This window comes from Paenibacillus sp. LPE1-1-1.1 (genome assembly GCF_040676435.1).
In the GTDB taxonomy this organism is placed as follows: Bacteria; Bacillota; Bacilli; order Paenibacillales; family Paenibacillaceae; genus Pristimantibacillus.
The window spans coordinates 461,374-692,059 of record NZ_JBEGHY010000034.1; the positions used below are offsets into that span (position 1 = coordinate 461,374).

Consider the following 230,686-nt stretch of genomic DNA (forward strand, 5'->3'; position numbering starts at 1 on the left):
GAGCTTACAGGCCAATATCCGACGGTCAAAATGTTTATTCCCATTCAAGACGAGAAGGATATTACGGTTGATTACCAGGGCACCATTCAGCGGGCGCTCCTTTACAAAATCGTCTCCTTGGACGAAGAAGGAAACTTTGATCCTTCGCATGTCTTAACTCGCGCGGAAGCTGCGGCGATTCTTTATGATACGAAGGCGTTTATTGAAGCGCATAAAGAGAATCCCGTTCCGGAGCCGGAAACGAGCGCATAACCCTTGTTACGCATAAAAGCAGCCGATCGGACTTTTGAAGTCGGGTCAGCTGCTTTTTTTGTTATATTTATTTAATCATTTACCTATTTTGTCCGAGCATAGCTATCATTCCAAGCGGAGTAGTAAGAAATAAAGTGTAATCTTTATTTATATCATATTGCTAATTTAAAAATCAATAGAAAAACAAAAAAAGCCTTGAATTATTTTCCAGGCTGTAGTATCTTCTGTATAGGATATGACTAAGGGAGGTGAGCGGGCATGGAAAAGATGGCAATGCAAATGATGATGAACATGTGTATGGAAGAAATGATGTGCAAGATGAAGTCCATGAAGATGATGATGGACATGATGACGGAAATGAAAATGATGGACAGCATGGATATGAACATGATGATGATGAAGATGCAAGAGTGTGACGAAATGTCTACGATGATGATGAAGATGATGCGTGATATGGAGCAAGTATCGATGTAATGCATATTATCTATGAATCTAGCCATTCATAGACGGGATCGGCAGAGCAGGTTGCTGCATGCCTTGGTTAATAGCTTTACCCTACATAGCTAAGCAGAGCAGATCACTGCATGCAGGCTTTTTTTTTATTTCCGAATGTTTATGGAAGATATAACCCCGTTTAATCGCCTTATAATGCATAGTGGGCCTTTAGCTTGCTGGCAATCATCACCCGTTGAAGCTTGAACTCCCAAACTTTCTCTCTAAGCTGTTTTTGCAGCTGCTCCGAATTTTGCGCATTCCGAAGCTGTTCATAGATATCGAGCATTTTCCGGTTAATGTTATCAAAACGAAGCCATAAATCCACGCGAATGCCATGCTCGATTTCGAGGCGGATGTGGTTATCCTTTGCATGCAGAGTTTGGATGATTTGCTGCTGCCATTCGGTATCCTGAACGGTTACGGCAAAGTTATAGAGATCCAGATAATCGTCAACCCATTTTGCGGCAACTTGTTTCTCGGAATAAGTCATGCGGAGCAGCTCCAATCTCTATATTGTTCTTATACCGAGTATTATACTAGGAATTAAAGGAATTGCAAGTGGTTTATTTCATGAGGTTTAGGTGGAAATGTTGCATAAAGAATCCTGGTGCGACGAGGTTAATGGCGTTAACTCCATGCATATGAAAAACACGCCAGTAATTCCAATTTATTTAGTCGGAATTAACGACGTGTGTTTACGGGAATTCTAGAGAGCGTTAATTTTCGCAACTGCTCCTTTTTTAAAAGCGGCAAATACGGCAAAGCCGTGATGCTTATAAATGCAGTCGGCGTTGACAAATCCGGCTTCGCAAAGCCATTTTATCTGATCCTGCACACTCGCGTTGATGTCCACCTCACGGCGTTTAATGGACGCTTCAATCGCGTCGTTGGACAGTCCGCTTTTCTGAATCGCGCTTTTCCACTGCGACATGTAGTATTCGTTCCAAAAAGGAGTCGAACCCGCGGCTTGATCGGCATTAACGAAAACGCCGCCGTCGACTAACCGCTCATGAATGATGGAGAAAAGCTCCCGTTTGGCGGGGTGCGTCAAATGGTGAATGGAGAGGGAGGAGATAACGGCATCGTATTTGCCCGTATAGGGATAATTCGAATAATCAGCTGCGATATAGTTAAATGCGGGATCATTTCCAAAACGAACGCGTGCTTCTTTCAGCATTTCCTCGCTTAGATCGATTAAGGTGAAATGGGCAAGCGGATATTTACTGCGTATAAAGGCTGTGAAAAGTCCTGTGCCTGCCCCTAAGTCCAAAATACGGGGAGCGGGATTCGCGCATGCAACGGCATCGGCTGCCATGCCGTAAAAGTCATCGAAGCAAGGGATAAGCTGCCTGCGCTGCCGATCATAACTCGGGGCAACGGCATCAAAATGTTTTTTTACGATATCACTCATGAAATAGCCTCCTTGATCTATAAATGTGCTCCTGCTGCGCTTCCGGGTTAAGTTATATAGTATTTTACAGGTTCTTTGTTAATTTCGAAAATATATAAAATAAATAATCTTTATAGGTATTGACTATAAACGACTGGAGTTCATAAGTTAAAAAATGGGTATTGCGCATCCGGGTATTTGATGTTATTATTGTGAAAATTTCATGAGTATCGTTAATTCTAAATGACAAGCTAAATAGCTTTTACATTCTATGACGAGAAAGAGTACGTTACGGGCCTGATCGAACAGAGAGTTGGGGCAGCTGAAAACCAACGTTCGGGTACTAACGGAAAGCCATCTCCGAGAAGCAGGCTGAACGAGAGTAAGCTCTGCCGCATTTCCAGCGTTAACGGGAACATGCATTGATTGATGCATGAGCAGAGTGTCGCGCTTTGGCGTGAAACTAGGGTGGTAACACGGGTGGAGACTCGTCCCTTTATAGGGATGGGTCTCTTTTTTTTTGTTTATTTATCTCCGCGAAACGAGCTTTTGCCGACAAAAGACGGCTGCAGACGTTTACGCTTATCACAGAATCTACATTTAGGAGGAAAAGACATGAAAACATGGTCGATGAGCGAGCAGATCTCGCCGATAGTGCAGCAAATCCCGCCTTCGGGCATTCGTAAATTTTTTAGCTTGGCTGAGGGGAACAAGGATATCATCTCGCTGGGTGTAGGAGAGCCTGATTTCGTTACGCCGGAGCATGTGCGGGCAGCTTGCGTGAGAGCGCTGGAGCTCGGAAAAACCTCCTATACGCCTAATGCGGGATTGCTGGAGCTGAGGGAAGAGATTGGGATCTATTTGCACAATAGCTTCCAAGTGCAATATGAACCCGAGAACGAGATTATCGTTACCGTCGGCGGCAGCGAGGCGATTGATCTTGCGCTGCGGGCTTTAATCGGGCCAGGCGATGAAATTCTAGTTCCCGTTCCAAGCTATATTGCCTATTCACCGATCGCGCAGTTGAACGGCGGGAAGGTCATCGAGGTGGAGACGTTTGCGAAGGATCAGTTTAAAGTGACGGCCGAGGCTTTGAAGGCTGCGCTCACTCCGCGCTCGAAGGTGCTGATTATTAACTACCCTAACAATCCGACGGGCGGAATCATGAAACATGAAGACTGGCTTCCGATCGCCAAGTTGGTCGAGGAGAACAATCTGATCGTCATATCGGATGAGATTTATGCAGAGCTCACCTACGATGGGAAGCACGTGAGCTTCGCCTCGCTGCCGGGCATGAAAGAAAGAACGCTGCTGATCAGCGGCTTCTCGAAAGCTTTTGCGATGACAGGCTGGCGGATCGGCTATGCTTGCGGACATCGGGAGCTCATCGCCGCCATGCTGAAAATCCACCAATATACCGTTATGTGTGCACCTATAATCGGTCAAATCGCGGCGATTGAATCGCTGCGGAACGGCTTGGAGGAAAAGGACATGATGATCGATGCTTACGCGCAGCGGAGGCGGATGTTCGTCAAAGGCTTACGGGATATCGGATTGCCGTGCCATGAGCCGCGCGGGGCGTTTTATGCCTTTCCGTCGATTGCGCATACGGGACTTGATTCCGATGCTTTTGCACAGAAGCTGCTGTTCGAAGCCGGGGTCGCAACGGTTCCCGGGCATGTGTTTGGGCTTGGCGGAGAAGGCTTTCTTCGCTGCTCCTATGCATCGTCGGTAGCTAGGCTAGCCGAAGCGTTGGATCGCATGGATCGCTGCTTGCGTGCTGCGGGTATGTAAGGCGATAAGAAAAGGGAGCAAGCGCATGCTTCCTCCCTATTATTGAAAAGATTAATTAGCCACATGGAAAATAAATAACAATCGATGTGCCCTCACCAAGAGCTGAGCATACTTCAATTCTGCCGTTATGCGCCTCTACGATCATTTTGGCTATGCTCATGCCAAGGCCGGTGCCGTCGCTTGATTCTTCCGTATTTGTCCCGCGGTAGTACCTCTCAAAGAGCTTTTGAATGGTCTCCTCATTCATCCCTGTACCGTTGTCAGAGACGCGAATATAAGCTTCATCGTTCAGCATGCCGCTTACTACTGTAACATTGATACCGGGCGGATTATGCTTTACAGCATTGGATAGCAGGTTATCCATAAGCCGCTGCAGCCATTTGTCATTTCCGAATATGGCAACCAGAAGCCCATCCTCCTCATAATGGAAGGAGACATCCCTGAGAGTAGCATCATTAACATACTTTAATACGGATCTTCTAACGAGCTCGCCAAGCTCGATTTTTGTCCGGTCTATAAGCACGGCACCTTGTTTTAATTGAAAGATGAGCGAGAAATCGGAAATTAGCTCCAGCATATAGTCGCTTTTTTCGCGAATCATTTTGCCCATATCTTGAAGCTCCTCAGGGCTCCAGTCTGCAGGCGAGTTTTCCAAAATGTACCCGTACCCTTGAATCGTGGAAAGTGGCGTACGCAGATCATGCGATATGCCGGTCATCCACTCTTCTCTTGTCTTCTCTAGCTGAAGCCGATCCTTTTCCGTTTCCGAAAGTCGCTCGGCCATTTGATGGAAGGCTCCGATAACCTCTCGGTAAAGACGATAGCGAACGCGGATTTTGCCGTTACGGCGAAATACTTTTCTGCGGTCTTTAGTCGTAAATACGTCCCCTTGAAGCCCGCTGCCCATGCGTTCAAACCAACCGGCAAATAGGATGAGAGGTTGACCGTATCGATAGCCGTGCCAGACCGAGATGGCGAGAGACAGCAGGAGAATCGTGCCGCCTACCCAAATAAAGCTGCGAATGATCTCTTTGAATACAGGCTGATTGGTAAATGTTCCTGGTTTATTAGGGGTGTACATAATCCATGTCATGTGACTTGCTGGCGGCTGATATACAGCAATATTTGTATCGTAATCGCCAGGCCTCTGCTGCATAGCCAAAATCTCCAAAGGCTCATAATCTTTGACGGCAGAAGCCTGTTCGCCAAATGTCTGTACGTTCTTGCCTGCCTGATCGACAACAAGCAGGTAGCTGTCCGTTTCCCGCAGCTGGGAGAGAAGTTTAGTTCGAAAAGCCGCGTTTACGAGACCATTTTGCTGGTAGTTTTCGTACCACGCCGCAAGCTGTTCCTGTTGCGGACTTTTGTAACCGAGAAGAAACAGCAGCGGCGTGTCGTAGGTTTGATCGAGCTGGTTAGCGACAATGTAGGACCCATATTTACCGGATTGTTGAATTGCAAAAAGCTGGGTGATGGAATAGGAATTGGGCTGGTCGGCTGGTGTATTGGCAGCATAAATCACATTGCCCTTAGCGTCAGCTACCTGAAGCCAAATACCACGCTCCTCGATAAGCTTCTTCCAATGCGCTGTCAGCCTAATTTCTTCCTTCTCGTAGTACGTTTCCGTGACGATCTTTTCAAGTGCCCCGGCAGGAAAGGAACGCTTTAGATCCTCATTCGTAATTTTGTTAATGAGAGCAAGCAAAAGGACGACCATGGTGACGATGATTAGGACTGAATATACAATTAGCTGGTATATAAAATGAAAAGCTAATCTGCGCTGAACCTTCATATGCGCAGGGGTTCCTTAGCTAGTTTATAGCCTAATCCTCGAACGGTGAGCAAATGGGTCGGCATGCTGGGATCGTATTCAATTTTTTCGCGTATTCGACGGATATGTACCATAACCGTATTATCATCGCCAATTCCGTCAATGCCCCATACAGCTTCGTAGAGCTGGCCCTTGGAGAAGACGATACCGGGATTTTTGCAGAAATATAACAGCAGCTGAAAGACCTGTGCGGGACAGGACACGGGCATGCTATCGACTAATAGCTCGCCGGCTGCTTCATCCAGTTGAAAACGGCCAAAGCGAAATATTTTCCGTGAGGCAGCGGCTATTGCTAAAGGTGAAGCAGCCGCATCGCCTTTAAGGCTGCCCATTTCATCGAAGCGGCGCAATCGCGCTTTGATGCGTGCTGCAATTTCCAACGGGTTAAAGGGCTTTGTTATGTAGTCATCCGCTCCCATCGCGAACCCCGTCAGAATATCAAGGTCAGATGCTTTTGCTGTTAAAAATAATATATGCGGATTGCCCAGCTTTCTTATTTTGGGGCAAACCTCGAATCCGCTGCCGTCCGGCAGCATCACATCAAGCAGGACAATATCGGCTCCGAAACGGGAAATGGTATCGAGAGCCTCTTGGCAGGTACCCGCTGTATAGATGTGCTGAAAGCCTTCTTTCTGCAGCACCAGCTGCAGCATTTTAACGATAGAAGGTTCATCATCAACGATTAAAATTTTATTCATAGTTATCACCCGTTTTCATGCTATCACACAAACCTTAACAGCAGTTGAACGAAATCGGAAAATTTAAGCTGCTGTTATGATTCTGTTTGCTTTCCGTTCAACAAGAGTCATTATCATTATGGAAGAGGTGATGGGGATGATTAATCAATTAGAAACGAGAAGCCGAATTCGCATGATAGATGTAATTAGAGGCTTCTGCTTGCTCGGCATATTGCTTTCGAATATGCTTATTTTCCAATATGGGATATACGGGAAAGATGAAATGCAGTATTTTAGCCCTTCCAAGCTGGATGAATTCATGCATCGGTCGCTGTTAATCGTAGTCGAGGGCAGCTTCATGCCAATTTTTATGTTCTTGTTCGGATACAGCCTGTATAAGCTGCGGGAAGGTTTGATGTCGAAGGGGATAAGACCGGGGGGATCTTTGGTAAGGCGCTTTATCATGCTGATCGCGCTTGGCCTTATGCACAGCCTCTTGCTTTGGGAGGGGGATATTTTGCTCGCTTACGGGGTTACGGGCTTTTGTTTGTTGTTATTTGTGAAAAGGAAGCCAAAGACGCTTATCATATGGGGCATCGCTTTAACTTTGTTGTTAGCGGGAATCAACTATGGGATAGGTGAAGGTACGCCAAAAGAGCAAGAGCGCATGCAGGAGTATGTGATGCAGTCTACCACTATCTACGGAGAAGGGACACATGAGGAGATTATGGAGTTTCGCTTAAATGAAGATCCGCTAGATCTACCCGTGGCCGGCATGGTGGCTTTAATGATCTTTATGCCTCTGATCATGCTGCCCATGTTTCTGTTTGGAATAGCGGCTGCAAAAAAGCAGTGGTTCCATAACCCGAAACGAGAGAGGCGAAGGTACGCCTTAGCAGCTGCCATCATGCTGCCGCTTGGCCTATTGTTAAAGAGCTTGGGCGTGCTGCAGAAGGATTGGGATTGGAGCGGTGTGGCATTGCATATTGGGGCGAGCATGCTGGCTCTCGGATATATTTTCGGACTAGCGCTCGTTTTATCGTATGCAGCAAAAAGCTCGGTAGTTGTATCGGCGATTGAAGCGGTTGGGCGGATGTCCATGACCAACTATTTGATGCAAACGGTCATTTGTACGACTTTGTTTTACGGCTACGGTCTCGGCTGGTTCGGAGAAATTGGCGTGTTAAATGGCATGCTGCTTGCACTTTTCATTTATGCTGTTCAGGCCGTCGTGTCCAGCTTTCTATTGTTCAGGTTCAAAAATGGACCGCTTGAGCGACTGCTGCGGATGTGGACGTATTGGTCTGTTAAGGGCAAACCTCGGCAGAGCCGGAAAATAGCCGATCCTCCCGTAGTGGATGTTAGATTATAGGAACGTTGATAAATCTTAATAAGCAATGAACGGAAGGAGCAGATCGTATAGACTGCTTCTTTTTTTTTGCGATGAGTATGGAGCGTGTTAGCATTTGGGTTCATGCCCATTGGCTTATTGCGATTCCAAGAAGTGAATTTCCTGTATGCCGGCGGATTGTGCCGCAAATGTGAGCAGCTTAGCCCCTTCTTCTGCCAACGCTTCTTGATCCGCCGTGCTCAGCCGCTCGAAGGGTTGAATGAACAAAGCAGCCGATTTGTTCGTTTGTTCTATTTTCCAAGTGCCGCGCACAAATCCGTCTATGAGAAACGTTGACCGAATAATGCCGTTTATCGTGAATATTAGCGGTTTATGCTTTTCATCCATGATGCGGCTGCGGTCGGCGTAAGAGAGCAGCATATTGTCAAATTCGGACAGGAACCTCGGCGGAGCTATCGTGTCTGCCGGCGGCAAGGGTACACTCGCCAGGTCGAATAATTCATTGCCATTCTCGTCGGAGAAGGTACGCAGCTTAGGGCGAAGGTTTTCTACCGTGTCGCGCAGCCTGCTCAGACCCGACCATACCTGCATATCCTTGACGGTCGCCGGGCCGAAGGCTGCGAGGTAGCGCAGAAGCATTTCATCAAGAGAAGGAGCGGCTGCGAGAGGCTCGCCGAGCCAAGCTTCCGCTGAGGTATGCGCGGCTTGGCCGCTAGTACCCCATATCCCGCGCGGCGGTACTTGAACGAGAGGGACGAGCGTCCGAATGATGGCACTGAGCGCAGCAGGGTCGGCTTCGGGCCGCTGTTCTACGAGCAGCTTGCCTAGTTCGTTGAAGGTGCGCGGCTTCGCTTCGACTAAGGCGCGGCCAGCTGCGCTAATCGCGTCCAGATCTAATGCCGCCAGCTTTTTGCCGAAAGCGCTCCGCAGGCCTTTATCCAAAACGGCTGCAAGTAGGGGGCGCATTTCTAGGCAGTCCCGTGCGCTGACCAAATGGATCGTCGCGCGCATGAGTGCAATACGCACGACCTGCCGCTCCTTCATTAAATGAGAGAGCTGCTCGTGGCAGAAGCCTTCGAGCCGTGACCATAATGCGAAGTATGGTGGATTTGGAGCCTGCGCTTGAATCGCTACCAGCCGTTCAATCGCCTCGAGCACAGAAATGCTTGAGCGCTGAAGCAGCATCTGGCGATCCAGCAATGCGCGATTTAATTGCCGCTTACTAAGAACGGCTGCCGAAGCAGCGCCAGCGCGCTGAGATGTCCGCATACGCATACTCCAAAACCTCCCCTAAACTTCCTTAATCCTCATTATTAGCTTAATTATATTTCATCAACCCTGACAGCATAGTGACAGGGTTAGAGACGAAGAAATTATTTTCACTCGCTGCGGGCGGTATCGCTGTGTAGCTAGCTAGCAAATCTATAGCTGCTTGCCGGTAATGAGCAAGTGCTGAAAATGTTGAAAGAGAGGAAAATGCTGAAAGTGCTGGATGTGCTGGATGTGCTGAAAGAGAGGAAAGTGCTGAAACTACTGAAACTACTGAAATTACTGAAATTACTGAAATTACTGAAACTGCTGAATACCGAAACACCTATCCAATTAATCGCTGCGTACACTGCACTTTGTACAACAGAAACTGCATATGTGGAGCACGTGAGGTGCTACGCTGCAGAAAGTACAGCAGAAACCGCCTCATCAGGAGAAATGAGGCGTAATGGACTGATTCTGCTGCAGAAACTGCAGTGTAGCAAGTGCATGGTTACTTAAAAGACGATTAGAGTGTACAAACTGCAACGTAGCGATGGTGAGTGTTTGGAGAGGGGGTGTTGGTGGTACTGCTAGTGCTGGTAGTTGCCGGTGCAGGAACTACTGGTGATTCTGGAACTGCTGGAACTGCTGATAGTGCTGAAACTGCTGAAACTGCTGAAACTGCTGAAACTGCTGAAACTGCTGAAACTGCTGAAACTGCTGAAACTGCTGAAACTGCTGGAACTGCTGGAACTGCTGATAGCGCTGATACAACTGATACTGCTGACTGATACTACTGAAACTGCTGATACTACTGATACAACTGATACAACTGATACTACTGATACTACTGATACTACTGATACTACTGACTGATACAACAGATACTACTGATACTACTGACTGATACTACTGACTGATACTACTGAAACTGCTGAATACCGAAACACCTATCCAATTAATCGCTGCGTACACTGCACTTTGTACAACAGAAACTGCATATTCGGAGCAAGTAAGGTGCTACGCTGCAGAAAGTACAGCAGAAACCGACTCATCAGGAGAAATGAAGCGGAATGGACTGATTCTGCTGCAGAAACTGCAGTGTAGCAAGTGCATGGTTACTTAAAAGACGATTAGAGTGTACAAACTGCAACGTAGAGAAGGTGAGTGTTTGGAGAGGTGGTGTTGGTGGTACTGCTGCCGGTGCTGAATAAGCTGTAAATGCTGAGACTGCTGGAACTTCTGGAACTTCTGGAAGTGCTGATAGTGCTGATACTACTAATACTATTGAACATCAAAAACATCTAACTAATTAATCGCTGTATACACTGCACTTTGTACAACAGAAACCGCATATTTAGAGCGCACGAGGTGCTACGCTGCAGAAAGTACAGCAGAAACTGCTGTATATAGGGAAATGAGGCGGAATGGACTGATTCTGCTGCAGAAACTGCAGTGTAGCAAGAGCTTGGTTACTTAAAAGACGATTAGAGTGTACAAACTGCAACGTAGCGAGGGTGAATGTTTGGAGAGGTGGTGTTGGTGGACCTTCTAGTGCTGGTAGTTGCAGGTGCAGGAACTACTGCTGAAACTGCTGGAACTACTGGAACTGCTGATAGTGCTGATGCTACTGATACTACTGAAACTGCTGAATATCGAAAACAACTAACCAATTAATCGCTGCGTACACTGCACTTTGTACAACAGAAACTGCATATGTGGAGCACGTGAGGTGCTACGCTGCAGAAAGTACAGCAGAAACCGCCTCATCAGGAGAAATGAGGCGTAATGGACTGATTCTGCTGCAGAAACTGCAGTGTAGCAAGTGCATGGTTACTTAAAAGACGATTAGTGTACGAACTGCAACGTAGCATCAGATGAGCAAAAGACCAAACAAAGGACCAAACAAAGGACCAAACAAAGGACCAAAAACTAACTGCTTGGCCTAAGCGGCGGTCATTGCGTGCATCTACAACAAACATTCCAAGGAGCCTTCGGCGAGTTCATAGAAGCGTATGTCCTTGCCGTTGACTATGGGACGAAGCAGCTTTTTCTCGACGAGCGACTGAAGTCTAATTCGTGCTGTGCGAAAATTCATGTTCAGATGATTCTGGACATCCATCGGGCGTATTTTGCGGCCTAATGACCAGGCTAATTGAAGGACTTCCCGCTCTTTCAGGTTGATTGGCGTGCTGGAGCTGCCGCGTATAAGATGAGGAGCAAGGGACATTTGGAGCAGCATGCGACATATTTCAGGACGCTTCTGTACATCGTCAAACGTGAAATGGAACATCCTCCAGCCCATGGCGGTCAAAAAATTATCACGATTCACGGCATAGCTGTGCTTTTCTCTGTCCATATCTTTAATGTGACTCTGAAAACCATCGCATTCCAGCCCAAACTGTCCAAACTCAGGCAGAAAAGCAAAATCGAGAAACTGTGATTTTCGGTTCCAATCATAAATCTCGTATTCGGGATGCAGGTGATGGAAATTGCCGAAAAGCGGCCACCATACGTTTTGGAGCAGCAGTTTCTCGGCATACCCATGCCCTCTGACCAGCCTTCTTTTACGTTCCCCGGATCTTTTTCGCTCGTGCAGCTCTAAAAAATCACAATAAGATTGCTCAAAGTCACTCATTGCAACATGCCTCCTTCTGAAAATAAAAAAAACGCCCCGAAGCCATCGGAATGGCTTTAGGACGTTCTTCGTCTGCTGCAAGTATATCATTCATATAGTTGAGGACCAAGAACAAATCTCTATATAAAAGACCCCTGCCTCAAACAAGGGTCTCCTCGATATATGGTTACTCTTTAATATTACCAGCCTGCTTAAGCCGTTTGGCGATTGCTTTAAAGTCCTCAGGGGAAATCCCAGGGGCGAATTCCTCTTCAACGGAAGGAGCTTCAGGAATCGGGAAGCCTTTTGGTGAGCCTTGAATGACTTCAAGCGGAAGATCATCCTCGGGATGCGTTCCCTTCCAGATCTGATCGATCGTGGTAAAGTCCTTTTCGCTCCAAGTGTACAGCTTCGTGTGCTCGCCTTTTTCTTCGTATTTTCTAGCCTCGTTAAATGCTTTGTTGCTCAAGGAAGGAATCGGCACTAACTTCGTTACATTTACGCCCGTCGCAATCTCCAGCGCCTTGGCATAAGCAACGACATGGACGCCGCCCCGAACGAGGAGAAAACCTACGACTGCGCGCGCAGCAGGGTGGTCGGTCATTTCGTATACTTTCATTTTATGGGTTCTAGCCCCACATTCGAGGAAGAAGTTATGCAGCAAATCCTCTACCAGGTTTCCGCTGTTAAACACATTGGCGCCTGTCCACGGATTTCCCATGGAGTCAAACGGCATGGCGCCTTGTGCCCCGGCAAGGAAGTGATAAGACAAACGTGCGTCTTGAACGGAGCCAAGCGGCGTTTTGTCCGGCTCTTTATAGTCAGTTGAGCCTCTCAAGCATTTGTTGATGGCATGCGATACAAGCTCGACATGGCCAAGCTCTTCCGCTGTGATACTCATCACCAAATCATAGAAAGGCTTAAGTTTTTCTTTTGAACGGAAGTTAAAGGATTGATACAGGTAATTGTTTAACGTTGACATCTCTCCGAACTTACCGCCCAGAAGTTCTTGTACGGCAGCAGCAGCGTTAGGATCCGGTTTCTCAACATCAGGGATTTCGATCAAAATTTCATCCATACGTTTAAACATACGTTTCTCAACCTCCTAATTTCTACCTTGTCTTACCTCATGTAGTTAAACCTATTCTGTATTAGTTAAACAGCATCGTGCTGCGTCAGAGGATCCTCATACAACAATAATCAAAATGAAAACGCTCCACTAAACAGCTTGTTTATGTTACTTTTAAAGGAATCATTTCATTTTATTGAGCAAAGGGAGCGATTTAGATGTCAGCGCAAACAAAAGAGTGGATCCTGCATTCGGTTATTTTCAACTTAAAGCATGAGCAGGGCTCGGAGGCGGAGCGTCAGTTTTTGGAGGACGGCGAGCGGATTTTAACTTCGATTCCGACGGTAACGAACTTTCAGGTTTATAAGCAGGTAAGCGGGAAAAACGACTACCGTCATGGATTCGCCATGGAGTTTGCGAATCAGGCTGATTATGATGCGTACAACGAGCATCCGCTGCATGTGCAATTTGTGAATGAACGCTGGGTAACCGAAGTCGAAAAGTTTCTAGAGATCGATTACGCGAAATAGGACAATGATTGAAGAATTGTTTAAAACATCATATAATGAGCGTTAGAGATAGCACATTTTCGAACAAATACGCACATAATGGGAAGAGGGACAAACGGATGAAGAAGCTTAGAGTGCTGCAACAGCTGACGGATGCCGGCGTTGTGGCTGTGCTGCGCGCAGACTCGCCAGAGGAAGTTGTGGAAATGTCGCGCCGCGCGATCAAGGGCGGAATCAAAGCCATCGAGATTACGATGACGGTGCCTTTCGCGCTTCGCGCAATCGAGCAATTATCGAAGGAATATTCAAGCTCCGTATCACCTGATGCGGATAACTTTGCGATCATCGGCGTGGGTACAGTGCTTGATCCGGAAACGGCACGCGCAGCCATTTTGGCAGGTGCCGAATATGTCGTATCTCCTGCTCTTAACCCGGATACAATTAAGCTTTGTAACCGTTATGCGATTCCGATTTTGCCAGGTACCATGACGATACACGAAATTCAAACGGCACTTGAGCTTGGCGTCGATATCGTGAAGCTATTCCCAGGCAACCTTTACTCTCCGAGCGTGATTCCTTCTATAAAAGGACCGCTGCCTCAGGCAAACGTGATGCCGACAGGCGGCGTATCGCTCGACAATTTGAAGGACTGGATCAAGGCCGGCGCGGTAGCGGTCGGAATTGGTTCCGACCTGACGAAGGATGCCGTGAAAACCGGCGACTTCTCGCTCATCGAGAAGAAGGCGGCTGCTTATATCACGGCTTACCGCGAAGCGAAAGGGCTGTAGCCAAATACCCTGACAGAGAAGCTTAACCTCTGTCAGGGTATTTTTTTCAAAGGCATGCCTAAAACATCGAGCTACTAAAGGAGAAATGAGCTAATGTTAAAACGTGAAGATATCCGCATTCGGGATCCGTTTATTCTTGTCGATGAGGAAGCGGGCTGTTATTACCTATACGGTACGACAGACGAAACCGTGTGGTCCGGTCCGGGAACCGGCTTTAATACGTATCGCAGCACGGATCTGGAGCAGTGGGAGGGGCCTTTTCCAGCGTTTAGGCCGGAGCCCGGATTCTGGGCGGATCATCACTTCTGGGCGCCTGAGGTGTATTTTTATCAAGACAGCTATTATATGTTTGCATCCTTTAAGTCGGACGATAAACGCCGGGCCACGCAAGTATTGATCGCGGAAAGTCCGGTTGGCCCCTTTAAGCCCCTTAGCAAAAATCCCGTTACGCCGGCGGAGTGGGAATGTCTCGACGGAACGCTGCATATCGACGAGAATGGAACGCCGTGGATGGTGTTTTGCCATGAGTGGGTACAGGTGAGGGATGGGAAAATGTGCGCCATTCCGCTCACTTCGGATCTGAGCGAAGCAGCAGGAGAGCCGATCACGCTGTTCTCGGCATCGGAAGCGCCTTGGTCGGCGGCTGGCGGAGATGACAAGGATGTTTATGTAACGGATGGGCCGTTCCTGTTCAGAAATCAAGCGGACGAGCTGCTCATGCTGTGGTCTAGCGGATCGAAGAACGGTTATGCAATCGGTATCGCCCGCTCGGAAAGCGGTAGGGTAGAGGGGCCTTGGAAGCAGGATGAAGAGACGCTGTTTCCCGAGGACGGCGGGCACGGCATGCTGTTCCGATCCTTTGAAGGACGTCTCATGCTGGCCATGCATACGCCTAACAATCAGCCGGAGGAACGGGCTGTCTTTATCGAAGTCATCGAGGCAAATGGAACGCTGCAAAGAAAGTCCTAGAAGAAGAATACGCCGCATTGCTTGATTCTGGACGGGAATAGCGTTATAACAGAAACAGGGTCATGAAGAGACAAACCAATTGATTAAAGGAGTCGTTCAAGAAATGGATTATCGGATTGAGAAGGACACAATGGGTGAAATTCAGGTTCCTGCAGACAAGCTGTGGGGCGCTCAAACGCAAAGAAGCCTGCAAAACTTTAAAATCAGCGGCGAGCGCATGCCGATCGAAGTCGTATATGCCATGGCATATATCAAAAAAGCAGCAGCGCAAGCCAACGAGAAGCTTGGCGTGCTGGATGCGGCGAAATCAGCCATTATCGGCGAGGCCGTAGATGAGATCGTTGCAGGCAAATGGGATGACCATTTTCCGCTAGTCGTATGGCAAACAGGCAGCGGCACGCAAACGAACATGAACGTAAACGAGGTAATCGCTAACCGTGCGAACGGCTTGCTTGCTGAACGCGGCAGCGATGTGCGCATTCACCCGAACGATGATGTTAACCGTTCGCAAAGCTCGAACGATACCTTCCCTGCAGCGATGCACATCGCCGGCGTTATCGCCCTGGAAGACCGTTTGCTCCCTTCGCTTGACCTGCTTAACGGTACGCTTCGCGCAAAAGCGGAGAAATTCAACGATCTCGTAAAAATCGGCCGTACGCATCTCCAAGATGCGACGCCAATCACGCTTGGCCAAGAAATTAGCGGCTGGTACTCGATGCTGGACAGAACGCGTGCCATGCTTGTTCAAAGCGTGGAAACGATGCGTGATCTAGCGCTTGGCGGTACTGCGGTTGGTACAGGCCTTAACGCTCATCCGGACTTTGCCGTTGCGGTAGCAGAGGAAGTCTCGTCGCTTACCGGCAAAACCTTCGTGACGGCGGAGAACAAATTCCACTCGCTGACAAGCCATGACCAAATCGTGTACACGCACGGCGCGGTTAAAGCGCTGGCGGCGGATTTAATGAAAATCGCGAATGATGTGAGATGGCTGGCCAGCGGACCGCGCTGCGGCATCGGCGAAATTTCGATTCCAGAGAATGAGCCGGGCAGCTCGATTATGCCGGGTAAAGTGAATCCAACCCAAAGTGAAGCCTTGACGATGGCGGTTTGCCAAGTCATCGGTAACGATACGGCGATTTCGATGGCGGCAAGCCAAGGTAACTTCGAGCTTAACGTATTCAAGCCTGTTATCATCTATAACTTCCTGCAATCCGTAGCGCTGCTTGCTGACGGCATGGTATCGTTCAACGATAATTGCGCGGTCGGCATTGAGCCGAACGAAGCGGCAATCAAGCGCAATCTTGATCAATCGCTTATGCTCGTTACGGCGCTTAACCCGCACATCGGTTATGAGAATGCGGCTGCAATCGCGAAAAACGCGCATAAAAAAGGTCTTACGCTCAAAGAGTCGGCTATCGCAAGCGGCTTGCTTACATCCGAGCAGTTCGATGAGTTTGTACGACCTGAGAACATGATCGGCAAACGTTAATTTATAACGGAAAGGGCCTGCACCGTCTTTTTGGAGACGAAGCGCAGGCCCTTTTTTTATAGATATGAGTTTATATGACGGCGGCAGCCGTTCATGCTTGCTTAATTATTAGTGCTTCTGTTGGCCTAGTTTGGCTTAAGATAGCTATCTATAATGGCACGGATTTGCTGGGCCGTCCGCTCGAGCGACAAATTTTCGATAATATGCTCACAGGATTTGCGATAGGTGACCTCTTCGGAATAATGGCTAAGGTAGCTGTTGATAATCTCATAGCTCGTGCCTTTGCTTTCTAGTCGTTCGGATACCGTTTTCTTGTCGACGTACAGAAAAATCCGGATGGCACGCTCGCCGTAAAGCTTGCGAATCGTATCCGCGCCCTCGCGGTTAAGAATAAGATAGACGCTGTTGCCGGCTTGAAGCGCCAAATCGAGATAACGCCGGCCGATTCCGTAGCGGTGCTGATCAATTTTGACCAGTTCGGTGAAGAAGCCGTCCGCTGCCAATAGATCGAATTGCTCTTTGCTGACATAGCGGTAGTCCATATCGGGACGCTCTTTGTCGCGCGGCGGCCGGTCGGTGCAGGAGGGGATATGCAGGATACCGGAGCCTTGCAGGGCTTTATGTGCCGCGGTCTTGCGGCCGGAACCGCTTGTGCCGGTAAATAGAAATAAATAGGGTTTACCCATTAGGGATCACTCCTTCCTTTCCTCTTACTTGTTATATCGACATAAACCGGGTCAATAATGACTGCTATTTCGTGAGGGGGAGACGGGCTGCCAAAGCCTGCGCAAAGTGAAGATAAAGCCTTTTTGTGGTATGATACGAGTGGCTGCTGTTGCAGCTATACTATTTCAAAAAAAGTAGGTTTGCCTCATGCATTTATTGTCTGTAGAACATATAACAAAGAGCTATGGCGAGAAGCTATTGTTCGAAAATGTCACGTTCGGCGTAGAGGATGGCGATAAAGTAGGCATCATTGGCGTGAACGGGACGGGGAAGTCAACCTTCCTTAAGGTGATCGCGGGCCTTGAGCCGGCAGATTCCGGCATCGTGTCCATCGGCAACCGGGTAACGGTCAGAATGCTGGCACAGGATCCGGTTTTTGCACCGAATGAAACCACGCTTGAGCATGTGCTGGGTGGCGATTCTCCGCAGCTAAGAGCCGTTCAAGCCTATGCCGCGGCAATGGAAGCCATTGAGCTCAAGCCTAGCGACGCGGTGCTTCAGGAGCAGCTCATTAAAGCCAACCAGCTGATGGATGAGTTTGATGCCTGGCAGCTGGAGAGCGACGCGAAGATGGCATTGTCCAAGCTGGGTATTTATGATTTTGATGCGAAGGTCGAGACCTTGTCGGGCGGTCAGCGCAAGCGTGTCGCTATGGCGGCAGCGCTCTTGCTTCCATCGGATGTGCTTATTCTCGATGAGCCTACGAACCATATTGATAATGATTCCGTGGCTTGGCTGGAAGGTATGCTGCAAAAGCGCAGAGGCGCGCTCCTCATGATTACGCATGACCGCTATTTCCTTGATCGTGTCAGCAATAGAGTGATCGAGCTGGATAAAGGGCAAGCCCATTTCTATCAAGCGAACTACAGCCGCTTCCTGGAGCTGAAGCTGGACCGCGAAGAACGGGAAGCTGCGACGGAATCGAAGCGGCAGAACCTGCTGCGCAACGAGCTCTCATGGATTAGACGCGGCGCAAAGGCGAGAACGACAAAGCAAAAAGCGCGTATCGATCGTTTCGAAGCGTTGAAGGCGGATGCGCCGAAGCAAGCGGGCGGGAAGATGGACGTATCGGTGGCTTCGACGAGATTGGGGCGCAAAATCGTAGAAATCGAAGAAGTAACGAAGCGCTTCGGCGATCGTACGCTGATTCGTGATTTCAGTTATATTGCGGTTCCTGAGGATCGGGTCGGCATTGTCGGCCGCAACGGAAGCGGGAAATCTACGCTGCTGAAGCTAATAACCGGCCAATTAACGCCGGATGAGGGCACGGTCGAGCTTGGCGCTACGGTTAAGCTTGGCTGGTTCTCGCAGGAGCACGAGGAAATGGATCAATCGCTGCGCGTGATTGAATATATTCGCGAGGGCGCGGAACAGGTGAAAACGGCGGATGGCACGACAATATCAGCGGGTCAGATGCTGGAGCGGTTCCTATTTTCGCCGACGATGCAGTGGACGCCGATTTCCAAGCTGTCCGGAGGAGAGAAGCGCCGTTTGCAGCTTTTGCGCGTGCTGATGAATGCGCCGAACGTACTGCTGTTGGATGAGCCGACGAATGATCTCGATATTTCGACGCTTACCGTGCTTGAGGATTATTTGGACGATTTTCCGGGAGTCGTGTTCGTGGTTTCCCATGACCGGTATTTCCTCGACCGTACAGTCGATAAAATAGTCGCTTTTGAAGGCGATGGCGTTATTACGCATCATACCGGCAATTATACGGACTATCAGGAGTTTGTCGCAAAGCACGGCACAGCTGCGCCGGCTGCAGCCTCTGCTCCGAAAACGCCTGCGGCAGTTGCCCCAAGCATCCCGGATGCTCCAGCGAAAGCGGCAGGCAAAGAGCGTACGCTAAAAATGTCTTACAAGGACCAGAAGGATTTCGAGCAAATCGACGGCTGGATTGAAGACGCGGAAAACGAAATCAGTGAAATCGCAGGCCGCATGGAAGCGGCAAGCAGCGACTCCTCGCGTCTGCAGGAGCTTGCAGCAGAGCAGCAGCAGCTGGAAGAGAAGCTGGAGAAGCTAATGGACCGCTGGGCAGAGCTGAATGAATTGGCCGAGCAGATCGCAGCTCAGAAATAAGCGGCTGCAGCATAAATTATAGGACAGGGAGGCGGCGTTGTTCATGAGCAATAACGAGATTCGTAATATTTATTGTATTGGCCGCAACTATAAGCTTCACGCATTGGAGCTCGGCAATGAGGTTCCTGAGGAGCCGCTTGTGTTCACGAAGCCGTCTCACGCCGTCGTTCCGATGGCCGGAAATGTCGTTGCGCTTCCGGGGAATGTGGGCGAGGTGCATTTTGAGCTGGAAATCGTGCTGCGTATCGGCCGGGCTTACGAGTCGGGCATCGATACGGAGCAATGCATTGACGGCATGGCGCTTGGGCTGGACTTAACGCTTCGCGATGTGCAGTCTAAGCTGAAGGCAAAAGGCCAGCCGTGGCTTGCCGCAAAAGGCTTCAAAAGCTCAGCTCCGCTCGGCGAATGGCTGCCATATCCGGGTGCGGCTGCGCTTGCGGAGACGGAGTTCGTGCTTCTGCGCAATGGAGAAGAAGCGCAGCGCGGCAAAGCGGGCGATATGCTGTTTGGCGTAGCAGAGCTGATTCAATACGTAGGCGAGAACTACGGACTAGGCGTCGGTGATATTCTGTATACGGGAACGCCGGCCGGCGTAGCGGCTTTGCATGAAGGCGATCAGCTGCAAGCGCAGTGGGCAGGCAAGCCTGTCGGCAGCTGCAGCGTTACGCTGGTGTAAATTAGGACCAAGCTTTCAGGCCTAAATAATGGTTACAAGAAGACAGCTCTTCCTTACTTGGAAGAGCTGTCTTTTTTATATGAGCATTTAATGTTCGGTAGCGTGACTGGTTGACTATGGGAGCGTGAGTGAATGCTGAAAGTGGTATGGATTAAGGATGAGGAAGAGCTGCTGCAGGAATGCGCTTGAGTTCGGCGCGGATATTGGCTGATGTGGTTGGACCTGTGATTGCCCTATTCGACCCAAAAGAGGGTGCCCCAGCAGCGTAGTCGCGGCTGAGACACCCTCTTTTTACGATGAAAACAGCTTATTTGCTGTTAAATGCACTAAGCATCCAAACATGTTTCTCAAGCGTGGTATGAATCGCCAACATCATGTCAGCTGTCGTTTCATCCTCAGCCTCCTGTGCGGCCGCCATGCCTTCCTTCAGCTCGCCGATAATTGTCGTGAAATCCGCGATTAATTGATCGACCATTTGAGTTGCATCCTCTTTATTGGATGCTTCCTCGATGCTGGAGGTTTTCAAATGCTCCTTCATCGTTGCGATAGGCTTGCCCTTCAAGGCAAGCAGACGCTCTGCGAGCTCATCAACGTGGAGTGCAGCCTCCTCATATAGCTCTTGAAATTTAACATGTAGAGTGAAAAACTGAGACCCCTTCACATACCAATGATAATTATGGAGTTTGATGTAAAGCAAGCTCCAGTTTGCGATTTGTTGGTTGAGGTGCTGTTGTACGGTTGTCGATTTTGTAGTTGTTGCTGTAGCCATATTAATCATCCTTTCTGATGGTAGTTTGCGCTATTAACAGGAAGTGAATACGGAATAAATAAGGAGAAAAACGTTCTTTTGATTTAGATCAATTCCTTATTTATAATTATTACAAATAACTTGTTCCTTGTCAATACTAATACACTCATTTGAGTGATGTGAAACAGGTGGAGGAACATGATGTGGAAAAAAATTATGGAGAAGTAGAAAAGCAGCGGCAGGAGCTTGGTAATAGAAGAGTCAGAGGTGGCCATTGTGTTCGAGTGAAAGAAAAAAGCGCATCGGCTGATTCAGTCGATGCGCTTTTATTATATACAGGTATATTAACTATTAATCGGATTAACGTTCCTTCGGAACTATATACCCCAATCTACACGCGCGCCAAGCTGAGCTACATTGTAGTTTGTGCAACAGAATCAATGGTTAGTCTCGCTTTCCGTAGCTACAGTGCAGTTTGTGCAATGGTTGGGCTCATCTAAGTAGCATTTGGCGCTAAAGGACCAATTAGAATGCCTAAACTGCAGTGCAGGCAAGAATTGGTGGATAGGAGTGAGCTTCTGTTGTATTTAATACATTGTAGCCTGTGTAGATTGGTTTGGGTCGATATTGGTTCTTTTCGATATGCCCCGATCTGACAGATTAGTCTAATCCACATCATCTACCTATTCAACCCAAACAACCCAAACAACCCAAACAACCCAAACAACCCAAACAACCCAAACAACCCAAACAACCCAAACAACCCAAACAACCCAAACAACCCAAACAACCCACGCGCCAAGCTGAGCTACATTGTAGTTTGTGCAACAGAATCAGTGGTTAGTCTCACTTTCCCTAGCTACAGTGCAGTTTATGCAATGGATAGGCTCTTCTAAGCAGCTTATGGCGCTAGAAGGACCAATTAGAATGCCTAAACTGCAGTGTAGACTATGAAATGAGAGTTCGGCTTAGCTTCCTGTTGTACTTTATACACTGTACGGCTGTGCTGAGCTGGCAAGTAGGAGAGGGGAAGCTAGGCTATGCATCTGATGCTCAAATCCATGGCTCCGCTACTCAAAGCCACGTTACTCCATATTGCTCAACGTGGTCACGCTCTCGTAGCCACGTTGCTCCACATTACTCAAAGTAGCTACGCTACTAGCTCGCGTTGCTTACCCTTGCGAGCGCGCAGCTGCTTCCTCGAGGGATGCTTTCGCATTTGCTTTCGCATTTGCTTTCGCATTTGCTTTCGCATTTGCTTTCGCATTTGCTTCTGCTTCCGCTTCTGCATCGGCGAGCATAAAGATCGTGAGAATAAACATCGCATGCGACCAAGTGAGCGGTACGACCCATGCGGTTTCGCCGGTATTTTTGTCTACTTGCTCAGGCAGCAGGCCGGATTCGGTACGATGATCGACGGCCCACTTGAGCAATTGCTTCGCATCATCAAGGCTTCCCGTTTGAATGCGATAATGTGCGAGCCATAACGTCGTAAGAATCCACGGATTGCCGCCAATATAAATATCATCTTCATAACGCTTGATACCGCCAACGCCAGGCACAGTCAGTGCGGCTTCTACGGCATCGGCTGTGCTGCGCATATAAGGGTGTTCAGCAGGTACGGCTCCAAACGGCACGGAGATGCCCAGCAGGCTGATATCGAGTACGTTGTCGTGGTTGATGATGTGTTTTTGGTAGCCTTTATTGCCTTCCTTAACATAGCCGGTTCCGCCGTCCGCAAGGGCTTGCACGTATTTGCTTGAATGAACGGTGAGTTCTACGCCACGGTAAAAGCTGCCGCCTGCTTCATTCCAGCATAGCTCCTTAATGGCTGCTGAAATCCGCTCTGCCGCAGCCGTCCATTCGGCAGCAAGCTCCTGCTTTCCTGCTAGCTCGGCAAAGCTCGCAGCCGCCGTTAAGCCGCCGTATACAGCAGCGGAAGAGTAGGTGTGCGAAGCTTCGCGTTCCTCCCATAAATCAATGCTTGGTTTAGGCAAGCCGTTATCCGAATTGATGAAGCTAATGAGGAAGGAAGCGCCTTTCTCGACTGCAGGCCAAACCTGCTCCGCGAACTTCCCGTCCTTCTTCTCTAAGTAATGCTGCCACATTCCCCAAAGAATCGATGCGCCTTCATCGATTTGAAGTCCCCAAGACGGAGCAAGGCTGCCGTCGTGATAGTGGCGCTGCTGCCATGAGCCGTCAGGAGATTGCGCTGTGAGCGTCCATGCATAAAAGCTGTCGGACAAAACGCCAAGGCCTGCTCTATCAAGCGCAGTTGTAATGAATGCGGCATCTCGGCCCCAACAGAACGAATATCCCCCGCAGCGGACAAAGTTTTCATCAAATTCCGGAGCTGCGATGATGCTGCCGGTTTGCTCGTCGGCCATCAGCTTGAACATAAGCAGGGAGCGATCATACAACTCCGAGATCTCAGGATCCTCCAGAGGGCATGGCGCAGCCGCTGCCAGGAATTCATGCCAATAAGCCGTGGTTTCCGCGATCCATGCGGAGCTTTCCTTTTCTTTCGCCGCACGCATTTGCCGCAAAACGCTTTGTTCGTCATATCCGGCTGTCAGGTAGACGGGAACGGTTACGGAATCTCCTGCCGCAAGCGAATCAATCTGCCATTTTAAAGCCCCGTCCGGCTTCATATCGATATTGTTGCCATTCAATTGGCCGCTCTGTACCGACTCCCATGTAAGGCCTGATTGATAACCAGTGCATACGTTTGCACTCGAAAGCGCAAAATAATACTTATGGCGAAAATGAACCAATGCGTCGTCGTCAGCGGCAAACAACGTGGTGTTGTACAGCTGGTTTTCGCTAACAAGGAAGGAGGAATGAACGATAAACGAAAAGGAAACGGGCTTATCGCTTGTATTCGTAAAGGTATATTCACGTACTATCGTATCTTGGCCGGGAACCGCAAGATGCAAGCTGTTTACTTGAAGAGGCTGCTGATCAGAACGGGCATTCACCCGGAAAATATTCGTTTTGGACACATATTCAGCCGTATGCTTCCAGCCGTCTGCCTCTTCATCAAACCAAGAAATAGGTGTTTGCCCGAATTGAATGCCGGTGCGAATGGCATCCACATGCTGAGGCAGATCAATATTCGGCCACCACAGGCGATACATTTTGCCTGTGCGGCCAAGCGATGCAAGAAATTTGGAATTGCCGATAATAGCATCTACTAAATAAGGTTTTTTATCCGACATGAGGTCAGCTCCTTTTGGAAATGTTCTGTATGGATGACTCGCGAACAATTAGCCTGTGCGGTATAATCATTCGGTTCTGATGCACGCTCTCTTCCTGAATGAATCGGATAAGCATTTGCGAAGCCGTATAGCCGAGCTGATACGTTCCGATATCGATGGAGCTGATCGGAGGCGTTGCAAGCTCAGATAAAGCGATGTTATTGAAGCTGACAATGCTTAAATCGTCCGGAACCTTGTAGCCAAGCTCAGTCAGGCCGCGCAGTACGCCGAATCCGACAACGTCATCGATGACGATGAGGCCGCTAGGCCGCTCGGGCAAGCTCATCATGAAGGACATCGCGCGATAGCCGCTTTGTTGAAGAAATTCGCCTTCCACGATCCATTCCGATCGGACAGGTAAGCCGGCTTCGCGCATCGCCCGGCGGTAACCCTCCATCCGGTCATGTGCAACGGTAAGCGTTGGCGGACCGCTGACGAATCCGATTCTTTCATGGCCTTGCAAAATTAAATGCTGAGTCGCGTCATAGGCGGCCAGCTCATTATCATTGTCGACGGATAAAATATTGGGACGATCTTCGGTCCGGCCGATCAATACGGTAGGGAAGTTATGTTTATTCAGCAGGTCGATTAAAGGGTCATTTACCCGCGAGGACAACAAAATCACGCCGTCTACCCGGCGTCCGAATACAAGCCGCGATACCGTTTCCATTTCATCGCTTGGAGATGTGGCAGCCGTCAGCAGCATATCATAGCCCGCTCTAGTCGATTGCGTTAGTATGCCGCGAAGCAATTCGCCAAAGAAAAAATCCTGGAAAAGCTCTTCGGCAGGGCGGGGCAGCATTATGGCCAGCGTCTGGGTTGTTTTTGATACAAGGCTCTTCGCCATCACGTTTGGATGGTAGCCCATTTCTTCCATAAACCGTTTAACCTTCTGCGTAGTTGCCTTACTAATACGAGGGTGATTGGAAACGACCCTGGAAACCGTAGAAGGCGACACTCCGGCAGCTTTTGCAATATCTTTAATGGTTACCATAGTAAGCCCTTCCCCCATTGCGCAATCATGCGTGCTTTATATGCTTCATCCTAATGCAATTGTTGCCTAAAAGTAAATATATATCTAAAGAAAGCGTTTCACAAATCATAAAAAACTGAATGAGAAAGAGAAAATCAGAGAAAAGCGAAGATAACGCATTATTTGTTCTGATTATTGAACTGTGCAAACGTTTTAACAAATGGCCTGCCTTGTTGTATGATGAAGCCACGAATAGAACGCTTTCAAAGTTGTTCCATCAGATATGCAACGCGAAAAACGGTAAAAATACCGATTGCGGAGCATTTTTTATCGCAGCTTGTACAAACGTTTGCGCAACGCGTGGTTTAGCAGCTGTTTCAAGTGAAGCAAGCCGCTGCGCAGCGTCAATCAAATGGTTTGTACGAGGATATAGCTGCTGTAAAAGATCTTGAGGGGCCGATTGAACGCGACGATTCAGTAAAGGCATGGAACACATTATGGAGGGGGATCACCTAGCATGAAAAAGTGGTTTGTAATGTCATTGATTGTTGCCTTATTTATCGTATCCGCATGCGGCGGCTCTAACAACGGCGGGAAAACAGGAAATGCAGCTGACGCAACAAATGCTCCTGCAAGCACGAACGACGCAGCAGGGAACGCAAATGAAGGAGCGGCAGATTCCGAAGAGATAACACCAGAGGAAGGCGCATCCTTGCTCGTATGGGAAAGTAAAGAAGAGCGTCCTTTTGTTGAAGCGATTTCAAAAGAATTTACCGAAAAATACGGCATTGAAGTGAAATTCGAAGAGGTTGGCGCAGCTGACCAAGTAACGAAGCTGACGACTGACGGTCCTGCAGGACTAGGCGCAGACGTTGTCGTTTTCCCTCATGATAACTTAGGCAGAGCTGTAACGGCCGGCCTTGTATTGCCAAACGATTTCTATGAAGAGCAAGCGAAAACAGCAAACTCCGAAATCGCTGTAAACGCGGTTACTTATGACGGCACGCTTTACGGCTACCCGCGCTCGATCGAAACCTATGCTTTGTTCTACAACAAAGCATTGATCAAAGAAGCTCCAAAAACATTTGAAGAAGTCGTAGCTTTCGCAAAAACGTACAATGATGTTCCAAACAACAAATTTGCTTTGATGTGGGAAGTAGGCAACTTCTACTTTAACTATCCGTTTATCTCCACTGGCGGTTACGTATACGGTGAGAACGGTCAAAACAAAGACGATATCGGCTTGAACACAGAAGGCGCAATCAGCGGATTGAAATACTACGGTTCCCTGAAAGACAGCATTCTGCCGCTTAACTCCGGCGATATTACGTATGACATCAAAAAAGGCATGTTCACAGGCGGAACATTGGCTATGGATATTAACGGTCCATGGACCATCGCGGATTACAAAAACGCTGGCATTGATTTCGGCGTAGCTCCAATCCCAAGCATCAACGGTCAACCGGCTTCTTCTTTCTCCGGCGTAAAAGCTTGGTATGTCAACCAATTCTCGAAATACCCGAATGCAGCCCGTTTGTTCGCTAACTTTGCTTCCACAAAGGCTGCTCAATTGAAAGACTTTGAATTGACAGGCGCTATTCCGGCTAATACCGAAGCAACAAGTGATCCAGCCGTGCAAGGAAACGATATCGTAAAAGGTTTCGTTGAGCAATTTAACCAATCGACGCCGATGCCTTCTATTCCTGAAATGGGCAACGTATGGAGCCCGATTGCAGCAGCGTTCTCCGATGTGTGGAACTCTGGCAAAGACGCAAAAGAAGCGCTTGATAACGCGGTTCAACAAATCAAAGACGCCAATAACGGCGCAGAAGCAAAATAATAAGAGAATCGGGTGCCGCCCGCCGAATCTGATTCGGCGGGTGAACCGATTTCATTAATCCGCAGCTTTTCAGGCGCATGGCGGCTTAAAGCGTTTTTTACATGAAAGGAAGGGAGCCAGGCGGGATGAATCGTCATCGCAGCACTGCGGCTATATTGTCGTTACTCGTAATGGGTCTTGGTCAATTGTATAACCGCCAGTTTATTAAAGGCATCATCATGCTCGTTGTCGAAGCGGCAGCGCTTATGTATTTTATTCCGAACTTAGGAAGAGCCATTTGGGGGATTGTAACGCTCGGCGATAAAACGCAAGGGCTGGAGAAAATCGGTAAGATCAGTGTGCGCGTGGACGGAGATCATTCGATCTTTCTGTTAATCAGCGGTTTGATTACTTTATTTCTATTCATTCTTTTTATCATTATCTACATTATGAATATCCGCGATGCCTATCGGAACGGCAAGCAGAGAGATGAAGGCGTGCTTCCGGCAAGCTTCAGGCAAACATTGGCTTATGTGACGGATCGCAATTTCCCGCATTTGATGCTGACCTTGCCGGCGCTCGGCGTTTTGTTTTTAACGATCATGCCGATTATCTTTATGATTATGCTTGCTTTCACCAACTACGCGTCGCCTGATCATATCCCGCCGGCTAAGCTGGTGGACTGGGTAGGCTTCCAAACGTTCGCGAACCTCCTTACGCTTAAAACATGGAGCCATACCTTCTTTGGCGTATTCACATGGACGATTATTTGGGCGATTATCGCAACGGTAACGACTTATTTCGGCGGATTGCTGGTTGCTCTGCTCATCGAGCAGAAAGGCATTCGCTTCAAAAAATTATGGCGGACGCTTTTCATTATTCCCTATGCGATTCCGCAGCTTATTTCCTTGCTCGTCATGAGAAATTTGTTCAACGGGCAGTTTGGTCCGATCAATCAATATTTAGGTTACTTTGGCATGGGTAAGCTTCCATGGCTCACGGATCCGTTCTGGGCGAAGGTGACCGTAATTTTAGTCAATATGTGGGTTGGCATACCGGTATCCATGGTGCTTATTCTTGGTGTATTAACGGCTATTCCGAAGGATTTGTACGAAGCGGCCGACGTAGACGGAGCGACAGGCATCCAGAAGTTCCGGATCATTACGATTCCATTCGTGCTGTTCTCCACGGCGCCGATTCTCATTACGCAATTCGCAGGCAACATTAATAACTTTAACGTCATTTTCTTGCTTACGAACGGCGACCCGGTAAAAGGCGATTATCAATTTGCCGGCAGCACCGATTTGCTCGTAACGTGGCTGTATAAGCTCACGCTGAACAACAGCCAATACAATATGGCCTCGGCTATCGGCATTATCATATTTATCGTTGTCGCTTCATTCTCGATTTACAACTATCGCCGTTCGCGGTCATTCAAAGAGGAGGATATGATTCAATGAAAATGGGACGCAAAACCGCAAATGTTGTCCGTTTGACGTTAAGCTACCTGCTGCTCCTTGCGATAGCAATCTGTGCGATCTATCCGGCCCTTTGGGTGCTGCTTTCGTCGCTCCGCCCGGGAACCTCGTTATTTAGCACGAGCCTGATTCCCGAGTCCTTTACGCTCGTGCATTACAAGGAATTGTTCACGAACCCCAGCTTCCGTTATGGGGTTTGGTACTTGAATACGCTGAAAATCGCGACGTTAACGATGATCTTCTCCACGATTCTTGTCACGCTCAGTATGTATGCCTTATCGCGTTTCCGCTTCCGCGGTCGTAAAATGACATTGACGTTAATGCTCGTCCTTGGCATGTTCCCGGGCTTTATGAGCATGATCGCCATCTTCATTTTCTTGCTGCAGCTAAATCTGCTGGATACGCACGCAGCTTTAATTATCGTATATTCCGCAGGGGCGGTGCTTGGCGGCTTCGTCGTCAAAGGCTTCTACGATACGATTCCGCGGAGCTTGGATGAAGCGGCCCGAATCGACGGCGCTTCGCATTTGCAGGTTTTCGTGAAAATCATGCTTCCGCTTTCGCGTCCGATGCTGACCTATGTGGCGCTGACGACGTTTGCGGGTTCATGGGTTGATTTTATTTTTGCCAGATTGGTGCTGCGCAGCAAAGACAACTGGACGCTTGCCGTCGGGATGTGGGACCTGGTTAACTCTTATCAAAATAGTAACTTTACGCTATTTGCCGCCGGTGCGGTCTTGATTGCCATTCCGATTACTTTGCTGTTCGTCTTCCTGCAGCGCTTCCTGGTGCAAGGGCTGATGTCCGGCGCATCGAAAGGGTAACAGGATGAAGGACAAACGTTTGCGCCATGCGGGAGCTGTTCTATTATGCTCGCTGCTGCTAGCCATACTCGCCGCTTGCTCATCGGAGAATGCGAATGACGGCGGGCTGCCGGCCAATAAACCAAGTAATGAAACCATCGAGCCTGCGGGGAACAGCGCGGGCGAGCCGGCAGCTGCTGCTTATTCGGTAGATGAACAGCCGGGAAAGGTTTATTATGAGATCTTTGTCCGTTCCTTCTACGATACGAATGGGGACGGAATCGGCGATCTGAACGGCGTAACCGCTAAGCTCGATTATTTAAAGGAGCTCGGAATCGGCGGCATTTGGCTGATGCCGATTAATGCTTCGCCCAGCTACCACGGCTATGACACAACCGATTATTACGCCGTCAATCCGGAGTATGGCACGCTTGATGATTTGAAAAAGCTGCTTGAAGAAGCGCATAAACGCGATATCAAAATCATTATGGATCTCGTCGTGAACCATACGAGCAAGGATCATCCTTGGTTTAAGGAAGCTTTGGCAGACGAGGATAGCCCTTACCGCAGCTGGTATACTTTTGCGGAGCCTGACGAGAAGGTAAGGGCGGATGGCGCAGTGGGCGGCGACCCATGGCATAGTTTTGGCAGCCTCAACTATTTAGGCGTCTTTTGGGAAGGCATGCCGGATCTTAATTTTGACGAGCCTAAGGTTCGGGAGGAAATGATCAAGATCGGCCAATATTGGCTGGAGCAGGGGCTCGACGGCTTCCGGCTGGACGCGGCTAAGCATATTTACGGCGATTTCGCTTCTACGGCGAGCACGCCTGAAATTCAGGCGAAGAACAAGGCGTGGTGGCAGGAGTTCCGTACCGGCATGGCCCAGGTGAAGCCGGATGCCTACTTGATTGGCGAGGTCTGGGATTCGCTGACCGTTATTGCGCCTTATTTTGATCAAGCGTTAAATTCGGCTTTCCACTTCGATCTTGCCGGACGCTTGCTCAGCGCGGCGGACAAGGAACAGGATGCGGATCTAGCGTTTTCGCTTGGACGCGCTTACGGCGTTTACGAGAAGTCTTCCGGCGGGAATTTCGTAGACGCGCCTTTCCTCAGCAACCACGACCAAAATCGCGTGATGACCGTACTAAACGGCAATCTCGACCATGCCAAAATGGCAGCGGCGATGCTGCTGACGCTTCCGGGCACGCCATACCTTTATTACGGCGAGGAGCTTGGCATGAAAGGCGCCAAGCCGGATGAGTATATTCGGGAACCGATGTCGTGGTACGCTTCTCCAGGCGGGGGCGAGGGCCAGACGACTTGGGAAAAGCCGCGCTATAATCCCGACCCGGGTACCGTATCGGTCGAAGCACAGACGCAGGATGAGCTGTCGATGCTGAATCATTATCGCGAGCTGATCAAATGGCGGAACGAGGAAGCGGCTTTAAGAGACGGCGGCATTGCCGAGTTTAAGCTGACGCCTGCTAATCCTAAGCTTAGCGTGTATGTTCGGGCTGTTGCCGATGAGAGAGTACTCGTCGTACACAATTTATCAGGCGAGCAGCAAGCAACGGATCTGCAGCCGTCTGAAGTATTTGGCAGCTTCAAGGAGCTCGCTCGCGCAACGGGCAGCGGGGCGAAGCTTGAAAGCGGAAAGCTGACGCTGCCTCCTTACAGCACCGTGATTTTAAAGTAATACCGAAAGAGGGAATTGCACAAAACGTGCAGTTCCCTCTTTTTGTTGCGGGCTGCTACTGCTTGCGGTAGGTGTTCGGCGATACGCCAAGCTGCTTTTTAAACGCCTTGGAGAAGGAAAATAGATCGGGGTAACCGACGGATTGCGCGATTTCCGCCAGCTTGTAATCCGTTTGCTTCATCAGCAGGGTCGCTTCGTTCATCCGAAGCTGCTGTACGAATTTCATGGGCGACAAGCCGAAGGCTTTGTTGAAGGTTTTGGAAAAATGGGTACGGTCAATGCCTACGTATTCCGCTACGCTTTCGATTGTTATTCCGTCAGCGTAATGAATCTCGAGGTAGTCCTTGGCTTTTTGAAGCCAGCTGCCTGCCGAGGCAGGAGTGCCGTGAGGGATTTTGCTCTCGGAGAGCGTATCGAACAGCTGATGGAAAATAGCCAGCCGCGACAAGTCGGAGGGAGGCTTTTCCTTATTGGAGACAAGATTGAAAAACTGCTCCATCAAAGCGAGCGCGTCTGCGGTCAATCCGTTTGGCAGATGCGGACGGTAGGGGCCAAGTCCGATTCGGTCGAGAAGCTGCAGCGCAAGCTTGCCGTCGAAGGCGAAAAAAGCTTTTCGCAGCAAAGCATGCTCCATTGTGTAATATTCATGCGTTACCTGCGGGAACAGGCAGAACAGATCGTTTTTGCGAAGCGTATACGTTTGGCCTCCCTGGATAAAGATGCCTTCCCCTTCAAGCACCATGATTAAGTAATAGTAGGGAGTAATTCTTGGACCGATATGATAGCCCGTTTTTGCTATATTGGCGCCGAGCCTAATCGGCCAGGCCGGACCTGCTTTCTCGAAGGCTGACGGTGTGAAGTAGTGAATCTCAAGCTGCTCGTGGTGATCCTCTTTCATGTGGTTAAACAGAATGGCCACCCCTTTTTGCCATTGGTTTTGGTGAATCTTGCTTATGAAACAATTCAATTCTCTAACATGAAACCACAAAATGACAAATAACTCAAGCAACGAAATGACATTGACGCTAGAAGGATTGATTGCTATTATTCAAATAACAAATTAATCCGATAAAAATTGTCGGTTATTTACCGGTCAACTGGTGATACGAAGCGTAAAGGGGACAACAGAAATGGGCAAACAGGCAAAAGTGGAATTTGGATGGTTTATTCCGACAAACGGAGATGGCCGCTATATTGGCGTTAAGGCAGAACGGGAGCCGTCGCAGCAATATTTTGTCGAGGTTGCGCAAGCAGCGGAGGAAGCAGGGTACGAGTTCGCGCTAATTCCGGCGGGCGGGGATTGCTGGGACGGATGGATCGTCGGTTCGTGGGTCGCATCCGCAACGAAGAAGCTAAAGCCGCTTATCGCGATGAGACCGGGGCTTATTTCTCCGGTATTGGCGGCGCGAATGGCATCCACGCTGGACCGCATGTCCGGAGGCCGGGCGCTGATCAATGTCGTTACCGGCCATTATCCGGCAGACCTAAAAGCAACCGGAGATCCGCTGCACGGCAGCCACGACGAGCGTTATGAACGGACAAAAGAATTTCTGGAAGTGGTCAAAGGCGTATGGCAGCAGCCGGCAGGCGAAGGTGAGGGCTTTAACTTCGCCGGGAAGCACTACGAGGTAGAAGGCGGCGTAAGCAAGCCGGCAACGGTTCAGGAGCCGCATCCTCCGCTGTATTTTGGCGGAAGCTCGGTGGCAGGCAAGCGCGTTGCGGCAGAAACCGCCGATGTTTACTTAATGTGGACAGAGCCGCTGGATTGGATTCAAGGCCAGATTGCCGAGATGGAAACCTATCTTGCCGAGCTGAAGGAAGAGAAGGGTATTGAAAGAGAGCTTCGGTACGGCATTAGAGCTCAAGTTGTCGTGCGCGAAACCGAGGAAGAGGCATGGGCGGCTGCATGGAACATTTTGAGCAAGGCGGATCCGGAGCAGCTGAAGGCCAAGGAAAAGCTGCACAACAAGACGGATGCGACGAATCAGAAGCGTCAAATGGACTTGTTTAGCCAATCGAAAGAGCAGGACTACGTGATTGGGCCTAATCTTTGGTCAGGCTTGTCGGCCATTCGCGGCGGCGGGGCGGTAACCTTTGTCGGTACGCCGGAGCAGGTATCGGACCGGTTCATCGAGTTTATCGATGCCGGCGTAACCTCCTTTATTTTATCAGGCTACCCGCATCTAGAAGAGGCGAAAATATCAGGCGAGCTGCTGCCGCTCGTTAAGCAGAAGCTGGCCGCAAAGGGAATAACTATTTAATCATTGGGGGTATGAATATGAATCGATTACGCAAACCGCATTTAGCGCTGCTGGCGCTTACGATGATATTAAGCGTTGTGCTTTCGGCCTGCGGGTCAAGCAATTCCAATACGAACGCAACCGGAAATAAGACAGGGGAAGGAGCAGCGGAAGGCAGCTCTGGCGATAAACCTGTGACGATCAGCTTTATTCATTGGCGCGGCGAGGATGCCGCAGTGCTGGACGGCATCATTAAAAAGTTTGAGGAAGAAAACAAAAACATCAAGGTAGAAACGCAGGTGTTTCCATCTGATCAATATCAATCGACAGCCCAAGCGAAGCTGCTGGACGGATCTGTAGGCGACGTGTTCGCTTCCTTTCCTGGCGCTCAGTTTGAAGCCATCGCGAAAGCAGGCTTGTTCTCCGATTTGAGCGGCTCCTCCTTCGTGGACAATTTCACGCCGTCTTTGATTGAATCGGGCCAAAAGGATGGCAAACAGCTGGCGGTTCCGTACCAGCTCGTTTATAACATTCCGATCTATAACGTAAAGCTGTTTGAAAAATACGGTATCGACGTTCCGAAGGATTGGGACGGATTCCTTGCGGCGGCCGAGAAGCTGAAGCAGGAAGGGATTGTGCCGATCGCCTTCCCGGGCGCGGATATCGGTCCAGGGCAATTCATGAATCCGATGGTGATGAATAACGCGCCGGATGAGGAGATTTTTACGAAGCTTGAAGCTGGCGAAGCAAAGCTTACCGACGAGTGGTGGGTTAAGACGCTTTCCCAGTTCAAGGAATTGAACGATAAGGGCTACTTCCAGAAGGATGCGCTTGGGACGAAGGGCGATGCGGCCGGCGCGTTGTTCGTGCAGGAGAAAGCAGCGATTCTAGCGACGGGCTCTTACCAGCTGGTAGGCAATAAGAAAAACAATCCGGAGCTTCAGCAAGGCTTGCTTGCGCCGATAACGGTGGCAGCTGACCAAGTGGTGTTCGAAGGGATTCATACGACGACGTTCATGCTTGCCGTGAACAGCAAGTCGAAGCACCCGGAGGAAGCGAAGAAGTTTATAGAATTTCTAAGCCGTAAGGATATTGCCGGCGAGTATGCCAATGGCACAGGCCAGAACGTAACGATTAAGGATGTCGCGTATACAAGCGATGAACTGAAGGCCGTAGCGGAATGGACAGCGAAGAAAACACGTTTTCAGCCACGCTTCACAATAAAACACGCTGAGGTTCAAAAAGCGGTCACCAGCTCGATTCAAGCCGTGTTAGGCGGAACGGAGCCGGCGAAGGCAGCGGCAGACGCGCAAGCGATCGTGGACCAGCAGATAGGAAAATAAGCAGATGAAAAAGTATGCGAAGCTGTTACCGTTTTTTGTGCCCGGCATTGCGCTGTATCTCGCACTATTCATCTATCCGACGGTAACGGGTTTCTATTACTCCTTAACGGATTGGGACGGCTTATCGCCGTCCTATCAGTTTGTCGGTGCGGATAACTATGCCAATGTAGCCAAGGATATTATTTTTCGAAAATCGATCGTGAACAATATAAAGTTTATGGTTGCTGTCGTTATCGTGCAGACGGTTGTCTCGCTGCTGCTCGCGCTTCAGTTGTCGAAGCAAACGAAGGTTAATGTCGCGCTGCGCTCGCTGTATTTTGTGCCAACCATTTTGTCGTCGGTTTCGGTCGGGTTTATTTGGACCTTCGTCTATGATCCGTCGCTGGGGCTGTTAAATGGCTTGTTTGAGACGGTGGGACTGACTTCTTGGACGCAGAACTGGCTGGGCGATTCGGGGATTGCGATTTTCTCGATTGCGGCGGTTCAGGCATGGGCCCACATTGGGCAAATGATCATTTTGTTCGTCGCGGGACTGCAGGCGATACCGGAAGAACTCGTTGAATCGGCCAAGCTGGACGGGGCGACAAAGCTGCAGCTGTTTTTGCGCGTCATATGGCCGCTTCTGGCACCAGCAGCTGCGATTGTCGTGTCCTATACGACGATTCAGTCGTTTAAGGCTTTTGATCTCGTGTTTACGATGACCGGCGGCGGACCGGCGTATTCCACCGAGATTTTATCGACTTATATTTATAACTCCGCATTCATGAATTATACGTTTGGCAAAGCGTCAACGGCATCCGTGTATTTCCTTGTGCTTATTTCGTTTATAACGTTTCTTCAATTCCGCGCGCTTCGGACGGACCGCGTATCCTACTAGTATGCAGGCAGGTGAATTCATGTGGTTCTAAAATGGTTAGGCAGGTCCATGCTGCTGCTCTTCGCAGCCGTTATTCTCGTCCCGCTGCTCATCGTGTTATTTACGTCATTAAAGACAACGCCGCAGTTTTATGCGAATCCGCTAGGGCTGCCGGATGCCTTGTCATTCCACAACTTTAAGGCGCTGTTTGACGGGCAGCCGATGTGGGGATATTTTCGCAACAGCATTGTCGTTACGCTGGCAGTGGTAGGTCTCGAGCTTCTCCTTGCCGGGTTCATCGGTTACGGCATTATGCGTTCGGGGCGCCGTGTAGGTGCCGCCGTATTTGGCTTATTTGCAGTTGGCCTGATGGTGCCGTCGCAGGTCAATATGATTCCTATCTACACTTTTGTGCAAAAGCTGGGCTGGAGCAATTCGCTCACGGGCTTAATCATCGTGTCCGCCTCCGTGCTGCTGCCTCTGTCCGTATTTATGCTATCCGGTTTTATGAAAACCTTGCCTAAGGAAATTTTGGAGGCAGGCGAGATCGACGGCGCCGGCGAATGGACGCTGCTCGCGCGTATTGCGCTTCCGCTCAGCGCGCCGTACCTTGCGGCAACCGCTGCCTTTTTGTTCGTCATCGTATGGAATGACCTGCTGTTCCCGATGCTGCTTCTGAACGGAAAAGATAAGCTGACGCTGCCGCTCGCCATGCTGCAATTCCGCGGCGAATATATTACGGACTACCCCGTGCTGCTTGCCGGAGTCGTGGTGACGGCGCTGCCGATGATCGCGTTGTTTATTTTCCTCCAGCGTTATTTCATATCCGGCGCACTTGCAGGCTCATTGAAGGGTTAGATTACAATTAGTCGAAGTCGCGGATCGCTTTCAATTGATTGTAGGCGATCATCCCCATCAAGAGCATAGCGGCGCCGCTTGCCGCAATAATGACGGCCGGACCGTAAAGATCGGACAGCGTCGAGAAGACGGCTAAGCCGACTGGCGGGGCAACGCTGGTTAAAGCGCCAACTAGCCCGAACACTCTGCCCTGCATGGATGGCTCGATCGCTACCCGCAGCACGATAAAAATGATCGTCGTACTGAAGGAGAAGAGGAAGCCGACAAGCAGGATAAGCGGAAGCGCGGCGGCGGCCGCAGTCATAAACGAAATGGCAATGAATAACGGCCCCATCAGGATCATACTCCCTATGATCCATTTTCCTCTGCTTTTCAGCTTTGTATCCAGTCTCATAATCAGAATAGAGCCGATCACGTAGCCTAGCGGAATACAGGCTTCCATTAGCCCGAAAATGAAAGGTTTTGCCTGCCAGACCTGTACGGCCATGACCTGAATGAGCATGAAGGTGGATAGAAAGAAGAACATGACAAGCGGAAGCAGCATAACGGCCGCTTTGGCGAATGGCTCATTCCACACGTACCGGAAGCCGGCTGTGAGATCCTCCTTGAAGGAAGTTTTAGATATTGCCGTGTCCTTGGGCGCTTTATAAGGAAATTTGCCCGCAAAGAGCAGTAACAAGCCGGAGAGCAGGAAGGTTGCAGCGTCGATCGCTATCGCAAAAGCGCCGCCGAATGCAGCAACGGCAATGCCGCCTAACGCAAAGCCGGAAATGCGGATAATGTTGTCTGAGATGCTGATTGCGCCTACAGCTTGCGTCAGCTGTTCTTTACCGACGATTTCAATGAGGGAGGCTTGAAAAGCCGGCGTTCGAAACACACCGGTAAATGCGACAAGCCCAGTAAGCAGGACGATAAAGACAAACGGAATATGCGGCAAAAAAATGAGCAGGGCAATCGCTGCTACAAGCACGAAGCGGATAATATCCGTTATCCACATAAGGGTGCGACGGTCCATGCGATCCGCAACCGTGCCTGCGAACGAGCCGAAGAGCATGCTGATGACAAGATGAGTGATAAGGACGACCGACATGAGTTTGGCGCTGCCGGTTGTTTGAAGCACCCAAAGGTTCAATGCAATGCTGTGGAACGTATTGCCAAGCAGCGATAAGCTATAGCTGGAGAAAACCGCTAGAAACGTTCGGTTTCGCCATAAGGATACTCCTTGGCTGCCCGGCTGCCGGACCGGATTCGGCGTCTTGCTTTGGGATTCTTTAGCCAATTCAAGCATGTGTCAGCCTCCTAAATGATAGTATGGAACAACAATATAAATCCTCGCTAACCAACTCCGTTGGCAGTCTCCCTTAAACCGTCATCCATCGACCTGGAATTGTTAACTTAAACGTTTAAGTTAGTGTAGAAAAAGCAGATCGAAATCTGCTAATCGAACACCGTCACCGTCATCGTCATTAACTGAAAATTTGAAACGGCATTAATCATTAATGGCTTTTACTAAGATATAGCTGCTTTCCGGCCCTTTCTTTGAATGATCCAGCAGCTGCAGCATCAGCTGAAAAGCAGCCTCGGGCTTGCGATCGCCATAAGCTATGCGGCCAGCGGAGAAAGGGAGGATCTCGGGACAGCCTGCCGAGCAAATGACGGTTAAATTCGCAGGGTCCACATATTTGGCAGCCGAAATGGCTGCAAACTCGTTCAGTATAATCCCTTTTTTATGTGCGTGATTTCTCAGAAACAGCTCTAGTGCTTGTTCATTCTGCATAATATGAATACAATCGGGTTCCAATTTCGAAGCAAAGGCAATATGCTCCACGAGCTCTTTGTTATTGAAATTATCAATGATTACATACTCGAATGGAACGGAGGCGGAAGCCTGGGCTGCCATGAAAGCATCAAGATAATCATAGTTCACCTTATAAAATAAGGCATCGTCGATGATGCTGTCTACCACGATGAGCGGTACGCCAACCGAAAAATGGCTTGAAATCAGGTGGAAATTTTCCGTTTTGACATCGACTACGAAGACGCCGTCAAGCTTGCGTTCCGAGATGATATCGAGCTTTGGACTCGCGGCATCGAGGCCGAATAAAACGACGTGGTAGCCGTAGCCCGTGAGCAGCTGCTCCAGCCGGTTAATCCATTGCGAATAACGGAGCTGCCTCCAAAAGCCTTCGTTTTCTGCGCGGTTGATCAGAATGCCGATCAAGCCGGATTTTTGTTTCACCAGCGATCGTGCGGCCAGATTAGGCACATAATTTAATTGCTTGGCGGCATCGAGTACGCGGGATCTCGTCTCGTCGGGAATGGTTTGCTTGACGACGTTATTGAGTACGTAGCTGACCGTAGCGACAGAGACGTCTGCCATCTTTGCTATATCCTTAAGCGTAGCTTTTTTAATGAGAAAACAGCTCCTCCATTAATCTATGCGGCTTAGTAAGCTAACAGCGATTCAATTGCGGCAGGCACTGCAGCCAAAAGCACGATGACTAGCTTAAACGTTTAAGTTATTATCACACAGGACAGGCTTCTTTGTCTAGAGACAATCGGAGCGTTGAGGAATCAGGCGAGGAGTTATCCGAGCTCAGCATGAGACAGTGAAATAGTGGGACTTTTCCCCACTTTTTTAAGACGCATGCCCAAGAGCTGAGCCCTAGAGGAATGGTACTATAACCGTATAATCAAGCGAAAGGCGTGAGGGCATTGTCGTTAAAAAAACATGCGGAAAATGTATGGAACGAGATGAAGCGGGATTATGCCGGTAATTGGGGAATGGACATTCACAAGTGGGATTGGGTTCCGGGCGTAGGCGTCATCGGTTTGCTGGACTATTACGAAACGATCGGCGATCCGGCTATTATAAGTTTTTTGGTCGAATGGGCGGCGCGCAACAAAATGACAACGGAGGCAGAGCTCGTCATTAACGCGATCGCCCCGTTTGCGATTTTCCCCGCCTTGTACCAGGTGTCGGGAGATAACGGCTTCAAGGAAGAGGCTGCGCGTGTCGCTAAGTGGCTGATGGAGGAAGCGCCGCGCACAAGAGAGCAGGCATTCGAGCATACGGTGACCGAGAATGTGGAATTCTCCGAGCAGGTATGGGCGGATACGGTATTTATGGCCGTGCTTTTTTTAGCGAGGACGGCATCATTGCTCGAAAATGAAGCCTATGCGCAGGAAGCGCAGAAGCAGATGCTTCTTCACTTGACGTTGCTTGAGGACAGAGAGAGCGGCGTCCTGTTCCACGGCTGGAACTGCAGTACGGCGGACCATATGTCCGCCGCACGCTGGACGAGGGCGAATGCCTGGATTGCTGCCGGCGTGCCGATGATATTGAAGGAAATTGCACCGCTCGTGCAGGTATCGGAGGAGCTGCTGGCGCGATACCGCCGCTTGATGGATGGACTTGTGCGGTTTCAGCGCGAGGACGGCTTGTGGAGTACGGTGCTGGATCAGCCGGATTATTACCGCGAAGTGTCCGGAAGCGCAGGCATCGCATACGGGCTGTGGAAAGCGGTCGATGGCGGCTGGCTGCTGCCGGAGCAGCGCTATGAGACAGCCGCTCGACGTGCGCTGAAGGCGATTATTTCTAATATAGGCGAAGACGGCATTGTGGCAGGCGTATCGGGAGGAACTCCGGTAATGGAGAGCGTTGAGGCGTATAATGCCATTCCGACCTATCCGACGCTTTACGGGCAAGGATTAGTGCTGATGCTTCTATCGGAAGCACTGTGGAGAGGGGAATCGTCCCATGAATAGAGAACAGCTGCAGGAAAGCATCCGGAGGAAAACGGCGGTGTATGACGAGACGCTGCAGCTTATCCGAACGCCGCTGACGGCTACCTACCATACGGCGCTGAAGAGCAGCGAACACCCCGAGGTCTATGCGCTGCTTGCAGCAGCCGGCTACGCTTACGACTTGCTTGAATCGGGGGAGGCCGAACATATTGCGAGAGCCAATGGGATTTTAGAGCGGGTGGTCCCGCTGCAGGACCGGAATCCGTCCTCCGACACCTACGGCATCTGGCCTTATTTCTTCGAGGAGCCGCTTGATCAAATGGACCGGCCCGACTGGAACATGGCTGATTTTCACGGCAAACGGCTTATCCTTATATTGATGAAGCATAGGGAGCGTCTGCGGGCGGAGCTGGCGGAGCAGATCGAAGCGGCGATTTCCCATGCATGCCGGGCGATCATTATACGCAACGTCGGTCCGCATTACACGAATATTGCGATTATGGGCGCGTTCGTCACGCTGGTTGGCGGCGAGCTTTTGCAGGTAGACGAATATAAAGAGTACGGCTTAGCGCGCATGAAACGGTTTTATGATTTTACGTTCGGAATCGGCACGTTTTCGGAATATAACAGCCCTTGTTATACGCCGATTGCGATCCGCGAGCTGCACAGCATTGCCGTCTTCTCGGCGTCTGCCGAGGCAGTTGCTTACGCGAATGAGCTGATCGAGCTCGCTTGGAAAATGGCCGGTGAGCATTTTCATGCCGGAACGGGAGAGTGGAGCGGGCCGCACAGCCGGACGTACAGCACGCTGCTGCAGCCGGATGACCGCAAGTTTCTGTACGAAGCGCTTCTCGAGGAAAGCTTCGAATTCGGAGAAAACATCCGTTGTCCGAAGGCGTACCGCGGATTATTTCAAACGGCTCAAACCCGCTATCTGACGGAAGCGACGCTGATGGAGGCGGACACCGGCTATCAGGTCTATGCTACGCTATTCCAGAATAAACGCTTGTCTCTGGGCACATTCAGCAAAGGCGTCATGTGGAATCAGCGGCGGAACATGCTCGCTTATGTGAATGTCGAAGGAGAGCCGGTATACGTTCAGCTTCAATTTCTGAAGGACGGCGGTGATTTCTGCTCGGCGATGTTCGCTGGCGTACAAGCGCGCACGAACGTGCTGTTCGGTTTTAATTTACTGACGGATAACGGAGCTTGGCATTCGGATCTGGATCAAATCAACGGCAGATTCCGGTCAAGCGATCTAAGGATTCGTTTGAAAATCGGCGGCGTGACGACTGGGCTGCCATTGCCGGAGAAACAAGAGGGCAAAGCATGGCAGCTGCGGCTGGGCGAGGCTTGGCTGGCGGTTAAGCTGCTGCATGAGCGCTCTGATTACGGGGAATTGGAGCTGCGCTGCGAACGAATGGATGACGCGATTCATGCGGATTATGTATTGTACAGCGGGGAGGAGCGCGAATTCGATTTTCATGCGGTTCAGGAATCGGTATGGCTGTTCCAGCTCGCGCTGAACGAGTCGGGGCAGCTGCCGGCCGCGCAGATCAGCCAAGTAGGGAACCTCGTCAAGGCTTCGGCCGAAATGGATGGCGAAACGGTTTCGGTCGCGCTGTCCATCGCCCCGGGACAAACAGCAGAGCGATACCGGAGCAACGAGGTAGGGCTTCCGAATGCTCGCTTGCGCTCGAAGCAGGCGTAGTGTCTTGGGGAAATATAGCATTAGACTGACCCGAAAAAGCGCAATGCGGCAGCCAGGGACGAGAAAGTCCTAGACTGCCGCTGTTTTATGGAAAGATCGTCCGTATCATTTCGTTCTTCTCGAGGAAAATCGAGAGGATTACGGCTTGCCTAATCGGAGCAACTAATCAGTAAAAGTAGTGAGAATCGAATCTAATGGTTCATGCCCGGAAGCAACCGCATTAACTTTGTCAACAAACTCCTTATTAATTAAATATTTCAGAGGTTGTTCGACAGTGTTGAAATATTTGAACGCCTCCCTAGCCATCTCGTCCCATTCCTGATAATAATTTAAATAATCATCTGCTTTGACTCTTGTGCGAGACGTACCTTCTTCAGGCACGCATTCAAAATCTTCATCATCACCCAGTATTCCATAATCACATGTTAATTGTTCGCCAAGTTTAATGTCTCTTGCAGCTAATTGAAATTCATAAGCTGTATCAATACAATTTGGTTGGAAACTGTGATTCACGTACCTTGAGTGATCCCAATGAAGAATATAGTTGCCGTTATTTTCTTGATAAGTGTATTTAAACACCATCTCCCTTCGAAGTTCATCGAGGGAATCTACATAATCCTCATCAAGGATCATATCTAAATCATCCGAAATCCAAACGATCGTTCCCTTAGGGATGAATTTCGTTGCAAATACACCGATACCTACCTCTTCACTTACAAATCGAAGTTCTGTATCTGGATGAATCATGTTTTTAGTTCACCCTTCCTCTTATCAGTATCATAATACGATATGTGGCGGTTTTCAGATTGTCACTTTGCTTAGGGAACAATATGATACTGAAAGGGCTGCCGTTTGGCAGCCCTTTACTTCACTAACGGATGTTGAACAGAAGCACCGCATGGCGTGGTTTACAATTAGTTTATTAGCGCTTTCATGCGTGTCTTTGCATGAATTGACATAACATAACCTGCCAAGTAAGATGGAACAATAACGTATTAGCAAGGATGAAACCTGGCCTTTTTACTATTTCTTGAAAAATTGTAGTTTTATCATTTCATAGGTATTGGGGTGATTCCGTATGGCCAGCATTAAAGAAATTGCCAAGTTGGCGAACGTATCCCAGGGAACAGCCTCTATCGTGCTGAATGGAAAAGGGAAGCAGTATCGGATATCGGAGGCCACTCAGCAAAAGATATACGAAGCAGCCAGAAATCTTAATTATCAGCCTAATATTTCAGCAAGACGCCTTAGAAGCGGAGGTGAAATCGTACTGCCCATTATCGCGCTTTTTTGGGCATTAGATACAAGAACGATGCTGATCAGCCGCTTCCTTAAAGGAATGCAGGAAAAGCTGCAAACGATCGAAGGCGATTATGAATTGCTTATTCAGCCTTATGTGGGCACGAAGTTGAGTGAAGTTCGCAGCCTGGTTACCGGAACGAGATTTAACGGCGCCATTATTGCGAATGCGACGGAGGAGGACGAGGCTTTCCTGGAAGAGGCGCAATTGAATGTTCCCATTGTCCTCTACCAGCGAGGCTCGGATAAATATTGCTCGGTCAATGTCGACAGCTATTATACAGGGGAGACCGTGGCACGGCTGTTTGAAGGCAATGGGCATCGGACGGTGGGTACGATTGTTCCGAATGTTTCCTCTAAGGCGATTAGTCTGCGCAAAGAAGGTTTTTTGTCAGAAGCCTTGAAGCAGGGCTTAACGGCTAAAGAAGAGCACATCATTTACTCGGATTTTTCGGAGCAGGGCGGATATGAAGCGATTAAACGGCTATATCAACAAGATCAAGAGTTACCCTCGGCATTATTTGTCATAAGCGATCAGATGGCGGTCGGGGCGTTGGCTGCGCTGAATGAGCTTGGCAAAAATGTTCCCGGCGATATCGAGGTTGTCGGGTATGACGATGATGAAGTTACTCAGTTTACGATCCCTTCTCTAACAACGGTGCATTTGCCCGTTGAGGAAATGGCAGCCGAATGTGTCAGGCTGCTTATGGACTTGATGCACCATAAACGGATAGAGCCGACTTCCAGCATGCTTGATACGCGCATCGTCATTCGTCAATCCTGCGGCAATGGGCGAACAAGCTAAGTGAATCCATTTTAAATTTGAGGTGAGCGTTCAACGGATAATCCCGTTGGCCGTTCACCTTTTATATTTTCAAAACGGAGGGACTTTAGCCTCGAAAAAACGGTTGACATGTAAGCGTTTTTAAAATATATTAATTGCAATAACGTATTAGCATAACGTATTAGCAAAACGTATTAGCAGTTATGGGGTGTAAGGTATGGCCAGCATAAAAGAGATAGCGAAGCTTGCGGATGTGTCTCAAGGAACCGCTTCGATGGTGCTGGGTGGAAAGGGCGACCACTATCGAATTTCTGCTGTTACGCAGCAGAAAATCGTAGAGGCGGCAAAGCAGCTTAATTACCAGCCGAATATTTCAGCGAGGCGTCTGCGCAGCGGGGGCGAAACGGTTCTTCCGATCATCGCGCTATTCTGGTCACTGGATGTTCGAACAGCACTCATCAATCGGTTTTTGCATGGACTGCAGCGTGCATTTCATTCTCTGGATCAAGAGTATGAGCTTCTTATCCAGCCTTACGTGGGCAATAAGCTATGTGAGGTGAACAGCTTGCTTACGGGAACGAGGTACAACGGGGCGATTATTGCGAACCCGACCGAGCTGGATGAACAATTTTTGGAGGATGCTAATCTTCTCGTTCCAATTGTGCTGTACCAGCGCAGCTCGGACAAATACTCGAGCGTGAAGGTAGACAGCTTTAAAACAGGGCAGGAGGTAGCGCAGCTCTTTGCAAGCAGAAAGCATCTTAAAGTGGGCGTCTTGGTGCCGGATGTTTCCTCGAATGCGATTCAGCTTAGATTGCAAGGTTTTACGGACAAGGTGAAAGAGCTGGGGCTTGAACTATCCGAGCAGCATGCGTTGTATGCAGACTTCTCGGAGAAGGGCGGTTACGATGCGATCCATCGGCTGCTGGTGAGGGGAGAAAAGCTTCCGACGGCCATGTTCGCGATTAGCGATCAAATGGCAGTAGGAGCTTTGAAAGCGCTTCACGAGTCTGGGAGAAAAGTACCGGATGAGATGGAGATTGTTGGTTACGATGATGACGCGATTACGAAATTTACCATTCCTGCCTTATCTACCGTTCATCTTCCCGTTGAGGAAATGGCCGAAGCCTGCGTTAACCTTCTTAGTGATTTAATGCTGTATCGCTCGCATGAACCTATCAGTAAATTATTCGAGTCTTGTTTGATTTTACGCAGCTCTTGCGGCGGATCTGAATAGTAAGCGTTTCCATAGTGTCAGATCGATTGGAATTGACTTGTGAACGCTTCAACAAACATAACTCGCCTACATCTGATGAAGCGTTTTAAGTATATATCATAAATATTTGGGAGGTTCTTGTATGAAATTCAAAAGGGTGTCAGCCATACTCGCATCAGCAGCTTTAATCACGACGTTGTTTACAGCATGTTCAAGCAATGGAAATGAGCAGCAAGGAAGCGCAAGCAGTACAGCGGGCAATTCGAACACTCCAATCAAAATCGACTATTGGGGCGGGTGGACGGGACCCGATCTGGAAACGATGAAGGGGCTCGTTGATAAGTTCAATGCCGAACAAAGCGGCATCCAGGTTGAATTCACTTCGATGCAGTGGACGCCGTTATTTGCCAAGTTCCTAACCGAGATGAAAGGCGGAGAACCGCCGGATGTTCTTGCGATGCACCCTTTTGAGATCGGACAATTTTCCGAGATGGGCGTACTCGATAACAAGCAGATTGAAGCGGCCAAGCTGAATAAGCCGGATTACTCCGAATTCGCATGGGGCGGTACATTCTACAAGGATACGCAGTATGCGGTGCCGCTTGATGTACACATGCACGGCCTTTATTATAACAAAGCATCATTCGAAAAAGCAGGCTTAACCGCCGCTCCTCAAACGGGAGAAGAGCTGATCGAGATGGCGCAAAAGCTGACGATTGACAGCAATGGCAAACATCCGAACGAAAGCGGATTTGATGAGAACAACATTGTGCAGTACGGTCTAGGCTTTAATATGAACCATCATATTTTCTATCAAGCCTATGCGTTGATTAATCAGCAAGGCGGCAATCCATTCCATGAGAGCATGGATAAGCTGGAACTTGACGAAGAGAAGACGGCTAAGGCGTTTGGCTTCCTGCAGGATCTCGTCTTCAAATACAAAGTCGTTCCTAAAGGGGAAAAATCGCCAGTGGATGATTTCACTACATCCAAAGTGGCTATGATTTTTGACGGTCCATGGCAAATGCCGAAGCTTGAAGCATCCGGCTTGCAATGGGGAAGCGCGCCGTATCCTCAGGTGTTTGATAAGAAAGCAGCATGGGGTGCTGCGGAAGTTCTGACATTCCCGGTTAACAAAAAAGGAAGCGCAGAGGAAAAAGAGGCTTCCATTTCATTCGTCAAATGGCTCGATGCCAATTCGGCGGACTGGGCGAAATCCGGACAGCTGCCATCGAACAATGCAGGCATGGAATCGGCTAAGGGTCTTGTTGGACGCGAGGCGTTTATCGCCAGCTTGGACAATGCCGTACTGCTGCCTGCGCACCCGCAATCGGCGCAGCTGTTCTCGAGCACAGCACCGAGCCCGATCCTGACAGCCGCGCAGGATGCGATTCTGAATAATAAAGACCCGCATGAAATTTCCAAGCAGCTGATGAAGGACATGAATGCGATATTAGCAGACCAATAAAAATGGTTACAGGCGGATACGGCTGGACATCTTCCGGTCCCTGTCGTATCCCTGTTATCTCCGCCAGAAGGGTTGTAGCGCTATGAACAAACAAGGGAAGATTGCAGCATTATTTTTACTGCCCTATTTGCTTATTTTCACCGTTTTTCGCTTCGGGCCGAGTATGGCGGGCTTGTTCGTCGGCTTCACGAAATGGAATATCGTTGGCGATGCCACTTTCGCCGGCTTAGACAACTTCGAGAAGCTGTTTCGCGATCCGATGTTTTATACGTCCTTGAAGAACACGATGCTGTTCTTGCTTATGGTTTTGCCTCCACTTGTCGTATTCAGCTTGCTGCTTGCCGTATTGCTTAATCAGAAGCTTCGCTACCGCAATGCCGTTAGAACGGTTTCCATCATTCCATACGTCCTGATTCCCGCCGTAGTGGGAATTATTTGGAACTGGCTGTACGATAACAATTTCGGGATATTGAATTATTATTTGAAGATGATCGGAATCGCGCCGATTGAATGGCTGACTAGCGACAAATACGCGTTATTTTCCGTAGCGATCGTAACGGTATGGTCTTACATGGGCTATAACATGATTCTGTACCTCGCGGGGCTGCAGGACATTTCGAAGGATTTGTACGAAGCATCGACGATTGACGGTGCGAATAAGTTTCAGACCTTTATGAAAATTACTCTGCCTTTGCTGAAGCCGATTACGTCCATGATCATTACCCTCACGCTCATTAACGCCATCCAAATATTTGACCAAATATTTGTGATGACGAACGGCGGACCGGGGACAGCGACATTGACGCTTGTGCAGTATTTGTACGGAACCGCCTTCCAAAATTATAATCTCGGTTACGGTTCGACGCTCGGCATAGCGATTGTTGTCATATTGATCGTGTTAGTCCAAATTCAATCCAGATTCTTCAAGCTTGATAACTAGGAGTGAGCGATACATGAATGTGAAAAAAATATCCGTATATGTTTTGATGGCCTTTATAGGGATCATTTTCTTGTTTCCGCTTTTTTGGTCGCTTATTTCTTCAGTAAAGCCGGAGAATCAAATTATAAGCTATCCGCCGCGCTGGATTCCTGAGCATTTTACGTTCAGCAACTATTCGCTCGTGCTTAAGAATCATCCCTTTCTCACCTGGATGTGGAACAGCGTCTTTATTACGGTTGCCTCTACGATTCTAGTGCTTATTCTAACCACGTTGGCTGCATACGCCTTTGGCCGTTTGGAGTTCAGAGGGAAGAAGCTGATCTTTACTTTAGTTGTTTCTATGCTGCTTATTCCGATTCAAGCGTATATCGTTCCTTTGTTTCTGCTTGTCTCGGAGCTTGGCCTCCTCAATACATTCGCTTCGATTATTCTAGTAGCAGGCGCGAACGTAACGAGCGTGTTTATTCTGACGAGCTTTTTCAAGAGTATTCCGAAGGAGCTGGAGGAAGCGGCGCGTATAGACGGCTGCAAGGATTTTGGCATATTCTCGCGAATCATGCTGCCGCTCTCGAAGCCGGCTGTCTCCACGGTAACCATTCTGATGTTTATTACGAACTGGAACAATTTCCTCTGGCCGCTTATTGCGATTAGAGACAACTCGTTGAAGCCATTGACGGTTGGTATTGCCCAGTTCATGGGCGGAGCTAATTCGACAGCGCAGTTCCAATACGGCACTTCGCTTGCGGGTGCATGTATGGCAATCATTCCGTCTATCATCGTATTTCTGTCGCTGCAGCGTTATTTTGTTGAAGGGATCGCGAATACAGGTATTAAGGGTTAACCGAAGGCAGCTATTGCATAGTGCTATAGGAGGCGCATCATGTATACAACCTTAACGAAAGAGCTTATATTCAGCAGCGAACCTCCATTCTCCAGCTGCCATGCTTCCCATTTCGTTGTCTTGCCAGACGGGGATATTTTGGTTGCTTGGTTTGCCGGCAGTAAGGAGGGCGAGGGAGACATTGCGATTTGGTGCTCAAGAAGGCGCCAAGGGAACTGGACGAAGCCGGTTGTGCTCGCGGACGAAGAGGACCTGCCGCATTGGAACCCTGTTTTTCATCAGAAGAACAACGGTGAGCTTATCCTCTATTACAAAGTAGGAGCCTTGCTCAAAGAATGGTATACAAGGTATAAAGTTTCGATGGATAAAGGCGAAACATGGTCAGATCCGCTCGAGCTTGTGGAGGGAGACCGCGGAGGAAGAGGGCCGGTAAGGAATAAGCTCATTGTGCTGTCAGACGGCACTTGGTTAGCTCCGGCATCTACGGAGGATGGCATTTGGCAAGCGTTCACCGACCGCTCGGAGGATGGCGGTATCACCTGGACGAAGAGCGGCTCAGTCGTGATCCAAGGCTTGGATTACAGCGGCATAGAGGAAGTAATGGATAGCGGCATTCCGGTATCGAAGCAGTCCTTCTCCGGACGGGGCGTCATTCAGCCTACCTTATGGGAGTCGAGGCCGGGACATGTCCACATGCTGCTGCGAAGCACGGAAGGGCGCATTTACCGCAGCGATTCGGAGGACGGGGGCAGAACTTGGTCGCAGGCCTATCCGACAGAGCTTCCGAATAATAACAGCGGTATTGATTTGGTTAAGCTGGGTAATGGAACTTTGGTGCTTGCTTATAACCCGGTGGGCAAGAATTGGGGCGAGAGGTCGCCTCTGGTACTGAGCGCTTCCCTGGATAACGGTTTAACCTGGGAACCCCCTTATATTTTGGAGGATGAGGAAGGCGAGTTTTCTTACCCTGCGATTCTAGCAGACGGCAATCAGTTATTCATAACTTATACATGGAAAAGAGAGAACATTGCATTTTGCATGATTAACCTTTCATAGGATGAATAAGATAAGACGGAGTAAGAGGGAGAACCGGATGAACATGAAGATATCGACAGGCGTATGGCCGACAATGGTCACCCCGTTTACAGAAGATAATAAAATTGATTATAAGGTGCTTGAGAAGGCGATAGAATGGTATATCCGCAAAGGAGTTGATGGGCTATTCGCGGTATGCCAATCGAGCGAGATGTTCTATTTAAGCTTGGAGGAGAGAGTAGAGCTTGCGGCTTTTGTAAAGGAAAAGGCTGCCGGGCGCGTACCGGTTATTGCTTCCGGCCATATTTCTGATTCCTTTGAGGATCAAGTAGAAGAGCTGCAGGCCATCGCGGCCACGGGCATCGATGCGTTAGTGCTCATTACGAATCGGCTGGCACGCGAGGATGAATCCGATGAGGTATGGCTGGAGAATCTGGAGAAGCTTATGGCAGAGCTTCCTGAATCGGTGCCGCTTGGTTTTTACGAATGCCCCTATCCTTATAAGAGGTTGATATCGCCGTCGTTATTGAAGTGGTGCGCTGAAACGGACAGGTTTCTATTCCTTAAGGATACGAGCTGCGACATTGCTAATATGACGGAGAAAATGCAAGCGGTGCAAGGGACCGGCTTAAACCTGTATAACGCGAATACCGCTACGCTGCTGGAGACGCTGAAGCTGGGAGTAACCGGTTATAGCGGCGTGATGGCCAATTTCCATCCAGAGCTGTATGTAAAGCTTATGCATGACGGCTTAGATCAGCCGAGGGAAGCGGAGCAGCTCATTAATTTCCTAAGCCTCGCTTCTTTGATCGAGAAGCAGCTGTATCCGGTCAACGCCAAATATTACTTAATGCTCGAAGGGGTATACGACAATTACAACTGCCGCTCCAAAAACGCTGACGAGTTCACGCCAACAAATCGATTAGAAGTGGAACAGCTGCATCGGTTAACTGAAACGTATGCCAAGTCGTACGCGAAAAAAAATTGATGGATAAACGGTAAATTACAGGGGGCAGGATAGATGGAGAAGAAGCGGGGCGGAAGCGCTGTGATGAAACAGCTGAAGCATATTCGATTGCAGCAGGAAGAAAGAAGCGCTGCCATATGATCGTTGGCGATATTCAGCATCTCGCGCAGGAGATCCAGTTCTATCCCCAGGCTGTCCGCAGAGCTTTGGAGCATTTGCTATCAGGCGGGCTTGCCGATAAGGAGCCGGGGAGATATGAGCTGGCAGAAGAAGGGCTTATGTACGCTTTTGTGCAGCAAATCGTTACGCAGCCGAGCAGTGAGCAGAGATTGGAGTCACATAGTACTTATGTAGACATTCAGTACGTCGTAAGCGGGGAAGAAAGAATCGATTTTATTAGGCTCTCTGATCATCTTGTAGTCGAAGAGCAGGATTTGGCTGTCCGGGATATTGTTTATTACGCAAGGATGGAGAATCAAGAATCCAGTCTGGTGCTGACACAAGGCCAGTTTGCCGTCTTCTATCCCTCCGATATACACCGTCCGTGTTGCGCGGTGGATGAGCCCGGTGAACTGAAAAAAATCGTTATAAAGATTCATAAGCAGTTATGGAATAACCAGTATGATTAGTCGAAGAAGGGGCAGCCCCAAAAGGTTATAGACCTTTTGGGGCTGCCCCTTCTTCATAAATTGCATAAATAAGTGTTCATATAAATAAAGTTTTAGTCTGGGGTTGTTGATCACACGCGGTTTTTGAATCGAAAAATCGGCAGACTTCGAAAAATTAGTTTTATTTCATAAATTACATAAAAAACAGATCTATCCCACGAGATATAGAATTCACTGACGTCCATATAAAGAATCGCTAACGTTCTCCGTTAGCGTGATGCAGGTGAGAATATTTTAATGTATCCACGTGGCCTACACCTTCGGATAAACAACAATTGAAGAATCAACCATTTAATTATTTTTTTAAGCACATTGTAAACTTTTTAGTTTACTGTTTTATATCAAATTTAACATTAATATTAATTAAAAAAATATTTTTTGGGGTATAGAGGGTTTTATCACATAATGATTAGGAAAGTATTAAAACGTTTAGAATCTTTTCTCAAACCTTTAAATATATTATATAAACTGAATAAATGCAATAATGCTGACTGTCTCTGTATTTTTATCCAGTTTTTTGGAAATGACAAATAAGCTGACATCCTTTATATTATGAATTGTGAACGAGACGCTGGTGAACATCGCGTTCATTTCATAACCTTTGTTACTCCTCCGGTGTTTGAGAGTCACCAGAGGAACCTTGGCCCCAGCTTTACAAACTGGGGTTCTCTTTTTTAGTTATTAACAAAAATGAAGGTTTAGCCTACCGTTATTTTTAATCATGAACCAATTCTTGAAGAACATCCATTCATTTCATAACCTTTTTTACTCAGCGGTTGAGAGGAACATTGAGTCCACGAACTATATCGGTTTTATTCTCGTAAAATGAAGGTTTAGCCGAAATTTTTAAATAAGTTTACCTGCCATCTAGGCATTTCACATATTTTATTAAACGTAACTTAAGGTGAAATTGTTTCACGCATTCGAAAAAAATTATAAAAGTAAAAATTCATCCTATGATCAAGATCTTATGCCTTCGTTTCTGCCTATTAGCTTAATAAAATGAGCAGGCCGTCGCAGCGCCTGTTATAATACTTTCCGCCCAGTTACACTCGTGCTAAGTGAATTATTCTATAACTATCCATGTTATCCTTTGTAAGGAAGCGGCGATAATCGTTTACCCTTGCGTTCTGCCGAGCGCGGCCTGGCGCCGATAAGACATCGGTGTCATTCCGGTGGACGTACGGAATTGGTGGAAAAAATGCGAAAGATCGCCAAAGCCGGTTTGTCCGGCAATATCTATCATGGGCAAGGAGGTCTCAATTAATAGACCTTTCGCTTTGCTCAGCCGGTATTCATTCAAGAAACGCTTGACCGAATAACCGGTCGTTTCCTTGAAAAGCCGAAACAGGCGGGATCGCGACACCGGAAATTTACGCAGCAGGTCGTCTATATGCAGCTCCTCGCGGTAGGAGGCTGCGAGATAAGCGACAACGTCTCCGATGAGCCTCTCGTCTTCGGATAATGTTTCCCTCTGAGCATGCGGCTCCTCATGCTTTCTAATCATAAGCAGCACAAGCTCTGACATACATCGCAGCACTGAGAGTTCACGAAATGGCAGGTTCGAGGCGAGCGAAGCGCTGAGCTCCTCCAGCAGCAGGCGTGCCTGCTCGAATTGCGGAGCCGGAAGGAAATAATGCCGGCCGGAGGCTCCGCCCGTCAGAAGGCTGCCGATTCCTTCTTCCATATCCGGACATGCCTGGTCGAGGCGATTCAGGTAAGAGTCGCTTACGGACAGCACGTAACGATCAAAGTCCTGTTCCGGCTTGGAGAACGGATGATGCAGCACATGCGGAGCAATGACGGTGAGCGTTCCCGCATGAAGAGGGTAGAGATTATTCTCCACGATATAGGAGCCGGTACCGCGCAAGCAGAGATAAATTTCGTAACCATCGTGATGGTGAAGCGCCTTGCGGCCAAGCGGTCCCGTACGAAGCTCGCAATGAACCGGGTATTTGGCCAAAAACAGGTTCGTGAATTCATCAAGGACAGAGCTGGCCGGCTGTTCGAATCGTTCGCGTGTCATGCGGCTTCCTCCCATACGAAATGATGGATGTACCTATATGATAGCATGCGGCTCACCCATTCGGGATGAGCCGGATCAGCCAAATCAAAAAGGGGAATGTTTCGCGGCCGATAACGCCTGCTTAAACATTCCCCTTTTTATATTACTTTGAAACGACTGCTTTGGCGATTGCGGACGCGCCAGTCATTTAGGCTTGCAAAGCTGCTACAATGCCGTTTGCTCCAGGATGACATAGCCGTAGGCCGGCAGCGCAAGCTGAAGCTTGCCTTCAACCGTGCTTATTGCCTTGGTAAGCCCATCAGCGCTTCCGCCCTCGCTTGACAGGAGCGTTAACCATGCCGATTCAACGGGCGCGGTTACCTCATCTGTAACTGCAACTGTTAAATCTGCGCTGCTGTCAGCTGCCGCCGAGCCGTCAGCAAAAACCGGTACATCCGAATCCGCTTTGCCGGAGAACCCGGCAAACGCGATCTCATGAGGCAGCGCGCCTTGATTAGTTGGCGCAGCCTCAATCGCGAAGCTCAGATCAGCAGCCTCGCCGCGCGCATTCAGCGCGATAAGCAGGCGCTGATCGCCGTCGCGGCGCTCATATACCAAGGTGCCGTCTGCTGCGCCGACATGCACGAAGGAAATATCCGCGCTGCGGAGCGCGCGGTATTTGTGGCGAAGCCCTATTGCCGACGTGTAGAAGGCGAGCAGCTCGCGATTTTGCTCAGCCGGGTCCCACACCATGCATTTGCGGCAGCCGGGGTCGCCCGCGCCGTTAATCCCTACCTCATCCCCGTAATAAATACATGGGGTTCCAGGGTAAGTCAGCTGGAACAACGACGAAAGCTTCATGGATTCCGTGTTGTCCCCGCAAATGGTAAGCAGGCGGGGTGTATCGTGACTATCGAGCAAGTTGAAAGCGGCTTCGGTTACCTGCTGCGGATAAGCGGCAAGCTGCGAGCCGATGGCATTCGCGAAGTCGGCGGCATCGATGGTCTGGTAAGCAAAGAAATCAAGCACGGCGTTCGTGAACGGATAGTTCATGACCGCATCGAATTGATCGCCCTGCAGCCACATCATCGAGTCATGCCAAATTTCACCCAGGATATAGGCCTCCGGATTGACCTTTTTCACGGTCTGGCGGAATTCGCGCCAAAATTGGTGGTCGACCTCATTGGCCACGTCAAGCCGCCAGCCGTCGATGCCGATTTCCTCGATCCAGAATCGTGCAACCTCGAACAAGTATTGCTTTACCTCGGGATGCTCGGTGTTCAGCTTCGGCATGAGCGGCTCGAAAGCAAACGTCTCGTAAGAAGGGACACCGTCTACCACCTGCAGCGGCCATTCCCGCACATAGAACCAGTCTGCGTATTTCGACTGCTGTCCGTTTATCTGCGCATCCACAAACGGAGGGAAGGTTTTGCCCGAGTGGTTGAACACCGCATCCAGCAGGACGCGAATGCCGCGGGCATGGCAGGCATCCACCAGCTCCTTCAGCTTCTCGTTGGTTCCGAACTGGGGATCGACCTTCATATAATCCTGTGTATCATATTTATGATTCGTCGTCGCTTCGAACAGCGGCGTAAAATAAACGGCATTAATGCCCAGCGCCGAAATGTGGTCCAAATGATCGATTACGCCCTGCAAATCGCCGCCAAAGAAATTATAAGGAGTCGGCTCGCCGCCCCAAGGCAGTACATTCGCGGGATCGAGCGATGGATCGCCGTTCGCGAAGCGCTCCGGAAATATTTGATAGAAGACCGCATCCTTCACCCAAGCCGGCGGCTCGAATACGTCGATGGGATTAATATAAGGGAAATCGAAAAACGTATTCGGATTATCCGGCAGCATTAGCTCGAAGCCTTTATCGGTAAGCAGAATGCTTTCAGAACCGCTGGTTAAACGAAAGGCATAACGCAGACGGCGGAAAGGAGGGAGGACAGCCGTTTCCCAATAATCGAATCGTGCATCCGAGGATAAAATGCGCATGGGGACCGTTGTGATGGTTTGCTCCCAAGCATACTTATCGCCGACAATCGCTTCAACCGAGGCCACATCGTCTTTTTTGGTGCGCAAACGAAGGTGCAGCGTCTTTCCGTCGTAGGCGTAAGCCCAGTTTTGCTTCGGCCTGTGATATACCGCTTCTAATAACATGATAATCGCTCCTTATGGATGAAATAAATAAAGGGTGAAAACGCGAAAAAAGGTACAACCTCTGCTCATAAAAGCCGAGGTTGTACCTTTTCCCATCAAACGTTCAGGCGCCGCTCACGCGAAGCATATTGCGAACAAATGGTTGCGGTAGCATTGCCTTTCTATTGTAACTCTCAACACGTTTATTATACATAATTTGCACGTTTTGTACTAGTACGTTTACGAAAAAAAATTACGCGTGAACCGCTTCATGCGCTTGCGATTCCAAGAAGCGTTCACAATCCAGCGCTGCCATGCATCCGCTGCCGGCAGCCGTAATCGCTTGACGGTAATTGCGGTCCTGAACGTCGCCGCATGCGTATACGCCTGGAATGTTCGTCTCCGAGGTGCCTGGCTTCACGATAATGTAGCCCTGCTCATCGGTGTCGATTTGTCCGCCTAGGAAGCCGGTATTCGGCGTGTGTCCAATGGTAACAAACAGGCCGTCCGACTCGAGCAGCTCTTCTTCGCCTGTTTCATTATTGCGCACCTTCAACCCTTGCAAGCCCATGCCTGTCGCAGCCACTTCAAGCGGCGTGCGGTTTAAGCTCCAAACGATTTTATCATTGGCGCGGGCGCGGTCCTGCATGATTTTTGAAGCGCGAAGCTCATCGCGGCGGTGCACGAGTCTAACCTCCGACGCGAAGCGGGTAAGGAACACGGCTTCTTCCATCGCCGAGTCGCCTCCGCCGACGACAATAATCTTTTTGCCGCGGAAGAAGAAACCGTCACAGGTCGCGCAGGTGCTTACGCCGCGTCCGATATTTTCTTGCTCGCCCGGTATGCCGAGGTATCTGGCCGAAGCGCCCGTTGAGATAATGATCGAATCGGCTTGCAGCTCGCCGATGCCTTCCACGTCGAGCGTGTAAGGGCGCTTGCTGAAGTCCACGCTTTTGACGGAGCCTGTTTTGAATTTCGCGCCGAAGCGCTGTGCTTGCTTACGCATATTGGACATGAGCTCGCTGCCCAGAATACCTTCGGGGAATCCAGGGAAGTTTTCTACCTCGGTCGTCGTCGTAAGCTGGCCGCCAGGCTGCCAGCCTTCAATAACGAGCGGCTCCATGTTCGCGCGGGCCAAATAAATGGCAGCCGTCAATCCGGCAGGACCCGTACCAATAATAATCGTTTTGTAAGTCATCTATAATCTCCTCCATTTCGGATGTTTATCGGATAATAAGTACTACTTTAAAATTATTACAATCTAGCTCCAAAGTCAATATCGTTCATGTAACGTTCATGTTCGTATTGTATGCTAATTTGAGCGACTGCATAAGCCAGACTGGAGGACGATTGAAATGCCCAAAATTGTTGTTGTAGATGATGATCCGAACATTCGCGAGCTGGTCGGTCTTTTTTTGAAAAGAGAAGGCTGCCAGGTTATGGAAGCTATAGATGGCGTAGACGCATTGGAGAAGCTGGAGGCGGTCCGTCCCGATTTGGCGATTATCGATGTTATGATGCCCCGTATGGACGGCTGGGCGCTTTGCGCCGCAATGCGCGCCAGCTATGATATTCCGCTGCTCATGCTGACGGCAAAAGGAGAAACGACGCAGAAGGTAAAAGGCTTTGAGCTGGGGGCGGACGACTATATGGTCAAGCCGTTTGATCCGCCGGAGCTGGTCGTGCGGGTCAAGGCCTTGCTCAAAAGATACCGGATCACCGCGTCGCAGACGGTCGAATTCGGCGGCGTTATAATGAACCAAACCGACTTTCATATGTCAGCGGACGGAGAGAAGGTGACCTTGCCGCCAAAGGAATTCGAGCTGCTGTTCAAGCTGGCCAGCTACCCGGGAAAAACCTTTGCGCGCGACCAGCTCATCGAACAGATTTGGGGCATGGACTACGAGGGCGACGAGCGGACGGTTGACGTACATATCAAGAGGCTGCGCGACAGGTTTCCCGAGGAGCAATACCGTTTCCGAATCGTAACGATCAGGGGACTCGGGTACAGGCTGGAGGAATGGTCATGATCCGCAGCCTGTATGTCCGCATCACGGCTACTTTTTTAATCATTGTACTTATTAGCATAGGCGTGGCATTTCTATTCACGAATCAAATGTTCAAACGGGATGCACGGGGCCAGCTGCCCAATCAGTTGGAGAAAGCCATTGAGCGTATCGAGCAGCTTTATGCGGTGTCAGAGCCGGCATCGATGAAAGAGTTTTTGGAGGAGATGTCGAATCTGCAGGGGCTGTCGATTATCGCGGTCAGCAGCGCCAACCGCCTAGTATCGGTTGGAGAGAGAAGCGATGCCATGGTGGAGAGGCTCACGTACCAGCAGCTGGCAAGCATATTCAGCGGCAGTACGGTGCGCATGGAAATGTTCAACAGGGAGACGGGAAGCCCGCCGCTGCCTCCAGCCATAGGCAGACTGGTGCAATTCGGCGGCGAGAGATGGGCTTTGTTTGTCCAGCCGGATCGTTTTCCGCAAAACAGCAACTTTATTTGGACAGCCGTGACGCTGCTCGTCACTTTGCTGGTCGTTGGATGCGTGCTTATTTTGGTAGCGGCCCGTTATCTCGTGAGGCCTTTAAAAATGATGACCAATGCGGCGAGAAGGATGTCGGAGGGCGACTTCAGCGTGCGTTTGCCTGCAAGACGGGGCGACGAGCTCGGCGAGCTCGCCGAGGGCATGAACAAGATGGCGCTCAGCTTGTCGCAGCTTGAAATGATGCGCCAGGATTTCGTATCGAATGTGTCCCATGAAATCCAGTCGCCGCTCACCTCCATCGGGGGCTTTGCCGAGGCGCTCCGCAGCGGGGAAGTGACGGAAGCCGAGCGGGACCGCTATATCAGCATCATTAAGCAGGAAAGCATGCGCCTTTCGCGTCTTAGCGAAAATTTGCTTAACCTGGCATCGCTGGACTCGCAGCAGCATCCGTTTCACCCGCAGCCATATCGGCTGGACCGCCAGCTGCGGGACGTCGTGCTTGCCTGCGAGCCGCAGTGGATAGCCAAGCGGCAAACGGTAGAGCTTCTAATGGAGGAAACGGTCATTACGGCAGACCGCGACCAGCTCAATCAGGTATGGATGAACCTATTGGCGAACAGCATGAAATTTACGCCCGAGGACGGTAAAATCTTTTTTTCGCTGACCGGGCAGGACGGCTTCGCGGTGGTCCGAATTTCCGATACGGGGATCGGCATTAGCGAAGAGGACCGGGAGCGCGTATTCGAACGGTTTTATAAGGGAGACGTGTCGCGTGACCGCAGCCAGGGAGGCAGCGGCCTTGGGCTGTCCATTGCGCAAACCATTGCCCATATCCATGGAGGGAGCATTATGCTTGACCCCGGGGTCGATCAGCTTGCGGGCGCAAGCTTTATCATACGGCTCCCGTTCACGCCGCCGGCTTAATCGCGATGACCGGCGCCTTGCCTGACGGGCGCGTTTATAGAGGATGTAAACATGGCTAATCGGGAATGGAGCGGTTATGATGGAGGTAGCCTATACAATTCATGCAACGTTCTGGGGGAGAAGCTCGAATGGAAAAGCGGATACGGAAAGCGATCATACCCGCAGGGGGACTCGGGACAAGGTTTTTGCCGGCAACCAAGGCACAGCCAAAAGAAATGCTCCCGATCATCGACAAGCCTGCCATTCAATATATCGTGGAAGAGGCGGTGCAATCCGGCATCGACAGCATCGTGATCGTCAGCGGGCGCAACAAACGGGCCATCGAGGATCATTTTGACAAGTCGGCAGAGCTGGAAATGGAGCTTGAGGCGCGGCATAACGAGGAAATGCTGGAGATGGTGCAAAAAATATCGCAGCTGGCCGACATCTATTACGTAAGGCAGAAGGAGCCGCTGGGACTTGGCCATGCTGTATTGTGCGCGCGCCGCTTCATCGTGGACGAGCCCTTTGCGGTATTGCTCGGCGACGATATTTTGAAATCCGATCCGCCGTGCTTGCGCCAAATGATCGACATTTATGAGCGGGAGCAATCTTCGGTCGTCGCCGTTATGGAGGTGCCGTGGGATCAGACCCATAAATACGGCATCGTCGATATGGAACCGGGCAAGCAGATAGCCCGCGTCCGCGATATCATCGAGAAGCCGGCGCCGGGACAAGCTCCTTCCAATTATGCGGTTGTCGGCCGCTACGTTCTGGATCCTGCGATATTTGGACTGCTGGAGAAAGCGGCGCCAGGCAAAGCGGGCGAGATCCAGTTGACCGACAGCCTGCAGCAATTAAACCGAATGGCCTCGTTAACCGCGTTTCGCTTTGACGGCCGCCGTCATGATGTGGGCGATAAGCTCGGCTTTGTCCAAGCGACCATTGATTTTGCGTTGGAGCGCGCGGATCTTGGCGATGAGGTTAGAAGGTACCTGCAGGCGCGACTGCGGGAAACGAAGGCATAAACTCATAAAGAGAATCCAGGACCGCCGGTGGCGGTTCTTTTTTTATGGATAAGGAAGCTTATTCCTTGTTCCTATCCGGATAAGATCATGTACGTACAAGTTTCGCTTATGCTATACTACTAGGCATACAACTAACGGAGCTGAGAGAATAACAATATTGATCCGAATCAAGTGCCTTCCGTGCTGGTTAACAGCCACGCGCCGTTCTGCTGGGGCAAGGACCCGCATAATGCGGTTCATAACGCGGTCGTTCTTGAGGAATGCGCAAAGATGGCCTTGCATACGTTCCAGCTTAATCCGAATGTGCAGCTAATGGATCAAGCTTTGTTAGATCGTCATTATTTACGCAAGCATGGAGCAAATGCCTACTACGGCCAAAAATAAGGGGGATTCGGATAATGAGCAAAAAATACGCAATCGGTGTCGACTACGGCACGCAATCGGGTCGCGCCGTACTTATTGATTTGTCTAACGGCGCTGAGGTAGCGGAGCACGTTACGCCATATACGCATCATGTTATCGATGAGAAGCTTCCTGTCTCCGACATTAAGCTTGAGCATGACTGGGCGCTGCAGCATCCGCTTGATTATATCGAAGTGCTTGAACGGTCCGTTCCCGCTGTCATGAAGGAATCGGGAATCGATCCTGCCGAGGTCATTGGACTCGGCATCGACTTTACGGCATGCACCATGCTTCCGATCGATGAAAAGGGAGAGCCGCTTTGCGTGCAGGATTCCTACAAGGATAATCCGCATAGCTGGGTAAAGCTCTGGAAGCATCACGCGGCCCAGGATGAGGCTAATCTTATCAATGAGATGGCTGCTCAGCGTGGAGAGAAGTGGGTACCGCGTTACGGCGGCAAAATTTCCTCCGAATGGATGATGGCAAAGGCTTGGCAAATTTTGAACGAAGCGCCTGAGATCTATGAAACGGCGGATAAATTCGTGGAAGCGACCGACTGGGTTATCGGCCAGCTGACAGGCAATATCGTTCGCAACAGCTGTACGGCCGGATACAAAGGCATGTGGCATAAACAAGAAGGATATCCTAGCAAAGACTTTTTCAAAGCGCTTGATCCGCGCCTTGAGAATTTGACGGAAACGAAGCTGCGCGGCGAGGTAGTGCCGCTCGGCTCCAAGGCTGGCGACTTGCTGCCGGAGCTTGCGGCCCGCATCGGACTGGCGCCGGGCACGGCGATTGCCGTTGGCAACGTCGATGCGCATGCGGCTGTACCTGGCGTCGGCGTCGTAACGCCGGGCAAGCTGGTTATGGCGATGGGCACATCGATTTGCCACATGCTCCTCGGCACGGAGGAGAAGGAAGTTGAAGGCATGTGCGGCGTCGTAGAAGACGGCATCATCCCTGGTTACTTCGGCTATGAAGCGGGTCAATCCGCGGTTGGCGATATTTTCGAATGGTTCGTTGAGGAGTCGGTTCCTGCTTACGTATTTGAAGAAGCGGAAAAAGCCGGAGAAAACGTACATGTTTATTTAACGCGCAAAGCGAACGAGCTGAAGGCCGGCGAGTCCGGACTGCTTGCGCTGGACTGGTGGAACGGCAACCGCTCCGTATTGGTAGACACGGATCTTACCGGTACGATTGTTGGCTTGACGCTGCTCACTAAGCCTTGGGAGATCTATCGCTCCCTGCTTGAAGCAACTGCATTCGGCACGCGCAAGATCGTCGATGCTTTCCGCAATAACGGCGTAGAGGTCAACGAATTGTATGCCTGCGGCGGATTGCCGCAGAAAAACGCGCTGCTTATGCAAATCTATGCGGACGTAACGAATCGCGAGATCAAGGTCGCGGCTTCGAAGCAAACGCCGGCGCTGGGCGCGGCGATGTTCGGAGCGGTAGCGGCAGGCGCAGAAAAGGGCGGCTTTGACAGCATCGTCGAAGCGGCTCAAAGCATGGCACGTGTACGTGAAGAGACGTTCAAGCCGATTCCCGGGAACGTGGCGGTATACGAGAAGCTGTATGCGGAATACAATCTGCTTCATGACTATTACGGCCGTGGTTCTAACGATGTTATGAAACGTCTAAAAGCGATTAAAGAAGAGCAGGCTTTAGCCGGCTTTCATGATTAAAAGACGGTTTCCGCATGAAAAGAAACCCGTGACCGGCCTGAGGCCAACATGAAAAAAGCATATGGCCTATTCGGAAGAAGATAGGGCTCTCCTTTAAGCAGCGGTGCTGCTTTTGGGAGGAGCCCTGTCTTTTTTTTATGTGAGCTGCCGATGGAAACATGGCGATTCGGATAGGAATTCAGCCTGCTATACCGATTAAAAAATTTCCACCAATAAAAAATGGAGATCATTTACTTTTTGAGATAGAATAGATAAATGTGTGTAGAGAGAATCAAGGCTGGGGGATGAACGGAAGTGTATTGCCATCATTGCGGGAAGAAGCGGACAGATGATGCGATTTATTGCAGCCAGTGCGGAAGATTGCTTGCAACGGATGAGGACAGCGCAGCAAATGCAGGTGCTGAGCGGACGTTAGTCCTGCTGGAGACGGCTGCTTCTATAGAGACGGATCGGGGAAACAAGCGGGCTGCCATATCCATGGACACCCGGAAGCGCGGCGCTAAGGGCTCGCTGTGGGCATGGCTGCTGCCTATCATTCTAGCACTCGTTACGGCGGGTTCTGTTTTTGGCTACTATATATATCAAGCAGGAATTAATGACAGCGTGATTAAGCTTCAGGCGGAGGCGAAATCCGCGGCGCTGGCAGGCAGGTATGACGAAGCGCAGGCGTTGCTTAAAGAAGCTGCAGAAGCGCGGCCAGCCTTTGCGGCGGTACAGAAGGACGCTGAGATCGTTGCAATTGCCGCGGAACTGTCGCAGTCGGTGACTGCGGCAGCCAAGCTGCTGGAGGAACAGAAGCTTGCCGAAGCGGAGCAGACGATCGAGAAAGCGGGAAACGAGCTGGACGGGCATACCGAGCCGATCTTTACGAGGGTAAAGGAGCAGTTGGACAACTATTCGGTGAAGCTGGGCGTAATGAAGCTGACTGTAGAGCTCGCCGATGCGAAGACCGTCGATGAGCTGGCGGCAAAGCTTAATGTTGCTAAACATTTAGAGGGTGAAGAAGCAGCCGCTGTGAGGGAGCAGATCGTGGCGAAGATCGTAGATATCAGCTTGAAGGAAGCCGAATCGCTGCTCAAGAAGAAAAACTACTCAGACGCTTTGGATGCTGCTTCGAAGGGGCTGACCTACGCCAAGGATAACCCTAAATTAGCTGAGCTGGAGAAAAAAATCACCGAAGCCCGGGCAGATTACGAGAAGGATGAGCAGCAGCGGCTGGAGCAAGCGATGCAGCAAGCGGCGGCCGAGGATCTCAAAAACCAAACGGCAGCTGTCGAGGTGATCCAAATCGATTCGACGCTTGATGAGTTCGGTGATTTGAATATCGCAGGCGAGCTTAAAAACGCGGCTACGCGTCCGATCTATTCGATCACCGTGAAATTCATTGTCTACGACGCGGAAGGCAACGAGGTAGGCTCGGGCACGGCCGTGGCTTCTCCTGATTACGTGGAGCCAGGCGAGAAAATAACCTTTACGAGCACCGTATACGGTGTTTATGTCGAGAATACAACCGTCGTCGTTGACCATGCGACTTGGTATTTGGATTAAGGGGGCGATGAGATGAGTAAACGAGCATGGATCAGCGCCATCGCATCCACTCTTATTGTCTGTGGCGGAATGGCTGCCGCGCTGGCCGTTCATTCTGAAATGCCGGGCAGGCTGCAGGGGAAGCCGCTGCTCGCTGTAGCGGAAATCGGACAGAAAAAGACGCTGAAGGATATTATTTTTGAAACGCAGAAGCTGGTCGTCATGATTGAAACGGAAGACGGCTCCCAAGGGTCCGGGTTTCTATATAACAAAGAGGGCGATCTGATCACGAATGCGCATGTCGTCGCAGGCGCCAAGAAGGTGAAAATAAAAACGGCTGACGCACGCGAAATGGACGGCGAGGTCATCGGCATCAGCACGGAGACGGATATTGCCGTCGTTCGCGTCGAAGCGCTGGCTGGGACCGAGCCGCTGCAGGTGGTCCGTGACGGGAAAGCGGAGGTCGGCGACGAGGTGCTGGCCGTGGGCAGTCCGCTCGGCTTTCAAAATACGGTCACGACCGGCATCATAAGCGGGTTAGGCAGAAGCTTTGAGATCGAACCGTATTTATATTCCGATTTGTATCAAATTTCGGCGCCCATTGCGCCGGGCAACAGCGGAGGGCCGCTTGTCGATCAGACGTCGGGCGCCGTGCTCGGCATCAACTCGGCGGGGTACGAGCAAGGCTCGATCGGATTCAGCATTCCGATTTCGAACGTGATCGAGATTGCGGAGGACTGGTCAGAAGAGCCGATGAAAGAGCTGCCTGAGCTGGAGATTGCCGATGAGACTGCCGGCCTGGAGGAAGATGCTGAGGTAGAAGAGTTTGCCGGCTATCTGGTAACGCATTTCTATGACAGTCTGAATAATGCGGATTATGTGTATGCTTACTCGCTGCTCGGAGGCAATTGGAAAGAAGGGACGAGCTACGAGAAATTCCGCGAAGGCTACTTAGGGACGTTAAATGTTGTTATCGACGATATGCATGTAAAGGACAGCAAGGAAGACAAAGCGACCGTTATCGCCGTAATTTCCGTAGATGAACGCGTAGACGGCAAATATGTGTTAAGCAAATACCAGGTAACCTATGAGGTTGGCTACGAGAACGATCAATTAAAGCTGATAAGCGGCAAAGGAAAAGCGATTAAATAAAGGCTGCGCCTAATAAAAAAGAAAGAGCGAGGAAACCGCCCAGGGGGGACGGCTTTTACTCGCTCTTTTTGTGTGGTTGGTTAATCTTTTGCTGCTTAATCCTCGGAAGCAGGGTCGAAGGTGTACGTTTCATCTGCGAATTCGTCCCCATCCTCACGCGGAAAAGGATTGTAAAAGAGCTGAAGCGCGACGGAGTCATTTCGCTGAAGCGGGAAGTTGAGCAGGGAAGCAGGAATGACACGGCCGTTAAGCTGAAGCTGATAGCTGATATTGCCGCCAATCGGAATGCCGCTGACGGAAATGATTTGGCCGTTAAAATTGAAGCGAACGACCCCTGTTTCCGCAAGCGCTTGATAGATCGTCAAGCCGGGACGGAAACGCACGCGATAGGCTTGCGTCACGTAAGGGAACGCTCTTCCGCCATTGATGACAACCGTCACCGAAGCTTGAGGACCTGGAGGGAACGGGAAGGGAATCGGGAACGGAATAGGGAACGGAAAAGGAAACGGCGGTCTTGGCGGCGGAAACGGCCCTGGTCCAGGAGGGAATGGTCCGGGTCCAGGAGGGAATGGTCCGGGTCCAGGAGGGAATGGTCCGGGTCCAGGAGGGAACGGTCCGGGTCCAGGTGGGAACGGTCCGGGTCCAGGAGGGAACGGTCCGGGTCCAGGAGGGAATGGTCCAGGTCCAGGAGGGAACGGTCCGGGTCCAGGAGGAAACGGCCCTGGTCCAGGCGGGAACGGTCCGGGTCCAGGAGGGAACATACCAGGCCCGCCAGGCCCTTGGCCTCCCGGCGGAGGCGGAGGCATGATGGTGCGCGGTCCGCCGCAGCCGCAGTCGCTGCCTGCTTGAACCGCTTGCCGCGCATCCGCGCTGAATTGTTGCTGGTTAATGTAAGTATAATCCATGCAAGCACTCATACTCCTTTACGAAACAAATTAGGCATCTATCCTTATCTATCGTATGCGGCAGATGCCTATCCGGTGTACAAATGCAGGAGGGTGGAACAAAATTATGCCCTAAGACGCAAAAAAAAAACGGCGCTGCCCCATATAGGAGGCAAGCGCCGTTTACTAAATATATTATTTTACAGCTGCTTCGTAACGTTTGCTAACTTCATCCCAGTTTACTACGTTCCAGAACGCTGCGATGTAATCAGGGCGTTTGTTTTGGTAGTTCAGGTAGTAAGCGTGCTCCCATACATCAAGACCTAGGATTGGCGTTTCGCCTTCCATGATCGGGCTGTCTTGGTTTGGCAAGCTGTATACTTTCAATTTGCCGTTTGCAACTGCTAGGAATGCCCAGCCGCTGCCGAAACGAGTTGTTGCTGCTTTAGCGAAGTCTGCTTTGAAAGTTTCAAAGCCGCCAAGCTCGCTTTCGATTGCTGCTGCAAGAGCGCCGCTTGGTGCTCCGCCTGCGTTTGGAGCGATTGTTTCCCAGAACAAGCTGTGGTTCGCGTGTCCGCCGCCATTGTTGCGAACAGCAGTACGGATACCTTCAGGAACGCTTGCAAGGTCAGCGATCAATTCGTCGATCGATTTGCTTTGCAATTCAGGAGCGGACTCCAAAGCAGCGTTAAGGTTAGTCACGTAAGCATTATGGTGACGGCCGTGGTGAATTTCCATTGTTGTCGCATCGATATGCGGCTCAAGTGCGTTGTGCGCGTAAGGCAAAGCTGGTAGTTGATGTGCCATTTTTTTACAGCCTCCTAATTATATGTAGTTATCCAAGTCCATTATCCCTTATCCGATCGAATAAATCAACATTATTGTTGCAAAAGTCGAAAGGAGCTAAGGGTTCGAACCTAACCCAAGCATAAGCGGCAGTCGCGATCCTAAGTTTCAGAGCAGCCGTACCGCGGCGCAAAAGCAGCACTTTTATAGGCGAAAACTTATAAAGCCTAATACCCTAAAATAGGGTATCACTAACCTATCGAAATTATACGAACTAGTCATATGGAAGGAGCGGCGTTAACAAAAAAACGATTAAATCAGTGTAAGCGCTTAATATAAAGCGTTTTCAAGAGATAATCGATGATTTGTTTAATTTTTTTAAGGAATATTAAAGATACAAGCAGGATTTCGTTAAATTTTGTCGTAATATATTCTAAATGCAGTACTATGACATGGTATAGAAGGTGTAATTTAAATGAATGTTCGTTCCTTCCAGTTGTCCGATTACCGACCAATTACAGCACTTCTCGAGGAAGTTCTTTCCGAAGAGTGCTACGAACAAACGATGGAAGCTTTTGCCCGCCAGTTGTCATGGGATAGTGATTTGGTTCTAGTCGCTGTCGAAAATTCCGAAATTGTGGGCATGATTATCGGTACGATTGATAATAACAAAGGTTATTATTATCGAATTGCCGTCTCTCCTCTCCACCAAAGGAAAGGAATCGGTAAAACGCTCATCCAAGCATTGCGCCAGCGTTTCGAACAGCGCCATGTCACAAAGATACTAATTACCGCGGACGAGCACAATGAGCCGGTTTTACCGCTGTACGAGTCGATGGGGTACGTGGCCAACGATTTTATCAGATCATTTCAGAAACTGAGCATTGTAGCCGGTTAACGCGAACTTTACTGCATGTATGATGTACGCAGGGCATATCTGCACCGCCATTGCTTTTGGCGGTGAGATATGCTTTTCTTATTACTATATACTTTTACGAGGAGAACGGGATGGAACCATATCGGCATTGTGTCATCAAAAGCTTCAAACATAACGGTCACATTCACCGTACTTGGCATCAGAATTGGCTTGTTCCGGACGAGCTGCTTGCGGTCGAGCATAAAGCGGAAGCGATCAAGGTGCTCATTAACAGCCAAACGCCGATTCAGGAGTCAGACGGTAAGATATGGGTTAGCCGCGTTCCGGCAGTCTCCTTTTTTATACCCGGCCAGTGGTTCAACGTCGTTGCTTTATTAGAAGAGGGAGGCGTGCGCTACTACTGCAATATTGCCTCGCCTCCTTATTTGCAAGGGGAAGTGCTTACTTATATCGATTACGATTTGGATGTCATCCGCACAGTTGACGGCGAGAGGTTCGTTGTCGATCAAGATGAGTATGAAATGCATAAAGCGGCCTACCATTATCCGAAAATGGTGGACGATAAGGTGCAGGAGGGGCTTGCTGCGCTTTTGCACCGAATCGATCAGAGTCAGTCTCCTTTCCATGACCAGCTTGTGGCCATGTATTATGAGGCTTGGTTGAAGCGCGAAGATGAGGTGGAGAAATGAGCAGACTAGATACGGATCAGAAGCTGGAGGAAAACAGCACGGGGCTGGGAGCGGATCCGCAGCTGAATGCTGCCGCGGACAAACGTCCAAGCTGGCTTGTCGAGCTGATGGACTGGATCAAAACCTTCGCGATTGCATTTGCCGTTGTGCTGCTTCTGCATTTTTTTGTCTTCAACCTGTCCAAGGTCGAGGGACATTCGATGGAGCCGACTTTAACGGAGCACGAGTGGCTTTTTGTTAACAAGATTATATACATCGTCGGCAAGCCGAAGTTCGGAGATGTTGTTATTTTGAGGGAACCGGGCAGCGGCACGGGCGAGAAGAAGTATCTTGTCAAAAGAATTGTCGGCCTGCCCGGCGATCGCATCGAGGTGCATGACCAGCGTTTATACCGGAACGGAGAGCTGGTAGACGAGCCGTATACGGATTCTCTCATCGAAGATATGAGCTATGGACCGGAGATTATTAATGAAGGACATTATTTTGTCATGGGAGATAACCGTCACGCCAGAGCCAGTCTGGACAGCAGGTCGTTCCATGCGGTCCCGGAAGAGCTGATTCAGGGCAGAGCCGAGTTTATTTTATGGCCATACAATGAGATAAGAGCGCTTTAAGGAGGGTTCGGCAATGAAGGAGGTTATGATCTATACGGACGGAGCCTGCTCCGGCAACCCGGGACCGGGCGGCTGGGGAGCGGTGCTCTTTTTTGGCGTTCATCAGAAAGAAATCTCGGGCGGCGAGAAACATTCGACGAATAACCGCATGGAAATCCAGGCGGTGATCGAGGGTCTGAGGCTGCTGAAGGAGCCGTGTCAGGTGAAGGTTTACAGCGATTCCGCTTATGTTGTGAATTGCTTCCAGAAGGGCTGGATTAAAGGCTGGCTGCGCAACGGGTGGAAGAACAGCAAGAAGGAACCGGTGGAGAACCAGGAGCTCTGGAAAACGCTTTGGGAGCTTATGCAAAAGCATAAAGTAGAATACGTAAAGGTAAAAGGCCACAGCGACAATCAATGGAATAATCGCTGTGACGAGCTTGCTCGTGAAGCAATAAAAAGGTTATAGCTATGACAGACAGATGGGAAAAGTTAAAGGAAGAGATGAAGGAGGCTGCGAAGAGCCTTGGCATCGACAAAATTGGAGTCGCCTCCGCGGATCCGTTCGTATCCTTAAAACAAATATTGCTGAACCATCGCGAGCTCGGCAGGGAGTCCGGCTTCGAAGAGCCGGATATCGAGAAGCGTACGAATCCGTCGCTGCTGTTCGATAATCCCCAGTCGATTATCGCGATTGCGGTGGCTTATCCCGCGAAGCTGAAGGACCCGCCCAAATCGGAGCCTGGAGCAAGGCGGGGAATCATGTCCCGCTCGGCCTGGGGAGAGGATTACCATAAGGTTTTGCGTGACCGTTTAGCCAAGCTGGAGGCTTGGCTAAGGGAGCGCGTGCCCGAGCTTCGGGCAGAAAGCATGGTGGATACGGGCGCTTTGTCGGACCGGGCGGTAGCAGAACGCGCAGGCATTGGCTGGAGCGCGAAAAACTGCTCCATCATATCGCCCGAGCTTGGATCTTGGATATACCTTGGCGAGATGATCACCAACCTGCCTTTTGCGCCGGATGAGCCGGTTACGGAGAGCTGCGGCAGCTGCACAAAATGCATAGATGCTTGTCCGACGGATGCGCTTGTCGGTCCGGGTCAATTGAATTCCAGCCGATGCATTTCTTTCGTAACGCAGACCAAAGGAATGCTCTCGGACGAGTTTATGCGCAAAATCGGCAATCGGCTTTACGGCTGTGATACATGCCAGACCGTATGTCCGGTTAACCGAGGCAAAAACTGGACGCATCATCAGGAGCTGCAGCCCGATATGGAGCTGGTGAAGCCGTTACTCGTTCCTTTGCTTACCGTTGGGAATAAAGAGTTTCAAGCAAGGTACGGCCGTACCTCCTCGGCTTGGCGCGGGAAAAAGCCGATTCAGCGCAACGCGGTTATTGCGCTTGGCAACTTCAAAGAGGCGAGCGCCGTTCCGGATCTGATTCGCGTGCTAGAGCAGGATACGCGGCCGGTGCTGCGCGGAACAGCAGCTTGGTCGCTTGCGCGCATAGGGGGCGAGCAAGCGAGGTCGGCGCTGCTTGCGGCTGCAGACAAAGAAAGCGATGAGGAAGCGCGGCAGGCGATTGCGAATGCGCTCGAACAAATCGATGCCGCGGCCAACGGTCATGAGCAGAAGGCGGAAGCAGGTGGCACGAATGATTGATCGCCTATATGCGGCTTTGATTGATTCTCCTATCGGGACGATGACGCTGACGGCAAGCGATAAAGGGATTTGCCATTTGGATTTTGCCCCGTATGAATCGGTCGCGGAAAGTCTTCAGCTGTGGGGGGTGCGACATGTTGGTCCGCATGCCGCGGAAATTCCGCTCATGGAGGCGGCCTCCCATCCGCTGCTGAAGGAAGCGGAGAGGCAGCTCCAGCTTTATTTTGACGGACAGCTTCAGCAATTCGAGCTTCCCGTGCAGATGTACGGCACGCCGTTTCAACAGAGAGTATGGGCTGCCCTGCAGCAAATTCCATACGGCGAGACGCGAACCTACAAGGATGTTGCTGTCATGCTGGGCCAGCCGGGCGCGATGCGAGCCGTTGGCGGGGCGAATAACCGCAATCCGGTGTCGATCATTGTGCCCTGCCACCGCGTCATAGGCGCGAGCGGACAAATGGTCGGTTACGGCGGAGGCCTGCCGATAAAAATAGCGCTGCTAGACTTAGAGAAGAGAGCGCCGGACAAGCCGTAAAAGCAGCCATAAAAAGGTTAAGCGAAGCGGCAGTCGCTTCATTGCGAACACGGGTCGAACATGCTATCATGGGAACATTATACACAGCAGGAGATTAGAAAGGGTCGGGTGAAAGGGATGTCTTGGGTAAACATTGTAGTACCAATCATAACATTGCTAGCAGGAGCTGTAGGGGGCTTTTTTGTAGGCGTATTCTATCTGCGGAAGCAGCTGGAGAAGATGCAAAACGATCCGGAAATGATTCAGAAAATGGCTAAGCAAATGGGCTATAACCTCAATAAACAACAAATGCAAAAAGCGCAGCACATGATGAAAAACCAAAAAATGCCTCGCAGATAAAGATAAGCTCGAGGCGGAACCGGAGGGAGAGTACAGAAATGGCGGGACGGAAAGATTACGTCAATTCGAATGTAACGAGCAACCGGGAGCAGATTGAACATCATATCAGGGAAATTTTGAAGCTTGTTGGCGAAGATGTAGAGCGTGAAGGATTGCTTGAGACGCCAGCCCGCGTAACTCGAATGTACGAGGAAATTTTCGCAGGCTATGAGGTTGACCCGCGAGAGGTGCTCGGTGTCACGTTTGACGAGCAGCACGAGGAGCTTGTTATCGTGAAGGATATCGTTTATTACAGCCAGTGTGAGCATCATATGGCGCCTTTTTTCGGAAAAGCGCATATCGGTTATATCCCAAGCGGCAAAATTGCGGGACTCAGCAAGCTTGCTAGACTGGTAGAGGCGGTTACGCGCCGTCTGCAGGTGCAAGAACGAATTACATCGCAAATCGCGGATATCCTTGATGAGGAGCTGATGCCTAACGGCGTGATGGTCGTCGTCGAAGGCGAGCATTTATGCATGTGCGCGCGCGGCGTGAAAAAGCCGGGCAGCAAGACGGTAACCTCCGCCGTGAGAGGCGAATTCCGTTCCAATTCTGCTCTTCGTTCTGAGTTTCTGACATTATTGAAGCAATAGGCTGGCAAGCCCGGTAAAAAGCCGGACAGGGGAGACCTCCTGTCCGGCTTTTTTTTATACAGTTGGCGGTTAGAACGGCGTCCACACAAGCTTACGCGCTTCCTCGAAGCGTTCATTCACAAATGGCCAGATCACCACGTTCCACCAGTCCTGCACATAATCAGCCCGTCTGCTTTGATGCTTCAAATAATAGGCATGCTCCCATACATCGAGCGGGAGCAGCGGAATAACGTCCCATTGCGATAGGTTTTGATGCTTCTCGGCCGTCAAAATTTCAAGCCGCCTGCTGCGCGGGCTCCATACGAGAATGGCCCAGCCGCCGCCTTCCACTTTTACCGCTGCCTCGCTGAATTGCTTCTTAAAAGCAGCGAAGCCGCCAAAATCGTTTCGGATTTGCTGGCTTAGCAGGCCGGTAGGATCTCCGCCTCCATAAGGGGACAGGATGCTCCAGAACAGCGTATGCAGATAATGGCCTGCACCGTTAAAGGCAAGCTCGCGCTCCCAGTGCTTCACGAGATCAAAGCTGCCGGTATCACGCGCCGCTTGCAGCTGTAGCTCTGCTTGATTCAAGCCGTCGACATAGGATTGATGATGGATATCATGGTGGATCCGCATGGTCTGTTCATCAATGTACGGCTCTAGCGCATCATAAGGATAAGGCAGCGGCGGCAGCGTATGCCCGCCAATAGGTACTTGCTGGAGCGGGGCGCGCTGCTCGCTATTGCCGGGGCTGTTCGCAGCTTGGCGATAAGCGCTCATTAAACCGATATAGTAATTCGATTCCCTGATGGAATGGAGAATGACGGTTTTGGCGATGGGAGAAGAGACGGATGCCGTTCGCTCGATGAGCTGCGACAGTTGGTCCACATACGTGCGCGACTGCTCCAGCGCAGCGTCAACAAGCGCTTCTACGGTCTGCTCCACATAGGAAGGCAAGCGGGAGCGGGTAGGCAGCCATTCCTCCAACCATTGATTCGTATAATGGGCAGTATGGGAGAAGACGGGCTCCCAGGATTGGAGAAGCTGGACATATTGGCGATCCAGCTCAGGGAAAGCCTGCAAAATAACAGCAGCATGTTCTTGTTCCTGCTGCTTCCAATGACGAATCAGCTCGATAACGCGAACGGGCATGAGCGTTCCGTAAACAAAAAGCACGACCATCGCCTCCTTTGTCGCAACAAGTGCATCTATGTTAGATGTATTCGTTGTGAAACGGGCTTATGTCGTGCTTATTGATTATATGCGTTCTGCTTGGAGCTGTTGGTCAACTTGGCTGAGAAATAAAGCGGCTCTCTGAATGTATTCGCTCGGATGAACTTGAAACAGCAGCTCATGCTTGCCATCCTGCACGATCCAAGAGCGGGAGAGGACATTTCCTTGTCCTTCAGCAATCGTTTCGGCTGTTTTGTATGGGGCTTTTACGTCGTTCGTGCCATGAATAATGAACAACGGAATATCGTAGACATTGGATATGACCTCGCTTGCCGGAATGGAGCCGAAGCTCGTTCCCGTCCACAGCGGAATCATCGTTTCGATTAGCGGCAGCGAAAATTGCGGCAAGGATACGAATTGATTCAAGTTTTCGAACAAGGCTTCAGAGCTCGGAATAAACAAGCTGTCGAGTATCATGGCATCGATCTCATCAGTTTGCAGGGCAGCTTGCAGGGCCGTTCCCGCACCCATGGAGAAGCCCCAAACGACGATATCCTCGGCACCTCGGGATTTGGCATAATCTACGGCAGCAAGCAGCTGCTGCGATTCCTCCAGTCCTCCCGTAGCCGGTGCTTTATACTCCTTGGAGGCGTAGCCGTAATCAAACAGCAAGATATTATAATTCAGTCCGTGCAGCAGCTTGGAGAGCTCATACATCGGAACCCATGATTCTTCGCGATTCGCGCCATAGCCATGGCTGAACACTACCGTGCGCGCCGAAGGCGCCGATGCAACGGCTTCGGTATCGGCAGGGATAAACCAGCCGCTGACCGTCGTGTTTCCGCTCTTGCTAGGGAAAACGACATCCTCGTAATCTAGGCCGATAGCCGCTTGCGGATTAGAGGAAAGCGGAGCAACGTAAGGAAAAGCAAGCATCCAAGCGACATAGCCATGAAAAATAATAACGGCAAGCAGGCACATCGCGGTTAGTGAAGCTACGGAAGCAACCAGCAAATGCTTGCCTCGGCTTCTGGATTTACGCAGGAGAAAGGGATTGTCGGAATCTCCAAGCGGGAAGGGCTGAAGGCTTTGCGGGAATCCGCCTTCAAGCGGCATAGGTGTCATCATGGTCGTGCTCATGTCGTTGTCCTCCCTCTGTATGCAAACGTCTATTGGACTAGTATATTCCAATGGTTGTAAGCGCTTTTCAAATCTAGTACTTTCATCGTAGTCCGGTCCTATAAGCCTGTCAATTGATGTCGAGGTAATGTTAATCATTTGTAATGTTGCTGTAATGTAAAGAACTTTTCTTTACGATAATGGAAGCGATGAGTTATACTGAATGAGAACTGGTTTCATTGGATGAAACTTTTGGATAAATAATCCTGAATAAGCGAAACGCTTATGCACGTACTTATTTATCACCGCGGAACGACTGCTTTTTGCTGCTCAAGACGGCGGCGGGCGTTTACGCTTGGAGGGAGGTGCGGCTGCATGGAAGATGGAAAATCGACGGTGCGGGCAGTGGATCGGGCGCTTGATATATTGCTATGTTTTATTTCAAAAACGGACTGGGCGATGACGGAAATCGCCGAACATGTCGGCCTGCACAAAAGCACGGTTCACCGGATGCTCGCTACGCTTGAGGAGAAGGGCTTTATCGAGCGGGACCGCTCAACCGACCGTTATCATTTAGGATTAAAGATGTGGGAGCTGTCCGCCAATTTATCGCGTTCAGACGACCAAGCAACGATATGGCTGCCCGAGATGGAACGGCTGCGCGACCAGCTGGGGGAAACAGTCAGCATATATGTAAGGGACGGCTCGGAGCGGATTCGTATGCAAGCCGTCCAAAGCAATCAGCCCGTGCGGCGGGTTGCGCCGGTCGGCGTGAGGCTTCCGCTTTACGCAGGCGCTTCGAGCAAGGTGCTGATCGCTTATTCCGACCCGATGGTGCAGGAGAGCATCTTTGGCGATCCGTCATGGCTTTATTCCATTGATTTGGATCAGTACAAGCAGCAGCTGGAAGAGATTTTGACGCAGGGATACGCGACAAGCTTCGAGGAGCGCGAGCCGGGGGCTGCCGCGTTATCTGCGCCGATTTTTAATCGGACGGGCAAGCTGGCAGCAGCATTATCCGTGTCGGGGCCTGCAAGCAGGCTGACCATGCAGACGATGCGGGAATACGCGCCTGTGATGATGGAGTCCGCCAAACGAATGGGTATTATGATTTTATAGCCAGAACAACAAAAAGCAGCAGGCCGGAGGCGAACCTCGGGTCTGCTGCTTTTTTTAATATATAAGAAAGTATAATTTTCACACGATACGATGCTTATAGTTCACCGCGAAACGAGCTTTTTTCGCCAAGGAAGGGACAGCCGTTTACGCTTGTGAATGATGCCATTTCAGAAAAAAAGGGCATCCGTCAAGCCGATTGCTCTGCTTGAACGGGTGCCCTTGTCTTACGGCTGCACAGCTTGTGCGTGTGCGCCGATTATTACATGTTAGCGATCATTTGGCGAAGTACCGTTTGAAGGATACCGCCGTTGCGGTAGTAATCCACGTCTACGACAGAGTCAAGACGTACGATTGCAGGGAAATCGAAGGTCGTACCGTCTTCGCGAGTAGCGGTTACCGTTACTTGCGAGCCTGGTGTAACGTCATTGGACAAGCCAACGATGTCAAACGTTTCGCGACCCGTAATGTTAAGCGTCTTCCAGCCTTGGCCTTCTGGGAATTGGAGCGGCAATACGCCCATACCAACCAGGTTAGAGCGGTGAATACGCTCAAAGCTTTCAGCGATAACGGCTTTAACGCCTAGCAGCATTGTACCTTTTGCCGCCCAGTCACGGGAGCTACCAGTGCCGTACTCTTTGCCGGCTAGAACAACAAGGTTTTTGCCGTCTTTTTGGTATTTCATCGATGCATCGTAGATCGACATCACTTCATCGGTCGGCAGGTAAGTCGTAACGCCGCCTTCTGTGCCTGGAGCCACTTGGTTACGAATACGGATGTTCGCGAACGTACCGCGCATCATCACTTCGTGGTTACCGCGGCGGGAGCCGTACGAGTTGAAGTCTTCGCGTTTTACGCCGTTATCGATCAGGTATTGGCCGCCTGGGCTGTTAACGGTAATGTTACCGGCCGGGGAGATATGATCCGTCGTTACGGAATCGCCCATAAGCGCAAGCACGTTTGAGGAATGAATATCTTCGATATCGTTCAGGTCAGGGCCAAGGTTTTCGAAGAACGGCGGGTTTTGGATATAAGTCGATTTATTATCCCACTCGTAGCTCTCGCCCTTAGGTACCGAAATCGCATTCCAACGCTCGTTCTGCGTAAATACGTTCTCGTATTTGTCGCGGAACATTTGCGGTGTAAGAGCCGCGGACATTGCATCGTTAACTTCTTGCGATGTCGGCCAAATATCTTTCAGGTATACCGGCTTATTGTCTTCCGTATAGCCGATTGGCTCTGTAGTCAAATCGATGTTAGTCGTACCGGCAAGCGCATAGGCGATAACCAGCGGCGGAGAAGCCAGGTAGTTCGCTTTTACTTGCGCATGAACGCGGCCTTCAAAGTTACGGTTACCGGAGAGCACAGCGGATACCGTCATATCGTTGTCGGCAATTGCTTTGCTTACTTCGTCCGGAAGCGGGCCGGAGTTACCGATACATGTCGCGCAGCCATAGCCGGCAACGTGGAAGCCGAGTGCTTCAAGCGGCTCAAGTAGGTTTGCTTTTGTCAAATATTCCGTAACAACGAGCGAGCCCGGCGTCAGTGAGCTTTTTACGTAAGCCGGCTTCTTAAGTCCAAGTGCCACTGCTTTCTTAGCGACAAGGCCGGCACCGACCATTACGCTTGGGTTAGAAGTGTTCGTGCAGCTTGTAATCGCGGCAATCACGACTGCGCCAGTGCCCATTTTGCTCACTTGGCCGTCATTGTGTTTAACCGTTACGAACTGCTCGATTTTCTCATCGGAGAGGCCGTAGCCGCCTTTGTCGATCGGAGTGCGGATGATGCCGTTAAAGGATTCCTTCATAGCCGTTAACTCAACACGGTCTTGCGGACGCTTCGGTCCTGCAAGGGAAGGAACGATTGTCGAAAGGTCAAGCTCAACAACATCCGTAAATACTGGATCCGGAGTTGCATCCGTACGGAACATGTCTTGTGCTTTGTAGTAAGAACCAACAAGCTCGATAAGGTCATCAGAGCGGCCTGTTTGTTTCAAATAGCTAAGCGTTTCGTCATCGACAGGGAAGAAGCCGATTGTCGCGCCGTATTCCGGTGCCATGTTGGCAACTGTTGCACGGTCAGCAAGGCTGATGTTCGACAAGCCAGGGCCGAAGAACTCGACAAATTTGCCGACAACGCCTTTTTTACGCAAAATTTGAGTAACAGTAAGCGCAAGGTCAGTCGCTGTAGAGCCTTCTGCCAGCTTGCCCGTCAATTTAAAGCCGATAACTTCAGGCATTACGAAGTATAGAGGTTGGCCAAGCATACCCGCTTCAGCCTCGATACCGCCTACGCCCCAGCCTACTACGCCAAGACCGTTGATCATCGTTGTATGCGAATCCGTACCAACGAGGGAATCAGGGTATACGACAGTTTCGCCGTCGATTGTTTTTGTAGCTGCAACGGATGCAAGGTACTCAAGGTTTACTTGGTGAACGATACCTGTGCCCGGCGGAACCGCGCGGAAGTTATCGAATGCCGTTTGCGCCCAGCGAAGGAAACGGTAGCGCTCTTCGTTACGTTCGAATTCAACCTTAGTGTTGTATTCAAGCGCTTCAGGCGAACCGAATGCGTCCACCATAATGGAGTGGTCGATGACAAGGTCAACGGGTACGAGCGGGTTGATTTTCTTCGGATCTCCGCCTGCTTTTTTCACGGTATCGCGCATTGCCGCAAGGTCAACGACAACCGGTACGCCCGTGAAATCCTGCAATACGATACGGGCAGGGATGAAAGGAATTTCTTTGTCTTCGCGTCCGTCAGCCCAAGTTGCCAGCTGCTTTACATGTTCGGGAGTAATGGCGCGTCCGTCAAATTGGCGAACAGCCGCCTCAAGCAATACTTTAATGGAAAAAGGCAATTTCGAGATATCGCCTAGTCCTTGTTCTTCAAGTCCGCCCAGACGGTAGTAAGCGTAAGATTTGCCACCAGCGTCCAGCGTTGTGCGAACCGAATAATGATTTTGTGTAGCCATCGTCATTCTCCTCTTTGAATGTAGTTTGTGTTTCATTCTGTGAAACACAATTTCAAAATCGCTATATCTATAGTATATCGCTAAAATAGTCCTTCCGTAAAGTCCAATTATGACTTTCCAAGCCTGTAAATCGCTTGAAAAGGCAACTTTACGAATGTTACATGAAACGGAAGAAGGCTTCATATAATGAAGCAGTTAATCTGCGTTAAGCTTGCAGTCACAACAAGGTCAAGGAGGATTGCTATGCCGCGAACAGGTAACCAGGGACATGGTACGACTGGTCAGAAGAAAACGCAAGCAGCGTCCAAGCAGGCCGCGTCTCCGCGTAAATTAGAGCAGAAAGCTTCGACGCATGCTGTCTTGAAGCCGCAGCTGCCCCCTTCCGGGGTGCAAACGGAACGACAAGCACAGCCGAGCATTCACGCACCGCAGATCAGGGATCGGGCGAATCATGAAATAAAACCGGTTAAACCGCAAGCCTCAAAGCTTAACTCGCTGCTTCGTTCCTCTGATTATGACCAGCATATCCAGCAGGGGAAGCTGCAGGGATGGAAAGCGGCTATCCACCGTTACGTCAGCTTGTACAATCAAGCCGAAGCTAATCAGCACGCGGCTGTGCTGACCGACTACGTAACCGACTCTGACCATTGCGAGCGCCTTCGCTGCAGGCTGGAGCGGCTCAGAGAACGTGATTTGCTCAGGGGCGCGCTTCCGGCAGGGAGCGAAACAAAAGCTGAGCTCATTCGCGTTAACGATTCGCCGAATGAGGTTTCCGTGCTTGTCCGGCTCCATATCAAGAGAAGGATGGAACAGTCTGGACGATTTTACATGGAGGAAAGATCCGAATTTGAGCGTCTCTGGTTAGGGCTGTCCGGCGGTGCTTGGGATATCCTGCGGGTGGAGCCGATTATTTCGGAACGCAGGCCACGCTTTGGCACGGCAACAGACAACTGGATGACCGTCGATGATTATTCGGAGCTATTTGGCGATCTATCGTCACCGTCAACACCATACTTAAATTATGACCTATTACAGCAATTCAAACACCGTCCCTCCGGCATTCGTTACAGGAGAGATTTGGCTGCGGCTTATGCGGATCGTTGGTGGAATGAAGGGAACCCGGCATATGAGCTTTTTGAGGTGAATTGTACCCATTACGTGTCGCAGTGCATCTTTGCAGGCAATGCCCCGATGAACTATACTGGTAAGAGAGAAACGGGCTGGTGGTATAAAGGCCGGAACAAGGGCAGCGAATGGTGGAGCTACAGCTGGGCGGTATCCAATGCTTTGACCAATTATTTGACGGGGTCGAAATCTTCTGGCATGCGTGCGGAGATTGTGCAATCTGCCGATGAGCTGCAGCTGGGCGATGTCATTACCTATGACTGGAATGGCGACCATCGCTTTCAGCACAGCACGATCGTCACTGCTTTTGATTCGTTCGGAATGCCGCTAGTGAATGCCAACACCGTTTCCAGCAGGCATCGCTATTGGGATTATCGTGATTCCTATGCATGGACGGAACAAACGAAATATCGTTTTTTTCACATTGCTGATCTATTATAAATTATTGTACCGGAGGATATGCCATGGGGAGCAAGGTTCGAGTAGGTTTAGTTTACGGGGGGAAATCGGGAGAGCATGAGGTATCTCTGCAAACGGCTTACGCGGTTATGGGTGAGTTCGATTATAGCAAATACGAAATCAAACCTTTCTATATTTCAAAACAAGGCGAATGGAAAACGGGCGCCGTGCTTCATGCCCGTCCAAACACGGTAGAAGAGCTTCGTTTTGCAGCGGGCGAGGCGAAGCAGACGGGCTTCGCTTTGGCTCCATTATTTCAAGGCTTAAACGCAGGCACATCCGCTGAAGGCGAGGAGCCGCGCATTGATGTCGTGTTCCCGCTGCTGCACGGGACATTCGGCGAGGACGGAACGATTCAAGGACTGTTCGAAATGGCGAACATCCCATATGTGGGAGCCGGTGTTCTCGCTTCTGCCGTTGGGATGGACAAGATTATGATGAAAAAAGTATTTGCGCAGGAAGGCTTGCCGCAATGCATATTCCGCTACTTCAACCGGACGCAATGGGAGAGAGACGCTTCTTTCTTTATTATGGAGTGCGAGGTTGCGCTTGGATACCCATGCTTCATCAAACCGGCTAACCTGGGCTCCAGCGTCGGCGTATCCAAAGCCAAAAACCGCGAAGAACTTGTTGCTGCGGTGAACTATGCGCTGCGTTTTGACCGCAAGGTCATTGTGGAGGAATTTGTGGATGCGCGGGAAATCGAAGTAAGCGTACTGGGCAACGACGACGCCAAAGCATCCGTACCGGGCGAAATTGCGCCTTCTAACGAATTCTATGATTACAAAGCTAAATATATCGACGGAAAATCGACAATGCAAATTCCGGCTATTTTGTCACCGGATATGACAGAATCCATCCGCGAAATGGCGGTTCGCGCATTCCAAGCCATCGACGGCTCCGGTTTGTCCCGCGTAGATTTTTTCGTTCGCAAAAGCGACAACCAAATTTTCATCAACGAAGTGAACACCTTGCCGGGCTTTACTCCTTTCAGCATGTATCCGCTCATGTGGAAGGAAACCGGTATTCCATATAAAGAACTATTGGATTCATTGATCTCGCTGGCTCTTTCACGCCATGCCGACAAGCAGCGTATTGATTTCACAGGCGAAGCGGCACAATAAGAAAGAAGCTTACCGAAGAATTGCTGCAGCTGCTGAGCTTGCACAGTGTGAATTCGGGACCGCTCAAACGCCGCTGCACTTAAAATCTTAAAAGTAACTTATTCATTCCTGCAGTGTGTCACGCATTGCTGGAACGGAACCATTCGTTATGACGTGATCGCATGAAGCTTACTCTGCTGCTTAACAACAATGAGAATGTTTGTGCATCCGATGCTTCTGATGAGCAATTAGCAGGATTAACTCCTGTTAATTGCTCATTGCTTGGAGCGGCGGCTTATTTAACAGGAATTACTCCATCTAATTGCTCGCGTATTGGGATAAATGATGGACAAGCACCAAATCAAATGGAGTATTACCATCTAAATGCTTAAATGCAGCACAAAAGGTTGAATTACCAGTAGAAATTCCATTTATTTCAGATGATGTGCGTGTCCCCCAGGGACGAAAGCGATCCTTGCTCAAACGCAGCAAGCAAGCGCCGACGACTCGCTGAGTGTTGGTGGAGAGAATTTGAAGGTTGGTCCAAAACCAACCCAAGTTAAGCGTGTCCCCCAGGGACGAAAGCGATCCACGCTCAAACGCAGCCAGAACGTGCCCCGTCTCACCGACGTTAGTCCAGTTGCGGGTGTCCAGAGGGTGCAACCCTTGGGGCCCTCCCTTGGAAGGAGGGTTTGGGTGGGTTCGAAAAGCCTTTAAAGGTTTGGTACTAAAGCCTTTAAAGGTTTGGTTATAAGCCTTTGAAGGTTTGGTAGTAAATCCTTTGAAGGCAGGGTGGAAATTTCACTGAAAGGAGGGAAATACAATGGGTTTTGCAACGGAGTTTAATTCGGTTTGTAAATTTAAGTCCGAGCAGGAGCTGTATGAATTGTTGGAGTACGGTCGGGGCAAAATGGTTAAGAGCGGCTTTCGCGTTTTTCCAACCGGCCAAAAGGTCATTGCCTACACGCCTGCCAATGAAGCGATCGCGATTGTCCGCATTTTAGCTTCCATTGCCGAGATTAATTTTCAAGGCGAAGAAGTGACACAAGTGGAGATGGAGCTCGTGAGAAAGTTGACCGAGGAAGAAGCAAGAGTTCAAACGGCGCTTGCTTTTGAAATGTTTTTTGGCGAGAGGGCTTAATCGATGATCGTGAGATTGGGCTTTGTCGCAATGAGCTTGCAGCTTGAAAACGCGTCTCCCTCCAAAACGATGACCTTCAAAAATTTCTCCAAGCTGGACGACCGTGAGGCGGGAATCCGGAAGCTGGAAAGAATTGCGGAAGAAAATCTGCGGAGCACGCTGCGTATTTTGAAGCTTTGCAAAGCGAGCGGCATTCAAATGTACCGTTTTTCATCTAAGCTCATTCCGCTAGCGACGCATGAAGAATTGGCAGATTGGAATCCTTTTGCCGCGCTTGCTCCTGCTTTTCTAGAGGTAGGTGAGTATGCTAAGCAAAACGGTATCCGAGTTTCCTTTCATCCGGATCACTTCTGCGTGTTCAGCACGCCGAGACCGGAGGTGCTTGCCAATTCCGAGCGTGATTTGATGAATCATGTTCTCATGCTGGAGGCAATGGGATTGGATGAAGCAACCAAATGCAACATACATATCGGTGGAGCATATGGCGACAAGGCTGTAGCTGGGGAACGGTTCATCCGTCAGTTCAGCGCCTTGTCGCCTCGTCTTAAGCATCGGGTTACGCTCGAAAATGATGATAAAACGTTTAATGCGAGGGAAACCCTCACAGCGGCGGAACAAGCGGGGGTTCCCATGGTGCTCGACATTCATCATCATGCCGTCAATTCCGGCGACATCGAAGATGACGAGCTGTACCATGGGTTATGGCCTCGGATTGAGCGGACTTGGGCAAAGGAGCGCGAGCGGCTGGGCTATGGGAGCGCCAGCCAGCTTCCACCCAAAATCCATGCCTCCAGCCCCAAAAGCTTATCCGATCCGCGCGGTCATGCCGATTTTGTGGAAGCTGGTCCATTGGTCCAGTTTTTGCGCCAAGCTGCACGAAGCAGCGAGCATTTGGACTGTATGCTGGAAGCAAAAAGCAAAGATGAAGCATTGATTAAGCTCATCGAGGACTTAAAGCAGCTGGAAGCAGCCGAAGAAGGCATTAAGGTGTTAGATGGCGGGCGCGTAGAAATAGCTCCCGTGCATTAAAAAAGCAGAGGAGCACCGCCAAGGCATTTCTTGGCGGTGCTATTGTATGCCGGCAGCTAACCGTACAGCCTCCTTTATCACAATGAAAAGGTGATTATCATCATGGAATGGATACTTCTAATATTACTCGGGGTTGTAGCGGCTATGTTCGGCAGCATAGTAGGGCTAGGCGGCGGAATTATCATCGTTCCCGTGCTTATGCTAATCGGGCCCGTATTAACGGGCGATGAGATTGGACATGCAACGGCGGTCGGCATTTCGCTAACCGTGCTTGTTGTGACGGCACTGGCATCAACGCTTAGCTACGCAAAACGGAAAATTGTAGACTTTCGCAGCGGCTGGTTATTTTTTATTACGAGCGGACCGGCTGCGATGATCGGCTCAGCGATGACGGGCATGCTTCCCGCAGGCGTGTTTCAGCTGGTATTCGGCGTTTTTATGCTGCTGATGGCCTCGCTCTTGATTGCACGGGACTATATGAAACCGTTTTCCAAACAGTGGCCGATCGTCCGTATGATAACCGATGCTTCGGGAGAGACGCATACCTACAGCTACGGGATCCTCCCGGCGCTTGCGATCGGTTTCGGCGTTGGGCTCATGTCGGGTTTGTTCGGTATTGGGGGAGGCTCGTTATTCGTGCCGCTCATGGTGCTTTTATTCCGGTTTCCGCCTCATATGGCAACGGCAACCTCGATGTTCGTTATTTTTTTATCATCCATCCTTGGAAGCGGCATGCATGCCTATTTGGGGGAGACGGATTGGCTTTTGGTTCTTGCGTTAGTGCCGGGAGCATGGATCGGAGGAAAGCTTGGCGCGGCGATCGCGGTGAAAATGAGCGGAAAAGGCTTGTTATGGCTGCTCCGGGTAACGCTCCTGCTCCTTGCCGGACAATTAATCATTGAAGGCTTGCGATCATTTTGATATGGTGAGAGTACTTATATACGAAACTTGCCGGAAGCTTCATACGTAGAAGAGGATTACATGGATAGAAATGTTCGTGATTTTACATAGAGGGAAGAGTGATGGATCATGAGTGACCAGAACAACACTTCCGTCGTTGGCGGGAAAAGCTTTACTGCTGTCGCAATCAACTGTGCGTCCAAAGCAGGAGAATGGATTAAGACGAAGCTTGGCAATTACGCTAGCCTTGATATAAAGTATTCCTCGCATGATCTTGTTACCGAAGTAGACAAAGGCTCAGAGCGCCTGATCAAAAATCTCGTCATGACGCATTTCCCTCATCATTCGTTTCTAGGAGAAGAGGGCGTGGAGCCTGGACCGGAAGCGTCAACGCGGGCTCTTGAAAATATCCGTGATGCCGAATATTTATGGATCGTCGATCCGATTGACGGAACGACAAATTTTGTGCATGGTTTTCCGTTTTTCTGCGTGTCCATTGCGCTTGCCCATAACGGCGAGGTGATCGTCGGCGTGGTGTATGACCCGATGAAGGATGAACTGTTCGTTGCTGAAAAAGGCAAGGGAGCTTACGTTCACGGAAAAAGAATGCACGTATCCAAAGAGGATACGCTGCGCGGCAGTTTGGTAGCGACCGGCCTTCCGGCTGATCACCACTATGCTCTGCCTTTAAATTTGCAAGGCATACAGGCGGTTGCCCCTCAGGTGCGCAACCTGCGTATCGCCGGATCCGCCGCGCTGCATATGGCGTATGTAGCAGCAGGACGGTTAAGCGGCTTTTGGGAAATCGGGCTTAGCAGCTGGGATTTGGCGGCAGGCTCGCTGCTTGTGCAGGAGTCGGGAGGAATCGTAAGCGACACGCTTGGCAGGCCTTACGACCTCGGTGTTCGCAATGTCGTAGCCTCTAACGGCCATATTCAAGAGGAGCTCATTCGAGCTCTTGGTGAAGCGAAAGCAAACGAATAGCAGGATAGGACAGCGCATTGCGAGACTTGCAACTGCGGTGTCCTTCTCTGTTTAACGGGGGAGTGAGCGTAGAATGACAGCCAAAAAGCGGATAACCGCCATGGTCATGACTGCCTTATGCTTAGGCATGCTGTCCGCATGCGAAAAAAATGAGGCGCCCGGATCGCAGCCGCCGGCCAATACGGCAACAAACGCAGTTACCGAGATACCGATGGAAACGGAAACGGGCGCGGAGACCAACGAGCCGGCAGCATCAGAGAAGCCGGACGAAGCTTTTACAGTGCTTGCACAGGAGCTTCGTGTTCCTTGGGTCATTACCTTTGACAAGGACGTAGTTTATATTAGCGAGCGCGAAGGGAATATCGTGAAGGTGGACGGCTCGAACATGACCCGCCAGTCCGTCCATCTGAAAAAAAGCGTACACGGTAACGGAGAGGGCGGCTTTCTAGGCTTCCTTTTGGCACCGGATTTTGCAAATACCAAAAACGCCTATGCTTATCATACCTACGAGGAGAATGGCCGAATATTGAATCGGGTCGTTCTGCTGAAGCAAACCGGCGAGCAATGGGATGAGGTTCAGGCTCTGCTTGAGGGCATCCCCGGAGCGGCCAACCATGACGGCGGAAGAATGGCGATCGGACCCGATAAGATGCTTTATATTACAACGGGAGATGCGCAGCAGCGGGAACTCGCACAGGACCTTAACAGTTTAGCCGGTAAAATATTAAGGATGGCGCTTGATGGTGAAATTCCTGCGGACAATCCTTACCCAGACTCGTATGTTTATTCGTACGGGCATCGCAATCCGCAAGGCTTGGCATGGAATGCTGAAGGCGTTATGTTCAATACGGAGCATGGCCCATCCGGAGATCCGGGCGGACATGATGAGATTAATATTATCGAAGCAGGCGCTAATTACGGCTGGCCGGATATTTACGGAGATGCGGAAAAAGAGGGAATGGTAACGCCAATTTACCATACCGGCGAGAAGGCCATTGCGCCATCCGGCACTACAATCGACGCAAACAATCGACTGTTGATTGCAACCTTAATGGGCGGAGCGCTCTATCGTTTTGATCCGGCGGCGAATCAAATGTCTGTCGTATTTGAAGGTGAAGGCAGACTTCGCGATGTGAAAATAAAGGATGGACGCATTTACGTCATCACGAACAATACTGACGGACGCGGCATCCCGTCGAAAACCGATGACAGGCTCCTGCTGCTTAACGATGTGAAATAATAATGAGCTGCAATAAAAAACGAGGAAGTCTTGCCAGCCCAGCGGCCACGAAGACTTCCTCGTTTTTCTTTTGTTTTTCCGTTGCATCTTACTAATAAGCTGCCGGCTTAGTCGACCTATTCAATGGCTGGCAGTTGGTTTATGAGACAGCGCCTGCAGAACCTAATTGCGCAAAAGCGTGATCAATTGCAACGATTGTTTCATCAATGTCCGCTTCCGTATGCGCGGTCGTAAAGAACCATGCCTCATATTTGGACGGCGCAAGGTTAATGCCTTGATCGAGCATGAGCTTGAAAAATTTGCCGAACAGCTCGCCGTCCGTATCCTGCGCCTCATCATAATTCGTAATCGGATGATCACAGAAATGCGCGGAGAACGAGCCGCGGATTTGATTGATCGTAAGCGGAATGCCATGCCGCTTGGCAGCGGCATGCAGACCTGCCGCGAGCTTCGTTGCGAGAGCATTCATTTTGTCGTAGATTCCCGGCTTCTGCAGCAGCTCGAGACAGGCAATGCCCGCGGAGATGGAAGCGGGGTTGCCTGCCATCGTACCGGCTTGATAAGCAGGTCCAAGCGGAGCAACCTGCTCCATAATTTCGCGTCGTCCGCCGTATGCGCCGATCGGCAGGCCGCCGCCGATGATTTTGCCGAGCGCGGTTAGATCCGGTTCCACGGCTTGGTGATCGGGAAATGAAACATAGGTCTGTGCTGCGCCATAGTGGAAGCGGAAGGCGCTAATGACTTCATCGTAGATAACGAGAGCGCCGGCCTCGCGGGTAAGCTTGCACAGCCCCTCGAGGAATCCTTCATGCGGCATGACCATGCCAAAGTTGCCGACGATGGGCTCTACCATGACAGCGGCAGTCTCGTCGCCCCAGCGATCCAAGGCAGCTTTCAGTGCAGGGAGATCGTTAAATGGCACTGTTATGACCTCGCTTGCGATGCTGGAAGGTACGCCGGCGCTGTCCGGGATGCCAAGCGTAGAAGGTCCGGAGCCTGCCGCAACGAGCACAAGATCGGAATGCCCGTGATAGCAGCCGGCGAATTTAATGATTTTGGATTTTTTCGTATAAGCGCGGGCCACGCGAATGGTCGTCATGACGGCTTCTGTGCCGGAATTGACGAACCGGACCTTGTCGAGCGAAGGAATCGCCTCTTTCAGCATGCGGGCCAGCTTAATCTCCAGCTCGGTAGGCGTGCCGTAAAGCGTTCCGTTTTGGGCGGCACGCACGATTGCGTCCGTAATATGCGGGTGGGCATGTCCGGTAATAATCGGACCGTATGCTGCTAAATAGTCGATATAACGGTTATCGTCGACATCCCAGAAATAAGCGCCTTCCCCGCGTTTCATAAACACCGGAGCGCCGCCGCCTACTGCTTTATAAGAGCGGGAGGGGCTATTTACGCCGCCAACGATATGCTGCAGCGCTTCTTCATAGAGCTTCTCGGAATTCGGTCGTTTGTTCGTCATGGCATTCAGCCTCCAATGGATAGGGTAGCCGGGTAATATCTTACCCGGAGTTGGACAAGCTTTAACGGCTGTCGCGTCCTCTGTGAAAAAAAGTGTCGTGTCGCAACCTATAGAAACGCATGCTTTTGAACACTTATAAGTTCTTATTCAGGTAACAAAATACACGCAACTTGCTGGCGCAGTTGCGTGTACGTATAGGTTATTGCTGTTGGTTGTTTGCTTCCGTACCGTCTGTCGGTGCAGTGGTTTCCGTTGGAGTAGGCACGGTATCGTCCTGCTCCAGCGTCATTTGTACGAAATCGCGCAGCTCATCTTCGTCGCTGATGCCGATGACGGATGCGCCGCCAACGCGGTCTTCCGCGATGAGCTCCATCGGCGGGATTTGCGTTGTGCTGGCCACGTGGCTTTTGACGCCTAGCTGGCCGAGCTTCAGCATATCCATCACGCTGATATTCATGCTGACATACGGCTGGACGCTTTCAAGAATTTTCTTCATGCGAACGATGTTCCAAGTGGATTGAAGCTCCTTGGATACCGCTTGAAGAAAGTTTCTTTGACGCTCGGTACGCGTGAAATCGCTCATCGCATCATGGCGGAAGCGGACATATTGCAGCGCTTTGTCGCCGTCAAGCAGCTGGTAACCCTTTTTAAGGTCGATATCGTAGCGGTTGCCGTCTGCGTTATCGGTGTAATGCATATCTTTCTCGACATCGAAGTAAATGCCGCCGATCGTATCGATCAGCTTCTTAAAGCCTTCAAAGTCTGTATATACATAATATTGAATGTCGAGACCGAGCAAGTCGCCGACGGTCTTCATGGCTAACGGGTATTCCCCTAGAGCAAGCGCCGTATTGATACGGCCTCTGCCATGGCCCTCAATATCGACATACGTATCGCGGAGCACGGAGAACAAATGCGCCTTTTTTGTTACGGGATCAAAAGAAGCGACTAATATGGAGTCGGAACGGGCAACCTGCCCCTCGTCTAATCCACGGGCGTCACCGCCAAGCAGCAAAATATTGACGCGTTCTTTTCCTTCCCAATCCGGGATGGGAACAGGCGTAGCTTCGGCGTCCTCTACGGGCACTTTCGTTTCTTTAGGGTCACTGAAGTTATCAAGAGCATTATATATGCCTACACTCCAGTAGATAAGAAACGCTGCGGCAGCGCCTAGTATTACGGAGAGGCTGATGAAAAACCATTTCCATCTTTTCTTCTTGTTCTTTTCTTTAGGCACTCGGTTCGTCTGTTTAGACATTTCGCTTGACGTGCTCCTTTCAGATGCTGCAGGATCATTTTGTGTCAATGAGGGTAAATTGCAATGTAAGCATGCATGATGATGGCATAGCGAATGGTCCGCTTCCAATGGAAAGGCTAGCGGAGCCGTTTACGCTAGAAATATAAGAACGTATAAGTATGAGCTTTTTCATAGCTTATATTTCATCTGCGAACAAGCTGCCGTACCTGAGGCAAAGCCAGCCGTTTACGCTAGGCGTGAACTAATGTATGATTACATATCATAAAATTATAAAGCTGAACGACATGTAGAGCAAGTTTTATCGTTTTAGGTAAATAAAGATCGGTATTTCCTAGGAAATGTCGAAGCGAGAGGGGCTTTAAGAAGCAATGCTAGCCATAGATGTAAAAGATTTACGCAAGCAATTCAGCGTGCAGAAAAATCGTGAAGGCTTATCCGGCGCACTCAAGGACTTGTTTAAACGCGAGTACAATGAGGTAACGGCGGTTAAAGATATTTCCTTTCAAATCCCGCAGGGCGAAATCTGCGGTTATATCGGAGAGAACGGAGCCGGCAAATCGACAACGATTAAAATGCTGACCGGTATTTTGGTGCCTACGTCAGGCGAACTCAAGGTGAACGGCTATGTGCCGTTCAAGGACCGCGAGAAGTTCGTGAACGGGATTGGCGTCGTATTCGGGCAGCGCTCTCAGCTGTGGTGGGACATCGGCGTCATCGAATCCTTCCAGCTGCTGCGCAAGGTATACCGGGTATCGGAGGCTGATTTCCGCAAACGCCTGAACGAGCTTGTCGAAAGACTGCAGCTTGGCGATTTGCTCAACCGTCCGGTACGCAAGCTGAGCTTAGGCCAACGGATGCGCTGCGAGCTTGTCGCTTCGCTGCTTCATAATCCGTCCATCCTGTTCCTGGATGAGCCGACGATTGGTCTCGACATTGTCGTGAAGACCGAAATCCGCGACTTTCTCATGCAAATGAACAAAGAGCAGGGAACGACTATTTTGCTGACTACCCATGATTTGCAGGATATCGAAGCGCTTTGCTCGCGCGTCATCATGCTGGATGACGGCCGCATCATCTATGACGGCGGTCTAGACGATCTGAAGAACCGCTGGAGCAAGGGCCGTGAAATACAGTTCCAATTCGCTGGTCACACGCAGCTGACTAAGCTGCAGCAGCTAACGGAATCCCTCGATGTCACCTGGACGATGGAAAACGAGGTTACGGCAAAAATGTGGCTGCCGCATGCGGTTAATGTTTCCGATGCTTTATCCTGCGTAGTAGGCGGCGTAGAAATTCGCGATATCAAAATTATTGAAACGAATACGGATGATATCGTCCGCAGTATTTATTCATCCGGTTCCGCGTCAACCTCCAAGGAGTCGGTTCAACCATGATGAGCGCTTATATCGATTTTATTCGGATTCGATTTATCATGATGCTTGCTTACCGCGTTAATTATTACAGCGGTATCATTATTTATGCGATTAACATCGGCGCTTATTACTTTCTGTGGCAGGCGATTTACGGGGACAAGGAGACGCTCGCCGGTTTTACGGTGACGCAAATGACGACCTATGTGGCGGTATCGTGGATGGCGCGTGCCTTTTATTTCAACAATTTGGATCGCGAGATCGCAAATGAGATTAGAGACGGCAGCGTGGCGGTTCAATTAATCAGGCCGTATTCCTATTTATTCGTAAAAATGATGCAGGGGTTCGGCGAGGGTCTCTTCCGCATGCTGCTGTTCATGATCCCGGGGATGATTATCGTTTGTCTCATCTTCCCGGTCACGCTTCCGACAGATCCAATGACATGGCTTATTTATTTAGTCATGCTGTTCTTTAGCTTTCTGATTAACTCGCAAATTAATATTTTGACCGGCTTGTTCGCGTTTTTTGTCGAAAACAACGAGGGCATGATGAGAATGAAGCGGGTAATGGTCGATTTGTTCTCTGGCGTGGTCGTGCCGATTGCCTTCTTCCCGGGTTGGCTTTCCGCTATCATGCAGTGGCTGCCGTTCCAAGCGATCACTTATTTGCCAAGCTCCGTATTTACGGGAAGAACGCCAAGCAGCGAGGTGCTGCATGTGTTTGGCATTCAAGTGTTATGGTTTGCGGGTTTGCTGGTGCCGATATGGCTGACATGGCGCGCGGCTCGTAGACGGCTGTTCGTGCAAGGGGGGTAACAGACATGAGATATGCATCTTTATTTTGGGAATACATTAAAAATTACGCGAAAACGCGGCTGACGTACCGGGCAGATTTTTGGGTCGAGGTGCTGTCCGATTTATTGTTCCAAGGGATGAACCTGATCTTCATCTTAATCGTGTTCCAGCATACGCCTTCGCTCGGCGGCTGGTCGGAGGCAGAGGTTGTATTCGTTTATGGATTTTTCATGATTCCTTACGGCGTGTTCAGCACCTTCTTCAGCATTTGGAATTTCAGCGAACGTTATATCGTAAAAGGCGAGATGGACCGCGTGCTTACCAGACCGGCGCACAGTCTGTATCAGGTGCTGCTCGAAAACGTAGATCCGCCTTCGTTAATCGGCTCCTTCGTCGGAGCTATCATCATGGCGCTTTGCTGGACACAGCTCGATCTGCCGTTCCAAGTGCTTGATGTACTCGTGCTTCTGCTGCTCATCTTAGGCGCAGTCCTTATTTATGCAGGACTTTATACCGCGCTCAGCGCGATTTCCTTTTATTCGGATGCGCCGACCGGTATCGTGCCGCTTATGTACAATATTCAAAACTACGGTCGCTATCCGGTTAACATTTATAACAAAATGATTCGCTTCGTTCTCACCTGGCTGCTGCCATTTGCATTCGTCGGCGTGATTCCTGCTTCTTATTTCCTCGAGAAAAAAGCCGATGATCTTTCCCGGCTGGCGCTTCTGACACCCGTCATGGGCATCATCGTTTTCTCGTTGGGGCTCTGGTTATGGAACCATGGCGTAAAGCGTTACCGGGGAGCAGGCTCCTAGCTTACGCTTTTCACTCACGAATAAGGCAGCAAATAAAGAGTGCTTGATGGAGGTTTAGCAATGACACAGCTTCAAATAGGAGAATTGGCTCCGGATTTTAACCTGCCTGCTTCAAACGGGGAGAACGTCTCGTTAAGCGATTACCGCGGGAAAAATGTCGTCCTTTATTTTTATCCCAAGGATATGACGACTGCCTGCATCCAAGAGTCCTGCGACTTTCGCGATGCGAACGCGGAAATGCTTAAACACAATACCGTTATTTTGGGAATCAGCCTCGATACGGTTAAATCGCATCAGAACTTTATCGCCAAAAAAGAGCTGCCCTTCCTCCTGCTGGCGGATACCGAGCATGCCGTGTGCGAACTTTATGGCGTATGGCAGTTAAAGAAGCTTTATGGCAGAGAATATATGGGACTCGTAAGGTCGACCTTTCTAATCGACGCAGCGGGCAAGCTGGCGCAAGAATGGCGCAAGGTCAGAGTCAAGGGACACACGCTGCAGGTGCTTGAAGCGGTACAGCAATTGCAGCAGGCTGCACAACGATAAGCGGCAAGCGATGCACAAACTAAAATAAGCCTATCCAGCTTAACGGCGGGATAGGCTTATTTTTTCTATGTTGTTCGGGCAGTCCTTGAAAGAGTAAATCATTGGGTTGAGGAAACAATAAAGAAAATTCGTTTAAGCCGCTTAATTGCTTGATGAACAGGGTATATGAATAAAATGGAATATTTTATCCATTGACGGGATGCTGACACATTTATACAATATGGTTTTGCTTGTTCGATAGGGGGTTATTAGACTGATCAGGCTAAACAACATCAAAAAATCGTATCGAGTAGGGACGGTTTCGGTAGAAGCAGTCCGTGACGTTAGTTTAACGGTCCATAAGGGTGAAATATTCGGCATCATCGGCCATTCCGGAGCAGGGAAAAGCACGCTTCTGCGCTGCGTCAATCTGCTTGAGAAGCCGACAACGGGCAAGGTAACGGTAGGCGGCGTTGAGCTTACAGATTTGTCTGAACGGCAGCTGCAGCAGCAGCGGAGACGCATCGGGATGATTTTCCAGCATTTTAACCTGCTGTCGATGTCCACGGTTAGAGATAACATTGCTTTTCCGCTTGCGCTTGCAAAGCTATCCAAATCAGAGATGAATAAACGGGTGGATGAGCTTCTGAAGCTGGTTCAGCTAGAGGGGCATGCGGATAAATATCCCGCTCAGCTCTCCGGGGGACAAAAGCAGAGAGTCGGCATTGCCAGAGCGCTAGCGAACAATCCGGACGTATTGCTGTGCGACGAAGCAACATCGGCGCTCGATCCGCAAACGACGAATTCGATTTTGTCGCTGCTGCTCGATATTAACGCGAAGCTGGGCATTACCATCCTGCTCATTACGCATGAAATGAATGTTATTCGTTCCATCTGTGACCGCGTAGCCGTGATAGACCAAGGGGAAATCGTCGAGATAGGCGAAGTGCTTCATGTCTTTCTGAAGCCCGAGCATCCGGTGACCCGCGAGTTTGTTGATCAAGTGGCGGACAGCGGAGTAAACGGACAGCTATTGCGCCAGCGCACAGGGCGTCTATTGCGCATGACCTACATCGGCGATTTGACATATGAGCCGATTCTTTATAATGCCGTGAAGCCGACATCCGTCCAATTCGCCATTTTGCAAGGAACGGTATCACGCATGAAGCAGACGCCGTATGGCCAGCTTATTGTCGAGCTGATCGGCAGCGATGCAGAAATCGAGACCGTGATTGACGTTCTGCGCAAGGACGGTCTGGAGGTGGAGGCGATATGATGAGCTTTGAAAACGTGCGCTGGCCGGAAATAGGGGAGGCGACGAAGGATACCCTCTATATGCTGTCGGCCTCGCTTGTGTTTACGATTATTTTCGGATTAATACTTGGCATCATTTTGTTTCTAACCTCTCGCAGACAGCTGCTGCAGCAGCCTGTGGTTTACGGGGTGCTCTCTTTTATCGTCAACGTGCTGCGTTCCGTTCCGTTCGTCATCCTCATGATTATGATCATGCCTGTTACTAAGCTGATTACGGGAACGACGCTTGGCGTAGAGGGCTCGATTCCGCCGCTCGTCGTAGCCGCCACACCCTTCTTTGCAAGGCTGGTGGAAACGTCGCTGCGCGAGGTGGACCGTGGCGTGATCGAGGCTGCCCAAGCGATGGGCGCTTCGAAATGGGATATTGTGCGGCGCGTGCTGCTTCGGGAATCCAGCCCAAGCTTGCTTGCGGCCGTGACCATAACAGCAGTAACGCTCGTCTCCTATACGGCTATGTCAGGCGTAATCGGCGGCGGGGGACTGGGCGACTTGGCACTGCGTTACGGCTATCAGCGGTTTCAAACCGATGTGATGCTCGTGACGGTTGTGCTGCTGATCGTGCTTGTTCAGGTGCTTCAGACAATTGGCGACGCACTGGTTCGGCGTTACAGCAGGAAGTAGAAAGTTAGAAAGCATTACAGCTTAGAAAGCAATACAACATTGGAGGAATGAACATGAAGAAGACAAGCTATTTGATATTAACGATGATGCTGATGTTTACATTGGCTGCCTGCGGACAAGACAAAAATACCGGGAACGATGCGAGCGGTACGGGAGCGGAAACGCCATCGGCCGTTAAGCTGAAGGTAGGCGCAACTCCCGTGCCGCATGCGGAGCTGCTGGAATTCGTGAAGCCTATTTTGAAGGAACAGGGCGTTGAACTGGAAATCATCGAATTCAATGATTATGTACAGCCAAATACCCAGCTTTTTGAGAAACAAATCGACGCGAACTTTTTTCAGCATACGCCGTACCTCGATCAGTTTAACAAGGACAAAGGTTATGACCTTGTTAACGTAGCAGGCGTTCACATTGAGCCTTTCGGCGCGTACTCGAAAAAAATCACAAAGTTGGAAGATCTTAAAGAAGGCGCAAAAGTCGTCATTCCGAACGACCCTTCGAATGGCGGCCGCGCGCTTGCTTTGATGGCCGAAAATGGCCTAATCAAGCTTAAGGACGGCGTTGGCGTTAACGGAACCGTTGCTGACATTACCGAAAATGCGAAAAAGCTCGACATTACAGAAGTAGAAGCAGCTACTCTACCGCGTGTACTCGGCGAGGTTGATCTTGCCCTAATCAATACGAATTATGCGCTTGAGGCGGATCTTGTTCCGACGGATGACGCGCTGTTCATTGAAGGCAGCGACTCTCCTTACGTAAACATTCTTGTTGCTCGTCCGGACAACAAAGATTCCGAAGCGATGCAGAAGCTTGCAGCGGCGCTTCGTTCGCCGGAAGTAAAGAAATTTATTGAAGATACGTATAAAGGCGCGATCGTAGCTGCGTTTTAAGAGCAGCAATGCCTGATCATAATGGCATAAACAGCCGAGCAGAGAAGCAATCTCTGCTCGGCTGTTTGCGTTTCCGGCATTCATCTATACGTTCGCAACCTTTCCATCCCTATAAGCGTTATTAATTATCGAAAACCCATTTTATTGAATAAGAGGGGATGATTGAAAGTGAAAAGGAGCATAACAATCTTCATTCTGGCCTTATTGCTTATTCTTCCGGCTACAGCTGGTGCGGCAGCCCAAGGCAAATACGAGTTCCACTGGATGGAGAGCGGAAGCTTGGGGGGAACCGCCCTTGTGAAAAATGGGGTCACATTCGTGCCTCTGACGCGTATGACGGCTTACTTTAAGCTGGACCTAAGCTGGGATGCCACGGGCAAACGAGCGCAATTCAACGGCTGGAACAAGTCGCTGGCAGTTCGCGTAGGCAGTCTGACAGGGATGCTTGACGGGAAGATGGTGAAGCTTCCGGGCGCGCCTTTTCTGTTCGAGAAAGAGCTCTACATACCGGCGCGTTTCGCTGTCCAGGCGCTCGGTGGCGGCCGTTTGACATGGGATGCGCCGACTAAGACGCTAAAGGCAGAACAGCTGCAAACGTTCAGGAAATATGATTTTGTCCATGAGGGATTAAAATATACGGTGGAAGGAAAAAGCGGTATTCTTTATGTGACGGATGGCAAAGGCGTAAGACGCGAGCTGGCAAAGCTCGGTACTTCGATTAAAGAGTATCTGTCTTCGAATTTTGAAGGAACGCCTGGCGGCCTGCTAATCATTTCTTTTGCCGATCATTACGGAGAGCCGCTCTTGAATAATCAATATTTCACGCTGGTCGTGAAAGAGGGCAAGGTTATTCATCAAGCTAGCGTGCATTATTGGAATCGCGTAGAAGTAAATGTAACGAAGCTGGGCAGCCAGCTGTTATTGATCGACGGAAAAACGCTGAGAATCATCGAAGACGGGACAGGGGAATTGCTCGAAACGATCGATTTGGTGAAGCTTGGCGGCGAAGCAGATCATTATTTCGTCGAGTACTTCGACAAGGATGTATTTCTGCTGCGTGGGAATAAGGATGGCATTTTGAAGCTGGTAGATAGGGGAACCAGCGCGGTTACGGTTTTATACAAGGAGCTGCTGGATACCCAACATCAGGAGTATGTGAAGTATAATGATACGCCATACCGCGGCGATTTCCTTAAATTCATGAAGCGCGAAGGCGATCTTCTTTATTTCAAAAACGAATTTCCTTATGATAAGGATAATAATATCTATAGCGTAAACGTTGCGGATTAAGAGGTAGATCATATTCCCGCAGCTTACATAGCAGTTGATGAAGAAAAATAGAGTAACTCTTCACCCATGACAAAAGCAAGACGAAAGCCAAACACAGCAAGAGGCAGCCGTGTTTGGCTTTTTTTATTTGGGAGGCGGGAATATATCTCATCATTTAAGAGAAACAGTCATTTACTAGAGAAGCGGCTCATATAATCTATCAGAATACACGAGAGTTCCTATTCATAGGTAGAGAAGGGTGGCACATCGAATGCGGCGTATGTTGAGGGTGGCAATTTGTGCAGTGATGATGTGGGTCGGCTTGATTGAGCTTGGAAGCTTTGCCGGTGATCAGAGCAATGCGGCAATGGAGCGGGAGACGGTGCAGGCAAGTGAATCCGTATTAACGTCTGTTGCTCATTATGAAGCCAAGCCGTTTTTAGCTGCGCATGCATCCTATGAAACAAAGCAGCAGCTGGCAAAAGACAAGCCGGCCGCAGCCGCGGGAGAGAAGCCAAGTGAACCCGTATTGGCTGAAAAGGCAGAGACGAAACAGAAAACCGTATATTTGACCTTCGATGACGGTCCGAGCAAAAATACCGAACAGGTCCTTGATCTATTGAAGCAGGAAGACATTTCCGCGACCTTTTTTGTTTTGGGCGAGCATGTGCTGAAGCAGCCGAATATAGCGAAACGGATCATCGCGGAAGGCCATGCGATCGGCAATCATACGTTTGATCATAAATATGAGCGTTTATATGGGAGCTTTGCCGAGTTTGCGGAGCAGGTCATGAAAACCGATAAGGCCATATACCAAACAACAGGCGTCAGGACGATACTTTTTCGGGCGCCTGGCGGGACACACACCAATTTTGATCAGGGCTACTTCGATGCAATGGATGCGGCGGGCTACCAGGTGCATGACTGGAATGTAGACAGTAGGGATTCGAAGCAGCAGGGCGTACCTGCATCTGAGATTTTGACGACGATCCAAGGTTCTAAGCTTGCGAGCAAGCTGAACGTTTTGCTTCATGACAGCGCGGGGCACGAGGAGTCGGTAAAAGCGCTTCCGGCAATTATTAAATATTACAAAAGCAAAGGTTATGCTTTTGCCAAGATAACGGATGAAGTAAAGCCGATTCAATTCAAACCAGCGGATAAGTTGAAATGGAGCAGGGCAAGTGTCACCAAGCCAGAAATAAAGAAGCTTGTCCAGTTCTCGGAAAAGCTTGCCAGGGAAAGCGCATTGGCGCAAGCAGCGGCGAATGCGCCGGATCTTATTTTGCACCGAGGAGAGGAAATGTTGGTACTAAAGGCAGGCGAATACGGCGTAACAAACGGGGCTATCGAGGTATCGCTGCGGAAACTTACAGAATGGGTTGGCGGAAGCATACTGCTTGATGTAGATAATGGACTGATCGATGCCTATTACGAAGGAAACCGAGTGCTGTCGCTAACGGGTGATGAAATTCATACGTCTGATAAAGGCCAGGTCATTGTGCCCGTGCGCGCAGCGCTGCATAAATTCGGAATCCAGATCACGAAATATGTGTATAGCGATCAACAGCGGGAAATATGGCTCACGGAGTAACAGAAAGGTCTTCTAGCAGGTCTAAAGAGAGAGAAAGCTGGGGAAACTGAAAAATAGATAGATTTATTTTTCAGGAGGCGAATGATACGATGATTTCTCCCCAATTTTCAGAGGATTCGAAAGAAGACCGTTATAGCCATTGGCCGGAAGCGCCGCAGGTGCTGCTTCACCGATTGCTAGTGAAGGTAGAGAGCGTATTGCTAGGCAAGCAGCAGGTTATCCGTCATACGTTAACCGCGCTCCTGGCAGGCGGACATGTACTGCTAGAGGATGTGCCTGGCGTTGGCAAAACGCTTCTGGCTCAGGCATTTGCGAGAGCGGTAGGCGGCGATTTCAAAAGAATACAGTTTACATCCGACATGCTCCCGGCCGATATCGTTGGCGGAGTCGTGCTGGATACCCGTACGAGCGAGCTTGTGTATCGTCCAGGTCCCATTATGGGCAATGTGGTGCTGGCCGACGAAATTAACCGGACATCGCCCCGCACGCAGTCCGCGCTGCTTGAAGCGATGGAAGAAAGGCGTGTAACGGTGGAGGGGAAAACCCGCAAGCTGCCGGTTCCTTTTATGCTGATTGCGACACAAAACCCGCTGAGCTTCGAGGGGACGAATACGCTGCCGGAAGCGCAGCTGGATCGCTTTATGATGCGGCTGACCATCGGTTACCCCGGCTCTTTCGAAGAGAAGCGGATGCTCGAGCAATACGCCGACGGCAATCGGATCGAGCCTGAGCGGCTGCGTCCCGTCATCGCGACAGAGGAATGGCTGCAAATGCAGGCGGAGGCAAGGCAGACCCACATGCATCCCGCGCTGCTTGAATATATGGTGCAGGTAGCGGATGCGACCCGTCGAGCGCCAGAGGTCGTGCTTGGCTTAAGCCCGCGCGCGCTGCGCGATTGGCTGCGGGCCTCCCAGGCTAATGCCTATATGGAAGGACGCGGCTACGCGGTGCCGGATGATTTGCTTGCAACGGCAGAAGCCGTGCTGCCTCACCGGCTGTCGCTTCGGTTCAATGCCTCCGCAACAGGTGTTGATGCGGCAGCGGTCATTAAGCGGACGATCCGCGATTGTACGATGCCGGCAGCAGCGGGAAGCGGGAAGCGCCGATGAATGCACCGTTTCAAGATGGCTTATTGCAGAGCGGGGAGCAGGAAGACGGTATCGCTGATAGCATAAACCCGCAAGCCGAATCCATGAAGGACCAGTCTGCGGGTGTCGGTGTCGAGCCAAGGGCGGCAGCCGCTCAAATGAACAAAAATGAGCCTGTGACCGAGGACCGGAATGCCCGTGGTTATCGTACAAGATGGCTCGCTTGGGCCATTATCGGCGCGGGCTGGATAGGATGCGCGGCAGCCATCCTGCTGCGGGGCGGCGCCGTGGAATGGTTTATGGCTGCCGTCCTGACCATGATTGTGGCAGTAAGCGGATTAGCGCCTGCTATGGCTGCGGCAGGCTTTAGCGCAGCGCGGGTTTTATCTCAGGAATTGACTCGCGAGGGAGGGCAGCTTGTCATCAGCTTGACGTTAAAGCGATCCTTTCTGATTCCATTCGTATGGATAGCGGTTCATGATGAAACGATGAACGAAAGCTCTGCGGCTAATCGCAAAATAAGTATCCGGACGGTGTTTACCCCTGCGCTCCGCAAAGAGACGACCTACCGTTATACGCTGCATAAATTGCGCCGCGGAAGGCATCCTTTCGAGCATGTAACGGTTACGGTAGGCGATTGGCTCGGACTCACGGCGATCCGCAAGCGGGTGGAGTGCAAGTCGGAGTTTATCGTGCTGCCGGGAATCCCGCAGCCGGAGAATGGAACAAAAGCAGAACGCGCGGGAGGGGCAGCTATTTATGCCGTGCCTTCTCCTCTGACAGGTGAAGCGCTCGATCGCCGCGGGGAAGCGGGACGCGAAGAAATCGAAGCAGCAGTGCGGGCAGCCGGAATGGGGCCGGATAGCCGTCCATACCGGGAAGGCGATTCGCTTCGGCATTTGGATTGGCGGAGCGCAGCCAAAGGACGAGGCCTTCATACCAAAGTTTATACACCGGAACAGCCAGTACAAACCTTTATTGCGGTCGATACGCTGGCTTCCGCCTATGATAAGGATGATCGCTTATTCGATGCTTGCGTGGGCTGGGCTGCGCTTGCCGTAACCAAGGCAGCATGGCTGGGAAGCGGCGTCACGCTGCTGCTCGGTCAAGGCGGGCAGGCGATTCAAACGCCTGTCGATGGCGGCACGCCGGAAGGCATTTCCGGTATGCTGCATGCGATGGCATTGCTTCGCGCAGAAGGAAAGGGCTCTTTGGCCGGAAGCTTTGTTCGCGGATCGAAAATGCTGACCCGCGGTTGCACGATCCTTGTTTTCACTGCGGATTGGAGGGGCGGGCGAAGCTGGGGAGAGCTGGCGGGTTACGCAGCCGAGCATGGCTGCAGGCTGGAGCTCTTTATTGTGACGCGCAGCAACATACCCTCCTTCGCGATGCGGGAGCAGCAGAAGTGGCTGGAGAGCGGCGGCGTCAAATTGACGTGGCTGCATGTTCCCGCGAGCATGGCCGCGCTTCCTTACGCCGAGGAAGGGGGTGAAGCGCATGAGTTTGCATAAAAGCGATGTGGCCGGAAGAACGAGAAAAGGGCTGCAGGCTGATCGCAATCCAATGCGCGGCGAAGCTCCCGAAGAGTCTATCGGCTACCGGTTCATGACAAGCCTGCTGCTGTTCGGCCTGCTTGCCGAATGGCTGCTCCCATGGGTAAACGCAGGGGAGTGGTCCATTATCTATAATCCGGTGCCGCTGCTGCTCGTTATCGGCTTTGTCTTGCTCGCTGGCTTATTTCGCATGCCGCTTGCGGTCACTCTTCCTATGAACACGCTCTTGTGCATCCTAAGCCTAATGTGGCTCTATAAAGGCGCGGATCAGGGCAGCCTGCAATGGCTGATTGGTTTTCCGGCGATGCTGAAGGAGCATTTTGTCCTGCTGGCGCAAAACGGTTTGTGGGCGATGTCCGGAGAGCTGCGGACGCTGCTGTTGTTTATTGGCTGGGCGATGCTTGCTCCTGCCCTTCAGGCTTTGTTGTGGATGCGTCAAACTGCGCTTGGTATCGCATGCATTACGTTGGTTTATCTAATTACGCTGCATGTATGGCTCGGCCTCGATGTCATGGGCGGCTTAATTCGAACCGTAGCGGAAGGACTGCTGCTTGGCAGCATAGTGGCCGTGCCGCGTGTGCAGCGCATCATTGAGACGGGTGTAGGCAAGCTTAAGCGATTGGATATGCGCTGGCTGTCGGGCTCGGTATTTGTAGTGCTGATGATTCTTGGCTGCAGCATGCTGTTTGCTGGCGGGCGCGAAGCCTCTATGCCGCCCCCGGGCTGGACGGCGTCGCTCAATGATCGCCTTGAGCAAACGATTCATTCCCTTGGCAATCAACAAGGGTCCATAACGGTGATGGGGCAAACGGGTTTTGATCGGCTTGGCGGCGCATTTACGGGCTACGGTTTTGATGACAGCCAGCTTGGCGCGCCCGTGAGCAAGGACAACCAAGTCCTATTCACGGGAAGTTCTACGGCAAAGGCCTACTGGCGCGGTGAATCGAAACAGGTATATGACGGTCGCGGTTGGGTGGATACCGCGGGCAGCCCTGTGCTGCTGCCTGTGAAGGACAGCGATACGGCAGTGTCGGCTGAAGCTTCCGCAGAGGCGGGGAACATACTAACGGGACCGGTGATTCGGCAAACGGTCGTTTGGTCCGAGCCGACAGCGGGCATGCCTCTCTTTTCATTGGGCTTCCATGGATATGTAACCGAGCTTATCGCTGCTGATCCTCGCCGCAAGCTTGGCAGTTACGTCTATAATGACGATAAAAGCTCCCTATATGCCCAGTCGGACAAGACGAAGGTGGAACGGTATACCGTAGAGAGCGTGCTTCCGGTAACCGACGGAGCGCAGCTCCGGGCGCTGGGCAGCGGAACGGAAGGCAGTCTGGCTGCGGACGGGAGTACGATTTCGTCCGGTGCCGAGGAAACCGATGCGAAGCTTGAGCCATACTTGCAGCTGCCTTCATCCTTGCCCGGCCGAGTCGTGGCTTTAGCCGCGGAAGTGGCAGGCGGCGGGGTAACGAGCCGGTATGATCAAGTCAAGGCGATTGAGGATTTTTTGAAAGCGAGTTATAGCTACACGCTCGATGGCAGCGCGCTGCCTCCGGAAGGCAGCGACTTCGTCGATCACTTCCTCTTCGAGCAGCGCCAAGGCTACTGCGTGCATTTCTCTACTGCGATGGTAGTTTTGCTTCGCTCGCAGGGCATCCCCGCAAGGTGGGTGAAGGGCTTTACTGCCGGGACTCCGGTTGGGGAGAGCTTGAGCGGTGATGCGTTAAGCGCGGATGAGGGTGCTCGAGGGAGTGTGAGTAGTGATGCGCTAAGTGCGGATGAGGGTGCTCGAGGGAGTGAGAGTAGTGATGCGTTAAGCGCGGACGAGAGTGCTCGTGGTAGTGAGAGCGTGGATGCGCTAAGCGCGGATGAAAGTGCGCATGGGAGTGTGAGCGGGGATGCGCTAAGCGCGGACGAGAGTGCTCGTGGTAGTGAGAGCGTAGATGCGCTAAGCGCGGGGAAATCGGATAGTGCTTCAGATGTTGAGAGCATGAAGCTGGTGAATTACGAAGTGAGAGCTTCTGACGCGCATGCCTGGGTTGAGGTATATTTCCCAGGCGCAGGCTGGGTGCCCTTCGATCCGACGCCGGGAATCAGCGGCGTCTTGAATGTCGCGTCCGCCGGTTCTGCTGGCGGCGCGCTTGCTGCTCCCGCGATGGGTGCAGCGGGAGCGGCTTTGGCGAGCGGCGTCGGCAGCGATGCTTTTGGGCTTAGCGAGGCGAGCATTGCGGGCCTCGCTGCATGGGCTGAGGCGGCGGCTGAGCAAGCCGCCTCTACCGTTGCGCGCGGGGCAGACGCCCTCGCGCAAGCGGCGCAGAGCGCCGCCAAAAGCGCGGCGGCGGCATCGCCCGCCGCTGCAGCTGCCGCAGGCGCGGCCGCGCTGGTGCTTGCGGCCGCGGCCATTGCTGCGGCGCAGCGCCAGCGGCTCCGCCTTTCGCTGGCACTGCGCCGTTATGGCGCGGCATACGCCGGCGTCGCGAAGCCCGTCGGCGCAGCCGCGCCCTACCCGTCACATGAACCTGTGACGGACAGCAGTGCCGCGGCGGAGCTTGCGCCGCGGCATGCAAAAATGCCGCGCAACGCCGAAGGGCGTGTGCGCGCGAGCTTTATTGCCGTCGCCGACACGGTGGCGCCGCTGCTGCATCGCCGTTTCGGCGTGCACGCGCAGGGAATAACGGCGCGTGAATATGCAAGCGCCACCGAGCCGATGCTGGCGGCGGAGCAGCAGGATGCCCTGCGTCAGCTGACGAGCTGGATAGAAGAGGCGCATTTTGCTGCTCCAGGACCATGGCCCGGCGCGCCGACGCCGGCTGCGCTGCGCACCGTTTTGCGAGTACTGGATAAGCAGCCGGTACACAAAACCAAACGTTCCTCTGCCGTGAAGGCGTCCAATTAAATGTGAATAGATCAGCTCTATTTCTAGCTTATCCTCGTACGGGTACCTAGAATCGGAGCCGCTAGCATAGACGAGCCGACACTTATGTTTAATCTTATTTAAGAACATACAAGTAACATAATTAACAGGAAATTCTCCTGCTAATTTCACCTAATTACGTATATCAACCCACTTAGCTGGAATTTCTCCATCTAATTTGATCATTATGGCCCGGATAGGGGTCAATTGGTTGTATTAACGGGAGAAAATCCCGTTAAATGCTATGATAATCGATTAAGTGAAAATTAGATGGAGTTTTTCCTGTTATTTGTCGTTTATTCCTTATCTAAGCTAATACTGCTGCCAATCTACCATCCACATTTCATCGCCCAGTATGCCTCAAGCATCGCTCCTGCACATACCCAGCTTAGATCCCGTGCCAATTTACCAACGATCCACCTCATCGCCTAGCATGGATCAAGCATTATCCCCGCACATATCGGACACTCATACAAAACTAATCTACCAACGCTCCGCTCGATCACCTTGCATGAGTCGCTCGACTCCGCACTTAGCAAGCTTTGATCTAATGCTAATCTATCACCATTTCGCTCCAAAACTTGGAATTAAGCACCACTCCTGCACATACCCAGGTTTGAATCCGTGCCAAACCACCACCACTCCACCTAATCGCCTATTCCCGCACTTATCGAGCTCTCATGCAATGCTAATCTACCATCGCTCCGCAACCAGCTAAATCTAATGCAAATCTATCACCGCTCTGCTCCACGGCTTGGAATCAAGCATCAGCTCCGCTCCATAGCCATAAATCAAGCTGCATTCCACACTGATCCAACTCAATCCATGCACCACTCCAACACCTACCAAAAGCTCATCTGAAGCTTTCCCTGTTCCAATTAAGCTCTACATCCTCCAAACTATCCCAGCTCCAATAAGCTCAACATCCTCCAATCGTCCCCTTGTTCCAATTCAACTCAACGCCACCAATTCTCCGGTTCCAACTCACCGCACCATCCACCCCCTAATTCCCCCAATCTAACCGGATTTCTCCCGCCCCAAAAGGCCGCGGCAGCTTCTCCTACGAATTGTCACGTGGATTCGCCTTGACTCGCTCAAACCGCCTTATATATAATTACTACATAATTTGAGGGAGGCTCGGTAATGACTAAGCAAAATGAAATCATCGTTGTTCTCGATTTTGGAGGCCAATACAATCAGCTGATTGCGCGCCGTATTCGCGATTTGGGCGTATACAGCGAGCTATTGCCTTACAACACGCCGGTAGAACGGATCCGTGAATTGCAGCCGAAAGGTATTGTATTCTCGGGAGGACCGGCTAGCGTTTACGAAGAAAATTCACCAATGGTGGATCCTGCGATTTATGATTTGAACATTCCGATTTTTGGAATTTGCTACGGTATGCAGCTTATGTCTCACCAGCTCGAGGGCAAGGTTGAGCGCGCGGGCAAACGCGAGTACGGCAAAGCAGAAGTTGAGTTTATCGAAGGTTCCCAAATCGGTTTTGGACTCGATAAGGTTCAAACGGTATGGATGAGCCACGGCGATCACGTTGTCGAGCTGCCTGCAGGCTTTGCGGTTGACGCAAGCACGGAGCATGCTCCTGTTGCGGCAATGAGCAATAAAGAACGTCAATTCTACGCGGTTCAATTCCATCCGGAGGTTCGCCACTCTGAGTTTGGTAACGAGATGATCCGCAATTTCCTATACAACGTTTGTGATTGCGACGGCACATGGACGATGGAATCGTTCATTGAAGATGCGATCCGTGATATCCGTAACGAAGTGGGCGACAAAAAGGTTCTATGCGCGCTTTCCGGCGGCGTAGATTCTTCGGTTGTTGCGATCCTGCTTCACAAAGCGATCGGCGATCAGCTCACTTGTATGTTTATCGACCACGGCATGCTCCGCAAAGGCGAAGCCGAGGGCGTTATGGAAACCTTCGTTGGCAAATTCGACATGAAGGTGCTTAAGATCGACGCGCAGGAGCGTTTCCTAAGCAAACTGAAGGGCGTAGAGGATCCGGAGCAAAAACGTAAAATTATCGGCAACGAGTTCATTTATGTGTTCCAAGAAGAGTCCGATAAATTGGATGACTTTGAATTTTTGGCGCAAGGCACGCTTTATACGGATATCGTGGAAAGCGGTACGGCTACGGCGCAAACGATCAAATCTCACCATAACGTTGGCGGTTTGCCTGAAGACATTAAGTTCAAGCTCGTTGAACCGCTTAAAGCTTTGTTCAAGGACGAGGTGCGTAAAGTCGGCGAAGAGTGCGGCTTGCCGGAAGCAATCGTTTGGCGTCAGCCGTTCCCAGGTCCGGGTCTTGCGATTCGTGTCCTAGGCGAAGTAACGGAGGACAAGCTTCTGATTGTCCGTGAATCCGATGCGATTTTGCGCGATGAGATTGCAAAAGCAGGACTTGACCGTGAAATTTGGCAATACTTCACCGCGCTTCCTAACATGAAGAGCGTAGGCGTTATGGGCGATGCCCGTACGTATTCCTATACCGTCGGCATCCGCGCGGTTACCTCCATCGACGGCATGACCGCTGACTGGGCGCGTATTCCTTGGGATGTGCTCGAGAAAATTTCGGTGCGTATCGTAAACGAAGTGGACAACGTTAACCGTATCGTCTACGATGTGACTTCGAAGCCGCCTGCAACGATCGAGTGGGAATAGGCTCTCTTTTGTTCAACCAGCTTTAAAATATCGAAAATAAACAAAAGGCGTACGAACTGGTGACAGTTTCGTACGCCTTTTTTGCATTCTTTAGCACATAGGAACAAGTCGTTTCCGTCTGCAGCCATCCAACTAAATGAGAGTTTGCGGCTCTAAACTCTGAACAATTGAAGCTGGATTCGTGTAAGCAGCGTTTCTTTGCACGCAAGAGATCAACAAGCCTATGATTCTGATTGGAAGATAAAGCGAGGAGATCACATCCCTAATTTCCAAGTCATCAAAAATGTCATGACTCAACGCTTCGATCGTTAATCTGCTTACCGAACCCGAAAAGCAAGGCTTCAAAGGCATCATTGAAGGTAGAAGAAAGGCGGTCCATCATGGATTCGACGCTCTCCTCCGAATGGGTATATGTGCCGATGATCCCTCGCAGCATATAGAAATAAATGCGTGAACAGCTGAGAAGTTGATCGCCGTCAGACAAATTAAGATTCGTTTTTAGGAGCTGAACGACGATATTGAACATTTGATTGCGCAGCCGGTTGACCTCTAGATCAGATTCCGGTTCATCGACAGGGACTGGTTTTGCCTCGAAAAATAGGGCATACATGCTCCGGTTGTCCAAGCAGAACCGAATAAGTTGTTCATGCAAGCGGCGCAGCTTCTCGTCCGCGGATAGGAAGGCATCGGCCGCAAGCGTATTTAGAGCAGCGTTCAACTGGAGCAGCCGGGGCATGGATAGGGCGTGAAGCAAAGCCTCTTTATCCTGAAAATAAATATAGATCGTCGTATGCGAGCAGCCGGCTTCCTTGGCGATCTCTCTAATCGTTACCGCTTCATAGCCTTTCTCGGCGAACAGCTTTTCGGCAGCGGAAATAATCAAGCGTTTCGTTTCCTCGGAACGTTGCTCCTTTTTCGAGGCCATCGGCAGCCCTCCTCCGTATTGTAGTAACCATCGGTTACGAACCGTTGGTTATATGTTATTCCCGGGTTTCAGATGTTGTCAACCAAGCCTATCTGCTATAATTTATAGATCACCATTACATCCGCAAACCTAAGTCCACGCTTGCGAAACCAGGTTTGCATTCGCAAACCTAAGTCAATGCTTACGAAGCCAGGTTTGCATGCGCAAACCTTTTAGGAGAATACCATGAAGTTACTGCCATCCGTCAGTAAAGACGAGATTGCGCTGCCGCAGGCTTTTCCGATAATGATCTCGCAATCGGTGGGGGTTACGCCAACCTTTCAAAGGCTGCACTGGCACAAAGCGCTTGAAATTAACTATATCGAGCAGGGAAGCGGCTATTATTTGATCAACGGGAACCGCTATGACTTCCGGCAGGGCGATATCGTGCTCATTCATTCCAATGATTTGCACCGCGCTTTTGAAGCGGAAGAGCTGGTCATGAGCATCGTCATGTTTGATTCTTCCATCCTTGCGCTGGAGCAGCGTTATGACGCGGAGCTGCTCAATCCGTTCCGCGATATCGGTCTGCGTTTTGAACATTTACTAGATAGAGCGCATCCTATGCTGGAGAAGCTTGGGGTTATCCTGAAGGAAATGTCTGCTGAATTTGAGCGGAGGGAGCCGCATTTCGAGGTCATTGTGAGGGCAAAGCTCATTCAGCTGCTGGCGTTCGTCAACCGTTATTTTATGAAAAATAGTAAAAAAGAAGCGCTGCACGCGCGCGGAACGGAAACCATTCGAGGCGTGCTGCGCGATATCGAGACCGCTATTGCCCATCCGTGGACGCTAGCAGAGCTGGCGGACGCCGCGCATCTAAGCCCGTCGCGCTTCAGCTCGCTGTTCGTGCAGGTCGTCGGCACCTCGCCCATGGATTATTTAATCCAGCTCCGTCTGGCACAGGCAGCTTACCTGCTGGAATCCACGGATATGAAGATTATCGAAGTGGCAGCGGAATGCGGGTTCCGCAATTTATCTAATTTCAACCGATTGTTCAAACAGCATATCGGCAGGCTGCCCTCGGAGCTTAGAACATAAAAACAGTAAGATTGTATCAGAACATCGTTCTTTTTCATTAGAAGAGCGGTGTTTTTTATTTTAAAATAGAAGAATGTATAAATGAGATGGTTATACGATGCTACTATTTCAACGCGAACCGAATTCTCGCCGCAAAGGCTGGCGTCAGCCGGTTACGCTAGAAATAGAAGAAAGTACAAAAAAGGAGCGTGAACGTCATGATTTTCCTTGGAATAGACGCAGGTGGCAGCAAAACCCACGCCCTGCTCGTAGACGAGAAAGGCCAGGTGCTGGGCAGAGGGCTCGGCGGCAACGGAAACCACCAAACGGCGTTTGAACAAGCGGGAACAAGCATTGAAGATGCTTGCCGGCAGGCTTTGCAGGAAGCTGGCGCAGCGAAGGAACAGGTGACGTTTGCGTATTTTGGGCTCGCCGGGGCCGATCGCGAGCCGGACTATGAAATTTTGCGTCCGATGATCGCATCGCTTGACTATAAGCAATACGCCATCGCATGCGATACGATGATCGGCATGCGCGCCGGGACGAAACAATCGTACGGGGCAGTCATCATTAGCGGCACCGGATTTAATGCGGCAGCCCGCAATCCGCAAGGCGAAGAACTTCAGTATGGCGGCTTCGGCTATTTGTTCGGCGACGGGCAGGGCTCGGGCACGGACCTCGCGGTTCATGCCTTCCGCAGCGCCATTCGCGCCTCGGAGGGCAGGGAGCAAGCGACGCTGCTGAGCAAGCTCGTTCCGGAGCGGTTAGGCTATGCGACTATTCAAGAAATGTACGATGACGCGCTTTATAACGGCAAGCGACCTTCCCATAGTCTTGCAAAGGTTATGTTTGAAGCGGCGTCGCTCGGCGATGCGGTCGCGATACGTATTCTGCGGGAAGCAGGCAGCGAGCATGCAAATGCGGTCATTGCGCTGATCAAGCGCCTCGGCATGGAGCAAGAGCGCTTCGATGTTGTTTTGACGGGCAGCGTGCTCTCGCGGGGAGGCTCCCCGCATATGGTTGATGCGATCCAAGAAGCGCTGGCCATAGCTGCGCCGCATGCGAAAACCGTAAGATTGACGGTCGACCCGGTCATCGGAGCCGTGATGAGCGCTATGGATTGCAGCGGCATCGCCATCGGCGAAGCAGTTGATTCCGCACTGCGAAAAATAACATTTTAATAGATAGGGAGGTACGTGCACATGTCCAAAAAACCACTCAAGGTCGCTGTCATTGGAGGCGGTTCCTCGTATACGCCTGAAATCGTGGAAGGCTTCATCAAAAAATACGATGAGATGCCGATCAGCGAGCTGTGGCTCGTTGATATCGAGGAGGGCCGCCATAAGCTCGCGATTGTCGGTGAGCTTGCCAGGCGTATGGTTGAAAAGGCCGGATTGCCGATGGAAGTGAAATTAACGCTGAACCGCCGCGAAGCGATTGCCGGCGCAGATTTTGTGACGACGCAAATGCGGGTAGGGCTGCTGGAGGCTAGACGGCGCGATGAGCATATACCGATTTCCCACGGTGTCATCGGGCAGGAAACGACAGGTCCGGGAGGCATGTTCAAGGCGCTTCGCACGGTGCCGGTCATATTAGATATTTGCAAGGATATTGAAGAGCTGGCGCCCGATGCATGGATGCTGAATTTTACGAATCCGGCAGGGATCGTAACGGAAGCGGTGCAGAAGCACAGCCGCGTTAAGACGGTCGGGCTATGCAATTCCCCGATTAACTTTCAGAAGTTTCTCGCTAAAGAGTACGGCGTAAGCGAACGCGATGTTTTGCCTGAGTTCGTCGGCATTAACCATCTTCACTGGATTACGGCGGCATACGTGAATGGCGAAGATAAGCTGCAGGAGATGATTGGCGGCGGCAGGGATTATTCGGCCACGAACGTCACCGCTTTTGACTGGGATGCGGATTTTCTCCGTTCGCTTGGCGCGCTGCCGACGTATTATCTTCGCTATTTCTACATGACGGATGCGATGCTCGCGGATATGACCGAATCGCTTGCAAAAAACGGCACGCGCGCCGAAGTCGTCAGCCGGGTGGAGGAGGAGCTTTTCGAGCTATACAAGGACGTAAATTTGAAGGAGAAGCCGAAGCAGCTTGAGAAGCGCGGCGGCGCTTATTACTCCGAGGCCGCGGTCAATCTCATGCATGCCCTTTATACGGATAAGCGGGATATTCAAACGCTAAATGTGAGAAACGGCAATATTATCGATTTTCTGCCCGAGGATGCCAGCATTGAGGTCAACTGCGTCGTTACGGCGCAGGGGCCGATCCCGATGCCGCTGCAGCGTGTGCCCGAGCAAATCAAAGGGCTTATGCATGCCGTAAAAACCTATGAATCGCTGACAATCGAAGCTGCGATCAGCGGCGATAGAGGCATCGCTCTGCAAGCGCTGGTGCATCATCCGCTCGTTCCAAGCGTAGCGGTTGCGAAGGTGCTGCTTGAAGAGATGCTTGAAGCGAACAAAGCTTATTTACCTAACTTTTTTGATAACGAATGAATATAAGCTGCCTAAGGTGCAGTTATGAGAAGGGCGGGAGCAAGATTCCCGCTCTTCTTTTCGTTTGTATGAAGAAAATTTTGTATTGACATATATCTGAAACGGTTATAAGATTACTAAAGTTCTTGAACATGATAATCATTATCAATATAACGAAAATGGTTATCAATAAATATAGAAGTAATGGTTTAAAAAAATAGGGGGTAAGAGGAAATGAACAAACGTTTAATGAGCTTGATTATGGTGATCGTCGTTATGCTGGTTGCAGCTGGCTGCGGTGCGAACAATTCGGTTAACACAGCAGCAGGAAACGAGAAAAACGGCAATGCGGCCGAAACCAATGCAGCCGAGACTAATGCGAGTACTGAAACGGCGTCCGGCCCAATTGTTGTTAAGGATGCCAAAGGCGAAGTAACGCTGGATAAGCCTGCACAAAAAGTTGTTGTACTGGAATGGACATTTACAGAGGATATTATTGCGTTAGGCATGCAGCCTATCGGCAACGCGGACAATGAAAACTATAAGCTGTGGGTAACGGGCGAAGCTCCGCTTGACGCAGGCGTGACAGACGTTGGTCTCCGCCACGAGCCTAACCTTGAGACTATCGCATCTTTGAAGCCTGATCTGATTATTGCGAACACGGACAGCCACGAAGCGATCTACGACCAGCTGAAAGGCATTGCGCCGACACTTATATTCAGCCTGTACCCGCCGGATGGTCAAGGCGACCAGTACACCGAGATGATCAATATGTTCAAATCGATTGCTGCGGCAGTAGGCAAAACACCGGAAGGCGACAAAGTGCTTGCCGATCTCGACCAGCATTATGCGGATGCGAAAACAAAGCTGGCTGCAGCTGGCAAAGACGGCTTGAACTATGTACTCACGCAAGCATTCAGCTACCAGAACGCTGCAACGATGCGCTTGTTCACAGACAACTCTTTGGCGGTGCAAACACTGGATCGTATTGGTCTGAAAAACGATTGGAAATCCGAGAATTTCGAGCTTTACGGCTTTAGCACTTCGACAGTAGAAGCGCTGCCTGCCGTTCAAGATACGAACCTGCTTTATATCGTTCAAAAGGACGACGACATTTTCGCAGGAGCGCTGAAAGACAATTCCGTATGGAACGGCCTGAACTTCGTGAAAGAAAAACGTACATATGCCCTCGACAGCGCAACATGGGTGTTCGGCGGTCCGATCTCCTCCAAAGTGATCGTTGACCAAGTCGTAAATGTTTTGACGAAATGAGCGAGATGATGACGAATCGCAAAAACGAAGCCTCATTGGGTATGATTTGGCGAATGATCGGTATATTCGGGGGCGGCCTTGCCGCCCTTTTCGTTCTGTCTGTGCTGAGCCTGTGCTTTGGGGAAGCACAGATTCCGGCAGCTACCGTGTTTGACGGTTTAATGCACCGGCAGGGAGACCTGATGGAACATAATCTGCTTTGGGATATCCGGATGCCGCGGACGGTGATCGGCATCATCGCCGGCGCCGCGCTAGCAGCGGCAGGAGCGCTTTTGCAGACCATAACGAAAAATCCGCTCGCAGCCTCCGATACGCTTGGGATTAATGCCGGCGCGTACTTTATGGTTGTGCTCGGTATGGTTGCTTTTCCCGCGCTGCAGCATCAGTTCCCTTTTTTGCTGGCAGCAGGCGGGGGCTTCCTGGCCGCGCTGGCTGCTTATTTCCTTGGCGGGGGCCGCACGGCAACGCCGGTCCGGCTGGCTTTATCGGGCATGATCGTATCGTTGGTGCTAGGCGCATTTACGTCGGCCATTCACATTTTTAAAGAAACGGAAACGCAATCCTTGTTTTTATGGGGAGCGGGCACCTTGATCCAGCTCGACTGGAGCGGCGTCGAGTATGCCTGGCCGTTCGTGGCGGCGCTGCTCGTTATCGCTATAATCGCAGGTCGTCAATTCGACGCGCTGGAGCTGGATGAATCGACCGCGCGCTCGTTAGGGCAGCGCGTTGGCCTCACCCGAGCGGGCGGACTTACGCTTTCGGTGTTTATGGCCGCGATCGTGGTCAGCGTTGTCGGACCGATTGGTTTTGTCGGGCTTGTTGCCCCGCATCTGGTCCGTCTCTCAGGCATTCGCAAGCATCGCTTGCTCATTCCGGCAAGTGCGCTTTGGGGCGCGCTGCTCATAACGGCTGCGGATTTGCTCGCCCGCATGGTGCGCAGCAGTCTCGGCGAAATGCCGGTCGGCGCTGTGATGGCGATCATCGGGGCGCCTTGGCTTATTTGGCTGGTGCTTACCAAGATGAAAAACATTTCCGGCTCGGGCACGGGACAGTCGTCCATGAGCATCGGGGGAGCCCCGCTGCGTATGCGCTACGCGCCGACTGCGATTTCCATGGCCGTCTTGCTGGCTGTCTTAATCCTAGTCAGTTTGTCGCTCGGCGGGACGAAAATCCCGATTCTGGAATTGCTGAGAAGCCTTGTTGGGGCAGGAGACGACTCTTACTCCGTACTGCTGAATTTACGGCTTCCGCGCACGTTGGTTGCAGCTGGCGGCGGTATCGCGCTGGCGATCAGCGGCGTGCTCATTCAAAGCGCGGTCCGCAATCCTCTGGCGGATGCTTCGATTATCGGAGTGACCTCAGGCGCGGGCTTTGGCGCTTTGGTGGTGTTGGTCGCTTGGCCTACGCTGCCGATTTTCGCTCTTCCGATTGCCGCTATTGCAGGCGGTGTTATCTCAGCGGCCTTTGTATTTTTCTTGGCATGGCGCAAGTCACTTAACCCTTCGGTTCTTATTTTGCTTGGCATCGCGGTATCTGCCATTGGCTCTGCCGGCATACAGGCGATGATCGTGAAGGCAAGCCTTTGGAGCAGCACGGCTTTCGTCTGGATTACCGGTACGACCTACGGGCGAGGGTGGGACCAGTTTAACAGCATTTTTATCTTTCTTCTCATTCTGGTGCCGGCCGCTTATTATTTGGGCAGAAAATTTGACCTGCTCGCATTCGGAGACGAAAGCTCGACAGGCTTTGGCCTGCCCGTGAGGGGCACGCGCCTCTGGGCCATGATTATCGGAGTGCTGCTTGCTGCCGGCGCAGTTGCAAGCGTGGGCACGATCGGTTTCCTTGGACTAATGGCGCCGCATGCGGTGCGAATGATGGTCGGTCACCATACGAGACGCTCCATTGTATTATCGGGTCTGCTTGGCGGCCTGCTGCTCGTGCTTGCGGATACGTTAGGCAGAACGGTGATGGCGCCGAAGGAGATCCCGTCCGGACTGATTATCATGCTGATTGGAGCGCCTTATTTCCTTCTCCTGATGTACCGTTCTCTCGTCAAGAAAACATAGTTTTTCCAAAAAGATTGCTAAAAACGAATAATGACGGTATTTATTGCCATTAACGTTCGTAAAAGTTGTTGACAAAGTGGACATATTCTCTTTAAAATTGTAAACGGAAAACAACAACAGCATATTTTTTCGTATAATCTCAAGAATCGGCTTGAGAGTCTCTACTCGGTCACCGTAAATGATCAGGCTACGAAAATGGCGGAAAAACTCGCAGCGGTCCGGCGTGTATACTTTTCCCCTTTTTGCAGAGCCTAGGAGAAATGCGATTTATTGCATTTTTTTCTAGGCTTCTTTGTTTGTTCCACCACATTTTTGGGAGGTTTGTAATCAAAATGGAACGTTTCTTTCGCTTAAAGGAACACGGAACAAATGTCAGAACAGAGATTATGGCGGGGCTGACGACTTTCATGACGATGGCATACATTTTGGCCGTCAATCCAATCATACTTACGCCGGCAGGCTTAGACTGGACGGCCGTATTTCTAGCTACGGCGCTTGCTGCCGGAATTTTCACCATTGCAATGGGCTTGTTCGTTAACTTTCCTGTTGCGCTTGCTCCAGGTATGGGTCTTAACGCGTACTTTGCATCCGTCGTGATTGCATCGGCGTCAACGGATACCCCGATCTCGCCTGCAATGGGGCTGACAGCCGTCTTTATTTCAGGAATTATTTTTATTATCTTAACGCTGACGCAAATTCGCCAAATGCTTATCACCGCTGTTCCAGACAGCCTGAAGCATGCGATTACGGTCGGTATCGGTTTGTTTATTACCATTATCGGTTTGAAAAACAGCGGCATCATGACGATCGCCGTATCAAGCTTCACAGACATCAAGGCTGGAGTGTTCACGCCGGTTAGCGGATCCGAAACCGTTATCCAGCTGGGAAGCTTCCACAATGAAACGGTTGTGCTTACGGTTATTGCGCTGCTGCTCATCGGCGTGCTGATGGTGCTTCGCGTACCGGGCGCCATCTTGTTCGGTATTCTTGGCACGACGGTTATTGGAATTCTGATTGGCCATGTCGATGTGAAAGCCGCATTTACAGGTCAAACCTGGGTGCCTGATTTCTCGAAAATGAATTTCTGGCATTTCGACTTTGCGGGCCTGTTCGAAGTGGGGCTTGTAACCGTCATCCTGACATTTACCTTCGTTGAGATGTTCGATACGTTCGGTACGCTCGTAGGCACGGCTAACCGTGCCGGTTACATGAAGGACCCGGAAACAGGCAAGAAACGCGTAGGTAAAGCGATGTTCGTGGATGCCATCGGCGTCAGCGGCGGCGCGGTGCTCGGTACGAGCACGGTTACCGCATTCGTCGAAAGCTCGGCAGGTATCGCGCAAGGCGGGCGTACGGGCTTGACTGCCGTAACTACGGGCATTTGCTTCCTGCTTGCGATCTTCTTGTCGCCAATCGTTGCTCTTGTTCCGGGTGCGGCTACGGCTGCCGCGCTTATTATCGTAGGCGTACTGATGATGCAATCGGTCAAAGATATCGATTTCTCGGATATGGTTTACGCCATTCCGTCCTTCCTGACGCTTGCATTTATGCCGCTTACGTACAACATCGCGAACGGTATTTCGTTCGGTATCGTTTCGTACGTATTGCTTGCAACGGTTGCGAACGCAACGGGCAAGGGCAAATACAAGGTTCACTGGCTCATGTGGATTCTAGCGGTGCTCATTATTGGCCGTTACGTATTTATGGGCGGGGAATAGAGTTAATAAAGAAAGAAGCAGCGCTGGACCGGCGCTGCTTCTTTTTTTGCTCATATAGGCTCAAGGATGGCTGCAGCCGTTTACGCTTGATATATAAGAATTTAAAAGCTATCGATTTTTAAATGTGCTTCTAGATCTCCGTGAAACGAACTTTGCTGCCAAAGGAAGGCTGCAGCCGTTTACGCTTGGCTGGAATTTGATATAATTTTGAAAAAAGAAACTCGAGCGAGGGAAGGATGAGCTTTGTGCTGCAGGTCGATTTGAATTGCGATATGGGTGAAGGCTTTGGCGTGTACCGTACAAGCTCGGACAGCGAGCTGATGAAATATATAACCTCGGCGAACATTGCCTGCGGATTTCATGCCGGAGATGCCGCGACGATACGCCGCACGGTGAAGCTGGCGCTGGAGCATGGCGTCGCCATCGGCGCGCATCCGGGGCTGCCGGATTTGGCGGGCTTCGGGAGACGCGTGATCGGCATCACGCCGGAGGAAGCTTACGAGATGACGGTGTATCAGCTGGGGGCCGTGCAAGCTTTTGCCAAGTCGGAAGGGGGCGCCGTTGTTCATGTGAAGCCGCATGGTGCGCTCTATAATATGGCAGCGGGCAACAGGCAGCTGGCGGACGCGATTGCCGAGGCGGTATATAAAGTTGATCCTAGTCTTCTGCTGTTCGGTTTGGCAGGCAGCGAACTTATTCACGCAGGAAAAGCGATCGGCTTGCATACGATAAATGAAGTGTTCGCGGATCGGACGTACGAGTCGGACGGATCACTTACGCCGCGCGGGGTAGCAGGAGCTGTGATTGCCGATGCGAGCCGCGCGGCTGAACAGGCGGTCAATATGATTAAAAATGGCGAGGTCATTACCCGCCAGCAGAGCAGATTGATTTTGAAAGCCGATACGGTATGCGTGCATGGCGATACACCTGGTGCTTTGGAACATGTGAAGCAGCTGCGGGAAGCTTTGGAGGCAGAAGGGGTTGCCGTAAAAAAAGCGGGAAAAGAGGCATGAAGCTGATGATAAACGATACTCCGTTCCCCTTTGAGCTGCTGCCGCTTGGCGATTCAGCCGTCATCCTTCGTTTGGTTAGCGGGATCAGCATTGAGACTCATCGTATCGTGAGCAGTCTTACGGCTGCTATAGAGGCGCAGCCGTTTGCGGGTTTTATGGGATGTGTGCCTTCTTTTGCCGCTGCAGCCGTCCACTATGATCCGCTGCTCGTGAGCAGAAGCCGCGCGGGAGACGAGCTTAAGCATGGAACCATTTTTGAAACGGTCTGCGCCAGGCTGAAGGCATGTCTTAGCAAAGAGCTGACGAGTGCAGCGGATCAGGTAACCAGGATTGTGGAAATTCCGGTCTGTTATGGCGGCAAATACGGTCCGGATCTTTCTTTTGTGGCAGAGCATAATGGGCTCTCGGAGGAAGAAGTCATTGCGATTCATGCGGCGGGTTCTTATTTGGTATATATGCTGGGCTTTGCGCCGGGCTTTCCGTATTTGGGCGGGATGTCTGAGGAAATAGCGGCCCCAAGGCATCAGACGCCGAGAACGAGCATCCCGCAGGGCAGCGTCGGTATCGCAGGCAAACAGACGGGGGTATATTCCGTTTCGACTCCTGGCGGCTGGCAGCTGATCGGCAGAACGCCGCTTGCGCTGTTTCGCCCGCAGGAAGAAATTCCGAGTCTGCTTAGACCCGGCGATTCCGTTCGGTTCAAGCCGATTACGACCCAAGAATACATGCTGTACATAGAAGGTGAGTTATGAGTATTACTGTCATTCGGCCCGGCCTGCTCACTACCATCCAAGACCTTGGCAGATATCGGTATCAAAAATACGGCGTCGTACCCGGAGGAGCCATGGATACGGGAGCGGCGCGAGCGGCCAATATATTAGTCGGCAATGAAGGGCAAGAAGCGGTGCTGGAGATTACGCTGGCCGGAGCGGAACTGCTCTTCGACAAAGATATGGTAATCGCAATCTGCGGCGCGGATCTGTCGGTGACTGCGGCAGGCGAGCGGCTGCCGCTTTGGCGGCCTGCACTCCTACGCGCGGGAGTCGTCGTTAAATTCGGAGCCAGCCAATCCGGCTGCCGCGCCTACCTAGCGGTCGCGGGCGGATTCGATGTTCCTGTCGTCATGGGCAGCAGGAGCACTTACCTGCGCGGCGCCATCGGAGGTTATCAGGGAAGATCGCTTAAGTCGGGGGATGTGCTTTCTGCCCAGGCTCCAGGCTTGCTGTCTGAGCGAATCAAATCGCTGCTGAGCAGCAGCCTGAATGACGGCTTCGCCGTGCCGCACTGGCATGCGAGTCATTTTGCGATTGCGGACAGCCTAACCGACCCCATTATTCGCGCAATGCCAGGCACTCATTTCGAGCTGCTAAAGGAGGACAGCCGGCAGGCGCTGTTTCGTCAAACGTATCAAATCGCGGTACAATCCGACCGGATGGGCTACCGGCTGGAAGGCGCGCAGAAGCTTGCGCTCGCGTCGCCGCAGGAGCTGCTGTCGGAGGCCGTTGCAAACGGCACCGTTCAGCTCCCTTCCGACGGCAATCCGATCGTGTTATTGTCCGATAGGCAGACAACAGGCGGTTATCCGCGGATCGCGCAGGTCGCCACGGTTGATATTCCGGTATTCGCGCAGCTGAAGCCCGGTGACCGCTTCCGCTTCGAAGCCGTCACCCAGCAGGAAGCGGAACGGCTATATTTGGACAGCGAACGCGATATGCGAATGCTGAAAGCAGCGATAGCGTTAAAAGTTAACGCAGCTAACTAAACAGGCCATAAACAGCCTGCTGGCATCCGTCTTCTGCATGCAAAGCTTTCGGCGGACGATGGTATCTGCCGGTTAAGCTCTCCTGACCGATTTATGGTAGACTACTAGAAGTCCGGAAGTTTTGGCCTAAAGGAGTGAAGGCAATTGTTTGTGCAACAGCGGCATCAATTAATTATCCAGAAAATAAATACGGATAAATCGATTCGCGCGTCGGAGCTTATGGAAACGTTCGGCGTTTCATTCGAAACGATACGGCGGGATCTGGAGCATTTAGAGAATGCCGGATATTTGCAGAGGGTGCATGGCGGAGCAATCCTGAAACAGCTGGACTACAGCACGGAAATTCCATTGCCGATTCGTGAATCGATCTATTTGACGGAGAAGACGGAATTGTCGCAGCTGGCCGTTCGATATGTGACGGAAGGGATGTCCATCGCACTCGATGTGAGTACCACCAATACGCTGATTGCGAAGGCGCTCAAGACGAAATTCGATAAACTGACAATCATTACGAATTCCCTTCCGATCGTAAATGAATTAATCGACATGCCGGGTTATACGCTGGTTATGATCGGCGGCGTTATCCGGCAGGAGGAACAGAGCATTATCGGCGATTTGGCAGAAGAGTTCGCGTCCCGCTTCCACGCAGACCTTTTCTTTATGAGCATGAGCGGGGTTACGTTGGAAGAAGGCATAACCGACAACGCGATCGGCGAGGTGCAGGTGAAGAAAATCATGCAAGCGAAAGCAAAACGCACAATCGCACTTGCCGACAGCAGCAAATTTGATCAGGTCTCCCTGCTCAAGGTATGCGGCTGCGCGGAGGTCGAACGGTTCGTTACGGATTCGAAGATCGACCGGGATGTCGTCGCGAGATACAAACAGAGCGGTATTGAGATCGTTTATGAGTAAAATGGAATAAGGATAAGGGGCTGCGATGCCCTCACGATTCTTGGCAAAAAGCCAAGGGTCTTTTTTTTGATGATTTCTGTGTATTTTATATTAAATTATTGCAAACGTGTGTGTTTATGTGTTATTGTGTTGGAAAAACAGGGTTGGAGGAGTTGTTGCCTCATTGCTTGTCATCTCACTTATTCTTGTATTGTGTTCCGGCTTGGCACATGCCGTTTGGAACATGCTGGCCAAGCAAAGCACGGATAAAGCGGTTTTCTTATGGGTGATCTATATGCCCGCGACCATCCTCTTGCTCCCGACCCTCGTCCATGAGTTAGCTGGTGCGTCATTTTCTCTGGGCATGTGGCTGTTAATCGGGGCTTCGCTTATCATGCAAAGCATCTATTCGCTGCTGCTTGCCTACACCTATAACGCCGGCGATTTATCGCAAGTGTATCCGGTCATGCGGGGCACGCCAACCCTGCTTATTCCAGCGTTTGGGGTATTTTTGTTTGACGAAACCTTGGCCTTATGGGGCTGGATCGGACTCTGCTTTATGCTGACCGGGTTCGTCGTCATGCTAGGAAGATCCTCGGGCAAGGGACAACGCAAGGGGCAGCAGCAAGCTTCTTTTAAACCAATGCTGCTGGCCATGAGCGTCGGCCTATGCATTACCGCTTACACGCTTATCGACAAGGCGAATTTGCAGCATCTTTCGCCGCTGGCGCTGCTTGAAGTGACGAACATCGGGTTCGTGCTGGGACTGACGCCTGCGGTTGTTCGTTCCAATCGTTTAAGGCATGTGATCCGCACACATTTGAATCGGATATGGCTTGGCGCTATTTTGTCGCCTGGTTCGTATTTGCTGTTTTTGTTTGCGGCTAGAAATGCCAATGTTTCAACAGTCGCGCCTATGAGGGAGGTTGGCATCGTATTCGGCACGCTGCTCGGCCTCTTCGTGTTGAAGGAGTCGCAAGGGATCCGAAGAATTACGGCTTCGGTCGCTGTTGTCGCAGGTATCATCATGATTGCGTCTTCAGGGCATTAAATCATTTTATTTAGCTACTCTACTTACTGGAGAGAGGGATGAAGATGGGAAACGCAAAAGAGCTTCGTTTTCGCAAAGACGGCACTTTTACCATTGTTCAATTTACGGATATTCATTGGCAGGACGGAGGGGAGCTTGATTTGCAGTCGAGAGCGGCCATGGCGCTTGTGCTTGATGCCGAACAACCGGATTTTGTCATGTTTACGGGGGATGTTATTTATACAGGTAAGGATTCGGATGGGTCATGCTTATGCGAAGATCCGAAACAAGTGTTTCGGGAGGCGGTTGCCGCTGCCGAGCAGCGCGGCATTCCATGGGGAATTGTATTCGGAAATCACGATACGGAGAACGGCATTACCCGCGATGAGCTGATGGACGAGGTGCTGAAGCACGCGCATACGTTAGCCGAACCCGGGCCGCGGGATATCCATGGCACGGGCAACTATGTGCTGCCCGTCTTCGGGGCTGACAACGATCAAGCGGCTGCCTTGCTTTATTGCCTTGACTCCGGCGATTATTCCAAGCTGCCCCGAGTTCCCGGCTATGACTGGATTCAGCATGATCAAGTGCAGTGGTACCTGGAAAAGTCGCGGGAATGGAAAGCACGGATGGCTGAAGATGTTTTGCCGGCCATCGCTTTCTTCCACATCCCTCTCCCGGAGTACCAAGAAGTATGGGACAGGGAAATATGTTATGGCGAAAAAAACGAAGAGGTTTGCGCCGCACGGACGCAAGCAGGGTTCTTTTCGGCCATGCTGGAGCAGGGAGACGTGACGGCAGCCTTCTGCGGACATGACCATACGAACGATTATTGGGGAGAGCTTTACGGGATCCGTCTTTACTACGGAAGGGCAACCGGGTACAACACCTATGGCAAGGAAGGCTTCCCGCGAGGCGCCCGCGTGATCCGCTTGACCGAGAACGAGAGGAACGTGGATTCGTGGCTGCGTTTAGCCGACGGCTCTGTCGTCCGCCATCAGGCGGAGCATCGGCCGATAATCGGCTGATTGGCGGTCCCCGTCCCATCCCGTCCAACTCATCTGCAACCGCACAAGGTATGATAAAAAAAGCTGAGGCCCGCGAAGGCTTCAGCTTTTCTATTAGAACATATTTTTGAGCACCAGCATAAGGTTTGCGGGCTTTTCGGCTAAACGCCGGGTGAAGTAGGGATACCACATGCTCCCGTAAGGAACGTAGCAGCGGATGCGGTAGCCTTCCTTTGCCAGGCGGGCTTGCTCATTCATTCGGAGACCGTACAGCATTTGGAATTCAAATGCGTGCTTAGGAATCCGATGCGCACGCGCGTAGGTTTTCACCCAGCTAATGATCGCATCGTCATGCGAAGCGATTGCGGCATAGATGCCTTTATCCAAATGCAGCTTAATCATGCTTTTGAAGCTGTCGATGACTTCGGCCTTGTCTTGATAAGCGACCTCGCTTGATTCCTTATAGGCGCCCTTAACGAGGCGGAGGCTTATCCGCGCTTGCAGCAAATCCCTGACATCCTGCTCCGTTCGGAAAAGGTAAGCCTGCAGCACGGTGCCGACATTGGTTAATCCTTCGGCATGAAGCCGTTTGACGATATCGATTGTCGCTTGGGTGAAAGGCGTATTTTCCATGTCGATTCGTACGAAGTTGCGGTGGCGCCGCGCATGCTTCACGACATCCCGAATATTGGCAAAGCATGCTGCATGGTCGAGTGCGAGTCCCATTTGGGTCGGCTTTAACGAGACGTTGGAGATTACTTTACGCTGGGCAATGCCCTCGATAAGTTTCAGATATTGTTCTTTGTAAGCCGAAGCCTCGCTTAAATTCTGAATGCCCTCGCCAAGATGGTCCAGCGTTGCCATAACGCCCAGCTTGCCCAGCTTCCCGACTTCATCCAAAGCCTCATCAAGCGTTTCTCCCGCAATAAACCGGCCGGCGAGTTTTTTGCCATAGGTCGTTGAAAGCTTTTCTACGAGCGGCATGCCCGTAATCGTCAGCAATGATTTGCGATACCATTTCGATCCGATGCCCATCCGTGCTGCTCCTTTCCAAAAAACGATAGTAGGAGTCTGAATCGGGAAGCTCGATAGTAGTATATTCAGAAATCATCGCCACCGCGCTATGCCGGCCTAATTATTTAAAGAATAGAAAGTGGGTCGGCAGCTTCCGCAGCACGCCATCCGAAGGTTTATTGATGACCCGTCCGTTAAAAATAAGCGAGGAGGAGCCGCCGCCATCCAGATTATAGCCGTCAACGGCGCCGTAGCGCTGCAGCAGAAGCTGCATTTCGCCTAGCGTGGCGCCCGAGCTTCCGGATTCGTTATAGCCGTCGGCTACAAGAAACAGCAGCTGATCGTCCTTATAGTTGGCTACAACGGTGCGGGGCGCCCGCTTCGGGCTGGTTTGCCACTTCATCGGGATCGGCTGCGGAGCCCCGCCTCGCATCAGCACAGGGACAAAGGAAGCGCCGAATTTTGGTTTCTCGGCATCCAGCTGTGCTTTGCTCGCGAATTTCCCCCCGATCAGCTCATTCCGATCATTCAAACCGACAAAAAACAGATCCGCATGGGGCGGTTCAAAGCCCGTAGCATAGCTGCCGTCTACGATGGTCGTGCTGAGCGGATAACGCTTGCCGCGTCCATCCGCGAAGCCGCCCGCATTGACGCCGGCGACAGCCCCGTGACGATTGACCGCGGCTAGCGTAGACTCCGCCTTGCCGAGCTCGTCGCCGCCGAGCGACATGGTCATGGCATCTTTGCTCTTCAGCTTCACTTTTAGCGCATACGCCGTGAAGTTTTCCGCTTTTATGTAGAAGAGCTGAGCCCTAAGCTTGTCTGATTCCACGGTGGCAGAAGCATTGCCAAGCCTTCGCGTAATATTGCGGTCGTAAATTTGCAAAGGCTTCATCGCTTGGGAGGCCGCCATCGACGATATTTTTGCCATGTCCGCATTCGTCTGCTGGTACAGCTTGATTTGCCTTTGAATCGATTCACGCGTTTGCGAAGCGGTTTCCTGTGCAAGATCAAGGCCTGCCGCGGCATGCGAAATATCGGATTCTGGGAGCCTAGCTTGCTCGGTAACGGGCTTAGGAAACGCTTCGGCAGATAATTGGATGACCATATCGGATAATAGCAGCCAGATCATTACGCCAAGAAACGGGGCACATGCGAGTAAGGCGGTACGGTTTAATGCTTTTACGGTGATGTTCATTTGAGCACATCCAGGTTCTTCTGCAGCTCATTCAGCTGCTTCTTCACCTCGTTCAACTGCGTGTACAGCTTGTTGCTGTTATCGGTCTTGGAGGCAGCGTTATCCTTCGTGAACGTAAGCAGCTCGTTGAGCGCGTCCACCTTTGCTTTAAGCTCCGTTAAATCCGCCGTATAATCCGTTTCCAGCTGCATCATGCGTGCCTCGTAGGCTTGCTGCATGGCCGCGATTTGGCTCGCGGTTTGCCGTTCCAGATCCGCGGATAAGGTTTGCTGCATCCGTTCGGTATACCATTTCGCGCCGAGTATGCCGGAGCATATAATAATGACCCATACGCAGGCGAAGAGGAGAAAGGTACGGTTTCCTCTTTTTCTGCGTGTCTTCTTGTCGGTTTGGCTGGCAGTACGTTGTTCCAAAATCAAATCACTCATTCTATTCATTCACCTCTCTTGTTAGTCACTTGCACGAAAGATCGGATGAACGAACTGCAAGCATGGGGGTTCATTATTTTAGACAGCAATCCATGCCAAATAGTTGCGCATGTCATCTTATTGTAACAAAGTGAAATGCAGATGTCCCCTATGTAAGGTGGAAATAAATTGTAAATTTTAAAAATCAGCGGAACATTCTCACCCGCTTGTGCGTCTAACCATACGGGATGCAGCAGTCGATGCTGCAAATTTGGAAGGAGAACAGGATGAGTAGAGTGAATTGGATCAGTCGAATGGCCAAGCGGATTATAGTTGCTAGCTTGCTAGTTTCGCTTGCGGGAACAGGGTTTGGAGCGAAGGAAGAGGCAAATGCGGCAGAGCGTCAACCGATAAAATTGGTATTTGTCCACGGGTCGAAGCAAATGTCGTTGAACGGGAAAACGCAGCAAATGACAACGCCGCTTCCGGTAGTAAAAGGAGTCACGATGATTCCGGTCCGTACGATTGCGACTTCTGTAGGCGCAAGCGTATATAACGATAGCAAGGGTACTCATATCGATACTTATTTCAACAAAGTAACGCTGAATGTCAACATGCGCGGAGCGAACCGCAACGGAAGCTATTTGCTTTTGCCAAATGCGGCTATGCGTATCAACGGGACGATGCATGTCCCTTTATCCGCGGTAAAGCTCCTTTGGAATGCGGGCTACGTCTATAATGCGCAGCTGAAGCAAATCAGCATTACGATTCAGCCGGAGCCGAATGTCGCGCCGGTAGCCAAATTCACTGCGCCGCTCGAAGTGAAGCAGGGCGAGAATATCGAATACGAGGATCTTAGCTACGATCCGGACGGCAAGACCGTTAAACCGATCTGGACAGGACGCAAAAGCACCTATTTCGAGCCGGGCGTCTACACGGTAACGCTGAGCGTTTACGACAGCGAAGGACTTAGCAGCGGGGTCGTGTCACAAGATATCACCGTTACGGATGAAGTGATGTACTCGCCTTACGAATATTACATGCGTTATGGTAATCCGGGCGATAAATTCGTGCTCGACGGCAAGCTGATGAACACCTTTAAAGAGGTTTCAACCATTGAATCCAAAAGCGGGCGCACCTTGTACATGTCGAATGCGCCGGAGCGTTTCTTCGGTGAAGGCCTCCTCTATGAGGATACGTTGAATGATCCCAGCCGATTGTTCCTCCATCACCGCAACGGCTCCCAAGAGCGGCTAAAGCTAGCGGTAGTCGCAACGAACAAGGGAGAGAAGAGCGTTAAGCTGACGATTGGCAACCGAGGATTGGCTGGACCGAGCGTAAGCGCGCTTCAGTTCGGATCCGCTGCGGTAAGCAGATATTTTGCGCCGTCTCAACCGCGCGAAATAATCATTGAGCCGGGCGCATCCATCAACCTCATGCCGGAGATGGAGAAAATCATCATGAATCCGGATGAAGGCTTTTCCGGCCTGCTTGATGTGGACATGGATGGCGAATTGACATTCTCGACGATGGCGCTAAAAGAATTCACGGATCCGGTAAGCGTGGTGTTTACGCTGCCGGAGCTGGAGAAAGTCGGCAACCGCGGCAAGTTTTTTGATACCGATCAATACATCGAAGTAACTGAAAAGGTTGGCGTGACCGAAAGCAAGCTTCGTCTTGGCCAGCGCGGTCCGGCTATGGCGGGCGTGGATGCGCTGACGGGCGGAATGACGATTAACGGCGGGGAGTATGGCGCCGTGACGACGATCAAGCTCAAAAGCGTCGCTTACGGAACGCGTATTATTTTGAATCCGCGCGCGGGTATTTTCCAAGGGGCGGTCACGGTGAACGGGAAAGTCGTTTCGGTGCCGTCCGGCGGACATGTAAAAGTAGGCGAGGGTGCGCTGCTTTATACGCAGCTGAGACCTGAGGGAGCGGCAGGCCTGCAGGCAGCGCCTGAGGTGACCATTCAATATACGTCGCCTGGAGCAAGCTCATTGCCGATCCTATTCGTATTTCTTCCGGCATCGGATTTTAAATCATAATGGTTTGGAGGAAGCGCCTTATGGACTCGGCGCTTCCTCCTTTTTTGTTGTTGACCCTTCCCGTCATGTATACTAGAGATAGTCATTATGATTAGAACCATTGAGGAGGATGATCAGAATGGATCAACCAATTACAAATAACGGCGCAAGCCAAACCGAAGCCAAAGCAATGTTCGCAGGCGGGTGCTTCTGGTGCATGGTCTCGCCTTTCGAAGAAATGCCAGGCATTATCTCAGTCGTTTCCGGCTATACGGGAGGCCACACCGTCAACCCGACTTACCAGGAGGTTTGCTCGGAGACGACCGGCCATGCGGAGGCAGTGCAAATTACGTACAATCCGCAAATCTTTCCCTACGAGAAGCTGCTGAACATCTTCTGGATGCAAATTGATCCGACCGATGCGGGCGGCCAGTTCCATGACCGCGGCGAGTCTTACCGGACGGGCATTTATTATTATGACGAGGAGCAGCGCGAGCTGGCCGAGGCTTCCAAACGGGAGCTTGAGGCGAGCGGCCGCTTTGACCGTCCGATCGTGACGGAAATCGAGCCGGCGCAAGCTTTTTACCCGGCAGAGGATTATCATCAGGGCTATCATAAAACGAACCCTTACCGCTATAAAATGTACCGTAAAGGCTCCGGCCGCGACGCGTTTATCGCGCAGAACTGGACGGTTAAGAAAGACAAAGACGAGCTTAGGCAGCGCCTGACCCCGATTCAATACGAAGTCACGCAAAACAGCGGCACGGAGCGCCCGTTCACCGGCGAGTACTGGGACCATACCGAGGATGGCATTTACGTGGACATCGTATCCGGAGAACCGCTGTTCAGCTCCCGCGATAAATACGATGCAGGCTGCGGATGGCCGAGCTTTACGAAGCCGCTGCAGGCATCGGCAGTAGCAGAGCATACCGACACTTCGCATTATATGGTACGGGTTGAGGTTCGCAGCAAGGAAGGCGATTCCCATCTTGGGCATGTGTTCGATGACGGACCGCAGCCAACCGGGCTTCGGTACTGCATTAACTCCGCATCGCTGCGGTTCATTGGCAAAAATGACCTGGAGCAAGAAGGGTACGGCGAATATTTGCATCTTTTCGAATAATCTTCTGCCAATCGGCAGATGGAAAAACTCAAATGAGCGGAGGAGATACGGAAGATGAACGTTGAAGAAGCGATTCGCACGCGCAGAACGATCGGAAGAGTGAAGAAAGACCCTGTAGACCGCGCGCTTATTGAACGGCTGCTGGATGCGGCCGTCTGGGCGCCCAGCCATCATAATACACAGCCATGGTCCTTTATTGTCATGACAGGCGAGGGCCGAGGCCGGCTTGCCGAGGGATATGCCCGCGTATCCGCAGCCGCGGTACCGGACATGACCGGACAGGCGCTTGAGGATCGACTAGCGAAGGAACGGTCAAAAGCTTACCGCGCTCCTGTTGTGATAGCGGCAGTATGCTCGCCCTCGAATGATCCGCGGGCGGTTCTGGAAGAAGAGCTGGCTGCCGCTCAAGCAGCCGTGCAAAACCTGCTGCTCGCCGCGCATGCAAGCGGACTGGGCGCAATCTGGCGCTCCGGCGATCCGATGTATCATCCGCTTATGAGAGAGACATTCGGGCTTGCGGAGAAGGACCAGATCGTTGGCTTCATTTACTTGGGTTATCCGGATATGACGCCGCCGGAGCCGCAGCGTATACCTGCTACCGCGAAGACGGTATGGCTGGTGTAGTTCAACGAAGCCGTGTTTATGCAACAGGCCGTTTAGTTCGATTTTGTCGAACTAGACGGCCTGTTTTTTATTTTATCCAGTAACCATGCTTGAAGTTTACTTACTGAAATCCATGTTCCCTGATAATCAGATCATTAGGCTGCCGGAAACCTGCCGCCTGAATGGGCTGCTTTACTTTTTCACTCCAAAAAAGCACGCTATTTAAATTCATATTAATAAATCATCGATTAGAATGATTAAATTAATTTTATGTTTTCCCTTTTTTTAATAACGTCATAATAATTAGAATGATCGGGATAATCGCGACGGGCAGTATTGTTGAAAAAGGAGCAATATTAAGGTTATAGAACGATAAATCAGTTAGGCGGAGAAAGCTTTTCTGGGTTAAAGCAAAAAATAATAAGCCTATGGGGAAAATAAAAGGTTTTATGTTTTTTATCCGAAACACATGCCGCAGCAACATTATAAAAACATATTGAAGAACAACGATTTCGAATATGGTAAATATGGTCCACATCCCGATGATTATAATCTCTATTCTTTCCAAATATTCTCCGAATTTAACCATTTGAATAGATGAGAAAAAGGGGAACATAACTGTCCCGGTCAAATGAATTCCAATTGTACCAAGGGTCAAATAAGTAGCGACTAACAAATATAATGCTGCGAGTATTAGTCCTAAAATGCTGCTTGAAAAAATCTTTTTCATATTTTTAACCCGTGCTAAAAGAAACCCAAAGACAATCAATTTGCCAAAAGGAAAATAGAAGCTAAGCAAGCCGCCGTACATAACTTCCGAAAACGTGTGTTGAAATTGTGGGAGTATAGGATTAGTCTCCATTTCTCGCAATAAAAAAAAACAGATGATTAATATGGCCAACAGAAAAAAGGGAAGCGTTATCTGGATGGCTCTCACAATAGTGCCAAGTCCAAGATAAGTGGCGTAAGTCGTAGATAAAATAATAAGTAGGATAATTTGATTTGAAGGCATATTGGGAAGAACGACTGTTGTATAGAATGAGGATAACGCACGACAAGCAACTGCTTGCATTTCAAAAATATAGATTAGGTAAATCATAAGAACGAGCCTCGATACCCAATGTCCAAATAATCTGTCGAAAATTTCAACCATTTTCATTTGAGGGTGCTTCCATTGGACATAGCACAAAAGCCACAGCATCCCAGTGGCTGATGTCATACCCATGAGATACGACATCCAGACATCTTGTTTTAGCAATGCTGCTTCTGATAAAAATAATGTTGAGAATCCCGACAAATAACAGAATACGAGGCAACTGAGCTGGCCATGAGTTATTTTGTTCTGAGCGACCACACGGATTCCTCCTAAGTAACAGATTATTGTCTTATCAAATAATTAGAGATCGGTTTATAAACGAAGGTATAAAAAGTTTCCACGGTAGGTAATGAGGCGCTGTAGAAAGGGTTGCAATAGATCGCAATTATTCCACAAAGTATCAGTATGACAATGGCATCGGACTTTTCTTGTTGTTTTCGAAAGCTTAAAAATTGTTGAATTCCATAACCAATAGACAGTAAGCAAATGATCGTATTAAGCATATTAATGATCTCCCAAAGATTGATTCAATCCCAGTTTATCTATTTTTACAGCGACATGGGTTTGAACCGGAATTGTTGGATAAATATCCGTCCATTTATTTTTTAATGCAGCCCACTCATTTGGGTAATGCTGATAAAAAAGATTAGAAAAACCAACAACATCAACATTCAGATCTTTTTGAAAATGAAGGAGTGTATGCTTTATCTTATTTTCCAAAAATGTGGATGCCGCTTGCTCCAATTGATTGATTGTGTCTAACTTGTCTACCGATAAATAGTGCTCTATTTCACCTACAGTTGAGGTTAAACTCAAATGGATATCTAGTGTGGGGCCATCGATAAAACTACTTTGTATCGATTGCTTGTCCAGCTTAAAATATAAGGTGACTTTGATATCATTAAAATTAAAGGTTTCGCTAAAAACAAGATCCTTCCATTTGCTTTTATCTGATAATAAATGAACGACCAGCACATCTTGTTCATCCAACCAGCCAACCCATTTGCCATTGTTAAAAACAGATCCTCCACTTAATGATAGAACTTCTTCGGACTTGAAAGACTGCTTAGATTTACTTATCTTACCTGTAACAAAGCCCCTATAAGGATCAATATTCCAATTTGCGATATTTTGTATGCTCTGGCTGATACTTCTTCCCCATTCCTTTTCGTTCCTAACTTTCCCCAGCAAATCATTAGAGAGCAAGTCTTCTGTTTCTGTCTTCATATTCAGTAAATTTTCGGCTCTTCCTTCACTCACAAAAAGGAAACTAGTAATACGAATTTGACGATTTCTAGTCATGAAATCCATAATTTCATAAAAGGAGTAGCGTGCAGCGCTTTCTCCAATAATAATGAACTTATTATGCTGCCATATTAGTGTTTTCCCAGCTCGGCTTCGTAAATTTTCTGCAGCATCCAAAATGGAATTGCCCGTTGCGCTTACAACCCACTCGGAAAGTTTTCCGGTATTCTCCGTACTTGTCGTAGTGGGTAATAAACAATAGGAAGTAAATACATATTTATTTATTTTTTTATCATAATCGATGCCCGTCGCTGTTACTAAAGCAATATCGCTAATTTCTGTGACATCGGCTGAGCAGCCAGCTATCCATGTTATTAAACAGATCAATAGAATGGATCTAACGATATTCATCCTCTTCATTGCCATGCAGGAAACCTCCTTTTTTTTGTTGCGGAGCATCTACACTGCCAGCCTTGACCTGTATAACATTTTCTCTGTATTTGACAGGTAAGAGAATATACTTCATCAATGTGTCTCTCATGCTTTTGAAACTAACCGGTTCAAGAAAGGGCACGCCAAATGTTTGCAAGGAACACAAATGCATGATGAGTATGAACATACTTAAAGAGAGACCAAACACACCGTAACTAGCGGCGAGAAGTATAAAAGGAAACCTCAGCATACGTAATGCGATAGCCGTACTAAAGGAAGGAATCGCAAAAGAGGCAATCCCTGTCATGGCCACTACAATAACCATCGGTCGGGACACAATCCCTGATTGTACAGCAGCCTCACCAATAATAAGTGCCCCCACGATGCTAACGGATTGACCTACCGCACGAGGCAATCGCAGGCTGGCTTCTCTGAGTATCTCAAAAGCGGTCTCCATGAGGATCGCTTCAATAAAAGTTGGGAATGGAATTCCGGCTTTCGAGGAAATAAAGGCCATCATCAGTGGAGTCGGGATCATTTCGAGATGAAAGGTGGTCAAGGATATATATAAAGAAGGTCCGAATAATGAGATAAACAGGCATATCAAACGTAGTATTCTTAAAAAGTTAGCGAAGTAAAACCTCTCGTATAAATCTTCGCTAGGGTGAAGCATTTCGAAAAAAGAGGTGGGAGCGATTAAGGCAATTGGCGTTCCATCTGCAATAATTGCTGCTTTTCCCCTACCTAATGCGGTAGCAATTCGATCAGGTCTTTCTGTACTGAAAATCTGGGGGAAAGGAGTGAAAATGTTATCCTGAATTAATTCTTCAATTTGAGTATTGACAATTAAAACGTCCAATTGGACGGATTCGATTTTATTTCTTATTTCCGCTAATAGAGTTTGGTCTATTCGGTTTTCAAGATATAAAAGCATAACCTTGGTTTGGCTTTGCTGCCCGATAACAAATGATATTGATTTTAGGTCGGGTGTCTTAAGCTTCCTATACACCATGCTCAAGTTTTGTTGCAGGTCTTCGGTAAAGCTTTCTTTTGGCCCCCGTACATTAATTTCAATCTTCGGTTCTTCAATAGCACGTGTCTCATACCCCGGCAACAGTATGCCATAAGCCATGGAGATACCTTCAACAAAGACGACAATACCAGCATCGGTAATCAAGCTTACTACAGCCTCAATTTGCGTCAGTTCATTAACGGTTCCAAGAGAGTTTAGAGTGTTTAAGGCTGTTTCATTCACCAGTCCCTTTACTGTACGGAGATCTTCGTTCATTTTTCGTATAAGATGTTGATTTAAATATTTTTCATCAATTAAGACGTTTAAGTAAACAAATGAAGCAAGCAATGTACCTTCTTCATTCATTAGGCTACGTATAACCAAAGAATCATTATCTGAAAAGATTTGCAGCAGCTTTTTTAAGTTCATTTCGTTCGAAGAATGAATACGATCTGAATGCAGGGCCATTTCAATCCCTCCACAATAGGCCTTTTAGATGAATAGCAAGTATTACTACTTAACGTATTATGTATTTTATTGACATTGTGTATGCATTCAACGGCCTTAATTTATAAACGGATAAATAAGCGATACTGAGGTGTAAGCGTAAAAGGCTGCTCCGGCATGCGACATGTCGCAGCAGTGCAGCCTCTTCGTTTTGCCTGTCAAAATCTCGTTAATAAAAGGCTTTAGACAAGCTTCTTGATCGTAAAGTTCGCCTGCAGCACATACCAGTTTTGCGGGAACGAAACGCCGAGCACCCAATAACTGACGCCGCGCAGGTTATAGCTTTTGACGAGATTGAACTTGGCCTGCACGCTTCGCGCATCCTCGAACCAGACGGTGTGCTCGCGGCCTTCGTTATCATAATAGTTGTAGTGGGGGGATTGCGCTTCCTCGTCGTATGCAATGGTTGCTCCGTATTGATTAGCCCGGTTGACCGCGGCCTGCGGGCTGACGGTGGGGGCCCATTTCGCCCCTTGCACGTAAGGCAGCGTCCAGTCATAGCCGTATAACGGCATGCCCATCACGATTTTTTGCGCGGGAATAACGCTAAGCGCGTAGGTTAGCACTTTATTCACCTCGTTCAGCGGAGCGACGGCGCGGGGAGGACCGCCGGACCAGCCCCATTCGTAGGTCATGAGCACAACGAAATCGACGATTCGGCCATGTGCCGGATAATCATGCGCCTCGTACAGCGTGCCTGTTTGGGCAGCGCTGGTCTTGGGGGCAAGGCAGGTAGATACGAGATAGTTTTGCGGTTGCAGGCTGTCTACGAGCCGCTGCAAAAAAGCGTTGTACAGCTCGCGGTCGGCCGGCAGCACATATTCGAAATCGACATTAAGCGCGAGGTAGCCCTTTTGCTTCATCGTGGCGAGAATGTTGCCGATAAGCGTTTGCTGAAGCACGGGATCGCTTAATACCGCATGGGCAATTTCCGGGCTGAAGGTCCCGCTCTCAAAATTGGTGATGACCATCATCGGAGTGACCTTCGCTTGATAGGCGGCATTAATGACCGCGGAGTCGTCGAGGGTCGTAAAGGACCCGTCAGCCTGTACGCGGTAGCTAAACGGGCTTAAATACGTTAAGTACTGACCGATTTCCTGAACGGTCCCGACGCCTTCAGGACCGAATTTTTCGGTGTAGGCATTGACCTCTATGGTCGGCCGTGCCGCCTGCGGGATTACAAGAGTCTGACCGGGATAAATGAGCGCGGGATTTGTGATTTGATTGACCTCCGCGAGCTCCTTCAGCGTGACGCCGTATCGCTGGGCGATTATCCAAAGCGATTCGCCGACAAGCACCTTATGGGTGGCTGCCTCGGCCGGTATGATAAGGGATTGACCGACTACAAGCGTATTCGGATCGCTTAACCCGTTGGCATCCGTGATCTCGCTGACGGATACGTCAAATTTTTGAGCCAGCTTATACAGCGAATCGCCTTTTTGCACCACGTGGATTTGCAACTTCGCCGAACCTCCTTTTCAAGTCCATTGTTCATGCGTTCGCGACTGCGGCTTGTTTCTGCGCGCATACCAAAAAAGTCTCCGTTATAACTGTATTCAACGGAGATTGTCTCTAGTCTGGAAAAGAAGCGCGTGGGAATGCCGGGCATTGGGAATAATAGATAATAAGTACAGGATGCCGCCGCTCATTCCTCATTTTTTTCGAAGGAAGAACTGCTTGTGTTCCGTGCATATACGCCTTTTCTTTGCGAAAATGGAACGAATTGGAGCATAGGCGGGGTATGAAAGGCAAATGCAGTGGTCTAAACCCCTTAATTTGGTTATTTCACTCGGAATTCGGCATTGTTTTATTCAAAAAAACGAACCTTTATAAAACATTGTCTTTTAATGTTCGTATTTCATTGACAGTGGTTTGGGGATTAGATAAACTAGAATAGGCTTGAGGTGGATCGCTCTGACACAGTGAAACATGTTGGATATTGTCGAAGCCAAAGACATAAAATTATGACTTTAAAGTTAAAATTGGAATACAAGGATGAATCATCATATCTTCTTCCTATTTCATTTCCATTCATCTCGTATATATTTGGGATAAGGCCTGAATGTTTCTACCCGAAAACCTTAATTTTCGGACTACGAGCAAAATGAGACGACATGCGATGCCGAGCGTTCGCAATAAGCAAGCACGCTGCATAAAGAAGCCTTTTGGTTAGATAGAGGTTGCCTCTCTTACGAGGCAGCCTACTCTTGTCTCTATGGCCATGCAGCGCAGCTTGAGTCGACCTCATTAAAGTGAAGCATGATCTATCGATAGCGGGTTCGCATGAATACCGGTCGTTTCTTCTGCTTCCGCTCCGGTCCTGCGGCATCCCCATTCTTATGGTTGCTGACGGGCCTTTTCTGTTTTTACCGCTTCGAGTTCATGAAGCTTAATGATTGATAATCTTATAAACGAAAGTGGGTTTGATCGCATGTCTGCGAAGGTGGGCGTCATCATGGGCAGCAAATCGGATTGGGACACAATGAAATTAGCCTGCGATATTCTAGAGGAATTGCAAATTCCGTATGAGAAAAAGGTCGTTTCGGCGCATCGGACGCCGGATTTGATGTTTGAGTACGCGGAGACTGCGGTAGAGCGCGGGCTTAAGGTGATTATTGCCGGCGCCGGCGGAGCTGCGCATTTGCCCGGCATGGTCGCTGCAAAGACGATTTTGCCGGTTATTGGCGTTCCCGTGAAATCATCGAATCTGAGCGGGCTGGATTCTTTGCTCTCCATCGTTCAAATGCCGGGGGGGATTCCCGTGGCTACGGTTGCGATCGGCAACGCGGGCGGCACGAATGCAGGATTGCTTGCCGCACAAATGCTGGGAGCATTTGACCCTGAAGTGCAAGCGCGCGTGGAAGCGCGACGAGAGCGCGTGAAGCAGGAAGTGCTGGAAAGCAGTGAGACGCTATGAGTCAGAAAACGGATAAGCAGCCTTTAATGACGCTGCTGCCGGGCAGTACGATCGGGATCTTAGGCGGAGGCCAGCTTGGCCGAATGCTTGCGAACGCGGGCAGCGCGATGGGCTATCGGTTCATTGCGCTTGACCCGACCGTGGATAGTCCAACCGGACAAGTTGCCGAGCAAATCGTGGCGCCATACGATGACCGCGAAGCGGCAAGGGAGCTTGCGAAGCGTTCGGATGTCATCACTTATGAATTCGAGAACGTTGACGCAGACGTCGCAGCGATGCTCATGGAAGAGTCGTATGTGCCGCAAGGCAGCGAGCTGCTCTACACGACGCAGCATCGGCTTCGCGAGAAGCATGCGATAGAAGCGGCCGGCGTGCGGGTCGCGCCCTACCGCGAGATTCGCAGCATGGTCGAGCTTCATGAGGCGGTAGCTGCCTTCGGTACGCCATGCGTGTTGAAGACGGCGATGGGCGGCTATGACGGCAAAGGACAGTGGGTCATCCGCAGCGAGGATGAAATCGAAGAAGCGTATGAGACGCTCTCGCGCGCGAAGGTCCAGCTGGTGCTGGAGCAGTTCATTCGTTTTGAAAAGGAAATATCGGTTATAGCGGCACGAAATCCGCAGGGTGAAATCAAAACGTTCCCTGCCGCGGAAAACATACATGTCGATAATATATTGCATTTGTCTATCGTACCGGCAAGAATCAGCGAGGAGCTGCAGCAAGAGGCTGAGCGCCTTGCAACACGGATTGCAGAAGGCCTTGGCGCAGTCGGGCTTATCGCGGTTGAACTGTTTGTTACGGCGGACGGCGAGCTGTTCGTAAACGAGCTTGCGCCCCGTCCGCATAACAGCGGCCATTACACGATGGAGGCCTGCCGAACGTCGCAGTTCGAGCAGCATGTGCGGGCGGTATGCAACCTGCCGCTTGGCGACACAACGCTAATGAGTCCTGTCGTGATGGTCAACGTGCTCGGCGAGCATGTCGAGCCGCTGCTTGCGTTGACGGCACGCCGGGATGAGTCGGCTGAGCGGTTGAAGGTCGCGCCGAAGGTTCATTTGTACGGGAAGAAGGACGCTGTTGCAAAGCGGAAGATGGGCCATGTCAACGTGCTGGCGGAGAATACGGACGCCGCACTGAGCTGGATTGAAGAAACAACTATTTGGAAGGTGTGAAGGATTAATGTTGGAGCGTTACAGCAGACCGGAAATGAGAGCAATTTGGACAGAGGAAAATAAGTTTAGAGCATGGCTGGAGGTTGAGCTTTGCGCATGCGAGGCTTGGTCCGAGCTGGGCGTTATTCCTAAGGAAGATGTTGTCGCGCTTCGCGCTTCCGCTGATTTCGACATTGACCGCATTTATGAAATCGAGCTGGACACTCGCCATGACGTTATCGCCTTTACGCGTGCGGTATCCGAGAAAGCGGGCCCTGAGGGTAAATGGGTGCATTACGGCCTGACTTCCACGGATGTCGTGGATACAGCGATCGGCTACCTGCTGCTTCAAGCCAATGAAATTCTCGTCAAAGACATCGAGCGCTTCATTGAAATCCTAAAAAATAAAGCACTTCAATATAAAGATACGCCGATGATGGGCCGTACTCACGGCGTTCATGCCCAGCCAACGACGTTCGGTCTGAAAATGGCGCTTTGGTACGAGGAAATGAAACGTAACCTGGAGCGTTTCCACCATGCGGCTCAAGGCGTGCAATTCGGAAAAATGTCCGGCGCTGTAGGTACCTTCGCTGACATCGATCCTTTCGTTGAAGAATTCGTGTGCAAGAAGCTAGGCATTACGGCCGCTCCAATCTCGACGCAAACCTTGCAGCGTGACCGCCACGCGGAATATATGGCAACACTTGCGCTCGTCGCTTCGTCGCTCGACAAGTTCGCTACCGAAATACGCGCTTTGCAGAAGAGCGAGTTCCGTGAAGTCGAAGAGCCGTTCGCAAAAGGCCAAAAAGGCTCATCCGCCATGCCGCATAAACGCAACCCGATCGGCTGCGAGAACATTTCCGGCTTGTCCCGCGTCATCCGCGGACATATGGTTACCGCTTATGAGAACATTGCGCTTTGGCATGAACGCGACATCAGCCACTCTTCGGTAGAACGGATTATTTTGCCGGATGCAACGATGCTGCTTAACTACATGCTGAACCGTCTGGGCAATATCATCAACAACCTGACCGTGTTCCCGGAAAACATGAAGCGCAACATGCAAGCGACATACGGCGTGCCGTTCTCGGGCCGCGTATTGACGAAGTTGATCGACAAAGGCTTCAGCCGCGAAAAAGCGTACGATACCGTGCAGCCGCGCGCAATGCAGGCGTGGGAGACACAGCGTCAATTCCGTGACATCATCGGCGAGACGGAAGAAATTACAAGCGTGCTTTCAACAGAAGAAATTGACGATTGCTTCAACCCGGCTTGGCATTTGAAGCATGTGGATACCATCTTCACGCGTTTGGGATTGATTTAAGGGGAGGCTGGCCTGATGACCGCAACATCGCAAGCTTTATCGACGGCTGTCGATTATATAAAAGCTCCGCTCATATACAAAGGCAAGGTACGCGAGCTTTACGATCTGGGCGAGCATTACCTGATCGTCGTAACGGACCGGATCTCGGCATTCGATTACGTGCTTGACCCTGCTGTACCGGACAAGGGCAATGTGCTGAACCGCCTATCGGCTTATTGGTTCGAGCAAACGGCCGATATCCAAGTGAATCATGTCGTGCATACTGATGTGGAGAAGCTTGGCGTTCTCGTAACGGAGCCTGAGCTGCTAAAAAACCGCATCATGGTCACCCGCAAAGCGGAGCGTATCGATATCGAGTGCGTCGTCCGCGGCTATATAACGGGCGGCGGTTGGAGACAATACCAGCAAACATCGGCTATCAACGGGATCGAGCTTCCGGCTGGCCTTCACAAAAACGAACGTTTTGCGGCTCCGATCTTCACGCCGGCAGCGAAAAACGACGTTGGCCACGACGAGGACATCCCATTTGAGAAAATGGCTGAAATGGTCGGCGCCGAGCTTGCCGAAGAGCTGCGCGACCGCAGCATCAAGCTTTATGAGTTCGCTCACGGCTATTGCGCCGAGCACGGCATTATTCTTGCCGATTGCAAATTCGAGTTCGGATTGATCGACGGCAAAGTCGTGTTGATCGATGAAATCTTCACGCCGGACTCCTCGCGTTTCTGGGCAGAAGGCAACTATGCGCTCGATATCGAGATCGACAGCATGGACAAAGAGCCGGTGCGCACGTATCTGCTCGGATCTGATTGGGACCGCGACAGCAAGCCTGCGCCGCTGCCTGAATCCGTAGTAGCCGAAACAACGGCCCGCTACCGCGATATCTACCGCCGCCTGACGGGCGCTGAACTTTAGATAAGTAACCGCACACATATTCCTGCTTCATATGCAGCAAAATGAAGCGTTATTTCGATTCTGGGCAGGGATGCTGAACGAAATAACGGGAACGGCGGGCGTTATCCGGCGCCAAATCGAACTAGGACATCGAAATGAAGCCAATAACGCCCAAAAGTACCGCTAATCGCAGCAAACTGGCTTATGTGATTGAATTAACAGGGGTATAAATCCCGTTAAATTAATGAATCCGCCGAAGAAGGCCGGATATGACTAATACAACGTCGAGCGTTAGCAATGACGCTGACCATAGGGGCGCTGATTCGCATGCCTCTTAGGCAGGCAGTCAGCGAGAGCGCTGCTGCACCCCATTGCTTCACCGATCAACCTTACAGCGGTTTGAAGGAATTATGCTCACGCGCAGCGTGGGGAGTTGTTGTCGGAGAGCGACAGCGATCGCTTCTTGAAGACCGGGAAATATCCGCTAAGCGGTGTGATCAGATTTCCCGGCTTCGAAAGCGGCGTAGATAATAACCCCCATGCCCGCGCCAAGCATCGTCCATCAAATCTGCGAGAAAACCATTGCTTCACCGATCAACCTCGCAAAGGTTTTATCTCAAAGTGTGAAAGCTCGGAGAGCGGGAAGTTGTTGCTGGAAAGCGACAGCGATCGCTTCTTGAAGACCGGGAAATACCCGCTAAGCGGTATAATCAAATTTCCCGGCTTCGAAAGCGGCTTAAGCAATAACTCCCGCGCCCGAGCGGCAATCACATTTTGACCAATAAAGCTGCTGCGAGAAAAACCCACATTTTCAGGAGGCTATTATGAAGGCAACCGTCTACGTCACTATCAAGCAAAACGTTTTGGATCCACAAGGAACCGCTGTACAAGGCGCGCTTCACACTCTGGGCTTCGCCGAAGTCGAAAAAGTACGCATCGGCAAATATTTGGAGCTTGAACTCGATACGACTGACCGCGCCGAAGCGGAAGTACGCATCAAAGCAATGTGCGAAAAACTGTTCGCGAACACGGTTGTAGAAGATTTCCGTTTTGAACTGGAGGGTTAAGACGATGAAGTTTGCGGTACTCGTATTTCCTGGCTCCAACTGTGACATCGATTGCTTCAAAGCCGTCGAAGACACCATCGGCCAGTCGGTTGACTACGTATGGCATACAGCTACAGACTTGTCCGCTTATGATGCAATTCTAGTGCCGGGAGGCTTCTCCTACGGCGACTATCTTCGCTGCGGCGCTATCGCGCAATTCGCGGCGGTCATGGGCGAAGTGCAAAAAGCGGCTGAAGCAGGCAAGTTTATCCTGGGCATTTGCAACGGATTCCAAATATTGACGGAAGCCGGCCTTCTGCCAGGCGCTTTGATCCGCAACAACGGACTAAAGTTCGTGTGCCAGCAAGAGCAGCTTGAAGTTGTGAACAGCGGCACGGCATTTACTAACCAATACTCGCAAGGTGAAATTATAACGATTCCAATCGCCCACGGCGAAGGCAACTACTATTGCGACGACGCAACGCTTGCCGAGCTCAAAGCGAACAATCAAATCGTATTCCGCTATGCAGGCGATACGAACCCGAACGGTTCCGTCGAGAACATTGCGGGTATCAGCAACAAAGCAGGAAACGTAGTAGGTATGATGCCTCACCCAGAGCGCGCGATTGATCAATTGCTTGGCTCGGAAGACGGCAAACGGATGTTTACATCGATTTTGAATGCATGGAGGGAACAACATGGCGCAGCAGTTAACAGCTAAGGAACCGACAGCGGAGCAAATTGCCGAGCAAAAGATTTACAGCCAGTTTGGCGTATCCGATTATGAGTTTGAGCTGATTTGCGGTTTTCTTGGCCGTCAGCCCAACTATACGGAAATCGGCGTTTTCAGCGTCATGTGGTCAGAGCACTGCTCTTACAAAAACTCCAAGCCGATCCTGAAAAAATTCCCGATTACCGGACCTCGCGTTCTCATGGGACCAGGCGAAGGCGCGGGTATCGTCGATATCGGCGACAACCAAGCGGTAGTATTCAAAATCGAATCGCATAACCATCCATCGGCGGTTGAGCCTTTCCAAGGCGCTGCAACCGGCGTTGGCGGCATTATCCGCGACATTTTCTCCATGGGAGCCCGTCCGATTGCCTTGCTGAACAGCCTGCGCTTCGGTCGCCTTGAGAATGAGCGCGTTAAATATTTGTTTGAACATGTGGTTAGCGGTATTGCAGGCTACGGTAACTGTATCGGTATTCCGACAGTTGCGGGCGAGGTTATGTTCGATGAGAGCTACGAGGGCAATCCGCTCGTTAACGCGATGTGTGTGGGTCTAATCGATCATGATAAAATTCAGCGCGGCGTCGCTAAAGGGGTAGGCAACCCGGTATTCTACGTGGGTCCTGCTACAGGCCGCGACGGTATTCACGGCGCAACCTTTGCTTCCGTAGAGCTTTCCGAGGAATCCGAAGAAAAACGTACAGCGGTACAAGTCGGCGATCCGTTTATGGAGAAGCTGGTTATGGAAGCGACGCTTGAACTGATCGATTCCGGTATCGTGCTTGGCATTCAAGATATGGGAGCAGCGGGCCTTACATGCTCCAGCGCGGAGATGGCTTCCAAAGCGGGTAACGGCCTTGAGCTTTACCTGGATGAGGTGCCGCAGCGCGAAACTGGCATGACGCCTTATGAGATGATGCTTTCCGAATCGCAAGAGCGTATGCTCTTCGTCGTAGAGCCGCAGCATGAAGCGCAGGCGAAAGAAATTTTTGACCGTTGGGGCATTATTTGCGCCAAAGTTGGTAAAGTAACGGATGACGGACGTCTTCGTTTGTTCCACCAAGGCCAAGAGGTTGCCGATATGCCGGTTAAAGCGCTCGTTGACGAGTGCCCTGTATACGACAAACCATCGAAAGAGCCTGCTTACTTCAGCGAAAATGCTGCGGTAGACACAGCGGCTTACGAAGAAGTAACCGATTTGACAGGCGCGCTGGAGAAGGTTCTTGCTTCCCCTACCGTAGCCAGCAAAGAGTGGGTTTATAATCAGTATGACTACATGGTTCGTACATCGACAGCTGTTCAACCGGGCTCCGATGCGGCAGTCGTGACGATTCGCGGCACGCGCAAGGCGCTTGCGATGACAACGGACTGTAACGGACGTTACGTATATCTAGATCCGGAAGTGGGCGGACGCATTGCCGTTGCGGAAGCAGCGCGCAACATCGTTTGCTCGGGCGCAGAGCCGCTTGCCGTTACGGATAACCTTAACTTCGGTAACCCGGAGAAGCCAGAGGTGTTCTGGCAGCTAGAGAAATCCGCAGATGGTATGTCTGAGGCTTGCGTCGTGCTTAACACGCCGGTAATCGGCGGTAATGTAAGCTTGTACAACGAGAACGCGAAGGGCGCTATTTACCCGACGCCAGTAATCGGTATGGTTGGTCTCGTACATGACATCGACCACATCACGACACAAGGCTTCAAAGCGGAAGGCGACGTGATCATTCTCGTCGGCGAAACAAAAGCGGAGCTTGGCGGAAGCGAGCTGCAATACGTATTGCAAGGCGCTGCTGCCGGCCGTCCTCCCGAAATTGACCTTGCAACGGAGAAGAAAGTTCTTGATGCCGTACTTGGCGCGATTCAAAAAGGTCTTGTAGCTTCGGCGCATGACTTGTCCGAAGGCGGTATTGCGGTTGCTGTTGCGGAATCCTGCATTAGCGGTCGCCTTGGCGCTGAAGTGGCTTTGACATCGGAGCTGCGCGCTGACCACCTCTTGTTCAGCGAATCGCAATCCCGTATCCTTCTTTCGGCTAAGCCGGAGCAAGCGGCGGCATTGCAAGCATGGCTTACCGAGCAAGGCGTTGTACATGCACAAATCGGTACTGTAAAAGGCAGCGGCCTGACCATAAGCGTAAACGGAAAAGCCGGCATTCAGGCGCCGGTACAACAACTGGAGAAGGTCTGGAAGGATGCGATTCCATGTCTGATGAAAAAATAAGACAGGAGCCCTTGTTATGGACGGGAGACCACTATAACGAAGGCATTGGCCGTGACGATATTTTTGACAAATTGCGTGAGGAATGCGGCGTGTTCGGGGTATTTAATCTCCCCGAAGCGTCCAACCTGTCCTATTATGGACTTCATGCGCTTCAGCATCGCGGCGAGGAAAGCGCGGGAATTTGTACGGTAGATACGAATAACGGCAATAAATTCGCTTACCACCGCGGCATGGGCTTGGTAAAAGAAGTATTCGATAAAGAGAAGCTCGATATGCTGGCCGGCGACCGTTCGATTGGCCATGTTCGTTATTCGACGGCGGGAGAGAGCAAGCTTGCCAACGCGCAGCCGCTTATTTTCCGCTATCGGGACGGCGACCTTGCGGTTGCGACGAATGGCAATATCGTGAACGCGCCTGAGATCCGCCATGAGCTGGAGATGTCAGGCTCGATCTTCCAAACGTCCAGCGACACGGAAGTTATCGCCCATCTGATCGCACGCTCGTCGAAGGATTTTGAAACGGCAGCGAAAGAGGCTTTGCAGCGCATTGTCGGCGGCTTTGCATTCTTGATCATGACCAATGACAAGCTGCTGGTCGCTTCCGATCCGCATGGCCTGCGTCCGCTCGTTATGGGCCGCATCGGCGATGGATACGTATTCTCTTCGGAGTCATGCGCATTCGAGACGATCGGTGCGGTTTATGAGCGCGATGTTCAGCCGGGCGAGCTGCTTATTTTGGATGCTAACGGCATGCGCGAGGATCATTACGCCAAAGTTGAACGCCGCGCAACCTGTGCGATGGAATACATTTATTTTGCCCGCCCGGACAGTGACATTAACGGGATTAACATTCACTCGGCGCGCAAACGGATGGGCCGCCAGCTTGCAACGGAGTCGTTCGTGGACGCGGATATCGTAACGGGTGTTCCCGATTCGAGTATCTCGGCTGCGATCGGTTATGCAGAGCAAACGGGCATCCCTTACGAGCTTGGACTTATCAAAAACAAATATACCGGCCGGACGTTCATCCAGCCTTCCCAAGAGCTTCGCGAGAAGGGTGTCAAAATGAAGCTGTCCGCTGTCCGTAAAGTGGTTGAAGGCAAACGCGTCGTCATGATTGACGATTCCATCGTGCGCGGCACAACGTCGCTTCGGATCGTTAACCTGCTTCGCGAAGCAGGAGCGACGGAGGTGCATGTGCGGATTACATCGCCGCCTTTCAAAAACCCTTGCTATTACGGCATCGACACGCCGGACCGCAAAGAGCTTATCGCTTCTTACCGTACGGTAGAAGAAATACGGAAACAGATCAATGCGGATTCTTTATCCTTTTTAAGCGATGAAGGTTTTGTAGAATCGGTTGGCGGCAATGACGGAGCGTATAATCGCGGCATGTGTCTCGCTTGCTTCGATAACGATTACCCAACGCCGGTTAACGAAGAATCGGACAAAAGCTGCAGCTGTTAACAGCATAAATGATTAACCCCATGGAGTGATTGCTGCTCCTAAATTAGTTAAGGAGTTGACCGAGAGTGTCAGAAGCGTACAAAAAAGCCGGCGTCGATATCGCGGCAGGCAACGAAGCGGTTGAACGGATGAAGAAGCACGTAAAGCGGACTTACCGCCCTGAGGTGCTGGCAGAGCTTGGCGGCTTTGGCGGTCTGTTCAGCCTAAACAAGGACAAGTATGATGAGCCTGTGCTCGTGTCTGGAACGGATGGCGTCGGAACGAAGCTGAAGCTTGCTTTTGCCATGGACAAGCATGACACGATCGGCATCGATGCCGTGGCAATGTGCGTGAACGATATTATCGTACAAGGCGCGGAGCCGTTGTTCTTCCTCGATTACTTGGCATGCGACAAAGTCGTACCTGAGAAAATCGAAGCGATCGTCAAAGGTATCGCCGAAGGCTGCGTGCAAGCGGGCTGTTCCTTGATCGGCGGCGAAACGGCTGAAATGCCGGGCATGTACCAAGGCGGAGAATACGATATCGCGGGCTTTACGGTCGGTATTGTCGACAAGAAGAAAATGATCGACGGTTCTACGATCGCTGCGGGCGACGCGGTTATCGGCTTCGCTTCAAGCGGTATTCACAGCAACGGCTTCTCGCTCGTTCGCCGCTTGCTGCTTGAGGATGCAGGCTACAAGCTTGATCAAGAGCTGGAAGAGCTTGGCGGCGCGAAGCTTGGCGACGTATTGATCGAGCCAACCCGCATCTACGTGAAATCGGCGCTTAAGCTGGTTGAGCAAGTGGAAGTGAAAGGCATGGCGCACATTACGGGCGGCGGCTTTATCGAGAACATTCCGCGGGTTCTGCCGGACGGCGTGAACGTTGACGTGGAATTCGGCTCATGGCCGATTTTGCCAATCTTCGATTTGATGCAAAATAAAGGCGGCATTACGAATCGTGATATGTTCACGACTTTCAATATGGGTATCGGCCTCGTTGTTGTAGTACCGGCTGACCAGGCAAATGAAGCACTTCGCATTGCTAACGAGCTTGGTGAGCAGGCTTACCGTATCGGAACGGTTACGGAAGGAAGCCGCATCGTAACGTTTACGGGAGCGGACGTATAATGGGAGCACTTCGCATCGCTGTTTTCGCTTCGGGACAAGGTACGAACTTCCAAGCGATTGTGGATGCGGTGCAGGAGGGGAAGCTCGATGTAACCATCGAGCTTCTTGTTTGTGACAAGCCTGCCGCTCCCGTTGCGGAGCGCGCGCGGAAGGCTGGCGTGGACACGTTCCTGTTCACGCCGAAGGAGTATCCGTCCCGTGAAGCCTACGAGACGGAGATTATCGCCGAGCTCGAGCGCCGCGGCGTCGAGCTGATCGTGCTGGCGGGCTACATGCGTATCATCACGTCGGTGCTCGTTGAGCCGTTCTACGGCCGGATGATTAATATCCATCCGGCATTGCTGCCGGCCTTCCCTGGCGTGAACGGTATTGGGCAAGCGCTGGCGTACGGCGTGAAGCTGACCGGCGTTACCGTCCATTACGTGGACGGGGGCATGGACAGCGGGCCGATTATCGCGCAGCGCGTAGTTGAAGTGACGGATGAAGATACGGAAGACTCGCTCGCCGAGCGCATACACGCAGCCGAGCAAGCGCTGCTGCCGGCAGTCATTCAGCAGATCGCCCAGGGGCGCGTTTCGCTCGATGGGCGTCATGTGAGAGTGAGCGGCTAGGCGAACTTAAGGCACTATTTTCGGATAAGCAAAGGTTTGGTCAAATAGATGAGGAGGTATTTGCGTGGCAATTCGTAGAGCGTTAATCAGTGTTTCCGACAAGACGGGAATCGTGGAATTTTCCAGAGACTTGGCAAGCCAAGGCGTGCAAATCATATCGACGGGCGGTACATTCAGCCTGTTGCAGCAGGAAGGTATTCCGGTTATCGGTATTTCCGATGTAACGGGCTTCCCGGAGGTTTTGGATGGGCGTGTCAAAACACTTCACCCGGCCGTACATAGCGGTTTGCTTGCGGTGCGTGACAATGAAGAGCATCAGAAAACGATGAAGGAGCTTGGTCTGGATTATATCGACCTTGTTGTCGTTAATTTATACCCGTTCAAAGAAACGATCGCTAAGCCTGACGTTTCCTATGAAGATGCGATCGAAAACATTGATATCGGCGGCCCGACAATGCTTCGCTCTGCTGCCAAAAACCACGCATTCGTAACCGTTGTGGTTGATACTGCCGACTATGGCACGGTTATTGAAGAATTGAAAGCACAAGGCGATACGACGCTTGAGACGCGCAAACGCCTGACTGCCAAAGTGTTCCGCCATACAGCGGCTTATGATTCCCTTATTTCCGATTACCTGACCAAGCAAGTGGGCGAGTCATTGCCTGAAACCTATACGGTTACTTATGAGAAGGTTCAGGACCTGCGCTACGGCGAGAACCCGCATCAAAAGGCTGCATTCTACAGCAAGCCGCTTGCTGCGGCAGGCAACGTAACGACTGCCGAGCAGCTTCACGGCAAAGAGCTTTCTTACAACAACATCAGCGACGCAAACGCGGCGCTTGCCATTCTGAAAGAGTTCGATGAGCCGGCAGTTGTTGCCGTTAAGCATATGAACCCTTGCGGCGTAGGCATCGGGGCAACCATTCACGAAGCCTACCAAAAAGCATACGCAGCGGATCCAACCTCGATCTTCGGCGGCATCGTAGCGGCTAACCGTACGATTGGTGCCGACACGGCTGAGCTGCTTGGCGGTATTTTCCTTGAAATTATCATCGCTCCTGACTTCACGCCGGAGGCGCTTGAAATTTTGACGAAAAAGAAAAACATCCGCTTGATGAAGCTGGGCGAGCTTTCCGCGGCTGGCGAACGCAAGCCGGAATGGCTTGTCACGTCGGTTGACGGCGGCATGCTCGTACAAGAGAGCGACGTTCACAGCGTTACGGAAGCGGATCTGCAGTTCGTAACGGACCGCAAACCGACAGCGGAAGAGCTGAAACAGCTTCTATTTGGCTGGAAGGTCGTTAAGCATGTGAAATCGAACGCGATTTTGCTTGCGAAGGATGATATGACGATCGGCGTTGGCGCAGGCCAAATGAACCGCGTTGGCGCGGCTCGTATCGCAATTGAGCAAGCGGGCGAGGCGGCAAAAGGATCTGCACTGGCTTCGGATGCATTTTTCCCAATGGGAGACACGGTAGAGCTAGCGGCAAAAGCAGGCATTACCGCAATCATTCAGCCAGGCGGATCGATCAAGGACGAAGAGTCGATCGCAGCGGCTAACGCGAACAACATCGCGATGGTATTCACAAGCGTCCGCCACTTCAAGCACTAAAATGGACAATAGGGCAGCCGCACGTTAACGACAGAGAGCTGGCGAGAGCGGCGGCTGCAGCTGTTTCAGCGGATAAGAGTAAATAAAGGACGGCGACAGCCGTTTATGTTTGTATAGTTATTTAGGAGGTTAACGATTATGCGTATTTTGGTAGTGGGCGGCGGCGGACGCGAGCACGCAATCGTCTGGGCGCTTAAGAAAAGCGAGAAGGTAAAAGAAATTTTTTGTGCGCCGGGTAATGCCGGCATTGCGCAGCTTGCCGAAGTTGTGCCGATTGCAGTCAGCGAGTTTGACGAGCTAATCCGTTTTGCGAAGGATGCGGCGATCGATCTGGTGTTTGTAGGCCCTGATGATCCGCTTGCGGATGGCATCGTCGATGCATTCGAGGCAGCCGGTATCGCAGCGTACGGTCCGCGCAAAAACGCGGCGGAAATCGAAGGCAGCAAAATTTTCATGAAAAATTTGCTGAAAAAATACAATATTCCTACGGCGAAGTATGAGACGTTTACCGATTACGAGACAGCGTCCGCGTATCTTCGCGAGCAGTCCGCGCCTATCGTTATCAAGGCTGACGGCCTAGCTGCCGGCAAAGGCGTTACGGTTGCCGCAACGCTTGAAGAAGCGGAAAAGGCGCTGCGCGAAATGATGGTCGATAAGGTATTTGGCCAAGCCGGCACGCAAATCGTGATCGAGGAATGCCTAGTCGGGCAAGAAATGTCGATCCTTGCTTTCGTTGACGGCGAAACCGTGCGCGCGATGGTGCCCGCACAGGATCACAAGCCGATTTTTGACGGCGACAAAGGGCCGAATACGGGCGGCATGGGAACGTATACGCCGCTGCCGCATATCGATCCGGCCATCATCGAGGATTCCATCCAGAACATCATTATTCCTACGGCAAAAGCAATGGTTAGCGAAGGGCGCCCGTTCCGCGGCGTGTTGTTCGCCGGCCTTATGATTACGCCGGACGGTCCAAAGACCATCGAGTTTAACGCGCGTATGGGCGATCCGGAAACGCAGGTCGTATTGCCTCGTTTGCAAACGGATCTGATCGATATCGTGCTTGCATCGATTAACGGCAACCTCGATCAGCTGGATATCCAGTGGAGTGACGAAGCAGCGGTTTGCGTGGTCGTTGCATCGGAAGGTTATCCGGCTTCTTATCCGAAAGGCCGTGTCATTAGCGGTCTTGCCGAGGCGGAAGCACAGGGCGCATTGGTGTTCCATGCAGGTACAGCCGAGAAGGACGGTCAGTTCGTAACGAACGGCGGACGCGTGCTTGGCATCGTCGGCCGCGGCCGCGACATTGCCGAGGCCCGTGCCCGCGCATACGAAGCGGTTAGCGTCATCGACTTTGAAGGCAAGCAAAACCGCACGGATATTGCAGCTAAAGCACTGGTTTAAGTTAAATAGCGAATGTAAATCCAATGACCGGCGACGCTTTCTTATAGCAGCGCCGGTCATTGTTTTTTTTGCGTGCAAGGTCAGACAGCAAAAAGCGGTCCGGCCTTTTTTTGTGTGCCTGGCTGAAAACGCCATTTCTGTCAAATTCGCTCGAAAGATGTTACTAGTTTGTAACTCTATCAATAGGGTTCAGCGTTACAATGAATCTATCAGCGAGGGATAGAAGGTGATTGACATGGAAAAAACAAAGCGGCATGGACGAAAGCTTTTCGTTTGGATGCTGCTGGCTGTAGTAATGGTGTGGCTGAGCGGATGTTCATCAAATCAGACGTTAAGCTTGCTCATGCCAGGCGATAAGCAACCTGCCGAGACCACAGGCAGCGCTTGGACAGGCCCGAAGGCGGCAAGCGGCTTAAGCGGCTTAAGCGGCGAGGAGGATATTGTCATCATCGGCAATGCCGGGAGTGCCGGAGGCGATGCCAACCACGGCAATTCGGCGGGTAAGCCGCCGAAGACGCAGACGGAAGGCAGCGCAGAAGGCAGCGCAGGAAGCAAGCCGAATAACGGCAAGCCGGATCCGGCAGCAACAGAGAAACCGGATACGGGCGTCACAGACGAGCCGGATGCTGGTGCGCCGGACGATTCAGAAGCTGAAGTGACTGAGCAGCCGGATACGGGTGCCACAGACAAGCCGGACGCGCAGGCAACGGAGAAGCCGGAAACAACGCCGACTCCTCAGCCGGATGCAGCGGCCACGGGTAAACCTGGCGTGCAGCCCACGGCGAAGCCGGATGTTCCGGCGACGAGCAAGCCGGATACCGCAGCGGAAATGGTACTTGATAAGCCTGATAAAGCTGCTCCGGCAGTAAAGCCCGGCAAAGGCGAGAAATACATTGCCTTGACGTTTGACGACGGCCCGGACCAACGTTATACGAATGATATTTTGGACATCCTGAAGGAAAAAGAAGTAAAAGCAACCTTTTTTGTCGTCGGACAGCAGGTGAAGAAAAATCCAGAAGTTCTCCAGCGTATCGCGGAGGAAGGCCATGCGATCGGTAATCATACTTACAGCCATAAAGATTTATCGAAGCTAAATAAACGGCAGTTGATCGAGGAGATCAAAGCCTCCGATGCCGTGATCAAAAAAACAGTCGGCTTTACGCCGGTCATGGTCCGTGCCCCGTATGGCGCAGTATCGGATACGCTTAAGGTTGTACTGAAAGCGAACAGCCGCGAATTAGTGGGCTGGAACATCGATACGCGCGATTGGGCGGGGACCTCGGCAGCGAATATGAGCAAAATGATTAAGGACGAGGCAAAGCCGGATGGTATAATATTAATGCATTCTTTTGGCGGCAAAAACATTAAAAACACGGTACAAGCGTTACCAGGCATTATTGATGATTTATTGGAAATGGGTTATACATTGGTTACTGCCGATCAAATCGTTTAACTGAGTTACAGGTACGAGGAGGCTGTAAAGTTGGATAACGGAAGTTATACAAGAGCCAAGCATAGACGCGGACAAATCATGCGGCGGGGCATTCTGCCAAGTGGCATTCTAATCCTCCTATGCTTGGCTACAGGCTGTCGTTATACAGCCGCGCCCGCGGATCTCCTGCAGAAGCCGGCGATCGCGCCGGAAAAGCAGGCGATCGTACAGGCCATCGAGAAGAACTTGCCGGCTTACAGCAAGCTCACGCTCCCTCTTCGAGAGGACCATATGGAAGCGATTCGCCTAATGGACGTGGACGGAGACGGTGCGAAAGAGGCCGTTGTTTCTTATTACAATGAATATAGCTCACCGGAGTTAATGGTGTTTAAATATACAGCGCCCGAATGGAAGCCGTGGGTGCTTGTGCAGCAGCCGCTGGCGAGATTAATGAATTGGCTGAAAATCGAGGATCTCGACAAGGACGGCCGGATGGAAATTATGATCGGATGGATCGGCGCTTTCGACAGTCCGAATGTGCTGGAAATCTATTCGTTTAATACGAAGCCCGTACGCAATGATACGGGGAAGCTCATCCTGCAGCCTGTGGAGACGCTGCCTTACTCTTACGGGGATACGGGCGATATCAATGAGGATGGACGGCTGGAGCTTGCGATCCTCTCGGAGATCGGAACCACGCAGGAAATGGCGATGCCGGAATATCATTTAACGCTCTACAATTGGAAGAACGGGGGCATGAGGGAGCTCTACACGGAGAATCTGTATAAAGACGTTAACCAATATGACCGATTAAACATTGGAAGAATATCGCCCCGCCATAGAGGAATTATTTTGGAGGCGTCGACCGGAGCCCACAGCACCTATACGGCGATGTATGTATGGGAGAGAAATAAGCTGCAGCTCGTTTTTCCGACGGGACTCGAAGGCCAAGAGGGCTTGAACGGCACGCCGACGATGAGCAAGGATATTAATGCGGACGGGATCTTGGAGCTCCCATGGGCTAAGGAGGCGCCGGGGTATCGGGATATAGCCTACGCCGATTCCAAATGGCTGAACGAATGGATGCAGTGGGACGGCAAAGAGGGCTTTGAAAAAATCACGGAGGAATTTACGGATTACCGCTATGGCATTCAGCTTCGGATCCCGGAGCAATGGATGGGACGTTATACGCTGCATAGCTCGGATGAACCGCATGCCTTCGTTGCAATCGACTATTGGAATGAGCGGCTGGACATGACATCAGAGCTGGCCGTTCTATACGCAGTGCCGCTGAAGCAGTGGGAAAGCGTAGAGACGGAGTGGAAGCAGCAAGGAAAGTCTTACCGGCAGGTTATGACGGACAGCGGCAATATCTTTGCGGTTTCGTTCGTTAAGGAAGCTCCGGCGGATTGGCCGGCAGCAGAGCGTCAAGCGTTTAGCGAAATGGCCGGAGTGGAAGCGGAGTTTGCCTCTTCTCTCGCCATTCGTAACGATTAAGATAGAAAAGCGGGTGTCCTGAGCTATGCGTATATTATTGTTGGAGGACGAGGAGTCCATCCGCGGCTTCGTCCGCATTAATCTGAAGCGCAATGAAATGGAGGTCCTGGAAGCAGAAACGGGAGAAGCTGCGCTGGCTCTCGCAGAAACGGAAGGACCGATTGACATTGCGCTGCTTGACGTTATGCTGCCAACGATCAGCGGATTCGAGGTATGCGAGCGGCTGCGTGCCCGTTATCCGCGAATGGGCATCATCATGCTGACGGCAAAGTCGCAGGAGGAAGATAAAATACACGGGCTGGAGCTTGGCGCAGACGATTATGTGCAGAAGCCCTTCAGTCCGGGCGAGCTTATTGCGCGCATTAAATCGCTTTATCGGCGTATGACGCCGGTTACGGCGGAGCATGAGCATGAGCATGAGGCTGGCGCAGCCGCCGAGAGCCGGGCAGAAGACCACGCTGCTGCCGCACCTGTTGAAGAAGCCGCTGTACCCGGCGTGGCAGCCATCCCTCCTGCACAGCAGCATGCGCTGCCGGCATATCCCTATGCGGGCATACATCCAGAGCTGGTCGTACGGCCGTTTCGGCTGTCCGTGTCGGAGCGCAAGCTGTGGAAACGCGACCGGGAAATTATTTTGACGCCGACGGAATGGACGCTGGTCAGACTGCTGATGGAACGGGTAGGCGAGAGCGTCAGCCGCGATCATATTTTGACAGAGGTCTGGGGCAGGTACTACGTCGGCGATCTCAAGGTGGTTGACGTCAACATACGGAGAATCCGCCAAAAAATCGAGAATAACCCGTCCGATCCGGCTTATATTGAAACGGTATGGGGCTACGGCTATCGCTGGAAGCGGGGCGTCGACGAATGAAAAGCGTACAAACGCGCATGGTATGGAGCTATTTGCTGCTTATCGTGCTTGTTGTCAGCGTACTCGGCGGCGTGTTTGCCGCATTGATGTGGAATTACTATTACGGAAGCGCGCAAAGCTCGGTTAAGCAAAGAGCGGAAACCGCGCTGACGCTGCACAGCCGGTCCCTCTCCTCCCTTACGGTACAGGATCAAGGCGATTATATGCTGCAATACATGGTGGAAAGCGGAACGAGGCTCCAACTGCTGGACAGCACAGGCCAAATCCGCATTGACTCCGACGGCTTCGCGCCGGATATCCGTTATACCACGTCTGACGTGAAATCCGCTATCGCAGGTGCGACGGGAAGCTGGAGAGGCGTCGATCCGTATTATGGCGAACGCGTGATGTCCGTGACCATTCCGCTTTGGAATGAAACGCGCGTCGTGTCGATGCTTCGATACTCAGCCTCGCTCGGACAGGTGGATGCGATGGTAAGCCTGCTTATCCGTATGGCAGCGGTAGTCGGTATCGGCGTTGTGCTGCTGTTTCTTGGGTTAAGCTTGTTTCTGGCCCAGCGGATCGTGAAGCCGATCCGTGAGCTTACAAGGGCGGCTCGCTATATGGCGGAGGGAGATTGGACTCGCCGCGCCATTCACCGCAATGATGATGAAATCGGGCAGCTGGCGGAAACGTTTAACGTCATGGTCATGGAACTCAGCAGGCGCGAGAAGCTGAAGGATGATTTTATATCGTCCATTTCCCATGAGCTGCGCACGCCTTTAACGTCGATAAAGGGCTGGAGCGAGACGTTGAAGGAAAGCGAGCCTACCGAGGATGACGAAGAGGTTAAGCTGGGTTTATCCATTATTAGCAGGGAAACGGAGCGTTTATCGGGTCTTGTCGAGGATCTGCTTGATTTCTCGAAGCTGTCGGCGCGGACGATGGAGCTGCACAGCGAAGTGCTCGATTTCAACGGCCCGGTGAAGGAGACGGTCAACCAGCTCGCGGTGCGTGAGGAGCATACGCGCGTACGGATTCTTGCCACTTACGGGAAGAGCCCGATTGTCGTACGGGGTGATGCGAACCGTTTGAAGCAGGTGATCATAAATTTAATCGACAATGCGCTCAAATTCACGCCGGCGGGCGGCACGATACGCGTGGTTACGAAGACGGAGCAGGATGTCGCAATGCTCACCGTATCGGATACCGGCTGCGGGATCGAGGAAGAAGATTTGCCGCATGTCACGGAAAAGTTTTATAAGGCGAGCACAGGCCAAGGCGGTTCCGGGCTTGGACTTGCCATCTGCAAGGAAATCATTGAGCTCCACGGCGGTCAGCTTACGATTGACAGCGAGCGTGGAGCCGGTACGATCGTGACGATTCGGGTGCCGCTCATGTATGAGGAGTAGATCCAGCCTCTGACATTTGCGCGCTCGGGTCGTCATTCTTTATAGAAAAGCAGTTTGCGCTTGGCAATCACATAAGCAATTGCAATGACGGTCCCTAGGATAAGCAAAAGGGAAAGCCAATTCTCTTTCATCCATTCAATCCATAAAGGCATGGGAGTACCTCCTCGAATCATTTTGATACCTTTAGTAGTTCCCGGGAACACTCCAGAATATTGATGGTATTCCTCTATTGCGGCATCGAGTTAGGGCTAGCTAGAGGCTTTTTCCTTCTTTTACGACAGAAATTGTGTTAGGCTCAGATATTGACTAGAAATTTGCATTTAGGAGGAGAAAAGAGAAATGTTCCAAAGAAGACAATCCTTTTTGGTATTAACATGTCTGCTGATCTCTTGCTTGCTCATGGCAGCTTGCAGTCAAACGGAGAAGCGGGATGGGGGCACGTCGGCAAATCAAACCGGGAATAGTGAGAAACACGCAGAAATGCTCATCGGTGTCATTCCGGCTCAAGGCAGTAATCAGATGGAGCTCGGTGCGGACAAGCTCGCAAGCATATTGACAGAGAAGCTGGGGTATAAGGTGCGCGCTGAGGTTTATCCGGACTATAACGGTGTAGTGGAAGCAATGGGCGCCGGTAAGGTGCAAATGTCATATCTGGGCCCGCTTACGTATGTGGAAGCCCATGAGCGGTATGACGTCAAAGCGATTGTGACACAGCTTATTGCCGGAAAGCCATTTTATTATTCTTATTTGATTGCGCCTGCGGATTCTGCCTACAACTCACTCGATGATGTCGTAAACAACTCGAAAAATATCCGTTTTGCATTTGGCGATATTAGCTCGACATCGGGCAGTCTTATTCCTGGCATCGCTCTTAAAAAAACCGGCGTGTTCAAATCCCAGCAGGAGCATGCTTTTAAAAGCATCACCTATACAGGGGACCATACGGCAACCGCGCTTGCTATCCAAAACAAGCAGCAGGATGTAGGAGCGATCGACAGCGCCTACTACAACAACTTGGTCAAGCAGGGGAAGATCGACGGTGATCAGATTAAAACCATTTGGCAGTCGGAAGAACTTTTCCAATATCCATGGGCTGTAGTAGACAGCATGACCGATGCCGATATTGAAATCATTCAGGAAACGATGCTCGCAATTACGGATGCCGATATTTTAAATGCTTTTGGCGGAGCAAGCGGATTTACAAAAGCGAGTAATGAAGACTATGCGTCAATCCGGCAAGCCGCAATAGATGACGGACGAATCAAGCCAAGGCAATAAAAGTGAAAAAAATAGTTATTGCCGCGGTAGTTGTCGTTCTGCTCCTGTGGTCAGGAGCGGGAGTTGATTTTTCAGCGGGATCGTTCGGCGATCTCGGTAATACGTTTCGCTTCATCGCGGAGCATTGGTTCCCTATGGATTTGACGGATTGGCGGATCGTGTTGAAAGCGATGCTGGACACGCTGGAAATTGCCGTGTTCAGTACGCTTGTTGCCGTTCTGATAGCTTTTCCTTTGAGCTTTCTAGCGGCGGTGAATTGGGCACCGTATCGATGGTTGTATGATACTGCACGATTCCTGTTTAATTTCTTACGCTCCATTCCGGAACTTGTACTGGCTCTGATCTTTATTCCGACGCTAGGGCTCGGCCCGATGCCTGCAGTCATGGCACTGATCATTCACAATGTCGGCGTGTTTGGCAAATTAATATCCGAAACCATCGAAGCAATGGATGATGGGCCGCAGGAAGCTGTGAAAGCACTTGGCGGCACAAGGCTTCTTGTAGCGCTTTATGGAATTATTCCACAGATGTTACCTTTAATCTTATCCCAATATTTTTATCGGCTTGAGGTGGCGATTCGAACGACCTTGATTTTGGGTATTGTCGGAGCTGGCGGGCTCGGCCAATTGATCTATAACGATTTCAAGCAATTCATGTATCAAAAGGTGACTTTTGAGGTTCTGCTCATTATGATTCTGGTCACGGCCGTGGATTACCTCGGCGCAATGATCCGAAAGCGGGTGAAATAATTTGCTTGAACTAAAAGGAATTAGTAAACGGTATAAGGGAGAGAAGACATCTGCCTTAGACTCCGTTGATTTGCGTATTATGCCCGGGGAATTTGTGGCTGTGCTTGGCCGAAGCGGGGCAGGGAAATCGACGTTGATTCGCTCTATCAATAGACTTGTCGAGCCGGATGCCGGTGAGGTGATATGGGATGACCGTTCAATAACGGGAATGAACGCGAGTGATTTGCGAAGCATCCGCGGTGAGATTGGAATGATATTTCAACATTTTAATCTGCTGCCGAGACTGTCTGTAGTGACAAACGTTATCGCTGGCCGGTTTGCGGTTATGCCAAGGTGGCGCAGCCTTACGGGCATGTATTCAAAGCAGGATCAGAAAGACGCGCTATCAGCGCTTCGGGAAGTAGGACTCGAGAATTTGGCAAACCGGCGGGTGGATGATTTGAGCGGCGGGGAAAAGCAGCGCGTGGCTATCGCTCGCGTGTTGATGCAGAAGCCCGCTTTTCTGCTGGGGGACGAGCCTATTTCAAGTCTGGATACAGTCACGGCGGAGAGGGTCATGACGTACATCGCAAGGCTGCATCTGGAACGGGGGATGACAATCATGCTCAATCTGCATGATGTATCCATAGCGCGAGCATACGCGACAAGAATAATCGGTATAACAGCAGGGCGTATAACGTTTGACGGTACGCCAGATCAATTAGGCAGCGCAGAGATGCACCTGATCTATCCGCCGGACGAGCAGGATAGCGTTAACCATTTAAGCTAGAAGGGAAATGATATGCATGTCACAAGACAATAAGATCAAATTGACAAGTCTTTCAAGCAAGGGGGGCTGTGGCTGTAAAATCGGACCTGCCGACCTCTCTGAGGTGCTTCGGAACCTTCCAATGTCGGAACCGAATCCTAATTTGCTAGTTGGGCTGGATACAAGCGACGATGCCGGAGTATACAAGCTGAATGATGAGCTTGCTCTTGTTCAGACGCTTGATTTTTTTACCCCGATTGTGGATGATCCGTACTCTTTCGGCCAAGTTGCGGCTGCGAACGCGATCAGTGATATCTACGCAATGGGAGGCAAACCGCTTACTGTACTGAATATCGTCGCATTTCCCATTAGCACGCTCCCAAAGCAGGTTCTTACCGATATTCTGCGTGGCGCTGCGGATAAAGTGAAAGAAGCGGGAGCGACACTTGTCGGCGGGCATTCCATTGAGGACAAAGAGCCGAAATTCGGGCTTGCGGTTACAGGTCTTGTTCATCCCGGTAAAGTGCGGACAAACGCAGGAGCAAAACCCGGTGACAAGCTGATTCTAACGAAGCCGATCGGAGTAGGCATTCTGACGACATCCATCAAAAAAGATCAGTTAACTGATGAGGAGATTACCCGGGTTATTGGGGTAATGGCCACATTGAACAAAACAGCTGCTGAGACGATGGAACCTTTTGACGTTCATGCATGCACAGATGTAACCGGTTTTGGCCTGCTGGGCCATGCTTCTGAAATGGCTAAGGGCAGCCATGCCGGCATTCATCTGTTCCAAAAAAGAGTGCCGGTGCTGCCGCGCGTTCGTGAATTAGCGGAAGCGGGCTTCGTGCCAGGCGGTACAAAAAATAACTATGCGCATCTTGAAGGTTCGATTTCATTCTCCGAAGACCTTGATCAAATTGACCAATGGATTCTTTGTGACGCGGTTACATCGGGCGGCTTGCTGATTTCAGTTGACTCGGTGCAGGCGGAGACACTGCTGGACAAGCTGCGCGCTGCCGGTGTGGATGCGCATCTCATTGGTGAAGTCACTGCCGAACATCCCGGACAAATCATTGTAACTTCCTAGAACCACATTAAAGGAGCTGTATACGACATGTTTCAGGATCTGACAGTAGCTGAACTCCTCGAGCTTCATAAAAAAGGAGAAGCTCAGTTAATTGATGTCCGCTCGGAGTCTGAATTTGCGGAATCTACGATTCCGGGCAGCATAAACATTCCGCTCTTTGACGATGCCGAGAGGGCAGAGGTAGGTACATTGTACAAGCAAGAAAGCGTGGATGCGGCCAAAGACAGAGGGCTGGAAATCGTATCGCGCAAGCTGCCTGATTTTATTAGGACCATTGCGGGAAGCGGCTCCCCGAACAAAGTTGTGTTTTGCTGGCGCGGAGGAATGAGGAGCCGAACATCAGCGACTCTCGCATCGCTCATGGGTTTAAAGATGTACCGCCTTAACGGAGGCTTTCGCGCTTATCGCAGATGGGTTGTCGAGACATTGGATGGCTATACGGAGCTGCCGCCCTGTTATGTCATTAACGGGTATACCGGAACAGGAAAAACAGAGCTGTTAATCCGTTTGCAAGAACGAGGTTACCCTGTTATAAATCTTGAATGGATGGCAGAGCACCGGGGTTCGATTTTTGGTCATATCGGAAAAACGCCAAGTAATCAAAAAACGTTTGAATCGCGATTAGTCCATGAACTTATCCGATTGAGGAATGCGCCCTATTTAATCCTGGAAGCGGAAAGTAAACGCGTGGGGAAAGCGGTATTGCCTGAGTTTCTGATAAAAGCAAAAGAAAAAGGGACAGCGATATTTATTGAAATGCCGGACGAGCAAAGAGTTTTGAATATATTAAACGATTATAAGCCGCAGGAGAATAAAGAAGAGTTTATGCGCTCTTTCGAACGGATTGAGAAGCGCATCCATACGCCCATTGCCGCTGAAATCCGCAGTTCGTTGCAGGAAGACAGATTTAAGGAAGCTGCTAAACTGTTGCTACTTCATTACTACGACTCCCGATACCAATATGCGACGGATCAGTATGAACAAGTAAGAATGACCGTGACCGCCGCTAATTTGGATCAAGCCTTTGATGAGATCATCAGGAAGCTGCCTAACCTGCCTCAAAGCGATTGACAGGTGATGAACAGTGATGCTATTATGGTTTTAATAAATCCATAGTATACAGGTAGGAATTATTATATATAAACAAGCAGGAGGTTATCGGGATGGAAAAGCACTTGACGCTGCGGCATAACGAGCTTGAGCTTGCGGCAACGCTGCATTACCCCAAAGGCGGAAATAAGACGGATTCAGAGAAAAGGCAAGCGATCATCATATGCCATGGTTTCATTGGCTCCCGCATCGGCGTTGACCGGCTGTTCGTGAAGACAGCTCGCGCGCTTGCAGCGCAAGGCTCTTACGTTCTGCGCTTTGACTACGGCGGCTGCGGAGAAAGCAGCGGAGATTACGGCGCTCTCGGCTTCGATTCGATGGTCGATCAGACCAGAACCGCGATTGATTACGTGGCAAGCATGGACTGCGTCGATCCGCGCCGGATCGTGCTGCTCGGCCATAGTCTTGGCGGTGCGGTAGCGATTATGACCGCCGTTAAGGATAAGCGGGCGAAGCGGCTGGTGCTTTGGTCCCCGGTAGCCTATCCGTTTAATGATATCGTACGTATCGTGGGACGCAGCAGTTATGATAACGCCGTTACGGCAGGCAGCTCTGATTATCAAGGGTATACGCTGCAGCCTGTATTCTTCGAATCCCTGCTTCAGCATCAGCCGTTTCAAGCGGCTACGAGATTTGGGGGAGAGGTGCTGCTTGTGCACGGCACGAGCGACGAGTTGATTCCCGTAGACTACAGCTTCCTCTACCAGAAGGTGTTCTGGACACGCAGCGAAGGCTTATGCGATAAGGAAATTATTTTTCAAGCGAATCATACGTACTCCGCGCGCAGCCACCAGGAGGAAGCGATTCGCGTTACCTCGGAATGGTTAGGCGGTCTCGATAAACAGCAGGAGGATTGGCATCACTGGAGTATTTAAGCATACGTTAGCGATAGAGGGCGGCTCTTGCATGCAGAGCTGCCTTTTTTATTTATCCTGGCGCTTAGACTGGCCGAGATAGGGAAGCTCGCTTTTTCTAAACGAGAAAGCAGCTTTTTTGTTGAGACAACGACTCTGAATTATGTTTAAATGGAAGTGGAGTGTAAACGAATACAAGCTAAGCTTAACGGGGAAAAGGCAGGGTAATCGTATGAAAAAACAAATCCGAAATTCGGCAGCAGTGCTGCTAATATCGCTTACGCTTCTCTTGTCAGCATGCAGCGGAGGGAACGCGGGAGAAGGCGAAACGCCGCGGCAAACCGATAGCAGCGAACCGACGGTCACGGCAGAACCGGCAGCTGAGCCGACGCCTCTTCCTTACGATGCGCCGCTAACCGGTTTAAAGCTGGAGAAGGCAGCGGAAGCAAGGCCGATTGTCGTTATGATTAATAATTTTGCGGCGGCTCGTCCGCAGTCGGGGTTGTCGAACGCCGACGTGATATGGGAAGTGCTTGCCGAAGGCGGCATTACGCGTCTGATCGCGGTGTTTCAGAGCACGGATGCATTGACCGATTCGATTGGTCCAATACGCAGCATTAGGCCTTATCTCATTGATATCGGCGACAGTTACGGAGCGGTTCTTGCCCATGCGGGCGCGAGCAACGACGGTTATGATGTGCTGCAGCACCAAGGCAAGCCCTATTTGGATGAGATCTCGAATGCAGGCAGTTATTTCTGGAGAAGCAAGGAACGGAAAGCGCCGCATAATTTGTATTCGAGCCTAGAGAAGCTGCGCATGGGCGCAGAGAAGAAAAAGTACAGCTTGGATAAAATGGTTCCTCCATATACATTCGCGGAAGCGGGTTCGGCAGAGGCAGGGGTTCCGGCCTCAGAAATTACGATTTCCTTCTTGCTCAAAAATTACAGCGTGGGCTATGTGTATGATTCCGCATCCGGTTCATACAAACGCTCCATCGGCGGCAAGCCGCATATGGATATGAACAATAACGAGCAGCTCGCGGGAACGAACCTCGTCGTGCTCGGAGCGGATCATAGGACGCTGGACAATGAGGGAAGGCTTGAGGTCGATTTGACAAGCGGAGGCTCGGCGATTTTGTTCCAAAAGGGCAAAGCCATTGAAGCGGAATGGGTCAGGGCTCCCGATGGCATGATCCGGATCGTGAAGAATGGAGTAGAGCTGCCATTCGTTCCTGGCAAAACCTTCTTTCATATCGTGCCGAACAAACCGACATTCGAAGGACATGTTTCATGGGTACAAACATAGCACATTGGAGACACTGTTAACAGGCGTTAACGGATGAGCTTCCTGGGTATAAAATGGACGCAATCTTGTAACGGGATTGTGTCTTTTTTATATTTATTTTGAAAATCTAAAAGTTTTCATAAAACCTTTACATTCTCTTAACAATTCACCTGTAAACTATGTTAAGATATTGTGGGCTCAGCAGTGCGCCTAAACATCAAGCCGGGTAAAGGGGATTACGATGTTCAAGAAAAAGGATATTTTCTTTAAGACGTTCGAAGAAATGGCAGACGCTATCGTTGAGGCCGTTGAGTACTTCGCCAAAGGACTGTCAGACTTATCGGATGTAACAGCTTTCGCCAAAACCATGAAGGAATACGAAAGCAAATGCGACAAACATGTGCATACGATTTTGAAGGAATTGAACAAAACGTTCATCACTCCGATCGAGCGCGAAGATATTATGGCCCTGACGAGTTCGCTTGATGATGTGCTTGACGGAATAGAAGCTTGTGCTTCCCGTTTTGAAATGTATAACATTCGTGAGAAGGATGAGTACATAACCCTATTCGGCGACATTCTTGTTCGTTCTTCGCACCAAATCAAGAAGGCAATTTACTTGCTGACTGAGCGTAAGCTGCTTGCCATCCGCGAGCCGAATATTGCGCTTAACGAGCTGGAGAACCAAGCGGATGATCTGCTAAGGGTTTGCATTAAGAGCTTGTTCACGAACGTCACAGATCCAATTGAGCTGATGAAGCGCAAAGAGATTTACGAGATGCTGGAGCAAACGACCGACTTCTGCGAAGATGTTGCCAATACGCTGGAATCGATCATTATGCGTAACAGCTAATCTGGAGAGTAGGAGTCTTACACAATGGATTTAATCGTTCTATGGATTGTAGTATTTCTAGCGCTTTCGTTTGATTTTATAAATGGGTTCCACGATACGGCCAATGCCATTGCGACTGCCGTATCCACTCGGGCATTAAAGCCTAGGGTTGCAATCGTCATGGCTGCTGTGATGAACTTCGTCGGCGCAGTTACCTTTACAGGTGTTGCAGCGACAATCGGCAAGGGCGTCGCTAATCCGGCTGAACTGGAGCAGGGCGTTCCAATCGTTATCGCAGCCTTATTGTCCGCGATAGCATGGAATTTGCTCACCTGGTGGTTTGGCATTCCGTCCTCATCCTCGCATGCTTTGATCGGCTCCCTTGCGGGCGCGGTTATCGGTGGAGCAGGGATAAGCGCCATTAACTCCGGCGGACTGATCAAGATCGTTCAAGCGTTGATCTTTTCACCGCTGATCGCTTTTTCGGCCGGTTTTATCATCATGTGGATATTGAAATTGGTGTTTGCCAAGTCTAGTCCGCATCAAGTCAATAAAGGCTTCCGTTTTGGCCAGATTCTTACGGCCGCGTTCCAGTCGTTCTCTCATGGTACGAATGACGCTCAGAAAGCAATGGGTATCATCGTTTTTGCGCTAGTGGCATCCGACCTACAGACGACGATGGACGTACCGCTCTGGGTTAAAATTTCCGCAGCGACAGCGATGGCGCTCGGTACTTCGGTCGGCGGCTGGAAGATCATCAAGACGATGGGTACAAAAATTTTCAAAATCGAGCCGATCAACGGTTTTGCCGCTGATATCGGTTCCGCGGCGGTTATCCTGACGGCAACGATGATTCACCTGCCGGTAAGTACAACGCATGTTATTACCTCTTCGATTCTCGGCGTAGGCAGCGCAAAGCGCTTCTCCGCTGTAAAATGGGGCGTTGCAGGCCGTATCCTCATTGCGTGGGTCATTACCATTCCGATTACGGTCATAATGGCTATGGTGTTCTATTGGATTATTCATTTCTTCTTCCTATAAGAGGAATGACCAGAAATAGTGAGGAAAACCTTACTCGTCATGAGCTATTGGTGGGGATGAGGTTTTCATCACTATTTTTTGTGTTCTCATTTAAACTGCGGCACTTGCGATGTGGACAAACGGTATCGAAATAGCGCGAAATTTGCGTGTATGCACAATTTTAATAACAGCTGTGCATGGAATCGCTGCGGTGATAGCGGGAACAAACAGCGAATTGGGAAATGATGCTGTGGATGAGCGGGAAATGAAGCAGCGAGCTCACGAAAACGCAGGGGATATGCACATCGAATGAACAGCTGTGCATGAATCGCCATATTCAATCTGACGAAGCCTGTCGAAGGTTGCACTTGTGCACAGGCGATTCTGAAATCCAGACATTGCGATTCAAATTCCTGTGGATAGCTTGGCGAAAATGTTATCCACAGGAGAATAACTTGATTTTCTAGTGTGTGAAAATGTGTATAAATCATCGAAAAAAAAGCATCCCTGGTTGCTGCGCAGCGCGCTGCAGCCAGGGATGCTTCACTTGGAGCGATGTAGGGTAAATATATCCGAAACGTACCTATGCGGAAGAGCTAGCGGCGGCGTTTTGGCTTGCGGCGGCGAACGCCGTTATTGCTGGAGCCGGAGCTGGGCTTGCGACGCTTGCGGCGCTTTGGTTTCCATTCTCCGTCGTCATCGTCGGAATCGCTCGATGACTTTTTGCTGAAAGAGCCCATGAGCACTTTGACCAGCGGTGCCATTTGGGAGACGCTGGACACCACCTTTTGAACCTTCGTAACCGTTGTAAGAATACCGTCAATACCGCCAATCCGATCGACGAAACCTTTGATTTCGCCGAGGCTGGCAAGGGAGAAGCCGCCTGCTTTGGAGCTGGCGGTCGTATCAATGACCTCGGTTGTTGCTTCCGGTAAAACGGCGGGCAGGATATCCTGCGTAAGCGGGGACGGTGCTGCCGGAGGCATCGTTGGCAGATCTCCGCCAAAGTTGAAGCCGCTCGATTTCATGCCGCTCGACTTCATGCCGGACGATTTGCTTGGCTGGCTTTCCGTCAATCGTTGGCCGCCGTGCCAATCGTAATGCTGGTTGCCGTTACCGGGGTTATTGCGATAATTCACACGGATCACAACCCTTCTTTTATAACAGTCTATGGAGTAGGCGAACATACGGATTGGACGAATGCCCCGGTATAAGGGATTTTTTCTAGATAAATGCCCTGTGCTTGTATGTTTCTTCGCCTCAAAAATATGCCGTCCTTATCTTCCGTTCTGTAAAGCGTGAATACGGTAATGTTTGAAAAAAACGGTTAAAAAAGATACAATAGTAGCATTAGTTTTATTAGGAGTGAATACGCATGCAGCTTAAAAAGCTGAACGATAAAGCAATAGATCAATTATTCGAAGCGATACTTACATTGAAGTCTGTCGAGGAATGTTATGTGTTCTTTGACGATTTGTGTACGGTGAATGAAATCCAGTCGTTATCGCAAAGGCTTGAAGTGGCGCGTATGCTCGGCAAGGGCAGCACGTACAATGCCATCGAGGCAGAGACGGGTGCAAGCACGGCAACGATTTCAAGGGTGAAGCGTTGTTTGAACTATGGCAATGACGGTTACAAAATGGCTTTAGAACGTCTGGGAAGGTAGGTAATCCTTCGATGAAGCCAGGCATTCTCGTGATTAGTCACGGCTCCAGAGAAGCTGCGTGGGTCAAGCTGGTCGATGATGCCGTAACGGCGGCCGCGGCTTCGCCGCGCTTATCAGATATTCCAATCGTGTCGTCCTTTCTCGAGATAATGGAGGGACGGCTTATTCAGGATGGCATCGACGAGCTTGAACGCCGGGGCGTAACGGACATGTACGTCGTGCCGTTCTTCATTTCGTCCGGCAGCACGCATGTGGATGAAATCGGGCAAGCGTTTGGCTTGCCTTGGCTTACGGAATTGGAGGGAGACCTCGGAACGTTTCGCGTATCGGCGAACGTACGCTACGGCCTCCCGATCGATGATGATCCGGAGATTGCAGAGCTGCTAGCTGCGAATATATCGGAATTGTCCACGGAGCCAAGCAACGATGCAGTGCTGCTTATCGGACACGGCAGCAAGGAAAAGGTGTTTCACGAGCGCTGGCAGGAAGGCCTAATAAAGCTCGGCGAGCGGCTGCGTGCGGTTGGCGGCTACAAGCGGGCAGAGTATGCGATGCTGCTGCCCGATCAAGCCGCGGCGAAGCTTGCGGCGATGCAGGCGGCGAACCCGGAGGAAGCGGTCATTGTGGTGCCGCTGTTCCTGAGCCGGGGTTATTTTACAAACCATGTGATTCCGACTCGACTTACCGGACTAGAGTATCGTTATAACGGCAAGGCAATGCTTCCCAACCAGGCCATTGTAAAATGGCTGGAGCGTCAGATGCTGGAGGGCCTGCAGCGTTTGAATGAAAAGTAGGGGGCATTGTTTTATTTATAGAAGCTAGGTTGAATGGATGGTTAGGGGTGGAGCCGAGATGGCAATCAAACGGGCGAGACTTATTTATAACCCGACTTCGGGAAGAGAAGAAATGAAAAAGCGTCTGCCTGATATTCTTCAGCGGCTCGAGCAGGGCGGCATCGAAACGAGCTGTCACGCGACGATCGGCGAAGGAGATGCAACGCTGGCGGCAGCGGAAGCGGCGGATCGCGGCTATGATATGATCATTGCGGCGGGCGGCGACGGAACGCTTTATGAGGTAATTAACGGTCTCACAAGCAAGGAAAACCGGCCTCCGCTGGGCATACTGCCGGTGGGCACGACCAATGATTTTGCGCGGGCGATGGGCATCCCGAAACACTGGGAGTACGCAGTCGACCTGATTATTCAACAATACAGCCGGCCGATTGATGTCGGGAAGGCGAATGAGCGTTATTTTATCAACATTGCCGGGGGCGGCTCCATGACGGAGCTGACGTACGATGTGCCGAGCAAGCTGAAGACGATGATAGGCCAGCTGGCTTATTATATGAAGGGCATGGAGAAAATGACCCGCCTTCGTCCAACCGAGCTGACCTTTCAAGCTGCCGGCGTTGGCGAGTTCCACGATGAATTCATGATGTTCCTCATCTGCAACAGCAACTCGGTCGGCGGCTTCGAGCGGTTAGCGCCGGACTCTAAGCTGGATGACGGCTTATTGGATGTGCTGCTTATCCGCAAATGTAACCTGCCAGAGTTTATTAAGCTGGTTACGCTGGCGCTGCGCGGCGAGCATTTGAACGATCCGCATGTGATTCATTTCCGGACGGATGAGCTGAAAGTAACGACGCCGGATTACGTGCAGATCAACCTCGACGGCGAATATGGCGGCGTGCTGCCATGCACGTTCTCGGTACTGCCATCGCATTTGCGGATTTTCGCGGATGAGACCGGAGAATCGACTTACCGTTAAATACGGATGAATGTTGGAATTAGGGAATAATGGATAGCTATAAGCATGCAACAGCATTGAAGATAGAGCGGAGAGAGTTTATGAACAAAGGCAGAAGCAGGGGCGGCAAAGGGAGATCGCGCGGCGCAGCGGGTACGAATGCGGCGGCGGTTCCGGTAGATGCGCCTTTTCAGAAAAATGAAGAAGTCACTGTCGATATAATCGGCTTGACGCATGACGGAGAAGGGGTAGGCCGCGCTGACGGCTTTACCCTTTTTATACAGGGGGCGCTTCCCGGTGAACGGGTGCGCGCCAAGGTGATGAAGGTGAAGAAGCAGTACGGCTATGCGAGACTTGAGGAGCTGCTGCTGAAGAGTCCTACCCGCATTGAACCGCCTTGCGATATCTATAAGGAGTGCGGCGGCTGCCAGCTGCAGCACTTTGATTATCCGGCGCAGCTGGAGTGGAAGCGGCAGCATGTCGTGGACAATTTGATGCGGATCGGGAAGCTGGGCGTTGCCGGTGAAGGAAGTCTTGCAGATGGGAAGAACGCTTCTGAGGGAATCATCGTTCATCCGACGGTTGGCATGGACGAGCCTTGGCGATACCGGAACAAAGCTTCGGTACCCATTGGTACAAGCGCGCATGACGGGCAATTGATTGCGGGCTTCTACGCCCGCGGCAGCCACCGGATCATTGACATGGACGATTGCCTCATCGAGCATGAGCATAACGACGAAGTGATTCGCGTCGTGAAGCGGATCGGCCGGGAGCTGGGCGCATCGCCTTACGATGAAGAATCGGGCCGCGGCGTGCTGCGCCATGTTATGGCGCGGACGGGTGTCGTGACAGGCGAAATCATGGTTGTACTGGTGACGAACGGCAAGAAGCTGCCTCAGTCGGAGCAATGGGTGAAGCGTATCCGCGAGGAGCTGCCCGGCGTGAAGAGCATCGTTCAGAACGTTAACGAGCGGAACACGAACGTTATTTTCGGCGATGAGACGCTTGTTCTTTGGGGCAGCGAGGTCATCTATGACGAGCTCGACGGCATCCGCTTCGCGATCTCGGCGAGATCATTTTATCAAGTCAATCCGATGCAGACGGTTGAGCTTTACCGCAAAGCCGTGGAATATGCCGGATTGACGGGTGCGGAAACCGTAATTGATGCCTACTGCGGCATCGGCACCATATCGTTGTTCCTCGCTCGGCAGGCTGGACGCGTCTATGGCGTGGAAATTGTACCGGAAGCCATTGAAGATGCGGCTCGCAATGCGGCGTTGAACGGCATTACCAATGCTTCTTTTGAGGCAGGGCCGGCCGAAGTTGTCATTCCGCGCTGGCGCAAGGAAGGCATTACGGCGGATGTGATCGTCGTTGATCCGCCTCGCAAAGGCTGCGATCCCGCATTGCTTGAGACGATTCTGGCGATGCAGCCGGAAAGAGTCGTTTACGTGAGCTGCAATCCTTCTACACTGGCAAGAGACCTGCGCGTGCTTGAGGACGGCGGATACCGGACGGCTGAGGTTGTGCCTGTGGATATGTTCCCTTGGACGGTTCATGTGGAGAGCGTGGTCTGGTTAACTCGTGAGGGTTAATACAGAGAGCTAAAAACCTGATATCTGTTGGGTTTTGTAATTCAATATAAGTCAAAATGACGCTAGGAAGAGTTGATCCTAAGCGTCATTTTTTTGTCCTGAAATCTGATTGGTAAACAAGGATTCAAACTTAACGGCAGCTGATTAATCGGCCGAACAGAGAACATGACCGCATCAGATGTTTGCATTAAGCCATTACTTGTTTTCCTAGCTTTTAATTTTGCAGTTGACAATATTAAGACGGAGTAATAAAATGAGAAAAAAATGTGTAACCGATTACACAACATGAATCATAATCTGCTGCAGATAAAGAGGTGCTAAATTGACGAAGCCGAAAATTACAGTAATAGGAAGCATGAATATAGATATGGTGACAGAAACAGATATCATGCCGAATCAAGGCGAGACGATTTTTGGTAGCGTTTTCTCTAGCTTCACTGGTGGGAAAGGAGCTAATCAAGCCGTAGCTTGTGCACGTCTTGGGGCACAAGTGACGATGATCGGCTGTGTTGGCGAAGATCACTTCGCAAAGCAGCTCATGGAGGATTTGGAGAAGGAAGGCATCGATACGACCAATGTGAAAACGGTTCCACATATCTCGACAGGGATAGCGACGATCACCCTATGCGACAATGATAATCGAATCATTGTTATCCCCGGGGCAAACCATTCCCTGCATCCAAACGATATTTTGGACTTGAAGGAAATCATTGCAAACTCGGATATGGTCTTGCTTCAGCAGGAGATTCCATTCGATACAGTGGAGACAGCCATAAGGCTCGCTAATGAGCTGGACATTCCAGTTTTGTTGAATCCTGCTCCCGCGATTAAGCTGCCTAAAGAGCTGCTTGAGCAGGTTCATATGATTACGCCGAATGAATTCGAGCTTGCCATATTGTTAGGCGTTGACGACAAGCAGGAACGAACTTACGAGCAGCTGCTTGACCTGTATCCGCATCGTATCGTGATGACCGGCGGCAGCAAGGGAGCATTTTACAAAACGGCGGGCAGCGAGATCATACATGAGCAGGGGAGAACAGTAGAGGCGGTGGATACCACCGGTGCAGGAGATACTTTCAACGGCGCACTGGCAGTGAAGCTAAGTGAGGGGGCGTCGCTGGATGAGGCGGTTAAGTTCGCAGTCGCTGCCAGCGCACTATCAGTCACGAAGCTTGGTGCACAGAGCGGAATGCCTTTACGGCCTGATGTCGAACGTTTTATGGAAACGCAATCTTAATATTTAACTTCGAGAGGACTTACAGATGAAAAGAAACGGCATATTAAACAGTGAGATAGCAGCAGTAATTGCCAGAATGGGCCACACCGACTGTATCGTAATTGGTGATTGCGGGCTGCCGATTCCTGATTCGGTTAAACGAATCGATTTGGCTGTAAAGCCTGGCCTACCGTCTTACCTTGATACGTTAGAAGCGGTGCTTGCCGATATGGAGGTTGAATCAGCCATCATCGCCACTGAAATGACGGAACAAAATGTTCCGGTCTATGACAGCACAAAGATGCTGCTGAACGGCATTCCGATCAAGCAAGTATCGCATGAGGAGCTTAAAAGACTAACCTTACAAGCGAAAGCGGTGATTCGTACGGGCGAAGCAACGCCATACGCGAACATCATTCTGCAATCAGGCGTTTTTTTCAAATAAAGGCGCTGTTCAGCAAAGGGGTGGCAACAATGGAGTTTCTAATTGATATGACTGGCATTCATAAATCCTTTTCCTCTGTACAAGTTTTGAAGGACGCCGCATTTCAGCTCAAGCCAGGCGAAATTCACGCACTGATGGGGGAGAATGGCGCAGGCAAATCAACATTGATGAAAATTTTGACAGGCGTGTACAAGGCCGACTCTGGCTCAGTTAAGGTCAAGGGGCAGGAAGTGATGTTCACGGACCCGAGGCAAGCTGAGGATATGGGCGTTGCGATCATTCATCAGGAGCTGAACATTATTCCGAAGCTGTCTGTTTCCGAAAACATGTTTCTCGGAAGACAGCTAACCTATGGCAAATCCGGAATTGTACGCGATAAGGAAATGAAACGCAAGACGCGTGAATATTTACAGCGTCTGGGTGTTGAGCTTGATCCAGATGTTGAGGCGGATACATTGTCTATCGGACAGCAGCAAATGATCGAGATTGCGAAAGCGCTGTCTAAAAATGCCGAGGTTCTTATTATGGATGAGCCGACCGCGGCACTGACGGATCGCGAAATCGAGGCTTTGTTTAAAATAATGGATCAACTGCGGCGCGAAGGCGTAGGCATTGTCTACATCTCACATCGGATGGAGGAAATCTTTCGGATGTGTGACCGTATATCTGTTCTGCGTGACGGAGCTTTTCTCGGAACGGAGAAGATAGCCGAAACGACGGTTGAGCATATCGTTCGATTAATGGTCGGCCGCGAGATTGGCGAACGTTATCCGGAGCGCAGGAGCAAAATTGGAGCAGAGCGGCTTCGCGTAGAGAATTTAAGCGACGGCAGGAAGCTAAGCGGTATAAGCTTCTCCGCAGCAGCCGGAGAAATTGTCGGCATTGCCGGACTTATGGGAGCAGGCCGGACGGAAATTGTACGTATGCTGTTCGGGGCCGACAAGAAAAGGCAGGGTAAAATCTTTATTGACGGCCAGGAGGTTGCAATCAACAGCCCGGCGCGAGCTATCGAAGCGGGAATCGTGTTCGTGACGGAAGACCGCAAGCATCAGGGATTAGTGCTCGGCATGTCTGTCCGTGAAAATCTATCCTTAACCAATTATAAGCGTATTGCTAGCTCTGGCGTGATTTCTGCCAAAAAGGATAACGAGCTGTCGGATAAAATGATTAAGCGGTTTAATATTAGAACGCGTGATCCTGAGCAGACCGTTAAATCGTTAAGCGGAGGCAATCAGCAGAAGGTTGCCATCGGCAAATGGTTAGGCGAGCTGCCGAAAGTGTTCATTATGGACGAGCCGACAAGAGGGGTAGACGTCGGGGCAAAAAAGGAAATTTACAGCATGATGAACGAGCTTAGCGAGCAGGGCGTCACGATTATTATGGTTTCATCCGATTTGCCCGAAGTTTTAGGAGTAAGCGACCGCGTTATTGTCGTTCATGAGGGACGCATCTCCTCTATTTTGGACAAGGCGCAAATGAATCAGGAAACAATCATGCATGCGGCGACAGGAGGAAGCGGCAATGGCCATTGACAAAAAACAACGATCATCTACTTTGCAGAAGCTGGGTCCGCTCATCGGACTTCTTATTATTACCGTCATTTTAATTATAGCTAGCCCAAATTTCTTGACCGTAAACAATATATTAAACGTGTTCCGCCAAGTTTCCATTAATGCTTTAATCGCTTTTGGCATGACCTTTGTCATTTTGACCGGGGGCATCGATCTATCCGTAGGCGCAACGCTGGCACTATCTGGAGCGTTGACCGCAGGGCTGTTGAACGGCGGAATGGACCCATTAACCGCTATAATCATTGGACTTGTTGCCGGTGGAGTTATGGGAGCGATTAATGGTCTTCTGATTACGAAGACAAAAATTGCGCCATTTATCGCGACGCTGGCGACGATGACCATATACCGGGGCTTAGCACTCGTCTATACGGATGGCAGGCCTATAACTGGATTTGAAAGCGAATTATTCACATTAGTTGGCGGAGGTTACTTTTTTGGAGTACCTGTTCCGGTTATTATTACAATCATTATTTTTGCCGTATTATTTTTTATATTGCGCAAAACGACTTTCGGCAGAAATATATACGCAATCGGAGGCAATGAAGAGGCTTCGCTGCTTTCAGGCATTAAGACCGGACGCTTTAAGATTTATGTATATGCCTTGACAGGACTGCTGTCGTCGCTTGCGGGAATCATTCTTACGTCTCGCCTGAACTCCGCGCAGGCAAATGCCGGTACGGGCTATGAACTGGATGCTATTGCAGCTGTCGTGCTGGGCGGTACTAGCTTATCCGGCGGCAAAGGATGGATCGTGGGCACGCTGGTGGGAGCGCTCATTATCGGCGTTTTGAACAACGGTTTGAATCTCCTTGGTGTCTCATCGTTTTATCAGCAGGTGGTTAAAGGGATGGTTATTCTGTTGGCGGTATTGCTTGATCGCAAGAAAGCCAATAGCTAAATCATATAATTCAAACAAAGAAAAGGTGGTTGCAACATGAAAAAGACAACAAAACTAGTAAGCATCGGTATGATTACAGCACTGCTCCTTGCAGGCTGTTCAACAACGGCTCCAGGCTCAGGAAACAAAGAAGCTGAACAATCCGGAGCCAAAACAGAGGGCATAAAGATCGGACTTGCCGTATCGACGCAAAGCAATCCATTTTTCGTTACCTTGAAAGAAGGCGCCCAGACAGCTGCTGCGGCTGGATCGGCTGAGTTGATTACCGTTGACGCGCAGGATGATGCCGCTAAGCAAGCGTCCTCGATCGAGGATTTAATTCAACAAAAGGTAGATGTCATTATTATTAACCCTACAGATTCGGCAGCGATCGTTCCCGCAGTGGAATCCGCTAACGCAGCAGGCATTCCCGTTATTACGGTCGATCGTACGTCCGACGGCGGAAAAGTAACGACGCATATCGCTTCCGACAACAAGGCTGGCGGCGTGCTTGCTGCGAAGTTTCTCGCTGAGCAGCTTGGCGGAACAGGCAAGGTTGTCGAACTAGAAGGTATTCCGGGCTCTTCTGCAGCTCGCGAGCGCGGTGCGGGCTTCAATGAAGAAATCGCCAAATCGAGCGGTATCCAAATAGCGGCCAAACAGCCTGCCGATTTTGATCGGGCTAAAGGTTTGACTGTTATGGAAAATATTTTGCAAGGAAACAAGGACATTAAAGCCGTTTTCGCTCATAATGATGAAATGGCGCTTGGCGCTCTCAAGGCGATTGAAGCAGCAGGCGCAGCTGGTATCCTTGTCGTCGGCTTCGATGCGACTGATGATGCTGTAAAGGAAGTATTCGCAGGAAAATTGAGCGCGACTGTAGCGCAAAAACCTGATATGATGGGTATTTTAGCAGTACAAACCGCTATAAAAATTGCCAAAGGCGAAACGGTTGAGGAATCGATTCCTGTTGAGCTTGAGCTCATTACGAAAGATTCCGCTAAATAGTAACGAGCAGCTTTAAGCCAAACAAGTGTATTTACGTTCCCGCGAGCGTAAACACACTTGTTTTTATCAAAAGCCAAGCTGAATCGCGAAAGGATTTTACTATTAATGACTACAATTAAAGATGTTAGCAAACTAGCTGGCGTGTCCGTCGCCACCATATCCCGACTGCTAAATCAAAGTGGCTATGTCAGCAAGGAAGCAGAAATCGCAGTTATGGCAGCGATACAAAAACTGAATTATAAGCCTAACAATATTGCAAGAAGCTTGGCAGGCAAAAAAACAGCTGCCGTTGCTTTAATGGTGCCAGATATTTTAAATCCCTTTTTCCCCGAAATAGCCCGCGCAGCCGAGGATGCGGCAGCGGCTCACGGTTTCACGCTTGTGCTATGCAATACGGACAATAATCCGGACAAAGAAAAGAAGTATATCGAAACACTTGTCAACAAACAGATAGACGGCATTATTATTTCATCTTATACCGTACTGCCTGAGCAAATCATTGCCTTACAGGACCGAGACATACCGATTGTAGCTATCGATAAATCTTTTTCCGACTATCCCATCCTTTCGGTCACTGCAGCGAACCGTAAGGGCGGTAAAATGGCAGTTGAGCATCTTCTGTCTGTCGGGTGTCGCAAGATTGCGCATATTTCTGGCCCTACGCCTGTGCATCCATCCAGGGAGAGAACGCTTGCCTATGAAGAAGTGTGCAGAGATTTGCCTTGGTTTATGCCAAGTCTGATCGGTTATGGGAACTTCAGCGTTGCAGGGGGCTATCAAGCAATGAAGGAAATTTATAAGCTGCATCCTGATGTGGATGGTGTATTTGCAGGCAATGATTTGATGGCATCTGGAGCGTTAAAGGCGTTAATAGAGATGGGAGTCAAGGTCCCGGAGCAAGTGAAGCTAATCGGCTTCGACGGCATTCGAATGGACATGGTTTACCCTGAAATTACGACCATCTCGCAACAAATTTATTCGATCGGCAAAACCGCAATGGATTATTTGATCCGTTTAATCAACAATGAACCAATCGAGCGTAAAAATTACGAGTTTGATGTGGAACTGCTGCGAAAGGCTACAACATAGCGCCTCGGGCTGTCCCCTACATCTGAGTTAAAATCAAAGGCTGTTCTTAGGAATGAAAATCAAGGTTCACCGATAAATTCGACTTGTTGGCCTATTTGTATATCGAACACAAGCCTAGCCCTTATCGATAAGAGGGTTAGGCTTTTTTTTGTTGTAACGGGTTTGCTTCGGTAAATGTACGTTTTGCGATATCAAGTTAAAAATCGAATATATACGCCATCCAGCCATGTACCTATAATTTGAAGTGTACCAACCAATGTACAGAAAAGGGGTAAACTATGAGTCGATATTCGAAGGTTGCAAGGTTATTAACGCTTTCGATTGCAATTGGACTACTAACGACATTAGCCGCTTGTACGAACAGTAACAATCAAAACTCGGCAAGTCCGTCAAGCTCAGCTAATAGTCCATCTGCATCGGAAACCGGTAATGCGGCAGAGTCGTCGAAAGGATGGAATCAGAAGTTCGACCCTCCGGTTACAATTACGACTGCTATCGTAGATGATGGCACTTCGAGGGGGAATGCGTTCAAGCCCGGAGAGTCTATGGAAGACAACGTGAATCTCCGTTGGATGAAAGAGAATATGGGGATCAACGTGAAATTCGATTTTATTGTAACAAAGCCGGAAGATTACGATACGAAACTTCGCCTCCTGCTTTCCAGCGGCGGCAAGCTGCCTGATGCATTCGCGGCAGGGGGCGATCCGTTGCAAAGCTTGCTCTCGGCCAATAAACTGATGCCTCTGGACGAAGCCATCGAGCAATACGCGCATCCCGAGTATAAGAAGATGTTGGAGACGTATAGTTACGCACTGGGCGAAGTCAAGAAAGACGGCAAGATTTACGGTTTACCAGCTTTCTTCATGGGCGACGAAGGCACTGTAATGTGGATCCGCAAAGATTGGCTTGACAATCTGGGTCTGGAGCCACCCGCAACGTTGGACGAATTCGAAAACGTTCTCAAGCAATTCACAGAGAACGACCCCGATAAAAACGGACAGAACGATACGATCGGTTTGGCCGTGCCGCTTAAAGAAGGGCCTTGGACATGGATGGGTCAGACAGACGCGATCGTAGGCGCACTCACCGATCAAATGATCAATACTTACGACGTGCGCTTGTTCTGGAACAAGGGTGCAGACGGCAAGTTGAGCTACGGCGCGATCCATCCGGACGCCAAACTGTATTTGCAAAAAATGAGGGATTGGATGAGCACAGGCTACATGGATAAAGAAGCCGGAATCAAGGATCCGGCGAAAGCCTCCGAATTGGCAGCCAGCGGTAAGGCCGGTATTATGTTCGGGCCGTTCTGGATGGGTGATTGGCCGCTCGGAGACGCCACCAAGAACAATCCGGATGCCGATTTCCAGCCATATCCGCTTCCAGCCGGTGCGGACGGAGAGGCGAGACGCGCCGAGAAGCCATTGGCCCAGGGCTTCACGGTATTCAACAAAGACTTCGAAAATATCGAAGCCTGGTTCGCGTACTTTAACAAAATATTCGCGAAGAAATTGGAGATGGAAGGTGATCCGTACTTCGATCCGCGTTGGAAAGACGGATTCTACGAAGGGTACGATTACGTGAAATTGGACGGCAAAATCATCAAGAGCAACTACGAAGCCGCAGGTGTCCCGGCAGACCAATGGCCGCTGAAAGACGGCGCCACTATAGATATGAGATTCATGATGACGAATATTCTCGGCAACTATACGAGTATTCCGCACTCCAACGTTGCAGCGGTCAAGAAGTTTTTGGCCGATCCAGACGCCGAGCCCTTAACGTCGATGGAAATCGACGTCAAGCAAATGAAGAAGAGACAGCTTGACGCCGCGGGCGTTCGGATTAACCAAAACATCACCGAAGGCAAAAACTATTTTACCGGTCCGATGACGCCGACGATGAAATCCAAAGGCGAATTGCTGAAGAAACTCGCTACAGAAAGCTATCTCAAAATCATTTACGGAGAAAAACCGATCGAGTACTTCGACGAATTCGTAAAACAATGGCTGGATAACGGCGGCCAGAAGATTACGGATGAAGTCAACGAATGGTACGCGAAAAACCAATAATGATCGCGGATTGCAATTGAAGTAATAATAAATTGAAGACGGAGGAGAGGGCAGCCTTGGCTCGCTCCTCCTCTATTTTTCAGAGGATAGGAAGTGTGCGTAATGGCAGCGTATTGGCGAAAAACCTGGCCGTTTCATGTGCTATTGTTGCCGGCTTTAGCATTGTGCATCGTGTTTCAATATATTCCTTTGTTCGGGGCCGTCATTGCCTTCCAAGACTATGAACCATGGCTTGGGATCAAAAATTCGCCTTGGGTAGGCTTAGATCATTTCAGGTACCTGTTCACGTATCCGGACGGCAAGCAGGTCATTTGGAATACGTTAATCATTTCCGGGTTCAAATTGTTCGTGAACTTAATTATCCCGGTCGTTTTCGCTCTGTTGCTCAATGAAGTCCGTAAAACGTATTTTAAGAGAGTCGTGCAGACGCTTGTCTATTTGCCACACTTTTTGTCGTGGGTGATTCTGGGCGGCATATTGATCGATATTCTGTCAACGGAGGGCGGAATCGTCAATCGTATTCTGAATTCGTTCGACATCCCGAGCATCTTTTTCTTAGGTGACGGCGAGTGGTTCCGGTTTACGGTCGTTCTAAGCGACGTGTGGAAAGAATTCGGGTTTTCCGCGATTATATTTCTGGCAACGCTGGTGGGAATCAATCCGGCTTTGTACGAAGCAGCCGAAATCGACGGGGCTTCCCGTTGGCAGCAAGTTATATCGATCTCCGTTCCTCTTATCATGCCGATCATCATCGTTGTAGCGACGTTGTCGCTCGGTCGGATTCTGGATGCCGGATTCGATCAAATTCTAAATTTATATAACCCTTTGGTATATTCGCATGGAGATATCATCGATACGTTTGTCTATCGGGAAGGATTGAACAACGGACAGTTCAGCTTCGGTACGGCGATCGGACTCTTCAAATCGGCGATCGGCTTCGTCTTGATCGTGATCAGTTACAGAATGGCTTTCAAGTTAGCTAATTACCGGATATTTTAAGGAGGACGACTATGCGCTATCGCTCTAGAGGGTACACCGTATTTACATTCTCGAACACGATCTTTCTTACCTTGCTATCGCTGATTTGCATTCTTCCTCTTCTTCACGTACTTGCGTTGTCTTTCAGCTCACGGGCTGCGGCAACAGCGAATATCGTCAACTTCTGGCCGGTCGGCTTTACGACGGATGCCTATGTGAAGACGCTCGGCAACGCGAATTTCATCCGGTCTTTGTGGATCGGAGTAGAGCGGACCGTGTTAGGCACGGTGTTGTCGATGGTTGTCGTTACGATGGCAGCATACAGTTTGTCGAAAACCAATCATAAATTCCAGGGGCGTCAAATTTACATTTGGATTTTCGTCTTTACGATGTTGTTCTCGGGAGGGCTGATTCCCTCTTATATATTGGTAAGCAAGTTGCACTTGATCGATACCATATGGGCATTGGTCGTGCCTTCGGCGGTCAGCGTATGGAATATGATTTTGATGCTCAATTTCTTCCGGACGATTCCTCAGGATTTGGAAGAGGCCGCTCATATCGATGGAGCCGGCCATTTGAGAGTGCTTTGGAGTGTTTATTTGCCCGTATCGATGCCGTCCATTGCGACGTTGTCTTTGTTTACGATGGTTTTCCATTGGAATTCATGGTTTGACGGCGTGATCTATATGTCTAATCCGGATGGGTATCCTCTTGCTACTTATTTACACTCCATGATTGTAAGTGACAATTTATCAAGGGTTGGTGTAACATTGGAAAGTATAGAGAATTTTTCTAATCGTACCGTTAAATCAGCTCAAATTTTTATCGGGGCATTGCCTATTTTGCTTGTCTATCCATTCTTGCAAAAGTATTTCGTTAAAGGAATCGTACTTGGCTCGGTGAAGTCCTAGAGGGATTACGGCCTGCATCCAAAATAGGATTGAATCGGGTGAGCTTGAATGTTTAAAATCAGACGCGGAACAGCCGGCAAAATGAATATTTTCACGAAAGTCATGATCGTGATCGTCCTGATGCTTATCCCGATTATCGTTATGTATAATTCTTCGAATAAGACCAGCACGGACGTTGTCGAACAAGAGCTGCTTCAGATCAACTTGAATCGGATCCGATTTTTCGTGGAGCAGATGGACGTCGAGGCGAATCGGTTATGGAGAGCCGCCTTCGTCGTCGCAACCGACCCGGATGCGTTGCAGCTGCAGCTCATGCCTTCCTCCAAACCCGACTATTCCCTATTGGCATCGAAGAGACTTCTGCTGCAGAAGCTCGATATGCAGTCGACCTCTTTCGAATGGGTGAACGATTTTACCGTATATTCTCCGCAATCGGATGTCGTCGTTTCTACGAATTTGAAGCAAACTTACGATGCGGATTACTTCAGGAATGCGAGTCAGGAACGTTGGGATTATCGCGTAATCGTGACGGACCGGGGACCGGAGAAAGCGTTCGTGCGAGATTTGATTACGCCTTTCGAGCAGCTTTCCAAACAGGGAGATCCGAATTTGTATGTCGAAGTCACGTTTACTTCGAATAATCTTGTGAAAATGCTCGAAAGGTTTATGCAAGGCAGTGTCGGACAGCCGTTCCTCTACCATCCGGACTTTGAACCGATCATGCCGCGGGAGCTCGATCCCGGGTTGATTGGCGCCATGGCGGAGCAATTCGCTATCATCAAAGCGCAGAATCCGACCGAAGGGGCTGTCAAAATCACCTTTCGGAATGAACCGTATCTTGTGAATTACGTTACCTCAACCACTCTGGGATGGTATTTGGTCGATTTCCAGCCGATGAAAAAGGTGCTTGCGCCCATCAATCACAGCAAGCGGATGTTTTATGCCGCGGGTTTGCTGTTGCTGTTGATGGGAATCGCCTCCGCGGGCTTGCTGTACCGCAACGTGCAGAAACCGATAAACGATCTGATCCGGGCGGTGAGATCGCTCCGGCGGGGCGCGTACGATCATCGGATCAAGCGCGGACCCCACAATGAATTCCATTATTTGATCGAGCAGTTTAACCTGATGTCCGAAGATATTCAGACGCTGATCGATAAGGTGTATGCGGAACAGCTTCACGCCAAAGAATCCTCACTCAAGCACTTGCAAGCGCAGATCAACCCGCACTTTCTATATAATAACTTCGCCTTTATTCAAAGCATGGCGCAGCTGGAACGGACGAAAGTGATCGTCGCTTTCACGCAGCACCTGAGCCAATACTACCGTTATACGACCCGGACGGAACAACAACTGACTTCATTGGCCGAAGAAATGGAATTGATTCGCAATTACTTGGAAATCCATCGGATGCAGTCCGAGCGCCTGCATTTTCATGAACATATCGAAGAAGGAATGATGTCTATTCTTATGCCAAGGCTGCTGTTTCAGCCGCTGGTCGAGAATGCGATCGTACACGGTATGGAGGGCAAGATAGGGAAGTTCGAAGTCGTCATAACGGGCAAAATGTCCGAGGACGGTTGGGAACTCATCATAGAAGACAATGGCGCCTTGATGCATCAAGATGCTTTAGAATCTTTAAGATATTCCTTATCATTGCAGGCGAGCGGGGATAGCAGCCTTGGGCTGCGAAACGTTCATCAGCGTCTAAGGCATTACTTCGGACAATCCTCAGGGCTTTTGATCGAACATTCATATCTAGGCGGGCTTCGCGTGGGGTTGAAGATTAAGGACGGAGGTGATTCCGATATTGGAAGTTCTGATCGTAGATGATATCCCCTCTCAAGTTGACAGTTTCGCTGCTACGATTCCGAAGGACGAACTTGGTATTGGCCGTATTCATAAAGCCTACTCCGGTAAAGAAGCTTTAAAGCTCTATCAGGAACAAAACATCCACATCGTCATCACAGATATCCGGATGCCGGAGATGAGCGGAATCGAGCTGATTCGGGAAATCCGCGAAATGGGGCGTCAAGTCAAAATTATCGTTATTTCGGGGTATGCGGATTTCGAATATGCAAAAAGCGTAGTCCCGTATAATACATCCGGCTACTTGATGAAACCGGTTAACCCGGATCAGATGCGGGAGACGCTAGGTAAATTAGCCGAAGAAATCGCTTGCGAGATGAAGCTGCAACAACAGCAACAACGCGACGTATACGCATTTCGGGAAAATTTGCCCGCTCTGCAGGGCGAGCTGCTGAATCGTCTGCTGTACGGTAACGGCATCCCGGGCGCGGAGTTGGAACGAAAGCTTTTCCTGTTAAACTTACCGTTCTCCCTGCAGCAGAAAGTAGGTTTGTTCATCGTTCGGCTTGAGGGTAGGCTTCAAGAATACGAAAAAATGGATAAAGAGCTTATTGAATACGCGGTTATGAATATGGCGGAGGAATTGTTTCGGGACGCCTTTCATTTGTGGTTCTGCCGCGATCATAACGAATACCTCGTCTTTATCGTTTCGGCCAAAGAGAGAACCGACGAGAACGGGCAGACCCTTCAAAATGCGATGGACGTCCGGGCGGCAGCGCTAAAGAAAAAGGCGGAGTCCCTCTTGAGCGGCCACGTTTCCATCGTACTGGCCGAAAACTGGAGGTACTTTCCCGAAAGCGTTCCCGAAATGTATCGATCGGTAATCGATGGAATGAGGGGGATTGAAGAGACGCGGCAAGGTGCATTTTTAAGGATCGCGGGAAATCTCGCTCAGGATCAGATCGGAACGCTGACGTCGCTGTATCGACCTCCCCTCCTGATTCATTTGCTCGATACGGGGAACTGGATACATGCAGAGGAAAAACTAATCGAAATTTTCGCTGAACTGAAAAGCGTGAACCATCCTCCCGAGCATGCCAATGAAGCCTATTTCGCCATTGCTAACGCCTATCAGTATATAGCGCACAAGAAAGGAAAGTTACTTAGCGAGTTCGGCGAGTCCTCCTTCGGGCTCATGCCGGCCGCTCCTTCGCTTAAGCAGTTAGAGAAGTGGGCATTCTTCATGCTCCGAAGTCTTAGAGAGCAATCGGAAGACTCATCCGAGAAGCAGTCATGTTTAGCCGACAAGGTTCATAACTACATCGTCGAGAACATGAACGACAAATTATCGCTGCAGACGATCGCAGCGCACATCGGTCTTCATCCCGCCTACTTGTCGAGAGCGTATCGTGCAGAAACGGGAAACAATCTGAGCGATTATATCCTTCGATATCGGATGGAATTAGCTTTGGATTTGCTGCGCAGCAGCGACAAAAAAATTTACGAGATCGCCCAAATCGTCGGTTATCAGGCAGTGCCGCATTTTATTAAGCTGTTTAAGTCCTTTACGTACATGACCCCGCAAGAATTTCGCGATCGAACGGGGTTGTCCTAAGGGCTTCAACACGATGCATGTAGAGAGCGTGGTCTGGTTAACTCGTGAGAAGTAAAGCATCAAGAGAGGAGTCAAAGAATCTATCATAGATTCCTTGACTCCTCTCTGATTTAATTTCAATTCGGTCGATAAGACGACTAAAAGTTTTTGTGTTAGTTTTTCTTTAAATACTACTATTTGTCATCATGGAACACCCTTCTTCATCGCTTATTTCGTATCTGCTGCGTCTCATAGGTTCAGTTGTGCATACGGATCAAGAAGGAATAGGAATAACCTTGCGGAAGGAAGATTAGGATTGGGAACCCCTATTAGTGACGTAGATTGGGTAGAAAAAAATGAAATAATGGATGAATTATTACATCGTGAAGATACCTTAACCACATATGCAATGACTCATGGATTCGAAGCAGAGGTCATGAAGATAAGCTCAAATGACGAGAGTTTTGTTTTGAAAGTATGGAACAAGAGCTCTAAACCAGATATTCGTTTTCAATTCCGATTATTGAATGTCCTTTTTGAACGGGGAGTATCGGTCTCTAAGCCAGTGGGCTGGGGGAAAAATGCAAACGCAGATCAGGTGTTGTTAACAACCTTTGACGGAACGCCAATTCATAAAGTGGATAAAAAGAAAATGACGGAACTTGCGAACATATTATCAACAATCCATCAAATTCACTTGGACGATTTTGGTGATATCCAGCTTCCAAAGTACGATTTCATGGACTACTTTTTTCCCGGAGCAAGAGAACATGAAGACCTATATGATGTTTTAGCTTCTCTTGTTCAAATGATCCCGATAAAGCAAGAATGCATGATTCATGGTGATTTTCATTTAGGAAATATAGTGGAGGAAAATGGCCGTTACACCGTCATCGATTGGACGAACGGTCAATTAGGGGACCGTAGATATGATTTTGCATGGTCATTTACCCTGAAAAAAATATACATCTCGGAGCGATATGCCGAAGTGTTTCGTTCCGCTTATCTGTTGGAAAATGATATTAACCGGGAAGATCTTGAAGTTTTCGAAGCCCTCGCTTGTCTTAGGTGGATCTTGCTGAACAGAAGAGGCGGGACACCCAAAGGTCCTAATACAATGAATAGGATCAAAAGTATAATCAAAAACAATCGCTTCCTGAAAAAAGTTGGAGTTTAAAGATAAACCAGTTCCAATAAAATTAAAGTATTAATCTGAGTCCTGGAAAAATACGGATTGACAGAAATGTAAGATGGTGATAAATTCATACTCAAGTAAACCTTACAATACATATGAATTTACTTGGATATATTCGACCGGATAACCGGAGATTGCCTGTGGGCAGCTCCGGTTATTTTTTTTTTGTATTCGCGCGCCTGCCACAGGGGTAACCGGTGCTCGTGCAATCCGGCTCCCCGGAGACGGGCAAGTTGAAACGCTGATAACGACTCTGGGACAATATTAACCCAACACATCTTACTGATGGAATGAGGCAAACAAATGAGTATAACAAAAAAACAGGTCCATTTAAACGTGTTCTTTAGGGCTGCCGGGCACCATGCGGCGGCTTGGCGGCATCCGAATACGACGCCTGAACGAAGCTTTGAATTCGATTATTACAAGAAACTGGCTTTGACCGCCGAGAGAGGCCTGCTCGATTCCCTATTCATGGCGGACGGATATGTCGGAACAGGGCGCAGATTGGAGCCGTTCACGCTGCTCTCGGCATTGTCCTCGGTAACGTCGAATATCGGATTAATCGGTACGGTCGGAACGACGTATAACGAGCCGTTTCATGTAGCCCGGAAGTTTGCTTCGCTCGACCGGATCAGCGGCGGGCGTTCAGGCTGGAACATCGTGACGGGACATACGGATGCTACCGCGTTCAATTTTGGCAAGGATTCGCACCTGGAGCATTCGGAGCGCTACAGATGGGCGGAAGAATTCGTTGAAGTAACGAAGAAGCTGTGGGACAGCTGGGAGGAAGAGGCGCTCGTATTTGATAAGCAGGCCGGTATCCAGTTCGATGAGAGCAAGCTGCATGAGATCAACTATGGGGGAGAGGTGTATAAGGTAAAAGGCCCATTAAATATCCCAAGGCCTCCGCAGGGTTACCCTGTTCTCGTTCAGGCGGGTTCTTCCGAAAGCGGCAGGGAGCTTGCCGCCAGAACGGCTGAGGTGATTTTCACCGCGCAGCCTACATTGGGAGAAGGGCAAGCCTTTTATGCGGATGTGAAAGGAAGGCTTGCTAAATATGGACGATTGTCTCATCAGCTGCTGATTTTGCCCGGCTTCAGTCCGATTATCGGGGACACGCCGGCGGAAGCGCGTGAGCTGGAGGATGAGCTGAATGCCTTCCACAATGTGCACGATGCCGTCGGGAAGCTTTCGGAGCGAATCGGGATAGACCTGACGGGTTATCCGCTTGACGGTCCGGTACCGCCGATTATTGATCCCAAAGGCATTGACACCGTCAACGGAAGCAAAAGCCGTCATCAGCTTATCATTGACTTACTGCGCAGCGACCCCAACCTGACTCTACGCCAAGTTGTGAACCGGTTGGCCGCCGCGCGCGGTCACCTCACCTTTACAGGAACTCCGATTCAGGTTGCCGATGTCATAGAAGAGTGGGTGAACACGAATGCGGCAGACGGCTTTAATTTGATGCCGCCAATCTATCCGAGCGGATTGGATGACTTTGTCGATAAGGTTGTGCCGGAGCTGCAGAACCGGGGCATATTCCGTACGGCATACGAGGGAAACACATTAAGGGAAAACTTGGGCCTTGCCTATCCCGCCAATCCATTCAAAGCGGATCTTGCCTCTGTGCAGTAAGTCCGAGGTGAACCGATTTGAGAATTAACACGATTATTGCCGTTGCATTCAGCTTTCAGCTCATGATGAATCTTACAAGGCCGCTCGTTACTTTATACGGAATCAGCTTGGGAACCGATGCCTTCGGAATCGGCATGATTACGGCTGCTTATGCGTTATTCCCACTGCTTTTCGCTATCCGGATCGGCAAGGTTGCCGACGCGATTGGCGACCGCGCCCCGGTCCGGATCGGAGTGGCGGGCATGATGGCGGGTACAGCGCTGCCTTTTCTGTACCCGGCCATTTGGGCTTTGTATGTGTCGCAAGCCTTAATTGGCGTCTCGCATATCTTTATAAGCATTTCTTTGCAAAATCTAATCGGGAACATGTCCAATTCCCAAAACCGCGATCATCATTTCGGTTTGTTCAGCATGGCCGTAGCGCTTTCGGGCATTGCCGGACCCGTGCTCGGCGGCTTGCTGGCGGATTACAGCTCCTTTGGCTTTGCTTTTGGCATGGCTTCGGTGGCCGGACTGGTGCCGATGGCTTTTTCAATGCTGCTCCCGAATGTTAAACGCAAAAAAAAGCAGCAGGAGGATGGTGACAAAGGTTCTGCGCTGGAGCTGCTGCGGATACCTCTGCTGCGCAAAGCGCTCGCCTCAAGCGCACTGGTTTTGTACTCGCGTGATGTGTATGTCGCTTATTTCCCGTTGTTTGCCAGCGCATGGGGAATGTCTGCTTCGACGATCGGCTGGATTATAGGGGTACAGGGCTTGGCGATGGTTTTGGTTCGGCTGTTTCTTGCCCGGCTGACGTCACGCTTTGGCAGGGAGCCTATTCTTTGGGCGTCTATCGTGCTTGCGGGGGTATCCTTCCTGCTGGTCCCCTTGACGACGAATACGCTTCTTTGCGGCTTATTAAGCGCCTTAATGGGAGCCGGGTTAGGCTGCGGACAGCCGCTGTCTATGACGACAACGTATAACGCTTCCCCGAAGCACCGAACCGGCGAGGTTCTAGGGCTGCGAATGGCTTCGAACCGGCTGTCCCAAATGGTGGCTCCGTTGTTTTTCGGCTTAGTGGGCGCGTGGACGGGAATGGTCGCGATTTTTTATGTAAGCGGGGCGTTCCTAATCGGAGGAGCTTTTCTGACAACCGGCTCATCAAGAAAGCGGCCGGCTGCCTCCGTTAATGATTCATAATCGATAACGTTTGGAGGAAAATGACATGAGTAAACAAGAACGCAAGCTGCATCTTAACGCTTTTATTTCGGGAACGGGGCATCATGAAGCGGCCTGGCGCTATCCGGACAGCACGCCGGAGCTGGGGCTCGATATTCGCCATTATCAGAAGATCGCCAAAATCGCGGAACGCGGCCTGCTGGACTCGCTTTTCGTAGCCGATGGTTATTCCGGCCGTTCGTCCGGCAAACTGGAGCCGTTCACTCAACTGTCGGCGCTGGCTGCCGTAACGGAGCATATCGGATTAATCGCCACGGTCGGAACGACCTATTACGAGCCCTTTCACGTTGCCCGCAAGTTCGCTTCCCTTGATCATATAAGCAGCGGGCGAGCCGGCTGGAACATTGTGACGACCGGAACCGAGTCGACGGCGTTTAATTTCGGCCTGGACGCGCATCCGGAACATTCGCTGCGCTATGAATACGCGGAGGAGTTCGTCGAGCTGACCAAGCAGCTGTGGGACAGCTGGGAGGATGACGCGATTAAATACGATAAGGCGGGCGGCATTCAGGTGGACGACAGCAAGGTCCATGAGATCAACTTTAAGGGACAATATTATTCGGTAAAAGGACCGCTGAACATTCCCCGTCCTCCTCAAGGTTATCCGGTGCTTGTGCAAGCGGGGTCCTCGGAGACAGGCAAGGAGCTGGCGGCCAAAACGGCCGAGGTCGTATTTACCGCGCAGCAAACGCTGGAAGAGGCCGGGGCCTTCTATAGCGATGTGAAATCAAGGCTGGCGAAATACGGGCGGACGCCGGACCAGCTTCATATCCTTCCGGGCTTAAGCCCGATCATCGCGGATACGGAAGCGGAAGCCCGGGAAATCGAGGAGGAACTGAACGGGTTCATTAATCTGGAGTCGGCTGTCAAAAGACTGTCGGACCGCGTTGGCATTGATTTATCCGCCTATCCGATCGACGGACCGCTGCCGATCGACGATTTGCCGGGCGTGGATGCCATTAACGGGCGCAAAGGCCGGTATCAGCTCGTGGTGGATCTTGCCTTACGCGAGAATCTGACGATTCGCGAATTGACGCGGCGGTTGGCCGGCGCCCGTGGCCATATAACGTTTACCGGAACGCCGATCCAACTGGCGGATCTCATTGAACGGTGGTTCAAAAACGGCGGAGCGGACGGCTTTAACGTGATGCCGCAGCTCTATCCGAGCGGCCTTACGGCATTCGTGGACAAGGTGGTGCCGGAGCTGCAAAACCGCGGGCTGTTCCGCACGGCGTATGAAGGAAAAACGCTGCGCGAGAATCTTGGGCTGGCCCGTCCGGCCAACACCCGCTATCAAACGAAGGCCGTATTATAAGACCACATATATTTATTCGGGGGAGAGATTACATTCATGAAGAAGCTGACACTAGGTGTGACGATTTTATTACTAATGGCTCTAATGACGGCATGCGCCGGGAGCGGCGGTAGCGGAGGGGATAACGGCGGCGTCTCGCAAGGCGGTTCTCAAGATCCGACTAACGCTGCGTCTCCTTCAGCAGAAACGGCCGATTTCAAAAAACTGGGCGACGAGCCGCTTACGCTGACTTTTTTCAATACGAGCGGAACATTTCCTGACGTCGAATTCCAGACGCTGATTGCCGATCCGATCAAGAAAAAGTATCCGAACGTAACGATTGAGCGAATTACGCCTGCAGCTACGACAACGAATGAAGAAGTGCTGTCCACGCATGTGCCGGACATTATTTATTCCTCCTCTTCATCGCATCAGAAAATTATCCGGACAGGCGCCTATGAGGATTTGCGGGAGCTGATCAAGCGCCACAACTTCGATGAAAGCCGCATCAAGCCCATTTTGTACGACTATATCAAGGAAATGACAAAAGGCAAAGGGGATCAGATTTATGCGATTCCTTTTAACGCCAATCAACATGTGCTCTATTACAATAAGGATATCTTTGATAAATTCGGCGTTGAGTATCCGACCGAAAAGCAGCTGACGTGGGATGAGGTGCTGGAGATTGCGGCTAAGCTGACCCGCACCGAGAACGGCGTTCAATATGTCGGTTTGTCCGTAGATAACCTGACGGGTCTTGCGAAAGGTTTAGGCCTTCCTTACTTGGACCGTGAGACGGGGAATGCCGCGCTCGACACGCCGGAATGGCTACGCATTTTCGAACTGAACAAACGTATATTCGAAATTCCGGGCTACGTTACGCCTGAGGGAACCTGGAACTGGGGACGCGATCACTTCATGAAGGACCAGACGATCGCGATGCGCGTAACTTGGCTTGCGAATATGGTCGGTCCGCTCGAGGAACTGCGCCAGCAGGGCGTGGAGTTTAATTGGGATATTGCCCCGGCGCCTAACTTTAAAGACCAGCTCGGCAAGACAAGAGAAGCGCAAATCCACTCGCTGTCGGTTAACAGCCAGAGCAAGCACAAGGACGAGGCATTCCAGGTAATTGCCGAAATTCTGTCTGATGAGGGCCAGCGCGTATTAGCCCGAAACGGCCGGGTTCCCGCCATCATTAATCCGGAGCTGGAGAAGGAATACGGACTTGATATTCCGGTGCTGCAAGGAAAATCGGTGCAAAACGTATTTATCGGCGAACCGCTGCAGGAACACTATATCCACCCTTATGAGCTTGATATCTCAACAAGGCTGACGGAAGCTGCAGAGGATTTGGCGGTAGGCGGGCTCGACGTTAACTCCGCGATCCGGAAAGCGACCGATGTGATCAATAAAGACGTCGAGACGCTCAGGACGACGCTTGGCCAACAATAAAATAGATTGGAGCAAAGCAAAGGGAAGGCTTAATGCCTATCCCTTTGTTTTGATGTGTATGCGGAATAATAATGGTCATATTTGATTCTTGCATTTTATAGTTTTTCCATAAACAATACTTTTGCAGTGGTTTCGCTAAGGGCTAAGGATTCCGGTTCTATAACGGACTCCTTTTTGCTATGTTGTAACTTTAACTACGCCCATCTAAATTCAGCATGTTTAAGTTTGTTTCTTCAAGCGAAGGTATAAGGAATTTATGATCGATAGGCGATGACATCACGATTAGAATCGTATAGGTCCCGTATTTATCACATTGGTTTCCGAACTCCTCGAGGGCTCGTGTGGAGTCGGTTATTACTTTCAATAAGTAGTTGTGTTCTCCACTTATACGGTAACATTCGACGACATCGGGAGATGAGCGGCAGAAATCAAGGAATGCGTGACAATCCCTTGAATGAAACAACATGTAGGCAGCAGCATGTTTTCCGATTTTATCAGGGGAAATTATGGTGCGATACTCGCTGATGATCCCTTTTTCCTCCATGCGCCTAACTCTTTCCGTAACTGCGGGTTGCGATAAACCGACAGATTTGCCTAGTTCCGTCATAGAAATTCTCGCTTGGCTTTGAAGGTGGAAAAGGATTTGCTTATCAACGTGGTCCATCGAAATCGACTCCTTTAAATTCAAAGTATTCCTTATAAACTAACTTGTAATTAATCGTTACAAGGCTAATTTAACTTAGTTACCTTATGTAATCAGGATAACTTATTTTATATAATAAACTTACAATAGTAAAGTGTTTAAGGCTTTAACTATTCCGAAAGGATGAAGACTGTTGAGTATGTATTCGAACCAAATTAATCCAGAATGTTTACCAGGTCGCATCGATGAAGTAATCGATCGAACGCTTGCCGACAAGCGGTTGGTCGGCGCTGTCATTAAAGTGGCGATAGATGGGGTACCGGTTTATAGCCGCGCTGCCGGTCTTGCCGACCGCGAGCTGAACCGGCTTATGAGAGAAGATGCCTTATTCCGGCTTGCCTCGGTTACCAAACCTATTGTTTCAACGGCTGCCCTAGCACTAGTTGCGCAAGGTCGCCTACAGCTGGAAGACCGCGTTGATCGTTGGCTTCCAGAGTTTCGGCCACGTTTGCAGAACGGCGAGTTCGCGACATTGACGATTCGTCATTTGATGACGCACACCGCGGGTCTGTCTTACCGATTCTTTCAAGAAGAGAATGGTTCCTATCAGCGAGCAGGGGTATCGGATGGCATGGATCAGCCCGGCATCACGTTGGAAGAGAACCTGCGTCGCCTAGCCTCTATACCGCTCCTCTATACGCCAGGCACCGAGTGGAAATATTCCATCGCGACAGATGTGCTGGGAGCAGTAATTGCAAAGGTCACAGAAACACCGCTCAACGAGGCTATACATTCGCTGGTGACAAAGCCGCTTGGCATGAGCGACACCGGTTTTATTGCAGCTGATCCAGAGCGACTGGCCACTTCCTATGCCAATGATGTTCCAGAGCCACGGCCTATACATGATCCGGACAGCATTGCCTTTTTGGAGGGTACGGCGGGCTTCCTGCTTTCCCCTGGCCGAGCACTTGACGGCACTGCCTATCCTTCCGGGGGAGCTGGCATGGTCGGCAGCGCCGGGGACTTTTTGCAACTGCTGGAAACATTACGCAAAGGAGGAGCCCCCCTTCTGCCGGAGTCTATGGTCCGCGAAATGATTACCAACCAGATCGGTGATCTGCCAATGGCCTTTTGGCCAGGGCGAGGCTTCGGGCTAGGTATTACGCTATTGAAGGATCCTATCGCCGCAGACACTCCGGAATCCCCGGGCACATGGCGCATGGGTGGCACCTATGGTCATTCGTGGTTCGTCGATCCTAAGCAACGGCTCAGCGTCGTGGCGTTCACCAATACCGCCCTGGAAGGCATGTCTGGTCAGTTTACTGTTGACCTTTGTGAAGCCATTTATGACAGGATCAAGAAATAGAGAACGAACACAAGAGCCTTGGTCCGGTATGAACCGGCCAAGGCTCTCTGTATAGAAGGGAGTACTTATTTTGTTGCAAATAGAAACTAGATTTTATAAAAGCGAGGTGCTCCTGAAATGATCCAAAACACAATTTCTGTCACACAGAGTGCCTTCAGCACTCCCTCTTCTGAACGTCTCCCATGGGCTGGATTACTAGCTCTTGCTATGACGGGGTTTATCTGTATTCTTACCGAAACGATTCCTGCTGGCTTGCTGCTCCAAATAGGTGATGGGCTTGGAGTCTCGGAGGTCCTTGCGGGTCAACTTGTCACCTTGTACGCCCTTGGTTCACTATTGGCAGCGATTCCCTTAACCGCCGCGACGCGCGGATGGCGGCGACGACCGCTGCTGCTAATGTGCATCCTTGGTTTTCTCGTATTCAACACCGTCACCACTTTTTCTTCTAATTATATACTGACGCTCGCAGCTCGGTTCTTCGCGGGCGTATCCGCTGGTGTCTTATGGGGTATGATAGCAGGCTATGCCCGGCGCATGGTGCCGGAGACACTCAAGGGACGGGCTATGGCGGTGGCGATGGTTGGTACGCCTCCCGCTCTGGCACTCGGTGTCCCTGCTGGAACACTTCTCGGAACCCTTGTGGGCTGGCGCTCTGTCTTCGGGATCATGTCATTTCTGGCTCTGATCCTGGTCGCCTGGGTGCTTTGGAAGCTGCCGGACTATCCAGGAGAAGCCCCCGATAATCGGCTCCCTCTCTACAAGGTCTTTGTTATTCCGGGAGTGCGGCCGGTACTATTTGTCGTTCTGGCCTGGGTGCTGGCACATAATATCCTGTATACCTATATTGCACCGTATCTTGCTCTGGCTGGGCTTACCCATCGCGTTGACTTGGTACTGCTTAATTTCGGCATTACAGCGCTTGCGGGTATCTGGGTCATCGGTGTTTTGATCGACCGCAAACTGCGCCCATTGGTTCTAAGCAGTCTCGCTGCCTTCGCCCTAGCATCCGTCGCGCTAGGCATAAGCAGCAGCCAGCCCGTCGTGATCTACCTAGTGGTTGCTGTGTGGGGGTTGACGTTCGGGGGAGCGGCGACTTTGCTGCAGACAGCAGTTGCTGAGGCTGCTGGCGAGAGTGCGGATGTGGCCCAGTCAATGCTGGTGACGGCATGGAACCTAGCCATCGGGGGCGGCGGTGTGATGGGCGGTATTCTTATTGAAACACTTGGTGTCGGTTCCTTCCCGTGGATATTGTTTATTCTATTGATCCTTGCGCTGCTAGTAGTGTGGCGCGCTAGAGAATACGGATTTCCTTCAAAGAGGCGTTGAGCATACCAACTTACAATGACATAATAATCAGCTGGAAAGTCTATAAATTTATGGTGTTTGCTAGGAATCCGGTTTAATTCCGGATTCCTTTTTTTTAGTGCACCCAGCATGGGTGCTATCTCTGGGGTTCTCCGTATATTCATCCATAGGGCAATACGTGACGTATTCGACCGCCTTCCTCGGCATGCATCAGATCATTAAATCCGACGGCCTGTACAAGGCAAATCAGCGCTTCGGGATGTACCTGATATGAAGCATTGAATCATAGCATATGGGAAAGTTTTAGGGAGACCTGCCTTTATCAAAGGGGAAGGTTTCCCTGTTTTTTTATTAAAGCAAGATTGTTACGTTCACAATAGCGATGAATTCCATTAAACTAAATGGATATAGAGCGATTGACCGAAGGGAAGGCACACGATGAATGAATATTGGATTGGCATAGATTTAGGCGGAACCAACATGAAGTCCGCTATTTTCGATACGGAATTCCAACCCGTTTTTGAAAGAAGCGACGCCACGGAGGCGGCATTAGGACCCCATCATGTGCTTCATAAAATGAAAAGAATCATCAAGGAAATGTTAACCGGGTTAAAGATTGAACAGTCTGCCGTAAAAGGCATGGGCATGGGGATACCGGGCTTGCTGGATCCGAATGAGGGATTGTCCATCTTTTCTCCTAATTTCCCCGAATGGGAAAACATTCGCGTCGTCGATGAAATGAAGAACGAGTTCAGCTTTCCGGTTTTTATTGATAATGACGTACGGGTCAATCTATACGGGGAGTGGTTATTCGGTGCCGGAAGAGGCCATGAAAATATCTTCTTAATTACGCTGGGCACGGGACTTGGTTCGGGGATCGTCGTTGACGGCAACGTGCTTTACGGCCGAACCGCGAGCGCCGGGGAAATCGGCCATATGAACATGTACAGGGAAGGGCGGCCCTGCCGCTGCGGAAGCTCAGGCTGCCTCGGAAGGTATGTCTCCGCGATCGGCATGGTAAGATCGTTTACCGAACAGCTTGAGCTCGGCAGAGCGAGCATCGTACGGAGCTGGGTCGGCGAGGAGTATGCTGACATTACGGCCAAAATGATTTCCGATGCCTACGACCAAGGCGATGCCTTGGCGATCGAGGTCATGCAGGAAACGGGAAGAATACTTGGATTCGGCCTCGCAAACGTCATTAATTTATTAAATCCGGAGCTTGTGATCATTGGCGGCGGGATGTCGGCTGCAGGGGATCGCCTGCTGGATACCGTGCGCGAGACCATTAACAAGCATAGCTTGAAGTTGTCCTCTCAAGCTTGCAAAGTGGTTCAAGCCTCGTTAGGCGGCAGGGCGGGTATGGTTGGCGCAGCCGCTTACGCTAACAAGAGACTCTCCCTTTAGGATCAGTCCCGGTCCCTGACTCGAAGCGGGAGCGGCGCCGGCTTTCGCAGATGAAGGGAAGATCGGAGCATGGGCGAAGCAAGCGGCCGCGCAAGCCGCGTCGGCGGGCAGCCGCATTTATTGCGGCTTTTTGTTTTTATGTTATCAAGTTCTCGTAAAGTTCAATGACAAGAACTAGATAACATTCCGGGCGGATGACAAGAACTTAGTGACATCCCCGAAATCTAAAGAATATAAAATTAAAGGACCGAACCGAACAATCAGTAAATAAACACATCTGACAGCACCAATTGTTGTTAAACTAACGGGCAGGTTAGTTGAAAATGTAAAATCTGTGTCAGAGCAAACGCTATTGACATATAATCTACTACGTGTTACTTTATAGCTGTAGTAAGTATCACTACATACCTGTGATACAGAATAGCAAGGAGTGATTGTGCTGGAAAACCTAACGGAAATGCTCAAAGGGGCGCTTGAGGGCTGTGTCCTTGAAATTATAAGCCGCAAAGAAACCTACGGATACGAAATCACGAGACGGTTGAACGCCCTCGGCTTCACAGATGTTGTGGAGGGAACGGTGTACACCATCCTGATCCGGCTTGAAAAAAACAAGTTGGTGGAGATCACCAAGAAGCCCTCCGACATGGGGCCGCCGCGAAAGTTTTTTGCGATCAACGACGCGGGGCGCGAGGAGTTGCGGAAGTTCTGGGAAAAATGGGAGTTCGTTTCATCAAAAATTAATGAGTTAAAGGAGAAAAAATAATGAATTTTTGGGAAAAAATCACCGGCAGCGACATGACTAAAGAATTTAAAGGTTTTGAATCGCGAGCCCAAAAGCTGCCGGCTGATTATCAAGCGGCATGGCAAAAAATTAATGCCAATCTTTGGCCGCACTCAGATTTCACAGGTCGCAACCTCATGCCAATTCTTGACGGTGTGCTTGGCCTACTCGAAGAAACAGCGGCGGACGGTCAGAGTGTCCAAGAGGTTTTGGGTGACGATATCAAAGGCTTCTGTTCAGCGCTGGCCGGCGAAGAAGGGGCAAAGTCTTTTCGCGACAAGTGGCGCGAGCAACTCAACAAGAATATCGCTAAAAAATTAGGTAAATAGGAGGATAAAATGAGAATACAAGATATCATCGAAGGCAAAAAAGAGTGGCGAGCGCACATGGCCCGTGTCAAAGCGCTCCCGCAAGATTATCAGATTGTTTATAAAGAGATTCAAAAATATCTCTTTAAGGTCGGCCCTGTTGAGCTAACCGACGGGACAGGTTTGCTCTCGGGGATTATCGATCTTTTTGAAGAGGGCGCGGCCTTGGGAAAAGGCGTGCTCAAAGTGACGGGCAGTGACGTAGCGGCTTTCTGCGACGATCTAATCAAAGATTCAAAAACTTACGCTGACATCTATCAAGAATCTATTGACCAAGAAACTAACAAGACCATGAAAAAGGTTACGGATAAAAAAAAGTAAAAGGGAGATATCATAGAAATAGCAATTGAAGTAAAAGGACTGCAAAAATCCTACAAGCAGCTTTATCTGGTGTCGAACGCCATTCGTGCGCTGTTTTCGGATCAGAAAGCTTGAAAAATGACATCATTGTCCGGATGAAGTCCGCGGAAGCCGCGGGCTTTATTTTGTTCTTTATTTATAGTGAAGTGAAGGATGAAATTAGGGGGATACTATGGAAAAAGACTTAGTAAAATATCTCGGAGATTTACTTTTACATGAAGATGACGGATTGCTAATTAGACTATACCTAGGAAAATTTTATTAAGTACGTAAAAATGATTTTTTCTCTCAGTGAACTTTAAATTATAAACTGAACGTCAGAGAATGAGCAGGGATGAAATGAAAAATGGAGGTATTATGAATAAACGAGAACGAATTAAAACAATCTTTTTATATGGTGTTTTCATTTGTTACATAGTTTTTTTAATTAAATTATTATTCTTATCAAGAATTTCACTTTTGGAGATGTTTAATAGTCAAAGGGCTTTAAACAGGTCAATCAATCTTATTCCTTTTTATAGTATAAAGGAATATATACTTGGCGGTTCTGCGACTATAAAAAAATTCGCTTTTAGTAATGTGGTTGGTAATATAGTTATTCTTATTCCTCTTGGTACTTATTTGTCATTATTCAAAAGGGACAAAAGAGTAATAACCAATCTGTTGTTTATATTCTTTGTGAGTTTATTTGTTGAAATCACTCAGGGGCTTTTAGGCATCGGAACATCAGACATTGATGACATAATTTTAAATGGTTTGGGTGGATTGATTGGTATTTTAGGATATAAGTTTTTAGCGTTTATATTACGAGATGAGAAAAAAGTACGTACCGTAATCACAATAATATCTGCTATAGGATTACCTGTTATATTATATTTATTATTCATGGTGACATTGAGACTCTGAATTGCGCTAACGAGGAACTTTAGTTTAATGCACCATGGAGCAGACTGCAATCCAGTAGCTGCTCCATTTTTCCTTAAGCAAATGGGCAGTTTAGCGTGGTAGTTGGCTAAGATTATTTTAATGATTTTGATATTTAAAAAAACAGGCTGCCGAGAAGTTCTCAGCAGCCTGTTTCGTTAGTTGGAGATTTGGACATCGTCGATATTGATACGACTGCCGGCTGTGCCGGATACGAGTATGCGGAAGCGAACGCTGGCAGACTCGTTTACGGTTATATTTTGGACAGCTAGGGTAGAGGTGCTTGTAAAGGTTCCGGTCACATCGGTCCAGCTCGAGCCGCTGTCTATGGATTTCTGCAGCTTCCACGTAGCGCCAGTATCTGTGCCGAAGTTTGCGTGGCTTATTTTCACCGTTTTCGCACCGGCAGCATTGAAGTTCATCGAGATGGAGCCTGCTGCTTTAATACGGGCAGCCTGCAGCCCGTTTTTCTTATCCGTGCTCAGGTTACCGATTAATGCATTATCCATATACCATGAGCCTGTCGCCAGAGTGACATTACCTGCTGTGTAAGAACCCTTGCTGCCGCTCTCGAATGCTTCATTTAGAATCACGACAGCTGTTGCGGTAACGGTGACCGTAAAGGTTGTACTTACAGAGCCGCCGTTCCCGTCCGCTGCTGTAACCGTAATGGTAGCTGTGCCTGCCGCCAGCGGGTTAATGGTAAGCTGCTTGCCGGAAACACTAACGGTTGCAATCGAAGTGCTGCTCGAAACAGCCGTTAAGGTGAGCGCATTTCCATCAGGATCGCTGAACGTATTCGTTGCATCAATGATCAACGAACTGCCTCCTGGCGCAGCGCTCTTATTGGCAATCGGATTCGCCACGACAGGCGGTTGATTGGACGCCGTAACCGTATGACTTCCTAGGTTAGAAATCGTATTATTTGCATAAGCATCCCACTGTGCTGCATTGTAAGCGGTTATACCGGAAGTAATCGTTCCTTTACGGACAAGCGTTTTATCCGTACCAAATGCAGTACCTGCGCTGCCGATGACATCGAGGCTGGAACCATTTTTAGCCAACGTGACGGAATCATCGCCATTAAAGCTTAAATTACTCGATTGCAGGTCTGCTTGCGACAAAATACCGGCAGCCGCACTTGAATTCGCTATCACGTAAACATCGCCATTCGCTAATGTTCCGCTTAAGTTAATAGCCGTTCCGATGTTCGATAAGCTTACGGAATAGCCGGTCAAATTAACGCTTGCTCCCGTGCCGTTGTAAATTTCAACCGCTTTGTTGTTGCTGCTGCCTTCTATATATTCGGAGAAGAAGATCCCTGAAGTTCCGCCCCCACCGCCTGAAGTGCCGTAGCCGTATGAACCCGCTTTGAACGTTGAAGGATCATACCATTTGTAGCCTGCGGCCGGAGCAGACCAAGGCTCGCTTTGCGGTTCGGTTGACGTCTGCGGATTTTCTATAGCCAGAAGCGGTGTAGCTTGGTCAAGCGTAAGGCCGCTGACTTGATTTAAGCTCGTATAGCTTTCCTTCATTGAAAGCCAGTTCACGGTATTGACTAGGAGAGTCGCGTCATTTTGTTCTGAAAAGCCGGCGTAGGTTGTTTTGGTGCCGCCTGTTTCTTCTCTTTTGTACTTCGGAGTCGCGTCCTCTACCGGAGAAGAATCGCCGATGAAGGCAGCTTTGCCTGCGCCTACCTTGGATATAGCAGCATAAGGACCTTCGGCTGTTCCGCCTCCGGCATATACGCCTTGATCGACAGCATTACTCCATTTTGCGGAGGTGGCGGGCAGGTATACAATCCCTTTTGCCTTGTTAGGATCGATAATAGCTAGTGTTGATCCAGCATGCATGGCTACTGTAGATACGCCGGCTGTAATATTGAAGGCTTGCGATGGAGCTACAATCTGGTTAGCCGTTACATCGCCAATGGCATTGTACCTGAAGCGGACTCCAAAATTGGATGCCAGCCAATCGGAGCTGACCACGCCGCTCATCGCTGCGGAATTGCTTTCTTCCGTGGACATGCCTAGTGCAGGATTCGCCCAAGCGCCGCGGCGGTAGCCGTTAAACACCTCGGAGGAATCCCACCGGTTCTTGTTCCGGTCCGCATTATAATGATCCGCTATAAAAAAAATACTGCCGCCATTCTGCACATATTGGAGCATAGCTGCTTGTTCCGTCGCTTTGTATGGGATATTTGCTTCTCCAACTACGAAGACGTCATAAGAGGATAGGTCGCTAAGGACGATTGGTGTTGATTTACGCAGCTCTTTGACATCATAGCCCTCATTGGCCAAAGCATTCCCGAAATCGGAGAACGCGCCATCAATGACCCAATCCGCTGCACCTGCCGTTTGACCGTGCGTATTATCGAAAAGCACTTTCTTTCCGTTAGCTGTGCCGACATGCAGGATTTCGGGTGCCGGATCGTTTGGACCTTCTGCATGAGCCTGCGGCGCATAACCGATACTGGAGAATAGAACGCTGAAGCTTAAAGCTGAAGCTAGGAACAAACGAAGCATGGTATGGCTAGCTTTCATTAAACTCATCTCCTATCTAGTATTTTTCGAATCTCTCTTACAGGATTATTCTAGCATAGACAAATGTTGCCATATGATAAGGTTTGATGAATTATTCGGAGGATAGGAAGAAGGATTGAAGTCGGTTATTATTCGCCCCGCCAAGAGGGAAGAATACTCAGTCATGTACAAAAAAAGACCTGCTTCCTGTTTAAACAGGAGCGGATCTTTTTGTTTTGACGATACTACGATTGGTGTACGCGATTGCCTTAGAGAAATATTATGGCCTGCTGACGTGCTTTGCGATAAGCGCCGGGGGCATCACCAATATGCTTGCGAAAAATTTTTGAGAAATGATGCAGGTCGGCAAACCCGCAATATTCGGCGATGGTGTGAAGCGGATATTTCGTTTGCAGCAGCAGCTCGCAAGCATGTCGAAGCCTAAGCTGCAATAAATATTGATGCGGCGGTTGACCGAATTGCTGCTTGAATACCGTTCTGAACCTTGACGGGGAAAGATTGGCTCGGCTGGCCATCTCTTCAATGGTAATCGATTCGGCTAAATGCATATGAAGGTATGCAGTCATCCACTTTAATGAAGTGTCAGACGTTGCCGTATTCAAGCTTCGTTCAGCATGATCCTGAAGCAGCATGATAATGAGTTCGGTTGCGCAGCTTTGCGCTTCTAAACGGTTTAAGGGGTCGTGCCGGTTCCAGCATTCAACCATTCTAAGCATGGTATCCTTGAAGCGAAACGGATCGCGAGGCTTGAACCGGCTAGGAATACGCAATCCTGACAAGTCGTTTATGCGAGGCTGAAGCAGATGGAGATAAGCCGTTAAATCCGTTTGTCCCGCCTTGGTAGGAAAGCTTTCCTTGCGCTGCGAATGATAGAAAAAATCCAAATGGGCAAATGGCGTGATCGTGTGCGTCAGCCCTTCGAGCGTATGCAGCGTACCAGGTTGCAGCAGGCAGAATTCACCAGCTTGGTAATCCGTTGCGACGCCTTCTTCCGTCACTCTAAGCGTACCTTCTTGAATATAGATCAGCAAGTAGTCAAGCAGTCTTCTTTCATGCATAAACCAAGGCAAGCGCACGGCGAAATCGCTTTCCCTTATATATGGAAGAACAGGCGAGCTATCCAGCAATTCGGTTAATGTTAGCATGATAGTCCTCTCTTTTGAAAGAAATCCAACCTCTATACTGCTACAGCAATTCTAAAGTAAACAGTCATTTTTGACAATAAATCGGTCAGTTCCCACAAAGAATTTAATGACGGAATGACCCTACAATAGAACGAGTAAGGAACGTGAAATTGCAGACAGGAGATGTTAGACATGGAAACCGTTGACGATGAAAAGCTGCCTCGAATCGATCGAAATTTTGAACTGACGAATAGTCAAATAGCCGATTATGGCAAGAACGGACATATCCTGCTGCGGAACGTAGCAACGAAAGATGAAATCGCGGCTTATAGGCCTATTATGAGTGAATTGGTGAGGAAGCTGAACTATCACGATAAACCAATGGAGGAAAGAGATACTTACGGCAAAGCATTCATTCAGATTGGTAACGTATGGAAAAGGAACGAAAAGCTAGCACGATTTGTTTTAGCTGAACGCTTTGCCAAAATTGCCGCAGGCCTCATGGGAGTGGACGCCGTTCGGATCTATCATGATCAAGCCTTATATAAAGAACCGGGCGGAGGACACACGCCTTGGCATCAGGATCAAATCTATTGGCCGCTCGATACGGACAAAACAATTACGTTATGGATGCCGCTCGTTCCGATCTCAGAGGAGGTAGGGTCCATGACTTTTGCTTCTGAATCCCATCTGAATGGGTTCTTAAGCAGGGAGCTCATTTCGGATGAATCGCATCGGACGCTGAAGGCCTATATCGAAGGAAAAGGTTTGACTCAAGTGCATTACGGGGCAATGGCTGCAGGCGACGCCACCTTCCACGCAGGCTGGACTCTGCACTCGGCTCCAGGGAATCCCACGGACGTGATGCGTGAAGTAATTACCATTATCTATTATGCTGACGGAACTAAGGTTGCGGAACCGGACAGCAATTCTCGCAAAAGCGATTTGCAAACCTGGCTGCCTGGCTGCCAAGTCGGAGATTTAGCGGCAAGTCCGCTCAATCCGGTTGTCTACAGCAATTACAATCAAAATGGAGGCGAGTTAAGGTAAGGGGCCAAATCCCATCCCTTCCATATAAAATGTTATAAAACCCGATCGCATTAGATCGGGTTTTTGTGAAATCATAATAGACGATCGTTGTTAATTACTTGTTGGATATTCATAGGGTGTTGAGAGGAGGACATGTTTTGAAGGTTGGGAAATTAGCTGTACGAGAAGCGCTTTCTATTTCAAAATTTCCCCACAAAAAAGGACTTTCATTTGGAAGACTCACCAGTCTTACAGAGATTTGATAATATCACGTATTATGGTCCGCTTAAATCGGGGAACCGCTTCGACGATAGCAACGTCATCTCCGTGTTCCGGCAGTCAATGTCCTAGACCGTCCCGATGAATATTTCGCGGGACTTTTCTATACTCAAGCGGATGCATGATGGTTTCGTTTGTTGTTAGGCTTAAATACATACTTAAAATGAATGATTTATTCAAGACCATTCTTTTTTCTGTACTCCCTCGGCGTCTTGCCTGTTAGCTTGCCGAAAATTTTGCTGAAATACCTGCCATCCTGGTATCCGACCATTTCCGCGATTGTCGAGATCATATACTTCTCGTTCGACAACAAAATTTTGGCATTATCGATCCTGACCTTCTCCATATATTCGGAAATATTTATCCCGAATTCTTGTTTAAACCTGCGTGAGACATACTCGCGGCTAATGAAGAATCGGCTTGCGATGTCTTGCAGCGACAAATTTTGCTTGTAATTGACATCGATAAACTGCTTCACTTGATAGATGACATTGTATTCCTTGTGCTGCGAATTTTTCAAAATACCAGCGATACGTCCGAATTCTTCCGTCCATTCCTTCCGCCATTCCTCCAAGGAAAGTCTTCCGTTCTGGTCAATCGGAAACACGTGGGGCATCTGGCCGCCGCGCTCGTGGACAGGGTAATCCTTGTATTGCAGAAGATGGTTTCGCAGCAGTTCGAATTCATACCGCCAATATTTCAAATGGTCCCAAGTCACGGCTTGCAGCTGACTAACAGCCTGCATCCACTTTCCGATAGAGGCTTCGATCTGGTGAATATTACCGCTGTACACAGCTATCGAAATTCGATCGCTATAATCAGCAAGCTCAACCCGCTTTTCCCCTGAACGATTGGCATCGGAGTAGTGGTACACCCAAGCATTTCCTCGCAGGAATGAAATTGAACGAGCCGTCTGCAAAGCCTTCTCAAATCCGATGTGGATTTTGTCCGGGAAAGCTTCGTTCGTACTGCATGCGAAATAAAAACGCGCGCCGAGAATGTGAAGAAACGCGTCATTCATCTCATTCAGCTTTCTATAAAGCTCGGAGTTGTCGCCCATATTAAGCAGGACTATACCGTAGTTCGGGTCCGTATGCTTAAAGGCATAACCGTTCCTTCGGGATCCGATGATTTCGTTGCAAATATTGGTCATCAAAAAATAGAGCAAGTCGAGGTTTTTTCCGAATTTCTGCAAAATGATCCGTGGCAAGGGATCGGTTAGCAGAATCGCAAGCTGACACTCGCGAACGGTTGACCAGCCGAAGTCGCCGCCTAGTTCGCCTTCGACGGTACGATAGTAACCTGGCTGGGAAACGATTTTGGACAGAACCTTATCCCAATAGATGTTCTTCGTTTGGTTGATCTCCACGTTTTTCTTAATATCGAGCCGGCGCTCTTCCTCCTCTTGATGCCAGGACTTCACGGCATTTCGAAGCGATTCGAGCAGCTCGCCGCGGTTGATCGGCTTCAGCAAATAATCGAGGCCGCCGTGCTTCATCGTTTTGCGAATGTACGTATAATCGTCATAACCGCTGATGACGATCGTTTTGGTCCTAGGGGCTTCGGTCTCTATCCACTGCAAAAGCTCCATACCGTCGACATTCGGCATTTTCATGTCGGTAAAAATAATTTCCGGCTTTTCGCTCTGGATTAAGGCCATTGCCGAAGAACCATCCGAAGCCTCCAATATAGTCGTAATTTGAAGCTCGTCCCAGTCTATGAGCAGCCGAATTGAATCTCTTACATCTTCTTCATCATCCACGATTAACACTTTCATACGAGATTTACGCTTCCTTTCGAAAAGGGATGTCGATCATGACCGAGAAGCCTGATGGCTTAAGATTGGCAATGGAAACGCGCACTTCGGCATCGAAATATAAACGAAGACGGGATACGACATTGATGAGACCGATGGAGCCTTCTGAGGCGGTATCGGATGCTTCCCGTTCGATCTTTCGCTTCAACACTTGGAGGCGCTCTTCAGCAGCACCCGTCCCGTTATCCGCAATGCTGATTCGAAGTAAGTCTTCCGCAGTCTGGACCGCGATTGTGATTTCGAACGTTTCCATGTTAGATGTGAATCCGTGCTTAAAGCAATTTTCCACGATGGGCTGTAAAACCATCTTCGGTACCTGAATGTCAAGTATGGATTCGTCGGTTTCAATCCGGAAGTGAAGACGTTCTTTGAATCGCTGCTTCTGCAGCTCCAAGTAAGCATTCATGTGTGCGAGTTCTTTGGATAGCGGAACGACCGTCTCTTCGGTTTTCATGTTGTAACGCATCATAAGACCTAGGGAAGCGATCATTTCATAAATCTTAGGCACATTATTATGCAAGGCGATAGAACCGATCGATTGAAGCGTATTGTAAATGAAATGCGGGTTGATTTGCGCCTGCAGCGCTTTCAATTGATTGTCCTTATTCGCTAGCTCGAGACGAAGCTCCTTCATGACGAGATTGTTGATCATGTCGACCATATTTTTGATGGCATTTCCAAGTAAACCGACTTCATCACTGCGGTCTGAATCGATCTCTAGCTGTAATCTTCCTAATTTGGTCTTTTTAATCGATTCCGTCAGTTTCTTAATAGGTGCCGTTAGCTTTACGGATACAAATAGGGTTGCGGCAATCGCGATAGAGAGAAACGTAACCAGAACAAGCATATTAATCTGAAGTACGCGCGATGCATTCTCATAGATGTATTCATTCGGGATTTGCTTCACGATGATCCAATTCCGGCCCATCAGTTTGAATTTTTCATAGAGGACGATCCCATTTCCTCCCGTCTCTTTCCATACGAAGTGGCCGGACGGGGCAGATTGCAGGAAAGCTTGCTCCAGCCACGCGTACTCCGGCGATTGACCGGTAAGGTTTTCCTCAGAGGCATAGATGGCTGTTCCATTATCGTCGAGAAGATAAATGTTTTCATTCCCTTTATCGTACAGCATATTGCTGATGCTGCGAAATCCATCCAGCTTAAAGTCGATCGAGAGGATCCCGATTCGCTCTTTGAGCGGAGCCCGGTACACGGGGCGATGAATCGTGAGCACCGTATTGGAGGGGCTATAAGGAAATTCTTCCATCCCGTAATTGTGGGAGGGATGGGGAGGCTCGAAATAAGGGTTGATTTTGCCGCTAGGCTGGATGTAGTGGCCCTCGAGCCCGACGCGCCCCGGTTCGCGTTTCAAATAGCCGTCGATCAGCAAATACGATTTATTGGCCCATTCGGAATACAAATAAACCTGCTGGATATCCTTCGCGGATTGTTCGATCGAATGAAGCCCCGAATACAGTTGATTTTCGACAATGAAATCGCTTTGCCCCCTAAGCAAAATGCCGTATAAGCTGTTGGCCTCTTGGATATTGTTGTAGACGTACAGGGAAATGTTGTTGATCTGATTGAGTTGATTGATCATGCTCACTGTTCCTTGATGCAGCGTGTTCGAGTTTTCGCGAATGGCTTCTACTTTAAGAGAATGTTTAGTATAGAAATAAGAAATGAAAATGGAAGCGGAAATGGGCAGGATAATGGCGATCAGCAGGAATACAATCAGCTTGTTTCGTATGCTGTTGCGGACATTCATTTCGGTTCCTATCCCCCTCGTTCCATAATTGGTTTCAAGTTTACCACCGCCACAGCGTAATTCCAAGTTCAATATCTTCCACATTTTTGTTCAATTGCGGTTGTCTTTTAAACGTTGGGCTAGAAGTATACTAACCCTATCAAACAAAGGAGGGTTAACATGAAAAAAACGAAGACTTCAATTTTCGCAGTAGTCACAGCGCTCATCGTATTGCTTTCAGGATGCTCAGGCTCAAATTCGGGTTCGAACAATGCGGCTCCCGATTCCAACGCTACGGATACCGCTTCCGGCAAGCAAGACGAGATTACACTCTACACCATTCAGTCCACGAATCCGAATTTTGAAGCATGGTTAAATGAGGCGCAGGAAAAGAGCGGCGTCAAAATTAAATGGGTAGCAGCTCCGACCGACTCGGATACCCGCCAACAAAAAATTTCGACGATCCTCTCCTCTGGAGACAGCTCCGTCGATATTCTGGAAGTTAACGATGAAATGGCGACTTCCTTTAAAAATGCCGGTTGGCTCGATCCGCTGCAAGATACGGTACTAACTAGCGACATATTAGAACAGTTTCCGCAGGGTTACATGGAGGATATGTTGACCTCGGTCAAAGGCGACATTATCGGCGTGCCGAGTTACTCGGGCTATCTTGGACTTTGGGTAGACCAGAAGAAGCTTGATGCAGCCGGCATGACGTCGATCGAGACCGAAGAAGATTTCGTCAACTTTATGAAAGCGTCTACTAAGGATGGTCAGTTTGGCTATGGCGGTTCCTGGGAAAAGACATATGTGTTTAACGAAATTGCCACTTTTGTAAACCTTTTTGGCGGAGATTATTTTGACTGGACCAATGAAGGCAGCCGAAAGGCAATAAAGTTTATGTACGATATGGCCAATACCTGGAAAGTAACGCCTGTCGACCAGATTGCTGACAAATACGAGCAAATGAACCAAAAATTTATCGACGGCAAATACGCGATGGTCTTTATGTGGGGAACCGGCAACGATTATAAGGAAGCAAACCGTTACGGCATGGACCAAATCCATATGACCAATATGCCGAGGTTTGCAAAAAGAAGCATTTTCACGGACTCCTGGAGTTATGTCCTGAATTCGTCTTCGAAAAATAAGGAAGCCGCAATCAAGTTCCTGAAGTATGCGGCTGGCGAAGAAGGCGAGCTCAGTGGATGGAAAAACTTCGGAAGATACCCTGCAAGGGCTGACGTTGCTAGTAATGAAGCGGTTAGCGGCGATGTTAAAGATATCTATACTGAAATTCAAGCGACTAACGAAATTCATGGCCGTCCAATGCTTCCGCAAACCATGGAGTTTATTTCTGAAATGGGAACCCTCTTCCAAAATTACATTCAGGATCAAATCACACTGGACGAGTTCTGTACAAAAGCCCAGGAGGCAGTCGAGAAGTATAAATAAGGGGAAATCGTCTGAAACGATTTTATCTTAACGATAAGAAAGGCGCGATAACATGTATGAAAACAAAAAATATCTCGCCATCGCGTGGATCCTTGTTCTGCCGGCGTTATTAATCCGAGTTTTTACAACGATTTATCCGATTATCGAAACGTTCCGAATTAGTTTGTACGACGTGAAACTTCTGCGAGGAATTAACGAGTTTATCGGGTTTCAAAACTATCTGAATATATTCCAAGATTCGAAAATGATTACATCCATTAAATTTACGGTCATTTTCGTTGTCGGATCCATGATCGGGCATCTCGTGCTTGGCATTGCGCTGGCACTCATATTAAATATGAAATTTGCCGGGCAAAAAGTGCTTCGAACGATCGTGCTGCTACCTTGGGCGATGCCGATGGTGGTCGTTGCGATGGCTTCGAAGTGGGCTTTCAATAACGAATACGGCTTGGTAAACGATTTTATCCGTTGGTTTAACCCGTCGTTCAAATTGGATTGGCTCATCCATGCGACTACGGCCAGCAATGCGGTTATCGCTGTAGATTTATGGAAAGACCTGCCCTTCTTTGCGATCCTCATTCTTGCAGGTCTTCAGTTTATTTCCTCCGATATGTATGAAGCGGCCAAAATCGATGGCGCAGGGGCGATCCGATCGTTTTTCACGATAACGTTACCTCTAATTTCGAAGAATATCTTGGTGTTAAGCATATTTTTTACGATGTGGAGAATTACCTCGTTTGACGTTGTCTACGCGATGACAAGCGGGGGACCCGGCGAAAGCACCGCATTAATTGCATATCGCATTACAACGGAAGCTTTTACAAATCTGAATACCGGGTATGCCTCTTCCATTGCTGTCGTACTCTTCTTGATCATGGCGCTATTAAGCGCACTCAGTATGCGCGCGGCAAAACGTGTAGATTATTAAGGAGCGATAACTTATGTTTTCGAACGGATCTAAGCGCATCCTACTGCGATGCTTGATGTGGACCTTAGCGCTCGTTGTCGCTTTCCTCATTCTTTTCCCGTTGTGGTGGATCTTCATCTCATCCATCACGCCATCGGGGGAATTGTTTTCGAAACCGATTAAATATTGGCCGGTCAATCCCACGCTGGAAAGCTATTCTTACCTGATCGGAAATGTCGGTTTGCTGGCAAAATCGAGGGACACCCTTATTATTGTTGGCTTGTCGATTACCATCGGCATGATCCTATCCGTCATGGCGGCATTTAGTTTTGCCCGGTTCAAAAATAAAGGTTTATCGATGGCGGTTGCCTTTTTGCTAGGCTCCATGTTGATTCCCGACGTGGTGACGGCGCGCCCGCTGTACGATTTTTTGCGGCAAGTTCATTTATTCGATACGTACACAGGTTTAATTATCCTGTACATCAGCGGCATTATTCCATTCACCATCCTTATTCTGCAAAACTTTCTTAGCGATATACCGGTTTCAATCGAAGAATCGGCTTCAATTGACGGCTGCGGTTTTCTCCAGTCGATGTTTTATGTGACATTGCCTCTTCTGAGGCCTGCGATCGCGACAGTCTGTATAGTGAACTTCATCACGTGTTTAAATAACTTTTTTACGCCGTTATTTTATTCGAACGGAATTTCAGTTCTGTCTACCGCCATCACGCAGCTGCCCTTAAGGGATAATATGTATGCCGTACCGTGGGATTTAGTCAGCTCGATGGGTTGGATTATTATTTTGCCGATTATTATTTTCGTCGGGATATTCCAAAGACAGATCATGGAAGGCATTATGGCAGGCGGCGTAAAAGGATAATAATGAGAGGAGAAATAATAACATGTTTGATAACCCGTTTATCGGAGGGCTCTCGTCTCTCCCATTGATTAAAAGCGGCAGGAGCCGTGCCATCAACGCAGAAAATCCGAATGGCGAGAAAGGCGCGGGAGGGAAAGAGGCCAGCCATTTGGGTCCTTCCCGCAAAGGCTCGCCGTGCATCCGCGATGTACAGTCTGGAATGACCGTTACGCTGGCCGAAATGGCCGGCCCGGGAATCATCGAACATATTTGGATTACGGTTACGGACCAAACCGACAAGGATACTAATGTTCTTCGAGATCTTGTTCTTCGCATGTATTGGGACGACGAAACGGTTCCTTCAGTGGAAAGCCCGCTCGGCGACTTCTTTTGCAACGGATTCTCGAGAGGCTGCACCGTAAACTCGATGCCGATCGTCGTAAATCCGACGAGGGGCTTCAACAGCTATTTCCCGATGCCTTTCCGGAAGAAAGCAAAAATTACGATCGAGAACCAGCATGAAGCGCCGATACCGGCACTCTTCTATCAGGTGGATTATTGTTTGCATGACGAGCTGCCGGACAATGTGGCATATTTCCACGCACAATGGAAGCGGCAACGGATCACGAGCAAGCAAGAGGACTACGTGATATTAGATAACGTCCGGGGAAAAGGACAATACGTAGGCACCTACATGGCGCTGACCACGCTGGAGAGATATTGGTGGGGCGAAGGCGAAATCAAGATGTACATTGACGGCGATAAAGACTATCCTACCATCTGCGGAACCGGCACCGAAGATTATTTCGGCGGAGCTTGGAGTTTTGCGACGCAGAAGGACGGAAAGACGGTAGAGAATACCTATTGTACGCCATTTATGGGCTATCCGTATTATTCCAATCATGACGAGGCCGTCCACAATTTATATCACAATGATGACGTCCCGCCGATGAGAGGTTTTTATCGTTGGCATATTCTCGATCCGATCCGGTTTAACGATGATATCAAGGTAACGATTCAACAAATCGGGGTTTACAAGAAGGGGCTATTCGAACGACAGGATGATGTCGCTTCGGTCGCGTATTGGTATCAATCCGAACCTCATAATCCATTCGAGCCCTTGTTAGGTAAAGAAGAAAGATGGCCAAGGTAATAACCTATACAGAATTTGTTTCGGTGGCAGGCTGCATATCGTGCGGCATGCCCTTCTTTTTGGTATCATGGATGTACATTTCAATGGGAAAAGGAGTAAATACGTGATATATGATAAAACGAAAGTTGCGGAATCTTGTGTCCATTTTGCTCATGATCGCTCTGATAGCAGCTGGATGCGTAAATAACGAAGACAGTACGGCGAATGAAAATGAAGATGGGAATTCGTCAGCCGGCATGACACGGAAAACCGTGAAGCTATACAATTTTAAAGTGGAAATGGCCGAACAACTGAGCACGCTTATTGGTGAATTCGAAAAGGAAACCGGCGTGAAAATCGAAGTCGATACGTGCGGTGGCGGCTGCGACTACAGCGCGGGGCTAAAGACGAGATTTAATTCCGGAGACAAACCCGATATTTTCTTTGTTGCTGGGTACAGCGATTTGGATCTCTGGGAGGAACACCTTGAAGATCTGTCCGATCAGCCATGGGTCGACGATATTGTCGAGTTGGTGAAACCAGCGATTACTAAAGACGAAAAAATCTATGGTATGCCACTTGCGATGGAAGGCTGGGGCTTTATCTATAATAAGACTCTGTTCAGCCAAGCCGACATAACTGGTCCGCCGAAAACGTTGACGCAGCTGCGGGAAGCGGCCGAGAAGCTCAAAGCAGCAGGCATTCAGCCTTTCGAGAATGGCTACGGGGAATGGTGGGTCGTTGGCAATCACTTGTTGAATGTTGCATTTTCCCATCAGTCTGATCCAGTTGCCTTTGTAGAAAGCGTGAAGAAAGGAAATCTTATGCTGATAGGTAACGAGACGTTTGAGCAATGGCTGAAGTTGGTCGATTTGACAATCGAATATGGGCAACAAAATTCGCTTCAAACAGACTACAACACACAGGTAACGAACTTCGCGCAAGGAAAGGCAGCCATGATGCAGCAGGGCATATGGACGCAGCTGCAAATCGACCGAATCAATCCGAATATTGCGATCGGCTTTTTGCCGATGCCTATTAATGATGACGCCAGTGCGATGGACAAACTTCAGGTTGGCGTAGCGAACTACTGGGTTGTAAGCAAGACCTCCCAAGTGAAGGAAGAGGCCAAAGCTTTCCTGAATTGGCTGGTTACATCGGATGCCGGCAAATCGTTTATCGTTGAAGATGCCAAATTGATTCCAGCTTTCAAGAGCATTCCGGCCAACGAAGAGCAGCTCGGCCCTCTAGCGACGGATATTATCAAGTATACAAAGGAAGGGAAAATCCTCCCTTGGATGTGGCAGCGGTTCCCCGGTTATGAAGCGAACAGTTCACAGATGGCGATTCAAGTTCAGGCTTACATCGGCAGGCAAATCGGTAAAAAGCAGCTGTTCGAGGAATTCCAGAATATTTGGGACGATTTTTTGATGCGGTAAAAATCCAGTACTAAATTTCAGTTGTCGCCGGATAATGTATACTCGTATGTAGAAGCTGCAATGGAAGTCTAGTGAAAACCATTTTAATCTCATGTTGAATTATCCATTGTCCATAGGCAGATGATCTGCTGACCATGCGGCGTATCCAGTGTTCAGTGCTTCAAGATCTCGAGTATTTTAAACTGTTTGGGTTACTTCTCTTATGTAGTAAATAGGGAATTGACAATATTAAGGAAATCGATTACATTATCTGAAGTAAACGTTTTCTTTTTTACGAAAAAATGCATATATTGATGAGACAACATAGATAAGACATTCAAACATATTTTTTTTATAAATCATATAAACGTTTACGTAAACGTTTAAATAAAAGGGGTGATGCTTTCTTTCAACAAGATGAAGGAGATAAAAATGCGAGAATGACTTCATTAACTATCGTAAAATCGTTAGAGATTTGGGAAATGAAATCTGCCTATGAAGCTGAATCAGCGGGAGGAATCAGTCAATGAAAGAGTTTTTCTATCGTCCTAACAATGCCTGGGTTGGAGATGTGATCCCCTACTATGAAGACAATGAGTTTAAACTGTTTTATCTTCACGGATGGCGTGAGAATTACCGGGAAGGTCTGGATCATGGCTGGCATCTGATCGGAACGAGCGATTTCTGTGATTACCGGGAGTATGGGGCATGCAAAATTCTCGGGGGGACCGGTCATGTTCTGAAGGTGGAGAACATTTATCATCTATTCTATTGCATCTTTCCCGAGGGGAAGCAGTTGGTCTGCCATGCAACCGGCACGGATTTGATGAACTGGACGACAATTCCGGAGGATACCTTCTCCGCCGATAACCTGATCTACGAGCTTTCAGATTGGCGGGATCCTTTTGTGTTCTGGAACGAAGAGGAGGGGCAATATTGGATGATTCTCGCCGCGATGGCTAAGGGAGCATCCAATCGAAAGGGCTGCGTGGCCCTGCTCACATCACAGGACTTGAAGAAGTGGACGTGTCGTGAGCCGCTCTATGCGCCGAATATTCATGTCGGGGCTCACGAATGCCCGGATTTATTCCAGATGGGAGACTGGTGGTATCTGGTTTACTCTAACTATACGGATCGGTTCGCCACCTTCTACCGCATGAGTCGGTCCTTGAATGGTCCATGGATTACACCAAAGGTCGATACGTTCGACGGCAGGGCGTTCTATGCGGCGAAGTCGGTATCGGATGGTCGGAATCGGTATTTATTCGGTTGGAATCCGACGAAGAATGACGACTTGTTCGGGTGGAATCCTCTTAAGCATCCCGGAAAAGATTACGATACATGGGACTGGGGTGGCAATCTCGTAGTCCATGAGATCATCCAGCGTCCAGACGGTACGCTCGCCGTTAAAGTGCCGGACTCGGTGAATGCGGCGTTCGCGGTCGAGCAACCGCTCCATGTGGATGGGATCACGGGTACATGGACGTCGTCGGCCCTAGACGAGCATGTGTGCGAATCTCCCTATGCGTTTGCGGCGAGTCTAACGCAAGAGGAATTACCCGATCGATGCAAAGTATCGTTGGATATCCGTTTCTCGGGACTTACGCAGGGGGCAGGTGTTATGCTGCGTGCGGGGGAGGGTCTGGACGACGCTTATTATGTAACGCTGGAGCCGCAGCGAAATAGGGTCACGTTTCGCGGCCCCATCATGCAGAGCGAAGAAGGGGGAAAGACGTTTCCCTATGAGGTCGAATTAGAGCGGCCGATCGAGCTGCTGCCTGATCGTTACCATGAGCTGCTGATCTTCATCGATGGATCGATTTGCGAGATATATATAAATGGGGAAGTTGCGATAAGTGCTAGAATGTACGATATCGAACGAGGAAAGCTCGGATTGTTCGTAAGCCAAGGGAATGCTCAATTCAAGCATGTGAGGGTTGAGACGGTCAGAGGTGGATCTGATGTGATATGATGAAAATTAAATACTGGGTAAAAAAGACTCCCAATCGAGGAGTCTTTTTTTTGGGCCATGAACAAAGTGATCGAAGCATTTTCAGATATCGGCATGGGTGTGATGGTGGATAGAACACGAAGCAAGCACGGTCAGGTGCGTCTGTGGTTTCTCAGGAATGGGATTCCGAGACGTTTAGCCAGTAATGCCCGGTTGGTTCCATCCGGACAATGGCTGCGCTTAACGGTGAGTGGTTTGCAACTATTGAATCCAAAGCAAGAGATTATGAAACACTCCCTCGTCATTAGAAATGGATAAGTAGTCTCCGGTGATGATGCCACGAAAGTTTACAGCGTGCGCAACATGCATTTGATGGGCGATGTCGATCCCCTTCATAGTAGAGCGTCCTCCTGGTTTAGGGCTACGACCCGTTGCCTTACCTTCTTCGATCGTACCGGCGCGCCTCGTTTTTTTGCAAATCGCAAAATTAACGCTCTACAGGAATGTTAACGGAGAACGATAGTAGAGTACTGCAATCTTCACCAATTTATTATTGGGGATTTTGGTCAAGAACCGACACATAGTCTGTAATGCAGGTCAGATTATCATCAACTTCAACTACAGGTGGTGAATTGTGATCTGCAACAAGGGGGGAATCATAAAAGGCATGTTTAGTTTTTTTAAGATCAAATACAAATTTTCCAAGCCTCAGCAAGTCCGTATTTCGATTGAAGAGCAGCTCACAAATTTGGGTAAATTAGGCATTACACTTAAAAGGAAAATAGAAATCAGGGACATATTAGATTTCAAAATCAGAGATTATGAGGAACGCCCTTACATTCATCTCCTAATGAGTATGGGGAGGGAAAGAGACAGCATAGAACCTAACAGTGATCTATACCCGACTAATGACGTTTGGTGCTTCGATCGCGAATGTATCGAGGATCACGGGGATTATGTTCAAGGATTAAAACGGATTGCGGTTATGGTTGACCCGACAATAAGCGTTACCGATATTCAGGATTACGTGGATATTGAAGCCGGTGAGGTGTGGATTGCCTTTAAAGCTAACGGTACGAACTATCGCTATTCGCTTTCCGCACAGGACGATTGGCTGAGCCTTGAAATCTTCACGATCTTTTCTGAATTGCTTGCTGCGAGCGGTAGCAGAAAAAGATTCTTTTTCGCGGATACTGGTAATGAAATATTAGTCGTACTTATTGAACGGGACCAGTTTCATCAATTGAACAAGTTAATAAATATCTTCATCCCATCTACCCAAGCGTAGAAGTTCAGTTCAGTGGATAGTTCAACTAACGGATAACGATAGTTCAATAACATACATGGATGAGCAGGCGCTTCAGTGGCCTGCTCATTTTATTATGCTAACGGGCGTCAGGTTCTACATAACTTAGAACTGCTCGGCAGAAAAAATTTCTGTTAACCTTGAATCAAGAGAAATTTGATGAGAGAGAAAGCATGGCAATACCACTTTACTAATTCGGGACCTACTTTAAGTCTGCTTATTGTTTATTATGTACACATTGAACCATAGGCTCATTTTGCTTTTAATTTCTATGCTGGTGAGTTATATCTTGAAAAACCACAAGGTGGTAACTGGAAAATAAACTCAGTTGAACAAACACGGAGCAGATTACTTGTCTGTCAATTAATAAAATGTCATATGCTATAATAGTATAACGGATTTTCAATTCGTCTAGTACAGTCATAGGAGAGGAAGTCAGAATGATGAAACGTTTTACCGTTTATTTACTTATTTTCGTGCTATGTACGAGCTTTTCAAGTCAAGCCTATGCGGAGTCGGCTCTCAGCCAAGAAGTGGTCTTTGCTGACCCAAATCTTGAAATAGCTATTAAATCATTATTGAAAAAAACCAGCGAAGAATCAGTTGCCAAGTCAGATTTAGAGACCCTTACCGACGTTGATTTATCAAATAAAAAAATTAAGAATTTGCAAGGATTGGAGTATGCTGCAAATGTTACGCAATTAAACTTATCCCATAATGAAATTACTGATATTTCATCTCTAATGGGGCTTTCTAAACTCCAAAGTCTCAACCTTAGGGAAAACCAAATCTTTTCGATTGAAGATTTGTCAGCTTTGAAAGAACTGGAGTCTCTTTATCTTACATGGAATCAAATCTCATCCTTGGAGGTGTTGAAACAACTCCCCCGTCTACGCGTGCTTTTTGCTAATAACAATCAAATTTCGAATATTCATGGTCTATCGGATGCCGTAGAGATGTCTTTTTTGGATTTGAGCAGTAATAAAATCGAGGATATAGAGCCTCTCGGCAAATTAACCAAGCTGACAAATTTATACGTTGGTAATAACCAGATTCATGATATTTCACCACTTCGGCTGCTATCCCCCAATCTAACAACACTGTCAGTTGACAATAACAAGGTTGCTGATTTCACACCGCTAGCGGAATTGCTCAACCTAACGACGCTATCAATTGGAGGTAACAAGATCACTGATCTTAAGCCGTTAGCGGGATTAGTTAAACTTGGTGACCTCAATGCGAGCAATAATAACATTAAAGATCTTGCTCCTTTATCGAGATTAGTTAGCTTGTCACAGCTGAACTTATCATCGAACAAGATTTATGATTTGGAACCATTAAGGAATATGAAAAGTCTAGTTGCCCTCTACTTGAGCAACAATCGGGTTTGGGATTTAGAACCAATTCAAAACATTGCATTTGATAGTTCTATCGAGTACTTCCATGGAGTTGAGCTGAATAACAACAACTTGGACTTGAGCCAAGGCACCGAAACATCCAAAATATTCATAAAAGTGAACAGTATTAGTGATCTTGAAAGGGTTAAAAAGTCTCAGATGAAGACGCAGCGCCTGGTAATTGGAAGCACTACAGCATATGTGGGCGACAGAGCTTACCGTAATACGGCAGCACCATTTATACACATGGGACGTACTTATGTGCCGGTTCGTTTCATCTCTGAGAAGTTTGGGGCAAACGTAGGCTGGAACCAAAGCACTAAAGAGGTAACGATTCAAAAAAACGATAAAAAGATACGTTGGGCTTTGGGGAATAGGCAAGTACGGGTGAACCAGCAAACCGTGCTGTTTGACTCGCCTTTACTCTCGAGAAATAACACGACTTTTGTTCCTATACGCTTTGTTTCAGAACAGTTTAATGCTTCCGTTGAATACTTAGGCAGCAAAAAAATGGTCATTATTTTTGAGGGGGCGGAATAATGAATATTGGAACCGAATATTTAAAAATTGTAATTGAAAGATTTAAAAGTGTAAAAAGTCTTGGAGATAAAACGATAAACCAATTATCTGAAGAGGAAATCTATTGGACTTATAATGACGAGTCAAATAGTGTTGCAATAATAGTAAAGCATCTGAGTGGAAATATGGTTTCAAGGTGGACTGACTTTTTGACTTCAGACGGAGAGAAGGAATATAGAAATCGTGATGAAGAATTTTTAGATGTTATATCTTCAAAATCAGAACTCACAGTTGTTTGGGAAAAGGGTTGGCAAACCCTAATTGATACATTAACCGATTTAAGTGAGCAAGATTTATTGAAAAATATATATATTCGTGGAGAAGCTCATTTGGTATTAGAGGCTATTGAGAGGCAAATGGCTCATTATTCTTATCATGTGGGACAAATTGTTTATATTGGTAAACAAGTGAAAAATAATGGATGGGAAAGTCTTAGTATCCCAAAGGGGAAATCTGAAGAATATTTAAAACGAATGCTTGATAATCACCGAGAGCAAACAATCAAAGAAGAGGATAATCCTGTTTAAAAATACAGATTCGATTGTTATTGAGCTAACATTAGTAAAACACAAAATCCGATAGCTAAATAAGCTACTTCTAGTAAGCATCATCTTTCGATGGTGCTTTTCTTATACTCACAAGATTGTTTAAGAAATCCTTAGTGGTTTTTTTAATTTGCAATATTTACGGATGCGCAAGTCTACGTGTCAAGAATGGGATAAAGTTCTTGTTAGCGTTACGAGGCTCGGTTACCCAGGTAATCGACTAGTTTCCTAATAGATGTCGAAGTCGAGTGGAATCGCATATAATGTCTAGAAAAAATCAGACTATAGAAAGGAAGATTGCATGTCTGATGATATTATCATTGCTGCGGTTGGAGATCTCCTGATGAAGCCGCTGCTTATTCGATCAATGCGTACTAGCGATAAATTAGGTGACAACGGGCTTTATGCTTTCGAGCAGGTGTTTGAACCAGTTTCCCAATATCTGCAGGATGCGCATCTGACGATAGGCAATCTCGAGACAACCTTTGCCGGTGGATCGGAAGACGGATACACGAAGACGATTCGAAATCCGAGGAATGGAAATCCGGTCTTCAAATGTCCGGATAACTTCGCCTCGGCTTTGAAGACCATTGGTTTCAATGTGCTCGCTACGGCAAATAACCATTGCATGGATTATGGTGTTCGCGGGCTCAAACGGACGCTCGAAGTACTTGATAAGAACGGGATTGCCCATGTCGGAACGTACCGGAACAGGATTGAGTCTCGAAAGCTCTGTGTTCATGTTGCCGGAGGGATTCGTATCGGCGTACTCTCGTATACGAGGGACACGAACGGCAATACCGTTCCTAAGGGGCAGCCTGCCGGCGTTAAGAAGATTGTACGCATGAACATGAAACAAGATTTGAAACGATTGCGGAGGATATCGGATTTCATTATAGTCTGCGTGCATAACGGATTTGAATATCACCGAAGTCCATCTGCCCACCAAAAGGAGCTGGTCCGATTCTTGTTTCGTCAGGGAGCTGATGTGGTTCTTGGCGCGCATCCGCATGTTCTTCAGCCAGCGGTGTACCGCACTGTGAAAGATATAGAAGGACGGATGAGAAAACGGTTCGCGATCTACTCACTGGGTAACTTTATTTCCACGCGGCTACACGGCAAGGATGCCGCTTTAACCGGTATTATTGTTCGTATCCGAATTCGGAAAACATCCGACGGCTACGTCCGGCTAGCAGGTATTGAATACATACCGACTTGGGTATGTATCTCGAAGGATGGCAAGCAACGAAGCTGTCGGGTTGTGCCGATTCATGAGGCGCTTCAAAAGCCTGAGAGCTATTTCGCCGGGCAGATGGGCCGGATGAAACGCACCTATCGTAGTACGCTTCGCATGTATAAAGGGGGCGACCCACTGCCGAGCAACTCGTTGTAAACCCCGCTTTGGAAATTCGGTCTCTCTTTTTGAGTTCAAAGATGATTTCCCTATTGTCCACCTGGCAGGCCCATATTCAAGCGGGAGCCCCCTTGCAACATTTATTGGAGGGCAATTTCGCTGACCAGCAAGGAACGGCCCCGATAATAAACAAAATATTTCTGTATTACAGCAAAGGGATGTTCGGAGATGGTAACGAGAAGGCGTACGGACGTATTGATCCCGATGGCAAAATTACTGAAATCGGCTATCAATGGACGGTCGGAGGAAATGTTATACAAGAACGCGGCGTTTTTAAGCTCGAGCTGTATGACGAGAAACGGGCGGATGCTTCGGTTGAATAAAAAGGATCAACCTACGTAAGAAATGTCGCCAACTTGCAATGTTGCGGCATAAATCATATTTTTACAAAACAGGGCATTGAACCGGTGAACCAGCCCTTGAGGGGCTGGTTTTTAAATACATAAGGTTATTTATTGAAAATACCGTTACGCTAACGGGCAGGATAGCGTGGAAGAGCAAAGGAGCCTCCACTCAAGTTGGGGGCTCCTTTGCTTATTCAGAACTCCCCTGATTAGCTTTGTCACGTAGAACCACATTAGGAACAAATCGAACATAGATAAGTTCTCCAGCAAGCTCGACAATGGTTTGCGTCATAATAATTGCAGCGACTAGAGTGCTCCAGTTTTCAGGTAAAGCTAGAGCAAGGGGAAGAACCACAAGGGAATTACGTGTTCCCGAACTAAATATAACAGCTCGTCCTGACCTAACATCTAGTCTAAACCATTTTACGATAAAGCGAGTAATGAACGGCATGATGAGCATGAATGCGATATAAATAGGAATAACTTTGATAATTAGATCCGAGTAGGCGGTTAACTTGCTAATTTGCGATGATACAACAATAAAAAGGGTTAGCGCCATCAACGGAACAGGAATCCATGCCGAGGCATCTAAAAAGCTTTGAGCACTACGACGAGTTTTATTAGAAAACAGTTGTAATCCTATAGCCAGCAGAAGTGGCACCACGATGATAATAAGAAAAGCTTCTATAAAAGGTCCCGGATTCACAACTTCAGAAGCTTTTTTGCCCATGAATATCCACAGATAAACGGGTAATAAGATCATTTGCGTCACAAAAAGTATTGGTGTTGATAGGAGCATAGCTTTTTCATTTCCACGGCCTAGATGAGTAAAAACAATGACATAATCTATGCACGGTGCCAGTAAAACAAGATACACACCCAGTAATACAGGAGCCTGTTGAGGCAGGAACTGAGATAAAAGCCAAACGACAATCGGTACCGCAATATAATTGGCGGTTAGGATGGCTAGGATAAAACGTCGATTACCAAGCGATTCCTTCATGGATGTAAAAGGAATCTGTGTAAACATGCCAAACATTAAAACAGCGATGACGACAGAAATTAATATGTGATTATCTAATGTCGTCATTAGATTAGGGGCTAATAAGCCAAGACCAGCTGCGAGCACTAATATCGCGACATAAAGCCAAATCTGTTTTTGCTCAAGTTTCTCCCGGTTTATCACTCGTTACCTTCTCTCCTCTAACACGATCCTTCGTTTTCTATTTTATCCTTGCATTCCGATACGCAGGGGACAGCCTCGTTCAGATTGCATCACCATTGATATTTCTTGTACTGATTATCGTATCTTGGGCACTACGTCCACCGAGTCGCAAACTAAAAGCTCAGTAGTGTATTGAACTAACAGGAAACGATAGTGAGGGAGCTTGCCGCGCGGCAGCTCTCTTTTTGTTCATTCTAATAATGGTCAAGACCCCATTTGATGGACAGTGAAAAAAGACCTAGGCAACGAGCGGGCGCCGATACTCAAAGCTGATCCGGACAAAGCCTGCTGCAATGTGATCGGCGGGGAAAGCCAATTCAGCAATATCGTAGTGAAAGCGTGCCAATAGGAGACTTCAATCTGGTTCCGAAGTCGGAGTTGAAGCGCAGGAGAATCAATACATGTTTAAAAGCCATCCCGCCAAGGATGGCCAAAAGCTTGCCGTTACAAACAACGCGGAGATCCGAACGGTAAGTAACGAGTCGCTCGCCTTTATTTGCCGAGACTAATGATATACTCTACGGTTTGCGGATCAGAGTGGGAGAAAAATAAACTTTCTCCTGTATCGAGTGCAGCTATTTTCTCCATTTCCTCCGCTGTCAGAGTAAAGTCAAATACATTATAGTTTTCTTCCATTCTATTTTTATTGACTGTTTTGGGAATAACTACTACGTCTCTCTGAATCAAGAAGCGCAAAGCAACCTGGGCTGTAGATTTGTTATATTTATCGCCGATTTCTTGTAAGGTTGAGTTCGTGAATAAATTGTTTTTTCCTTCTGCAAAAGGACCCCAGGATTCAATCTGCGTATTGTATTTTTTCATAAGCTCATGTGCTGCTGCCTGCTGATTAAAGACATGAGTTTCCACCTGATTCACAGCTGGTACCACTTCGCTGAACTCAACTAGATCTACATATCTGTCCGGATAGAAGTTGCTAATCCCGATCGCTCTGATTTTACCCTCTTTATAGAGTTCCTCCATAGCACGGTACGTTCCATAGTAATCATTAAATGGTTGATGGATCAGGACCAGGTCTAGATAATCAAGCTGGAGTTTGTCCATGGATGTCTGGATGGATGCTTTTGCTTTGTCATAACCAGCATTGGAAATCCAAACTTTAGTGGTGATGAAGAACTCTTCTCTTGGCACTCCACTTTTTTTGATTGCGCGGCCTACTGCTTCTTCATTCTGGTAGACCTGTGCGGTATCAATGGAACGATAACCCACGCTAATCGCATCAAGTACGCATCTTTCACATTCCACTGGATCTTGAATCTGATAAACCCCAAAGCCTAAGATTGGCATTCTGACTCCATTGTTCAAAGTTACAAATTCCATTTCAATTCCTCCTATTTTTTTGATTTTTTGGTCTTTCAACTGCTACAATTAGCATATTACACCCTTCGTGTTACACGAAGGCAAGAGGAATCTATTTATTTTTTTATTAGGAGGAATTTCATGTACACGGTAAAAGAAGTAGCGAAAATGCTTGACTTAAGCGAGCATGCGATTCGGTTCTACACGGATAAGGGATTGATACCAAGCCTACTGCGAGATCAAAATAACAACCGCCTATTCAATGAGGAATCCGTCAATTGGCTTATTGGAGTAAAGATATTAAAACAATGCGGGATGTCTATCGAAGATATTAAAACCTATGCAGATCTTTGCATAAAAGGCGATTCTACCATTCAGGAACGCTACGAGATCATTTTAAGGCAAAAAGAACATGCCCTCCTTCAATTGAAGGCAGCGAGAAATACAGTTGATTATTTGGAAGCGAAATCCAACTATTACCTTAACATTATAGAGGGTGTAATTGCGGATAGCTCCAACCCCGCTAAATGGCCACTTAAGTATGAATTAAATGAAGTTTGGGACACGATCAAGCAAGTTGGAGCCAAATGACGTTGCTCACGCAATTGCAAAGCAAGGCAGAAGGTAGTCACTGCTAGCTCATAAACAGCGAGTTCTCAACATTTTTTCCATAGTATTTTCCGGTTGTTTTAGGCTTTTTATTTTCCGTGTTTATCACGTGTTGCGACAACCTCAGTAAAATCAACTAAATTGCTTCCACACTTTTTTATCACCTGACACTCCCGAATGTTGTGAGAGTCAAATCAAACAGAAATCACATTTTTCTACTCTTTTAAAGTTTGCACTTGGTTTTATAATTGTATTTGTATTCTTATTAATTTTGATTGGAATATTTCAATTTATAAACACTTCTGATTCTATTTCCTAATCCTGGATAACTAGAACATACTCATTACGCTAACGGGTACAAAGTTAAATGAATACCACGACGGCAGCCGAACTAATCGATCGGCTGTTTTTTTTGTTGAAATAATGTAGGAGTGAGAATTATTACATAAGGCGGGGGAAGATATATAAAAACACGCGAAAGGAGTTACAACTACATGTGGAAACTAATTGTTACATTGTTACTGTCAGTTTACATCATTTCAGGGAAAGAATTCGCTTCAGCTCAAGAACCACTTGAGGAATTGCCTCTGAAAATGGGTTATAAATCGGTTGATGATGCGGTCTGACCCATCCAAAGAAAATCCTTTATTACGCTAACGGGGAACGATAGTTCAATGATAGAAGCGGCTTTCTAGGATTTTATTTCTCGTCCATGACTGCCGTCGTATTCGGAACATACAGTGTAAATAGGAGCTAAAGATAATCTAACCGATTAGAAACTGGAATGAAAGACCATAATAATTATAGATAAAAATATAAGGGATGATATTATGATTTATATCTATAATGACTATGGTGGGACTCATACAACAGCTCTGGCAGCCGCCTATCATTTAAAAGAAATTACGCAATCAGAACGAAAACTAACTAAAGAAGAAATATTAAATGTTAACTATTTCAATAAATTAACTAAAGATGATTCGGGAAAAATCATTTTTCACGGGATAGATGAAAATGGAGATTCAGTATATACAATAGGACGGAGATCCTCCAAATTTGTTGTTCCCGCATTAAAAAGCTTAAGCGTATTACTACAAAGCAAACATCATTTTCATGAAAAAATAGTATTCTCTAATACGTCACCAACAGTCCCGTTCGTCATGTCAATTGGGGGTTTTTTCTCAAGAGGATTAAAAATTGATTTTATTGGTGTGCCGTTATTAGTTATAGGCGCAAAACAATGTTGTGATAATATTTTTCGGTTGGTTGAAAATACGAAACAAATAGGGAAGTCCTCAAATGAGGAGAAAATTATTATTTTGGAAAATGAAACCTATAAGTAATCCTGTAATTAATAAAGAGGATGTAAGGCCTTTTTCTTCTGTTGAAGGTGGGTTATATTTTGATGCTTTTGCATATACAGACGCAGTCGACTTGTTAGTTGATGAATGTCGTGCCAAAGGCGTAGAAATAGTTAATGGTCTTAACTACTCTGAACACTGGAGTGAGTTTACTATGAAAGATGCTGATGGATATCGTATCGCCTTTGGTGGTGGAGTAAGTAAACAGTTAGATTAAGGTAACGGGTAACGATAGTTGAATAACAAACATTAATGAGCAGGCGCTACGGCGACCTGCTCATTGTATTAAGCTCCCATGGAAGAACGCAATATTATTCTATAATCTGTGGTGTCGAACTATCGGGCAGGATAGTTTAAGATCATTCGCTGAGAGTCGTATCACAAGTACCGTGAAAAAAGCATAGAAAAACATCGAGACCGGGTACGCAGACCGGAAATAACCGCCCTCTTCATTCGCTTAGCATGTCGAGGGCGGTTAATGTTTTATATGGTTTGTAGGGGCGGCCGTGTAATTATTTCGTTTACACTGGCATTATCTAGTTCCTTAATAGCGTATGCAATCGCTCTGACGACATTGTACGGGGATATCGACTCTGATTAACATGGTTGTTGCACACCTTTGAACCATACGGATTTGATCGACAAGGTATCCGAGATGTTGGTTGTCGGATCACCGTTTACTAGTATAAGATCAGCGCGCGCACCTTCGGCAATACGGCCGCGATCGATAAGACCAAAGCAACGGGCCGGTTTCGCGGTAGCCGACTGAAGCGCTTCTATCGGAGTGAACCCGGCCTTAACCAGCAATTGCATTTCATGATGGACGCTGGCTCCATGAGCAAGGCCGCCAAGATTCGGAACGGGAACCGGCGCGACATCCGTCCCTACCAGAATATCAACTCCGGCACGGTGAAGGTCCATCACATTCTTAAAGCTGTTCTCCATATTTCCTTGCGGAAACGTATTGAAGCTTGAGTTCAAAGTATCGATCCAATCCGGACTTAATTTGGAATGAACACGCGGATCATTCGCCAATTCCGATGCCGGATTTCCAATAATAGATGAATTCAACACCAAGCACGGTGTAACAAAAGCGCCTGAACCCGCTATGGATTTCACTAACTCGGACGTGTACTCGGGTCTGTCGATAAACAAGTGGCCCAAACCGTCGACTCCAAAATCGATGGCTTCTTGCGATGAAAGAGCCGTCAAGACGTGGGCGATGACTAGCTTATCGAACTTGTGGGCTTCTGTCACGGCTGTTTTTAGAATCTCGTCGCTTAGTACAGGCAGGCCAGGTGCACCCATGACCGTTCCTTCTTCAATCATGATCTTAATATAGTCGGCTCCATTTTCCACTTGGGAATGAACATGTTTAATCGCCTCTTCCACCGTCGTCACTTGCGGTATTTCTTCATGATCGTGAGCGTATGCGGCCAACATCGCTTCCCGGTCTTCCTCCGATAACTTCTCTAGTTCCTTTAATACGAATTCCGGTATTTCATCTCCATCCGGCAGTAATTCATCTGGGTGTCCGCCCGGAGCGGTGATCGCTGTGCCAGCAGAACGGACGTCTGCGGCGTCATTCACATTTTTCAACTGAATCTCGCGTCCTCTTTTAGTAAAATCGCCGTTCATTTCGAGTTCAGTTGTAACGCCGAATTTTAAGGCATCACGTAATCCGCCGATTGAGGTGTGAACATGTGCATCAATCAGACCAGGCATTAGAGTCGCATTTTCTCCATCGATAATCGTTGCATCGGCCGGAAGGTCTCCGCCCACTGAAATAATGGACTCCCCTTTAATGACAACATGTATGGGCGCAATAATTTGATCTCCATCAAAGATACGTACATTTGTAATCGCCGTAACTTGTTCTAAAGCAGCATTTTGAGTTATCTTCTCCATTTGAATTCCTCCCAAGTGTTTGTTGCCCAACAATTCGGAGTATAACTGTTAGTCATCTAACTGTCAACAAACTAATATTCGTTTGACAAGCCTATAGGATCACTGTATAGTTTAGTTGCTTACAGTTAGACTTCTAACAATCACAGGGGGGACGATCATGCAATTCCGAAAGGATACGCCTTATCTGGATTTGTTTCAGATTATCGGTCTTAAGTTAAAGAAAAGAGCGGACGAGAGTATAAAAGAGCTGGGGTTAAACGCTCAACAAGGAAAAGTAATCGATTATATTTACCAGAACCAAAATAATCATATTATTCAAAAGGACCTTGCAGATCGGTTTCATCTACGTGGAGCCAGCATTACAAGCATGCTTCAAGGTCTAGAGCAAAAAGGGTTCATCGAGCGCAAAATCCCGGTCAATAATGAACGGCAAAAAAATATTTATGTTTTGCCAAAAGCGATTGAACTGATTGAAGACTTTCAAGACTCATTCCAAAAGGTGGAGGATGAAATCGTTCAAGTCCTTACCGAGGAGGAGAAGCAAATCTTAAAGGAAATGTTGATCAAAATTAATGAACGCTTATAATGGAGGAAAAAATCTACCCAACGGCTGCTTTCAAAGAAATACCGAAGCGGCACGGGATAAGTTATTACAGGAAATCAAAAAAATCATTGAACTAACGGGGAACGATAGCTTAACAATCACCAGGACGATGAAACGGCGGCCTCGCATAGCAACGACAGTACATGGGTTAAAGGAAATATCTAATGGATTTCTAGAATAAATTAAAAGAGATTTGACCTCAAGTTAGCTTTTTTATTGCAAATTAAAGGAGCAATTAATGAAATTTACAATTTCGTGGTTAGTATTTTTGAACGTCAAGAACGAAAACAAAGCAGATAAATTGATAACTCAATTAAGTAGCTCCATAACCTTAGAAGTAAAAAACCTAAAATATGAACCATATTGGAAAGAGCCTAAGTGGATAAAAGCAGAATTTACAACTCCATATCACGAAGAGATGAATTTTCAAGAAGCCGTCTTTAATACTCTGCAAGCCGTAAATAATATAGGTTACCAATGGAGCGTATTCTCACCAAGGAACAACATTAACAATGATAATAGTCAAATGGTATGCAACTTTGAAGGAATTTGTACAAATCCAAGAATTACAGGTATTGAATGGGCGCAGTTTGTATTACAAACAGATACTAAAATTGAATATGGATGGAATCATTAAGAATGTTTTTTTAAGCGGGAGCAGTTTGCCACGGTTGCTGCTCCTTAGTTGTTAATTAATCTAACGGGCAGGATAATGCCAAAAGGGTCTATAATATAATTTGTAACATGCTTACTGTGGGGTGAAGATGTGGCTGGTCTAAGAGAGTTAATTACTTTTCTTAACAAATTAGAGGATAATAATATATTTTATAAACTAAACAAAGTCCGAAATGAAGCTATCATGGTTGAGGTAGCTATTCCTGGTCAACGGTGGGAGATAGAATTTTTGGAAGATGGTACAGTAGAGGTCGAAAAATTTATCAACGATGGAGACTTTTATGATGTTAAAGAGTTGGAGTCTCTGTTTAAAAATTTCAGTAATTAATTCAGAAAATCATTCAACTAACGGGACACGTTAGTTCAATTGTCAGAAAATAAAGTGTTAGACTCGGAAAATAAAGTTGTAGACTGGCCGTTGGCGTTAAACGTGCAGGATAACGTAGTAGTAATCCTGCAGCTCCGTAGCTTATTCAGCCAATCAATCGTTCAAAGCGGCGATGTCGAGCCCGCGAAGGCGTGCCTGGTCGGCAATCATGCCGATCTCGGTGATCTTGCCATCCACAACCGTGAATTCGAGAATGAATATCGGTTGATCCAAATGACCCGCGATGACGCCTGCCGATCCGTTCACGAGCGCCGGATTCATGCCGCCCCGGGCACGATTGGCGAATTGCTTGGCCTGATTGGCCACGGCCTCTGAACCGCGAACAACCGGCGCATTTGCGACTGGCGCGAATACGGGGTCGTTTCGAAGTACGACATTCGGGTCCAATACCGAGAGCAGTTTCTCAAAGTCTCCGGTGCGTGATGCAGCAAGGAACGCATCGACTAGCTCCCGTTTTCGCTTGAACTCCGCTGTTTCCGAAGTCGACTCGGCACTGAACCCGACGACGTGCGCGGCTCGCAAGCTGTCTTGCTGCGACCTCGTTACGCCCTATAATTGGAGGAACGCAGATCACCATCGTTTTCCAAACCGAAGACAAAGAAAAAGCGACCCAATATTTCGAAGCATTGAAGCAAGGCGGTCGAGTGAACGACCCGCTGCAAGCTAGTTTCTTTAGCCCCGCTTACGGTAATGTAACGGATAAATTCGGTATCACGTTCCAGATCCTTACAAAAGGACGTCAGTGATCTATCGCTCCATTGATTTATTGCATCATAAACACCGAATCTGCTTTGAAATATGTTGTCATTCCGCTAATCGGAGAACGTTAGTTCAATAAAGTAGCGGCAGTCTAGGATTTTATTTTTCGGTCCAAGGCTACCGCTGTTTCTATATTCAAGCCAGTCTAACACTTTATTTTCATCGAACAACTCTAATTAATCTGAACCAGCTGCCACTGTTGATTGAGATCGCCGCGGTACAGATTTTGCTGAATCTTCGCTCCATCGGCCGTGGAGGATCCGACAACTTCGACCGCTTTGTTGCTGTTCACGTTGAGGACGCTCCAATAGCCGTTGCTCATTTTAATCAATCGGAACTGCTGCGCGGTATTGGAGAGATCCTGCATAAGCTGAATCGCTTCCTCATTGTTTTTCGTTCCGTTACGAACATCCATGACTTTGTTGTCAGACGAGCTTACGCTTCGCAATTCGTAATAGTTATTGTAGGTGCCTTGATCCGTGACGACCCAGCGCTGTGCGGTCGCATTGTTGTCCGTCCACTGTTGAAGCTGCAGCGCGTTCGTGTTCTGGCCTCCCGGTACCTCGAGTATTTTACCCGAAGCACGGTTGACGAGTTTGTAAGTCGCTCCATTCGTGACTCCATTCCATATGCCATTCCAAGGATTAAACTGCGCGCGTTCATAGACGAGCGAGAAGTATCCATTGACAGGTTGTTTGCTCAGTAGGGAAAGTTTATAATTTTCGGCAGTTAAACAAATGCCATCAGAAAGGGGAACGAAATACGATGAGTTCGATTGACCATGATTCGATTAGACATACCGCTCCGCCAGGATTTGACCAGTACAGGGAGGACATTTCCCGCGGCCAAATTGAAACGGTTGAATACTTCTCTACGACGGTGGGCAGCAAGCGCAAAGCGATGATTTACATCCCTCCCGGTTATTCCGAAGATCAAAGGTATAACGTTCTTTATTTATTGCACGGTATCGGCGGCGACGAGGCGGAATGGTACAATCATGCGGGGCCGCAAGTGATTCTTGATAATTTGTATGCAGAACGAAAGCTTGCGCCCATGATCGTTGTCTTGCCCAACGGTCGTGCCATGGCGAACGACCGGGCGGAGGGAAATCTATTCGACGCGAACAAATTAAAGGCGTTCGAAGACTTCGAATCCGATTTGCTGCATGATCTCATTCCTTATATGGAATCGAACTATTCGGTTCTAATAGGGAGAGAGAACCGTGCTCTGGCCGGTCTATCGATGGGAGGAGGGCAATCGCTCAATATCGGTTTAGGAAATCTCGATCGATTCGCTTGGATCGGCGGTTTTTCTTCCGCACCTAATACGAAGGAACCCGAGCTGCTTGTCCCGAATCCGGAAGAAGCGTCGGCTAAGCTCAGACTGCTCTGGCTGTCATGCGGGCTTCTTGACAACCTTAAGTATGTCAGCGATCGGACGCATGCCTATTTGGAATTGAACAATGTGCCACACATTTGGTACGAGGAGAGCGGAGGCCATGATTGGCCGGTTTGGAAAAACGATTTATACCATTTTTCCCAACTTATATTTAGATAACCTGTCTAGCGACTGACGGTACACCGGTGAATAATAATCGGAGGCTGCGGATTCAAGGCAGGCATCAACGGCACATCGCAAGGCGTTTCTACAACCGCACGTTGATGAATCAAATGGGCATGAAGCCGCTCCAGCAATATTTTGAACGAAGATAATTGTAATTGAGAAAATTTTACTATGTAACAACTCCCTGCCTGATCGCTTATGGATATATCTTTTTGAATAGAAAAACTGTGATTTGGAATTTTATCGGAGGGATGTGATGATACGGCAGTTGCAGTTGCATTACTAGATAGAACTGGATTTTGGGCATGCATAAACGTTCATGACTTGTTAGGACGGTTGCGGGAAGTTAACCCGTTACCGTTCTTTTTCGTATGTCACATATTTTAGCCGCATTCAACATGGGAGATTAAATGGTCTCGTCAGGCCGCTCGCCAGATACCAATACTCGATCCCGAGACATCATTTCCGACCGCAGCACGGTATTCCCGGTTCGTGAAGTGGTTGTACCTCACACCTGTAAAATGAACGACAAGTCGACTTAGCGTGAGACTTGAGATCAAAAAATGACAACGCTTTCTTTAAAATGTTGGCTTACGAAGCTCTCTCCCTCCGGTGTAGACTTGATATCAAGGGAGGGACATATATGGATCTTGGCACACAAATGACAAACGGTTCAGCCAATAATCAAAGTCGAACGGATTATTGGAAGCGATTCAAAAAACAAAAGGTACTTCATCTTTTCGTGGGGCTCGGAATGATTTTCCTGCTGATCTTCGCCTATTCTCCAATGTTCGGCATCGTGATGGCGTTCAAAAATTATTCCATCTCCACCGGAATAAGAGGAATCTTCACAAGCGAGTGGGTCGGCCTTAAACACTTCGACGAGTTCGTCAACGATTATCAATTCGGAACCATTGTCCGCAATACGCTGGTCTTAAGTTTTCTCAAAGTGATCTTTGCCTTTCCGGCTCCAATACTGCTGGCGATTTTGCTGAACGAAGCGAAAAATCTACGGTTCAAGAGGTTTGTCCAAACCGTCAGCTACTTGCCCCATTTTATTTCGTGGGTAGTAGTAGTAGGACTAGCTTTCGCTTTCCTGTCTGCCGATATCGGCCTTGTCAACAAGGCGCTGATGAGTCTCGGTTGGATCGACAAGCCGCTCGACATTCTTACGAACCCCGATCATTTCTGGGGGCTTGCGGTAGGAAGTGCGGTGTGGAAGGAGATGGGTTGGTGGACAATCATTTTCTTGGCCGCCATCGCGGGAATTAATCCTTCCCTGTATGAGGCCGCGCAAATCGACGGCGCAGGGAGATTGGCGCGTATTCGCCACATTACGTTGCCCGGCATGCAGGGAACGATCATCGTCGTGCTGATCTTGACGATAGGCAGCATACTGGGCGGAGGTCTGGTAGGCTCGAATTTCGAACAAGCTTTCCTGCTAGGCAACAGCATCAACAATCCAACCTCGGAAATCGTGCAAACCTACGCGTTCAAGGTGGGATTAAGGGACGGGCGCTTCTCGTATGCGGCTGCCATCGATTTGATCCAATCTGTGATCTCCGTGACGCTAATCTTCTCCAGCAACTATATCGCCAAGCGATTGTCGGGATCTAGCTTATTTTAGGAAGGGGGAGACAGGCGATGACGCTTAGCCAACGACAAAAGGATCGCATAATGGATGCAGGAGTCGCGATCGTACTGTTCATGATCATGCTGTGTATGCTTTATCCGTTTTATTACGTTCTTATTTTATCATTTAACAAGGGGACTGATTCGCTTCTCGGTGGCGTTTATTTGTGGCCACGGACCTTCACATTCGAGAACTATGCCCGCTTTTTGAATGATCCTCATTGGTATCAAGCCTTTTTGGTAACCATTTCGAGAACCGTTTCAGGAACCGTGCTGGGGGTTTTGTTTACCTGTCTTGTGGCATACGGGCTCTCGCATCGCGATCTTATGTTTCGTAAATCGTATTTCACGATCGTTATTTTTGCGATGTATTTCTCGGGAGGACTTATTCCCTACTACGTGGTGCTTCGCTCACTTGGGCTTCTGAATTCATTTGGCGTATACATCATCCCATCCATGCTGAGCACATTTTTCTTGTTGATTGCCATCTCGTTTTTCCGGGAAATTCCTCAGGAACTGAAGGAATCCGCGCATATAGACGGAGCCAATGAAATCGTCATTTTTTACAGAATCATAATGCCGGTATCCATGCCCCTAATCGCGACTATGGCTCTTTTCACAGGTGTTGGTCAATGGAATTCCTGGCTGGATTCCGCTTATTTCGTACAATCGGAAGAATTGAGAACGCTTGCATTCAGAATGATGGAAGTGATCAACAAGAGCAGTGCACCCGTAGACGCTCTTGCCGCAGCGAATAAAGCGGCAGCCGGTGTTACAAGCTATTCGCTTCAGGTAGCGGCAATGGTTGTCTCCATTGCACCAATTGTATGCGTATATCCATTCCTTCAAAAGTTTTTTATCCAAGGTATTATGTTGGGTTCAGTAAAAGGTTAACCGATTCGCATAATATTAAAGCGCATGCTTTGATATATAATAAAACATTCATTGGAGGGGTTACATTGAACAAATTCAGAAGCAAGAAATTTTTGTTCTTATCGCTGGCAGTTATGCTGGTGCTTAGTTTGCTGGCCGCATGCTCCCAAAATACGGCTGATCCCGGAGAAAGCAATGAACCCGGGAACGAAACGAGTTCGAACAGCGGAGAAGAAGTAAAGGAGCTTTCGTTGTTTATCGATGCTTCTTGGTATCCTGTAAAGGAATGGAAGGGTTCGGTTGCCGAGAAAATTACAGAGAAAACAGGCATCAAGCTCAAAGTTACGGTTGCAACCGACGATAAGCAACTTCCCCTCATGATCGCTTCGGGAGATCTTCCGGATCTTGTTTTCACCAACGCCAACATTGACCGGATGTCCGATTCCAAGCTCTCCTATCCGTGGAACGAGCTGATCGAGAAATATGCGCCTGAATTCAAGATCGACAATACAAGAATCGCGATCCATACGATGGATGATGGCAATTTCTATACGGTCCGTAACTCTTTTGCGACTCAGGAGGAAATGGCGCAAAATAAATATGCGATCGGCAGCGATGGCAATCCCGGGATCGCCGTGCGTGAGGATATACTGAAAGAACTCGGCAATCCGTCCATCCAGTCGCTGGACGACTTTACGAAAGTACTGGGAATGGTTAAAGAAAAGTATCCCGATATGGTACCGCTCATTATGGATAAAGATTGGATCGAGCAATACTTCATTCAGCAGATCGGCGTGGAAGCACTGATGGATGGCTGGTACGAGCAAGACGGAGAAATTGAATATGCCATTAAGCATCCGAAAATGCTCGATTACTTCAAATTTATGAATAGCTTGTATCGAAACGGTTATATTCTGGCGGAGAATTTCGCTCATGCGAATGACCAAATCGACGATCAATACGCAACAAGCGGAAAGGCATTTGCTCATAGTCATACAGTAAACGTGGCGGATATGGATAATATCGCTGTTAAAAAAAATGGAGGAGCTTATACGTTCAAGATGCTGCCGAGCGCCTTGTCAAGCGATGCTAAGTCGGTTAGTACGGGTCTTGGCTTTGCCGGCACCTTCATCACAAAGGAAAACAAAGATCCTGAAGCTTCAATTAAGTTCATTGAGTATTTGGCTAGCGACGAGGGCAAGAAATTGACTATGTTCGGGGTTGAGGGCGAGCATTGGACTTGGAACGAAGAAGGATATCCGAATCTGAACTATGATCCGTCGGACAGCGAATTCGTGAACAGCAACGGCATTAAATGGTGGTATTTGTATAATGACG

The 230,686-nt window shown here is 49.5% G+C and carries 205 protein-coding genes, 1 pseudogene, 2 riboswitches and 1 other annotated feature (2 of these 209 running past the window's edge); of the genes and pseudogenes, 162 read left to right on the forward strand and 44 right to left on the reverse strand.

Going from position 1 to position 230,686, the window contains the following annotated elements; all coding sequences use genetic code 11:
• Positions 1-252: the final stretch of an S-layer homology domain-containing protein gene (locus MRBLPE1_RS25170; RefSeq protein ID WP_364150738.1), read on the forward strand. Its footprint begins 582 nt before the window's first position; the window shows 252 of its 834 coding nt (coding positions 583-834); the start codon falls outside the window, past its left edge; it ends in the stop codon at positions 250-252.
• A gap of 258 nt (positions 253-510) precedes the next feature.
• A complete protein-coding gene (locus tag MRBLPE1_RS25175; RefSeq protein WP_364150741.1) occupies positions 511-726 on the forward strand; it encodes a hypothetical protein in 216 nt (71 codons plus the stop codon).
• Between the two features lie 169 nt (positions 727-895).
• Here MRBLPE1_RS25175 and MRBLPE1_RS25180 read toward each other — a convergent pair whose 3' ends face one another.
• Together MRBLPE1_RS25180 and MRBLPE1_RS25185 are read right to left on the reverse strand one after the other, a co-directional pair.
• A complete protein-coding gene (locus MRBLPE1_RS25180) occupies positions 896-1,237 on the reverse strand; it encodes a hypothetical protein (protein ID WP_364150744.1) in 342 nt (113 codons plus the stop codon).
• Between the two features lie 216 nt (positions 1,238-1,453).
• Entirely contained in the window at positions 1,454-2,158 is a 705-nt protein-coding gene (locus tag MRBLPE1_RS25185; RefSeq protein WP_364150747.1) for a class I SAM-dependent methyltransferase, read from the reverse strand.
• Positions 2,159-2,399: 241 nt separating this feature from the next.
• Positions 2,400-2,636 (forward strand) — a binding site (T-box leader).
• A gap of 116 nt (positions 2,637-2,752) precedes the next feature.
• Between MRBLPE1_RS25185 and MRBLPE1_RS25190 the strand changes: the two genes are divergently transcribed.
• Complete coding sequence (locus MRBLPE1_RS25190) at positions 2,753-3,931, forward strand: aminotransferase class I/II-fold pyridoxal phosphate-dependent enzyme (protein WP_364150749.1); 1,179 nt, start codon at positions 2,753-2,755, stop codon at positions 3,929-3,931.
• 55 nt (positions 3,932-3,986) lie between these two features.
• Here the strand turns inward: MRBLPE1_RS25190 and MRBLPE1_RS25195 are convergent, their stop codons facing one another.
• Both MRBLPE1_RS25195 and MRBLPE1_RS25200 read right to left on the reverse strand, forming a co-directional pair.
• A complete protein-coding gene (locus MRBLPE1_RS25195; RefSeq protein WP_364150752.1) occupies positions 3,987-5,723 on the reverse strand; it encodes a sensor histidine kinase in 1,737 nt (578 codons plus the stop codon).
• The gene (locus MRBLPE1_RS25200; RefSeq protein WP_414698919.1) at positions 5,720-6,460 is read right to left on the reverse strand and encodes a response regulator transcription factor; all 741 of its coding nucleotides are present in this window, start codon (positions 6,458-6,460) and stop codon (positions 5,720-5,722) included. Before MRBLPE1_RS25200 ends, MRBLPE1_RS25195 begins: the two co-directional genes overlap by 4 nt.
• Positions 6,461-6,596: 136 nt before the next feature.
• On the opposite strand from MRBLPE1_RS25200, the gene MRBLPE1_RS25205 reads away from it, so the two are divergent.
• Positions 6,597-7,811, forward strand: coding sequence for a DUF418 domain-containing protein (locus MRBLPE1_RS25205; protein WP_364150754.1), 1,215 nt, complete (start codon positions 6,597-6,599; stop codon positions 7,809-7,811).
• Between the two features lie 114 nt (positions 7,812-7,925).
• Here MRBLPE1_RS25205 and MRBLPE1_RS25210 read toward each other — a convergent pair whose 3' ends face one another.
• Positions 7,926-9,065: a winged helix DNA-binding domain-containing protein gene (locus tag MRBLPE1_RS25210; protein ID WP_364150757.1), complete on the reverse strand. Its 1,140-nt coding sequence runs from the start codon at positions 9,063-9,065 to the stop codon at positions 7,926-7,928.
• A gap of 201 nt (positions 9,066-9,266) precedes the next feature.
• Between MRBLPE1_RS25210 and MRBLPE1_RS25215 the strand changes: the two genes are divergently transcribed.
• The 3 genes from MRBLPE1_RS25215 to MRBLPE1_RS25225 all read left to right on the forward strand — a co-directional run bounded on the left by MRBLPE1_RS25215 (position 9,267) and on the right by MRBLPE1_RS25225 (position 10,718).
• Positions 9,267-9,560, forward strand: a complete 294-nt coding sequence (locus tag MRBLPE1_RS25215) for a hypothetical protein (RefSeq protein WP_364150760.1) — start codon at positions 9,267-9,269, stop codon at positions 9,558-9,560.
• A gap of 105 nt (positions 9,561-9,665) precedes the next feature.
• The gene (locus tag MRBLPE1_RS25220) at positions 9,666-9,917 is read left to right on the forward strand and encodes a hypothetical protein (protein WP_364150763.1); all 252 of its coding nucleotides are present in this window, start codon (positions 9,666-9,668) and stop codon (positions 9,915-9,917) included.
• 678 nt (positions 9,918-10,595) lie between these two features.
• Complete coding sequence (locus MRBLPE1_RS25225) at positions 10,596-10,718, forward strand: hypothetical protein (RefSeq protein WP_364150766.1); 123 nt, start codon at positions 10,596-10,598, stop codon at positions 10,716-10,718.
• Positions 10,719-11,010: 292 nt separating this feature from the next.
• On the opposite strand, the gene MRBLPE1_RS25230 is transcribed toward MRBLPE1_RS25225, so the two are convergent.
• Positions 11,011-11,679, reverse strand: coding sequence for a hypothetical protein (locus tag MRBLPE1_RS25230; protein ID WP_364150769.1), 669 nt, complete (start codon positions 11,677-11,679; stop codon positions 11,011-11,013).
• 166 nt (positions 11,680-11,845) lie between these two features.
• Positions 11,846-12,748 carry a manganese catalase family protein gene (locus MRBLPE1_RS25235; RefSeq protein WP_364150771.1) on the reverse strand — a complete coding sequence of 301 codons (903 nt, stop codon included), beginning with the start codon at positions 12,746-12,748 and terminating at the stop codon, positions 11,846-11,848.
• A gap of 197 nt (positions 12,749-12,945) precedes the next feature.
• Between MRBLPE1_RS25235 and MRBLPE1_RS25240 the strand changes: the two genes are divergently transcribed.
• The 4 genes from MRBLPE1_RS25240 to fumC all read left to right on the forward strand — a co-directional run bounded on the left by MRBLPE1_RS25240 (position 12,946) and on the right by fumC (position 16,482).
• Positions 12,946-13,257, forward strand: coding sequence for a Dabb family protein (locus MRBLPE1_RS25240; protein ID WP_364150774.1), 312 nt, complete (start codon positions 12,946-12,948; stop codon positions 13,255-13,257).
• A 98-nt stretch (positions 13,258-13,355) separates the two neighbouring features.
• The gene (locus MRBLPE1_RS25245; protein ID WP_308994975.1) at positions 13,356-14,024 is read left to right on the forward strand and encodes a bifunctional 2-keto-4-hydroxyglutarate aldolase/2-keto-3-deoxy-6-phosphogluconate aldolase; all 669 of its coding nucleotides are present in this window, start codon (positions 13,356-13,358) and stop codon (positions 14,022-14,024) included.
• A gap of 93 nt (positions 14,025-14,117) precedes the next feature.
• Entirely contained in the window at positions 14,118-14,993 is an 876-nt protein-coding gene (locus tag MRBLPE1_RS25250; protein ID WP_364150777.1) for a glycoside hydrolase family 43 protein, read from the forward strand.
• A 103-nt stretch (positions 14,994-15,096) separates the two neighbouring features.
• Positions 15,097-16,482: a class II fumarate hydratase gene (gene fumC, locus MRBLPE1_RS25255; RefSeq protein ID WP_364150780.1), complete on the forward strand. Its 1,386-nt coding sequence runs from the start codon at positions 15,097-15,099 to the stop codon at positions 16,480-16,482.
• 125 nt (positions 16,483-16,607) lie between these two features.
• Here the strand turns inward: fumC and MRBLPE1_RS25260 are convergent, their stop codons facing one another.
• Positions 16,608-17,168, reverse strand: a complete 561-nt coding sequence (locus tag MRBLPE1_RS25260) for a guanylate kinase (RefSeq protein ID WP_364150783.1) — start codon at positions 17,166-17,168, stop codon at positions 16,608-16,610.
• Between the two features lie 187 nt (positions 17,169-17,355).
• Here MRBLPE1_RS25260 and MRBLPE1_RS25265 point away from each other — a divergent pair, with 187 nt between their 5' ends.
• Both MRBLPE1_RS25265 and MRBLPE1_RS25270 read left to right on the forward strand, forming a co-directional pair.
• Entirely contained in the window at positions 17,356-19,290 is a 1,935-nt protein-coding gene (locus MRBLPE1_RS25265; RefSeq protein WP_364150786.1) for an ABC-F family ATP-binding cassette domain-containing protein, read from the forward strand.
• A 43-nt stretch (positions 19,291-19,333) separates the two neighbouring features.
• Positions 19,334-19,966, forward strand: a complete 633-nt coding sequence (locus tag MRBLPE1_RS25270; RefSeq protein ID WP_364150788.1) for a fumarylacetoacetate hydrolase family protein — start codon at positions 19,334-19,336, stop codon at positions 19,964-19,966.
• 307 nt (positions 19,967-20,273) lie between these two features.
• Here MRBLPE1_RS25270 and MRBLPE1_RS25275 read toward each other — a convergent pair whose 3' ends face one another.
• The gene (locus MRBLPE1_RS25275) at positions 20,274-20,735 is read right to left on the reverse strand and encodes a Dps family protein (RefSeq protein ID WP_364150791.1); all 462 of its coding nucleotides are present in this window, start codon (positions 20,733-20,735) and stop codon (positions 20,274-20,276) included.
• Between the two features lie 182 nt (positions 20,736-20,917).
• Between MRBLPE1_RS25275 and MRBLPE1_RS25280 the strand changes: the two genes are divergently transcribed.
• Complete coding sequence (locus MRBLPE1_RS25280; protein WP_364150794.1) at positions 20,918-21,214, forward strand: hypothetical protein; 297 nt, start codon at positions 20,918-20,920, stop codon at positions 21,212-21,214.
• A gap of 672 nt (positions 21,215-21,886) precedes the next feature.
• On the opposite strand, the gene MRBLPE1_RS25285 is transcribed toward MRBLPE1_RS25280, so the two are convergent.
• On the reverse strand, positions 21,887-23,932 hold the full coding sequence (locus MRBLPE1_RS25285; protein ID WP_364150796.1) for a glycoside hydrolase family 15 protein: 2,046 nt from the start codon (positions 23,930-23,932) through the stop codon (positions 21,887-21,889).
• Between the two features lie 4 nt (positions 23,933-23,936).
• A complete protein-coding gene (locus MRBLPE1_RS25290) occupies positions 23,937-24,965 on the reverse strand; it encodes a LacI family DNA-binding transcriptional regulator (protein ID WP_364150799.1) in 1,029 nt (342 codons plus the stop codon).
• 496 nt (positions 24,966-25,461) lie between these two features.
• Between MRBLPE1_RS25290 and MRBLPE1_RS25295 the strand changes: the two genes are divergently transcribed.
• The 4 genes from MRBLPE1_RS25295 to MRBLPE1_RS25310 all read left to right on the forward strand — a co-directional run bounded on the left by MRBLPE1_RS25295 (position 25,462) and on the right by MRBLPE1_RS25310 (position 30,740).
• Positions 25,462-26,784: a maltose ABC transporter substrate-binding protein gene (locus tag MRBLPE1_RS25295; RefSeq protein WP_364150802.1), complete on the forward strand. Its 1,323-nt coding sequence runs from the start codon at positions 25,462-25,464 to the stop codon at positions 26,782-26,784.
• A 125-nt stretch (positions 26,785-26,909) separates the two neighbouring features.
• Positions 26,910-28,223 (forward strand): carbohydrate ABC transporter permease, encoded by a 1,314-nt coding sequence (locus tag MRBLPE1_RS25300; protein WP_364150805.1) that lies wholly within the window; start codon positions 26,910-26,912, stop codon positions 28,221-28,223.
• A 2-nt stretch (positions 28,224-28,225) separates the two neighbouring features.
• Positions 28,226-29,065 carry a sugar ABC transporter permease gene (locus MRBLPE1_RS25305; protein ID WP_364151513.1) on the forward strand — a complete coding sequence of 280 codons (840 nt, stop codon included), beginning with the start codon at positions 28,226-28,228 and terminating at the stop codon, positions 29,063-29,065.
• Between the two features lie 4 nt (positions 29,066-29,069).
• Entirely contained in the window at positions 29,070-30,740 is a 1,671-nt protein-coding gene (locus MRBLPE1_RS25310) for an alpha-amylase family glycosyl hydrolase (protein WP_364150808.1), read from the forward strand.
• Between the two features lie 55 nt (positions 30,741-30,795).
• Here MRBLPE1_RS25310 and MRBLPE1_RS25315 read toward each other — a convergent pair whose 3' ends face one another.
• A complete protein-coding gene (locus MRBLPE1_RS25315) occupies positions 30,796-31,659 on the reverse strand; it encodes a helix-turn-helix transcriptional regulator (RefSeq protein WP_364150811.1) in 864 nt (287 codons plus the stop codon).
• 211 nt (positions 31,660-31,870) lie between these two features.
• Here MRBLPE1_RS25315 and MRBLPE1_RS25320 point away from each other — a divergent pair, with 211 nt between their 5' ends.
• The 4 genes from MRBLPE1_RS25320 to MRBLPE1_RS25335 are packed head-to-tail and all read left to right on the forward strand — an operon-like array spanning position 31,871 to position 36,037.
• The gene (locus tag MRBLPE1_RS25320) at positions 31,871-33,001 is read left to right on the forward strand and encodes an LLM class flavin-dependent oxidoreductase (protein WP_364150814.1); all 1,131 of its coding nucleotides are present in this window, start codon (positions 31,871-31,873) and stop codon (positions 32,999-33,001) included.
• A gap of 17 nt (positions 33,002-33,018) precedes the next feature.
• The gene (locus MRBLPE1_RS25325; protein WP_364150816.1) at positions 33,019-34,323 is read left to right on the forward strand and encodes an ABC transporter substrate-binding protein; all 1,305 of its coding nucleotides are present in this window, start codon (positions 33,019-33,021) and stop codon (positions 34,321-34,323) included.
• A gap of 4 nt (positions 34,324-34,327) precedes the next feature.
• The gene (locus MRBLPE1_RS25330; RefSeq protein WP_364150819.1) at positions 34,328-35,200 is read left to right on the forward strand and encodes a carbohydrate ABC transporter permease; all 873 of its coding nucleotides are present in this window, start codon (positions 34,328-34,330) and stop codon (positions 35,198-35,200) included.
• A 21-nt stretch (positions 35,201-35,221) separates the two neighbouring features.
• Positions 35,222-36,037 (forward strand): carbohydrate ABC transporter permease, encoded by an 816-nt coding sequence (locus tag MRBLPE1_RS25335; protein WP_364150821.1) that lies wholly within the window; start codon positions 35,222-35,224, stop codon positions 36,035-36,037.
• A 7-nt stretch (positions 36,038-36,044) separates the two neighbouring features.
• Here MRBLPE1_RS25335 and MRBLPE1_RS25340 read toward each other — a convergent pair whose 3' ends face one another.
• Together MRBLPE1_RS25340 and MRBLPE1_RS25345 are read right to left on the reverse strand one after the other, a co-directional pair.
• Positions 36,045-37,325, reverse strand: coding sequence for an MFS transporter (locus MRBLPE1_RS25340; protein WP_364150824.1), 1,281 nt, complete (start codon positions 37,323-37,325; stop codon positions 36,045-36,047).
• A gap of 201 nt (positions 37,326-37,526) precedes the next feature.
• Positions 37,527-38,450 (reverse strand): LacI family DNA-binding transcriptional regulator, encoded by a 924-nt coding sequence (locus MRBLPE1_RS25345; protein WP_364151515.1) that lies wholly within the window; start codon positions 38,448-38,450, stop codon positions 37,527-37,529.
• Between the two features lie 302 nt (positions 38,451-38,752).
• On the opposite strand from MRBLPE1_RS25345, the gene MRBLPE1_RS25350 reads away from it, so the two are divergent.
• Both MRBLPE1_RS25350 and MRBLPE1_RS25355 read left to right on the forward strand, forming a co-directional pair.
• Positions 38,753-39,805, forward strand: a complete 1,053-nt coding sequence (locus tag MRBLPE1_RS25350) for a glycoside hydrolase family 88/105 protein (RefSeq protein WP_414698920.1) — start codon at positions 38,753-38,755, stop codon at positions 39,803-39,805.
• Positions 39,798-41,495: a hypothetical protein gene (locus MRBLPE1_RS25355; RefSeq protein WP_364150828.1), complete on the forward strand. Its 1,698-nt coding sequence runs from the start codon at positions 39,798-39,800 to the stop codon at positions 41,493-41,495. Before MRBLPE1_RS25350 ends, MRBLPE1_RS25355 begins: the two co-directional genes overlap by 8 nt.
• Before the next feature lie 162 nt (positions 41,496-41,657).
• Here the strand turns inward: MRBLPE1_RS25355 and MRBLPE1_RS25360 are convergent, their stop codons facing one another.
• Complete coding sequence (locus tag MRBLPE1_RS25360) at positions 41,658-42,242, reverse strand: SET domain-containing protein (protein WP_364150831.1); 585 nt, start codon at positions 42,240-42,242, stop codon at positions 41,658-41,660.
• Between the two features lie 331 nt (positions 42,243-42,573).
• Here MRBLPE1_RS25360 and MRBLPE1_RS25365 point away from each other — a divergent pair, with 331 nt between their 5' ends.
• The 8 genes from MRBLPE1_RS25365 (at position 42,574) to MRBLPE1_RS25400 (ending at position 50,674) form a co-directional block, all read left to right on the forward strand.
• On the forward strand, positions 42,574-43,599 hold the full coding sequence (locus MRBLPE1_RS25365) for a LacI family DNA-binding transcriptional regulator (protein ID WP_364150834.1): 1,026 nt from the start codon (positions 42,574-42,576) through the stop codon (positions 43,597-43,599).
• Positions 43,600-43,795: 196 nt separating this feature from the next.
• Positions 43,796-44,815 carry a LacI family DNA-binding transcriptional regulator gene (locus MRBLPE1_RS25370; RefSeq protein WP_364150837.1) on the forward strand — a complete coding sequence of 340 codons (1,020 nt, stop codon included), beginning with the start codon at positions 43,796-43,798 and terminating at the stop codon, positions 44,813-44,815.
• Between the two features lie 121 nt (positions 44,816-44,936).
• Entirely contained in the window at positions 44,937-46,262 is a 1,326-nt protein-coding gene (locus MRBLPE1_RS25375; protein ID WP_364150839.1) for an ABC transporter substrate-binding protein, read from the forward strand.
• Between the two features lie 82 nt (positions 46,263-46,344).
• Positions 46,345-47,202 (forward strand): carbohydrate ABC transporter permease, encoded by an 858-nt coding sequence (locus tag MRBLPE1_RS25380; RefSeq protein WP_364150841.1) that lies wholly within the window; start codon positions 46,345-46,347, stop codon positions 47,200-47,202.
• Positions 47,203-47,215: 13 nt separating this feature from the next.
• Positions 47,216-48,043: a carbohydrate ABC transporter permease gene (locus MRBLPE1_RS25385; RefSeq protein WP_364150843.1), complete on the forward strand. Its 828-nt coding sequence runs from the start codon at positions 47,216-47,218 to the stop codon at positions 48,041-48,043.
• 39 nt (positions 48,044-48,082) lie between these two features.
• Positions 48,083-49,099 carry a sialidase family protein gene (locus MRBLPE1_RS25390; RefSeq protein ID WP_364150846.1) on the forward strand — a complete coding sequence of 339 codons (1,017 nt, stop codon included), beginning with the start codon at positions 48,083-48,085 and terminating at the stop codon, positions 49,097-49,099.
• A 37-nt stretch (positions 49,100-49,136) separates the two neighbouring features.
• Positions 49,137-50,066, forward strand: coding sequence for a dihydrodipicolinate synthase family protein (locus tag MRBLPE1_RS25395; protein WP_364150849.1), 930 nt, complete (start codon positions 49,137-49,139; stop codon positions 50,064-50,066).
• A gap of 116 nt (positions 50,067-50,182) precedes the next feature.
• A complete protein-coding gene (locus MRBLPE1_RS25400) occupies positions 50,183-50,674 on the forward strand; it encodes a YhcH/YjgK/YiaL family protein (RefSeq protein WP_364150852.1) in 492 nt (163 codons plus the stop codon).
• A 1,156-nt stretch (positions 50,675-51,830) separates the two neighbouring features.
• Here the strand turns inward: MRBLPE1_RS25400 and MRBLPE1_RS25405 are convergent.
• The 3 genes from MRBLPE1_RS25405 to trxB all read right to left on the reverse strand — a co-directional run bounded on the left by MRBLPE1_RS25405 (position 51,831) and on the right by trxB (position 56,058).
• Positions 51,831-52,739: an AraC family transcriptional regulator gene (locus MRBLPE1_RS25405; RefSeq protein WP_364150854.1), complete on the reverse strand. Its 909-nt coding sequence runs from the start codon at positions 52,737-52,739 to the stop codon at positions 51,831-51,833.
• Between the two features lie 204 nt (positions 52,740-52,943).
• Positions 52,944-54,881 (reverse strand): glycoside hydrolase family 13 protein, encoded by a 1,938-nt coding sequence (locus MRBLPE1_RS25410; protein WP_364150856.1) that lies wholly within the window; start codon positions 54,879-54,881, stop codon positions 52,944-52,946.
• A 232-nt stretch (positions 54,882-55,113) separates the two neighbouring features.
• Positions 55,114-56,058: a thioredoxin-disulfide reductase gene (trxB, locus tag MRBLPE1_RS25415; RefSeq protein ID WP_364150858.1), complete on the reverse strand. Its 945-nt coding sequence runs from the start codon at positions 56,056-56,058 to the stop codon at positions 55,114-55,116.
• A 157-nt stretch (positions 56,059-56,215) separates the two neighbouring features.
• On the opposite strand from trxB, the gene MRBLPE1_RS25420 reads away from it, so the two are divergent.
• From MRBLPE1_RS25420 to MRBLPE1_RS25450, 7 genes and pseudogenes are all read left to right on the forward strand, one after another.
• Entirely contained in the window at positions 56,216-56,890 is a 675-nt protein-coding gene (locus tag MRBLPE1_RS25420) for a response regulator transcription factor (RefSeq protein ID WP_364150861.1), read from the forward strand.
• Complete coding sequence (locus MRBLPE1_RS25425; protein ID WP_364150863.1) at positions 56,887-58,275, forward strand: sensor histidine kinase; 1,389 nt, start codon at positions 56,887-56,889, stop codon at positions 58,273-58,275. Before MRBLPE1_RS25420 ends, MRBLPE1_RS25425 begins: the two co-directional genes overlap by 4 nt.
• 128 nt (positions 58,276-58,403) lie before the next feature.
• Positions 58,404-59,282: a UTP--glucose-1-phosphate uridylyltransferase GalU gene (gene galU, locus MRBLPE1_RS25430; RefSeq protein WP_364150865.1), complete on the forward strand. Its 879-nt coding sequence runs from the start codon at positions 58,404-58,406 to the stop codon at positions 59,280-59,282.
• A gap of 156 nt (positions 59,283-59,438) precedes the next feature.
• Positions 59,439-59,666, forward strand: a pseudogene (locus MRBLPE1_RS25435) (class II aldolase/adducin family protein); the annotation flags it as partial.
• 14 nt (positions 59,667-59,680) lie between these two features.
• Positions 59,681-61,369 carry a ribulokinase gene (locus tag MRBLPE1_RS25440; protein WP_364150867.1) on the forward strand — a complete coding sequence of 563 codons (1,689 nt, stop codon included), beginning with the start codon at positions 59,681-59,683 and terminating at the stop codon, positions 61,367-61,369.
• 294 nt (positions 61,370-61,663) lie between these two features.
• Positions 61,664-62,917: an FxLYD domain-containing protein gene (locus MRBLPE1_RS25445; protein ID WP_364150870.1), complete on the forward strand. Its 1,254-nt coding sequence runs from the start codon at positions 61,664-61,666 to the stop codon at positions 62,915-62,917.
• Between the two features lie 12 nt (positions 62,918-62,929).
• On the forward strand, positions 62,930-64,048 hold the full coding sequence (locus tag MRBLPE1_RS25450) for a S1C family serine protease (protein WP_364150873.1): 1,119 nt from the start codon (positions 62,930-62,932) through the stop codon (positions 64,046-64,048).
• Positions 64,049-64,143: 95 nt separating this feature from the next.
• On the opposite strand, the gene MRBLPE1_RS25455 is transcribed toward MRBLPE1_RS25450, so the two are convergent.
• Positions 64,144-64,953 carry a hypothetical protein gene (locus MRBLPE1_RS25455; protein WP_364150876.1) on the reverse strand — a complete coding sequence of 270 codons (810 nt, stop codon included), beginning with the start codon at positions 64,951-64,953 and terminating at the stop codon, positions 64,144-64,146.
• Positions 64,954-65,127: 174 nt separating this feature from the next.
• Positions 65,128-65,739, reverse strand: a complete 612-nt coding sequence (locus tag MRBLPE1_RS25460; RefSeq protein ID WP_364150879.1) for a superoxide dismutase — start codon at positions 65,737-65,739, stop codon at positions 65,128-65,130.
• A gap of 454 nt (positions 65,740-66,193) precedes the next feature.
• Between MRBLPE1_RS25460 and MRBLPE1_RS25465 the strand changes: the two genes are divergently transcribed.
• From MRBLPE1_RS25465 to folE, 8 genes are all read left to right on the forward strand, one after another.
• Complete coding sequence (locus tag MRBLPE1_RS25465) at positions 66,194-66,616, forward strand: GNAT family N-acetyltransferase (RefSeq protein ID WP_364150882.1); 423 nt, start codon at positions 66,194-66,196, stop codon at positions 66,614-66,616.
• A 110-nt stretch (positions 66,617-66,726) separates the two neighbouring features.
• Complete coding sequence (locus MRBLPE1_RS25470; RefSeq protein ID WP_364150884.1) at positions 66,727-67,284, forward strand: DUF402 domain-containing protein; 558 nt, start codon at positions 66,727-66,729, stop codon at positions 67,282-67,284.
• Entirely contained in the window at positions 67,281-67,898 is a 618-nt protein-coding gene (gene lepB / locus MRBLPE1_RS25475) for a signal peptidase I (RefSeq protein ID WP_364150886.1), read from the forward strand. Before MRBLPE1_RS25470 ends, lepB begins: the two co-directional genes overlap by 4 nt.
• 13 nt (positions 67,899-67,911) lie before the next feature.
• Positions 67,912-68,346 carry a ribonuclease HI gene (gene rnhA, locus MRBLPE1_RS25480; RefSeq protein WP_364150888.1) on the forward strand — a complete coding sequence of 145 codons (435 nt, stop codon included), beginning with the start codon at positions 67,912-67,914 and terminating at the stop codon, positions 68,344-68,346.
• A 2-nt stretch (positions 68,347-68,348) separates the two neighbouring features.
• Entirely contained in the window at positions 68,349-69,536 is a 1,188-nt protein-coding gene (gene queG, locus MRBLPE1_RS25485; RefSeq protein WP_364150891.1) for a tRNA epoxyqueuosine(34) reductase QueG, read from the forward strand.
• Entirely contained in the window at positions 69,529-70,071 is a 543-nt protein-coding gene (locus tag MRBLPE1_RS25490) for a methylated-DNA--[protein]-cysteine S-methyltransferase (protein ID WP_364151517.1), read from the forward strand. Before queG ends, MRBLPE1_RS25490 begins: the two co-directional genes overlap by 8 nt.
• 117 nt (positions 70,072-70,188) lie before the next feature.
• Positions 70,189-70,410, forward strand: a complete 222-nt coding sequence (locus MRBLPE1_RS25495) for a YneF family protein (RefSeq protein ID WP_364150894.1) — start codon at positions 70,189-70,191, stop codon at positions 70,408-70,410.
• Between the two features lie 38 nt (positions 70,411-70,448).
• Positions 70,449-71,042 (forward strand): GTP cyclohydrolase I FolE, encoded by a 594-nt coding sequence (gene folE / locus MRBLPE1_RS25500; RefSeq protein WP_364150897.1) that lies wholly within the window; start codon positions 70,449-70,451, stop codon positions 71,040-71,042.
• 69 nt (positions 71,043-71,111) lie between these two features.
• Here the strand turns inward: folE and MRBLPE1_RS25505 are convergent, their stop codons facing one another.
• Both MRBLPE1_RS25505 and MRBLPE1_RS25510 read right to left on the reverse strand, forming a co-directional pair.
• Positions 71,112-72,197, reverse strand: a complete 1,086-nt coding sequence (locus MRBLPE1_RS25505) for a Fe-Mn family superoxide dismutase (RefSeq protein ID WP_364150900.1) — start codon at positions 72,195-72,197, stop codon at positions 71,112-71,114.
• A gap of 81 nt (positions 72,198-72,278) precedes the next feature.
• Positions 72,279-73,334 carry an alpha/beta hydrolase gene (locus tag MRBLPE1_RS25510; protein WP_364150903.1) on the reverse strand — a complete coding sequence of 352 codons (1,056 nt, stop codon included), beginning with the start codon at positions 73,332-73,334 and terminating at the stop codon, positions 72,279-72,281.
• A gap of 354 nt (positions 73,335-73,688) precedes the next feature.
• Between MRBLPE1_RS25510 and MRBLPE1_RS25515 the strand changes: the two genes are divergently transcribed.
• Positions 73,689-74,432: an IclR family transcriptional regulator gene (locus MRBLPE1_RS25515; protein ID WP_364150907.1), complete on the forward strand. Its 744-nt coding sequence runs from the start codon at positions 73,689-73,691 to the stop codon at positions 74,430-74,432.
• Positions 74,433-74,691: 259 nt separating this feature from the next.
• On the opposite strand, the gene acnA is transcribed toward MRBLPE1_RS25515, so the two are convergent.
• On the reverse strand, positions 74,692-77,403 hold the full coding sequence (gene acnA, locus MRBLPE1_RS25520; protein ID WP_364150909.1) for an aconitate hydratase AcnA: 2,712 nt from the start codon (positions 77,401-77,403) through the stop codon (positions 74,692-74,694).
• A 243-nt stretch (positions 77,404-77,646) separates the two neighbouring features.
• Between acnA and MRBLPE1_RS25525 the strand changes: the two genes are divergently transcribed.
• The 8 genes from MRBLPE1_RS25525 (at position 77,647) to MRBLPE1_RS25560 (ending at position 85,384) form a co-directional block, all read left to right on the forward strand.
• Positions 77,647-78,969, forward strand: coding sequence for an amidase domain-containing protein (locus MRBLPE1_RS25525; protein ID WP_364150912.1), 1,323 nt, complete (start codon positions 77,647-77,649; stop codon positions 78,967-78,969).
• A gap of 23 nt (positions 78,970-78,992) precedes the next feature.
• A complete protein-coding gene (locus tag MRBLPE1_RS25530; protein ID WP_364150915.1) occupies positions 78,993-80,111 on the forward strand; it encodes a D-alanine--D-alanine ligase in 1,119 nt (372 codons plus the stop codon).
• A 161-nt stretch (positions 80,112-80,272) separates the two neighbouring features.
• Positions 80,273-80,482, forward strand: a complete 210-nt coding sequence (locus tag MRBLPE1_RS25535) for a hypothetical protein (RefSeq protein WP_364150917.1) — start codon at positions 80,273-80,275, stop codon at positions 80,480-80,482.
• 431 nt (positions 80,483-80,913) lie between these two features.
• A complete protein-coding gene (locus MRBLPE1_RS25540) occupies positions 80,914-81,231 on the forward strand; it encodes a hypothetical protein (RefSeq protein ID WP_364150920.1) in 318 nt (105 codons plus the stop codon).
• A gap of 3 nt (positions 81,232-81,234) precedes the next feature.
• Entirely contained in the window at positions 81,235-82,260 is a 1,026-nt protein-coding gene (uvsE, locus tag MRBLPE1_RS25545; protein WP_364150923.1) for a UV DNA damage repair endonuclease UvsE, read from the forward strand.
• Between the two features lie 102 nt (positions 82,261-82,362).
• Positions 82,363-83,181, forward strand: coding sequence for a sulfite exporter TauE/SafE family protein (locus MRBLPE1_RS25550; protein ID WP_364150925.1), 819 nt, complete (start codon positions 82,363-82,365; stop codon positions 83,179-83,181).
• Between the two features lie 108 nt (positions 83,182-83,289).
• A complete protein-coding gene (locus MRBLPE1_RS25555) occupies positions 83,290-84,144 on the forward strand; it encodes an inositol monophosphatase family protein (RefSeq protein WP_364150927.1) in 855 nt (284 codons plus the stop codon).
• Between the two features lie 73 nt (positions 84,145-84,217).
• A complete protein-coding gene (locus MRBLPE1_RS25560; protein WP_364150929.1) occupies positions 84,218-85,384 on the forward strand; it encodes a PQQ-dependent sugar dehydrogenase in 1,167 nt (388 codons plus the stop codon).
• A 139-nt stretch (positions 85,385-85,523) separates the two neighbouring features.
• On the opposite strand, the gene MRBLPE1_RS25565 is transcribed toward MRBLPE1_RS25560, so the two are convergent.
• Positions 85,524-86,855, reverse strand: coding sequence for a glutamate-1-semialdehyde 2,1-aminomutase (locus tag MRBLPE1_RS25565; protein WP_364150931.1), 1,332 nt, complete (start codon positions 86,853-86,855; stop codon positions 85,524-85,526).
• Positions 86,856-87,054: 199 nt separating this feature from the next.
• Positions 87,055-88,113 (reverse strand): LCP family protein, encoded by a 1,059-nt coding sequence (locus MRBLPE1_RS25570; protein WP_364150934.1) that lies wholly within the window; start codon positions 88,111-88,113, stop codon positions 87,055-87,057.
• Between the two features lie 368 nt (positions 88,114-88,481).
• Here MRBLPE1_RS25570 and MRBLPE1_RS25575 point away from each other — a divergent pair, with 368 nt between their 5' ends.
• The 13 genes from MRBLPE1_RS25575 to guaA all read left to right on the forward strand — a co-directional run bounded on the left by MRBLPE1_RS25575 (position 88,482) and on the right by guaA (position 105,542).
• Complete coding sequence (locus tag MRBLPE1_RS25575) at positions 88,482-89,507, forward strand: ABC transporter ATP-binding protein (protein WP_364150937.1); 1,026 nt, start codon at positions 88,482-88,484, stop codon at positions 89,505-89,507.
• Positions 89,504-90,298 (forward strand): ABC transporter permease, encoded by a 795-nt coding sequence (locus MRBLPE1_RS25580; protein ID WP_364150940.1) that lies wholly within the window; start codon positions 89,504-89,506, stop codon positions 90,296-90,298. Before MRBLPE1_RS25575 ends, MRBLPE1_RS25580 begins: the two co-directional genes overlap by 4 nt.
• Before the next feature lie 5 nt (positions 90,299-90,303).
• Positions 90,304-91,095 (forward strand): ABC transporter permease, encoded by a 792-nt coding sequence (locus tag MRBLPE1_RS25585; RefSeq protein ID WP_364150942.1) that lies wholly within the window; start codon positions 90,304-90,306, stop codon positions 91,093-91,095.
• Between the two features lie 60 nt (positions 91,096-91,155).
• Positions 91,156-91,641, forward strand: a complete 486-nt coding sequence (gene bcp, locus MRBLPE1_RS25590; protein WP_364150944.1) for a thioredoxin-dependent thiol peroxidase — start codon at positions 91,156-91,158, stop codon at positions 91,639-91,641.
• Positions 91,642-91,894: 253 nt separating this feature from the next.
• Positions 91,895-92,896 (forward strand): methionine ABC transporter ATP-binding protein, encoded by a 1,002-nt coding sequence (locus tag MRBLPE1_RS25595; RefSeq protein ID WP_364151520.1) that lies wholly within the window; start codon positions 91,895-91,897, stop codon positions 92,894-92,896.
• The gene (locus tag MRBLPE1_RS25600) at positions 92,896-93,555 is read left to right on the forward strand and encodes a methionine ABC transporter permease (protein WP_414698921.1); all 660 of its coding nucleotides are present in this window, start codon (positions 92,896-92,898) and stop codon (positions 93,553-93,555) included. Before MRBLPE1_RS25595 ends, MRBLPE1_RS25600 begins: the two co-directional genes overlap by 1 nt.
• Before the next feature lie 53 nt (positions 93,556-93,608).
• A complete protein-coding gene (locus MRBLPE1_RS25605; RefSeq protein ID WP_364150948.1) occupies positions 93,609-94,445 on the forward strand; it encodes a MetQ/NlpA family ABC transporter substrate-binding protein in 837 nt (278 codons plus the stop codon).
• A gap of 168 nt (positions 94,446-94,613) precedes the next feature.
• Positions 94,614-95,735, forward strand: a complete 1,122-nt coding sequence (locus tag MRBLPE1_RS25610; protein WP_364150950.1) for a copper amine oxidase N-terminal domain-containing protein — start codon at positions 94,614-94,616, stop codon at positions 95,733-95,735.
• A gap of 250 nt (positions 95,736-95,985) precedes the next feature.
• On the forward strand, positions 95,986-97,305 hold the full coding sequence (locus tag MRBLPE1_RS25615; protein ID WP_364150953.1) for a polysaccharide deacetylase family protein: 1,320 nt from the start codon (positions 95,986-95,988) through the stop codon (positions 97,303-97,305).
• Positions 97,306-97,394: 89 nt separating this feature from the next.
• The gene (locus tag MRBLPE1_RS25620; protein WP_364150955.1) at positions 97,395-98,414 is read left to right on the forward strand and encodes an AAA family ATPase; all 1,020 of its coding nucleotides are present in this window, start codon (positions 97,395-97,397) and stop codon (positions 98,412-98,414) included.
• Positions 98,372-99,904, forward strand: a complete 1,533-nt coding sequence (locus MRBLPE1_RS25625) for a DUF58 domain-containing protein (protein WP_364150958.1) — start codon at positions 98,372-98,374, stop codon at positions 99,902-99,904. The genes MRBLPE1_RS25620 and MRBLPE1_RS25625 overlap by 43 nt, the downstream gene beginning before the upstream one ends.
• On the forward strand, positions 99,891-102,842 hold the full coding sequence (locus tag MRBLPE1_RS25630) for a transglutaminase-like domain-containing protein (RefSeq protein ID WP_364150961.1): 2,952 nt from the start codon (positions 99,891-99,893) through the stop codon (positions 102,840-102,842). The genes MRBLPE1_RS25625 and MRBLPE1_RS25630 overlap by 14 nt, the downstream gene beginning before the upstream one ends.
• A gap of 1,161 nt (positions 102,843-104,003) precedes the next feature.
• Positions 104,004-105,542, forward strand: coding sequence for a glutamine-hydrolyzing GMP synthase (guaA, locus tag MRBLPE1_RS25635; RefSeq protein ID WP_364150964.1), 1,539 nt, complete (start codon positions 104,004-104,006; stop codon positions 105,540-105,542).
• 286 nt (positions 105,543-105,828) lie between these two features.
• On the opposite strand, the gene MRBLPE1_RS25640 is transcribed toward guaA, so the two are convergent.
• Complete coding sequence (locus tag MRBLPE1_RS25640; RefSeq protein ID WP_364150966.1) at positions 105,829-106,467, reverse strand: TetR/AcrR family transcriptional regulator; 639 nt, start codon at positions 106,465-106,467, stop codon at positions 105,829-105,831.
• A gap of 225 nt (positions 106,468-106,692) precedes the next feature.
• Between MRBLPE1_RS25640 and MRBLPE1_RS25645 the strand changes: the two genes are divergently transcribed.
• The 12 genes from MRBLPE1_RS25645 (at position 106,693) to MRBLPE1_RS25700 (ending at position 120,795) form a co-directional block, all read left to right on the forward strand.
• Positions 106,693-107,544 carry an AraC family transcriptional regulator gene (locus MRBLPE1_RS25645; RefSeq protein ID WP_364150968.1) on the forward strand — a complete coding sequence of 284 codons (852 nt, stop codon included), beginning with the start codon at positions 106,693-106,695 and terminating at the stop codon, positions 107,542-107,544.
• Between the two features lie 197 nt (positions 107,545-107,741).
• Positions 107,742-108,704, forward strand: a complete 963-nt coding sequence (locus MRBLPE1_RS25650; protein WP_364150970.1) for an N-acetylglucosamine kinase — start codon at positions 107,742-107,744, stop codon at positions 108,702-108,704.
• A gap of 21 nt (positions 108,705-108,725) precedes the next feature.
• A complete protein-coding gene (locus MRBLPE1_RS25655) occupies positions 108,726-110,036 on the forward strand; it encodes a 6-phospho-beta-glucosidase (RefSeq protein WP_364150973.1) in 1,311 nt (436 codons plus the stop codon).
• A 213-nt stretch (positions 110,037-110,249) separates the two neighbouring features.
• Positions 110,250-111,287, forward strand: a complete 1,038-nt coding sequence (locus MRBLPE1_RS25660) for an ABC transporter substrate-binding protein (RefSeq protein WP_364150975.1) — start codon at positions 110,250-110,252, stop codon at positions 111,285-111,287.
• An 8-nt stretch (positions 111,288-111,295) separates the two neighbouring features.
• Positions 111,296-113,353, forward strand: coding sequence for an iron ABC transporter permease (locus MRBLPE1_RS25665; RefSeq protein WP_364150978.1), 2,058 nt, complete (start codon positions 111,296-111,298; stop codon positions 113,351-113,353).
• A 109-nt stretch (positions 113,354-113,462) separates the two neighbouring features.
• Positions 113,463-113,563, forward strand: a riboswitch (purine riboswitch).
• A 122-nt stretch (positions 113,564-113,685) separates the two neighbouring features.
• Complete coding sequence (locus tag MRBLPE1_RS25670) at positions 113,686-115,071, forward strand: NCS2 family permease (RefSeq protein WP_364150981.1); 1,386 nt, start codon at positions 113,686-113,688, stop codon at positions 115,069-115,071.
• A gap of 245 nt (positions 115,072-115,316) precedes the next feature.
• Positions 115,317-116,084, forward strand: a complete 768-nt coding sequence (locus MRBLPE1_RS25675; RefSeq protein ID WP_364151522.1) for a LamB/YcsF family protein — start codon at positions 115,317-115,319, stop codon at positions 116,082-116,084.
• A complete protein-coding gene (pxpB, locus tag MRBLPE1_RS25680) occupies positions 116,081-116,836 on the forward strand; it encodes a 5-oxoprolinase subunit PxpB (protein WP_364150984.1) in 756 nt (251 codons plus the stop codon). The genes MRBLPE1_RS25675 and pxpB overlap by 4 nt, the downstream gene beginning before the upstream one ends.
• Entirely contained in the window at positions 116,833-117,846 is a 1,014-nt protein-coding gene (locus MRBLPE1_RS25685) for a biotin-dependent carboxyltransferase family protein (RefSeq protein ID WP_364150986.1), read from the forward strand. The genes pxpB and MRBLPE1_RS25685 overlap by 4 nt, the downstream gene beginning before the upstream one ends.
• A 150-nt stretch (positions 117,847-117,996) precedes the next feature.
• The gene (locus tag MRBLPE1_RS25690) at positions 117,997-118,758 is read left to right on the forward strand and encodes a DeoR/GlpR family DNA-binding transcription regulator (RefSeq protein WP_364151524.1); all 762 of its coding nucleotides are present in this window, start codon (positions 117,997-117,999) and stop codon (positions 118,756-118,758) included.
• 163 nt (positions 118,759-118,921) lie between these two features.
• On the forward strand, positions 118,922-119,788 hold the full coding sequence (locus tag MRBLPE1_RS25695) for a DMT family transporter (protein ID WP_364150989.1): 867 nt from the start codon (positions 118,922-118,924) through the stop codon (positions 119,786-119,788).
• A 44-nt stretch (positions 119,789-119,832) separates the two neighbouring features.
• The gene (locus MRBLPE1_RS25700; RefSeq protein ID WP_364150992.1) at positions 119,833-120,795 is read left to right on the forward strand and encodes a metallophosphoesterase family protein; all 963 of its coding nucleotides are present in this window, start codon (positions 119,833-119,835) and stop codon (positions 120,793-120,795) included.
• A 93-nt stretch (positions 120,796-120,888) separates the two neighbouring features.
• Here the strand turns inward: MRBLPE1_RS25700 and MRBLPE1_RS25705 are convergent, their stop codons facing one another.
• The 3 genes from MRBLPE1_RS25705 to MRBLPE1_RS25715 form a co-directional block, all read right to left on the reverse strand.
• Positions 120,889-121,809, reverse strand: coding sequence for a proline dehydrogenase family protein (locus tag MRBLPE1_RS25705; protein ID WP_364150995.1), 921 nt, complete (start codon positions 121,807-121,809; stop codon positions 120,889-120,891).
• A gap of 100 nt (positions 121,810-121,909) precedes the next feature.
• Positions 121,910-122,986: a phosphodiester glycosidase family protein gene (locus MRBLPE1_RS25710; RefSeq protein ID WP_364150998.1), complete on the reverse strand. Its 1,077-nt coding sequence runs from the start codon at positions 122,984-122,986 to the stop codon at positions 121,910-121,912.
• Positions 122,983-123,414 (reverse strand): hypothetical protein, encoded by a 432-nt coding sequence (locus tag MRBLPE1_RS25715; RefSeq protein WP_364151001.1) that lies wholly within the window; start codon positions 123,412-123,414, stop codon positions 122,983-122,985. The genes MRBLPE1_RS25710 and MRBLPE1_RS25715 overlap by 4 nt, the downstream gene beginning before the upstream one ends.
• Before the next feature lie 266 nt (positions 123,415-123,680).
• Between MRBLPE1_RS25715 and MRBLPE1_RS25720 the strand changes: the two genes are divergently transcribed.
• The 3 genes from MRBLPE1_RS25720 (at position 123,681) to MRBLPE1_RS25730 (ending at position 127,164) form a co-directional block, all read left to right on the forward strand.
• Entirely contained in the window at positions 123,681-125,438 is a 1,758-nt protein-coding gene (locus MRBLPE1_RS25720) for a stalk domain-containing protein (protein ID WP_364151004.1), read from the forward strand.
• 118 nt (positions 125,439-125,556) lie between these two features.
• On the forward strand, positions 125,557-126,540 hold the full coding sequence (msrB, locus tag MRBLPE1_RS25725) for a peptide-methionine (R)-S-oxide reductase MsrB (protein WP_364151006.1): 984 nt from the start codon (positions 125,557-125,559) through the stop codon (positions 126,538-126,540).
• Between the two features lie 54 nt (positions 126,541-126,594).
• Positions 126,595-127,164 carry a nitroreductase family protein gene (locus MRBLPE1_RS25730; protein WP_364151009.1) on the forward strand — a complete coding sequence of 190 codons (570 nt, stop codon included), beginning with the start codon at positions 126,595-126,597 and terminating at the stop codon, positions 127,162-127,164.
• A 247-nt stretch (positions 127,165-127,411) separates the two neighbouring features.
• Here the strand turns inward: MRBLPE1_RS25730 and MRBLPE1_RS25735 are convergent, their stop codons facing one another.
• From MRBLPE1_RS25735 to MRBLPE1_RS25750, 4 genes are all read right to left on the reverse strand, one after another.
• Positions 127,412-128,497: a GerAB/ArcD/ProY family transporter gene (locus MRBLPE1_RS25735; protein WP_364151011.1), complete on the reverse strand. Its 1,086-nt coding sequence runs from the start codon at positions 128,495-128,497 to the stop codon at positions 127,412-127,414.
• 246 nt (positions 128,498-128,743) lie between these two features.
• Positions 128,744-129,910 (reverse strand): Ger(x)C family spore germination protein, encoded by a 1,167-nt coding sequence (locus tag MRBLPE1_RS25740; protein ID WP_364151014.1) that lies wholly within the window; start codon positions 129,908-129,910, stop codon positions 128,744-128,746.
• Complete coding sequence (locus MRBLPE1_RS25745) at positions 129,882-131,396, reverse strand: spore germination protein (protein ID WP_364151016.1); 1,515 nt, start codon at positions 131,394-131,396, stop codon at positions 129,882-129,884. Before MRBLPE1_RS25745 ends, MRBLPE1_RS25740 begins: the two co-directional genes overlap by 29 nt.
• A gap of 221 nt (positions 131,397-131,617) precedes the next feature.
• Positions 131,618-132,895 carry a LysM peptidoglycan-binding domain-containing protein gene (locus tag MRBLPE1_RS25750; protein WP_364151019.1) on the reverse strand — a complete coding sequence of 426 codons (1,278 nt, stop codon included), beginning with the start codon at positions 132,893-132,895 and terminating at the stop codon, positions 131,618-131,620.
• A gap of 556 nt (positions 132,896-133,451) precedes the next feature.
• Positions 133,452-133,551: riboswitch (purine riboswitch) on the forward strand.
• 315 nt (positions 133,552-133,866) lie between these two features.
• Here MRBLPE1_RS25750 and purE point away from each other — a divergent pair.
• The 4 genes from purE to MRBLPE1_RS25770 are packed head-to-tail and all read left to right on the forward strand — an operon-like array spanning position 133,867 to position 137,739.
• Positions 133,867-134,352 carry a 5-(carboxyamino)imidazole ribonucleotide mutase gene (gene purE, locus MRBLPE1_RS25755; RefSeq protein WP_364151021.1) on the forward strand — a complete coding sequence of 162 codons (486 nt, stop codon included), beginning with the start codon at positions 133,867-133,869 and terminating at the stop codon, positions 134,350-134,352.
• The gene (gene purK / locus MRBLPE1_RS25760; RefSeq protein ID WP_364151024.1) at positions 134,349-135,524 is read left to right on the forward strand and encodes a 5-(carboxyamino)imidazole ribonucleotide synthase; all 1,176 of its coding nucleotides are present in this window, start codon (positions 134,349-134,351) and stop codon (positions 135,522-135,524) included. The genes purE and purK overlap by 4 nt, the downstream gene beginning before the upstream one ends.
• Before the next feature lie 7 nt (positions 135,525-135,531).
• The gene (purB, locus tag MRBLPE1_RS25765; RefSeq protein ID WP_364151026.1) at positions 135,532-136,827 is read left to right on the forward strand and encodes an adenylosuccinate lyase; all 1,296 of its coding nucleotides are present in this window, start codon (positions 135,532-135,534) and stop codon (positions 136,825-136,827) included.
• Positions 136,828-136,842: 15 nt separating this feature from the next.
• Positions 136,843-137,739: a phosphoribosylaminoimidazolesuccinocarboxamide synthase gene (locus MRBLPE1_RS25770; RefSeq protein ID WP_364151029.1), complete on the forward strand. Its 897-nt coding sequence runs from the start codon at positions 136,843-136,845 to the stop codon at positions 137,737-137,739.
• Between the two features lie 393 nt (positions 137,740-138,132).
• Here the strand turns inward: MRBLPE1_RS25770 and MRBLPE1_RS25775 are convergent, their stop codons facing one another.
• The gene (locus MRBLPE1_RS25775; protein WP_364151032.1) at positions 138,133-138,309 is read right to left on the reverse strand and encodes a hypothetical protein; all 177 of its coding nucleotides are present in this window, start codon (positions 138,307-138,309) and stop codon (positions 138,133-138,135) included.
• A 230-nt stretch (positions 138,310-138,539) separates the two neighbouring features.
• Here MRBLPE1_RS25775 and purS point away from each other — a divergent pair, with 230 nt between their 5' ends.
• The 21 genes from purS to MRBLPE1_RS25880 all read left to right on the forward strand — a co-directional run bounded on the left by purS (position 138,540) and on the right by MRBLPE1_RS25880 (position 162,089).
• Positions 138,540-138,785: a phosphoribosylformylglycinamidine synthase subunit PurS gene (gene purS / locus MRBLPE1_RS25780; protein ID WP_171056467.1), complete on the forward strand. Its 246-nt coding sequence runs from the start codon at positions 138,540-138,542 to the stop codon at positions 138,783-138,785.
• A 4-nt stretch (positions 138,786-138,789) separates the two neighbouring features.
• Positions 138,790-139,485, forward strand: coding sequence for a phosphoribosylformylglycinamidine synthase subunit PurQ (gene purQ, locus MRBLPE1_RS25785; protein WP_308995071.1), 696 nt, complete (start codon positions 138,790-138,792; stop codon positions 139,483-139,485).
• Positions 139,463-141,709: a phosphoribosylformylglycinamidine synthase subunit PurL gene (purL, locus tag MRBLPE1_RS25790; RefSeq protein ID WP_364151035.1), complete on the forward strand. Its 2,247-nt coding sequence runs from the start codon at positions 139,463-139,465 to the stop codon at positions 141,707-141,709. Before purQ ends, purL begins: the two co-directional genes overlap by 23 nt.
• Complete coding sequence (purF, locus tag MRBLPE1_RS25795; RefSeq protein ID WP_364151037.1) at positions 141,691-143,175, forward strand: amidophosphoribosyltransferase; 1,485 nt, start codon at positions 141,691-141,693, stop codon at positions 143,173-143,175. The genes purL and purF overlap by 19 nt, the downstream gene beginning before the upstream one ends.
• Positions 143,176-143,240: 65 nt before the next feature.
• Entirely contained in the window at positions 143,241-144,284 is a 1,044-nt protein-coding gene (gene purM, locus MRBLPE1_RS25800) for a phosphoribosylformylglycinamidine cyclo-ligase (protein ID WP_364151039.1), read from the forward strand.
• Positions 144,284-144,895 (forward strand): phosphoribosylglycinamide formyltransferase, encoded by a 612-nt coding sequence (gene purN / locus MRBLPE1_RS25805; protein WP_364151042.1) that lies wholly within the window; start codon positions 144,284-144,286, stop codon positions 144,893-144,895. The genes purM and purN overlap by 1 nt, the downstream gene beginning before the upstream one ends.
• A gap of 64 nt (positions 144,896-144,959) precedes the next feature.
• Positions 144,960-146,507 carry a bifunctional phosphoribosylaminoimidazolecarboxamide formyltransferase/IMP cyclohydrolase gene (gene purH / locus MRBLPE1_RS25810; protein WP_364151045.1) on the forward strand — a complete coding sequence of 516 codons (1,548 nt, stop codon included), beginning with the start codon at positions 144,960-144,962 and terminating at the stop codon, positions 146,505-146,507.
• A gap of 138 nt (positions 146,508-146,645) precedes the next feature.
• Positions 146,646-147,911 (forward strand): phosphoribosylamine--glycine ligase, encoded by a 1,266-nt coding sequence (purD, locus tag MRBLPE1_RS25815; protein ID WP_364151048.1) that lies wholly within the window; start codon positions 146,646-146,648, stop codon positions 147,909-147,911.
• A gap of 235 nt (positions 147,912-148,146) precedes the next feature.
• Positions 148,147-149,364 carry a polysaccharide deacetylase family protein gene (locus tag MRBLPE1_RS25820; protein WP_364151050.1) on the forward strand — a complete coding sequence of 406 codons (1,218 nt, stop codon included), beginning with the start codon at positions 148,147-148,149 and terminating at the stop codon, positions 149,362-149,364.
• Positions 149,365-149,394: 30 nt separating this feature from the next.
• Entirely contained in the window at positions 149,395-150,840 is a 1,446-nt protein-coding gene (locus MRBLPE1_RS25825; protein WP_364151052.1) for an FG-GAP repeat domain-containing protein, read from the forward strand.
• A 25-nt stretch (positions 150,841-150,865) separates the two neighbouring features.
• Positions 150,866-151,711 (forward strand): response regulator transcription factor, encoded by an 846-nt coding sequence (locus MRBLPE1_RS25830; protein WP_364151055.1) that lies wholly within the window; start codon positions 150,866-150,868, stop codon positions 151,709-151,711.
• Positions 151,708-153,102: a sensor histidine kinase gene (locus MRBLPE1_RS25835; protein ID WP_364151058.1), complete on the forward strand. Its 1,395-nt coding sequence runs from the start codon at positions 151,708-151,710 to the stop codon at positions 153,100-153,102. Before MRBLPE1_RS25830 ends, MRBLPE1_RS25835 begins: the two co-directional genes overlap by 4 nt.
• A 339-nt stretch (positions 153,103-153,441) precedes the next feature.
• On the forward strand, positions 153,442-154,380 hold the full coding sequence (gene phnD, locus MRBLPE1_RS25840; RefSeq protein WP_364151061.1) for a phosphate/phosphite/phosphonate ABC transporter substrate-binding protein: 939 nt from the start codon (positions 153,442-153,444) through the stop codon (positions 154,378-154,380).
• Between the two features lie 2 nt (positions 154,381-154,382).
• Positions 154,383-155,129 carry a phosphonate ABC transporter, permease protein PhnE gene (phnE, locus tag MRBLPE1_RS25845; protein ID WP_364151063.1) on the forward strand — a complete coding sequence of 249 codons (747 nt, stop codon included), beginning with the start codon at positions 154,383-154,385 and terminating at the stop codon, positions 155,127-155,129.
• A gap of 1 nt (position 155,130) precedes the next feature.
• Complete coding sequence (gene phnC / locus MRBLPE1_RS25850) at positions 155,131-155,898, forward strand: phosphonate ABC transporter ATP-binding protein (RefSeq protein ID WP_364151066.1); 768 nt, start codon at positions 155,131-155,133, stop codon at positions 155,896-155,898.
• Between the two features lie 16 nt (positions 155,899-155,914).
• Positions 155,915-156,967: a selenide, water dikinase SelD gene (selD, locus tag MRBLPE1_RS25855; RefSeq protein WP_364151069.1), complete on the forward strand. Its 1,053-nt coding sequence runs from the start codon at positions 155,915-155,917 to the stop codon at positions 156,965-156,967.
• A 27-nt stretch (positions 156,968-156,994) separates the two neighbouring features.
• Positions 156,995-158,038 carry a tRNA 2-selenouridine(34) synthase MnmH gene (mnmH, locus tag MRBLPE1_RS25860; RefSeq protein ID WP_364151071.1) on the forward strand — a complete coding sequence of 348 codons (1,044 nt, stop codon included), beginning with the start codon at positions 156,995-156,997 and terminating at the stop codon, positions 158,036-158,038.
• Positions 158,039-158,130: 92 nt separating this feature from the next.
• Complete coding sequence (locus MRBLPE1_RS25865) at positions 158,131-158,952, forward strand: alpha/beta hydrolase (RefSeq protein ID WP_364151074.1); 822 nt, start codon at positions 158,131-158,133, stop codon at positions 158,950-158,952.
• A gap of 211 nt (positions 158,953-159,163) precedes the next feature.
• Positions 159,164-160,237 carry a DUF3048 domain-containing protein gene (locus tag MRBLPE1_RS25870; protein ID WP_364151077.1) on the forward strand — a complete coding sequence of 358 codons (1,074 nt, stop codon included), beginning with the start codon at positions 159,164-159,166 and terminating at the stop codon, positions 160,235-160,237.
• Positions 160,238-160,457: 220 nt separating this feature from the next.
• The gene (locus MRBLPE1_RS25875; RefSeq protein ID WP_364151079.1) at positions 160,458-161,069 is read left to right on the forward strand and encodes a DUF47 domain-containing protein; all 612 of its coding nucleotides are present in this window, start codon (positions 160,458-160,460) and stop codon (positions 161,067-161,069) included.
• Between the two features lie 24 nt (positions 161,070-161,093).
• Positions 161,094-162,089, forward strand: coding sequence for an inorganic phosphate transporter (locus MRBLPE1_RS25880; RefSeq protein WP_364151082.1), 996 nt, complete (start codon positions 161,094-161,096; stop codon positions 162,087-162,089).
• Between the two features lie 575 nt (positions 162,090-162,664).
• Here the strand turns inward: MRBLPE1_RS25880 and MRBLPE1_RS25885 are convergent.
• On the reverse strand, positions 162,665-163,207 hold the full coding sequence (locus tag MRBLPE1_RS25885) for a tyrosine protein kinase (protein WP_364151085.1): 543 nt from the start codon (positions 163,205-163,207) through the stop codon (positions 162,665-162,667).
• A gap of 236 nt (positions 163,208-163,443) precedes the next feature.
• Here MRBLPE1_RS25885 and MRBLPE1_RS25890 point away from each other — a divergent pair, with 236 nt between their 5' ends.
• The 20 genes from MRBLPE1_RS25890 to MRBLPE1_RS25985 all read left to right on the forward strand — a co-directional run bounded on the left by MRBLPE1_RS25890 (position 163,444) and on the right by MRBLPE1_RS25985 (position 187,435).
• Complete coding sequence (locus MRBLPE1_RS25890; RefSeq protein WP_053372669.1) at positions 163,444-163,734, forward strand: YerC/YecD family TrpR-related protein; 291 nt, start codon at positions 163,444-163,446, stop codon at positions 163,732-163,734.
• Between the two features lie 11 nt (positions 163,735-163,745).
• Complete coding sequence (locus tag MRBLPE1_RS25895) at positions 163,746-164,528, forward strand: sirohydrochlorin chelatase (protein WP_364151087.1); 783 nt, start codon at positions 163,746-163,748, stop codon at positions 164,526-164,528.
• Between the two features lie 64 nt (positions 164,529-164,592).
• Positions 164,593-165,501: a diacylglycerol kinase gene (locus MRBLPE1_RS25900; protein WP_364151527.1), complete on the forward strand. Its 909-nt coding sequence runs from the start codon at positions 164,593-164,595 to the stop codon at positions 165,499-165,501.
• A gap of 80 nt (positions 165,502-165,581) precedes the next feature.
• A complete protein-coding gene (rlmD, locus tag MRBLPE1_RS25905) occupies positions 165,582-167,075 on the forward strand; it encodes a 23S rRNA (uracil(1939)-C(5))-methyltransferase RlmD (protein ID WP_364151090.1) in 1,494 nt (497 codons plus the stop codon).
• A 322-nt stretch (positions 167,076-167,397) separates the two neighbouring features.
• Complete coding sequence (gene rbsK / locus MRBLPE1_RS25910; protein ID WP_364151092.1) at positions 167,398-168,312, forward strand: ribokinase; 915 nt, start codon at positions 167,398-167,400, stop codon at positions 168,310-168,312.
• A 25-nt stretch (positions 168,313-168,337) separates the two neighbouring features.
• Positions 168,338-168,736, forward strand: coding sequence for a D-ribose pyranase (rbsD, locus tag MRBLPE1_RS25915; protein WP_364151095.1), 399 nt, complete (start codon positions 168,338-168,340; stop codon positions 168,734-168,736).
• Positions 168,737-168,765: 29 nt separating this feature from the next.
• Positions 168,766-170,268, forward strand: a complete 1,503-nt coding sequence (locus MRBLPE1_RS25920) for a sugar ABC transporter ATP-binding protein (RefSeq protein WP_364151097.1) — start codon at positions 168,766-168,768, stop codon at positions 170,266-170,268.
• Positions 170,258-171,205: an ABC transporter permease gene (locus MRBLPE1_RS25925; protein WP_364151099.1), complete on the forward strand. Its 948-nt coding sequence runs from the start codon at positions 170,258-170,260 to the stop codon at positions 171,203-171,205. The genes MRBLPE1_RS25920 and MRBLPE1_RS25925 overlap by 11 nt, the downstream gene beginning before the upstream one ends.
• Positions 171,206-171,241: 36 nt before the next feature.
• A complete protein-coding gene (locus tag MRBLPE1_RS25930) occupies positions 171,242-172,192 on the forward strand; it encodes a D-ribose ABC transporter substrate-binding protein (protein WP_364151102.1) in 951 nt (316 codons plus the stop codon).
• 105 nt (positions 172,193-172,297) lie between these two features.
• Positions 172,298-173,281: a LacI family DNA-binding transcriptional regulator gene (locus tag MRBLPE1_RS25935; protein WP_364151104.1), complete on the forward strand. Its 984-nt coding sequence runs from the start codon at positions 172,298-172,300 to the stop codon at positions 173,279-173,281.
• Between the two features lie 278 nt (positions 173,282-173,559).
• The gene (locus MRBLPE1_RS25940; protein ID WP_364151107.1) at positions 173,560-175,350 is read left to right on the forward strand and encodes an extracellular solute-binding protein; all 1,791 of its coding nucleotides are present in this window, start codon (positions 173,560-173,562) and stop codon (positions 175,348-175,350) included.
• A gap of 102 nt (positions 175,351-175,452) precedes the next feature.
• Complete coding sequence (locus MRBLPE1_RS25945) at positions 175,453-176,349, forward strand: ABC transporter permease (RefSeq protein WP_364151110.1); 897 nt, start codon at positions 175,453-175,455, stop codon at positions 176,347-176,349.
• Between the two features lie 11 nt (positions 176,350-176,360).
• Positions 176,361-177,239, forward strand: a complete 879-nt coding sequence (locus tag MRBLPE1_RS25950) for a carbohydrate ABC transporter permease (RefSeq protein ID WP_364151113.1) — start codon at positions 176,361-176,363, stop codon at positions 177,237-177,239.
• A 48-nt stretch (positions 177,240-177,287) separates the two neighbouring features.
• Entirely contained in the window at positions 177,288-179,069 is a 1,782-nt protein-coding gene (locus tag MRBLPE1_RS25955) for a sensor histidine kinase (protein ID WP_364151116.1), read from the forward strand.
• Positions 179,047-180,660, forward strand: a complete 1,614-nt coding sequence (locus MRBLPE1_RS25960; protein WP_364151118.1) for a response regulator transcription factor — start codon at positions 179,047-179,049, stop codon at positions 180,658-180,660. Before MRBLPE1_RS25955 ends, MRBLPE1_RS25960 begins: the two co-directional genes overlap by 23 nt.
• Positions 180,661-180,955: 295 nt before the next feature.
• Positions 180,956-181,816 (forward strand): aminoglycoside phosphotransferase family protein, encoded by an 861-nt coding sequence (locus MRBLPE1_RS25965; protein WP_364151121.1) that lies wholly within the window; start codon positions 180,956-180,958, stop codon positions 181,814-181,816.
• A gap of 321 nt (positions 181,817-182,137) precedes the next feature.
• A complete protein-coding gene (locus MRBLPE1_RS25970; protein WP_364151123.1) occupies positions 182,138-183,472 on the forward strand; it encodes an LLM class flavin-dependent oxidoreductase in 1,335 nt (444 codons plus the stop codon).
• A gap of 17 nt (positions 183,473-183,489) precedes the next feature.
• Entirely contained in the window at positions 183,490-184,650 is a 1,161-nt protein-coding gene (locus tag MRBLPE1_RS25975; protein WP_364151126.1) for an MFS transporter, read from the forward strand.
• A 25-nt stretch (positions 184,651-184,675) separates the two neighbouring features.
• Positions 184,676-186,004 (forward strand): LLM class flavin-dependent oxidoreductase, encoded by a 1,329-nt coding sequence (locus MRBLPE1_RS25980; protein WP_364151129.1) that lies wholly within the window; start codon positions 184,676-184,678, stop codon positions 186,002-186,004.
• Positions 186,005-186,040: 36 nt separating this feature from the next.
• Positions 186,041-187,435, forward strand: a complete 1,395-nt coding sequence (locus MRBLPE1_RS25985) for an ABC transporter substrate-binding protein (RefSeq protein WP_364151131.1) — start codon at positions 186,041-186,043, stop codon at positions 187,433-187,435.
• 190 nt (positions 187,436-187,625) lie between these two features.
• On the opposite strand, the gene MRBLPE1_RS25990 is transcribed toward MRBLPE1_RS25985, so the two are convergent.
• Positions 187,626-188,099 carry an Lrp/AsnC family transcriptional regulator gene (locus MRBLPE1_RS25990; RefSeq protein WP_364151134.1) on the reverse strand — a complete coding sequence of 158 codons (474 nt, stop codon included), beginning with the start codon at positions 188,097-188,099 and terminating at the stop codon, positions 187,626-187,628.
• Between the two features lie 178 nt (positions 188,100-188,277).
• Between MRBLPE1_RS25990 and MRBLPE1_RS25995 the strand changes: the two genes are divergently transcribed.
• From MRBLPE1_RS25995 to MRBLPE1_RS26025, 7 genes are all read left to right on the forward strand, one after another.
• Positions 188,278-189,444, forward strand: coding sequence for a serine hydrolase domain-containing protein (locus MRBLPE1_RS25995; RefSeq protein WP_364151529.1), 1,167 nt, complete (start codon positions 188,278-188,280; stop codon positions 189,442-189,444).
• A 117-nt stretch (positions 189,445-189,561) separates the two neighbouring features.
• On the forward strand, positions 189,562-190,770 hold the full coding sequence (locus tag MRBLPE1_RS26000; RefSeq protein WP_364151137.1) for an MFS transporter: 1,209 nt from the start codon (positions 189,562-189,564) through the stop codon (positions 190,768-190,770).
• Positions 190,771-191,187: 417 nt separating this feature from the next.
• The gene (locus MRBLPE1_RS26005; RefSeq protein WP_364151140.1) at positions 191,188-192,156 is read left to right on the forward strand and encodes an ROK family protein; all 969 of its coding nucleotides are present in this window, start codon (positions 191,188-191,190) and stop codon (positions 192,154-192,156) included.
• Positions 192,157-192,613: 457 nt separating this feature from the next.
• Entirely contained in the window at positions 192,614-192,919 is a 306-nt protein-coding gene (locus MRBLPE1_RS26010; RefSeq protein WP_364151532.1) for a PadR family transcriptional regulator, read from the forward strand.
• Entirely contained in the window at positions 192,919-193,266 is a 348-nt protein-coding gene (locus MRBLPE1_RS26015; RefSeq protein WP_364151143.1) for a DUF1048 domain-containing protein, read from the forward strand. Before MRBLPE1_RS26010 ends, MRBLPE1_RS26015 begins: the two co-directional genes overlap by 1 nt.
• 9 nt (positions 193,267-193,275) lie before the next feature.
• Positions 193,276-193,626, forward strand: a complete 351-nt coding sequence (locus MRBLPE1_RS26020; RefSeq protein WP_364151146.1) for a DUF1048 domain-containing protein — start codon at positions 193,276-193,278, stop codon at positions 193,624-193,626.
• Positions 193,627-194,004: 378 nt separating this feature from the next.
• A complete protein-coding gene (locus MRBLPE1_RS26025) occupies positions 194,005-194,571 on the forward strand; it encodes a VanZ family protein (protein ID WP_364151148.1) in 567 nt (188 codons plus the stop codon).
• Positions 194,572-194,747: 176 nt separating this feature from the next.
• Here the strand turns inward: MRBLPE1_RS26025 and MRBLPE1_RS26030 are convergent, their stop codons facing one another.
• Positions 194,748-197,132, reverse strand: a complete 2,385-nt coding sequence (locus tag MRBLPE1_RS26030; protein ID WP_364151151.1) for a lamin tail domain-containing protein — start codon at positions 197,130-197,132, stop codon at positions 194,748-194,750.
• 248 nt (positions 197,133-197,380) lie between these two features.
• A complete protein-coding gene (locus MRBLPE1_RS26035; protein WP_364151153.1) occupies positions 197,381-198,277 on the reverse strand; it encodes an AraC family transcriptional regulator in 897 nt (298 codons plus the stop codon).
• Between the two features lie 171 nt (positions 198,278-198,448).
• Between MRBLPE1_RS26035 and MRBLPE1_RS26040 the strand changes: the two genes are divergently transcribed.
• Positions 198,449-199,306, forward strand: coding sequence for a phytanoyl-CoA dioxygenase family protein (locus tag MRBLPE1_RS26040; protein ID WP_364151156.1), 858 nt, complete (start codon positions 198,449-198,451; stop codon positions 199,304-199,306).
• A gap of 430 nt (positions 199,307-199,736) precedes the next feature.
• Here the strand turns inward: MRBLPE1_RS26040 and MRBLPE1_RS26045 are convergent, their stop codons facing one another.
• Positions 199,737-201,341 carry a response regulator transcription factor gene (locus MRBLPE1_RS26045; RefSeq protein WP_364151159.1) on the reverse strand — a complete coding sequence of 535 codons (1,605 nt, stop codon included), beginning with the start codon at positions 201,339-201,341 and terminating at the stop codon, positions 199,737-199,739.
• A gap of 7 nt (positions 201,342-201,348) precedes the next feature.
• Positions 201,349-203,148, reverse strand: coding sequence for a cache domain-containing sensor histidine kinase (locus MRBLPE1_RS26050; protein WP_364151162.1), 1,800 nt, complete (start codon positions 203,146-203,148; stop codon positions 201,349-201,351).
• 159 nt (positions 203,149-203,307) lie between these two features.
• Here MRBLPE1_RS26050 and MRBLPE1_RS26055 point away from each other — a divergent pair, with 159 nt between their 5' ends.
• The 12 genes from MRBLPE1_RS26055 to MRBLPE1_RS26110 all read left to right on the forward strand — a co-directional run bounded on the left by MRBLPE1_RS26055 (position 203,308) and on the right by MRBLPE1_RS26110 (position 216,413).
• A complete protein-coding gene (locus MRBLPE1_RS26055; protein WP_364151165.1) occupies positions 203,308-204,582 on the forward strand; it encodes an extracellular solute-binding protein in 1,275 nt (424 codons plus the stop codon).
• Positions 204,583-204,634: 52 nt separating this feature from the next.
• Entirely contained in the window at positions 204,635-205,510 is an 876-nt protein-coding gene (locus tag MRBLPE1_RS26060; RefSeq protein WP_364151168.1) for a carbohydrate ABC transporter permease, read from the forward strand.
• Positions 205,511-205,523: 13 nt separating this feature from the next.
• Positions 205,524-206,369 (forward strand): carbohydrate ABC transporter permease, encoded by an 846-nt coding sequence (locus tag MRBLPE1_RS26065; protein ID WP_364151171.1) that lies wholly within the window; start codon positions 205,524-205,526, stop codon positions 206,367-206,369.
• 22 nt (positions 206,370-206,391) lie between these two features.
• Complete coding sequence (locus MRBLPE1_RS26070; RefSeq protein WP_364151174.1) at positions 206,392-207,501, forward strand: glycoside hydrolase family 172 protein; 1,110 nt, start codon at positions 206,392-206,394, stop codon at positions 207,499-207,501.
• A gap of 110 nt (positions 207,502-207,611) precedes the next feature.
• Entirely contained in the window at positions 207,612-208,919 is a 1,308-nt protein-coding gene (locus MRBLPE1_RS26075; RefSeq protein ID WP_364151177.1) for an ABC transporter substrate-binding protein, read from the forward strand.
• Between the two features lie 505 nt (positions 208,920-209,424).
• Positions 209,425-210,870 carry a glycoside hydrolase family 32 protein gene (locus tag MRBLPE1_RS26080; RefSeq protein WP_364151179.1) on the forward strand — a complete coding sequence of 482 codons (1,446 nt, stop codon included), beginning with the start codon at positions 209,425-209,427 and terminating at the stop codon, positions 210,868-210,870.
• Positions 210,871-210,927: 57 nt separating this feature from the next.
• Positions 210,928-211,167 (forward strand): hypothetical protein, encoded by a 240-nt coding sequence (locus MRBLPE1_RS26085; protein WP_364151182.1) that lies wholly within the window; start codon positions 210,928-210,930, stop codon positions 211,165-211,167.
• A gap of 349 nt (positions 211,168-211,516) precedes the next feature.
• Positions 211,517-212,137 carry a hypothetical protein gene (locus tag MRBLPE1_RS26090; protein ID WP_364151185.1) on the forward strand — a complete coding sequence of 207 codons (621 nt, stop codon included), beginning with the start codon at positions 211,517-211,519 and terminating at the stop codon, positions 212,135-212,137.
• A gap of 458 nt (positions 212,138-212,595) precedes the next feature.
• Complete coding sequence (locus MRBLPE1_RS26095) at positions 212,596-214,092, forward strand: leucine-rich repeat domain-containing protein (protein ID WP_364151188.1); 1,497 nt, start codon at positions 212,596-212,598, stop codon at positions 214,090-214,092.
• A complete protein-coding gene (locus tag MRBLPE1_RS26100; protein ID WP_364151191.1) occupies positions 214,092-214,658 on the forward strand; it encodes a DUF1572 domain-containing protein in 567 nt (188 codons plus the stop codon). Before MRBLPE1_RS26095 ends, MRBLPE1_RS26100 begins: the two co-directional genes overlap by 1 nt.
• Before the next feature lie 319 nt (positions 214,659-214,977).
• Positions 214,978-216,069, forward strand: a complete 1,092-nt coding sequence (locus MRBLPE1_RS26105; protein WP_364151193.1) for a CapA family protein — start codon at positions 214,978-214,980, stop codon at positions 216,067-216,069.
• Positions 216,070-216,161: 92 nt separating this feature from the next.
• A complete protein-coding gene (locus MRBLPE1_RS26110; protein ID WP_364151195.1) occupies positions 216,162-216,413 on the forward strand; it encodes a hypothetical protein in 252 nt (83 codons plus the stop codon).
• Positions 216,414-216,624: 211 nt separating this feature from the next.
• On the opposite strand, the gene MRBLPE1_RS26115 is transcribed toward MRBLPE1_RS26110, so the two are convergent.
• Positions 216,625-217,620 carry an arsenic resistance protein gene (locus MRBLPE1_RS26115; RefSeq protein WP_364151198.1) on the reverse strand — a complete coding sequence of 332 codons (996 nt, stop codon included), beginning with the start codon at positions 217,618-217,620 and terminating at the stop codon, positions 216,625-216,627.
• Positions 217,621-218,151: 531 nt separating this feature from the next.
• On the reverse strand, positions 218,152-218,997 hold the full coding sequence (locus MRBLPE1_RS26120; protein ID WP_364151200.1) for an aldo/keto reductase: 846 nt from the start codon (positions 218,995-218,997) through the stop codon (positions 218,152-218,154).
• A 120-nt stretch (positions 218,998-219,117) separates the two neighbouring features.
• Between MRBLPE1_RS26120 and MRBLPE1_RS26125 the strand changes: the two genes are divergently transcribed.
• The 4 genes from MRBLPE1_RS26125 (at position 219,118) to MRBLPE1_RS26140 (ending at position 221,163) form a co-directional block, all read left to right on the forward strand.
• On the forward strand, positions 219,118-219,567 hold the full coding sequence (locus MRBLPE1_RS26125; protein WP_364151203.1) for a MerR family transcriptional regulator: 450 nt from the start codon (positions 219,118-219,120) through the stop codon (positions 219,565-219,567).
• A gap of 512 nt (positions 219,568-220,079) precedes the next feature.
• Complete coding sequence (locus tag MRBLPE1_RS26130) at positions 220,080-220,211, forward strand: hypothetical protein (protein ID WP_364151206.1); 132 nt, start codon at positions 220,080-220,082, stop codon at positions 220,209-220,211.
• A gap of 204 nt (positions 220,212-220,415) precedes the next feature.
• Positions 220,416-220,928, forward strand: a complete 513-nt coding sequence (locus MRBLPE1_RS26135; protein ID WP_364151208.1) for a DUF3189 family protein — start codon at positions 220,416-220,418, stop codon at positions 220,926-220,928.
• Complete coding sequence (locus tag MRBLPE1_RS26140; protein WP_364151210.1) at positions 220,885-221,163, forward strand: hypothetical protein; 279 nt, start codon at positions 220,885-220,887, stop codon at positions 221,161-221,163. Before MRBLPE1_RS26135 ends, MRBLPE1_RS26140 begins: the two co-directional genes overlap by 44 nt.
• Before the next feature lie 380 nt (positions 221,164-221,543).
• On the opposite strand, the gene MRBLPE1_RS26145 is transcribed toward MRBLPE1_RS26140, so the two are convergent.
• On the reverse strand, positions 221,544-222,854 hold the full coding sequence (locus MRBLPE1_RS26145) for an amidohydrolase family protein (protein WP_364151212.1): 1,311 nt from the start codon (positions 222,852-222,854) through the stop codon (positions 221,544-221,546).
• Positions 222,855-223,011: 157 nt separating this feature from the next.
• Between MRBLPE1_RS26145 and MRBLPE1_RS26150 the strand changes: the two genes are divergently transcribed.
• From MRBLPE1_RS26150 to MRBLPE1_RS26170, 5 genes are all read left to right on the forward strand, one after another.
• On the forward strand, positions 223,012-223,440 hold the full coding sequence (locus MRBLPE1_RS26150) for a MarR family winged helix-turn-helix transcriptional regulator (RefSeq protein ID WP_364151215.1): 429 nt from the start codon (positions 223,012-223,014) through the stop codon (positions 223,438-223,440).
• Between the two features lie 256 nt (positions 223,441-223,696).
• A complete protein-coding gene (locus tag MRBLPE1_RS26155; protein ID WP_364151217.1) occupies positions 223,697-224,095 on the forward strand; it encodes a hypothetical protein in 399 nt (132 codons plus the stop codon).
• A gap of 129 nt (positions 224,096-224,224) precedes the next feature.
• A complete protein-coding gene (locus MRBLPE1_RS26160) occupies positions 224,225-224,461 on the forward strand; it encodes a hypothetical protein (RefSeq protein WP_364151220.1) in 237 nt (78 codons plus the stop codon).
• Between the two features lie 54 nt (positions 224,462-224,515).
• A complete protein-coding gene (locus MRBLPE1_RS26165; RefSeq protein ID WP_364151222.1) occupies positions 224,516-224,836 on the forward strand; it encodes a hypothetical protein in 321 nt (106 codons plus the stop codon).
• A 260-nt stretch (positions 224,837-225,096) separates the two neighbouring features.
• Complete coding sequence (locus tag MRBLPE1_RS26170) at positions 225,097-225,267, forward strand: hypothetical protein (RefSeq protein ID WP_364151534.1); 171 nt, start codon at positions 225,097-225,099, stop codon at positions 225,265-225,267.
• Between the two features lie 185 nt (positions 225,268-225,452).
• Here the strand turns inward: MRBLPE1_RS26170 and MRBLPE1_RS26175 are convergent, their stop codons facing one another.
• Positions 225,453-226,019 carry an RICIN domain-containing protein gene (locus MRBLPE1_RS26175; protein WP_364151537.1) on the reverse strand — a complete coding sequence of 189 codons (567 nt, stop codon included), beginning with the start codon at positions 226,017-226,019 and terminating at the stop codon, positions 225,453-225,455.
• 26 nt (positions 226,020-226,045) lie between these two features.
• Between MRBLPE1_RS26175 and MRBLPE1_RS26180 the strand changes: the two genes are divergently transcribed.
• The 4 genes from MRBLPE1_RS26180 to MRBLPE1_RS26195 form a co-directional block, all read left to right on the forward strand.
• Positions 226,046-226,837 (forward strand): alpha/beta hydrolase, encoded by a 792-nt coding sequence (locus tag MRBLPE1_RS26180; RefSeq protein ID WP_364151224.1) that lies wholly within the window; start codon positions 226,046-226,048, stop codon positions 226,835-226,837.
• Positions 226,838-227,486: 649 nt separating this feature from the next.
• Entirely contained in the window at positions 227,487-228,470 is a 984-nt protein-coding gene (locus tag MRBLPE1_RS26185; RefSeq protein ID WP_114384098.1) for an ABC transporter permease, read from the forward strand.
• A gap of 17 nt (positions 228,471-228,487) precedes the next feature.
• Positions 228,488-229,369 carry a carbohydrate ABC transporter permease gene (locus tag MRBLPE1_RS26190; RefSeq protein ID WP_364151227.1) on the forward strand — a complete coding sequence of 294 codons (882 nt, stop codon included), beginning with the start codon at positions 228,488-228,490 and terminating at the stop codon, positions 229,367-229,369.
• A 65-nt stretch (positions 229,370-229,434) separates the two neighbouring features.
• Positions 229,435-230,686: the 5' portion of an extracellular solute-binding protein gene (locus MRBLPE1_RS26195; RefSeq protein WP_364151229.1), read on the forward strand. The gene runs 317 nt beyond the window's last position; 1,252 of the gene's 1,569 nt are visible here — the first part of the coding sequence; it begins with the start codon at positions 229,435-229,437; its stop codon lies beyond the right edge, outside the window.

Excerpts from the sequence above, each read along its gene's own strand:
- MRBLPE1_RS25175 (WP_364150741.1), top strand. The coding sequence starts at position 511 with ATGGAAAAGATGGCAATGCAAATGATGATGAACATGTGTATGGAAGAA.
- MRBLPE1_RS25180 (WP_364150744.1), bottom strand. The coding sequence starts at position 1,237 with ATGACTTATTCCGAGAAACAAGTTGCCGCAAAATGGGTTGACGATTAT.
- MRBLPE1_RS25185 (WP_364150747.1), bottom strand. The coding sequence starts at position 2,158 with ATGAGTGATATCGTAAAAAAACATTTTGATGCCGTTGCCCCGAGTTAT.
- MRBLPE1_RS25190 (WP_364150749.1), top strand. The coding sequence starts at position 2,753 with ATGAAAACATGGTCGATGAGCGAGCAGATCTCGCCGATAGTGCAGCAA.
- MRBLPE1_RS25195 (WP_364150752.1), bottom strand. The coding sequence starts at position 5,723 with ATGAAGGTTCAGCGCAGATTAGCTTTTCATTTTATATACCAGCTAATT.
- MRBLPE1_RS25200 (WP_414698919.1), bottom strand. The coding sequence starts at position 6,460 with ATGAATAAAATTTTAATCGTTGATGATGAACCTTCTATCGTTAAAATG.
- MRBLPE1_RS25205 (WP_364150754.1), top strand. The coding sequence starts at position 6,597 with ATGATTAATCAATTAGAAACGAGAAGCCGAATTCGCATGATAGATGTA.
- MRBLPE1_RS25210 (WP_364150757.1), bottom strand. The coding sequence starts at position 9,065 with ATGCGTATGCGGACATCTCAGCGCGCTGGCGCTGCTTCGGCAGCCGTT.
- MRBLPE1_RS25215 (WP_364150760.1), top strand. The coding sequence starts at position 9,267 with ATGCTGAAAGTGCTGGATGTGCTGGATGTGCTGAAAGAGAGGAAAGTG.
- MRBLPE1_RS25230 (WP_364150769.1), bottom strand. The coding sequence starts at position 11,679 with ATGAGTGACTTTGAGCAATCTTATTGTGATTTTTTAGAGCTGCACGAG.
- MRBLPE1_RS25235 (WP_364150771.1), bottom strand. The coding sequence starts at position 12,748 with ATGTTTAAACGTATGGATGAAATTTTGATCGAAATCCCTGATGTTGAG.
- MRBLPE1_RS25240 (WP_364150774.1), top strand. The coding sequence starts at position 12,946 with ATGTCAGCGCAAACAAAAGAGTGGATCCTGCATTCGGTTATTTTCAAC.
- MRBLPE1_RS25245 (WP_308994975.1), top strand. The coding sequence starts at position 13,356 with ATGAAGAAGCTTAGAGTGCTGCAACAGCTGACGGATGCCGGCGTTGTG.
- MRBLPE1_RS25250 (WP_364150777.1), top strand. The coding sequence starts at position 14,118 with ATGTTAAAACGTGAAGATATCCGCATTCGGGATCCGTTTATTCTTGTC.
- fumC (WP_364150780.1), top strand. The coding sequence starts at position 15,097 with ATGGATTATCGGATTGAGAAGGACACAATGGGTGAAATTCAGGTTCCT.
- MRBLPE1_RS25260 (WP_364150783.1), bottom strand. The coding sequence starts at position 17,168 with ATGGGTAAACCCTATTTATTTCTATTTACCGGCACAAGCGGTTCCGGC.
- MRBLPE1_RS25265 (WP_364150786.1), top strand. The coding sequence starts at position 17,356 with ATGCATTTATTGTCTGTAGAACATATAACAAAGAGCTATGGCGAGAAG.
- MRBLPE1_RS25270 (WP_364150788.1), top strand. The coding sequence starts at position 19,334 with ATGAGCAATAACGAGATTCGTAATATTTATTGTATTGGCCGCAACTAT.
- MRBLPE1_RS25275 (WP_364150791.1), bottom strand. The coding sequence starts at position 20,735 with ATGGCTACAGCAACAACTACAAAATCGACAACCGTACAACAGCACCTC.
- MRBLPE1_RS25285 (WP_364150796.1), bottom strand. The coding sequence starts at position 23,932 with ATGTCGGATAAAAAACCTTATTTAGTAGATGCTATTATCGGCAATTCC.
- MRBLPE1_RS25290 (WP_364150799.1), bottom strand. The coding sequence starts at position 24,965 with ATGGTAACCATTAAAGATATTGCAAAAGCTGCCGGAGTGTCGCCTTCT.
- MRBLPE1_RS25295 (WP_364150802.1), top strand. The coding sequence starts at position 25,462 with ATGAAAAAGTGGTTTGTAATGTCATTGATTGTTGCCTTATTTATCGTA.
- MRBLPE1_RS25300 (WP_364150805.1), top strand. The coding sequence starts at position 26,910 with ATGAATCGTCATCGCAGCACTGCGGCTATATTGTCGTTACTCGTAATG.
- MRBLPE1_RS25305 (WP_364151513.1), top strand. The coding sequence starts at position 28,226 with ATGGGACGCAAAACCGCAAATGTTGTCCGTTTGACGTTAAGCTACCTG.
- MRBLPE1_RS25310 (WP_364150808.1), top strand. The coding sequence starts at position 29,070 with ATGAAGGACAAACGTTTGCGCCATGCGGGAGCTGTTCTATTATGCTCG.
- MRBLPE1_RS25320 (WP_364150814.1), top strand. The coding sequence starts at position 31,871 with ATGGGCAAACAGGCAAAAGTGGAATTTGGATGGTTTATTCCGACAAAC.
- MRBLPE1_RS25325 (WP_364150816.1), top strand. The coding sequence starts at position 33,019 with ATGAATCGATTACGCAAACCGCATTTAGCGCTGCTGGCGCTTACGATG.
- MRBLPE1_RS25330 (WP_364150819.1), top strand. The coding sequence starts at position 34,328 with ATGAAAAAGTATGCGAAGCTGTTACCGTTTTTTGTGCCCGGCATTGCG.
- MRBLPE1_RS25340 (WP_364150824.1), bottom strand. The coding sequence starts at position 37,325 with ATGCTTGAATTGGCTAAAGAATCCCAAAGCAAGACGCCGAATCCGGTC.
- MRBLPE1_RS25355 (WP_364150828.1), top strand. The coding sequence starts at position 39,798 with ATGAATAGAGAACAGCTGCAGGAAAGCATCCGGAGGAAAACGGCGGTG.
- MRBLPE1_RS25360 (WP_364150831.1), bottom strand. The coding sequence starts at position 42,242 with ATGATTCATCCAGATACAGAACTTCGATTTGTAAGTGAAGAGGTAGGT.
- MRBLPE1_RS25365 (WP_364150834.1), top strand. The coding sequence starts at position 42,574 with ATGGCCAGCATTAAAGAAATTGCCAAGTTGGCGAACGTATCCCAGGGA.
- MRBLPE1_RS25370 (WP_364150837.1), top strand. The coding sequence starts at position 43,796 with ATGGCCAGCATAAAAGAGATAGCGAAGCTTGCGGATGTGTCTCAAGGA.
- MRBLPE1_RS25375 (WP_364150839.1), top strand. The coding sequence starts at position 44,937 with ATGAAATTCAAAAGGGTGTCAGCCATACTCGCATCAGCAGCTTTAATC.
- MRBLPE1_RS25380 (WP_364150841.1), top strand. The coding sequence starts at position 46,345 with ATGAACAAACAAGGGAAGATTGCAGCATTATTTTTACTGCCCTATTTG.
- MRBLPE1_RS25385 (WP_364150843.1), top strand. The coding sequence starts at position 47,216 with ATGAATGTGAAAAAAATATCCGTATATGTTTTGATGGCCTTTATAGGG.
- MRBLPE1_RS25390 (WP_364150846.1), top strand. The coding sequence starts at position 48,083 with ATGTATACAACCTTAACGAAAGAGCTTATATTCAGCAGCGAACCTCCA.
- MRBLPE1_RS25395 (WP_364150849.1), top strand. The coding sequence starts at position 49,137 with ATGAACATGAAGATATCGACAGGCGTATGGCCGACAATGGTCACCCCG.
- MRBLPE1_RS25400 (WP_364150852.1), top strand. The coding sequence starts at position 50,183 with ATGATCGTTGGCGATATTCAGCATCTCGCGCAGGAGATCCAGTTCTAT.
- MRBLPE1_RS25405 (WP_364150854.1), bottom strand. The coding sequence starts at position 52,739 with ATGACACGCGAACGATTCGAACAGCCGGCCAGCTCTGTCCTTGATGAA.
- MRBLPE1_RS25410 (WP_364150856.1), bottom strand. The coding sequence starts at position 54,881 with ATGTTATTAGAAGCGGTATATCACAGGCCGAAGCAAAACTGGGCTTAC.
- trxB (WP_364150858.1), bottom strand. The coding sequence starts at position 56,058 with ATGACTTACAAAACGATTATTATTGGTACGGGTCCTGCCGGATTGACG.
- MRBLPE1_RS25420 (WP_364150861.1), top strand. The coding sequence starts at position 56,216 with ATGCCCAAAATTGTTGTTGTAGATGATGATCCGAACATTCGCGAGCTG.
- MRBLPE1_RS25425 (WP_364150863.1), top strand. The coding sequence starts at position 56,887 with ATGATCCGCAGCCTGTATGTCCGCATCACGGCTACTTTTTTAATCATT.
- galU (WP_364150865.1), top strand. The coding sequence starts at position 58,404 with ATGGAAAAGCGGATACGGAAAGCGATCATACCCGCAGGGGGACTCGGG.
- MRBLPE1_RS25440 (WP_364150867.1), top strand. The coding sequence starts at position 59,681 with ATGAGCAAAAAATACGCAATCGGTGTCGACTACGGCACGCAATCGGGT.
- MRBLPE1_RS25450 (WP_364150873.1), top strand. The coding sequence starts at position 62,930 with ATGAGTAAACGAGCATGGATCAGCGCCATCGCATCCACTCTTATTGTC.
- MRBLPE1_RS25455 (WP_364150876.1), bottom strand. The coding sequence starts at position 64,953 with ATGGATTATACTTACATTAACCAGCAACAATTCAGCGCGGATGCGCGG.
- MRBLPE1_RS25460 (WP_364150879.1), bottom strand. The coding sequence starts at position 65,739 with ATGGCACATCAACTACCAGCTTTGCCTTACGCGCACAACGCACTTGAG.
- MRBLPE1_RS25465 (WP_364150882.1), top strand. The coding sequence starts at position 66,194 with ATGAATGTTCGTTCCTTCCAGTTGTCCGATTACCGACCAATTACAGCA.
- MRBLPE1_RS25470 (WP_364150884.1), top strand. The coding sequence starts at position 66,727 with ATGGAACCATATCGGCATTGTGTCATCAAAAGCTTCAAACATAACGGT.
- lepB (WP_364150886.1), top strand. The coding sequence starts at position 67,281 with ATGAGCAGACTAGATACGGATCAGAAGCTGGAGGAAAACAGCACGGGG.
- rnhA (WP_364150888.1), top strand. The coding sequence starts at position 67,912 with ATGAAGGAGGTTATGATCTATACGGACGGAGCCTGCTCCGGCAACCCG.
- queG (WP_364150891.1), top strand. The coding sequence starts at position 68,349 with ATGACAGACAGATGGGAAAAGTTAAAGGAAGAGATGAAGGAGGCTGCG.
- MRBLPE1_RS25490 (WP_364151517.1), top strand. The coding sequence starts at position 69,529 with ATGATTGATCGCCTATATGCGGCTTTGATTGATTCTCCTATCGGGACG.
- MRBLPE1_RS25495 (WP_364150894.1), top strand. The coding sequence starts at position 70,189 with ATGTCTTGGGTAAACATTGTAGTACCAATCATAACATTGCTAGCAGGA.
- folE (WP_364150897.1), top strand. The coding sequence starts at position 70,449 with ATGGCGGGACGGAAAGATTACGTCAATTCGAATGTAACGAGCAACCGG.
- MRBLPE1_RS25510 (WP_364150903.1), bottom strand. The coding sequence starts at position 73,334 with ATGAGCACGACCATGATGACACCTATGCCGCTTGAAGGCGGATTCCCG.
- MRBLPE1_RS25515 (WP_364150907.1), top strand. The coding sequence starts at position 73,689 with ATGGAAGATGGAAAATCGACGGTGCGGGCAGTGGATCGGGCGCTTGAT.
- acnA (WP_364150909.1), bottom strand. The coding sequence starts at position 77,403 with ATGGCTACACAAAATCATTATTCGGTTCGCACAACGCTGGACGCTGGT.
- MRBLPE1_RS25525 (WP_364150912.1), top strand. The coding sequence starts at position 77,647 with ATGCCGCGAACAGGTAACCAGGGACATGGTACGACTGGTCAGAAGAAA.
- MRBLPE1_RS25530 (WP_364150915.1), top strand. The coding sequence starts at position 78,993 with ATGGGGAGCAAGGTTCGAGTAGGTTTAGTTTACGGGGGGAAATCGGGA.
- MRBLPE1_RS25535 (WP_364150917.1), top strand. The coding sequence starts at position 80,273 with ATGAAGCTTACTCTGCTGCTTAACAACAATGAGAATGTTTGTGCATCC.
- MRBLPE1_RS25540 (WP_364150920.1), top strand. The coding sequence starts at position 80,914 with ATGGGTTTTGCAACGGAGTTTAATTCGGTTTGTAAATTTAAGTCCGAG.
- uvsE (WP_364150923.1), top strand. The coding sequence starts at position 81,235 with ATGATCGTGAGATTGGGCTTTGTCGCAATGAGCTTGCAGCTTGAAAAC.
- MRBLPE1_RS25550 (WP_364150925.1), top strand. The coding sequence starts at position 82,363 with ATGGAATGGATACTTCTAATATTACTCGGGGTTGTAGCGGCTATGTTC.
- MRBLPE1_RS25555 (WP_364150927.1), top strand. The coding sequence starts at position 83,290 with ATGAGTGACCAGAACAACACTTCCGTCGTTGGCGGGAAAAGCTTTACT.
- MRBLPE1_RS25560 (WP_364150929.1), top strand. The coding sequence starts at position 84,218 with ATGACAGCCAAAAAGCGGATAACCGCCATGGTCATGACTGCCTTATGC.
- MRBLPE1_RS25565 (WP_364150931.1), bottom strand. The coding sequence starts at position 86,855 with ATGACGAACAAACGACCGAATTCCGAGAAGCTCTATGAAGAAGCGCTG.
- MRBLPE1_RS25570 (WP_364150934.1), bottom strand. The coding sequence starts at position 88,113 with ATGTCTAAACAGACGAACCGAGTGCCTAAAGAAAAGAACAAGAAGAAA.
- MRBLPE1_RS25575 (WP_364150937.1), top strand. The coding sequence starts at position 88,482 with ATGCTAGCCATAGATGTAAAAGATTTACGCAAGCAATTCAGCGTGCAG.
- MRBLPE1_RS25580 (WP_364150940.1), top strand. The coding sequence starts at position 89,504 with ATGATGAGCGCTTATATCGATTTTATTCGGATTCGATTTATCATGATG.
- MRBLPE1_RS25585 (WP_364150942.1), top strand. The coding sequence starts at position 90,304 with ATGAGATATGCATCTTTATTTTGGGAATACATTAAAAATTACGCGAAA.
- bcp (WP_364150944.1), top strand. The coding sequence starts at position 91,156 with ATGACACAGCTTCAAATAGGAGAATTGGCTCCGGATTTTAACCTGCCT.
- MRBLPE1_RS25600 (WP_414698921.1), top strand. The coding sequence starts at position 92,896 with ATGAGCTTTGAAAACGTGCGCTGGCCGGAAATAGGGGAGGCGACGAAG.
- MRBLPE1_RS25605 (WP_364150948.1), top strand. The coding sequence starts at position 93,609 with ATGAAGAAGACAAGCTATTTGATATTAACGATGATGCTGATGTTTACA.
- MRBLPE1_RS25615 (WP_364150953.1), top strand. The coding sequence starts at position 95,986 with ATGCGGCGTATGTTGAGGGTGGCAATTTGTGCAGTGATGATGTGGGTC.
- MRBLPE1_RS25620 (WP_364150955.1), top strand. The coding sequence starts at position 97,395 with ATGATTTCTCCCCAATTTTCAGAGGATTCGAAAGAAGACCGTTATAGC.
- MRBLPE1_RS25630 (WP_364150961.1), top strand. The coding sequence starts at position 99,891 with ATGAGTTTGCATAAAAGCGATGTGGCCGGAAGAACGAGAAAAGGGCTG.
- guaA (WP_364150964.1), top strand. The coding sequence starts at position 104,004 with ATGACTAAGCAAAATGAAATCATCGTTGTTCTCGATTTTGGAGGCCAA.
- MRBLPE1_RS25640 (WP_364150966.1), bottom strand. The coding sequence starts at position 106,467 with ATGGCCTCGAAAAAGGAGCAACGTTCCGAGGAAACGAAACGCTTGATT.
- MRBLPE1_RS25645 (WP_364150968.1), top strand. The coding sequence starts at position 106,693 with ATGAAGTTACTGCCATCCGTCAGTAAAGACGAGATTGCGCTGCCGCAG.
- MRBLPE1_RS25650 (WP_364150970.1), top strand. The coding sequence starts at position 107,742 with ATGATTTTCCTTGGAATAGACGCAGGTGGCAGCAAAACCCACGCCCTG.
- MRBLPE1_RS25655 (WP_364150973.1), top strand. The coding sequence starts at position 108,726 with ATGTCCAAAAAACCACTCAAGGTCGCTGTCATTGGAGGCGGTTCCTCG.
- MRBLPE1_RS25660 (WP_364150975.1), top strand. The coding sequence starts at position 110,250 with ATGAACAAACGTTTAATGAGCTTGATTATGGTGATCGTCGTTATGCTG.
- MRBLPE1_RS25665 (WP_364150978.1), top strand. The coding sequence starts at position 111,296 with ATGACGAATCGCAAAAACGAAGCCTCATTGGGTATGATTTGGCGAATG.
- MRBLPE1_RS25670 (WP_364150981.1), top strand. The coding sequence starts at position 113,686 with ATGGAACGTTTCTTTCGCTTAAAGGAACACGGAACAAATGTCAGAACA.
- pxpB (WP_364150984.1), top strand. The coding sequence starts at position 116,081 with ATGAAGCTGATGATAAACGATACTCCGTTCCCCTTTGAGCTGCTGCCG.
- MRBLPE1_RS25685 (WP_364150986.1), top strand. The coding sequence starts at position 116,833 with ATGAGTATTACTGTCATTCGGCCCGGCCTGCTCACTACCATCCAAGAC.
- MRBLPE1_RS25700 (WP_364150992.1), top strand. The coding sequence starts at position 119,833 with ATGGGAAACGCAAAAGAGCTTCGTTTTCGCAAAGACGGCACTTTTACC.
- MRBLPE1_RS25705 (WP_364150995.1), bottom strand. The coding sequence starts at position 121,809 with ATGGGCATCGGATCGAAATGGTATCGCAAATCATTGCTGACGATTACG.
- MRBLPE1_RS25710 (WP_364150998.1), bottom strand. The coding sequence starts at position 122,986 with ATGAACATCACCGTAAAAGCATTAAACCGTACCGCCTTACTCGCATGT.
- MRBLPE1_RS25715 (WP_364151001.1), bottom strand. The coding sequence starts at position 123,414 with ATGAGTGATTTGATTTTGGAACAACGTACTGCCAGCCAAACCGACAAG.
- MRBLPE1_RS25720 (WP_364151004.1), top strand. The coding sequence starts at position 123,681 with ATGAGTAGAGTGAATTGGATCAGTCGAATGGCCAAGCGGATTATAGTT.
- msrB (WP_364151006.1), top strand. The coding sequence starts at position 125,557 with ATGGATCAACCAATTACAAATAACGGCGCAAGCCAAACCGAAGCCAAA.
- MRBLPE1_RS25730 (WP_364151009.1), top strand. The coding sequence starts at position 126,595 with ATGAACGTTGAAGAAGCGATTCGCACGCGCAGAACGATCGGAAGAGTG.
- MRBLPE1_RS25740 (WP_364151014.1), bottom strand. The coding sequence starts at position 129,910 with ATGGCAATGAAGAGGATGAATATCGTTAGATCCATTCTATTGATCTGT.
- MRBLPE1_RS25745 (WP_364151016.1), bottom strand. The coding sequence starts at position 131,396 with ATGGCCCTGCATTCAGATCGTATTCATTCTTCGAACGAAATGAACTTA.
- purE (WP_364151021.1), top strand. The coding sequence starts at position 133,867 with ATGTCTGCGAAGGTGGGCGTCATCATGGGCAGCAAATCGGATTGGGAC.
- purK (WP_364151024.1), top strand. The coding sequence starts at position 134,349 with ATGAGTCAGAAAACGGATAAGCAGCCTTTAATGACGCTGCTGCCGGGC.
- purB (WP_364151026.1), top strand. The coding sequence starts at position 135,532 with ATGTTGGAGCGTTACAGCAGACCGGAAATGAGAGCAATTTGGACAGAG.
- MRBLPE1_RS25770 (WP_364151029.1), top strand. The coding sequence starts at position 136,843 with ATGACCGCAACATCGCAAGCTTTATCGACGGCTGTCGATTATATAAAA.
- purQ (WP_308995071.1), top strand. The coding sequence starts at position 138,790 with ATGAAGTTTGCGGTACTCGTATTTCCTGGCTCCAACTGTGACATCGAT.
- purL (WP_364151035.1), top strand. The coding sequence starts at position 139,463 with ATGGCGCAGCAGTTAACAGCTAAGGAACCGACAGCGGAGCAAATTGCC.
- purF (WP_364151037.1), top strand. The coding sequence starts at position 141,691 with ATGTCTGATGAAAAAATAAGACAGGAGCCCTTGTTATGGACGGGAGAC.
- purN (WP_364151042.1), top strand. The coding sequence starts at position 144,284 with ATGGGAGCACTTCGCATCGCTGTTTTCGCTTCGGGACAAGGTACGAAC.
- purD (WP_364151048.1), top strand. The coding sequence starts at position 146,646 with ATGCGTATTTTGGTAGTGGGCGGCGGCGGACGCGAGCACGCAATCGTC.
- MRBLPE1_RS25820 (WP_364151050.1), top strand. The coding sequence starts at position 148,147 with ATGGAAAAAACAAAGCGGCATGGACGAAAGCTTTTCGTTTGGATGCTG.
- MRBLPE1_RS25830 (WP_364151055.1), top strand. The coding sequence starts at position 150,866 with ATGCGTATATTATTGTTGGAGGACGAGGAGTCCATCCGCGGCTTCGTC.
- MRBLPE1_RS25835 (WP_364151058.1), top strand. The coding sequence starts at position 151,708 with ATGAAAAGCGTACAAACGCGCATGGTATGGAGCTATTTGCTGCTTATC.
- phnD (WP_364151061.1), top strand. The coding sequence starts at position 153,442 with ATGTTCCAAAGAAGACAATCCTTTTTGGTATTAACATGTCTGCTGATC.
- selD (WP_364151069.1), top strand. The coding sequence starts at position 155,915 with ATGTCACAAGACAATAAGATCAAATTGACAAGTCTTTCAAGCAAGGGG.
- mnmH (WP_364151071.1), top strand. The coding sequence starts at position 156,995 with ATGTTTCAGGATCTGACAGTAGCTGAACTCCTCGAGCTTCATAAAAAA.
- MRBLPE1_RS25865 (WP_364151074.1), top strand. The coding sequence starts at position 158,131 with ATGGAAAAGCACTTGACGCTGCGGCATAACGAGCTTGAGCTTGCGGCA.
- MRBLPE1_RS25870 (WP_364151077.1), top strand. The coding sequence starts at position 159,164 with ATGAAAAAACAAATCCGAAATTCGGCAGCAGTGCTGCTAATATCGCTT.
- MRBLPE1_RS25875 (WP_364151079.1), top strand. The coding sequence starts at position 160,458 with ATGTTCAAGAAAAAGGATATTTTCTTTAAGACGTTCGAAGAAATGGCA.
- MRBLPE1_RS25880 (WP_364151082.1), top strand. The coding sequence starts at position 161,094 with ATGGATTTAATCGTTCTATGGATTGTAGTATTTCTAGCGCTTTCGTTT.
- MRBLPE1_RS25890 (WP_053372669.1), top strand. The coding sequence starts at position 163,444 with ATGCAGCTTAAAAAGCTGAACGATAAAGCAATAGATCAATTATTCGAA.
- MRBLPE1_RS25895 (WP_364151087.1), top strand. The coding sequence starts at position 163,746 with ATGAAGCCAGGCATTCTCGTGATTAGTCACGGCTCCAGAGAAGCTGCG.
- rlmD (WP_364151090.1), top strand. The coding sequence starts at position 165,582 with ATGAACAAAGGCAGAAGCAGGGGCGGCAAAGGGAGATCGCGCGGCGCA.
- rbsD (WP_364151095.1), top strand. The coding sequence starts at position 168,338 with ATGAAAAGAAACGGCATATTAAACAGTGAGATAGCAGCAGTAATTGCC.
- MRBLPE1_RS25920 (WP_364151097.1), top strand. The coding sequence starts at position 168,766 with ATGGAGTTTCTAATTGATATGACTGGCATTCATAAATCCTTTTCCTCT.
- MRBLPE1_RS25925 (WP_364151099.1), top strand. The coding sequence starts at position 170,258 with ATGGCCATTGACAAAAAACAACGATCATCTACTTTGCAGAAGCTGGGT.
- MRBLPE1_RS25930 (WP_364151102.1), top strand. The coding sequence starts at position 171,242 with ATGAAAAAGACAACAAAACTAGTAAGCATCGGTATGATTACAGCACTG.
- MRBLPE1_RS25935 (WP_364151104.1), top strand. The coding sequence starts at position 172,298 with ATGACTACAATTAAAGATGTTAGCAAACTAGCTGGCGTGTCCGTCGCC.
- MRBLPE1_RS25940 (WP_364151107.1), top strand. The coding sequence starts at position 173,560 with ATGAGTCGATATTCGAAGGTTGCAAGGTTATTAACGCTTTCGATTGCA.
- MRBLPE1_RS25945 (WP_364151110.1), top strand. The coding sequence starts at position 175,453 with ATGGCAGCGTATTGGCGAAAAACCTGGCCGTTTCATGTGCTATTGTTG.
- MRBLPE1_RS25950 (WP_364151113.1), top strand. The coding sequence starts at position 176,361 with ATGCGCTATCGCTCTAGAGGGTACACCGTATTTACATTCTCGAACACG.
- MRBLPE1_RS25955 (WP_364151116.1), top strand. The coding sequence starts at position 177,288 with ATGTTTAAAATCAGACGCGGAACAGCCGGCAAAATGAATATTTTCACG.
- MRBLPE1_RS25970 (WP_364151123.1), top strand. The coding sequence starts at position 182,138 with ATGAGTATAACAAAAAAACAGGTCCATTTAAACGTGTTCTTTAGGGCT.
- MRBLPE1_RS25980 (WP_364151129.1), top strand. The coding sequence starts at position 184,676 with ATGAGTAAACAAGAACGCAAGCTGCATCTTAACGCTTTTATTTCGGGA.
- MRBLPE1_RS25985 (WP_364151131.1), top strand. The coding sequence starts at position 186,041 with ATGAAGAAGCTGACACTAGGTGTGACGATTTTATTACTAATGGCTCTA.
- MRBLPE1_RS25990 (WP_364151134.1), bottom strand. The coding sequence starts at position 188,099 with ATGGACCACGTTGATAAGCAAATCCTTTTCCACCTTCAAAGCCAAGCG.
- MRBLPE1_RS25995 (WP_364151529.1), top strand. The coding sequence starts at position 188,278 with ATGTATTCGAACCAAATTAATCCAGAATGTTTACCAGGTCGCATCGAT.
- MRBLPE1_RS26000 (WP_364151137.1), top strand. The coding sequence starts at position 189,562 with ATGATCCAAAACACAATTTCTGTCACACAGAGTGCCTTCAGCACTCCC.
- MRBLPE1_RS26005 (WP_364151140.1), top strand. The coding sequence starts at position 191,188 with ATGAATGAATATTGGATTGGCATAGATTTAGGCGGAACCAACATGAAG.
- MRBLPE1_RS26010 (WP_364151532.1), top strand. The coding sequence starts at position 192,614 with ATGCTCAAAGGGGCGCTTGAGGGCTGTGTCCTTGAAATTATAAGCCGC.
- MRBLPE1_RS26015 (WP_364151143.1), top strand. The coding sequence starts at position 192,919 with ATGAATTTTTGGGAAAAAATCACCGGCAGCGACATGACTAAAGAATTT.
- MRBLPE1_RS26020 (WP_364151146.1), top strand. The coding sequence starts at position 193,276 with ATGAGAATACAAGATATCATCGAAGGCAAAAAAGAGTGGCGAGCGCAC.
- MRBLPE1_RS26025 (WP_364151148.1), top strand. The coding sequence starts at position 194,005 with ATGAAAAATGGAGGTATTATGAATAAACGAGAACGAATTAAAACAATC.
- MRBLPE1_RS26030 (WP_364151151.1), bottom strand. The coding sequence starts at position 197,132 with ATGAAAGCTAGCCATACCATGCTTCGTTTGTTCCTAGCTTCAGCTTTA.
- MRBLPE1_RS26035 (WP_364151153.1), bottom strand. The coding sequence starts at position 198,277 with ATGCTAACATTAACCGAATTGCTGGATAGCTCGCCTGTTCTTCCATAT.
- MRBLPE1_RS26040 (WP_364151156.1), top strand. The coding sequence starts at position 198,449 with ATGGAAACCGTTGACGATGAAAAGCTGCCTCGAATCGATCGAAATTTT.
- MRBLPE1_RS26045 (WP_364151159.1), bottom strand. The coding sequence starts at position 201,341 with ATGAAAGTGTTAATCGTGGATGATGAAGAAGATGTAAGAGATTCAATT.
- MRBLPE1_RS26050 (WP_364151162.1), bottom strand. The coding sequence starts at position 203,148 with ATGAATGTCCGCAACAGCATACGAAACAAGCTGATTGTATTCCTGCTG.
- MRBLPE1_RS26055 (WP_364151165.1), top strand. The coding sequence starts at position 203,308 with ATGAAAAAAACGAAGACTTCAATTTTCGCAGTAGTCACAGCGCTCATC.
- MRBLPE1_RS26060 (WP_364151168.1), top strand. The coding sequence starts at position 204,635 with ATGTATGAAAACAAAAAATATCTCGCCATCGCGTGGATCCTTGTTCTG.
- MRBLPE1_RS26065 (WP_364151171.1), top strand. The coding sequence starts at position 205,524 with ATGTTTTCGAACGGATCTAAGCGCATCCTACTGCGATGCTTGATGTGG.
- MRBLPE1_RS26070 (WP_364151174.1), top strand. The coding sequence starts at position 206,392 with ATGTTTGATAACCCGTTTATCGGAGGGCTCTCGTCTCTCCCATTGATT.
- MRBLPE1_RS26075 (WP_364151177.1), top strand. The coding sequence starts at position 207,612 with ATGATAAAACGAAAGTTGCGGAATCTTGTGTCCATTTTGCTCATGATC.
- MRBLPE1_RS26080 (WP_364151179.1), top strand. The coding sequence starts at position 209,425 with ATGAAAGAGTTTTTCTATCGTCCTAACAATGCCTGGGTTGGAGATGTG.
- MRBLPE1_RS26085 (WP_364151182.1), top strand. The coding sequence starts at position 210,928 with ATGAACAAAGTGATCGAAGCATTTTCAGATATCGGCATGGGTGTGATG.
- MRBLPE1_RS26090 (WP_364151185.1), top strand. The coding sequence starts at position 211,517 with ATGTTTAGTTTTTTTAAGATCAAATACAAATTTTCCAAGCCTCAGCAA.
- MRBLPE1_RS26095 (WP_364151188.1), top strand. The coding sequence starts at position 212,596 with ATGATGAAACGTTTTACCGTTTATTTACTTATTTTCGTGCTATGTACG.
- MRBLPE1_RS26100 (WP_364151191.1), top strand. The coding sequence starts at position 214,092 with ATGAATATTGGAACCGAATATTTAAAAATTGTAATTGAAAGATTTAAA.
- MRBLPE1_RS26105 (WP_364151193.1), top strand. The coding sequence starts at position 214,978 with ATGTCTGATGATATTATCATTGCTGCGGTTGGAGATCTCCTGATGAAG.
- MRBLPE1_RS26120 (WP_364151200.1), bottom strand. The coding sequence starts at position 218,997 with ATGGAATTTGTAACTTTGAACAATGGAGTCAGAATGCCAATCTTAGGC.
- MRBLPE1_RS26125 (WP_364151203.1), top strand. The coding sequence starts at position 219,118 with ATGTACACGGTAAAAGAAGTAGCGAAAATGCTTGACTTAAGCGAGCAT.
- MRBLPE1_RS26130 (WP_364151206.1), top strand. The coding sequence starts at position 220,080 with ATGTGGAAACTAATTGTTACATTGTTACTGTCAGTTTACATCATTTCA.
- MRBLPE1_RS26135 (WP_364151208.1), top strand. The coding sequence starts at position 220,416 with ATGATTTATATCTATAATGACTATGGTGGGACTCATACAACAGCTCTG.
- MRBLPE1_RS26140 (WP_364151210.1), top strand. The coding sequence starts at position 220,885 with ATGAGGAGAAAATTATTATTTTGGAAAATGAAACCTATAAGTAATCCT.
- MRBLPE1_RS26145 (WP_364151212.1), bottom strand. The coding sequence starts at position 222,854 with ATGGAGAAGATAACTCAAAATGCTGCTTTAGAACAAGTTACGGCGATT.
- MRBLPE1_RS26150 (WP_364151215.1), top strand. The coding sequence starts at position 223,012 with ATGCAATTCCGAAAGGATACGCCTTATCTGGATTTGTTTCAGATTATC.
- MRBLPE1_RS26155 (WP_364151217.1), top strand. The coding sequence starts at position 223,697 with ATGAAATTTACAATTTCGTGGTTAGTATTTTTGAACGTCAAGAACGAA.
- MRBLPE1_RS26180 (WP_364151224.1), top strand. The coding sequence starts at position 226,046 with ATGAGTTCGATTGACCATGATTCGATTAGACATACCGCTCCGCCAGGA.
- MRBLPE1_RS26185 (WP_114384098.1), top strand. The coding sequence starts at position 227,487 with ATGGATCTTGGCACACAAATGACAAACGGTTCAGCCAATAATCAAAGT.
- MRBLPE1_RS26190 (WP_364151227.1), top strand. The coding sequence starts at position 228,488 with ATGACGCTTAGCCAACGACAAAAGGATCGCATAATGGATGCAGGAGTC.